The organism is Pseudomonas baltica (genome assembly GCF_031880315.1).
GTDB lineage: Bacteria > Pseudomonadota > Gammaproteobacteria > Pseudomonadales > Pseudomonadaceae > Aquipseudomonas.
In genome coordinates this window covers 5,035,090-5,256,988 of record NZ_CP134771.1, presented here as the reverse complement: position 1 = coordinate 5,256,988, position 221,899 = coordinate 5,035,090, and the positions used below count along the sequence as shown (strand labels likewise).

233 protein-coding genes, 5 tRNA genes, 1 other RNA gene and 1 pseudogene (2 of these 240 running past the window's edge) are annotated in these 221,899 nt (G+C 60.4%); 103 read left to right on the top strand and 137 right to left on the bottom strand.

What is annotated here, in order from left to right; all coding sequences use genetic code 11:
* From phnF to REH34_RS23865, 5 genes are all read right to left on the bottom strand, one after another.
* Nucleotides 1–224 carry the 5' end (the start) of a phosphonate metabolism transcriptional regulator PhnF gene (gene phnF, locus REH34_RS23885; RefSeq protein ID WP_226503637.1) on the bottom strand. It extends 478 nt beyond the left edge of the window, so 224 of the gene's 702 nt are visible here — the first part of the coding sequence; its start codon is at nucleotides 222–224; its stop codon lies beyond the left edge, outside the window.
* 46 nt (nucleotides 225–270) lie between these two features.
* Complete coding sequence (phnE, locus tag REH34_RS23880; protein ID WP_311969378.1) at nucleotides 271–1,059, bottom strand: phosphonate ABC transporter, permease protein PhnE; 789 nt, start codon at nucleotides 1,057–1,059, stop codon at nucleotides 271–273.
* Nucleotides 1,060–1,129: 70 nt separating this feature from the next.
* Nucleotides 1,130–2,134: a phosphonate ABC transporter substrate-binding protein gene (gene phnD, locus REH34_RS23875; protein ID WP_226503635.1), complete on the bottom strand. Its 1,005-nt coding sequence runs from the start codon at nucleotides 2,132–2,134 to the stop codon at nucleotides 1,130–1,132.
* Nucleotides 2,135–2,173: 39 nt separating this feature from the next.
* A complete protein-coding gene (gene phnC, locus REH34_RS23870) occupies nucleotides 2,174–3,007 on the bottom strand; it encodes a phosphonate ABC transporter ATP-binding protein (protein WP_311969377.1) in 834 nt (277 codons plus the stop codon).
* A gap of 329 nt (nucleotides 3,008–3,336) precedes the next feature.
* Nucleotides 3,337–3,672 (bottom strand): helix-turn-helix transcriptional regulator, encoded by a 336-nt coding sequence (locus REH34_RS23865; RefSeq protein ID WP_226503633.1) that lies wholly within the window; start codon nucleotides 3,670–3,672, stop codon nucleotides 3,337–3,339.
* Between the two features lie 50 nt (nucleotides 3,673–3,722).
* Between REH34_RS23865 and REH34_RS23860 the strand changes: the two genes are divergently transcribed.
* Nucleotides 3,723–4,814: an NADH:flavin oxidoreductase/NADH oxidase gene (locus REH34_RS23860; RefSeq protein WP_311969376.1), complete on the top strand. Its 1,092-nt coding sequence runs from the start codon at nucleotides 3,723–3,725 to the stop codon at nucleotides 4,812–4,814.
* 54 nt (nucleotides 4,815–4,868) lie between these two features.
* Here REH34_RS23860 and REH34_RS23855 read toward each other — a convergent pair whose 3' ends face one another.
* Complete coding sequence (locus tag REH34_RS23855; RefSeq protein WP_311969375.1) at nucleotides 4,869–6,755, bottom strand: methyl-accepting chemotaxis protein; 1,887 nt, start codon at nucleotides 6,753–6,755, stop codon at nucleotides 4,869–4,871.
* A 381-nt stretch (nucleotides 6,756–7,136) separates the two neighbouring features.
* Between REH34_RS23855 and REH34_RS23850 the strand changes: the two genes are divergently transcribed.
* The gene (locus REH34_RS23850) at nucleotides 7,137–7,610 is read left to right on the top strand and encodes a DUF4440 domain-containing protein (RefSeq protein WP_226503630.1); all 474 of its coding nucleotides are present in this window, start codon (nucleotides 7,137–7,139) and stop codon (nucleotides 7,608–7,610) included.
* 60 nt (nucleotides 7,611–7,670) lie between these two features.
* Entirely contained in the window at nucleotides 7,671–7,904 is a 234-nt protein-coding gene (locus REH34_RS23845) for a hypothetical protein (protein WP_311969374.1), read from the top strand.
* Nucleotides 7,905–7,937: 33 nt separating this feature from the next.
* Here the strand turns inward: REH34_RS23845 and REH34_RS23840 are convergent, their stop codons facing one another.
* Together REH34_RS23840 and REH34_RS23835 are read right to left on the bottom strand one after the other, a co-directional pair.
* Nucleotides 7,938–8,921, bottom strand: coding sequence for a 5'-nucleotidase (locus tag REH34_RS23840; protein ID WP_311969373.1), 984 nt, complete (start codon nucleotides 8,919–8,921; stop codon nucleotides 7,938–7,940).
* 176 nt (nucleotides 8,922–9,097) lie between these two features.
* Entirely contained in the window at nucleotides 9,098–9,295 is a 198-nt protein-coding gene (locus REH34_RS23835; protein ID WP_311969372.1) for a hypothetical protein, read from the bottom strand.
* A gap of 109 nt (nucleotides 9,296–9,404) precedes the next feature.
* Between REH34_RS23835 and REH34_RS23830 the strand changes: the two genes are divergently transcribed.
* From REH34_RS23830 to REH34_RS23805, 6 genes are all read left to right on the top strand, one after another.
* Complete coding sequence (locus tag REH34_RS23830; RefSeq protein WP_311969371.1) at nucleotides 9,405–10,274, top strand: DHHA1 domain-containing protein; 870 nt, start codon at nucleotides 9,405–9,407, stop codon at nucleotides 10,272–10,274.
* A 154-nt stretch (nucleotides 10,275–10,428) separates the two neighbouring features.
* Nucleotides 10,429–11,400, top strand: a complete 972-nt coding sequence (locus REH34_RS23825; RefSeq protein ID WP_311969370.1) for an LLM class oxidoreductase — start codon at nucleotides 10,429–10,431, stop codon at nucleotides 11,398–11,400.
* A gap of 450 nt (nucleotides 11,401–11,850) precedes the next feature.
* Nucleotides 11,851–12,069, top strand: a complete 219-nt coding sequence (locus REH34_RS23820; RefSeq protein WP_311969369.1) for a hypothetical protein — start codon at nucleotides 11,851–11,853, stop codon at nucleotides 12,067–12,069.
* Between the two features lie 80 nt (nucleotides 12,070–12,149).
* Nucleotides 12,150–12,479, top strand: coding sequence for a hypothetical protein (locus REH34_RS23815; protein WP_311969368.1), 330 nt, complete (start codon nucleotides 12,150–12,152; stop codon nucleotides 12,477–12,479).
* Between the two features lie 13 nt (nucleotides 12,480–12,492).
* Nucleotides 12,493–12,735: a hypothetical protein gene (locus REH34_RS23810; RefSeq protein WP_311969367.1), complete on the top strand. Its 243-nt coding sequence runs from the start codon at nucleotides 12,493–12,495 to the stop codon at nucleotides 12,733–12,735.
* Nucleotides 12,736–12,939: 204 nt separating this feature from the next.
* A complete protein-coding gene (locus REH34_RS23805; RefSeq protein ID WP_311969366.1) occupies nucleotides 12,940–13,827 on the top strand; it encodes a DUF6236 family protein in 888 nt (295 codons plus the stop codon).
* A 457-nt stretch (nucleotides 13,828–14,284) separates the two neighbouring features.
* Here the strand turns inward: REH34_RS23805 and REH34_RS23800 are convergent, their stop codons facing one another.
* From REH34_RS23800 to REH34_RS23650, 31 genes are all read right to left on the bottom strand, one after another.
* Complete coding sequence (locus tag REH34_RS23800; RefSeq protein WP_311969365.1) at nucleotides 14,285–14,773, bottom strand: hypothetical protein; 489 nt, start codon at nucleotides 14,771–14,773, stop codon at nucleotides 14,285–14,287.
* A gap of 18 nt (nucleotides 14,774–14,791) precedes the next feature.
* On the bottom strand, nucleotides 14,792–15,400 hold the full coding sequence (locus REH34_RS23795) for a hypothetical protein (protein WP_311969364.1): 609 nt from the start codon (nucleotides 15,398–15,400) through the stop codon (nucleotides 14,792–14,794).
* Nucleotides 15,393–16,124, bottom strand: a complete 732-nt coding sequence (locus tag REH34_RS23790) for a hypothetical protein (RefSeq protein ID WP_311969363.1) — start codon at nucleotides 16,122–16,124, stop codon at nucleotides 15,393–15,395. Before REH34_RS23790 ends, REH34_RS23795 begins: the two co-directional genes overlap by 8 nt.
* A 318-nt stretch (nucleotides 16,125–16,442) precedes the next feature.
* Nucleotides 16,443–16,631, bottom strand: a complete 189-nt coding sequence (locus REH34_RS23785; RefSeq protein ID WP_311969362.1) for a hypothetical protein — start codon at nucleotides 16,629–16,631, stop codon at nucleotides 16,443–16,445.
* 35 nt (nucleotides 16,632–16,666) lie between these two features.
* Nucleotides 16,667–16,834, bottom strand: a complete 168-nt coding sequence (locus REH34_RS23780; RefSeq protein ID WP_311969361.1) for a hypothetical protein — start codon at nucleotides 16,832–16,834, stop codon at nucleotides 16,667–16,669.
* Nucleotides 16,797–17,297, bottom strand: coding sequence for a DUF1353 domain-containing protein (locus REH34_RS23775; RefSeq protein ID WP_311969360.1), 501 nt, complete (start codon nucleotides 17,295–17,297; stop codon nucleotides 16,797–16,799). The genes REH34_RS23780 and REH34_RS23775 overlap by 38 nt, the downstream gene beginning before the upstream one ends.
* Nucleotides 17,294–17,743: a structural protein P5 gene (locus REH34_RS23770; RefSeq protein WP_311969359.1), complete on the bottom strand. Its 450-nt coding sequence runs from the start codon at nucleotides 17,741–17,743 to the stop codon at nucleotides 17,294–17,296. Before REH34_RS23770 ends, REH34_RS23775 begins: the two co-directional genes overlap by 4 nt.
* A gap of 60 nt (nucleotides 17,744–17,803) precedes the next feature.
* On the bottom strand, nucleotides 17,804–18,145 hold the full coding sequence (locus tag REH34_RS23765) for a hypothetical protein (RefSeq protein ID WP_311969358.1): 342 nt from the start codon (nucleotides 18,143–18,145) through the stop codon (nucleotides 17,804–17,806).
* Nucleotides 18,142–18,483, bottom strand: a complete 342-nt coding sequence (locus REH34_RS23760; RefSeq protein ID WP_311969357.1) for a hypothetical protein — start codon at nucleotides 18,481–18,483, stop codon at nucleotides 18,142–18,144. The genes REH34_RS23765 and REH34_RS23760 overlap by 4 nt, the downstream gene beginning before the upstream one ends.
* On the bottom strand, nucleotides 18,483–19,412 hold the full coding sequence (locus REH34_RS23755; protein WP_311969356.1) for a hypothetical protein: 930 nt from the start codon (nucleotides 19,410–19,412) through the stop codon (nucleotides 18,483–18,485). Before REH34_RS23755 ends, REH34_RS23760 begins: the two co-directional genes overlap by 1 nt.
* 3 nt (nucleotides 19,413–19,415) lie before the next feature.
* On the bottom strand, nucleotides 19,416–19,928 hold the full coding sequence (locus REH34_RS23750) for a hypothetical protein (protein WP_311969355.1): 513 nt from the start codon (nucleotides 19,926–19,928) through the stop codon (nucleotides 19,416–19,418).
* 4 nt (nucleotides 19,929–19,932) lie between these two features.
* Nucleotides 19,933–20,487 (bottom strand): hypothetical protein, encoded by a 555-nt coding sequence (locus REH34_RS23745; RefSeq protein ID WP_311969354.1) that lies wholly within the window; start codon nucleotides 20,485–20,487, stop codon nucleotides 19,933–19,935.
* Nucleotides 20,488–20,701: 214 nt separating this feature from the next.
* Nucleotides 20,702–22,231, bottom strand: coding sequence for a hypothetical protein (locus REH34_RS23740; protein WP_311969353.1), 1,530 nt, complete (start codon nucleotides 22,229–22,231; stop codon nucleotides 20,702–20,704).
* Nucleotides 22,232–22,238: 7 nt separating this feature from the next.
* Nucleotides 22,239–23,051, bottom strand: a complete 813-nt coding sequence (locus REH34_RS23735) for a hypothetical protein (RefSeq protein WP_311968923.1) — start codon at nucleotides 23,049–23,051, stop codon at nucleotides 22,239–22,241.
* 1 nt (nucleotide 23,052) lies between these two features.
* Complete coding sequence (locus REH34_RS23730; RefSeq protein WP_311969352.1) at nucleotides 23,053–23,490, bottom strand: hypothetical protein; 438 nt, start codon at nucleotides 23,488–23,490, stop codon at nucleotides 23,053–23,055.
* Nucleotides 23,491–23,499: 9 nt separating this feature from the next.
* Nucleotides 23,500–23,889: a hypothetical protein gene (locus REH34_RS23725; protein ID WP_311969351.1), complete on the bottom strand. Its 390-nt coding sequence runs from the start codon at nucleotides 23,887–23,889 to the stop codon at nucleotides 23,500–23,502.
* Nucleotides 23,890–23,892: 3 nt separating this feature from the next.
* Nucleotides 23,893–25,638 carry a hypothetical protein gene (locus tag REH34_RS23720; protein ID WP_311969350.1) on the bottom strand — a complete coding sequence of 582 codons (1,746 nt, stop codon included), beginning with the start codon at nucleotides 25,636–25,638 and terminating at the stop codon, nucleotides 23,893–23,895.
* Nucleotides 25,638–26,147 (bottom strand): hypothetical protein, encoded by a 510-nt coding sequence (locus REH34_RS23715; RefSeq protein ID WP_311969349.1) that lies wholly within the window; start codon nucleotides 26,145–26,147, stop codon nucleotides 25,638–25,640. Before REH34_RS23715 ends, REH34_RS23720 begins: the two co-directional genes overlap by 1 nt.
* A 69-nt stretch (nucleotides 26,148–26,216) precedes the next feature.
* Complete coding sequence (locus REH34_RS23710) at nucleotides 26,217–29,858, bottom strand: phage tail tape measure protein (RefSeq protein WP_311969348.1); 3,642 nt, start codon at nucleotides 29,856–29,858, stop codon at nucleotides 26,217–26,219.
* A 110-nt stretch (nucleotides 29,859–29,968) separates the two neighbouring features.
* A complete protein-coding gene (locus REH34_RS23705) occupies nucleotides 29,969–30,283 on the bottom strand; it encodes a hypothetical protein (protein WP_311969347.1) in 315 nt (104 codons plus the stop codon).
* A 48-nt stretch (nucleotides 30,284–30,331) separates the two neighbouring features.
* On the bottom strand, nucleotides 30,332–31,084 hold the full coding sequence (locus REH34_RS23700) for a hypothetical protein (protein ID WP_311969346.1): 753 nt from the start codon (nucleotides 31,082–31,084) through the stop codon (nucleotides 30,332–30,334).
* A 3-nt stretch (nucleotides 31,085–31,087) separates the two neighbouring features.
* Entirely contained in the window at nucleotides 31,088–31,279 is a 192-nt protein-coding gene (locus tag REH34_RS23695; protein WP_311969345.1) for a hypothetical protein, read from the bottom strand.
* Entirely contained in the window at nucleotides 31,269–31,742 is a 474-nt protein-coding gene (locus tag REH34_RS23690; RefSeq protein WP_311969344.1) for a hypothetical protein, read from the bottom strand. Before REH34_RS23690 ends, REH34_RS23695 begins: the two co-directional genes overlap by 11 nt.
* Nucleotides 31,739–32,068, bottom strand: a complete 330-nt coding sequence (locus REH34_RS23685; RefSeq protein WP_311969343.1) for a hypothetical protein — start codon at nucleotides 32,066–32,068, stop codon at nucleotides 31,739–31,741. Before REH34_RS23685 ends, REH34_RS23690 begins: the two co-directional genes overlap by 4 nt.
* On the bottom strand, nucleotides 32,068–33,072 hold the full coding sequence (locus tag REH34_RS23680; RefSeq protein ID WP_311969342.1) for a major capsid protein: 1,005 nt from the start codon (nucleotides 33,070–33,072) through the stop codon (nucleotides 32,068–32,070). Before REH34_RS23680 ends, REH34_RS23685 begins: the two co-directional genes overlap by 1 nt.
* Nucleotides 33,073–33,132: 60 nt before the next feature.
* Nucleotides 33,133–33,483: a head decoration protein gene (locus REH34_RS23675; RefSeq protein WP_311969341.1), complete on the bottom strand. Its 351-nt coding sequence runs from the start codon at nucleotides 33,481–33,483 to the stop codon at nucleotides 33,133–33,135.
* A complete protein-coding gene (locus tag REH34_RS23670; protein WP_311969340.1) occupies nucleotides 33,480–34,712 on the bottom strand; it encodes a S49 family peptidase in 1,233 nt (410 codons plus the stop codon). Before REH34_RS23670 ends, REH34_RS23675 begins: the two co-directional genes overlap by 4 nt.
* Nucleotides 34,713–34,715: 3 nt before the next feature.
* Nucleotides 34,716–36,326 carry a phage portal protein gene (locus REH34_RS23665; RefSeq protein WP_409373168.1) on the bottom strand — a complete coding sequence of 537 codons (1,611 nt, stop codon included), beginning with the start codon at nucleotides 36,324–36,326 and terminating at the stop codon, nucleotides 34,716–34,718.
* A 1-nt stretch (nucleotide 36,327) separates the two neighbouring features.
* Nucleotides 36,328–36,540, bottom strand: coding sequence for a hypothetical protein (locus REH34_RS23660; RefSeq protein ID WP_311969339.1), 213 nt, complete (start codon nucleotides 36,538–36,540; stop codon nucleotides 36,328–36,330).
* A gap of 2 nt (nucleotides 36,541–36,542) precedes the next feature.
* A complete protein-coding gene (locus REH34_RS23655) occupies nucleotides 36,543–38,450 on the bottom strand; it encodes a terminase gpA endonuclease subunit (RefSeq protein ID WP_311969338.1) in 1,908 nt (635 codons plus the stop codon).
* Entirely contained in the window at nucleotides 38,422–38,949 is a 528-nt protein-coding gene (locus tag REH34_RS23650) for a terminase small subunit (RefSeq protein ID WP_311969337.1), read from the bottom strand. Before REH34_RS23650 ends, REH34_RS23655 begins: the two co-directional genes overlap by 29 nt.
* Before the next feature lie 461 nt (nucleotides 38,950–39,410).
* On the opposite strand from REH34_RS23650, the gene REH34_RS23645 reads away from it, so the two are divergent.
* Complete coding sequence (locus tag REH34_RS23645; protein WP_311968905.1) at nucleotides 39,411–39,746, top strand: hypothetical protein; 336 nt, start codon at nucleotides 39,411–39,413, stop codon at nucleotides 39,744–39,746.
* Here REH34_RS23645 and REH34_RS23640 read toward each other — a convergent pair.
* The 15 genes from REH34_RS23640 to REH34_RS23570 all read right to left on the bottom strand — a co-directional run bounded on the left by REH34_RS23640 (nucleotide 39,730) and on the right by REH34_RS23570 (nucleotide 48,014).
* The gene (locus tag REH34_RS23640; RefSeq protein WP_311969336.1) at nucleotides 39,730–40,455 is read right to left on the bottom strand and encodes a hypothetical protein; all 726 of its coding nucleotides are present in this window, start codon (nucleotides 40,453–40,455) and stop codon (nucleotides 39,730–39,732) included. The genes REH34_RS23645 and REH34_RS23640 overlap by 17 nt on opposite strands.
* Nucleotides 40,456–40,912: 457 nt before the next feature.
* Nucleotides 40,913–41,098 (bottom strand): hypothetical protein, encoded by a 186-nt coding sequence (locus tag REH34_RS23635; protein ID WP_311969335.1) that lies wholly within the window; start codon nucleotides 41,096–41,098, stop codon nucleotides 40,913–40,915.
* On the bottom strand, nucleotides 41,034–41,450 hold the full coding sequence (locus tag REH34_RS23630) for a hypothetical protein (protein WP_311972148.1): 417 nt from the start codon (nucleotides 41,448–41,450) through the stop codon (nucleotides 41,034–41,036). The genes REH34_RS23635 and REH34_RS23630 overlap by 65 nt, the downstream gene beginning before the upstream one ends.
* Before the next feature lie 5 nt (nucleotides 41,451–41,455).
* Nucleotides 41,456–41,773 carry a phage holin, lambda family gene (locus tag REH34_RS23625; RefSeq protein WP_311969334.1) on the bottom strand — a complete coding sequence of 106 codons (318 nt, stop codon included), beginning with the start codon at nucleotides 41,771–41,773 and terminating at the stop codon, nucleotides 41,456–41,458.
* 151 nt (nucleotides 41,774–41,924) lie between these two features.
* Nucleotides 41,925–42,488, bottom strand: a complete 564-nt coding sequence (locus REH34_RS23620) for a hypothetical protein (protein WP_311969333.1) — start codon at nucleotides 42,486–42,488, stop codon at nucleotides 41,925–41,927.
* A 3-nt stretch (nucleotides 42,489–42,491) separates the two neighbouring features.
* Complete coding sequence (locus tag REH34_RS23615) at nucleotides 42,492–42,812, bottom strand: hypothetical protein (RefSeq protein ID WP_311969332.1); 321 nt, start codon at nucleotides 42,810–42,812, stop codon at nucleotides 42,492–42,494.
* Complete coding sequence (locus REH34_RS23610; protein WP_311969331.1) at nucleotides 42,809–44,104, bottom strand: site-specific integrase; 1,296 nt, start codon at nucleotides 44,102–44,104, stop codon at nucleotides 42,809–42,811. The genes REH34_RS23615 and REH34_RS23610 overlap by 4 nt, the downstream gene beginning before the upstream one ends.
* Nucleotides 44,101–44,517: a VRR-NUC domain-containing protein gene (locus tag REH34_RS23605; protein WP_311969330.1), complete on the bottom strand. Its 417-nt coding sequence runs from the start codon at nucleotides 44,515–44,517 to the stop codon at nucleotides 44,101–44,103. The genes REH34_RS23610 and REH34_RS23605 overlap by 4 nt, the downstream gene beginning before the upstream one ends.
* Nucleotides 44,514–44,819: a DUF1364 domain-containing protein gene (locus REH34_RS23600; protein ID WP_311972147.1), complete on the bottom strand. Its 306-nt coding sequence runs from the start codon at nucleotides 44,817–44,819 to the stop codon at nucleotides 44,514–44,516. The genes REH34_RS23605 and REH34_RS23600 overlap by 4 nt, the downstream gene beginning before the upstream one ends.
* A gap of 2 nt (nucleotides 44,820–44,821) precedes the next feature.
* On the bottom strand, nucleotides 44,822–45,022 hold the full coding sequence (locus REH34_RS23595) for a hypothetical protein (protein WP_311969329.1): 201 nt from the start codon (nucleotides 45,020–45,022) through the stop codon (nucleotides 44,822–44,824).
* Nucleotides 45,015–45,704: a replication protein P gene (locus tag REH34_RS23590; protein ID WP_311969328.1), complete on the bottom strand. Its 690-nt coding sequence runs from the start codon at nucleotides 45,702–45,704 to the stop codon at nucleotides 45,015–45,017. Before REH34_RS23590 ends, REH34_RS23595 begins: the two co-directional genes overlap by 8 nt.
* Nucleotides 45,704–46,456 carry a DnaT-like ssDNA-binding domain-containing protein gene (locus tag REH34_RS23585; protein WP_311969327.1) on the bottom strand — a complete coding sequence of 251 codons (753 nt, stop codon included), beginning with the start codon at nucleotides 46,454–46,456 and terminating at the stop codon, nucleotides 45,704–45,706. The genes REH34_RS23590 and REH34_RS23585 overlap by 1 nt, the downstream gene beginning before the upstream one ends.
* Nucleotides 46,456–47,214: a phage antirepressor KilAC domain-containing protein gene (locus REH34_RS23580; protein WP_311969326.1), complete on the bottom strand. Its 759-nt coding sequence runs from the start codon at nucleotides 47,212–47,214 to the stop codon at nucleotides 46,456–46,458. The genes REH34_RS23585 and REH34_RS23580 overlap by 1 nt, the downstream gene beginning before the upstream one ends.
* 73 nt (nucleotides 47,215–47,287) lie before the next feature.
* Complete coding sequence (locus REH34_RS23575) at nucleotides 47,288–47,713, bottom strand: phage regulatory CII family protein (protein WP_311969325.1); 426 nt, start codon at nucleotides 47,711–47,713, stop codon at nucleotides 47,288–47,290.
* 85 nt (nucleotides 47,714–47,798) lie between these two features.
* Nucleotides 47,799–48,014, bottom strand: coding sequence for a YdaS family helix-turn-helix protein (locus REH34_RS23570; RefSeq protein WP_311969324.1), 216 nt, complete (start codon nucleotides 48,012–48,014; stop codon nucleotides 47,799–47,801).
* 87 nt (nucleotides 48,015–48,101) lie between these two features.
* Between REH34_RS23570 and REH34_RS23565 the strand changes: the two genes are divergently transcribed.
* From REH34_RS23565 to REH34_RS23530, 8 genes are all read left to right on the top strand, one after another.
* Nucleotides 48,102–48,758 (top strand): XRE family transcriptional regulator, encoded by a 657-nt coding sequence (locus tag REH34_RS23565; RefSeq protein WP_311969323.1) that lies wholly within the window; start codon nucleotides 48,102–48,104, stop codon nucleotides 48,756–48,758.
* A gap of 122 nt (nucleotides 48,759–48,880) precedes the next feature.
* Nucleotides 48,881–49,132: a DUF1654 domain-containing protein gene (locus REH34_RS23560; protein WP_311969322.1), complete on the top strand. Its 252-nt coding sequence runs from the start codon at nucleotides 48,881–48,883 to the stop codon at nucleotides 49,130–49,132.
* Between the two features lie 285 nt (nucleotides 49,133–49,417).
* Nucleotides 49,418–49,714: a hypothetical protein gene (locus REH34_RS23555; protein ID WP_311969321.1), complete on the top strand. Its 297-nt coding sequence runs from the start codon at nucleotides 49,418–49,420 to the stop codon at nucleotides 49,712–49,714.
* A 284-nt stretch (nucleotides 49,715–49,998) separates the two neighbouring features.
* Entirely contained in the window at nucleotides 49,999–50,436 is a 438-nt protein-coding gene (locus REH34_RS23550) for a TerB family tellurite resistance protein (RefSeq protein ID WP_311969320.1), read from the top strand.
* Entirely contained in the window at nucleotides 50,436–50,609 is a 174-nt protein-coding gene (locus tag REH34_RS23545) for a hypothetical protein (protein WP_311969319.1), read from the top strand. The genes REH34_RS23550 and REH34_RS23545 overlap by 1 nt, the downstream gene beginning before the upstream one ends.
* Nucleotides 50,610–51,125: 516 nt before the next feature.
* Nucleotides 51,126–51,413 (top strand): hypothetical protein, encoded by a 288-nt coding sequence (locus tag REH34_RS23540; protein WP_311969318.1) that lies wholly within the window; start codon nucleotides 51,126–51,128, stop codon nucleotides 51,411–51,413.
* A 105-nt stretch (nucleotides 51,414–51,518) separates the two neighbouring features.
* Nucleotides 51,519–51,866: a hypothetical protein gene (locus REH34_RS23535; protein WP_311969317.1), complete on the top strand. Its 348-nt coding sequence runs from the start codon at nucleotides 51,519–51,521 to the stop codon at nucleotides 51,864–51,866.
* A 20-nt stretch (nucleotides 51,867–51,886) separates the two neighbouring features.
* Nucleotides 51,887–52,702 carry a DUF2303 family protein gene (locus REH34_RS23530; protein ID WP_311969316.1) on the top strand — a complete coding sequence of 272 codons (816 nt, stop codon included), beginning with the start codon at nucleotides 51,887–51,889 and terminating at the stop codon, nucleotides 52,700–52,702.
* Nucleotides 52,703–52,767: 65 nt separating this feature from the next.
* Here REH34_RS23530 and REH34_RS23525 read toward each other — a convergent pair whose 3' ends face one another.
* Nucleotides 52,768–53,787, bottom strand: a complete 1,020-nt coding sequence (locus tag REH34_RS23525) for a hypothetical protein (RefSeq protein WP_311969315.1) — start codon at nucleotides 53,785–53,787, stop codon at nucleotides 52,768–52,770.
* Between the two features lie 84 nt (nucleotides 53,788–53,871).
* Here REH34_RS23525 and REH34_RS23520 point away from each other — a divergent pair, with 84 nt between their 5' ends.
* The 7 genes from REH34_RS23520 to REH34_RS23490 all read left to right on the top strand — a co-directional run bounded on the left by REH34_RS23520 (nucleotide 53,872) and on the right by REH34_RS23490 (nucleotide 60,923).
* Nucleotides 53,872–55,953, top strand: a complete 2,082-nt coding sequence (locus tag REH34_RS23520) for a DNA cytosine methyltransferase (RefSeq protein WP_311969314.1) — start codon at nucleotides 53,872–53,874, stop codon at nucleotides 55,951–55,953.
* Complete coding sequence (locus REH34_RS23515) at nucleotides 55,950–57,233, top strand: DNA methyltransferase (RefSeq protein ID WP_311969313.1); 1,284 nt, start codon at nucleotides 55,950–55,952, stop codon at nucleotides 57,231–57,233. Before REH34_RS23520 ends, REH34_RS23515 begins: the two co-directional genes overlap by 4 nt.
* Nucleotides 57,234–57,251: 18 nt before the next feature.
* A complete protein-coding gene (locus tag REH34_RS23510; RefSeq protein ID WP_311969312.1) occupies nucleotides 57,252–57,569 on the top strand; it encodes a DUF4406 domain-containing protein in 318 nt (105 codons plus the stop codon).
* Nucleotides 57,570–58,057: 488 nt separating this feature from the next.
* Entirely contained in the window at nucleotides 58,058–58,330 is a 273-nt protein-coding gene (locus REH34_RS23505) for a hypothetical protein (protein ID WP_311972146.1), read from the top strand.
* Nucleotides 58,327–58,998 (top strand): hypothetical protein, encoded by a 672-nt coding sequence (locus tag REH34_RS23500; RefSeq protein WP_311969311.1) that lies wholly within the window; start codon nucleotides 58,327–58,329, stop codon nucleotides 58,996–58,998. The genes REH34_RS23505 and REH34_RS23500 overlap by 4 nt, the downstream gene beginning before the upstream one ends.
* 606 nt (nucleotides 58,999–59,604) lie before the next feature.
* Nucleotides 59,605–59,817 (top strand): hypothetical protein, encoded by a 213-nt coding sequence (locus REH34_RS23495; protein ID WP_311969310.1) that lies wholly within the window; start codon nucleotides 59,605–59,607, stop codon nucleotides 59,815–59,817.
* Complete coding sequence (locus tag REH34_RS23490; RefSeq protein WP_311969309.1) at nucleotides 59,817–60,923, top strand: tyrosine-type recombinase/integrase; 1,107 nt, start codon at nucleotides 59,817–59,819, stop codon at nucleotides 60,921–60,923. Before REH34_RS23495 ends, REH34_RS23490 begins: the two co-directional genes overlap by 1 nt.
* 90 nt (nucleotides 60,924–61,013) lie before the next feature.
* On the opposite strand, the gene REH34_RS23485 is transcribed toward REH34_RS23490, so the two are convergent.
* The 9 genes from REH34_RS23485 to thrS form a co-directional block, all read right to left on the bottom strand.
* Nucleotides 61,014–61,090: transfer RNA gene (locus tag REH34_RS23485), tRNA-Pro, on the bottom strand.
* 119 nt (nucleotides 61,091–61,209) lie between these two features.
* Entirely contained in the window at nucleotides 61,210–61,566 is a 357-nt protein-coding gene (locus REH34_RS23480) for a MerR family transcriptional regulator (protein ID WP_226503624.1), read from the bottom strand.
* On the bottom strand, nucleotides 61,547–61,849 hold the full coding sequence (ihfA, locus tag REH34_RS23475; protein WP_002553164.1) for an integration host factor subunit alpha: 303 nt from the start codon (nucleotides 61,847–61,849) through the stop codon (nucleotides 61,547–61,549). Before ihfA ends, REH34_RS23480 begins: the two co-directional genes overlap by 20 nt.
* A gap of 3 nt (nucleotides 61,850–61,852) precedes the next feature.
* Nucleotides 61,853–64,231 carry a phenylalanine--tRNA ligase subunit beta gene (gene pheT, locus REH34_RS23470; protein WP_226503623.1) on the bottom strand — a complete coding sequence of 793 codons (2,379 nt, stop codon included), beginning with the start codon at nucleotides 64,229–64,231 and terminating at the stop codon, nucleotides 61,853–61,855.
* A gap of 27 nt (nucleotides 64,232–64,258) precedes the next feature.
* The gene (gene pheS, locus REH34_RS23465) at nucleotides 64,259–65,275 is read right to left on the bottom strand and encodes a phenylalanine--tRNA ligase subunit alpha (protein WP_226503622.1); all 1,017 of its coding nucleotides are present in this window, start codon (nucleotides 65,273–65,275) and stop codon (nucleotides 64,259–64,261) included.
* Nucleotides 65,276–65,383: 108 nt separating this feature from the next.
* On the bottom strand, nucleotides 65,384–65,740 hold the full coding sequence (gene rplT, locus REH34_RS23460; protein WP_002553161.1) for a 50S ribosomal protein L20: 357 nt from the start codon (nucleotides 65,738–65,740) through the stop codon (nucleotides 65,384–65,386).
* A gap of 29 nt (nucleotides 65,741–65,769) precedes the next feature.
* Nucleotides 65,770–65,964: a 50S ribosomal protein L35 gene (gene rpmI / locus REH34_RS23455; protein WP_002553160.1), complete on the bottom strand. Its 195-nt coding sequence runs from the start codon at nucleotides 65,962–65,964 to the stop codon at nucleotides 65,770–65,772.
* A 60-nt stretch (nucleotides 65,965–66,024) separates the two neighbouring features.
* Nucleotides 66,025–66,576: a translation initiation factor IF-3 gene (gene infC, locus REH34_RS23450; protein WP_226503711.1), complete on the bottom strand. Its 552-nt coding sequence runs from the start codon at nucleotides 66,574–66,576 to the stop codon at nucleotides 66,025–66,027.
* A complete protein-coding gene (thrS, locus tag REH34_RS23445) occupies nucleotides 66,576–68,498 on the bottom strand; it encodes a threonine--tRNA ligase (RefSeq protein WP_311969308.1) in 1,923 nt (640 codons plus the stop codon). Before thrS ends, infC begins: the two co-directional genes overlap by 1 nt.
* A 380-nt stretch (nucleotides 68,499–68,878) precedes the next feature.
* Between thrS and REH34_RS23440 the strand changes: the two genes are divergently transcribed.
* Both REH34_RS23440 and REH34_RS23435 read left to right on the top strand, forming a co-directional pair.
* Nucleotides 68,879–69,178, top strand: a complete 300-nt coding sequence (locus REH34_RS23440) for a hypothetical protein (protein WP_226503619.1) — start codon at nucleotides 68,879–68,881, stop codon at nucleotides 69,176–69,178.
* 289 nt (nucleotides 69,179–69,467) lie between these two features.
* Nucleotides 69,468–69,680: a cold-shock protein gene (locus tag REH34_RS23435; RefSeq protein WP_003234260.1), complete on the top strand. Its 213-nt coding sequence runs from the start codon at nucleotides 69,468–69,470 to the stop codon at nucleotides 69,678–69,680.
* 87 nt (nucleotides 69,681–69,767) lie between these two features.
* Here the strand turns inward: REH34_RS23435 and REH34_RS23430 are convergent, their stop codons facing one another.
* Together REH34_RS23430 and REH34_RS23425 are read right to left on the bottom strand one after the other, a co-directional pair.
* Complete coding sequence (locus REH34_RS23430) at nucleotides 69,768–70,097, bottom strand: I78 family peptidase inhibitor (RefSeq protein WP_409373166.1); 330 nt, start codon at nucleotides 70,095–70,097, stop codon at nucleotides 69,768–69,770.
* A gap of 139 nt (nucleotides 70,098–70,236) precedes the next feature.
* Nucleotides 70,237–70,542: a hypothetical protein gene (locus REH34_RS23425; protein WP_226503709.1), complete on the bottom strand. Its 306-nt coding sequence runs from the start codon at nucleotides 70,540–70,542 to the stop codon at nucleotides 70,237–70,239.
* 191 nt (nucleotides 70,543–70,733) lie between these two features.
* Here REH34_RS23425 and REH34_RS23420 point away from each other — a divergent pair, with 191 nt between their 5' ends.
* The 4 genes from REH34_RS23420 to REH34_RS23405 all read left to right on the top strand — a co-directional run bounded on the left by REH34_RS23420 (nucleotide 70,734) and on the right by REH34_RS23405 (nucleotide 72,720).
* Nucleotides 70,734–70,964, top strand: a complete 231-nt coding sequence (locus tag REH34_RS23420) for a hypothetical protein (RefSeq protein WP_311969306.1) — start codon at nucleotides 70,734–70,736, stop codon at nucleotides 70,962–70,964.
* 254 nt (nucleotides 70,965–71,218) lie between these two features.
* Nucleotides 71,219–71,419, top strand: coding sequence for a DUF1654 domain-containing protein (locus REH34_RS23415; protein WP_226503708.1), 201 nt, complete (start codon nucleotides 71,219–71,221; stop codon nucleotides 71,417–71,419).
* 53 nt (nucleotides 71,420–71,472) lie between these two features.
* Nucleotides 71,473–72,315, top strand: coding sequence for an endonuclease/exonuclease/phosphatase family protein (locus REH34_RS23410; RefSeq protein WP_311969305.1), 843 nt, complete (start codon nucleotides 71,473–71,475; stop codon nucleotides 72,313–72,315).
* A 9-nt stretch (nucleotides 72,316–72,324) separates the two neighbouring features.
* A complete protein-coding gene (locus REH34_RS23405; protein ID WP_311969304.1) occupies nucleotides 72,325–72,720 on the top strand; it encodes a hypothetical protein in 396 nt (131 codons plus the stop codon).
* Here REH34_RS23405 and REH34_RS23400 read toward each other — a convergent pair.
* The 5 genes from REH34_RS23400 to REH34_RS23380 form a co-directional block, all read right to left on the bottom strand.
* Entirely contained in the window at nucleotides 72,714–73,169 is a 456-nt protein-coding gene (locus REH34_RS23400; protein WP_311972145.1) for a flavin reductase, read from the bottom strand. The genes REH34_RS23405 and REH34_RS23400 overlap by 7 nt on opposite strands.
* 53 nt (nucleotides 73,170–73,222) lie before the next feature.
* A complete protein-coding gene (locus REH34_RS23395) occupies nucleotides 73,223–75,004 on the bottom strand; it encodes an ABC transporter permease subunit (RefSeq protein WP_311969303.1) in 1,782 nt (593 codons plus the stop codon).
* Nucleotides 75,005–75,025: 21 nt separating this feature from the next.
* Nucleotides 75,026–76,357 (bottom strand): LLM class flavin-dependent oxidoreductase, encoded by a 1,332-nt coding sequence (locus tag REH34_RS23390; RefSeq protein WP_311969302.1) that lies wholly within the window; start codon nucleotides 76,355–76,357, stop codon nucleotides 75,026–75,028.
* A 45-nt stretch (nucleotides 76,358–76,402) separates the two neighbouring features.
* Nucleotides 76,403–77,473, bottom strand: a complete 1,071-nt coding sequence (locus tag REH34_RS23385; protein WP_311969301.1) for an extracellular solute-binding protein — start codon at nucleotides 77,471–77,473, stop codon at nucleotides 76,403–76,405.
* 76 nt (nucleotides 77,474–77,549) lie between these two features.
* The gene (locus REH34_RS23380; protein ID WP_409373165.1) at nucleotides 77,550–78,662 is read right to left on the bottom strand and encodes an ABC transporter ATP-binding protein; all 1,113 of its coding nucleotides are present in this window, start codon (nucleotides 78,660–78,662) and stop codon (nucleotides 77,550–77,552) included.
* A 248-nt stretch (nucleotides 78,663–78,910) separates the two neighbouring features.
* On the opposite strand from REH34_RS23380, the gene REH34_RS23375 reads away from it, so the two are divergent.
* A complete protein-coding gene (locus REH34_RS23375) occupies nucleotides 78,911–79,585 on the top strand; it encodes a DUF1028 domain-containing protein (RefSeq protein ID WP_311969300.1) in 675 nt (224 codons plus the stop codon).
* Nucleotides 79,586–79,597: 12 nt separating this feature from the next.
* Here REH34_RS23375 and REH34_RS23370 read toward each other — a convergent pair whose 3' ends face one another.
* The gene (locus tag REH34_RS23370) at nucleotides 79,598–80,527 is read right to left on the bottom strand and encodes a LysR family transcriptional regulator (protein WP_311969299.1); all 930 of its coding nucleotides are present in this window, start codon (nucleotides 80,525–80,527) and stop codon (nucleotides 79,598–79,600) included.
* A gap of 182 nt (nucleotides 80,528–80,709) precedes the next feature.
* Nucleotides 80,710–81,279, bottom strand: a complete 570-nt coding sequence (locus REH34_RS23365) for an SPOR domain-containing protein (RefSeq protein ID WP_311969298.1) — start codon at nucleotides 81,277–81,279, stop codon at nucleotides 80,710–80,712.
* A gap of 113 nt (nucleotides 81,280–81,392) precedes the next feature.
* Between REH34_RS23365 and REH34_RS23360 the strand changes: the two genes are divergently transcribed.
* Complete coding sequence (locus tag REH34_RS23360; RefSeq protein WP_226503609.1) at nucleotides 81,393–81,686, top strand: DUF6388 family protein; 294 nt, start codon at nucleotides 81,393–81,395, stop codon at nucleotides 81,684–81,686.
* 112 nt (nucleotides 81,687–81,798) lie between these two features.
* Here the strand turns inward: REH34_RS23360 and REH34_RS23355 are convergent.
* Nucleotides 81,799–81,875, bottom strand: a tRNA-Val gene (locus REH34_RS23355).
* A gap of 182 nt (nucleotides 81,876–82,057) precedes the next feature.
* On the opposite strand from REH34_RS23355, the gene REH34_RS23350 reads away from it, so the two are divergent.
* Complete coding sequence (locus tag REH34_RS23350; RefSeq protein ID WP_311969297.1) at nucleotides 82,058–83,341, top strand: FAD-binding oxidoreductase; 1,284 nt, start codon at nucleotides 82,058–82,060, stop codon at nucleotides 83,339–83,341.
* A gap of 15 nt (nucleotides 83,342–83,356) precedes the next feature.
* Here REH34_RS23350 and REH34_RS23345 read toward each other — a convergent pair whose 3' ends face one another.
* The gene (locus REH34_RS23345) at nucleotides 83,357–84,043 is read right to left on the bottom strand and encodes a peptidase C39 family protein (RefSeq protein ID WP_409373164.1); all 687 of its coding nucleotides are present in this window, start codon (nucleotides 84,041–84,043) and stop codon (nucleotides 83,357–83,359) included.
* 219 nt (nucleotides 84,044–84,262) lie between these two features.
* Between REH34_RS23345 and REH34_RS23340 the strand changes: the two genes are divergently transcribed.
* On the top strand, nucleotides 84,263–84,436 hold the full coding sequence (locus REH34_RS23340) for a hypothetical protein (RefSeq protein ID WP_311969296.1): 174 nt from the start codon (nucleotides 84,263–84,265) through the stop codon (nucleotides 84,434–84,436).
* 108 nt (nucleotides 84,437–84,544) lie between these two features.
* Here the strand turns inward: REH34_RS23340 and REH34_RS23335 are convergent, their stop codons facing one another.
* On the bottom strand, nucleotides 84,545–85,300 hold the full coding sequence (locus REH34_RS23335) for a TerC family protein (protein ID WP_226503606.1): 756 nt from the start codon (nucleotides 85,298–85,300) through the stop codon (nucleotides 84,545–84,547).
* Nucleotides 85,301–85,421: 121 nt separating this feature from the next.
* Here REH34_RS23335 and nhaR point away from each other — a divergent pair, with 121 nt between their 5' ends.
* Nucleotides 85,422–86,318, top strand: coding sequence for a transcriptional activator NhaR (gene nhaR, locus REH34_RS23330; RefSeq protein ID WP_311972143.1), 897 nt, complete (start codon nucleotides 85,422–85,424; stop codon nucleotides 86,316–86,318).
* Between the two features lie 7 nt (nucleotides 86,319–86,325).
* Here nhaR and REH34_RS23325 read toward each other — a convergent pair whose 3' ends face one another.
* Nucleotides 86,326–86,835, bottom strand: coding sequence for a DUF1993 family protein (locus tag REH34_RS23325; RefSeq protein ID WP_226503605.1), 510 nt, complete (start codon nucleotides 86,833–86,835; stop codon nucleotides 86,326–86,328).
* A 104-nt stretch (nucleotides 86,836–86,939) separates the two neighbouring features.
* Between REH34_RS23325 and REH34_RS23320 the strand changes: the two genes are divergently transcribed.
* Nucleotides 86,940–87,590: a YceH family protein gene (locus REH34_RS23320; RefSeq protein ID WP_226503604.1), complete on the top strand. Its 651-nt coding sequence runs from the start codon at nucleotides 86,940–86,942 to the stop codon at nucleotides 87,588–87,590.
* 97 nt (nucleotides 87,591–87,687) lie between these two features.
* Here the strand turns inward: REH34_RS23320 and REH34_RS23315 are convergent, their stop codons facing one another.
* Complete coding sequence (locus tag REH34_RS23315) at nucleotides 87,688–88,509, bottom strand: shikimate 5-dehydrogenase (RefSeq protein ID WP_311969295.1); 822 nt, start codon at nucleotides 88,507–88,509, stop codon at nucleotides 87,688–87,690.
* Nucleotides 88,510–88,678: 169 nt separating this feature from the next.
* On the opposite strand from REH34_RS23315, the gene REH34_RS23310 reads away from it, so the two are divergent.
* Nucleotides 88,679–89,035, top strand: a complete 357-nt coding sequence (locus REH34_RS23310; protein WP_226503602.1) for a hypothetical protein — start codon at nucleotides 88,679–88,681, stop codon at nucleotides 89,033–89,035.
* Between the two features lie 358 nt (nucleotides 89,036–89,393).
* Nucleotides 89,394–90,311, top strand: coding sequence for a D-alanyl-D-alanine endopeptidase (pbpG, locus tag REH34_RS23305; protein WP_226503601.1), 918 nt, complete (start codon nucleotides 89,394–89,396; stop codon nucleotides 90,309–90,311).
* A 95-nt stretch (nucleotides 90,312–90,406) separates the two neighbouring features.
* Here pbpG and REH34_RS23300 read toward each other — a convergent pair whose 3' ends face one another.
* Nucleotides 90,407–91,378 carry a sensor domain-containing diguanylate cyclase gene (locus REH34_RS23300; RefSeq protein ID WP_226503600.1) on the bottom strand — a complete coding sequence of 324 codons (972 nt, stop codon included), beginning with the start codon at nucleotides 91,376–91,378 and terminating at the stop codon, nucleotides 90,407–90,409.
* Nucleotides 91,379–91,534: 156 nt separating this feature from the next.
* Nucleotides 91,535–92,002, bottom strand: coding sequence for a hypothetical protein (locus tag REH34_RS23295; RefSeq protein ID WP_311969294.1), 468 nt, complete (start codon nucleotides 92,000–92,002; stop codon nucleotides 91,535–91,537).
* Nucleotides 92,003–92,253: 251 nt separating this feature from the next.
* On the opposite strand from REH34_RS23295, the gene REH34_RS23290 reads away from it, so the two are divergent.
* Genes REH34_RS23290 through REH34_RS23280 form a run of 3 tightly spaced genes read left to right on the top strand, consistent with a single transcriptional unit; the run spans nucleotide 92,254 to nucleotide 94,977 of the window.
* Entirely contained in the window at nucleotides 92,254–92,937 is a 684-nt protein-coding gene (locus REH34_RS23290) for a response regulator transcription factor (RefSeq protein ID WP_311969293.1), read from the top strand.
* Nucleotides 92,915–94,306, top strand: a complete 1,392-nt coding sequence (locus tag REH34_RS23285; protein ID WP_311969292.1) for a HAMP domain-containing sensor histidine kinase — start codon at nucleotides 92,915–92,917, stop codon at nucleotides 94,304–94,306. The genes REH34_RS23290 and REH34_RS23285 overlap by 23 nt, the downstream gene beginning before the upstream one ends.
* Nucleotides 94,303–94,977, top strand: coding sequence for a response regulator transcription factor (locus REH34_RS23280; protein WP_311969291.1), 675 nt, complete (start codon nucleotides 94,303–94,305; stop codon nucleotides 94,975–94,977). Before REH34_RS23285 ends, REH34_RS23280 begins: the two co-directional genes overlap by 4 nt.
* Nucleotides 94,978–95,111: 134 nt before the next feature.
* Here the strand turns inward: REH34_RS23280 and REH34_RS23275 are convergent, their stop codons facing one another.
* The 5 genes from REH34_RS23275 to REH34_RS23255 form a co-directional block, all read right to left on the bottom strand.
* Nucleotides 95,112–95,885, bottom strand: a complete 774-nt coding sequence (locus REH34_RS23275; protein ID WP_226503595.1) for an enoyl-CoA hydratase — start codon at nucleotides 95,883–95,885, stop codon at nucleotides 95,112–95,114.
* A 20-nt stretch (nucleotides 95,886–95,905) separates the two neighbouring features.
* Nucleotides 95,906–97,033 (bottom strand): acyl-CoA dehydrogenase, encoded by a 1,128-nt coding sequence (locus tag REH34_RS23270; RefSeq protein WP_226503594.1) that lies wholly within the window; start codon nucleotides 97,031–97,033, stop codon nucleotides 95,906–95,908.
* A gap of 4 nt (nucleotides 97,034–97,037) precedes the next feature.
* Nucleotides 97,038–98,231: an acetyl-CoA C-acyltransferase gene (locus tag REH34_RS23265; RefSeq protein WP_311969290.1), complete on the bottom strand. Its 1,194-nt coding sequence runs from the start codon at nucleotides 98,229–98,231 to the stop codon at nucleotides 97,038–97,040.
* Nucleotides 98,232–98,275: 44 nt separating this feature from the next.
* Complete coding sequence (locus REH34_RS23260; protein ID WP_311969289.1) at nucleotides 98,276–99,043, bottom strand: SDR family NAD(P)-dependent oxidoreductase; 768 nt, start codon at nucleotides 99,041–99,043, stop codon at nucleotides 98,276–98,278.
* Between the two features lie 72 nt (nucleotides 99,044–99,115).
* Nucleotides 99,116–100,150 carry an AraC family transcriptional regulator ligand-binding domain-containing protein gene (locus tag REH34_RS23255; RefSeq protein WP_311969288.1) on the bottom strand — a complete coding sequence of 345 codons (1,035 nt, stop codon included), beginning with the start codon at nucleotides 100,148–100,150 and terminating at the stop codon, nucleotides 99,116–99,118.
* 225 nt (nucleotides 100,151–100,375) lie between these two features.
* Between REH34_RS23255 and REH34_RS23250 the strand changes: the two genes are divergently transcribed.
* Both REH34_RS23250 and REH34_RS23245 read left to right on the top strand, forming a co-directional pair.
* Entirely contained in the window at nucleotides 100,376–101,347 is a 972-nt protein-coding gene (locus REH34_RS23250; RefSeq protein WP_311972142.1) for an alpha/beta hydrolase, read from the top strand.
* Nucleotides 101,348–101,382: 35 nt separating this feature from the next.
* Nucleotides 101,383–102,336: a D-2-hydroxyacid dehydrogenase family protein gene (locus REH34_RS23245; RefSeq protein WP_311969287.1), complete on the top strand. Its 954-nt coding sequence runs from the start codon at nucleotides 101,383–101,385 to the stop codon at nucleotides 102,334–102,336.
* 54 nt (nucleotides 102,337–102,390) lie between these two features.
* Here REH34_RS23245 and REH34_RS23240 read toward each other — a convergent pair whose 3' ends face one another.
* Nucleotides 102,391–103,542: a PQQ-dependent sugar dehydrogenase gene (locus REH34_RS23240; RefSeq protein ID WP_311969286.1), complete on the bottom strand. Its 1,152-nt coding sequence runs from the start codon at nucleotides 103,540–103,542 to the stop codon at nucleotides 102,391–102,393.
* Between the two features lie 28 nt (nucleotides 103,543–103,570).
* Nucleotides 103,571–103,894, bottom strand: a complete 324-nt coding sequence (locus tag REH34_RS23235; RefSeq protein ID WP_311969285.1) for a hypothetical protein — start codon at nucleotides 103,892–103,894, stop codon at nucleotides 103,571–103,573.
* Nucleotides 103,895–104,129: 235 nt separating this feature from the next.
* Between REH34_RS23235 and REH34_RS23230 the strand changes: the two genes are divergently transcribed.
* The gene (locus REH34_RS23230; RefSeq protein ID WP_226503702.1) at nucleotides 104,130–104,594 is read left to right on the top strand and encodes an LEA type 2 family protein; all 465 of its coding nucleotides are present in this window, start codon (nucleotides 104,130–104,132) and stop codon (nucleotides 104,592–104,594) included.
* A 21-nt stretch (nucleotides 104,595–104,615) separates the two neighbouring features.
* On the opposite strand, the gene REH34_RS23225 is transcribed toward REH34_RS23230, so the two are convergent.
* The gene (locus REH34_RS23225; RefSeq protein WP_226503587.1) at nucleotides 104,616–104,870 is read right to left on the bottom strand and encodes a hypothetical protein; all 255 of its coding nucleotides are present in this window, start codon (nucleotides 104,868–104,870) and stop codon (nucleotides 104,616–104,618) included.
* Between the two features lie 138 nt (nucleotides 104,871–105,008).
* Here REH34_RS23225 and REH34_RS23220 point away from each other — a divergent pair, with 138 nt between their 5' ends.
* A complete protein-coding gene (locus tag REH34_RS23220) occupies nucleotides 105,009–105,326 on the top strand; it encodes a DUF883 family protein (RefSeq protein ID WP_311969284.1) in 318 nt (105 codons plus the stop codon).
* A gap of 50 nt (nucleotides 105,327–105,376) precedes the next feature.
* On the opposite strand, the gene REH34_RS23215 is transcribed toward REH34_RS23220, so the two are convergent.
* Nucleotides 105,377–106,408 carry an Ldh family oxidoreductase gene (locus tag REH34_RS23215; RefSeq protein ID WP_311969283.1) on the bottom strand — a complete coding sequence of 344 codons (1,032 nt, stop codon included), beginning with the start codon at nucleotides 106,406–106,408 and terminating at the stop codon, nucleotides 105,377–105,379.
* A gap of 164 nt (nucleotides 106,409–106,572) precedes the next feature.
* On the opposite strand from REH34_RS23215, the gene REH34_RS23210 reads away from it, so the two are divergent.
* Together REH34_RS23210 and REH34_RS23205 are read left to right on the top strand one after the other, a co-directional pair.
* Nucleotides 106,573–111,699, top strand: a complete 5,127-nt coding sequence (locus REH34_RS23210) for a dermonecrotic toxin domain-containing protein (protein ID WP_311969282.1) — start codon at nucleotides 106,573–106,575, stop codon at nucleotides 111,697–111,699.
* 140 nt (nucleotides 111,700–111,839) lie between these two features.
* Complete coding sequence (locus tag REH34_RS23205; protein WP_311969281.1) at nucleotides 111,840–112,223, top strand: fe2+ zn2+ uptake regulation protein; 384 nt, start codon at nucleotides 111,840–111,842, stop codon at nucleotides 112,221–112,223.
* Between the two features lie 9 nt (nucleotides 112,224–112,232).
* Here REH34_RS23205 and REH34_RS23200 read toward each other — a convergent pair whose 3' ends face one another.
* Nucleotides 112,233–112,424 carry a hypothetical protein gene (locus tag REH34_RS23200; RefSeq protein WP_226503582.1) on the bottom strand — a complete coding sequence of 64 codons (192 nt, stop codon included), beginning with the start codon at nucleotides 112,422–112,424 and terminating at the stop codon, nucleotides 112,233–112,235.
* Nucleotides 112,425–112,597: 173 nt separating this feature from the next.
* Here REH34_RS23200 and REH34_RS23195 point away from each other — a divergent pair, with 173 nt between their 5' ends.
* Together REH34_RS23195 and REH34_RS23190 are read left to right on the top strand one after the other, a co-directional pair.
* On the top strand, nucleotides 112,598–112,765 hold the full coding sequence (locus REH34_RS23195) for a hypothetical protein (protein WP_226503713.1): 168 nt from the start codon (nucleotides 112,598–112,600) through the stop codon (nucleotides 112,763–112,765).
* Between the two features lie 317 nt (nucleotides 112,766–113,082).
* Nucleotides 113,083–113,463 (top strand): Mor transcription activator family protein, encoded by a 381-nt coding sequence (locus REH34_RS23190; protein ID WP_226503581.1) that lies wholly within the window; start codon nucleotides 113,083–113,085, stop codon nucleotides 113,461–113,463.
* A gap of 51 nt (nucleotides 113,464–113,514) precedes the next feature.
* Here REH34_RS23190 and REH34_RS23185 read toward each other — a convergent pair whose 3' ends face one another.
* Entirely contained in the window at nucleotides 113,515–117,135 is a 3,621-nt protein-coding gene (locus tag REH34_RS23185) for a translocation/assembly module TamB domain-containing protein (RefSeq protein ID WP_311972141.1), read from the bottom strand.
* A gap of 76 nt (nucleotides 117,136–117,211) precedes the next feature.
* Entirely contained in the window at nucleotides 117,212–118,942 is a 1,731-nt protein-coding gene (locus REH34_RS23180) for an autotransporter assembly complex family protein (protein WP_311969280.1), read from the bottom strand.
* A 143-nt stretch (nucleotides 118,943–119,085) separates the two neighbouring features.
* Between REH34_RS23180 and xthA the strand changes: the two genes are divergently transcribed.
* The gene (gene xthA, locus REH34_RS23175; protein WP_226503579.1) at nucleotides 119,086–119,898 is read left to right on the top strand and encodes an exodeoxyribonuclease III; all 813 of its coding nucleotides are present in this window, start codon (nucleotides 119,086–119,088) and stop codon (nucleotides 119,896–119,898) included.
* A gap of 5 nt (nucleotides 119,899–119,903) precedes the next feature.
* On the opposite strand, the gene REH34_RS23170 is transcribed toward xthA, so the two are convergent.
* Nucleotides 119,904–121,121, bottom strand: a complete 1,218-nt coding sequence (locus REH34_RS23170) for an acyl-CoA dehydrogenase family protein (RefSeq protein ID WP_226503578.1) — start codon at nucleotides 121,119–121,121, stop codon at nucleotides 119,904–119,906.
* A 162-nt stretch (nucleotides 121,122–121,283) separates the two neighbouring features.
* Here REH34_RS23170 and REH34_RS23165 point away from each other — a divergent pair, with 162 nt between their 5' ends.
* Nucleotides 121,284–122,204, top strand: a complete 921-nt coding sequence (locus REH34_RS23165; RefSeq protein ID WP_311969279.1) for a LysR family transcriptional regulator — start codon at nucleotides 121,284–121,286, stop codon at nucleotides 122,202–122,204.
* A 624-nt stretch (nucleotides 122,205–122,828) separates the two neighbouring features.
* Here REH34_RS23165 and REH34_RS23160 read toward each other — a convergent pair.
* The gene (locus REH34_RS23160; RefSeq protein ID WP_226503576.1) at nucleotides 122,829–123,515 is read right to left on the bottom strand and encodes a LexA family transcriptional regulator; all 687 of its coding nucleotides are present in this window, start codon (nucleotides 123,513–123,515) and stop codon (nucleotides 122,829–122,831) included.
* 142 nt (nucleotides 123,516–123,657) lie between these two features.
* Between REH34_RS23160 and REH34_RS23155 the strand changes: the two genes are divergently transcribed.
* The 3 genes from REH34_RS23155 (at nucleotide 123,658) to REH34_RS23145 (ending at nucleotide 126,258) form a co-directional block, all read left to right on the top strand.
* A complete protein-coding gene (locus tag REH34_RS23155) occupies nucleotides 123,658–123,987 on the top strand; it encodes a DUF6124 family protein (RefSeq protein ID WP_226503575.1) in 330 nt (109 codons plus the stop codon).
* Nucleotides 123,988–124,507: 520 nt separating this feature from the next.
* Nucleotides 124,508–125,041: a DUF4880 domain-containing protein gene (locus REH34_RS23150; protein WP_226503574.1), complete on the top strand. Its 534-nt coding sequence runs from the start codon at nucleotides 124,508–124,510 to the stop codon at nucleotides 125,039–125,041.
* A 68-nt stretch (nucleotides 125,042–125,109) separates the two neighbouring features.
* Entirely contained in the window at nucleotides 125,110–126,258 is a 1,149-nt protein-coding gene (locus REH34_RS23145; protein WP_311969278.1) for a M14-type cytosolic carboxypeptidase, read from the top strand.
* Nucleotides 126,259–126,345: 87 nt separating this feature from the next.
* Here REH34_RS23145 and REH34_RS23140 read toward each other — a convergent pair.
* A pseudogene (locus REH34_RS23140) lies at nucleotides 126,346–126,426 on the bottom strand (cytochrome b); the annotation flags it as partial.
* Nucleotides 126,398–126,547, bottom strand: coding sequence for a hypothetical protein (locus REH34_RS23135; protein ID WP_409373369.1), 150 nt, complete (start codon nucleotides 126,545–126,547; stop codon nucleotides 126,398–126,400). The pseudogene REH34_RS23140 and the gene REH34_RS23135, both read right to left, overlap by 29 nt.
* A gap of 82 nt (nucleotides 126,548–126,629) precedes the next feature.
* Here REH34_RS23135 and zapE point away from each other — a divergent pair, with 82 nt between their 5' ends.
* Together zapE and REH34_RS23125 are read left to right on the top strand one after the other, a co-directional pair.
* A complete protein-coding gene (zapE, locus tag REH34_RS23130) occupies nucleotides 126,630–127,733 on the top strand; it encodes a cell division protein ZapE (RefSeq protein ID WP_226503571.1) in 1,104 nt (367 codons plus the stop codon).
* Nucleotides 127,734–127,756: 23 nt separating this feature from the next.
* Nucleotides 127,757–129,040, top strand: coding sequence for a leucine-rich repeat-containing protein kinase family protein (locus REH34_RS23125; protein ID WP_311969277.1), 1,284 nt, complete (start codon nucleotides 127,757–127,759; stop codon nucleotides 129,038–129,040).
* Between the two features lie 124 nt (nucleotides 129,041–129,164).
* Here the strand turns inward: REH34_RS23125 and REH34_RS23120 are convergent, their stop codons facing one another.
* Nucleotides 129,165–129,869 (bottom strand): YebC/PmpR family DNA-binding transcriptional regulator, encoded by a 705-nt coding sequence (locus REH34_RS23120; protein WP_226503569.1) that lies wholly within the window; start codon nucleotides 129,867–129,869, stop codon nucleotides 129,165–129,167.
* A 250-nt stretch (nucleotides 129,870–130,119) separates the two neighbouring features.
* On the opposite strand from REH34_RS23120, the gene REH34_RS23115 reads away from it, so the two are divergent.
* Both REH34_RS23115 and REH34_RS23110 read left to right on the top strand, forming a co-directional pair.
* Nucleotides 130,120–130,350: a hypothetical protein gene (locus tag REH34_RS23115; RefSeq protein ID WP_226503568.1), complete on the top strand. Its 231-nt coding sequence runs from the start codon at nucleotides 130,120–130,122 to the stop codon at nucleotides 130,348–130,350.
* A gap of 161 nt (nucleotides 130,351–130,511) precedes the next feature.
* Nucleotides 130,512–131,405: a LysR substrate-binding domain-containing protein gene (locus tag REH34_RS23110; protein ID WP_311969276.1), complete on the top strand. Its 894-nt coding sequence runs from the start codon at nucleotides 130,512–130,514 to the stop codon at nucleotides 131,403–131,405.
* 3 nt (nucleotides 131,406–131,408) lie between these two features.
* Here the strand turns inward: REH34_RS23110 and REH34_RS23105 are convergent, their stop codons facing one another.
* From REH34_RS23105 to REH34_RS23090, 4 genes are all read right to left on the bottom strand, one after another.
* Nucleotides 131,409–131,969 carry a GNAT family N-acetyltransferase gene (locus REH34_RS23105; protein ID WP_311969275.1) on the bottom strand — a complete coding sequence of 187 codons (561 nt, stop codon included), beginning with the start codon at nucleotides 131,967–131,969 and terminating at the stop codon, nucleotides 131,409–131,411.
* Between the two features lie 7 nt (nucleotides 131,970–131,976).
* Complete coding sequence (gene dnaQ / locus REH34_RS23100; protein WP_226503565.1) at nucleotides 131,977–132,726, bottom strand: DNA polymerase III subunit epsilon; 750 nt, start codon at nucleotides 132,724–132,726, stop codon at nucleotides 131,977–131,979.
* Between the two features lie 125 nt (nucleotides 132,727–132,851).
* Nucleotides 132,852–133,307 carry a ribonuclease HI gene (gene rnhA, locus REH34_RS23095; protein ID WP_226503564.1) on the bottom strand — a complete coding sequence of 152 codons (456 nt, stop codon included), beginning with the start codon at nucleotides 133,305–133,307 and terminating at the stop codon, nucleotides 132,852–132,854.
* 39 nt (nucleotides 133,308–133,346) lie between these two features.
* Complete coding sequence (locus tag REH34_RS23090) at nucleotides 133,347–134,105, bottom strand: class I SAM-dependent methyltransferase (protein WP_226503563.1); 759 nt, start codon at nucleotides 134,103–134,105, stop codon at nucleotides 133,347–133,349.
* A 111-nt stretch (nucleotides 134,106–134,216) separates the two neighbouring features.
* Here REH34_RS23090 and gloB point away from each other — a divergent pair, with 111 nt between their 5' ends.
* From gloB to REH34_RS23060, 6 genes are all read left to right on the top strand, one after another.
* Nucleotides 134,217–134,990 carry a hydroxyacylglutathione hydrolase gene (gene gloB, locus REH34_RS23085; RefSeq protein ID WP_311969274.1) on the top strand — a complete coding sequence of 258 codons (774 nt, stop codon included), beginning with the start codon at nucleotides 134,217–134,219 and terminating at the stop codon, nucleotides 134,988–134,990.
* A 99-nt stretch (nucleotides 134,991–135,089) separates the two neighbouring features.
* Nucleotides 135,090–136,559, top strand: coding sequence for a transglycosylase SLT domain-containing protein (locus tag REH34_RS23080; protein WP_311969273.1), 1,470 nt, complete (start codon nucleotides 135,090–135,092; stop codon nucleotides 136,557–136,559).
* Nucleotides 136,560–136,854: 295 nt separating this feature from the next.
* Complete coding sequence (locus REH34_RS23075) at nucleotides 136,855–138,699, top strand: extracellular solute-binding protein (protein ID WP_311969272.1); 1,845 nt, start codon at nucleotides 136,855–136,857, stop codon at nucleotides 138,697–138,699.
* A 3-nt stretch (nucleotides 138,700–138,702) separates the two neighbouring features.
* Nucleotides 138,703–139,779 (top strand): microcin C ABC transporter permease YejB, encoded by a 1,077-nt coding sequence (locus REH34_RS23070; protein ID WP_311969271.1) that lies wholly within the window; start codon nucleotides 138,703–138,705, stop codon nucleotides 139,777–139,779.
* Nucleotide 139,780: 1 nt separating this feature from the next.
* Entirely contained in the window at nucleotides 139,781–140,800 is a 1,020-nt protein-coding gene (locus REH34_RS23065) for an ABC transporter permease (RefSeq protein ID WP_226503558.1), read from the top strand.
* 1 nt (nucleotide 140,801) lies between these two features.
* Nucleotides 140,802–142,412 carry an ABC transporter ATP-binding protein gene (locus REH34_RS23060; protein WP_311969270.1) on the top strand — a complete coding sequence of 537 codons (1,611 nt, stop codon included), beginning with the start codon at nucleotides 140,802–140,804 and terminating at the stop codon, nucleotides 142,410–142,412.
* 145 nt (nucleotides 142,413–142,557) lie between these two features.
* Here REH34_RS23060 and REH34_RS23055 read toward each other — a convergent pair whose 3' ends face one another.
* From REH34_RS23055 to tig, 6 genes are all read right to left on the bottom strand, one after another.
* On the bottom strand, nucleotides 142,558–144,432 hold the full coding sequence (locus REH34_RS23055) for a SurA N-terminal domain-containing protein (protein ID WP_311969269.1): 1,875 nt from the start codon (nucleotides 144,430–144,432) through the stop codon (nucleotides 142,558–142,560).
* 224 nt (nucleotides 144,433–144,656) lie between these two features.
* The gene (locus REH34_RS23050; protein WP_065986445.1) at nucleotides 144,657–144,929 is read right to left on the bottom strand and encodes an HU family DNA-binding protein; all 273 of its coding nucleotides are present in this window, start codon (nucleotides 144,927–144,929) and stop codon (nucleotides 144,657–144,659) included.
* Between the two features lie 152 nt (nucleotides 144,930–145,081).
* A complete protein-coding gene (gene lon, locus REH34_RS23045; RefSeq protein WP_226503555.1) occupies nucleotides 145,082–147,478 on the bottom strand; it encodes an endopeptidase La in 2,397 nt (798 codons plus the stop codon).
* A gap of 150 nt (nucleotides 147,479–147,628) precedes the next feature.
* Nucleotides 147,629–148,912: an ATP-dependent Clp protease ATP-binding subunit ClpX gene (gene clpX / locus REH34_RS23040; RefSeq protein WP_226503554.1), complete on the bottom strand. Its 1,284-nt coding sequence runs from the start codon at nucleotides 148,910–148,912 to the stop codon at nucleotides 147,629–147,631.
* 112 nt (nucleotides 148,913–149,024) lie between these two features.
* Nucleotides 149,025–149,660: an ATP-dependent Clp endopeptidase proteolytic subunit ClpP gene (clpP, locus tag REH34_RS23035; protein ID WP_226503553.1), complete on the bottom strand. Its 636-nt coding sequence runs from the start codon at nucleotides 149,658–149,660 to the stop codon at nucleotides 149,025–149,027.
* A gap of 92 nt (nucleotides 149,661–149,752) precedes the next feature.
* On the bottom strand, nucleotides 149,753–151,063 hold the full coding sequence (tig, locus tag REH34_RS23030; protein ID WP_226503552.1) for a trigger factor: 1,311 nt from the start codon (nucleotides 151,061–151,063) through the stop codon (nucleotides 149,753–149,755).
* 385 nt (nucleotides 151,064–151,448) lie between these two features.
* Between tig and lpxO the strand changes: the two genes are divergently transcribed.
* Nucleotides 151,449–152,348, top strand: a complete 900-nt coding sequence (gene lpxO / locus REH34_RS23025; protein WP_311972140.1) for a lipid A hydroxylase LpxO — start codon at nucleotides 151,449–151,451, stop codon at nucleotides 152,346–152,348.
* Between the two features lie 278 nt (nucleotides 152,349–152,626).
* Here lpxO and REH34_RS23020 read toward each other — a convergent pair.
* From REH34_RS23020 to REH34_RS23010, 3 genes are all read right to left on the bottom strand, one after another.
* Nucleotides 152,627–152,711, bottom strand: a tRNA-Leu gene (locus REH34_RS23020).
* 61 nt (nucleotides 152,712–152,772) lie between these two features.
* Nucleotides 152,773–152,848, bottom strand: a tRNA-His gene (locus REH34_RS23015).
* 33 nt (nucleotides 152,849–152,881) lie between these two features.
* Nucleotides 152,882–152,958: transfer RNA gene (locus REH34_RS23010), tRNA-Arg, on the bottom strand.
* Nucleotides 152,959–153,241: 283 nt separating this feature from the next.
* Between REH34_RS23010 and folD the strand changes: the two genes are divergently transcribed.
* Nucleotides 153,242–154,099 (top strand): bifunctional methylenetetrahydrofolate dehydrogenase/methenyltetrahydrofolate cyclohydrolase FolD, encoded by an 858-nt coding sequence (gene folD, locus REH34_RS23005; protein WP_311969268.1) that lies wholly within the window; start codon nucleotides 153,242–153,244, stop codon nucleotides 154,097–154,099.
* A gap of 95 nt (nucleotides 154,100–154,194) precedes the next feature.
* Here the strand turns inward: folD and cysS are convergent, their stop codons facing one another.
* Nucleotides 154,195–155,577, bottom strand: a complete 1,383-nt coding sequence (gene cysS / locus REH34_RS23000) for a cysteine--tRNA ligase (protein ID WP_311969267.1) — start codon at nucleotides 155,575–155,577, stop codon at nucleotides 154,195–154,197.
* Between the two features lie 9 nt (nucleotides 155,578–155,586).
* Entirely contained in the window at nucleotides 155,587–157,293 is a 1,707-nt protein-coding gene (locus tag REH34_RS22995) for a glutamine--tRNA ligase/YqeY domain fusion protein (protein WP_311969266.1), read from the bottom strand.
* 214 nt (nucleotides 157,294–157,507) lie between these two features.
* Here REH34_RS22995 and REH34_RS22990 point away from each other — a divergent pair, with 214 nt between their 5' ends.
* Both REH34_RS22990 and lpxH read left to right on the top strand, forming a co-directional pair.
* Nucleotides 157,508–158,011, top strand: coding sequence for a peptidylprolyl isomerase (locus tag REH34_RS22990; protein WP_226503547.1), 504 nt, complete (start codon nucleotides 157,508–157,510; stop codon nucleotides 158,009–158,011).
* Nucleotides 158,008–158,784 (top strand): UDP-2,3-diacylglucosamine diphosphatase, encoded by a 777-nt coding sequence (gene lpxH / locus REH34_RS22985; protein ID WP_311969265.1) that lies wholly within the window; start codon nucleotides 158,008–158,010, stop codon nucleotides 158,782–158,784. Before REH34_RS22990 ends, lpxH begins: the two co-directional genes overlap by 4 nt.
* On the opposite strand, the gene REH34_RS22980 is transcribed toward lpxH, so the two are convergent.
* The gene (locus REH34_RS22980) at nucleotides 158,697–159,539 is read right to left on the bottom strand and encodes a substrate-binding periplasmic protein (protein WP_409373163.1); all 843 of its coding nucleotides are present in this window, start codon (nucleotides 159,537–159,539) and stop codon (nucleotides 158,697–158,699) included. The genes lpxH and REH34_RS22980 overlap by 88 nt on opposite strands.
* A gap of 222 nt (nucleotides 159,540–159,761) precedes the next feature.
* Between REH34_RS22980 and REH34_RS22975 the strand changes: the two genes are divergently transcribed.
* Nucleotides 159,762–160,319 carry an exonuclease domain-containing protein gene (locus REH34_RS22975; protein ID WP_226503545.1) on the top strand — a complete coding sequence of 186 codons (558 nt, stop codon included), beginning with the start codon at nucleotides 159,762–159,764 and terminating at the stop codon, nucleotides 160,317–160,319.
* Nucleotides 160,320–160,380: 61 nt separating this feature from the next.
* Complete coding sequence (locus REH34_RS22970; protein ID WP_226503544.1) at nucleotides 160,381–160,665, top strand: pyrimidine/purine nucleoside phosphorylase; 285 nt, start codon at nucleotides 160,381–160,383, stop codon at nucleotides 160,663–160,665.
* A gap of 110 nt (nucleotides 160,666–160,775) precedes the next feature.
* Here REH34_RS22970 and REH34_RS22965 read toward each other — a convergent pair whose 3' ends face one another.
* Entirely contained in the window at nucleotides 160,776–162,551 is a 1,776-nt protein-coding gene (locus REH34_RS22965; protein WP_311969264.1) for an ABC transporter transmembrane domain-containing protein, read from the bottom strand.
* Nucleotides 162,552–162,829: 278 nt separating this feature from the next.
* On the opposite strand from REH34_RS22965, the gene REH34_RS22960 reads away from it, so the two are divergent.
* Complete coding sequence (locus REH34_RS22960) at nucleotides 162,830–163,003, top strand: PA1571 family protein (RefSeq protein WP_311969263.1); 174 nt, start codon at nucleotides 162,830–162,832, stop codon at nucleotides 163,001–163,003.
* 99 nt (nucleotides 163,004–163,102) lie between these two features.
* Here REH34_RS22960 and pdxB read toward each other — a convergent pair whose 3' ends face one another.
* From pdxB to rlmM, 3 genes are all read right to left on the bottom strand, one after another.
* On the bottom strand, nucleotides 163,103–164,245 hold the full coding sequence (gene pdxB / locus REH34_RS22955) for a 4-phosphoerythronate dehydrogenase PdxB (protein WP_311969262.1): 1,143 nt from the start codon (nucleotides 164,243–164,245) through the stop codon (nucleotides 163,103–163,105).
* A 188-nt stretch (nucleotides 164,246–164,433) separates the two neighbouring features.
* Nucleotides 164,434–164,691: a sulfurtransferase TusA gene (gene tusA / locus REH34_RS22950; RefSeq protein ID WP_226503540.1), complete on the bottom strand. Its 258-nt coding sequence runs from the start codon at nucleotides 164,689–164,691 to the stop codon at nucleotides 164,434–164,436.
* Between the two features lie 14 nt (nucleotides 164,692–164,705).
* Entirely contained in the window at nucleotides 164,706–165,770 is a 1,065-nt protein-coding gene (rlmM, locus tag REH34_RS22945; protein WP_311969261.1) for a 23S rRNA (cytidine(2498)-2'-O)-methyltransferase RlmM, read from the bottom strand.
* A 177-nt stretch (nucleotides 165,771–165,947) separates the two neighbouring features.
* Here rlmM and acnA point away from each other — a divergent pair, with 177 nt between their 5' ends.
* The 4 genes from acnA to REH34_RS22925 all read left to right on the top strand — a co-directional run bounded on the left by acnA (nucleotide 165,948) and on the right by REH34_RS22925 (nucleotide 171,869).
* A complete protein-coding gene (gene acnA, locus REH34_RS22940) occupies nucleotides 165,948–168,689 on the top strand; it encodes an aconitate hydratase AcnA (protein WP_311969260.1) in 2,742 nt (913 codons plus the stop codon).
* A 123-nt stretch (nucleotides 168,690–168,812) separates the two neighbouring features.
* Nucleotides 168,813–169,592, top strand: coding sequence for a CPBP family intramembrane glutamic endopeptidase (locus REH34_RS22935; protein WP_311969259.1), 780 nt, complete (start codon nucleotides 168,813–168,815; stop codon nucleotides 169,590–169,592).
* Nucleotides 169,593–169,705: 113 nt separating this feature from the next.
* Nucleotides 169,706–171,271 (top strand): PAS domain-containing methyl-accepting chemotaxis protein, encoded by a 1,566-nt coding sequence (locus REH34_RS22930; protein ID WP_311969258.1) that lies wholly within the window; start codon nucleotides 169,706–169,708, stop codon nucleotides 171,269–171,271.
* 127 nt (nucleotides 171,272–171,398) lie between these two features.
* Nucleotides 171,399–171,869, top strand: a complete 471-nt coding sequence (locus tag REH34_RS22925) for a hypothetical protein (RefSeq protein WP_311969257.1) — start codon at nucleotides 171,399–171,401, stop codon at nucleotides 171,867–171,869.
* A gap of 33 nt (nucleotides 171,870–171,902) precedes the next feature.
* Here REH34_RS22925 and REH34_RS22920 read toward each other — a convergent pair whose 3' ends face one another.
* Nucleotides 171,903–172,574: an alpha/beta family hydrolase gene (locus tag REH34_RS22920; RefSeq protein ID WP_311969256.1), complete on the bottom strand. Its 672-nt coding sequence runs from the start codon at nucleotides 172,572–172,574 to the stop codon at nucleotides 171,903–171,905.
* Nucleotides 172,575–172,820: 246 nt separating this feature from the next.
* Here REH34_RS22920 and hemN point away from each other — a divergent pair, with 246 nt between their 5' ends.
* Nucleotides 172,821–174,203 (top strand): oxygen-independent coproporphyrinogen III oxidase, encoded by a 1,383-nt coding sequence (gene hemN, locus REH34_RS22915; protein ID WP_311969255.1) that lies wholly within the window; start codon nucleotides 172,821–172,823, stop codon nucleotides 174,201–174,203.
* A gap of 76 nt (nucleotides 174,204–174,279) precedes the next feature.
* Nucleotides 174,280–175,059, top strand: coding sequence for a fumarate/nitrate reduction transcriptional regulator Fnr (gene fnr / locus REH34_RS22910; protein ID WP_226503532.1), 780 nt, complete (start codon nucleotides 174,280–174,282; stop codon nucleotides 175,057–175,059).
* 57 nt (nucleotides 175,060–175,116) lie between these two features.
* Here fnr and recR read toward each other — a convergent pair whose 3' ends face one another.
* The 4 genes from recR to dnaX form a co-directional block, all read right to left on the bottom strand.
* Entirely contained in the window at nucleotides 175,117–175,719 is a 603-nt protein-coding gene (gene recR, locus REH34_RS22905) for a recombination mediator RecR (protein ID WP_226503531.1), read from the bottom strand.
* A gap of 66 nt (nucleotides 175,720–175,785) precedes the next feature.
* Nucleotides 175,786–176,820: an NADP-dependent oxidoreductase gene (locus tag REH34_RS22900; RefSeq protein ID WP_226503530.1), complete on the bottom strand. Its 1,035-nt coding sequence runs from the start codon at nucleotides 176,818–176,820 to the stop codon at nucleotides 175,786–175,788.
* Between the two features lie 130 nt (nucleotides 176,821–176,950).
* Complete coding sequence (locus tag REH34_RS22895; RefSeq protein WP_226503529.1) at nucleotides 176,951–177,277, bottom strand: YbaB/EbfC family nucleoid-associated protein; 327 nt, start codon at nucleotides 177,275–177,277, stop codon at nucleotides 176,951–176,953.
* A 61-nt stretch (nucleotides 177,278–177,338) separates the two neighbouring features.
* Nucleotides 177,339–179,567 carry a DNA polymerase III subunit gamma/tau gene (gene dnaX / locus REH34_RS22890; RefSeq protein WP_311969254.1) on the bottom strand — a complete coding sequence of 743 codons (2,229 nt, stop codon included), beginning with the start codon at nucleotides 179,565–179,567 and terminating at the stop codon, nucleotides 177,339–177,341.
* A gap of 132 nt (nucleotides 179,568–179,699) precedes the next feature.
* Between dnaX and REH34_RS22885 the strand changes: the two genes are divergently transcribed.
* Complete coding sequence (locus REH34_RS22885) at nucleotides 179,700–180,458, top strand: ABC transporter substrate-binding protein (RefSeq protein WP_311969253.1); 759 nt, start codon at nucleotides 179,700–179,702, stop codon at nucleotides 180,456–180,458.
* 2 nt (nucleotides 180,459–180,460) lie between these two features.
* Here the strand turns inward: REH34_RS22885 and REH34_RS22880 are convergent, their stop codons facing one another.
* A complete protein-coding gene (locus tag REH34_RS22880) occupies nucleotides 180,461–180,721 on the bottom strand; it encodes a hypothetical protein (RefSeq protein WP_226503526.1) in 261 nt (86 codons plus the stop codon).
* A gap of 177 nt (nucleotides 180,722–180,898) precedes the next feature.
* Between REH34_RS22880 and REH34_RS22875 the strand changes: the two genes are divergently transcribed.
* On the top strand, nucleotides 180,899–181,105 hold the full coding sequence (locus tag REH34_RS22875) for a DUF6434 domain-containing protein (protein WP_226503525.1): 207 nt from the start codon (nucleotides 180,899–180,901) through the stop codon (nucleotides 181,103–181,105).
* A gap of 4 nt (nucleotides 181,106–181,109) precedes the next feature.
* Here REH34_RS22875 and REH34_RS22870 read toward each other — a convergent pair whose 3' ends face one another.
* Entirely contained in the window at nucleotides 181,110–181,877 is a 768-nt protein-coding gene (locus REH34_RS22870; protein WP_311969252.1) for a GntR family transcriptional regulator, read from the bottom strand.
* A gap of 123 nt (nucleotides 181,878–182,000) precedes the next feature.
* On the opposite strand from REH34_RS22870, the gene lldD reads away from it, so the two are divergent.
* A complete protein-coding gene (gene lldD / locus REH34_RS22865; protein WP_311969251.1) occupies nucleotides 182,001–183,155 on the top strand; it encodes an FMN-dependent L-lactate dehydrogenase LldD in 1,155 nt (384 codons plus the stop codon).
* Nucleotides 183,156–183,402: 247 nt separating this feature from the next.
* On the opposite strand, the gene REH34_RS22860 is transcribed toward lldD, so the two are convergent.
* Nucleotides 183,403–183,711 (bottom strand): hypothetical protein, encoded by a 309-nt coding sequence (locus REH34_RS22860; RefSeq protein WP_226503522.1) that lies wholly within the window; start codon nucleotides 183,709–183,711, stop codon nucleotides 183,403–183,405.
* Between the two features lie 395 nt (nucleotides 183,712–184,106).
* On the opposite strand from REH34_RS22860, the gene REH34_RS22855 reads away from it, so the two are divergent.
* The 8 genes from REH34_RS22855 to REH34_RS22820 are packed head-to-tail and all read left to right on the top strand — an operon-like array spanning nucleotide 184,107 to nucleotide 192,208.
* Nucleotides 184,107–185,300: a methyl-accepting chemotaxis protein gene (locus REH34_RS22855; RefSeq protein WP_409373162.1), complete on the top strand. Its 1,194-nt coding sequence runs from the start codon at nucleotides 184,107–184,109 to the stop codon at nucleotides 185,298–185,300.
* A gap of 11 nt (nucleotides 185,301–185,311) precedes the next feature.
* Nucleotides 185,312–185,680 (top strand): response regulator, encoded by a 369-nt coding sequence (locus REH34_RS22850; protein WP_226503520.1) that lies wholly within the window; start codon nucleotides 185,312–185,314, stop codon nucleotides 185,678–185,680.
* Entirely contained in the window at nucleotides 185,677–185,976 is a 300-nt protein-coding gene (locus REH34_RS22845) for an STAS domain-containing protein (protein ID WP_226503519.1), read from the top strand. The genes REH34_RS22850 and REH34_RS22845 overlap by 4 nt, the downstream gene beginning before the upstream one ends.
* Nucleotides 185,977–186,032: 56 nt before the next feature.
* A complete protein-coding gene (locus REH34_RS22840; protein ID WP_311969249.1) occupies nucleotides 186,033–188,144 on the top strand; it encodes a chemotaxis protein CheA in 2,112 nt (703 codons plus the stop codon).
* 27 nt (nucleotides 188,145–188,171) lie between these two features.
* The gene (locus REH34_RS22835) at nucleotides 188,172–189,803 is read left to right on the top strand and encodes a methyl-accepting chemotaxis protein (protein WP_311969248.1); all 1,632 of its coding nucleotides are present in this window, start codon (nucleotides 188,172–188,174) and stop codon (nucleotides 189,801–189,803) included.
* Nucleotides 189,804–189,813: 10 nt separating this feature from the next.
* Nucleotides 189,814–190,329: a chemotaxis protein CheW gene (locus REH34_RS22830; RefSeq protein ID WP_226503517.1), complete on the top strand. Its 516-nt coding sequence runs from the start codon at nucleotides 189,814–189,816 to the stop codon at nucleotides 190,327–190,329.
* The gene (locus REH34_RS22825; protein WP_226503516.1) at nucleotides 190,326–191,132 is read left to right on the top strand and encodes a protein-glutamate O-methyltransferase CheR; all 807 of its coding nucleotides are present in this window, start codon (nucleotides 190,326–190,328) and stop codon (nucleotides 191,130–191,132) included. Before REH34_RS22830 ends, REH34_RS22825 begins: the two co-directional genes overlap by 4 nt.
* Complete coding sequence (locus tag REH34_RS22820) at nucleotides 191,129–192,208, top strand: chemotaxis response regulator protein-glutamate methylesterase (RefSeq protein ID WP_275948745.1); 1,080 nt, start codon at nucleotides 191,129–191,131, stop codon at nucleotides 192,206–192,208. Before REH34_RS22825 ends, REH34_RS22820 begins: the two co-directional genes overlap by 4 nt.
* A 237-nt stretch (nucleotides 192,209–192,445) precedes the next feature.
* Here REH34_RS22820 and REH34_RS22815 read toward each other — a convergent pair whose 3' ends face one another.
* Complete coding sequence (locus tag REH34_RS22815; RefSeq protein ID WP_226503514.1) at nucleotides 192,446–193,819, bottom strand: Fic family protein; 1,374 nt, start codon at nucleotides 193,817–193,819, stop codon at nucleotides 192,446–192,448.
* Nucleotides 193,820–194,316: 497 nt separating this feature from the next.
* On the opposite strand from REH34_RS22815, the gene REH34_RS22810 reads away from it, so the two are divergent.
* Nucleotides 194,317–194,592: a DUF3077 domain-containing protein gene (locus REH34_RS22810; protein WP_311969247.1), complete on the top strand. Its 276-nt coding sequence runs from the start codon at nucleotides 194,317–194,319 to the stop codon at nucleotides 194,590–194,592.
* 158 nt (nucleotides 194,593–194,750) lie between these two features.
* The gene (locus REH34_RS22805; protein ID WP_311969246.1) at nucleotides 194,751–194,981 is read left to right on the top strand and encodes a type II toxin-antitoxin system prevent-host-death family antitoxin; all 231 of its coding nucleotides are present in this window, start codon (nucleotides 194,751–194,753) and stop codon (nucleotides 194,979–194,981) included.
* Nucleotides 194,982–195,325: 344 nt separating this feature from the next.
* On the opposite strand, the gene REH34_RS22800 is transcribed toward REH34_RS22805, so the two are convergent.
* Entirely contained in the window at nucleotides 195,326–196,966 is a 1,641-nt protein-coding gene (locus tag REH34_RS22800) for an SIR2 family protein (protein ID WP_311969245.1), read from the bottom strand.
* 179 nt (nucleotides 196,967–197,145) lie between these two features.
* Here REH34_RS22800 and REH34_RS22795 point away from each other — a divergent pair, with 179 nt between their 5' ends.
* Entirely contained in the window at nucleotides 197,146–198,318 is a 1,173-nt protein-coding gene (locus tag REH34_RS22795) for a helix-hairpin-helix domain-containing protein (protein WP_311969244.1), read from the top strand.
* 187 nt (nucleotides 198,319–198,505) lie between these two features.
* Here the strand turns inward: REH34_RS22795 and REH34_RS22790 are convergent, their stop codons facing one another.
* Complete coding sequence (locus tag REH34_RS22790; protein ID WP_311969243.1) at nucleotides 198,506–201,505, bottom strand: RNA-directed DNA polymerase; 3,000 nt, start codon at nucleotides 201,503–201,505, stop codon at nucleotides 198,506–198,508.
* A 544-nt stretch (nucleotides 201,506–202,049) separates the two neighbouring features.
* An RNA gene (gene ffs, locus REH34_RS22785) (signal recognition particle sRNA small type) lies at nucleotides 202,050–202,146 on the bottom strand.
* 181 nt (nucleotides 202,147–202,327) lie between these two features.
* Here ffs and REH34_RS22780 point away from each other — a divergent pair.
* Nucleotides 202,328–202,807, top strand: a complete 480-nt coding sequence (locus tag REH34_RS22780; RefSeq protein WP_409373161.1) for a GNAT family N-acetyltransferase — start codon at nucleotides 202,328–202,330, stop codon at nucleotides 202,805–202,807.
* 117 nt (nucleotides 202,808–202,924) lie between these two features.
* Here the strand turns inward: REH34_RS22780 and REH34_RS22775 are convergent, their stop codons facing one another.
* The 3 genes from REH34_RS22775 to REH34_RS22765 all read right to left on the bottom strand — a co-directional run bounded on the left by REH34_RS22775 (nucleotide 202,925) and on the right by REH34_RS22765 (nucleotide 206,288).
* Nucleotides 202,925–204,088, bottom strand: coding sequence for a putative zinc-binding metallopeptidase (locus REH34_RS22775; RefSeq protein WP_311969242.1), 1,164 nt, complete (start codon nucleotides 204,086–204,088; stop codon nucleotides 202,925–202,927).
* A 115-nt stretch (nucleotides 204,089–204,203) separates the two neighbouring features.
* Entirely contained in the window at nucleotides 204,204–205,226 is a 1,023-nt protein-coding gene (locus REH34_RS22770; RefSeq protein ID WP_311969241.1) for a DUF2242 domain-containing protein, read from the bottom strand.
* Between the two features lie 180 nt (nucleotides 205,227–205,406).
* Nucleotides 205,407–206,288 carry a LysR family transcriptional regulator gene (locus REH34_RS22765; protein ID WP_226503498.1) on the bottom strand — a complete coding sequence of 294 codons (882 nt, stop codon included), beginning with the start codon at nucleotides 206,286–206,288 and terminating at the stop codon, nucleotides 205,407–205,409.
* Nucleotides 206,289–206,407: 119 nt separating this feature from the next.
* On the opposite strand from REH34_RS22765, the gene REH34_RS22760 reads away from it, so the two are divergent.
* From REH34_RS22760 to REH34_RS22715, 10 genes are all read left to right on the top strand, one after another.
* Nucleotides 206,408–207,490, top strand: a complete 1,083-nt coding sequence (locus REH34_RS22760; protein ID WP_311969240.1) for a serine hydrolase domain-containing protein — start codon at nucleotides 206,408–206,410, stop codon at nucleotides 207,488–207,490.
* 38 nt (nucleotides 207,491–207,528) lie between these two features.
* Nucleotides 207,529–208,461, top strand: a complete 933-nt coding sequence (locus REH34_RS22755) for a LysR family transcriptional regulator (RefSeq protein WP_311969239.1) — start codon at nucleotides 207,529–207,531, stop codon at nucleotides 208,459–208,461.
* Between the two features lie 183 nt (nucleotides 208,462–208,644).
* Nucleotides 208,645–209,625, top strand: a complete 981-nt coding sequence (locus tag REH34_RS22750) for a nucleoid-structuring protein H-NS (protein WP_311969238.1) — start codon at nucleotides 208,645–208,647, stop codon at nucleotides 209,623–209,625.
* On the top strand, nucleotides 209,622–210,773 hold the full coding sequence (locus REH34_RS22745) for an isocitrate/isopropylmalate family dehydrogenase (RefSeq protein ID WP_311969237.1): 1,152 nt from the start codon (nucleotides 209,622–209,624) through the stop codon (nucleotides 210,771–210,773). Before REH34_RS22750 ends, REH34_RS22745 begins: the two co-directional genes overlap by 4 nt.
* The gene (locus REH34_RS22740) at nucleotides 210,770–211,468 is read left to right on the top strand and encodes an RraA family protein (protein WP_311969236.1); all 699 of its coding nucleotides are present in this window, start codon (nucleotides 210,770–210,772) and stop codon (nucleotides 211,466–211,468) included. The genes REH34_RS22745 and REH34_RS22740 overlap by 4 nt, the downstream gene beginning before the upstream one ends.
* A complete protein-coding gene (locus REH34_RS22735; protein WP_311969235.1) occupies nucleotides 211,465–212,622 on the top strand; it encodes an LLM class flavin-dependent oxidoreductase in 1,158 nt (385 codons plus the stop codon). The genes REH34_RS22740 and REH34_RS22735 overlap by 4 nt, the downstream gene beginning before the upstream one ends.
* Nucleotides 212,619–212,969 (top strand): antibiotic biosynthesis monooxygenase, encoded by a 351-nt coding sequence (locus REH34_RS22730; RefSeq protein WP_311969234.1) that lies wholly within the window; start codon nucleotides 212,619–212,621, stop codon nucleotides 212,967–212,969. Before REH34_RS22735 ends, REH34_RS22730 begins: the two co-directional genes overlap by 4 nt.
* A gap of 77 nt (nucleotides 212,970–213,046) precedes the next feature.
* The gene (locus REH34_RS22725) at nucleotides 213,047–214,021 is read left to right on the top strand and encodes a nitronate monooxygenase (RefSeq protein WP_311969233.1); all 975 of its coding nucleotides are present in this window, start codon (nucleotides 213,047–213,049) and stop codon (nucleotides 214,019–214,021) included.
* Entirely contained in the window at nucleotides 214,012–214,998 is a 987-nt protein-coding gene (locus REH34_RS22720) for an alpha/beta hydrolase (protein WP_311969232.1), read from the top strand. The genes REH34_RS22725 and REH34_RS22720 overlap by 10 nt, the downstream gene beginning before the upstream one ends.
* 156 nt (nucleotides 214,999–215,154) lie before the next feature.
* Nucleotides 215,155–216,006, top strand: a complete 852-nt coding sequence (locus REH34_RS22715; protein WP_311969231.1) for a DUF6282 family protein — start codon at nucleotides 215,155–215,157, stop codon at nucleotides 216,004–216,006.
* A 960-nt stretch (nucleotides 216,007–216,966) separates the two neighbouring features.
* Here the strand turns inward: REH34_RS22715 and REH34_RS22710 are convergent.
* The 5 genes from REH34_RS22710 to REH34_RS22690 all read right to left on the bottom strand — a co-directional run.
* Nucleotides 216,967–217,989, bottom strand: coding sequence for an ABC transporter permease (locus REH34_RS22710; protein WP_226503487.1), 1,023 nt, complete (start codon nucleotides 217,987–217,989; stop codon nucleotides 216,967–216,969).
* 127 nt (nucleotides 217,990–218,116) lie between these two features.
* Nucleotides 218,117–219,682, bottom strand: coding sequence for a sugar ABC transporter ATP-binding protein (locus tag REH34_RS22705; RefSeq protein ID WP_409373160.1), 1,566 nt, complete (start codon nucleotides 219,680–219,682; stop codon nucleotides 218,117–218,119).
* 89 nt (nucleotides 219,683–219,771) lie between these two features.
* Complete coding sequence (locus tag REH34_RS22700) at nucleotides 219,772–220,710, bottom strand: sugar ABC transporter substrate-binding protein (RefSeq protein WP_226503486.1); 939 nt, start codon at nucleotides 220,708–220,710, stop codon at nucleotides 219,772–219,774.
* Nucleotides 220,711–220,816: 106 nt separating this feature from the next.
* The gene (locus REH34_RS22695; RefSeq protein WP_226503485.1) at nucleotides 220,817–220,978 is read right to left on the bottom strand and encodes a hypothetical protein; all 162 of its coding nucleotides are present in this window, start codon (nucleotides 220,976–220,978) and stop codon (nucleotides 220,817–220,819) included.
* A 102-nt stretch (nucleotides 220,979–221,080) separates the two neighbouring features.
* Nucleotides 221,081–221,899, bottom strand: partial view of a Gfo/Idh/MocA family oxidoreductase gene (locus REH34_RS22690; protein WP_311969230.1) — the 3' portion only. The gene runs 228 nt beyond the window's last position; only the last 819 of its 1,047 coding nucleotides appear in the window; the start codon falls outside the window, past its right edge; it ends in the stop codon at nucleotides 221,081–221,083.

Below are 221,899 nucleotides of genomic sequence, written 5' to 3'. Positions count from 1 at the left end.
AGCGGCCGGCCCAACACCTGAGTGCCTTTGCCTTGACGACGCAACAGGCTGCCCTCACGCACCAGCTCGTCGACCGCGCGGCGCACGGTGTGGCGATTGACCGCAAAGCGCGCCGCCAACTGGATTTCCGCAGGCAGGTAGTCGCCCGCGCTGAAACGGCTCAACTCGCTGCGTAACGTATCCGCAAGCGCTTGGTACATCGGTTCTTGTCTAGACAAGTTCATGGCTAAAAAAGGGTTCACACCCTCTCCCGTCGGTTCGGTAAAAACGCTAGATGAACTGCTTGCGCAGGCGTTGCGAAACGATGTCGATGACGCTCACCACGAAGATGATCACCAGCAACACGGCGCAGGTCTGAACGAACTCGAAGGCGCGGATGTTTTCCCACAGAATCACCCCGATACCGCCCGCGCCGACCATCCCCACCACCGTGGCCGAGCGCACGTTGGACTCGAAGCGATACAGCGCGTAGGAAATCCACAATGGCAGTACTTGCGGGATCACCCCGTAGATCACTTCCTGCAACGCACTGGCACCGGTAGCGCGCACACCCTCGACCGGGCCCGGATCGATCGCTTCCACCGCTTCGGCGAACAGCTTGGCAAGCACCCCGGTGGTGCTGATCCACAGCGCCAGCACACCGGCGAAAGGCCCAAGCCCCACGGCGACCACGAACAGCATCGCGAAGACCATTTCGTTGATCGAACGAAACGCATCCATGACCCGGCGCAGCGGTTGGTGAATCCACCACGGGGTGATGTTGTCGGCGCACAGCACGCCCAGCGGTACCGAACAGACGATGGCCAGCAAGGTGCCCCACAGCGCAATGTGCACGGTGACGATCATTTCCTTGAGGTACGAGCGCCACTCGTGGAAGTCCGGCGGAAAGAAGTCGGCGGCAAAGGTCGCCATGTTTCCCGAGTCGCGGTATAGCGCTATCGGGTTCATTTCAGCGCCGTGCCAGGCCCAGGCCATCATGGCGACGAACAGGCCCCAGCCCAGGTAGCGGCCCCAGGCGCGGGTGCCGGCCGCTTCAGCGTATGCAGCATGCGTAGTCATGAACGATCCCGTTTGCTGGTTGTGGATGAAAGCCCCTCGAGCGCGGCGTCGCAGCACCGCGCAGTCGGGTTCAGCCGGCTTTGGCGTTGCCTTGTTTTTCCAGATCCGAGATGCGGTCCTGAAGCTTGGTCAGGCCGTCGTCGATGGCTTTGAGGCGAGCGGTTTTTTCGTTGGCATCGAGGGTGGTGCTGGCGCTGACTTCGGACTTCTGCTTGAACAGTTCCAACTGGCGGATGGTCAGCAACTGGTCATCGGAGGACTTGAGGAACTTGCCCATCTGCATGTTCTTCAACACGGCCTTTTCTTCGTCGGTATCACCGTAGGTGGCGAAGAATTCGCGGATCTTGTTCTTGTCGTCGTCCGGCATCGATTTGCGCCATACCATCGGGTCGGCCGGAATGATCGGCGACTTCCAGATCACTTTGAGCTGGGCGGCCTTGTCAGGCTGGGTCACGGCCAGGCGGTCCCAGCTTTCAGTGTTGAAGGTGGCAACGTCGAGTTGGCCCTTGGCGACGCTCAAGGCGTTGACTTCGTGGCTGGAGTTGAGGGTGCGCTTGAACGCGGTGGCGGCGTCGACGTTGTTCTTGGCGAACACGTAGTAGCCGGGCACCAGGTAACCGGACGTCGAGTTCGGATCACCGTTGCCGAACGTCAGCTCCTTGGCATGCTTGAGCATGTCGTCGACCGAGTTGATCGGGCTGTCCTTGCGCGCGATGATCAGGCTCCAGTAGCCCGGCGCGCCATTAGCGGCGGCGGTCTGGGCGAAGATTTCACCGCCCGAGCGATCGACGGCCTCCATGGCCGCCTTGTTGCCCAGCCACGCCACATCGACCTTGTTGAAGCGCATGCCCTGAATCAGGCCGGCATAGTCGGAGGCGAAGGTGGCGTTGACCTTGAGGCCGGTCTTTTTTGACATGTCGTCAATGAACGGCTGCCAGATGCTTTTCAGGTTTTGCGAAGACTCGGTGGACATGATGCCGAAGTTGATGACCTTGTCGTCGGCTTGCGCGGTACCCAGCAAACAGCTGGCGAGCAAGGCGGCAGAGGCGAACGCGCGACCGATACGGTTGAACATCGAGTGCTCCTGAATCCAAAGATGAGAGAGGGGCTGCAATCAGGCCTGGGCCAGTACCAGCCGCGGCGGTTTGCCAGCGTTGCGGGCTTGATCGGCGACCAGCAGGCTGGTCTCGACGTCGGCGCCGTACAGCTCATTGAGAAACTCACTGCTGAGCGCATCGCCCTTGCCGTCGTAATGAATGCGCCCGCCTTTGAGGGCCACGGCACGCGGGCAATAGCGCACCGCGTAGTCGACTTGATGGAGGGTGACGACTACGGTCTTGCCGTCGCGGCGATTGATATCGGCAAGGATCTCCATGACGTTGCGCGCCGACTCCGGATCCAGCGAGGCGATGGGCTCGTCCGCCAGAATGACCTCGGCGCGTTGAGTCAGCACTCGGGCGATTGCCACCCGCTGTTGCTGGCCACCGGACAGGGTCGAGGCCCGTTGCTGGGCCAGATCGGCCAGGCCGACGCGGGCCAGCGACTCCATGGCGCGCTGTTTTTCCTCGGCATTGAACAGCCCGAGGGTGCCCCGCCAGCGCGGCATGCGGCCCAGGCAGCCGAGCAACACGTTGTCCAGTACGCTGAGGCGGTTGACCAGGTTGAACTGCTGGAAGATGTAGCCGATGTCGGCGCGCAGGCGGCGTACGTGGCTGTTCAAGCATCCGGATGTCTGTACGTCCCGGCCCAGCACTTGCACCGTGCCGCCATTGCGGCGGTCACAACAGGCGAGGCCTGCCAGGTGGCGTAGCAAGGTGGATTTCCCTGAACCCGAGGCGCCGATCAGCGCGACCATTTCTCCGGGTTGTATAGACAATGCAAGGTCGACCAGGGCGGTCTTGCGTGCAAAGGTCTTGTTCAAGCGGTCGACATGAATGGCTGCGTTCATGGGCTTCTCTGTCTTGTGGTCTGGAGGCTTGCCACGGCCAATCGCCGAGCGGTGCAACCCGTCCATGGCGGGCTGCAGTGCGAGTGACCTTAGAGAGAGCGTGTGGCAGTCCGATGACCCGCAGATGAACGCGAGATAACAGTTTCTTGACGGATAAAGCCGGCATATTGCAGGTATCTAGCCGACATCTACGATGAATGTGGCGACCTGAAAGGCGCGCGGACTAGACAAGTGCGCGCGGGCCCGAAGGCACAGCGATGGAATTGGCATAAAGGTTTTCGGACGCGCGGCGCACGTTTGTGTATCGAATATGCCGGTCGATGCGCGGATCAGGACTGCGCCAGGATGCAGTCCAGCAATCCGGGAAACCGAGCATTCAACTCCTCGGACCGCAGCGAGTTCATGTGCGTGGTGCCGACATTGCGCGTCTGCACCAGGCCGGCATCGCGCAATACCCGAAAGTGATGGGACACGCTGGATTTGGGCCGTCCACCATCCAGCTCGCCGCACGACGCCTCAGGCACTGCGGCCAGACAGCGGACGATTCCCATGCGCACGGGATCACTCAGGGCGTACAGCAGACGCTCGAGGACGAAATCGGATGGTGGGGGATGTTTGAGGGCTCGCATAGTCGGATGATAGCGAGGGGTTTCAATTAAAGCCATATTTCGAATACTATCGAACAAGCGAATCAAAACCTGCCTGGAGTTTTCCTATGTCCGCATTGTTCGAGCCCTTCACCCTGAAGGACATCACCCTACGCAATCGCATCGCGATTCCGCCGATGTGCCAATACATGGCCGACGACGGCGTGATCAACGATTGGCACCATGTGCATCTCGCCGGTCTGGCCCGTGGCGGCGCAGGCCTGGTGGTGGTCGAAGCGACTGCTGTGTCCCCGGAAGGCCGGATCACCCCAGGCTGCGCCGGCATCTGGAATGACCAACAGGCCCAGGCTTTTGTCCCCGTGGTCAAGGCGATCAAGGCCGCAGGCTCCGTGCCGGGCATTCAGATCGCCCACGCCGGCCGTAAAGCCAGCGCCAACCGCCCTTGGGAAGGCGACGATCACATCGCTGAGGGCGATCCCCGCGGCTGGCAGACCATCGCCCCCTCGGCGATCGCGTTCGGTGCCAACCTGCCGAAAGTCCCACAGCAAATGACCCTGCAAGACATCGCTCGCGTGCGCCAGGACTTCGTCGATGCCGCCCGCCGTGCCCGCGATGCCGGCTTTGAATGGATCGAACTGCACTTCGCCCACGGCTATCTGGGCCAGAGCTTCTTTTCCGAGCACTCCAACCAGCGTACCGATGAGTACGGTGGCAGCTTTGAAAACCGCAGCCGCTTCCTGCTTGAAACCCTCGCCGCCGTTCGTGAAGTGTGGCCGGAGAACCTGCCCCTGACCGCGCGTTTTGGCGTACTCGAGTACGACGGCCGCGATGAGCGGACCTTGACCGAGTCCATTGAACTGGCTCGCCGCTTCAAGGCCGGTGGCCTGGACTTGTTGAGCGTCAGCGTGGGCTTCACCATTCCCGAGACCAACATCCCCTGGGGACCTGCGTTCATGGGGCCGATTGCCGAGCGCGTGCGTCGCGAGGCGGCTCTGCCGGTGACTTCGGCGTGGGGCTTCGGTACGCCGCAGCTGGCCCACGAAGCCATCGAGGCTGGGCATCTGGACCTGGTGTCGGTTGGCCGGGCGCATCTGGCGGATCCACACTGGCCGTATTTTGCCGCCAAGGAGCTGGGGGTGGACAAGGCTTCCTGGACGTTGCCGGCGCCGTATGCGCATTGGCTCGAGCGCTATCGCTAAGGCTTGAATGAAAGATGCCGCGTTGATCGCGGCATCTTTGGTTGCATGTCGCCGTCAGATCTTGAAACTCCCCACCAACTGTTTCAACCGCGTGGCCTGCTGTTCCAGATCCGCGCAGGCGCGCAGCGTCGATTGCAGGTTTTCCATCCCCTCCTGATTCAGCATGTTGATCTCGCTGATATCCATATTGATCGCATCCACCACTGCCGTCTGTTCCTCGGTCGCGGTGGCGACCGATTGGTTCATGCCATCGATTTCGCCAATGCGCAGGGTCACGCTGCTCAGCCGCTCGCCCGCCTGGTTGGCGATACCGACGCTGTCCTGACTGTGTCGCTGGCTTTCGCCCATGGTGCTCACCGATGCCCGGGCGCCGACTTGCAGCTCTTCGATCATGCCCTGCACCTGCTGCGCCGATTCCTGGGTGCGGTGTGCAAGGTTGCGCACCTCGTCGGCGACCACGGCGAAACCACGACCGGCCTCACCTGCCCGCGCGGCCTCGATCGCGGCGTTCAGGGCCAGCAGGTTGGTCTGCTGAGAAATACTGGTGATCACCTCGAGAATCTGGCCGATGTTCACGGTTTTACTATTGAGCGTCTCGATATGGCCGCTTGAGGTGCTGATCAGATCGGACAAGCGCGTCATCGCCTGGATACTCTGATCGACGACTTGCTGGCCTTCTTGCGCCAACTCGCGCGCGGAGCTGGCCTGTTGCGAAGCGAGCGCGGCGTTATGGGCGATTTCCTGGGCGGCCGCACCCAGCTCGTTGATCGCGGCCGCGACGCTGTTGGTGCGGTTGGCCTGCTCATCGGAGTTGACCATCGACGAGTTGGAAGCGCTGACAACGCGCAACGCCGCCTCGTTGACGTGCTCGGTGGCCGACGCGACTTCGCGAATCGAGCCATGCACGCGCTCTACGAAGCGGTTGAACGCGGTGCCGAGCACGCCGAACTCGTCCTGGCTGTGGATCGTCAGCCGGCGCGTCAGGTCGCCCTCACCGTCGGCGATGTTTTCCATGGCCCGGGTCATGGTGTTCAAGGGCTGGATGAGTACGCGAATCAGCATCCCCAGTAGCGCGATGATGAAAATCACCGCCACGACGGTCGCGATGATCGCCGAGGTGCGGAACTCGCTGAGCATCGAATAGGCTTTGTCCTTGTCCACCGAAATGCCCACGTACCAGTCCACGGATGGCAGGCCCTTGATCTGGGCGAAGGTCACCAGACGCGTCTTGCCATCCACTTCGACCTCGCTCAGATCAGTGCCGATGCGTGGCGTGTTTTTAGGGTAAAGATCGGCGAGGGTCTTCATCACCAGTTTGCCGTCCGGGTGCACCAGCACCTTGCCGTCGGCGCTGACCAGAAACGCATAGCCCATGCCGCCGAAGTCCAGCGAGTTGATGATCTGCACCACGCGTTCCAACGACAAGTCGCCACCCACCACGCCCAGGGCCTGGCTGCCCTTGTTGGCGGCCGAGACCACGGTAATGATCAGCTTGCCCGAGGCCGCGTCCACGTAGGGCTCGGTCAGCGCTGGCGCGGTGCCCTTGGCCGCCTGATACCAGGGGCGTGTGCGCGCGTCATACCCGGCCGGCATCGCCTCGTCGGGCCGCATGGTAAAGGTGCCCTCGGTGGTGCCCAGATAGGTGTACAGAAAGCTCGAGGTCAGGGCCTTTTGTTCCAGTAACTGGACCACGTTGCCAGGCTCGGGGTTGAGGCCGATGTTCTGCGCGAGGTTCTGGACCAGCAAAATGCGCCCATCGAACCAGTTGCTGATGTTGTTGGCCGTGGTGCCGCCCATTTCATGCAGATAGTTTTCCAGGTCCTTGCGGATGGCGTTGCGCTGCAGGTAGTCGTTGTAGCTGGTGAACAGGGCGAAGGCTACGGCGACGATCAGGGCAGCGGCAATGAGGATCTTGTGGCTGAAACGCAAGGTTCTTTTCATGGAAAACCGTCCGAAGGCTTGAGGCTTGTGCGAAATGGTGGCGGCAAGAAGGTGGTACTGACTTTATCGCTGGGAGCGCGATGGTTTTTCTGATTATTGGGGACGTCTGGAGGTGGTATCGGCTGGCTGGGGGTAAACCTGAGGCGGGATGGAGGAGTGGTGCTGCTTTTGGATTGAGCCTGGGGAGCGCGTCCCGGTAGTGCAGACTGCTATCCGGGACCGCTAGCAACGGGGACCATTCACTTCAACTGTATAAAACAATCTACATCCAATCGAGCAAAGGTCACTGCTAGATTGACCTCACCTCACAACATAGCAACCTGCTATGCAAAGCAGTTCAGCAGGCAAATATCGACTCACATAATAAATGGAGTTTGACCGATGAAAATCCCGACCTGTGTTTCTGCCGCATTGTTTACTGCCCTCGCCGCATCGTCCTCGGCTTATGCTGCAGATGCTGACCAAACGGAACTGATGAACGCTGCGGTGAGCCTTGGCCACAGTTATGATTCCAACTATGCAGCCAAAAACCCGGACGCCATGGCTTCTCTCTATGCGAGTGATGGCGTGCTTGTGTCGCCATCCGGCCCGCTGGTTCGGGGGCAAAAGGCCTTGCATGACTATTATGTCGACCGCTTCAAGTCTGGCGCGCAGGGTCACCAGATCACTATCAAAGAGGTCCACGTCACGGGCGCAGGCGGTTATTCCATCGCCGATTTTTCGGTGAATGTTCCGGGCAAAAATGGCACGCTGCACAAAGAAAGTGGCAGCCTTGTTGCGATCTATCAGCATGACGACAACGGCTGGCATTTGAGCTTGGTCGAGCCTAGCGTTGCGGCGGGTAAACATAGCTGAGCCATCAAAGCGGATGGCGAGAGTAGTAGAATCGCGCCTCACTTTTGAGGAACAGATGCCATGCGCGGCCTTGGTTTGATTCTTACCGTCGTCGGCGTGATCGCCATGATCGCGGCGTTCATGATGGACACCACCCTAGCAACGGCCGATGGTGCCCGCATCAGCAACGTCTCGCTTATGGCGGATCGGCAGCTCTATACGTTGATCGCCGGGATCGTGCTGGTCGCCGGGGTACTGATGGTGTTGTTCACGGGCAAAAGCCTGTCTGGCAAAGGCGACGATGATCAGAAGTGAGCGCGCCGTTGCCAATGCAGGCATCTTGACCCGTTAGAGGGCGTCCTCGATGCGCTCGGGCGCTTCAGCAACAAACGGCCCGAGTGCAGCCTGATTGGTGATCCCGAACGGCACATGCACCGATGGCGCAACCGCACTGGCGGACTTGAGATGCCCTGATTGGTCATCGAAGAAAATGTGCGGTTTAAGAACACCCAGTACCCTGCCCTTCTCGATCCCCCCCAGAAAGAACGCATCGTTGGCCATCACGCCCCAGCTCTTGAGCGTGTTCATGGCACGCTCATGGGAGGGCGCGTTGCGTGCGGTGACGATAGAGACGCGGATCCGGTTCTTGTAGCCGGGATTATGCTTTTTATGCGCCTCTTCCACAGACTGAATTTTGGCAATCCGCACCATGAACTCTTTCAGCGGCCCTGGGTGATGGGGCTGCATGACGTTCTTGACTTCGTGAGCATGGAATTCAGTGAGGCCAGCGGTCTGCATGACCGCCTCCGACTCGTCCCCTGCCAATACACCGTCGAAGTCGAAGGCAATCCGCAACGTCTGGTCGTCTTCGTCATCATCGAACTTGGAGTCGAGCATTTGCCCGGCGGGATGCCCGGCCTTGATCGCAGCCTCGACATCGGCCTTGTCGCCCGACAAGAACAACGCAATGTTGAGCGCCGGGATGTATTCATAAGGTGACTGGCCCTGCATGAAAATAGCCCGAGTCATGGGCAGGCCATAATGCTCGATGGTCTTCATGACTCGCAGCCCGGTATCGGGGTCATTCTTGGACAGCAGCACGACTTCCACCAGCGGATCGGCCGGGTCAGGCGAGAGGTCATTGAGCGACAGCAAACGCTTGATGAAGGGGTATGCGATGCCTTTGGGCAGAGGGTTGTCGAGGTTCGTCTCCTGGAACTTTCGGTACTTCTCCTCGCCTTCACTTTTGAAAATCGCGTCGGATTCCAGCAGGTTGAATACGGCACTCGAGGCCACGCCGATTACCAGGCGGCCATCTAACTCGTAAGGCATTCGGCGGTCCCCGAAGATATTCAGATGGGGTCACCTTATCACGCTTGATTGCAGCGTCTGCGAGTGGTCACGCCTGCCGACCGAGACTGGAGCTGACCAGGGGCGTCGTATGGCGGACCTTCAAGCCTGACTGGCGCTTCGGACAACTTGATGGTTGGCACGAAACTCAGCAGCCATCAGTGCCAACTGCTCAACAGAATCTTCAGGGACGGGTACCAGCCAGCGAAGCGCTTATCGCCCTGCTTGCCGTAGAAGATGGCGGGCCACATCATCGCGAGGCCGAACAGGAACAACGCGGCGGCCGAGGCTTCGAAGTGAATTACCAGCATAAATAGAGCAATGGCCCAGAGGGTAATACCCAGCAACACGAACATCGCAGTTCGATCCCCTATAAGCTGCGTCAGCTGAAGGTATTGCATCGCCGGTATAACCGTCTACCCCTTACACTGGAGCCCGCCGGCCACCTGCCGGACAAGGAACCTCATGCCAGAAGATCAACCGCACTACCTTTGCATTTATCATGGCAACTGCGCCGACGGCTTCGGCGCCGCCTGGGTCGTGCGCAAAGCCCTAGGTGCCGACATCGACTTCCACGCGGCCAAGCACGGCGCGCCTGCGCCGGACGCCACCGGCAAGCGCGTGATCATCGTCGACTTTTCGTTCAACCTCGAAATACTGACCGCCATGGCAGATGTTGCCGAGTCAGTGCTGGTGCTCGACCACCACAAGACAGCACAGGCCGCCCTGCAAGACGTACCGAGCGCGGGGCCATCGCACGAATCGTACCAGCAACACCGCGACGGCCGCCTGCACGCGCTGTTCGACATGAACCGATCCGGCGCTGGCCTGGCCTGGGACTTCTTCTTCCCCGGTCAGCCGCGCCCTGCCCTGATCAATCATATCGAGGATCGGGACCTTTGGCGGTTTGAGCTGGCAGGCACCCGCGAAATACTCGCGAACCTGTTCAGCTACCCCCAGGATTTCGAGATTTGGGATGGGCTATTTGCCGACGAGGTCAGCAGCCTGCTCTCGGACGGTGTGGCCATCGAGCGCCAGCGCCAGAAAACGGTAACCGACCTGATACGGAGCACTCAGCGGCGGATGGTGATCGGCGGGCATGACGTGCCCGTCGCCAATATCCCCGGCATGTTCGCCAGCGATGCAGGGAACATCATGACCGCCGGCGAGGCCTTCGCCGCGTGCTACTCGGATGGGCCCGAGGGGCGATCGTTTTCATTGCGAAGTACCGACCAAGGCGTCGACGTCTCTGAAGTTGCCAGCCAGTACGGCGGCGGCGGTCACCGCAACGCCTCGGGGTTTCGCGTGCCATTTGGGCATGAATTGACTCGATAACGGCGCTGGAGGACTTCAATAAATGAAGGTGGCGATATGTCCGCGGCCGGCTATTGGGGACATTTTTTCACCATTCTCGATCCAAAAGGTCGGAAATTGGCGTTCGGCTCATCATTAGAATAGTGCGACCTGTTTGCAAAATGGAGTACGACTGATGGTTCAGAACAATCAATCCCATGACCTGGCGAACCATACAACGTTTAGCCGCACCTTCCAGCCCGGCGAGTTGACCATTGGATTCATCTCTCCCGCCTGTGGATATCCAGACAGCCCCTTCCCGAGCCTGGCGGACCAGGCGGAGATAGTGCAGCGCCTTGACCAGAGCGATGCGGCCGCACTGTGGCTGCGCGACGTGCCGTTTTACGATCCATCTTTCGGGGACACTGGCCAAGTTCTCGACCCATTGGTGTATGCCGGTTGGTTGGCCGCACTGACCGGCAGGATTGCGATCGGCACTGCCGGCATCGTCAGCCCATTACGCGAGCCGATTATCACAGCTAAACAGCTCGCCACGGCGGATCAACTATTAGGTGGCCGCTTCCTCGCGGGCATGGCCTCGGGTGACCGCGCAACAGAGTACCCCGCGTTCGGTGTCGACTTCTCGAGCCGCGTACAGCGCTACCAAGAGGCAGTAGCGCTCATCAAAACCCTGACTTCAGAGTCGTTCCCACGCCTCAAGACTGAACATTTTGGTGAGCTAAGGGGGGATATCGATCTTGTACCAAAGCCAGCTGCTCCGCGTATCCCTGTCATTGCCATAGGCCGTGCTGGCCAAAGCCTGGAGTGGCTGGCGGAGAATGTCGATGCTTGGATTTGGCACGGGGATCCGCTGCGCATGCCAGAGGCCGTCCCGCATTGGCGAGAAGTGACATCTTCGCGAGGATTTGTTCCGTTTGGCTATGGCGCCATGTTCGATCTGGACACCAATGCTGACGCGCCTCTACAAACGGGACGAGTGCTGCGCGGCGGTCGGCATGCACTGAAGGACTTCTTCGCCCGTCAACGGGAGGCCGGGATCAATCACGTTGCACTGAACCTCAAACCCACACGCCGACCGGCCCTGGAGGTGATCGACGAACTTCAGCAGCATATACTTCCAGCGTTCACAATCGCGCCGGCGCGATAGGTCTTTGCCAGGGAAGCCGAAGCCAGGCGGATGCCAGGTTGGCCAACTGGTATGTTTGAGTGAGGTTGGATTTGATACTGCGTAGACCTTGACGAACCACAGGGTGCTTACACTATTCGCTCAAAAACCGCAGGCATGAAAAAGCCCAATCGTTGCTGATTGGGCTAAGTCATTGAAATAAATGGTCGGGACGGAGTGATTCGAACACTCGACCCCTTGCACCCCATGCAGTGGGCGAAAGGCTCGTAACCTATTGATTATAAATTGATTACCGTCTGTCTGGCCTTCGCCAAAATCGGTCCTTTCTGTGTTTTTACAAACGGAAGCACGCGGCCTCCAGCGGGGGTTTTGCGCACTTCCTGCCCTCCCCCGGCATCTCCGCCGACCTCCTACCGTCCTGGCTGGAGAATCCTCTTCATCTATAATCACCGCTCAACCAAGGAGCGGACTATGCCAGACCCCCGATACCTCACATGGAACGAGAAGTGGCTGATTGCCCCCGACATGATCAACTGCTCGGAGTGCTACGCCGCCCAATTCATGGTGAACCGCGATACAGACTTCGAGCATGGACCAACCTGCACGCGGCGCGGGCCAGGGCAGCGACCCTACATGGAGCTGCTAGTGATGCTCACCGCTATTCAGGATGACCTGCCCGACGGACACTGATCCCCGCCCGTCATCACCGGCTTGAGAATCCTCGGCCACTCGAATACTGTACACCCATACAGTACAAATCGAGCAGCAACATGGAAATCGACGACAGCGACTTCGGATGCCTGGGCATCCCTACCCCTCTGGAAATGGCCAACCAACAGATCGTTCTGCTGGCCACGGAGATTGAGGAGCACCAGGTGGACCTGCGCCAGTGCCGCGCCAACATCGCCAAGCTGGTGGCCATCAACGCTCAGGTGTCGGCCGAGCGGGACAGCGTTAAGCATGAGCTGGCGTGCACCAAGCGCGTGCTGTCTGATACCTACGTGAAATTAACGACGGCTGAGAACACGCTAAACGGATACCGGGCATGGCAGTCGCGACTGGCGGCACATGAAGCGGCCAACCCGCCTGCTGACCACTGACAAGGAGTTGCGCATGACCTTCGAGAACATGATCCTTCCGCGGGCCATCCTCGCCGCGAGCCAGCGCCTGCTAGGCGCGATCGAGGAAGCGGCCACCCCAAACCACACCGTCAAAGCTAGCGCCATGGCCGAAGGGTTCGTCCTTGGGTTGGAAACGGCGCGCACTCTGGAAGCTGCGCGGATCGAGGCGCTTTACATCCTGTTCGATGAGGCTACGGAAAAGCGGCTGAGAGACATGGCTCAAGCTGGGAAGTAACCGATCATTTTCCCGAACTACAGAAGATCTGGCTTTGCCCAAGGTCGGACATGCGGATTAGCTGGAGTATTGGTGGTTGGGGGTTTGCGGGGCCATATGGGTGCTTTTCACCCCTGAAACCCCCTCAAAACCCATGATTTGGTACAAAAAGTGGTACGGGATTGCTATGCTGATCAGCATTAACCACAGCATGGAGTGCGCACTATGGGTCAAGCAAAACAACGAAAACTAAATGATCCCCTTTACGGAAAATTCAATAGGCCTTCAGTTAGAGGATTAATTATCAGTTCTCCGGTAAAAATAGAAACGGGTAGCACTTCGTTTACCGGGGGACTGGAGCCACAGGAACTGAGATTCTCACTATTATTCTGGGACCGCTTGTGTTGGCCGATGAGTATTGTTGAGCCTGCTGATGATAGAGACATTAAATTTCTTCAAAGCGCAGGAATCATGCACAGGCCCGACTACCCTATTTATGGGAAAGTCACTGACGCAATGATAAAGAACCGGCAAGCCATTTTTGAAAAACTCAATGATGAAAACCCAGGAGGATGGGCGATACATCAAGGACAGAATTCTATAAGCGTAACTGAAAATACATCTGACGAAGAGACCGCATCGTTACTTACGCTCCTATCCCTTATACCAATCCCCAAGCGCGACGTTCCAATTGCTGAAATCCTTGAATTCAAAGCACGAAGAAGGCCCGAGCTCCTTGCATTCAGAACGTATATGGACAATATAATATATGAGATTACTAGCTCAAGTGATTCAGAAGCGTCGTTCTCTCATAGGAAACAACAGATCGAAACTGCATGCAGCGATCTGAGAGCGGTGGCCAAAGAATGGCAGTTCCCTGTGTATCTATCCGATTACTCAGCAGGCTTTAACTTTGATATAGCTAAAGCACTCGCCGCTGGTGGGGCTGGATGGAAAGCAGGCGACGCGATATCGCCCGCCGTTGGAGTGCTAGGATCGGCTATTGGTGTTGTCGGGAGTCAATTCAAGCTATCGGCAGCGACCAAATTCAGGCCCGCCAAGCTTCCAGCGTCTCCTTTCAAATACGCTTATCAGATCCAGACCGATCTATGAAATTCGGCGCTCAGGCTGGGGGCCTTGGGGTGGAGACGACCGGAGCCATCGAAGCAGCTCGGATCGAAGCTATATACATCCGGTTCGCCGAAGCGACAGAGCGGCGCTGATCGCCTTGAGCGGGGACAATATGGGGAGCGGCTGAGTGGGTATAGTTCATATGGCACCTGATCCAAGAATTGGAAACTCACTCGAAGGGATCTTTAACCATCCATATTTCCCTGTCGGCGGCTACGCCGTCGAACCCCCGGCAAGCCGGGATAGGAATTTGAACCCTACCAGTGAAACCTACCGGCTCTCACAGGCCCGGTTTTGCTCGGATTTATCAGGATATGTAGGGCCTCATGGGGTCAGCAAGGACCCCGCGGTTACCCTAAATCTGCCATAAGAATCGTAGCCTAATAACCCAATCCGCTCCATTTACAGCCCAGTCCAGCCTACATCTAAAAATCGACCGCTAAACCTGCTTGGATAGCTTTTTCTTGATGCCTTCGTGGAGCAGCTCCAGGTTGATACGTTTCGCATCAATAGCGATTTCTATAAGATTCCTTAAAGAGCTCATATTGTAGCGAACAACCTTATTATCCTTAATTTTACTAGCTATAACTTCAGAGACGCCTTCCAAGTGACGGACATTTAACTCCGCCAAATCTCTGTGGGAGCTAGCAAGATCCAGACATGCCGTCCGACCAACGCTCTCAATTATCTTAATATCTCGAGCCTCAAACTCTGCCGAGTCCACTACCACGATATCGATAGCATCAAGATTTTGATTAGCTGACGCAATCGCTAGAACCCCATCATCGACCTTCTCAGGGGACTCAACGACCCAGAACGAGAGAGTGTTGTTCTTTGTCTTCAAGCAAAGGGTTATAGCGTCGGCGTTGGCAGGATTGAAGCTCATATCCCACTTGGCTTTATTAACCGTCCGAACCATCAAGGCCATCACAAAGCTTCCGTGCGATTAATTGATAAAGGAATTCTTGTATTCTTCGAGCCATGCCGGCTCCAGAGAGCGATTGGCAAGGTCAGTATAGAACTCCGGACACTCCCAATACTCATAGCATCTGACAGCGCACTCACGAACCTCCAATGAAGCGTGAGACAGGGAGGCCAACGCCACCATCCGATTCGCTGGTGCAAAATCCTTAGGGTCGACATGCATTACAACCTTCAGTAACGCCATCAACGTATCAGTATCTGCTTGATTTTCTAGATAAACCTCAGCAAGCCAAAGTTGAACTTGGAAAACACCTTTATCTATCCAATTTTCGACGAAGACCTCAGCCATGGACTTTGTACCATAATCCGAATAGTCCCCAATCAGACAGTCACGAAATCCCTTTTTGAATTTGAGCCGATCAGGAGAGATCGATTTTTCGCTCGTTAGCATGGGCGAATTGGTGCCTGATGCTACAGAATCAAACTGCACGCTTGGCTCAGAAAGAATTTCGGCAACTGTATTTTCACTTTGGACGACACCTGGGAGTATCGAAGCAGAGCCGAAGCTGACGCGAGAACGCAGCTTACTAGAGTCGAGTGAGTTCCGGATCGACGACGAGGGATTAGCCATGAACGCGCCCCTCAACTTCACCCTTGATCTGCTTATGAACATCGAGGGATTTATTTACATAATCCTGAACAACCGCAAAATTATTAAATACGGCCCCACACCCAGGAGTACTATTAACGTCAACCATAAGATGGAGAGACTCTTGCTCCTTATGGCCGGCCATATCAGTGATCTGAGCCCTCACCCTTTGCAAAGCGTATATAAAATTAGAGGAAACACCGGCCACCTCACTCACTACGACATCTCTGACACTCCACTCATTAGTTTGCATCCCAGCGGCAAACGCAAGCTTAGGCCCAAGGAATGAATCTCTGAGTGAGTTGAGCTTGTCAACCGAAACCTGGGCCATCAGCCCCTCATAAATAACGCCCACTCGACTAACTTCAGCAGGAAAAAGCTTGATCATCTCAGCTACAACCGGCAACCCTTTTTCAACAAACTGCTGAAAGGACAATCCTGCTGCGGGATTACCAGGCATCGGCATTGCTATAACATCTAAGCGATCACTAAGCAGATTAACCATAATCCCGCTACCCATCGACTGCAAAGAGATTCTCGGTGTAGTTTGCCCGATCGCCGCGTTGAGCTCCTGAACTTGATTTGGAAGCATCTGAAGCTTAAAAAAACTTTCAAAACACTTGCGCATATTATCTTCAGTCACACCATAGCTGGCAAAATCGCCAAACAGACTAACTTGAAACTTAAGTGTAGTTTCCTGAGACACAACCCTCTCCTTATGCATATCCATTTGCCATCGAAAATGCGAACTGTATACCACGAATCCGAACTCTCAGCATAGCGCAAGTGGTCGTGCACCTTTGTCGACTAGGCGTGCTGTATGGGCGTACGCAGCCGGTCGATCAGACTAACGACACCCTGCCGGCCCTAATTCGCTTCTCCGTCAGTGCAGCTCGACGATCGCTTTAACGGTATTGGCGCGTGACAGACCTCGGCGTAGCTCTACAGCGCTCTCAGGGCTGGGTGTCAGCGTTGGGCGGCGATCTAGTCAATAATGGCAGATGAGATCGCCGCCCAAGATCGCTTACTGGACTGCCGGCGCTACGGCGTCCAGAGCTTCCTGAGTGGCAGTCAGTACCGCTTCGGCCCCGGCCAGCTTGGCGGTCAGGTCGTCGCTGTCGGTCACACCGAAGATGGCCTTCACCTTCTCGGCGAACGCTACGACGGTGTTCAGGATGGTCAGGGCTTCACTGATTTTGTTGATGATGCTCATGTGGTGTTTCTCCAGTTGGGTTCAGCGGATACGGGCTAGAACGCCCAGTTGAGGGAAATCAGAAGTTGGCCGGCGCCGGTTGCGATCCAGGCCTTGCCCGTGACCGCTACGGCCGTGCCCCAGGCGTCGAGGTTGAACCGGCAGTAGAGATCAGGCAGGCCGTTGTCAGCCGTGAACGCCGCCCAACTTGTAAGCAGACTCATAGAGCAGCACTTCCTGCGGGGTCATGTATTCCCAGGCGAAGTCCTCGCGCTTGGGGCCGCCCGTGCAGGCCGCATACCGCTTCCAGCCGCCAACCCGCACGCCGGCATAGATCAGGTTCGCCCGCACAGGGTCGCAGCCGGTGACCAGCAGCATTTCCTTGAGCAGTGCGTCGCACTCGGCGCGGGGCAGCGCCTGGGAGCAATAAAGCCAGTCGTGCATGACGCCGGGGATGCGGGAGTCCACCGTGTTGAAGATCGGCTCGGCGAGCCAAGGGATCGAGGCAAGATCGGTGATGAAGTGCTGCGGGCAGACGTGCTGCTTGCCTGCCTTGTCCGTGTAGATCAGGTCGTCAAGCAGCGCCCACTCGCCCACCTTGTAGGGGAGCAGAGGCGGCACCACGGAAAACTGGCCCGGGCCGTTGCCGACGTACGGGAGATGCCACGGGGTGGCGATCGCCGTCATGCGAGCGCCCGCCGCACGCCTTCTGCGATCGTGGCCGGCGCGTAGGGATTGCCGCCGTTCTCGTGGATGATGATGGCGGTGACCATGCCTACCAGTACCGCAGGCTTCTTGATGTCGATCGGCTGATTCGACTCGACACCAACGGCGTGGGCCACGGCCTTGATATAGGCCTCGGTGTCGTTCTCGTTGCCCGGCGCCCAGCGGCTGATCGTCTCACGCACAGTGTCGATACCAGGTGCGCCGATACCGGGCATGCCGTCCTTGCCGCGATAGTTGATCAGCAGCTTGCCCAGGGCCCGGATACCGTTCTCGGGCGAATCGAACAGGGCGAAGCGCGGCGACAGCACGCCGACCTCAAGGCCAAGTTGGCCCTGCCAGTCGTTGCGCGGGTTGAAGTCGATGTTGCCGGGGTTCCTGTTTCGAACCCCGCGGGACGCATTGGGCATGGCTTTCTCCAGGCAATAAAAAACCCGCTCAAGGCGGGTGCGGCTTCCCTATTTAGGGAATCAGGTGGCGGCGGCTTCCAGCGGCGGCAGTTCGGCAATGAAGGCTTCAACCGTCGGCGTTTCGCGGGTTCCCGCATTCACTTCGGTCAAGGCCTGATAGACATAGGCCCACACCTTCGAGCGCCATGCGCGGAAGGCCAGGCCATCCGACTGGAACTTGGTCACCGCTGGCTCTTCGGCATAGCTCACTGCGGTCATGATGTTGTCGTAGCCGCTGGCCTTGGCCGCATCGTCTAGGTGGGTCTGCACCTGTGCTTCGAAGGTGCTCTGCAACTCTGCTTTTGCTGCAGCCGCCTTGGTCGCCGCGGTGCTAAGGCTCGACCAGTCGATTTTTCCGCTCATGCTTGAGGTTCCTCGATGGCTTCGGGGTCGGGATCTGTGAGTGGCAATGGTGGCGGCAGCGCTACGGCCCCATCGGCAGTGACCAGCAGCGGCGCCGGGAATGCCTGCGCAGGGCTGTAGTTGGTAGGCAGCGGCAAGATCAGCGTCAGTTCGAGCTCGCCATCAGTCTTGTGCACGTCTCCCACGAACCACTGCGAACTTATCGCGCTGGCCGGCAGCGTGTCGCCATCGGCCATCTGAGAGAAGTCGAAGGGCTCGCCATTTACGGTGACCACCGCGCCGGTCACGGACAGTTCAAGCGAATCATCACGTCGTACTGGGGAAAGATTGATTTTCATTAAAACCACCGTCCGATTGCTACGAAAGATATTTGCGCTGTCGCATTAAGGCCCATAGCGACTAAGCGCGATGTAAAGCTAAGGTTACTTGGGGTGGCATCCGAGGCAACCCAACTGAACGAGACAGTCTGAGCAATAGGCATCATCATCACGCGCGGAGTGCCTACGAACGCTACCGGGAAACTCTGGTAGGCGTTTGCGGCGTAGTAAATCCCAGTGGCACTATATTGGTTATTAGTAGTTTGTACGGGGGAGACCCCAATACAGATCATCGTCCCGTCTGCGAATTTAGTGTAGCTGCCGTTGGCGTTGGTCCCTGTCTCGATGACAGCGCCTGTAGGTATGCCGCTTGCCTGGGATACAGCGCCGACGATGTTGGAACGCCCGTAGCTGCTACTATCCCACGCAGTCCAAGTCGAGCCGGTGTCGGTGCTGTACCGGGAGAAAACAGCAGTGCTCAATATATCGTAAGCTACCTGCTTGATTACCGTGGAGTTTTTGGACACCTTTATAAAAGCATATGGCGTTGCAGCGTTGGTACCAGTAGCGCCGTATATCAGGTACTCACTTGGAACTATGATGGTATTCCACGCTATACCCACGGCCAGAGTTATTGCATCACCGCCATTTGCCCCGAAGTCGCCCACCTTCAAGACACGTCCTGCGGTGGTATCGGTAACGGACGTCGTCAGGTTCGCATTCGCCGCCGTACCCAAGGCATTGATCCGTGCCTGAATCTTGCCGAATGCCACCAGCACGGTATCGGTTGCGACCACCGCTGCGTTCGTGGTCGTCACGAAACCGGTCAGCACTGTGCCCCGCACGTTCGCCGCCAGCGCTGTGGCCGCTGCCGAGATCTGCGCCTTCACCGACTTGATATCAGCCCCCACCGCCTGGGCCAGCGCGGTTATCCGCGCGATCAAGCTCACGGCTTAGGCCTTGGCAGTAGCGTAATCGGCCGCGAAATCGTGCTCGGTATCGCCGATATCGGCGGTGCCCACCGCATCAATGTTGGTGCGTGCCTGGAGTTTCTGCGCGGTGGTGAACGTCTGCGCGGCGTCGACGCGCACGCGGTTGCCCAGGCCAGTCGCGATGGTCGCGGCGAAATTCGGATCGTTCCCCAGCGCGGCAGCGAGCTCGGCGAAGGTATCGAGCGCAGCGGCGGCGCCGGCAGTCAATTCAGTACGCAGCGCGTATACAGCATTCCCCACGAAGGTGGTGCTCTTGTCCGCCGACCAGGTGACAGAGGTTGCGCCAGCGCCCGCAGTATCGTCGATCACTGCGCCGGAGGAACCGAGCAGGCCGTACAGCTCCGAAATGGCGGCGACAATATTGTTTTTGGCAGTCGTGGGCAGCGCGGTCAGATCGCCGATATTGGTCTTCAGCAGTTTCACATCGGCGCCGATAGCTTGGGCCAGAGCGATGATCTTGGTTTCGAGCGACATGGATTTATCCTTTTGCGAGTATGTAGTAGGCCAGCGGGTCAGGAATCAGATCGTCAGCGACGTAGAGCTTCAGGTCGGTGCCGAAGGTGATGCGGTTGTTGGGGTCGGCACTGATCTCGGCAGCGCCTATGCCTGGCGGCCCCTGCTCACCCAGGGTCACGATCGCGTCACCAGCGCGGGCGCCACAGTTCGGGCCGCCCACGGCACCAGTGAAATAGCGCGTCACGGTAGGCCCGGCGAAGGTGATGTCGAGGGTGTAGGTGAGGTCGTCGCCTACCAGCAACGCGGTTTGCTCGGCGGTGAGCACACGCTCGATGGTTCCGGCGGCGGTCACTGCCAGACCATCGTCCTGCGCCAGCATCAGGACCACTTCATCGCCGCGCCAGATCGTCATGGCTGCCGACGACTCGGAAAGGTCGACCGGCCTGCGGTAGATAAGCTGGCCACCGGTGGGCCGGAGCCCTGCCACCGATAGCGAGTTGATTTCCAGCGTGTCGGCGGTCAGGAGCTTGGCGGTGTGCGGTAGCTGCCGATCGGGCTCGCGGTTAGCGTCAGGCATCCCCTGGACGCCACGCACCCAGACAGGCCAGGTCGATTCGAGGCTGTGGCTAGGCACAGTGAACACTGCCGGGGAGCCTCTGATAGCCGTGATGTCTCGGTAGACCCAGACCGGCTGCATGATTCGAATGATGTCGCGGTACGTCGCTCCCGGAATAACGGGCAGGTCTTGGCGGGCCGGCTGCATGGCTGGCTGCTCCTTGTTCAGGGATGTTTTAGACCCAGTTGACCGGTGTGCTTGAACCGATAACCAACTGCTGAGAAAAGGGGTGATAACTGCCGTAGTTGCGCACGGTCGATGGGTACGCGCCGGCCTGTGCGACCAGCCCGTCGATGGTCAGTCCACCGATGAACTGGTAGGCCTCAGTATTCTTCCGGTATGAAAGGCCCAGCAGATTGTTGCTGTAAAAATCAAATTTCCATTGGCGAATGGAAATGCCAAGCCCGGAAGAGACCAACACTTTGTTGGCCTCATCCGTCCAGAGGCTGCCGTCGCCCAAGAAACCGACGGCGCCATATCCCTGGTTGGGGTAAGTGTTTTCTTCACCGTCGAAGATCTGCAAATTCGTGACGGTATCGTTTTCCACCTGGCTAACTGTCGAGAACGTTATGGACTTTGCCCAGGTCGTCCCAGCCGACTCCCACGACACGTTGAGTGATCCGCCACTACTGCCGCCACCGGCAATATGCCCCGCGCCAGGCTGTACGATATCGATATGCCCCGTGTTGAACTCGCGCTGGATTTGATCCGTATCGGTGACCCAGTTAAGGCTCACCATCGACCGTGAAGCGGAGAGCGAACATTTCAGGGTGCACGGCATAGGCTCCTCGCCCACAAATCCCACGGCCACAATCCACGATTGCAAGCGTGTGAACTCCACCGGCCCGGGGAAGAAGTACAGCCCTGCGTTCGGCTGAGACTTGAGCGTGACCTCGGTGCTGTATTCGTAGGTGACCGTATGGCCAACCTCCGCGCCGTTTTCATCAACAATCGGCTCGCGATCCTTTTCAATCATGGTGCTGCCAGCGGACTCGATCGAGTAATAGGACTGGTTTGGGTAATCGCCATCCACACGAACTTGATCGGGCCCGTAGAGCAGATCCTGGGTAACCAGCAGCCCTTCCATGCTTCCATCTAGAGAGAGCTTCAGGAATGCATAGGCCCGCGGCATCGAGTCGATACTGGCCTGTCCTTCGTTGTTGTAGGCCATCCAGGCAAGCACCACGTTCTGCCCGGTATCGCTGACAGCATGGAGCCGCATAGTGACGTTGCTCTGACCACCAAGCTCTACAGAAAACTTGGCTCGGTCCTTGGCCGACAACTGGCCGATCGGCGCGCTGAACGACCGGGTAAAGGTCTCCGCCGGACTCCCGAACTCGCCGAAGCGGGTGAACACCAGCGAAAACGTTGACGACGCGGCAGATATCGTCCGGGTGCCGAAGTTCACAGCCCAGCGGTTGCCATCTTTCGCCTGGTAAATCCAACCGATTTGCTGGTTGTACAAAATGCCCGCTGTGGACAATGCCCGCCCTGCCCAGTACTCGCCGCCTATCGGCGTACGTGCTTCCTCCTCGGCGCTGAGCGGCTCGATACCCGTTACGACGATCCGATGGTTGTCGCCCGGGCCAAAGGCCGCCGTAACGGAAGTAGAAAGCCCCGCATACTGCCGCTCCTCACCGTTCGGCAGGACGAGCGATCCGTTCTTTATGCGTCCGTGCCAGGGCCAGACCAGAGTGCGCTGCATAGGTCACCTACAGAACGGTTGTGGACATAATGCTCCAGCGCCGGACACCCGAGCCGGTGTAATACGCCAGGCGATACATGACCGCGCTGTTGGCTGGAATGTTCAACGACGTGTTGTCCTTCAGCGGTTGCCCATTGCCGGAAACGGTGATTGTCACCGCGCTGCTAGAGTCGTTCCTTATCACCAAATCACGCGTTGCGGTGTAGTAGGTACTCAACGACGGAAACGAGATCGAACGCGCCGTGGCGTCTGAGATAGTCCAGTACGTCAGCGGCTGAGAGGCATCGTAGACAAGATCTACGGTCGCGTTGGTAACATCCGTCACCGCCTCATACGAGGCACTGAGCGAGCCGCTTTCCACCAACGTCCAATAGGGGTATCCGTCAGCGCCCACCCAGCAATGAAACTTGAAATATTTGCTCTCGGCGGGCTTCACCGGCAGATTGCTGAAATTGACCAGCCCGCCCCCATCGGGGTGGGCCACGATCAATGAAAGCGCAGAGGCTTGTACGTTCTCGGCAATCAGCTCGACTGTATAAAGCCCGGGCGTCTGTAGGGCTGGAAAGATTAAAACCCGGTCCAGCGCACCGGTAACACGCCAAATCGACACGGTGCCGTCGGTGGGCAAGGTGAACTCGCTCACGTCGGTGCCGGAGATCTGCGCAGTGCCAGGCAACGGCAGTCCCCAATCGGCCACCAGGTTGGTACCCGAAGCAAGCCACTTTTGCCCGGTCGAGGTGTTGATGTAGTGCGCGCCTACGCTTGGGGGCGAGCTGGTGGGGTTGGTAATGCCAGTGACGATGTGTTGAACGCTTGCCATGCTATGCCCCTGAAAGTTGATTGCCCTGGTCATCGACCAAGGTGTTGCCATCCGAATCCACCAAGCCGCCGTCCGGCGAAGGCGTTCCGCCCCCACCGTCGCCTTCGAGCGCCGTCACCCGAGCAGACAAGGCCTCGATCGCCGCGTTGATCTGCATCAGCGTTCCCGCCGTGATCCCGCAATAGACAATCGTTGCCGGCGGCCATGACTGGGCAGTGGTGCCCTCTTGCCCGCGAGCAACAGTCACCGCCCCACCGGCCACCGTCGCCTTCACGACCTCCCAGTCGTTCTGCTGTACCGGGTTGGCAGAGTTCACCAGCGTCAGCAGGTACTCCCCATCGCCGAGGCGTTCCAGCGCTGCCGCTGGGATAGGCAGCGACGCCGTGGCGGCCGTCATAGGGTTCGAAAGCTGAGTGATCCAGTTGTTGATAAAGCGCATTCACAGCTCCTATGGCGTCGAGGCCGTGACCGGCTGCGCAAAGTTCAAGATCACCTCGGCGCCGTCGTTGTCGGTCATCTTCAGTGTTTTCAGGGCGGGGATATTGAACAAGCCGTCGCTGCTCAACAGCCCTTTGGGCCAGTACTCGCGCACCGTGTAATCCGTTTCGGACAGCGGGCTGGCAATGCCGCCGCCCGTGCTCGGTACGTTGGCTGGGTCCCACGTCCCTACACCTTTCTTTGCCGTGAGCGTGCCCTTGGACGGGAGCAGCGACAGGGCCGTGAGCTTGCGGGTGACCCCGCTAAGGCGATCGAGGTCGCTGGCAATTTGGTTGCCCGAGCCGCGGCGCTCGGCCTCAATGGCCGTGCCAATCGCACGGCGTTCGCTTTCCAGGGACATGGTCTAGAGCTCCAGGTAATCGTTCGGCACCGCGACGCGATAAGTCGTGGCGATGGGAACCGTCTTTTCGTCCCGGTCCACGTCGGCGATCTCGGTAGCGGTGATCTGAAACCGTCGCGTGAAGACCGGAAGCGTCGGGTCAGCGTTGTCGTAGTTGCCGGCGAAGCCATCGACAGCGTCGTCATACACCGGCGAACTTTTCTTGCCGCCGAGCTGGGTCGGTAGGTTCGCGCCTGGCGGGTTCGCCGCTTCTGGTTCAGGTTGCGGCTCCACCACGAAGGCCGGCGCTGCCAGTGGATCACTGACGTCGCCACCGCCGCGCATGACCGCGATAGTCAGCGTGGTGAGGGCTGTGCCGGCGGCAAGGTCGAACGTGTCGTACACGTGGCAGCAACGCGCGCGGGCACCTATACCTTGATCCGCGATAGCCAGCGTGTGCACCAGGTCGATATCCATGGCCATGCTGGTGGGCACCTCCCAACTGATCTTCGTGGCGCTGTGCGCTGCGATGATCGTTGTCTTGGCCTGCGCCAGCAGGCACTCAAAGGCCGACGCCCGCTGAACCTCGTCCCGTTCATCGACGTGGCCATTGCTGCCCGGGTCCGCGCCGGTGGCATCAATTCCGAAGGCCGTGCTTTCCCAGTTGTCGGCCAGATCGTTGGTGTACTCGATCGACAGCGATTCGCGGCTGATCACCTCGCCGGCCTGGTCGACGCTGGTCTGCGCCACCACCGTCATGGTGTAGTTCTCGGTCACCGCCTGGGCCCAGCGGCGCGCACCGGTCAGGGTGAAGCCCAGCAGGAGATCTGCGTAGTTGTTGACCCAAGGTTGGCCGTTGCCGCAGGGATCGGGCGTGCTGAGAATCACGCGGTACCAGTCTGGCACGCTCGCGATCGTGAGCCCCGCGCTGCTGGACGCCTCTTTGATCATCGCCACGTCGGGCAACTCGGTGCTGTCCGGACGCCATAAGCAAAAGCCCTGGGTGCCGGTGAAGCCATCCGTATCAGGGTGCCTCCAGCTGTAAAGCTGATTCAGCTGCTTGAGGCGCGAGAACCGATAGCTCGCATCGACGATCACTGTGTTGGTGAGGCTGGTCAAATCCGCGTAGCTCACCTGAACTGAGTCATACACGGTGGTGCCGGCGCCGAAGGTGAAGTCAGCGGCATCTGATGCATACCAGGTGCTCAGCCGCAGATCGCCATCGGCGGATGAGTCCAGGCTGGATTGCACCGCGGTTAAACGCTCTTGCGCATAGTCCCATCGGCTACGGCCTTCAGGATCTTCGAACACTTCCAAAGACCAGTAGGACGGGATGAGCTCGTCCACCGCCGCCACGCTGAGTTTCTCGATGCGCTGCTGCAGCTGGTCGCCACAGTTGCACACCAGCAGGCGCGTCAGCGAGCCCCATTCTGTCGTGACGATACGCCCGGTAAACCGACGCTTCGCGATGGAGACACCCGAAGAGGTTGTCTCGTAATCGATAGTCACCACCCGGCCGACCCAGTCCATGGGCAGGACCGCGCCAGCAGTCAGCTGCAACGTGAAGCTGGCCACGCCCGCAGCGCCCCGCTCTCGGTCGACAGTGACCTGACCCGAGAGCCTGCTGCTCATATCGACGTCGCCGACCATGACACGAAGCTGCCAGCGAAATGCGAGTCCGGGCACGATCGGCTGCGTAACGCCCGAGCCAGAAGTCTGGCTGCCGAGACCGTTGAGCGGGCCAGAATTGATAGGGCCGCCGTTGAGCATCAGACTTCTTCCCAGGTGATGGTCCAGCCGAAACTGCCTTGGCCGGAACTTTGTGTTTTTGGGGGCTTGCTGGCGAAGACGCTGTAAATCGGCATCCAATGCACCATGTACTTCGAGGCGCCCACCACCAGATCGGCAGTGGCCACGTCAGAAACAAAGCTGCAGCCCGTTTCGACCCACTGCGTCCCGACCAGGGCAAATGCCCATGGCGCCTGGTCATCGCGCGGCGTGCTGGTGAGTGCGAACTCGCGCGCATCGCCGACGATGCTCTCTTGCGACGTGAGCCGAAGCTCAAGCGGCTGGCTGTAGTCAAGGCCGTCCAGCCCGGGGGGCATCCAGCCTTGGCCGCTGATGGTGCCGGCCGATTTGCCCCAGTGGGTCATCTTGACGCCGGTACCGTCGGACAGACGAATGACAGATTCACCCAATAGCGGCGTGTCCGACTGATCGGGCGCGCCAGCGTGCAGAACAATGGGGATACCGCCCAAGGTCACCAATGGAAGGCTCATCCATTACTCCAGAAATGAAAAAACCCGCCGAAGCGGGTCTGCTGAGCGAAGTAATCACTCCGTTATGGATCAAGACTTTCCGTACTTGATCCGCTGATTCCGTATCAACCGCTGGAAATCTTGCTGTGGGGCCTGCAGCTGGTACGTCTCCCCACCCATGTTCAGCGTAAAGCTTCCAAGAGATTCGGAGGCTTGGGGATTTGCCATATCGAGAAGCGCTTGGCTTGGCGCAGAAACACTTGGAGCGAGCCTCGCGCCGACCTCTCCGCCCACCGCAAACCCTGGAAGGCTACGCTGGTTTATCGATCGCAAGAGATCAGTTCCGTAATGCCTGACTGCCGCTGCACGAACGACAAACTCACCATTGGATAACCGGGCGAGAATGCTATCGCTTGTGCCGGTACCGGGACCGCGAACCATGTCACCGGAGGCAAACCCCGGCACAGTCGAATCGCTTGAGGTGTTCGAAGCCAGATCCCCGGACGAGGTAGCGACAACGCTTACGGGCACCGTCAACCGCTTCCGAAGGTCCTCAGCCATTACTGAAACAGCGGCCTGCGTCTCGGAAACGGAGCTTTGATCCAGTTCCGTCTGCACCGGAACATCAAGGTCGTCGGTGGAGTCAGCCGGCGCCACCGGATCGACTTCAACCGGGATATCGCCCTGATCGTCGATTTGATCCTCGATGGAGGCTGGCGCGCCAGGAGCCACAACCGGTTGGACCTTAACTCCCAGCTCATCCTGCGAGTAGCTATCTTTGCCAGGCACATAAGAAAGTTTCTTCGGCTGAACCGCCGTCACTGGCGTAGCCGTTTGATCAGTCGAAGTCGTGCTGCTTACCTTTTTGACCAAATCATTGGCCAAGTTGGTTCCTGTCGCTACCCCGAGCTCGGGAGATGGCTGTTGGCCAAGCGACAGCTGGAGGTCCCTGAGCTGCTTTTTGACCTTGGCCAAGGCCTCCTCTGATAACTGCGGCGTGATCGTGATTACTTTCAGGTCGGCAATTTCCGCCTTTAGAGCCTTGACCTTGTCCGTAGCAGTTTTGAAACTGTCTTCGGCCTTATCCAAATTGATTTTGTCGGCCGCAGTTTCAATACTCTGAAGCTCCTTCATGAAGCCTTCAAACCCATAGGTGTTTTCACCTGATTGGGCCAGGCTTTGAAGCATTTTCAGGGCATCATCGGCTTTCTTTTTCGCGGCAGTGGTATCGCCAGCGCGCAGAGACTGCTGAGCGCTAACCTTTAGGTCCTGCGCTGCGCCGTAGCTTGCTTCTTTATCGCCAGACGAATTGAGATCCGCAATAGCTGCAGCGTATTTTTTCTGCGTATCGAGCTGATCTTTCTTGGCCTTTTTCACAGCGGCCAACGCAGTCCTTTCGGCGGCTACCTGCTTATCAAGCTGGGTTTTCAGATCTGTTTGCAGGTTGGTCTGGATCGTCACCAGTTCTTTGCTATTGGCCTCAGCGGCCGCGACGCGTTCTTTCTCGTACGATGTTTCCTGCTCAAGCGCCTTGCCATATTCGCGCGCTTTTCTTGCAGCTGCGAGCGCATCTGGATCGACCGGACCAGAACCCCCATTCTTTTCTGCGTCGGCCCTGCTTATTTGCTCGGCAAGCTTCGAGTAGTAGGTCTGCGCGTTTCTCAGGCGCTCGACGTATGACTTTCTCTCAGCTTCCGTCATCGCCTGAATAACAGCCGGCTGAGATATTATCGTGTCTTTGTATTGCACATTTTTCGCGATCAGATCGGAGATGCCTTTCTCGGTCTCCTTCTGTACGCGATTAAACTCCTCCATCTCTTGGTACATGCCATACAGCTGACTCAGCTGGGATATCAAAATCCCATACAAGCCTCCCCGGACGATGCCACCTGCAGTGGAATTTAAAACACCATTCAGCTTTGTCGCTTTTGCGGCCGTTGAATCCATCGCAGTCCCCGCCAGCCCAAGCTGCGCGGCCGCCACCGCCGTACCACCGGAAAGGACCGTGAACGCCAAACGCGCGGCAGAAAGAGCCGCACCAACAGCTTTTGCCCCGACGCCAAAAGCGACAAAGCTCAAAATCCCAGTTTTTAGATTATCGTTTAGTCCATTGAAGGCATTGATGATATCCCGAGCCAACGCCACTAATGGGAGGCCGGCTGCAATAGCTTTGCCGAACGATATATTTAGATCCTCCAACGCAGCGTTGAATTTTTCAACTTGCGCCTGAGGGGTCTTGCTCATCTTCTCGTAAGCTCTTTCCGTAGTTCCGCCCGCCGCCTCCATATCTTTAACTTGGTTCACGAAGCCGGCGTAGTCCTTGGTCAGCGCCAAAATCGCAGTTCGGCCTTCAGTTTCAGGGATGATCTGCGCAAGCGCATCAAACCCAAGCTTTTTGGAAGCGATCTGCTCAAGCGTGGCGGATAGGCCCTTCCACTCGATCCCAAGCTTGCCCATGGCTTTTCTGGCCTCAACGGCAGGCGAAGCAAGCTGGTTGATGGCGCTGCGCAAGGCGGTAATCGCAATCGGCGCCTGAATGCCTTGAACAGTCATCCTGGCAATAGCTGCACCAACCTCCGAGAAGCTAACGCCTGCGGCTGCCGCCGTCGGCAGAACCTGGCCAAGACCAGCGGCGAGCTGGTCGAAGCTGACAACACCGTCTTTGATGGCCACGAACAACTGGTCGTATCGCAGGCCCAAGTTGTCCATGCTTTCGCCATAGGCGTTGATGATCGACACACCTACGCCAGCGGCAGTTTTCGTATCACTCATCCCTGCCACAGCGGCTTTGGTCGACTGCTCCAGCACCTTCATGGCATCAGCTGTTGCTACACCGCTACCGAGCAGGTCATAGACTGCAGAGGCGCTCTCCTTGGCGGACTTCCCCATATCTAGGCTCAGGCCACGGATGCCTTGGGAAAGCCCGGATAGCTGCTTGTCGCTCAAATCAGTGATAGTGCCGATAGCAGCGATCTGTTGCTCAAAATCGGCATAGGTCGAAAAGCCCTTGGAGGCCGCAAGAGCAAAGCCGCCAAACGCCACAGCACCGGCAAGGATCTGGCCCCGAACATCGCTTAGGCTGGTGTTCCATATCTTGGTGGCTCCAGTAAGCTCGGCTGTCTGCGCGGACGCTGCCGCTAGGCTTTGGCGCAACGTGTTCTGCGCGATCGCGATTTCGGTGCCGGAAAGCTTCCCGGTCGAACGCAACAACTGAAAGTCGGATTGCAAGCGCGCAATCTCAGCGCTGGTGCTCGAGAACTTGGCAATACCCAGATTGACCTGGGCATCTTGGATACCCTTGTCACGCTGGCCAACAACAAGCTTTTGCGAAAGATCCGACTGCAGCCGACGCTGTTCCCCAGAGAGATTCCGGGTATCGACTCCCGCGGCTTGAAGCTCCTTGCGCATCCGCCCCAACTGAGTCGTCTGGCTTTGCTCCTGCCGCTCCAGGACTTTCAGCTGGTTCACGGAGTCCCGATATTCGCTCTGCAACTGCCGGGTCGGTGAGATCGTGGCGGCCATCTGATCGCCCAACGCCCGAACAGCATCGCGCGCAGTGGTGATGCCTCTACCCGTTTTCTCAAGAGTGCTTTCGAGCTCTCGGAACGAATTGATCTGGCGAAGGGGCTTCTCTACCGCCCGAACCATTTCGGCATACTCTTTCCGGAAGCCGCCGACATTCTTGGTTGCCGAGTCCAGATCCGCCGTCAGTTTCAGTTCGATGTCGCGCACGAGTACTCACTTAGCGGCGTCGATGGCTGCTCTGTAATAGGACCATGGGTAGTAAAACGCGTTGGAATGGCCCAGCTTGATCAACGCGTTCAATGACCGGTCGAGGTTTTTCAGGCTCTGGCCTGGAGGGCATTTGTCAGACGCCCCAGTAGGCCGAAAAAATGCGGGTTCAGCCCCTTGCAGGTGTCAATCACAACCTCCACCTGGGAAGGCCTCAATTGGTCGATCGCCTCATCCGTGAGGTCAGTCATTCGCAGGATGTCACTGATGGTGCAATCCTTGAAAAGCACTGCTGATACGGTATCCAGCGAGGTCGGCTGACTGGCTTCCTCAAGCCATTTGCGAACCTGCATAACCGTGAGTTCGCGGCATATAACCCGCAGATCACCTATCAGCAGCTCCTTGGAATTCGTTTCTTGAATCATGCAGCGTCTCTCCAAAAGGCCCAGCCCGCCGGAGCGGGCCGGCACGCGTTACACGCTGGCGGTTTCCTTCATGATCTTCATGTACTTCGACTTGCCGGCGCCGACCTTGGCCGGGTCGGAAAGCACCTTGGCGACCACTTCAGAGCCCATGAAGTCGTCGGTGCTGATCCAGTCGGCGCTCGCGGCCGGGCTGAGCTGGCAACGGAAGTACTGCAGGTTCATGCGCAGCTTGGTGCCGGCGGCGTTGGCACCCTCGAACAGGATCTCGTATACCTTGCCGCTGTTGGTCAGTGCCTCGATTACGTCGACGGCCGCAGCGCTGTAGGTGACCTTGATTTCGGCGTCATCAGCGATTGCGCCCGCCTCAAGGATTTCCAGGCCGGCGCCGGTCATCTGGTAATCGTCACCGTCCACGTAAGTGGTGCCACCGGTGGAGGCAGTCACGCTGGTGATGATCAGCGGCATCTTATCGAGCAGGAGGGTGCCGCCTTTGGTCGCAACGTGGGTCTCGTCGGTTACCGTCGCGGCAGGAACCTTGGTGACGTCGCCCCAATACATGGCCGCCAAGTTGGAGGTGTACAGCTCCCGCCAGTTCATGGTCAGGCTCATGCTGGTGATACGGCTGAGCGCGTCATACTCGCCACCCTGCGGGGTAGTAGTGTCGGCCAGGGTGATGTCGGATTTCTCGATTGCCTGGACCAGCGTGGACACCAGGCCCACCGGGGTGAAAGCGCCGCCGACGCCATACAGGCGCATCTTGACCAAGCCGCCGACCACGAACGTTTCGATATCGCGTGCCATGTTTTACTTCTCCTGCATGTCGCCAGCGATGACGCCCAAGCTCTTCAGCCAGGCGCGTTGCTCTGCGGTTACTTTGATGGTGGCGCCTGATTCCAGGTCCACGCGTTCGTGGGTATGTGGTTTGAGCAGCTTCACTTCGAAGCGCGGAACAGCGCGCTCCACCGCTACCGCAGTGCCTTCTGTTTTATCGGCCATGTCGTGGCTCCTGGATGATGGTGTGCAGATGCACCGGTATCAGCACGCTGGCGGCGCGTACACCTTCGGCCGGCGGAAATGACTCAGGCGCACCCACCGTGATGCCCGATATCCCCTTTGGCAGCCAATCGGGCAAGATCGCCATCTGAGGCATCAGGCACCGCAGCAGATCGTGCTCTAGCTCCTCAGAGGCATCCTCGTAATCGTTCAGGTCCACATTGACCGCCCCGACAACGTTGAACCCCGAAAAAATCTTGATTGCGTGCGGCCCTGGCTGAGGCGCAAGACCCTTTGCCTTCTGAACGACGATTAGCGGGAAGGCGACGCCCTTTTCCTGCAGGACCTCGTTGAACCAGCCGCTTTTGACGTTGGCGCCGACGGCTGTGAAATAACCCGCAGCGGGCACGATCGTTGAGAGCCGCTGGATCAACGCGCGACGGCCTAGTGTGATGAGATTTTTCATCGACCCTCCGAAGGCATCAGCGAGAAACGATTGATCAAGCCATCAGCGCCCATGTACTCGTTGAGCACGTAGCGCTTGCAGCCAATGGTGAGCAGATCGCCTTTACAGGGGCTCGGCACTTCGCGGATGCGTAGGTCCACTGCCAGCTCTACGACGGTAAAACCGCCGCCGTCCGGTGATCCGACGTTGCGCTGTAGCACCGCGCCTACAGAGAAGGGCGTCGCACCTTCCCTGGCGTCGTACAGCGCCCCGCCCTTTTCGCCGAAAGTCTGGAATAGCTCGTCGTCCGCATCCCCGAAAGCGTCGTCGAACTCCGAGCCGGCCATTACTTGGTAAGCTTGATGATGGCGCGCGGGAGGGTGCAAAGGCTGAGCGGGTTGCTTTGCGCCTCCAGGTCTACGCCCTTGTTGTGGCGCAGCGGCTCCTGGCTCGCATAGAACGGCACGCCAGTGGTATTGACGGTCTCCATGTAGTCCGCCGGTGCGTAGTTGGTGATGAAAAGACCATCAACGCCTACCGGCACCAGGTAGGCGGTGTCAGGATCCATGAACAGGACACCGCCCAAGTTGCCGTAGAACTCTTCCCAGTTCACGCCACCGAAGCTGAAGCCATCCAGGCGATGATCGTCACGCAAGAATTGGCCATCGTTCCAGCGGTCGAAAGCTTTTTGGACCGAGTCATGGTTGGTGAACGAGTCGAACCAGTTGCGGCCCGCAATACCCAGCCAGCCAGCGATGATGCCGGTGCCGCCGATCGCGTCTTCTGCCTTGCGTTTGGCATCGGTCACCTTGGCCAGCAGCTTGGTCTCGCTGGCATTCATCGAGAACGCCACGGTTTGCTGCTCAATCCCAAACCGGGCATAGAGGTCCAGCAGAACGCGGGTACCGTCCGCGTCATAAACCTTGCCGGTGATAGCGCCGACACGTTGAAAGCGAATGGTCGCGTCTAGGCGCTTGCGCATTTTCAACAGGCGTTTCTCAACCAGAGCTTGCACGGTTTCCAGCTCGCTCTCGGTACCGAAAGCACGGATGCCTTGGACCTCATCAGCACGGATCACCGCGCGAGTCGGCAGATGGATGGTCTGGAACGGGATCATGTCGCGGCCAGGGCCGGTGGTGGGATCGCTCGGCGCACCGCGCTCGGCGGCAGGCACCAGTGTGAGGCTATCGTTTTCGCGCTCGATGAAGACCGCAGTCGTGGTGACACCTTCCTCTTCGAAAAGAGTATCCAGGCGAGTTGGTACCGCTTGCCCTTCTACAGGCTGGTTGATAGCGGTGGTGAGAGCGATGCGACCAAACTCATCGCCCGCGAAAATGCTCAAATCGGCCATTCCGTTCTCCAGAAACGAAAAAACCGCCGGGAAGGCGGTTTGAATTGTGAGTGGGTCTGCTTAGCGCAGGATGATTCCGGCGGCAGCCAGGGAGGTGCGCGCGGAATCGGTCAAACCGACGAGCAGGCTTTCGATGACTTCGCAGTCACGCACAATGCCTGTGCCGCGCTGATCGGCGTCCGGGCTGGCTTCGCGCCCTTCGTAGAGGATCGCGATCTCGACAGCTTCCCCAGCAGCGGGAGCAGCGAAGGCGATGTACTTGCCGTCGGCGCCCACCGATAGGATCTGGCCAGCCGAGAAGGCAGTGGCGCCCGCCAGCAAAACAATCTGTTCGCGGGAGCGCTCGCCGCTCGCCTCATTCAACAGGAATGCAGCAGTGCGAGCACCCTGAGTGACGATGTCATATTTCATTTCTTCGCTCCTTTGCGGCCGGCCCAAATAGATTTGGTGGAAAATTCTTGCTTGCCTTTGCCAGCAGCGGCGGAAGCGGCGGCGGCAGCCGTCGAATCACGCTGGATGCTACCCAACGTCACGCCGCGGTCCTGTGCTGCTTTGAACAGCGACAGCCCAGCAGCCTCGACGGTCAGGCCGCCGTCGATGGCGGCAGTAACTTCGGCTTCGAAGCCCGGCTGCGACAGTGCCTGAATACCGGCGATGCGACCTTTCTCGCTAGCAGTCGCGGTTTCGGCTGACTCCTTGCGGATAGCATCGACATCGACTTTTTCGGGCGCGCTGATTTCGATGACCGAGAGATCGCCACCAGCAGCAATGGCCGCCTGCAGCTCAGCAGTGGTGCTGACTTTCATAGCTGTGTTTCTCCTGTTGATTGGTGCTGCCGGTTTGGCAAGCTCGGTGACCACGCCCTCGAGGGAGCCCAGTCGATGCGCGAGACCTGCCGACACGGCGGCGGCTCCTACGCGGAGCCCGCCATGGTCACCCATGCCAGGCACATTCTCTGGATCGACGCCAAGGTTGCGGGCTACCTTGCCTACGAAGACATCCTCGAGCGCGTCCACGGTTTCGGCGACCTTCGCGCGCCCTTCTTCGGTGGACATGTCTGGCCGCTTGTTCGGCGCGTTGCGACTGACGATCTGGTAGCTGGTGCGACCCGTGCCCTTTTCGCTTTCGACCACCGCTTCCACCACGACACCCACACTGCCGGCTATGCCGGTCTCATCGATCACGATTTCATCAGCTGCCGAGGCGATCCAGTAAGCGCCACTGGCTCCGCTGCCACCGATGTAAGCCACGATCCGCTTCTGCGCGCGGCCCGCGTAGATCATCTCCGCCAGCTCATTGATGCCGCTAGCCACACCGCCGGGGCTGTCGATGTTGAGCACGATGGCCTGCACAGCAGGGTTATCCAGCGCCGCACGGATATCGGTGGCCAGCACCTGGGTGCTCGTGGCTCCGCTGATCTCGGTGAACATATTCGCGTATCGGAAAATCGGACCAATCACCGGAACAACCGCCACTCCATTCTGAATGCTGACCGACTGGCTGTTATCCAGCTTTCGCCCGAGCTTCGTTTCAAGGGCCACTGGATCGCCCATCCGCTCCGCAATGGCCAAGAGGTTGTCCAGGGCATCGGGGAGCATCAGCCAAGGCTGAGCGCTTGCCAGCTCAAAAGCTCTTGGCATGGGTTATTCCTCTTCTTCTGGCGGGGGTTCCGGGGCGGGTGCAGTAGGCGCTGGGGCAACGACCACTGGCGTGGTTCCGTTCTCGCGCCGTTGCTTCAGTTCGCGAGCGCGCTGACGGTTGACCAACTGCCAGGTCTCGCCAGACATCGCTGCCGTCTCCATGGTTTCATTGCTGATTCCGACATCAATCCGCGCTTGCGCCGCCTTCGCTTCCTTGAGCTCGTCAATAGCGCCCCGGGCTGGACCAATCCAGATGGACTGTGTGTAAGCGCGGCGAATGGCCGGGTCACGGTAACCCGGTGCGCGGATCCGGCCGGAGGCCACCGCCTCGTCAAAAAACAGCTCGTAACTCGGTTGGCAGAAATCGCAGACCAGCCACCAGCGGCGCATCGTGTAGAAGCGCCAGGCCTGAAGCATCGCCGCGCGGGCGGCGCTATAGCTGCTGCTGTAGTGCAGCATCAATTCTTCAAGCGGAAGCTCCAGCGCGGCGCCGATTTCCTTCACGATCGCCGAGAAGAACGGGTCAAACTGGGCGTTTGGCCTAGCCGGGTTGGCAATCATGGGCTCTTCGCCCTGTGCCAAGTCGACAATGGCACCCTCGCCCAGCTCTAGCGGCGCCGGGCCTTCGTTTCCGGGCATCGCATCCTCGTCACCGAAGGTGGCTTGGCCTTGGTTGTTGCCATTGAAGTCGTCATTTTTCTTGATGAACACCGTGAACATCGCGGAAATAACGGCGGCCATCAATTCGGCGCTGGCGTACCGCTCGAGCTTTTGTAGCGGCTCAAGAATCGGCGCGAGATACGGTGCGCCGCGCTTCATGCCCGGGCGTTCCTTGTCGCACCACACCTGCAGCACGCGACGGCGGCCCGTTTCGGCGCCGAATACCTCGACTCGCTCCCACCGCAGCGGATATTTCAGGAATTTATCGTCCGGATAGCCGTTGCAGATCTGGTACGCCACCGGCGCGCCGTAAGCATCGAACTCCACCCCTTCGACCAATCGCTCATTGTCGGGGCATCCAAAGGGATTGCTGACGCGATCCGTCTCGATCAGTTGCAAGCGGGTGTTGTAAATCGTTCCCTGACGCTCGATCCACGGCGTGGCCACGAAGCAATCGCCGCCAGTCATAGCCGAAACAAGTGTCAGCGCTTGCAGTTGATAGTGATTGAGGGTCGCTTCGGCATCGCATTCCCTAGGGTCACCTGCGTAAAGCTCCCACTCCCGTTGAATCTGCGCGTTGAGAGCGTCGGCCGCTTCCTCAGTGATGCCAAGCGCTTCATGGTCGACCTGCGGCCGGCAAATCAACCCGGTGCCCACCACGTTGGTCCGCGTACGGACGATGGCAGCGCGCGCGATCAAATGGTTGCGCATGGCGTCGCGGGAACGCGCTACCAGCGTCTTACGCTCTGTAGTGTTCAAGTCCCTCGTGGGGCTGCCAAGCCCGGGAATCCAGCTTGCCATGCTACGGAGCATGCGGGATGCGCCGCGCCAGCGAGTTTCACTTCCACCACCACCGCCCTGCGCGCGGGGTTGGCTGTGCACCAGGTTGGATACTGTGCGCGTGGCTTCACGCACCATCCGCTCTTCTGGAGTGGTACGTGTCCACCAAGCCATGTCAGATCCTCATGTAGCTGATTCGGTTGCGGCCGCGACTGCGGTTGGCTTCGGCGGCCACATCGGCCGCGTAGTCTTTTTCGAGAGTACGGAGCGTCCCGAGATCGGCCCGGGTCACTTGACGCTCGCCGTAGCGCACACTCTGCCCACCCTTAAGGATTTTGTTGATTGCCTCCTGCACGGCGGCCAGGCGTTCTTGCGCAACTGTCTTCATGTTCATCCTCGAACCCTGCTGCGGGTCCCGCGTTGCGGTTGTGGTCGCTTGGTGCCGGCGAGCATTTCCAGATCCAGGCCGAACCGGTGCTGGCTGATACGGAGCGCGGCGAGTGCATACACGAAACAGTCGAGCGCCTCGTTCCGGCGGCCTTTGGCCGTCCAGCGGTACACCCGCTTGCCCTTCTCAATTTTCAGCTCTTTGGTTTCAGCGGTGAGCTGCTTAAGTTCGTCCTCGCCACAGATCTGGTCGTTGGCCGGCAGGTGAACGCACCCAGGCACCGCCGCACCAGAGGTGTCCGGCTGGATTTTCAGTCGGCTGTAGATCAGCTCTTTGGCGTTTTCGGTACCGACCTCGGTGAGGTAGACCTTTTTGGCGTTCCGCGACTTGGGCCAGTTGGCGATCGGCTTGCCGGGCACGTTCGCGCCCTTGACTGGAATAACCCAGGTGTCGCCCAGAGCCCGACTTTCGGCGTAAACCTCGTCGGTGTAGTGGCCACCGGAGTCCCAGCACCAGCGCTCTACGCCCATTTTGGTTCCATCGGCGCGGACATAGTGCTGGCGGCAGCGGAGCCGGACCTTTTTCCGCAATTCCTCGCTGGCCGGATCGCCCATGAGCACCCACTTGTCTACCAACCACGCCTCTTCGCCAACACCAAACGCCCAAACACGACCCTCGTAGCGGTCGTCCTGGGTGTCGATGGCGCCCATCAGAGTGAGCCCGCGCAGCGGCACCTGCGGGAACACTTCGCGGCGTCCGTAGAGCAGCTCCCAGTCGACTTTTTCGCCTTGGTCGTCTTCCCACGTCTCGCCGAGCGTGGTGTTGACGAAGGCGATCAGGTTTTCCCGGTTGTCCTTGACCTTGTCGAACTCAAGGACCATTTCTAACCAGGTGGTGAAAGTGCTATAGGCAGTCCAAACGTGAAAACTCACGCTGCGGGGCGTGGACCTCAGATCGTCGTCAGCGCCGTACCAATCGATGCCGTCGCGCGTCCAGACTCCTGACTTTTCGCAGATCCAACGGCCTTGGTGTGCCGCTTCCACCATCTCGTGGTACAGAACGACGCATTTGGTGTGATCGCAAACGTACCAGGCCTTGGTGATCTCGCCGTGAGCATCACGCTCCCACTTGATGCCGAACTCGCAATCCTTGCCGCCCCACTTCAAGTCCTGTTCCCTGCCGCAGTGAGGGCACGGGATGTGAAATCGTAGTAAATAGGGCGACTCTTCTGCGGCTTTTTCGATCTGGCAGGTGCCTTTGATCTTGGGTGTAGAGCCGCGAATTGATTTTTTGAACGTGGCGCCTTCCAGACGCTTGTCACCGAGGAACGTTGGGGCGCCTTCGCCTTCGACGTTTTGCTCGAAGTTCGACAACTCGTCGTACACCACCTCATCGGCGGAGATACCTCGATAGTTCCGGCTGGCCTTGCCGCCGCGGCACCAGAGCATCTTCTTGTTCTGGAACCTCTTAGAACTGAGCGAGCTGTCCCGGTGTTTTTTTCCGTACCACGGAGCCAGATCAAGCAGCGTTGGCACGTCCCGAACCATTGTTTCGATGTGCTGCTTCATCAAATCTTCAGCATCGGGGTCGGTCGGCGAAAAAACCGCAACGCTTCGTCGCTTGTGCTGGACCTTATAGCCGACATTCGCCATCAGCATTTTGGTGTAACCGACCCGGGCAGACTTCATTAGGTTAAAAAACTGGATGAGGTCGTTGCCCATGCTGTTGAGCAAGGCCACCTGGAACGGCGCCGTCTCCCACTTCCCCTCCTGATAAGAGGATTCAGACGACAGATAGAAATGCGTGTTCGCCCAATCCACCGCTGTTAAAGGCGGTTCTTTAAATAGCGCCGCCAACCCAGCTTTGACCGCCTTGCGCAGGTCAGTCATCCAGGGTGGCAAGGTACTCATCGAGGATCTCGGTCAGATTGTCGCCCAGGTCGGCGGCGATATTTCGAGCCAAGGCGATTTCTCGCTGCATTGCCTCGACATGACGGACTTCGATGTCCGGGTGCTTGCGCTTGACCTTGTGTGCCACGGTGTCGAGAACGGAACCGATCTGCGCCACCACCCTGGATAGCGCGAAAGTGCTGAAGTCGACCGGCACCAACTGGCGGGCCGATACGGCGTTCTTGTTTTCCTGACCTACACGCTGCGCCGCGGTGAGCCCGCGACGCTCTTCCAACAATTTGTATTCGATCAGCGGATCAATGCCGGCGGGCTGCTCGTCGGCTGCCGCTTTTTGCTCGGCCAGTTTCAGTCGGTTGTCCAGGATGCAGCGGACGTCGTAGAAGTTTTCTCGACCGATCCGGGCGACCGGCTCGACCTTCCACTTATCGAAAGCCTGGACACTAATGCCGAGGCTAGCGGCCATGGTGACCTTGTTCAGCCAGTGCGGTTTCGGCTCCATTTACCTCCTCCATTGACGAGGCGGGGAGCTTCCGCGAGCCGGTTGGTGTTTGGTTGGTATTTCCCGGGGTCAGGTTGGTGTTTTTTTTGACTGAACCCCTTGTAAACCGGGGGTTTCAGCGCTCCGACAAAACAACAACCAACCCCCCTTTAAAATTCTCATACATAGTTGAAGACCGGGGTTCGAATTACCCGCAACCCGGGGGGCGGGGGCAAAGGACCCTTTGTGGCACGTCAAGCCCCCGAGCCGTCACGCCGTAACACTTCGTATGGCTCAACAGGATTGAATCCATCGGCCGGCCCATTCAACGGTTCGTTGCAAGCGAGCAGCTCGCCGATGGCGAGAAGTACAGCTCAATGATCCGCTCCGGATTGGCGCTTGATCCGTCCCCCCGACTTGCGGCAACGTGTATGACTTGAATCAACTCCGCCCGCGAGGGAGGGATATGCAAAGGAATAGCCATGGATGATCTCCAACAGATACTCGCTTCGCTGGGTGAACTCGAGTCAATTCTCACGGAGCACGACTGCCCAGAACCGAACCCCAGCGCACTAAGCCGTGTGCGCTTGCTTGCGGCACAAATGGCAGGCTACGACTCCTATGTGTCAGCAGAAGCAGCCCGAATTTCGGCGTTGGCTGGCATCTTCTACAGCGATCGAAACCATGCAACGCACCAGGGCGGCACTTCAGCTTTACTCATAGAAATTGCCTACGACCTGCCGAACCGGATTCGCGGACAGATTGCTCACCTGAGACGAATTCAGAAAGAGCGCGATGAACTCAACGACGACGAGTAGCGAGTGCACGGTCGAAGGCTTTCTCAAACTGAGCTGCAAGCTGGGCATCTGCCTCACGCTCGCCGATGCCGAAGAAGTCGAGAGCCCGTGCATAGCCGGGCTTGCTGACGAATGCCAGCACCATACGGATATCGGTTCGCTTCTTGCCGATCCGTTCGGCAATGCCGATCGCATTACGGCCTTTCCTCAACACGAAGTAGCGTGTCAGGTTGCCCACGCTGCGCCTGCTTGTCGTACTGTTCTGCAGCCGATCGCCTTGGGCACCAAGGCCAGACAAGATCTTCTGCAGTTGGCCGCGCCCGATGTTGCCGTAGCTATCGAGCGCCGCGCCCCTGCCGGGCACCAGGAACTTGCCCTCGGACAGAATGCCGCGAGACCGCAGTAGTGCCTCGCTACGCTTGTTGTTCCGTGGTCCGCCGTACACCTCGGGGGTCAGCCACTTAGTAGCTGGTTGGGCGCCGTCAGCTTCGTCCTTGATCCACACCCTGGCCTCCATCCGCTGCTTGGTGGCAGGGATCAGGCGCAAGCTGTTCATGGTGTAGGGGGTGGGCCTGTCGAACACAGACCGCATCTCATCTTCGAGTCTGGCCTTAACCAGTTTGGCTGTCTCGGTAAGAGCCAGCACTGTGGCAAACGGTATCTGGCGCCGCTCGATGTCGGTCAACTCGGACAGATTGTCGGCGAAGCCGCGACCTCGAACTGTGATCATGATCGTCTCCAGGTGTAGAGTGCCGCATGCTCAAAAGTGTCTAGAGGCGCCCCCTGAACCAGTCCAATCATATCGGTATGTAATTTATACGGCCATTGGCCCAGAGATTGCTTCTGGCCCTTAGTAAAAAAAAACGCTGGAAAACTGACACATCGGACTCCCTGACTCTTTTATTTCCCATAGTGACGCACTGCCTCGAGGTGAACATTGACAATCTCATCTATTCACAATTTAACCCAAGAAACTGTGTTGATTCTTCGGGCGCTTAAAGAACTGAAGAAAGCGTCAGGCGGACTCGATCCAGTGGTTTCGGAAGCGCTCATAGAACTAGCTGCCGCCACTGTAGATCTTCAGGGGAAGCTCGAAAAATTAATTAGTATTCAATCATCAATACGGCCTGAGGTAGCCAAGAAACCGCATCTTCGATTAGTAGGATCAGATCGGCCAGCTCCTTAACCTAAGGCTCGTGGCTCCGTTTGATCTGTGCGTCTACCTGGTCAGCGCAAGTATCGAGCAGGTTGATAGCCCGATCTTTCAACGCCCACAAATCGCCGTTCAGGGCTAGGTCGTCCTCGGTTTCACTGACCCGTTCGCACGGCACCATCTTGGGCGACTCCAGCCTTACCGCCGTCGTCTTTACCACTACCGGCTGGGGCTTTCCCGCGCAGCCCGTCAGGCAAAGGCTGAGCAGCCCAATCACGAACAGGCTTACTGTTGCGCTTGAGTTCTTCAAAGTCTTTCCTCGCTTGTTTGGCCTTATCTTCGCTGGCCTTGAGTCGCTTACTCAGGTCGACCGAGTAGTCGGCATTGCGCTTGGCCTCAGCACGCAAGGTGGTGATCGTGGCTTCGCTTTCTTTATTAGCGACGACAGCGTCCTTGGTAGCCTTTGCCTGGATCGACAGGTCACCCTGTAGCGCGATAAGGCGGTATTGCTGAATTCCCACCAGCAGGATGCCCACCAAGGCAATGATCACAGCGATCGCGATGGCCTTGATCGTGTTCATATCGAGTCCGCCTTCCGACCAAGCAACCGCGTCACCAACTCGCGAATTGCCGTCACACCCAAGAAGCCAATCGTGCCACCCGCGGCGATCGACAAGCTGGACGGCCAAGCCATCCACTCGATCACGTTGGACGCGACGAGGCTCAGCGCGCCGCAGATCAACGATTCGAAGAACATGCGGCGCTTGCTGGTTTCCTTAGCATCGTAGAGGACACGCAGAAGGGATACGACGGCGGCCATAATTGCGCCCTGCCATAGTGGATTCGAAAGGGCCAGCCACACCTGAGCCCAGAAGTCAGGATTTTTCTCAGGCATGGGGATAGTCCGACTGTCCTCCCTTTCGGGGAGCTGGAAACGGAAAAACCCGGCGCAAGGGCCGGGTTTAGTGTGTTCTGACTGTCGCTGCGTATCACCGCACGCAAGATCGACATGATGGAGTTAATTTACGGCCAAACGGCCAACATGGTCAAGCGGCGTCTACGAAGATTTGTTCGGCGTCGAAGATATCAGTGGCATGGATCACCGCAGCCTCTTCCAGCTGCTCCAGACGCTTGTGGATGCCAGCACGCCAGTTGCGGCGGGTACGCTCAGGCGAACCGTCAAGATCCCAAGTGTTCATGTCGTAGAACTCGGCGGGCAGCACGATCATGTCGGTGGAACGCTTGCCTGTCTGTACGCCCTTGAGCATAGGAATTGCCCAGGCGGTCAGCGCCTTGTACACGAACAGCTGAGGCGCGGGGGAAACGATGCGCGACACCAGGCGCCCGATCGCGGCCACCTTGTTGGCCTTGTGCGTCGAGTACTTGGCCACCAGCACATCCCACTGGGCCGGGGCCAGCTCGCGGTGAAGCAGCGCGTACAGGCAGCAGTCGTAATCGAACTTGTCGCGAACCGAGATCGTGCTTCCGGTGCCGCCTTGGCGCGCGTCGGCATCGATCAGCTTCTGCCAGGACTGCTTGGTGCTGTTGTCGATGTTGTCGGCGGCCAGTACACGAACCAAGGTGCCCATCACGTCTTTATAGATGCCCATCGATCAATCCCCTGTGAAATTCGTTTTGCCGGCGCCGCGGCCGTTGTTCTGTTGGTACTGGGCAGCCGCACCGCTCCTCAGCACCGGGCGCTTCAATTGTTCGATCTGGTGGTCAGCGGCCTGCAGTCGGATGCTCAGCTGCGTCACCAGAACCTCCAGCGGCAGCGCTTCACCTGTATCGGCCGAAACCCAACCGGAGGCATGGCATTGCACGCAGGCTAGTTCGTGGAAGACGCCGCGCACAACGGCACGACCACCGCAGGCTGGGCACTTGGCAACGTTGAGCTGTGCGGCGCGGAATTCGGGTCCGTGGCTCTTTTTCATGCTTTTGAAACCTCGCCTATGGTTGATTCTTGAATTGCCTCGCAGCCCTTCTGCGGTGCGGCTTCCAGCCCGATGCTGGACTCTTTGTTTTCGACTCCCTCCAACCCGTGAATCACGGCAAATCCCTTGGCGTCTAAATGGGCGTGCCACTTCTCCAAGGCTTCACGCTTGCGGGCTTCCACGGTGGTGTGGATGTAGGCCTGCACGTTGTGGCCCATGGCGTGGTTGATCAGCATCTCGCCGATCAGGAAGTCGATGCCCAGGTCTGCCCAGCCAGTGCGGGCCAACTTGCGCAGGTCGTGGCTGGTCCAATCGCCCTGCCCCAGCTCGGTAAATATCTTGCTGCCCTGCCCTTCGCTCATCCCCTTCCCGTGGCGCGCCTGGAACAAGTATTGACCGGTGTAGCCGCCGTTGGCTTGGGTGGCGCGGTAGCGGCTGAGCAGCGCGCACACTTGGTCGGTCAGCGGCAGCGAATGCTCGACACGGGTTTTGGTGTGCACGGCCGGCAGGTGCCAGGTACGGTCGGCCAGGCTGATGTGCGACCACAGCGCCATGCGGGTCTCGCCTACGCGCGTGCCGTGGCAGAGCATCATCATCGCCAGCATGCCGTGGGCCGGCTGCCGGGCGAACGCATCAGCCAGCTGCTCGAGCAGACCCTCGACCTGCACGCCACGCAGCCGCGCGGCCTTCGCCTTGATCTTGGTCTTGGTAAAATCGCTGAACTTGATACCGGCCATGGGATTGGCGGGGATCATGCCGAGCACGAATGCCTGACGGCAGGCCAGCACCAGCAGCGCGAAGATCAGCCGGACGAACTCAAGCGACAGGGTCTCCTGCAGCGGCCACATGAGCTTGGTGTCGAGCGTTGCGCGATCGATCTCGGCGAAAGACAGGCCGCCCACGCGCGGGATCAGGTGGCAGGCGATGGCGGACTTGGCCGTGGCCTTGCGCTTGGCCGACAAGTGCCGGTCGCGACCCATTCTGTCGCTGTACCAGGCCAACAGCTCGCCAAGCGTTGCCCAAGGCGAAACGGCGGCATTGGCCTTGGCATCGGCGCCGAGCCGCTGACGGGTCTCCGGCAGCGCCGCCAGCACGGCCTTGGCCGACAGCTCGGGGTAAGAGCCGATGCGAAGCCACTTCTTGCGCACCACCAGGCTCCAGGTGCCGCGCGGCCGGGACTCCGTGAACCGGAAATACAGGCCGGGGTGGCGAGGATCGCGCATCAGTACCGCTGCCGGATCTTCGGCGCGGCGGCGCAGTTCGGCATCGGAGAACGCAACGATCATGGTCATGCCGAAACCCTCGTGGGCACGAGGCGCAGGTAGGCCCTCAGCTGTTCCATGGCGTCGAAGTGCCCACGGCATACGATGGCAAGATAGCCTTGAGCGTTGAGAGCCTGAATCCGGGCATGCTGCTCAGCCGAAACCGGTGCATCTTTGGGCGGCGTGGCCTTGAACTCGATGTACAGGCCGAAGTACCCGCCGCGGGCCATCGGAAGCACCAAATCAGGTATGCCCGCACGAACGCCCTGCTTCTTGAGCTCCTTTGCCACAGCCACGTGCCGGTGTCCGCCGTTGGGTACGTGGTAGATCAGTGCCGCTACATCAGGCATACGGAGCTCGATTTCGAGCATCAGGGCGGCTTGCTCTTTTCCTTCCCAGTCGATGCGCGGCGCACGTACGGGCTTCACCACGTAGGGCTTCAAGAGGCCACCTTCCCTTCGCGAATCAAGATGTCCTGGGTGCGCATGACGCCCTCGGCATGCAGCAGCCGAGATTCTTCCCGATCAACGCCGCGCCGGCTGCCGCCACGCCCGTCGACGTAGTCATGGCAGGCCGAGCAGGACCAAGCACCCTGGAAGTCGTTCGGCTTGCAGCTCATGCCGTTGGTACCCGCCAGGCGGTAGTGAGCTAGCACGGTCGTTTCCGGGTTGCCGTTGCACACATCCGGCACTCGGATCTGGCACTCGCGGCCACGGGCGGCCTTGGTGAGCTGACTCTGGCGGATTCTCATGGGCGGCATTCCTCAAGGTCGACGATTTCGAAGGTGCTGGGCCACATGCGCGAGCCGAAGGCGCTTGCCTGGTCGCGATCGGCGAACACTGCCATGGGAGGGGATGGCTGATCGCACAGACCAATCTTCCAGCTGCAGGGGTAGACGGCGTATCGCATGTGGCCGGGGGCCGGCAGCAGGTTCATTGGCTCAGGCATTGCGGGCACCTCGTTGCTTGCGAAGCTCGGCCAGGGCCGCGCGGGCCACCTCTGGCGTGCTGCTGGATTTCTGGTGGTGGGTCACGGCCAGAGGCATGGATTGCAACGGTAGACCGGCCAAAATGCGTCGAACCGCGATGGCATAATTCCGCTCGAACAGCTTCAGGCTGAGATCGGTGGCCAGGCGGTTCAGATTCTCGAATCCACACTCTTTCGCTGCATGCCAGACGGCGTCGTGAGACCAATTGCCCTGGCCTGCCATGCCCGGGTGAGCGTTGCGGCAGGCTTCACGGTGTGCCTTGCCCAGTGGCGGTAGGCCCAGCATCTCGGGGGATGGCTTGCACCACTCGATGAACTGGCCGGGGCTCGGGATGAAGTCGCCGGGATGCTTACGGACCTGCGACATGCCAAAGGCGATCTGCCCAGGGGTGCACACCTCCGCCTCGATGAAAGCCTGAAACCATTGGCGCTTCGAAGAATGGTATGTCTCCTTGTCGGGCCACGCCTGGCGCCACGCGGAGCGGATCGAACGCAGCTCTTTGAACAGCTCGTTGATGGCCGCCACCAGAGTGTTTTGCTCTTCGGAAACCTGAAGCGCACGAGGGTTTTCGGATGCCGGGATAAAATCACCGGACCTTGCCTGATCACACAGACCATTGGCGATCTTGGAAACGCTTTTCATCACGCAATCCCCCCTGGCGCCCAATCGGTATCATCGTCGTCAAAGTCCTGCGCTGTGGGCTTGGGTTGACGGAACGGCGTAACGTTGGTGGCGGCGGCAGTGCGAGCCTTGTCTCGCTGTACCCACTTGACCAGCATCTGCACCCATTCCTTCTGGGTGTTCACCTGGCCACCGGACTCGTAGTGCGCGGTGAAGGACTTCCGGACTTCCTCGGTGAACAGGCTCGGCGCCAGGCCAGCGTGCAAAACGTAGGTCTTCAGCAGAGTGTCATCGGGCACCCAGTTCAGGGTCATCTCGCTGGGCATCCGAGGGTCGACGGCCTCGTGCGTAGGGAGTGGGTCTTTATTATTCTCTACATCTTCTTTAGGTAACGCGCCGCTAACGTTACGAGCGTTACCTTTAGCGTTAGCGCTCTTGTGGTTTGCCACACGCTTTGCGGTGAGAAGCCTGTTTTTGGCGGTCTTGCCGTTGTGGCGGTCGAAGTGCGGCAGGCTGATAAGGCCATCGGCCTCGGCCATCCAACCCACCGATTTCATGTGCTCGCAGAAACCGGTAACGCCCACCATGCGGTCGAGTAACTTTTTACTAACGCTCGGAGCGTTACCGTTTTCGGTCTGCTGATCGAACCAGCCCCACACGCGCATCAGCTTGCCCACCACAGCATCCGGGTCAATATCGGCCAGGTCAGCGATCTGGCAAACCTCGGGTTTGTCCATGGTGGTCAGTTCGAATTTGATCCAGTCGCCGGCCATTACAAAGCCTCCTGCAGCATCTCGCCCAAGCGTGTGAGGCCTTTTGGCGTAACAAGGGGTTGGGCAACCGCACGGGGCTCACCAGTCAGTTCGTCTGGTTTGAGTTCGGTGAACTTATGCGTCATGAATCCTTGATCGATCCTCTTCTGATCGGCCGTAAGGCGTTTTTTCTTGCCGCGCTGGTAGATCCAGTCACGGTCGATGAGCCAGGCAATGAACCGGCGCGGGGTCACCTGCAGAAGCTTCGCGGCATCGGTCAAGCAAACCGCCCCATGTGCCGCAGCGAGGCGCTCAATAGCAGCAACCTTGGGTGCCTGCTTGAGGATCACCAGGTGTAGACGTTCGTTCTGCTCTTCAAGATCAGCAGCGAGACGGAGTGCTTCGGCTTTCGTTTGCGGGATCGCGAATGCGGCAGTCTCGACCTGCGCTTCCAGTTCCTGCCAGCGATCAACCAAGCGCGCCGTGAACTCTGGGCTTAGCTGGGCGACAATCACATAGGTGTCGCGCTTGCCGATCCAGTAGACCTTGATCGAGCGAGAGCGCCCAAGGCTGTCCGGTTCTTGTTCGTCCCCCACTGGGGGTTGGACGATTGTGCCGCGCGCGATGAGCCGATCAATCGACTGCTTGACCTTGTCGTGCCTAGACCCGAGCAGTTCAGCGATCTCGCGGGACGACATGACATGACGCGTCATGTTCTGATTGATTGCGAAACCTGACGAATCAGGCGGGGTATTGCGGGGAGCGATCTGGTTATGCATAATCGACCTCAGTTTGATGCTTTAGAAAGAGCCGCCCTGCCAGGCGGTTTTTTTGTGCCCGCGATTTGGTGAATCAGGCGACCTTCACAGATGCTTTCAGCTGATCCAGTGCAGCCTCGGCATGCGATATTTCGCGCAGGATGCGCGCGCGCTCGACCTGATCAACCCTGCCGTCAGCCATGGCGTTGTGGGTTTCGATGGTGACCTCGGCGATTTCCAAGGCGACGTGCGAGAGCGCTTGATGAACATCAATCGGGGCTGGCTGATCTTTCTTCACCAGGTCAAACCCAAACGCCTCCGCCCATACCTCAAGCGGCCGAAAATCCTCGGTAAACTTCATGATTCGATGCAGCTCCTGCACGTTCATGCGGTGGCTGTCGTAGTCGGGATTTGCCTTTTGCAGCAGCAGCGTGCGCGAGGCGAAGTCGGCGCCCTCGGCAACATTGGCGGATCCGTGGCGCTCCACCACGTCGTGTATTGCTCTCATCAGATTCAGCATGTAACGAACCTCTGATTTTTACGTGGTGGCGAATCGCCGCCTTTGGGAACATGGCGTCAATGGATCAACAGACAAGGACGTTGCTTCAGGCGGCCATCTCGGCCCATGGAAAAGTCGGGCAAAGGATTTCCTTTTTAAAGGCTCCAGCGGTTAGGGCCTCTGCTCGCTTGGCGACAACAGGAGACATGCCGTGCTTGCCACGAACCCAGCCGGAAACGGTGCTTTGGTCGACCTTGAGCTTTTCAGCGGTGGCTTCCTGCGTACCGAAGAAGGCAACCAGGTCCTTGAAAATGCTGTTCATGCTGCCCCTCCATATGTGAATACCCATATCGTAGATCATAGGTATACCTCTTTGCAACGATATGGGTGCACCAGTAATAATCTTTCGATGGAATATAAAGAACGAGTCAAAGCCGCGCGCGCCCACGCGAAACTCACACAGGCTCAGCTTGCGAAAGCTGTGGGCATCGACCAGGCGTCAATATCCGACCTGGAGAGAGGGCGATCCCAGCGTTCTTCGTACAACGCATCTATTGCCAAGGCGTGTGGAGTTTCAGCGATCTGGCTAGAAAGCGAATCCGGGCCAATGGTCGCCGCAGCTCAAGCTGAGCCCAGCAACGTGCGGGATACGGTTCAGCCTAATATGGCTTACCGGTATCCAGTCATTAGCTGGGTCTCTGCGGGCTCTTGGGAGGAAGCCGTTCAGCCATATCCTGACGGTTTTTCAGACCGTTATGAGATGTCAGATTATGACGCGAAGGGAGCAGCGTTTTGGCTTGAGGTCAAAGGCGACTCAATGACTGCACCCGCTGGGGTCAGCGTCCCAGAAGGGATGATGATACTGATTGATACTGAAGCCGACGTGAAACCAGGAAAGCTGGTCATCGCCAAGCTGCCAGCGAGCAACGAGGCGACCTTCAAGAAGCTCGTTGACGATGGCGGGACGCGATATTTGAAGCCTCTCAACCCGGACTACAAGATGGTCGAATGCGGCCCAGACTGCCGCATCATAGGTGTTGCAGTTCGAATGTCCGGCGTGCTGTAGGCACTTCGAGACCTCAAGGCCCGCTGCTTGCGGGCTTTTTTGTGCCTTCTGGAAATCCGCTTGCGTAATTCCTATTTCATAAATACTGTATGCATATACAGCATCGAAAAAGGAGTTTGTTCATGCTTGCCCAGCCAGCGTTCACTAAAAAAGATCCCGGAAGCTATGCCGAAATAGGCAGCAGACTTCAAAAAATAATTGCCGACCCTAAGGTGCAAAGGCTCCAGGAGGTGACCGTGTCTCGCCTACCGGATGAGCGGCCAGAAGAATGGCGGCGTGTGCTAGACGATATCTCTGGAACGCATGGAATCCGAGTAGATGAGACCGATGAGGCGGCTGTAAAAATTGGCTGGCGCGAGTACTGCGAAGCCTAAACAAACCCGCCAAGCGCGGGTTTTTCTTCGTGCGGAGATAGGGCTACCTATAAAATTATGTGTTTACCCATAGACAGGAATTATGTGTTCACCTATATTTATCTCCATCGAGACGCCACGGCGGATCGGGACACGACTGGTGAAGCCGCCAGTTAGCACGGGGTCAGCGAAATGGCCTCCCAGCCCCGCGAGGGATCGACTGGAACCAAGTTCTTTAAGCAAGACGGATTTCACTGGCTGGCCTTGGCGACAGGGCCAGACGGGAAATCAAAACGGAGAGCCGCCATGATTCACCCTCACCCCAATTCGCCCGGCAAACCAACCATTGCCGCTCCCACCCTTGAAGGCAGAATTAAAGCGGCCCTAATGACACTGGCGTGCCAGGGAGAACCAGGGCTGGCAACGAAGATGGCTTTGATGCACCCATCCACAGAGCTTGGCGCTAGGGGTTGCAGCAAATACGCCACGGTAGTTGTTACTCAGATAATTGCTGCCTTAATAGAAGCTCTGCATGCACAGCGCTCTGAGCAGATTCAGCGAGAACTAGCAGCATACCTTGAGCAGTTCTACGAGCCTCAATGACGCCATGCCACATCCCGTTCTCTAATTCGATCACATCCCCCGACTCAATATCCCGATCCGATTCGTATGTTTTCGGAAGGTGCTTTCCGAAGTCCCGATCGTGTTTCAACTTGTAGGTGCGCATTGCGCTTCGCCCTCCTTTGCAGGCTGTGTTGTGTGAGAGCGATCAGCCTAGCGCAAGGCCCGTCGCCTGGGCAGTGGTGAGCTGGCCGCCGGCCAGCGATTTCACTGGCTGGCCTTCCAACGAGGGCCAGATGGGAAATCACCCACCCTGAGGTATCGATATGTTCGGCAAACTTTTTGGCAAGAAAGGCCGCGAGGCGCGCGCAGCAATGGGCGTCATCCAGAACCGCGACTTGATGCAGGCGATCGTGTACGGCGCCTTCTACGTAGCCGCAGCGGACGGCGATATCAGCGAGGACGAGCTGAGGAAGGCCGAGAAGCTGATCGCCAACACTCCGCAGCTGAAGGGCTTCGGGCCGGAGCTGTCCAACACCATGGACCGCGCCGAGAAGGACTTCCACGACGGCGGACATCGCATCCTGCGCATGAATGCCGAGAAGGAGCTCAAGGACCTGGCGCACTCGCCGGAAGAAGCCCAGATCGTCATCAACGTGATGCTCACCATCGCCGAAGCCAGCGGGGACATCGACGACAAGGAAATGGCCGTGCTGGAAAAGGCCGCCAAGCTCATGAGCCTGTCCCTGAAAGATTACCTGTAATGCCTTTGTTCCGCGGAATGGTGGAGCGCCTGCGGGCGTTCCTGATTCTTATCCTGCTCATCGGTGTGGCGCTCATCGACGCGGTGTTGCGGGTGATCAGCATGTGCGCCGATGGATTCCGGGCTGTTCTCATTTTCTCAGTTGATCTATGCCCGATAGCTAACAGGGTTTAGGACGAGGCTTATCTAGCTCCCATAGTTCTGTGAAGGTGTATTGATTCGGCGACCACCGGATCCATTTGGCACTGCAGATGGTACAGATCATAGGGAGGCAATCCCGGTCACCAGTCCTGATCATGGGGCCAGCTCTCTCCATCCTATACACGTCAGCAAACCCATGGTATTTCGGATCACTTGCCTGCAATGCGATGCAACCTATGCAGAACGCCATTGAAACTCCAAAAAACAGCCAAAAACATCACTTATTTTAGATCATACAGCCAATCGAGTGTTACAGAATCGAATCACTACGCGCCTAGGCGCGCCTCCGTCGACTTAAGAGGACACGACCATGTAAACCACAGCCAGCCGGCCCCGCCTAATGCGGCGCCGCTCAGAAACACTTGACGTACGGTGGTACGTAGTCACGAAAAGGAAAGCCCGGGCGACACCGGGCTTTTTTACGCCTGCCGTTATTCGCCAGCACCCTGGATAGGGTTCTGACCAATGCCTTCAGCCAGGGAGAAATGCATGCACGCACTTATGCACCAGCGCGTAACGGTCCTCGAGGCCATGCGCGCCCGAATGAACACCAACACCGTCGACCTCTTCACCCGCATCGGGAGACATTCACCAGTGCAAAAGATTCGCTATCAGATCGTGGGCAAGGGCCAAGGCGCCTACCACATCAAGGAACTGGCCACCGGCAAGGTGGCTGGTTTCCGCAGCACCTGGAAAGCGGCGAGCAATTTCGCTCAGGAAATGGAATCGCGCGCCGACGCCAAAGCGCTGATCGAAGGCTCGGGATTCGAATCATGATTGTCGGCCTGAAGTGAGGCGCATCAACAACCAGGTGCGCCAGCGCCGTCGGAAAGAACAACTCCATCTACCACCAAGCGGGCTGATGCCCAAGGAACCGTCGCCATGCCCACCCCAACCGACACAGCCGAATTCCTCGAAGAGCTCAACGGCGGCGCCTTCGCCAGCCAGATCGGCCACGCCCTCTCTGAAGTAGCTGCGGGGGTTATTGACCACGGCAAGGCCGGCAAGCTGGTCATTACGCTGGACTTCAGCCAGATCGGCGAATCCCACCAGGTGAAGATCAAGCACAAGCTCGACTACAAGGTGCCCACCAAGCGCGGCACCCGGAGCGAAAACACTAGCCTCGACACCCCGATGTGCGTCGGCTCCGGCGGCAGGATCACCCTCTTCCAAGAAAAGCACGACCAGCTGTTCAGCCGCGACGAAGCCCCGATCAAACCCCGCAACTAATCTAGCCAAGGAAACGACGAATGTCCCTCACCAAAGAAGCGATCCAGCTCATCACCGATACCGCCCTGGCGGCGGCCGGCAAAACCCTAGAAGCGCAGACCCCCATCGTGGTGCTGCCGAACGAATACCAAGTCGTAGCGCTGGAGAAATGGCAGGCCGGTCGCAGTCGCTTCCGTGGCATCTACTCGACGCACTCGCTGGCTGACTTCAGCGCCTACGTTGCCGACCGCTCTATAAAAACGGCGAAGGGATTCATCGACCAAGATCAGATGACCTGCATCCTGCTGTTCAACCTAGGCGACGAGAAAGCGCCTGGCCACGCAGATGATCGGGCAGTGCTGAAGCTGAAGCCCTCCGCAGGCTACAAGGCGGCACAGGAGATCGGCGGGCGCGCCATGTCCCAGAAAGACCTCAGCGACTGGATCGAGGACTGGCACCAGTATCTGACGCCTGTCGACGCCGAAGGGACCGCTATTCCGGTGGCCAAGGCCATCGCCGCGGTGCGCACCATCACGGTCAAGGCCACCAGCGAATCCGAAACTAGCGTCGGCGAGACCAGCGCCAGCCGTAGCGCGATGGACCAGATAGAAGCCCGCAGCAAAGAAACCCTGCCGACCGCGCTGCTGTTCAACGTGATTCCGTTCGAAGGTCTGACCGAGCAGCAGATTCAGTTGCGTATCTCGGTGATCACCAGCGGCTCTCAACCGGTCCTGAAGTTGCGCTGGCTCGGTGAGGAAGTGCAGCGTGAGGATATTGCTCAGGAGTTCAAGACGGTGCTGCAGCAACAAGTAGGGGCCAATGCAACACTGGCGCTGGGCGCGTTTGACGCGAAGTAAGCCGATAATAACTTCCGGGGGATCACTCCTCGGACGCCTACAGTGTCATTCCATTATATCGATATTTACTTGCACAGAATAGGTTCGCCTGGACGCCACATTCGGCTTCTAGGCTGACCTACCTTAAGAGAAAGCTCAGCGAAATACTCTGCAATACGTACACTTCCCTCATCCGAACCCGGCCAAAGCATAGGGATGGAGAAGTTGGTCAAACGTTCACAAAATGTGATGTAGGCCAAGAGCAGAAAAACCCTGACATAATTAGCCGGGGAGGCAAAATCGCTCCTTAGCAAATGCAGGATCAAATGCCGATTAAAACTATCCGAGGCGCCATAACTCGGTTTATACAAAACCTCTTTAAAGAATATTCTAAATGCATTGATCACATCGCACTGTGGATTCACATGTGAAAAAAAATCTAAGCTCACGTTGTCGGCGCTTGACGAGCCCGGATAAATACTCACACCAGGAGCTTGGCTTTCTCCGTGCTTTATGATCATTTCACCGAGACGCTTCCCAAACTCTTCAGTTCTGACATTCGAATCTGAATGCCCCAAATTGATCTCTTGAACGTTTCTCAGCCCACCTTCAATAACAGGCAATAGCGCCATTATTGCGACATGATCCATCTCCATAAAATATGCTTCGACGCTCTCATAAATAATTTGTAAGTAAGGACTGAGCGCGTGACTCTTTTCAAAGTATCGGCGCATGTAAACAGAAGCCACCGCCGGGGTAAATATTTCAACGAGCCACAGGTCTGCTGCCGTCCCCCCTGCTTTTTGAACACTGTGAATCTGAGACTCCATATCTCCAAATCCCATAAAAAGCGGCAGGGGTATTTTGCTTTCTAAGGCACGCAGCTGGCTCGTGGTAACCCGCCCAAGCCTTTTATTAAGATAAGACACACTTCTAGTTGGCACAAACGCTTGTTCTCCGAGCCCCTCAATTAAAAAACCAGTAACGGCTCCAAACTGGTAGGAACGAAACTCAAAATTTAATCCTCGCTTCGCAAACATAGAAGTAATAATTTCTTCTGAGACGAATTCCTGTTTATACAACGACTTAAGCGCTTCCTTGAGCATGCCGCCCCACCTTTTTTAGCTTCTGGATTTCACATTATTAATACCCCAATAACTTGACCCGCGCCAGATAGGCAAGGACTTTTCATGTATGCACACCAGAAAAAGCACCAGCATGATTTTAAAACACAGTACAGACTGGGCTTCGATCCTCAAGATGAAGAGATCGTGGTGGACTTCTTCTGTGGTGGCGGCGGCGCCGGTACCGGGCTGGAGATCGGCCTGGGCCGCGCGGTGACCGTGGCCAAGAACCACAACCCTGCAGCGATCAGCATGCACACCGCCAACCACCCGGCGGCCCGGCACTACACCACCGACGTGTTCGAGGGCGATCCGGACGAGGAATGCGGCGGCCACGCCGTGGGCTGGTTCCACATGAGCCCCGACTGCACCCACCACAGCCAGGCGGCTGGCGGCCAGCCGCGCAAGCGCGAGATCCGCAATCTGTCGTGGATCGGCCTGAAATGGGCCGGCAAGAAGCGCCCTCGGGTCATCAGCTTGGAAAATGTGAAGCAGATCCTGCAATGGGGCCCGCTGATCGCAAAGCGCGACAAGGCCAGCGGCCGAGTAATCAAGCTCGTGACGGTCACCGACGCCAAGGGCAAGCAGACCATCAAGCATGTGGTCGCGGCGCCTGGCGAGATTGTGCCGGTGCACGAGCAATTCCTGGTGCCAAACCCGAAGCGCCGCGGCACGACCTGGCACCGTTTCGTGGCTCTGCTGGAAGGCATGGGCTATGCCGTCGAATGGCGTGTGATCAAGGCCTGCGACTTCGGCGCGCCGACCAGCCGCGAGCGCCTGTTCATGATCGCCCGGTGCGATGGCCAGCCAATCGTGTGGCCAGGGCCTACCCACGCCCGCCAGCCCGCCAAGGGCCAGCAGAAGTGGCGCACGGCCGCCGACTGCATCGACTGGACCGTGCCGAGCAAAAGCATCTTCGGCCGCAAGAAGGACCTGGCCCCAGCCACGCTGCGGCGCGTGGCCAAGGGCCTGAAAAAGTTCGTCATCGACAGCGCTGACCCGTTCATCGTGCCAATTGCGAATTGGTCTGGCGAGCTGGCCCAGTCCGCCAACGAGCCGCTGCGAACGGTGACCGCCTGGCCGCGCGGCGGGTCGTTTGCCATGGCCAGTCCCATCATCGCGCCGGCTACGCACCAGGGCAGCGACCGCGTGAACGACCCGCTCGAGCCGCTGCCGACCGTGACATGTGCCAACCGCGGCGAGCTGACGCTGATCAGCCTTCTAATGGTGGGCGTCGGAGGCCGCGCCGGCCAGACCGAGCCCCGCCCCGGAAACGAACCGGCCTACACAATCACGGCCAAGGCCGACACCGCGATCGCTGCCGCGCATCTGGTGAAGTTCCGCTTCGATGACGCGGGCAAGGCCCTCGACGAGCCGCTGCCGACCATCACCAGCGGCGGCAACTACCAACGCCCGGCCGGCGCCGCGCACGCCATGGGCGTCTGCACAGCCTTCATGGCGCAGATGAACGGCGGTTTCAACACCACCGACGCCAAGCCGCTGGACGAGCCTATGACCACGGTCACCAACACCGGCAGTCAGCAGCAGCTGGTGTCCGCCAACCTGGTGCACTTGCGCGGCAACTGCGATGCGCGTGACGTCGAGGCCCCACTTCACACCGTCAGCGCCGGCGGCACACACCACGGTCTGATGACGGCGTTCATGGAGCGCCAGTTCGGCGCCAGCGTTGGGCAGGCCATTGATGAGCCAGCGCCAACTATCACAGCGGGCGGCGGCGGCAAAAGCTCGCTGGTTGAGCTGAAGCTTTCGCCCGAGCACGAGGAAGGCGCCCTGCGCGTTGCCGCGTTCCTGATCAGCTACTACGGTGCCAGCCACGCAAGCGACATCGGCGAGCCTTCGGCGACCATCACCACCAAGGACCGTCTGGGCCTGGTCACCGTCATCGTCAAGGGCACCCCGTATGTGATCGTCGACATCTGCCTGCGGATGCTGCAGCCGCATGAGCTTTACCGCGCCCAGGGCTTCCCCGCCGACTACATCATCGACAAGGGCGCCGATGGCCGGAAATTCACGAAGACCGAGCAAGTGCACATGTGCGGCAACAGTGTCAGCCCACCGCCCATGGCGGCGCTGGCACGGGCGAACGATCCATGGCGTAAGAGCGCAACTAGAGCGGAGGCAGCATGAATCCATCGCATGAGCTTCACCTAGGCGATTGCCTCGAGGCCATGCGCGCCATGGCCGACAACTCGGTCGACAGCATCGTCACCGACCCACCCTATGGACTGACTAGTCGGAGACCTGGCGGCAGGAGCGCAGCCACAGAAGGTGCGGTCATGAAAGGATTTATGGGTCTAGCGTGGGACGGCGATGTACCGACCATTGAGATTTGGGCGGAGTGCCTGCGGGTTCTCAAGCCCGGCGGACACCTGCTGGCTTTCGCGGGTACCCGAACCCAGCATCGTATGGCTGTCCGCATCGAGGATGCGGGGTTCGAGATCCGCGACATGATCGCCTGGGTGTACGGCTCAGGCTTCCCCAAGTCGAGGAACGTCGGCAAGGATGTGCAAGGCATGGCCGGGTGGGGAACGGCGCTGAAGCCATCCCTAGAGCCGATCACCGTGGCCCGCAAGCCGCTGATCGGAACCGTTGCCGAAAACGTCCTCACTCACGGCACCGGCGCCATCAATATCGACGCGTGCCGCGTTACGGCGATCGACCATGACGCCTTGGCCAGGAACTGGGAGCGACCCACCACCAGCGACATGCGCGGCGGGAACTACGTCGGCGGCCGATCGGCTGGCGTGGCGCTAGCAACTGAAGCATCGACCCTCGGGCGCTGGCCGGCGAATCTGGTCCACGACGGCAGCGATGAAGTACTAGCGGCATTTCCGGACGCACCCGGCCAGCTGGCACCGGTGAGCGTGAACGATACGCCCCGCGCAGGGCAGAACGCATACGGTGCGATGTACCGAGGACGTGCCGGCGAGCCTTCAGCCGGTAGCAGCAACGACGGCGTGGTTGGTTTTCAGATGAAGCCAGGGTCTCGCAGGATCGATGCGGGGTCAGCGGCGCGCTTCTTCTACTGCGCCAAAACAAGCCGGGCCGATCGCCACGAAGGCCTAGAAGACCCTGGCGCCCAGTTCGAACAGGGCAACACGCTGCGCAAGGTCGCGCTCACCAACACCAAGGGCAACAACCACCCAACGGTGAAGCCTACCGACCTGATGGCCTACTTGCTGCGCTTGGTCACGCCACCCGGCGGCACGGCGCTCGATCCGTTTATGGGCAGCGGCAGCACTGGTAAGGCCGCCATGCGCGAAGGCTTCAATTTTATCGGCTGCGAAATGGACGAAGCCTATATGGCGATCGCCCGCGCGCGCATCGAACACGAACTTGCAGCAGTCCAGCAGCGCCAGCAAGCCAAAGCCCAGGAAGAGCAGCAGCTCAACCTGTTCGCCTCATAACACCGACCCGGAGCGAATATGACCCGAATTTACGTTTGCGGCCCGATGACGGGCCTTCCCGAACTCAACTACCCCGCCTTCGCTGCCGAAGCAGCGCGCCTCCGGGCCCTGGGTTATGAAGTGGTCAGCCCTGCCGAGATCAACCCCAGCGGCGGTATCTGGCAAGAATGCATGAAGAAGGACATTGCGCAGCTGATGACCTGCGACCTGCTGGCCAAGCTGCCAGGCTGGATCGACTCACGTGGCGCCCGGCTGGAAATCCTACTGGCCCAGCAGCTCGAAATCAAAGTGGCCATAGCCAGCAGTATCACAGAGCAGTGCGCGGAGGCTGCATGACCCTGCTCCCCTACCTCGGCGCCTGGTTCGCCGCCTCATGCATCGCCGGCCCGCTCATAGGGCGCGCCATTCGCCATTCTGCAGTCGTCGCCCGATAACTCCAGATCAACACCCCCTTCTAATTTGTCTGCCGCTTTGGCGGTGAGGTATTCGCTATGCCTGAAGAAAATTCGCAGCGTCTCAATAGCGCCGCGCGCGACGTCATTGCTGAGCGTCTTCGCCAAGTGTCCAGCGAAGGTTATTCACTATTTCGCGACGACATTTATATCAATGGCCAGATGGCCGATGCGGCAGCCGCTTACGCTACGTGCGCCGGTCAGCCCAGAAGCATGACGACCCTTTGGCCATGGGGTGCGGAAACATTCAAGCCCGGTAGCGACCGTCGGCGCGACCTGGTGAAGGCGGCGGCCCTACTTTTGGCAGAGATCGAGCGACTCGACCGGCTGCCGCTGATCAAGCACTGGCCAGTGCGGCGAGATGAGAACGGCATGTTTCAACACCCGGACATGCCCGACTTCGAAGAAGGTGACGGCGCCAAGTGCAAGGCGTGGATCGCCGAACAGAGTTTGGAAGTGGCGATGGTTGAGCTCGAATACCACAGCGACGAGACAATTTCAGAGCGTTACTTCGAGGCGGGCGATCCAGACTGCAGCTACTGGGAGCCCGATCGCCCCGATGGTAAAGGCTGGTTCTGCCTCGCGATCCATGATTCCGATGAAGGCCCCGTCTGCTGGTGGGCTCGCCGAGTGGTGACGCCATGACCCAGCCCAAAGAACGCCCCATCCTGTTCTCGGCACCGATGGTGCGCGCCATCCTGGAAGGTCGAAAGACGGTCACGCGCCGCGTGTTAAAGGTGCAGCCGCATATCGATGCAAGCGGGAATTTGTGTGTAGGGCAGTACAACTACGGCCAGGACCTGGACCGCACACCGATGACGAAGCACTTCGTCAAGAGTCATTACCCATACGGCCAGCCCGGTGACCGGCTGTGGGTGCGCGAGACTTGGTTGCCAGATCCAGATGCCGACCACGCTGCATGGTATGGCCATACCGAGACTTACTACAGCTGGGCTGGCTGCGGCAGCAAAATCAAGGATGTACCGCCAGCACTGCAAAATCCTGGGCAATGCCTTTACCGAGAGGGATGGGGAGGCGGCGGCATGATGTGGCGGCCCAGCATCCACATGCCGCGCTGGGCCAGCCGCATCTTCCTGGAGATCACCGACGTGCGCGTTGAGCGGCTGCAGGCCATCAGCAGGGCCGATATTCGTGCCGAAGGCCTGGAGTGCCCGTCGGAACTCGCAAGCGACGACGTCTCACCAAACTATCGAGACTGGTATCCGGCTGCATGTCGGGGCCTGTGGGAGGCAACCGGCGGCGACTGGGTCTCGAACCCGTGGGTTTGGGTCATCGAGTTTCGCAAACTCTAATGGGGGAGTGTGCAGCCGCTACTGAGGCGCGGAAGAACGCCACAAGGTGATTCAGACAGTTGATAACGTGACCTGCCTGGGTTTCCGCTGTGTCTGGGAAAATAAATACGCCAACCATTTTTGGAATGCTTGGTGCTGACGCGTTCGGGCCGCCTGCCAGACGGCCGTGGTCACCGACTCCACCGGTAAACACATCATTTCCACGGTAGAGTCTTGTAATTCCTCGAGCAGGCATCGGCTACCGTAGTCTACTAATACACCATTGAGCATCACGAACCCCGCCTTCTGTTGTATGGACTCTTCGGACCTACGTTTCGAACTTAAATTCCCCAGCCCAGACGTTCCCTGACTACTCGAATCCATAGTCTATGGATCCGACTGTATGGCGACGCGTCGTTGTTCCGTATGCGCGAAAGCAAAACTCTGCAATCGGAGCACGCCCCGCTGCGAGCTCGGGGCGACCTACAGTCCGCTGAGAAAACACCAAATATCCATTGGGCTGTGGATCGAGTTGCAACCTACCGCAACCCCGCCGCCGAACTTATCCCAGTTCATTTGTGAACTATTAACCCCTTCTGCCGCCACTGGGCGGCTACCAGGTGCACGATGAAAAAAGAACTGATCAAGATCAGCGAGTTTCAGCGCCGCAAGTGGGGGGAGAACGGCACCCCGCTCTGCTCTCAGGCGATCCGCAACTACCTGCGCGACCGGAAGATCCCCGGCGAGCGCATCGGAAATATCTGGTACGTTGACTGGGCCGCTTACCTGCGGCTGACGGGTAACCCCTTGGTCGACATGGTGATGAAAGGAGCCGCCTGATGGTGCCGCGCCCGCGCAACAAGGCCAACAAGGGCTTGCCGGTGAACCTGTACTTCGATGCGCGCCGGGGCTCGTATCGCTACCGGCGGCCCACGGACGGCAAATGGTTTCAGTTTGGCGCCGACCGCGCGCGCGCGATCGACGCCGCCCAGCAACTGAACCTGACATTCCTGCGCGGCGGTGACTTGGTATCCGCCGTGCTGGACGAACACAGCATCACCCTCGGCGGATTCCTCGACGACTACGAAAGCAAGGTGCTGCCGCAGCGCGAGCTCGCCCAGGCCACGCTCGACCTGTACAAAGTCCGCTTCAAGCAGATCCGCGCAGCGCTGGGGAGCATGGTCATTGATCGAATCACCATCCGCATGGTGGCTGAGTTCCTTGAGCCGCTCACGGCACGCTCGGCGAACCAGGCGCGCGCCCTGCTCGCCGACGTGTTCACGCATGCGGCCGCCAAAGGCCTGTGCCCCGATAACCCGGCCGCCAGCACCATTCCCAAGATCGAGAAGAAGCAGCGCAAGCGCCATACGGTCGATGGTCTGACTGCCATTCGAGGCAAGACCCCGCTGTGGCTTCAGAACGCGATCGACCTGGCGTTGATCACCGCCCAGCGCCGTGGCGACATTCTCGACATGAAATTTGAAGACGCCCGGGATGGCTTCCTGTTCGTGGTGCAGAACAAAACGGCCAAGGCGGCCGACGCGGGCTGGCTCAAGATCAAGATCACGCCTCAATTGCAGGCCGTGCTCACCCGGTGCCGTGATGACGTGCTATCGCCCTACCTGGTCCACCGCCGGCCCGAACGGAAGAAAAAGCGCGAGGGAAAGGACCACTGGACCAAGGTCGACGAGCGATTCCTGACCAGGGCGTTCAAGGATGCGCGCGAGGCGGCGGGTTGCTACAAGGGATGGAAAGAGGAAGAGTTGCCAGGCTTTCACGAGATCCGCGCCCTGTCGCTGCACCTGTACAAGCGCGCCGGAAAGGACGGGCAGAAGATAGCTGGTCATGCCAGCGAGGAGATGACGCGCAACTATCAGCGGGATCACGCGGACGTGGTCTGGTCTGAGGTCGAAGCGGACTTGGATATCAGCGGTATTGCGGGATAGTTTTGCGCCAGTTTTGCGCATATTTTGCGCGGGCACAAAAAAGCCACTTTCAAGAAGTGGCTTAAGTGTCTGATTTTACTCAGGAATAAATGGTCGGGACGGAGTGATTCGAACACTCGACCCCTTGCACCCCATGCAAGTGCGCTACCGGGCTGCGCTACGCCCCGACCGAGCGTAACTCTTACAATCAAGCCCTGAAACCTTAGCTCCAAAGCCGCTCCCAAACCACTGAAAGCGCGAAAAATATACCTTAACCATTTGAAATATGGAAGGATTTTTTCCGGATTTATTTCTTCAGCACCGACAGCACATCTTCAAGTTCCGAGATGGTCTGGCGGATCAGTTGCTTGTATTGATTGCTGTCGTCCTTGGCTTCATCACCCGACAAGCGCAAACGAGCACCGCCGATGGTGAAACCTTGTTCGTACAACAAACCACGGATCTGACGGATCATCAACACATCCTGGCGCTGATAATACCGGCGGTTGCCGCGGCGCTTTACCGGGTTGAGTTGAGGGAATTCCTGCTCCCAATACCGCAGTACGTGGGGCTTGACCGCGCACAAGTCGCTAACTTCACCAATGGTGAAGTAGCGCTTGCCAGGGATCGGCGGGAGTTCGTCGTTATGACTTGGTTCCAGCATATGCCTCAACTCGGGCCTTCAACTTCTGCCCTGGACGAAAGGTGACCACACGGCGAGCCGTGATCGGGATTTCTTCTCCCGTTTTTGGATTGCGGCCAGGCCGCTGGCGTTTGTCGCGCAAGTCAAAATTGCCAAAACCGGACAATTTGACTTGCTCGTTATCTTCGAGAGCGTGCCTGATTTCCTCAAAAAACAGTTCGACCAATTCCTTGGCCTCCCGTTTATTCAGGCCCAGCTCCTCATAAAGACGTTCCGCCATTTCAGCTTTCGTCAGAGCCCCCATGCGCTACTTCCTTAACGTGGCGTTCAACCTTTGTTCGAGCGAGGTGAGGATGTCTTGCGTCGTGGAGTTCACCTCATCGTCATTAAGAGTGCGCGATGGATGCTGCCAGGTCAAGCCAACTGCAAGGCTTTTTCTATGCGGATCAATACCTTTACCCTGGTAGACGTCAAACAGCCTGAGGTCTGTCAGCCATTCACCGGCCTTTTCACGAATCACATCCAGTACCGCGCTGGCTGGCACATCGCGATCAGCTACGAGCGCCAGGTCACGACGCACTTCCGGGAAGCGCGAAAGTTCATGGAATTTAGGCAGCCGGCCCACAGCCACTTCAGCCAATATCACTTCAAACAGGAATACCGGACGATCCAGCCCCAGGCCCTTCACCAGCTCTGGATGCAGTGCGCCCAGATAGCCAACTTCGCGGCCGTCACGCTCGATACGAGCGGTCTGGCCGGGGTGCAGTGCTGGGTGCTTGCCGGGCGTGAAGGTGAATTCATCCAGTGCACCGGCAAAGCCGAGCACCGCTTCCAGATCCGCCTTCACATCGAAGAAATCGATGCCATCGCGACCTTGCGCCCAGCCTTCCGGCAGACGCGAACCGCAGACCACACCGGCCAGCATCGGCTCTTGCTTGAGGCCCTCGAGCTGGCCCACAAAGCGCAGGCCACTCTCGAACAGCCGCACACGATCCTGCTGACGATTGAGGTTGTGCTGCAATGCCTTGACCAGGCCCGGCCACAGCGACGAGCGCATCGCCGCCATGTCGGCAGAAATCGGGTTCGCTAACAGCAGCGGTTCAACGCCTGGGTTGAACAGCTCGAACCACTTCGGATCGATGAAACTATAAGTGATTGCTTCCTGATAGCCACGCGCAACCAACAGGCGGCGCAGCAGCGGCAAGTCGCCAGCAGCTTCTGCTTTGGCTTGCGGGGCCAAACGCGCTTGCGGGTAACGGACCGGGAGGTGGTTGTAACCGTGCAGACGGGCCAGCTCTTCGATCAGATCGACTTCCAGGCTGATATCGAAACGATGGCTTGGTACGCCGACGAGCCATTGGCCTTCACCCTGAGAAGCAAGGGTCAAACCCAGGCCCTTCAGGTGGCGTTCGATATCTGCGGCCGGGAACTCCATGCCGAGCATCTGGCTGACGCGTTCGGCGCGCAGCAGCACAGGCTCGATCTTTGGCAAGTGGCTTTCGCTGACCACTTCGATGATCGGACCAGGCTCACCACCCGTGATTTCCAGCAGCAGGCCAGTGGCGCGCTCCATAGCTTCACGGGTCAGCTGCGAATCGACGCCACGCTCGAAACGATGCGAGGCATCGGTGTGCAGCCCGTAGGAACGAGCCTTGCCGGCGACGGAAATCGGCTCGAAGAAGGCGCACTCAAGGAAGATGTCCCGGGTCTTGCCCGAGGTACCGCTGTGCTCACCACCCATCACGCCAGCGATGCCAAGAGCACGGCTATGGTCGGCGATGACCAGGGTATCGCTGCGCAGGGTGACTTCCTGGCCGTCGAGCAAGACCAGCTTTTCACCCTCTTCTGCCATACGCACCCGAATACCGCCGTCGATTTCGGCGAGGTCGTAGGCGTGCATCGGCTGGCCGAGCTCGAGCATCACGTAGTTGGTGATGTCGACCGCGGCATCGATGCTGCGCACGTCGCTACGGCGCAGACGCTCGACCATCCACAGTGGCGTAGGCTTGGCCAGATCGACGTTGCGGATCACACGGCCGAGGAATCGCGGGCATGCGGCTGGCGCGACGACTTCAACGGAGCGGACTTCGTCGCTGACCGGGGCCACAGTGGCCACCACTGGACGAGTTACAGGCGAGTTGTACAAGGCGCCGACTTCACGAGCCAGGCCTGCCAAGGACAGGCAATCGCCGCGGTTCGGGGTCAGGTCGACCTCGATGCTAACGTCGTCAAGCTGCAGGTACACACGCAGATCTTCGCCCACCGGTGCATCGACCGGCAGCTCCATCAGACCGTCATTGCCCTCGCCCACTTGCAGCTCGGACTGCGAGCAGAGCATGCCGTTGGACTCGACACCACGCAGCTTGGCCTTCTTGATCTTGAAGTCGCCTGGCAGCTCGGCACCGATCTTGGCGAACGGAATTTTCAGGCCCGGGCGCACATTGGGCGCTCCGCACACGACCTGGAACGTCTCTGCGCCATCGCTGACCTGGCACACACGCAATTTATCGGCATCGGGGTGCTGCTCGGTTGAAAGCACTTCGCCGACCACCACGCCACTGAAAACGCCCGCGGCCGGGGTCACGCTGTCGACCTCCAGGCCGGCCATGGACAGACGCGCCACCAGCTCGTCCCGGGACACTTGCGGGCTTACCCAGCCACGCAGCCATTGTTCACTGAATTTCATCCTGCTCTCCTGAAAGATTCGTTACGGCTAGCGAAATTGCGCGAGGAACCGCAAGTCGTTGTCGAAGAACAGGCGCAAGTCATTGACGCCGTAACGCAGCATGGCCAGCCGTTCGGCGCCCATACCGAAAGCAAACCCCTGGAACTCTTCAGGGTCGATACCGGACATGCGCAGCACATTCGGGTGCACCATGCCGCAGCCCATGACTTCGAGCCAACCGGTCTGTTTGCAGACCCGGCAGCCTTTGCCACTGCACATCACGCACTGGATATCGACTTCAGCCGAAGGCTCGGTGAAGGGGAAGAAGGACGGACGGAAACGCACCGCCAGTTCCTTTTCGAAGAACACCCGCAGGAATTCTTCGATGGTGCCTTTCAAGTCCGCGAAATTGATATCGCGGTCGATCAGCAGTCCCTCGACCTGATGGAACATCGGCGAGTGGGTAATATCCGAGTCGCAACGGTACACGCGACCTGGGCACACGACCCGGATCGGCGGCTTCTGCGACTCCATGGTCCGCGCCTGCACCGGAGAGGTGTGGGTACGCAGCAACATGTTGGCATTGAAATAGAAGGTGTCATGCATCGCACGGGCCGGGTGATGGCCTGGGATGTTGAGCGCTTCAAAGTTGTGGTAGTCGTCTTCGACCTCAGGGCCTTCGGCAATGCCGTAGCCTATGTGAGTGAAGAACTGCTCGATACGCTCGAGGGTACGGGTCACCGGATGCAGACCACCTGAGGTCTGACCGCGGCCCGGCAGGGTCACGTCGATCTGCTCGGCAGCGAGCTTGGCACTCAGCTCGGCTTCTTCGAACGCAGCCATTCGCGTGTTAAGGACTTCTGTGACACGTTCCTTGGCATCGTTGATCAGCGCGCCGACTTTCGGACGCTCATCTGCCGGCAAATTGCCCAGGGTCTTCATCACCTGAGTCAGCTCGCCCTTCTTGCCGAGGAATTGAACCCGGATCTGCTCCAGGGCATTGATGTCTTCAGCGTGTTGCACGGCCTCCAGAGCTTGAGAGACCAGCGCATCCAGGTTTTCCATGTACAGACTCCAGATACAAAATAGGGGAAGAGCTAAAGGCTCTTCCCCTATTTATGACGTTTAACACCGTCGAGCGCCGAAGCGCTCGCCAGTGATTGTCGTGGGTACTTAGGCCAAGGTGGCTTTAGCTTTCTCGACAATCGCAGCAAACGCCGCTTTTTCGTTCACAGCCAGATCAGCCAGAACCTTACGGTCGATCTCGATGGAAGCTTTTTTCAGGCCAGCGATGAAACGGCTGTAGGACAGACCGTTAACACGAGCACCAGCATTGATACGAGCGATCCACAGAGCGCGGAACTGACGTTTTTTCTGACGACGGTCGCGGTAGGCGTATTGGCCTGCCTTGATGACCGCTTGTTTGGCTACACGGAATACGCGCGAACGAGCGCCGTAGTAACCTTTAGCCAGTTTCAGAATCTTTTTGTGACGCTTACGGGCAATGACGCCACGCTTTACACGAGCCATGAGTAAATTCCTCTATTCTTAACCAAAAATTAACGAAGGCGCAGCATGCGCTCGACTTTTGCAACGTCAGACGGATGCAGCAGGCTGCTTCCGCGCAATTGACGCTTACGCTTGGTCGACATTTTGGTCAGGATGTGGCTCTTGAAAGCGTGCTTGTGCTTGATGCCGTTGGCGGTTTTCAAAAACCGCTTAGCTGCACCGCTTTTAGTCTTCATCTTTGGCATGTTCGGATACTCCGCATTCAGTTGATAAACATAACCGCAAGGCCTGCCGTGCCCTGGTGGTTATTTCTTTTTCTTGGGGGCGATGACCATGATCAGCTGGCGTCCTTCCATCTTCGGCATCTGTTCAACGGAACCGTACTCCAGCAGATCTTGTTCGACCCGCTTGAGCAGTTCCATGCCCAGCTCCTGATGCGCCATCTCACGACCGCGAAATCTCAAGGAAATCTTGGCCCTGTCCCCATCACTCAGGAAACGTACCAGGTTGCGAAGTTTTACCTGGTAATCCCCTTCCTCCGTCCCTGGACGAAACTTGATTTCTTTAACCTGAATCTGCTTCTGGTTTTTCTTCGCCGCGGCGATCTGCTTCTTTTTCTCGAAGATCGACTTGCCGTAGTCCATCACACGACAGACAGGCGGTACCGCGTCGGCAGAAATTTCTACCAGATCCAGCTTCGCTTCTTCAGCGATACGAAGCGCTTCATCAATCGAGACGATGCCAATCTGCTCGCCGTCAGCGCCAATTAACCGAACCTCGCGTGCCGAGATATTCTCGTTGATCGGGGCCTTCGGTGCAGCTCGTTTATCTTGTCTCATTTCACGCTTAATAGTAATTACTCCGAATCTTGGCGACCACGCCGGGAAACCGCTTGTGCGAGGAACTCGGTGAATTGGGCGACGGGCATGGAGCCCAGGTCTGCGCCTTCACGGGTACGCACAGCGACAGTTTGCGTTTCAACTTCACGATCTCCGATGACCAGGAGATACGGAACCTTGAGCAAAGTATGCTCGCGGATTTTAAAGCCGATCTTTTCATTTCTCAAGTCAGACTTGGCACGAAAACCGCTTTCCGTCAGATTTTTTTCCACGGACAGGGCAAAATCGGCTTGTTTATCAGTGATATTCATGATCACCGCCTGAGTCGGCGCCAGCCAGGCCGGGAATGCGCCTTCGTAGTGCTCGATCAGGATACCGATGAAGCGCTCGAACGATCCGAGGATCGCACGGTGCAGCATCACAGGATGCTTGCGGCTGTTGTCTTCGGACACGTATTCGGCGTCCAGACGGATCGGCAAGTTGAAATCGAGCTGCAGTGTACCGCACTGCCACACTCGACCGAGACAATCCTTCAGCGAAAATTCGATTTTCGGGCCGTAGAAGGCGCCCTCGCCGGGCTGCAGGTCGTACGGCAGGCCAGCATGATCCAACGCAGCGGCCAATGCCGACTCGGCGCGATCCCACAATTCATCGGAACCAACGCGCTTTTCAGGGCGAGTAGACAGCTTGAGCTGAATGTCCTTGAAACCAAAATCGGAATAGACGTCCATGGTCAGCTTGATGAACGCCGCCGATTCGGATTGCATCTGCTCTTCAGTGCAGAAGATGTGGGCGTCGTCCTGGACGAAGCCACGCACACGCATGATGCCGTGCAGCGCGCCTGAAGGCTCGTTGCGGTGGCAGGCGCCGAACTCGGCCAAGCGCAACGGCAGCTCGCGGTAGCTCTTCAGGCCCTGGTTGAACACCTGCACGTGGCAAGGGCAGTTCATCGGCTTGATGGCGTAGTCGCGGCTCTCGGACTCAGTCGTGAACATGTTCTCGGCGTAGTTGGCCCAGTGCCCGGAGCGCTCCCACAGACTGCGATCGACCACTTGCGGGGTCTTGATCTCGAGGTAGCCGTTTTCACGCTGCACCTTGCGCATGTACTGCTCAAGCACCTGGTACACCGTCCAGCCTTGAGGATGCCAGAACACCATGCCTGGCGCTTCTTCCTGGAGATGGAAGAGGTTCAGGCGCTTGCCCAGCTTGCGATGATCACGCTTTTCGGCTTCTTCGATGCGCTGAATGTAGGCGGCCAGCTGCTTCTTGTCCGCCCAGGCAGTGCCGTAGACGCGTTGCAGCTGTTCATTCTTGGCGTCGCCGCGCCAGTAGGCGCCGGACAGCTTGGTCAACTTGAACGACTTGAGAAAACGGGTGTTCGGCACGTGCGGACCGCGGCACATGTCGACGTATTCTTCGTGGTAGTACAGGCCCATGTTCTGCTCATCGGGCATGTCTTCGACAAGGCGCAGCTTGTACTCTTCGCCACGCGCCTTGAACACTTCGATGACTTCGGCGCGCGGGGTGACCTTCTTGATCACGTCGTAGTCGTGATCGATCAGCTCGCGCATGCGCGCTTCGATAGCGGCCATGTCGTCGGGGGTGAAAGGGCGCTCGAAGGCGATGTCGTAATAGAAGCCTTCGTCGATGACCGGGCCGATGACCATCTTGGCGGTCGGATACAGCTGCTTGACCGCATGGCCAACCAGGTGAGCGCAAGAGTGGCGAATGATCTCCAGCCCCTCCTGGTCCTTCGGCGTGATGATCTGCAGGCTGGCATCGCCCTGGATCAGATCACAGGCATCGACCAGCTTGCCGTCGACCTTGCCGGCAACGGTGGCCTTGGCCAGACCGGCGCCAATGGAAGCGGCAACGTCTGCAACAGACACTGCGTGGTCGAACGAACGTTGACTACCGTCGGGAAGAGTAATGGTGGGCATGGCGCCTCCTCTCCTAGTGGTGACCCCTACCAAAGGTCACGTGGGTTGGGATGAGCCAGTACAAGATCCGCATCGGGCCTGCTTGATGGCAAACGCCTGCCTCACAGTGGCAGTTGTCGCCAAGCCCAACGAGTACGAACCAGAGTGACTGGATGGTGCGAAAAAGGGTTAAGCCCGCAACAGAACGGTGCCTTGCGGCGCCCCAGAGCGTTGCGGGAGGCCATCCTAGCATAGATAGAGGCGCGGATTGCGCGCAGGTGTTGTTACAAGGCGCCACAACAGTGCAAAAAGCCGCCGCACGGTGAACTTGCGCGCCACTGCCTGGTTCTGATGTGTTGAATAATCCTCACCATCCTTATCGATAACAAGGAGCACTTCGCATGCGTCTTCAGTCCCTCATCACCCTGACCGCCCTCGCCGCCATTCTGCCATTCGCCAGCGCCCAGGCGGGCACGTGGCCAGCGGGCACCAAGGACACTTTCCTGAAACAGTGCGAGGACACCGCTGGCCAGCACGTATCTGCCGCCATCGCCAAGCAGCATTGCACCTGCAGCGCCGATGCCATCGCCAAGAAACTCAGCGATGCTGACATAAAAGCGTTGACGGGGCCGACCGCCCCCAGCGAAGAGTTGCAGGGCAGAATGATGGCTGCCGTGAGCGCCTGCCAAGTACAAAAATAGCCCGCATGGGGCGCAAAAATGGCTTTTTGCGCCCGATTGCAGACAAAAAACTGCCCTGTAGAGATTTTTTTTAAATAATTTACGGGTTTTTTTTCACCCTCGGTCGATCGTCAACCCCCTGTAAAATAAGGGCTATTCGCAAAACCTAGGTGCCGACAGAGTGATTACGCTTCGCAAATACTGCATTCAGGGAGCTACACAGCCGGCATTTAGACTATGATAGCTCGGTGTGCCCAGTTGGCCTGAGCAGCACAGCACTACTGAATATTATGTTTCTTGGAGATTCACCATGTCTAATCGCCAAACCGGCACCGTAAAGTGGTTCAACGATGAGAAAGGCTTCGGCTTCATCACTCCTCAAGGTGGCGGTGACGACCTGTTCGTTCATTTCAAAGCTATCGAATCCGACGGTTTCAAAAGCCTGAAAGAAGGCCAGACTGTTTCCTTCGTGGCCGAGAAAGGTCAGAAAGGTATGCAGGCTGCTCAGGTTCGCGGCGAGTAATCTCCCCGAAACTGAAAAAACCCGTCTTCGGACGGGTTTTTTTATGCTTGTAATTTACCTAAAACTCTTCCAGGGCCGGTCTTTCGATCAACCGCAGTTGACGCGTGCCACCACGCCCTGAGCGTCGACATTGAGATTCAAGCGCTCCGAGCGATACTCCAAAGTCATGATGTCCCCAGGCCGAAGAATACGTGCCGTTTGCGCTCCCGAGCGTTGCTGAGCCTGTTGCAGCAAAGCCGAACTGGCCATCTGGCCCACGGCGAATTTTGCCAGGTCGGAATCGCAGCGGCCATCAGTCGCTACGACCGGCGCGGATGCAGGATCGGCAACCGGCGACTTGTCGGCCCCCCCGGTAGAGCAGCCAGCCAACGCCAGTACCGCGAGCAAGGGAAGGGATGAAACGCGCATGCAGGGCATGAAGCCTCCTAGAGTGAAATTTGCCTTTCGTGCGACAACATCACTGCCGTCATGTTGCAAAAGGCCCCAATTTTGCCCGAGATAGACGCCTTGCATGACGGCGCAATCGTGTCAGGATGTTTACCAACCCCGCAAGAACTCAATAGACATCGATGTAGTCTTGCCCGGGATTGGTCCAGTGCTCACGCAGCGCGTTGAAGATCTGCCGCACCCATACCTCATCACACGCCGCAACCTCACCGACACAGCCGGACCCCGCCGACCAGGTCTCAAAGCGAAAGCACAATCCTTCGATCGCCGCCCCACCTATCGCATCGACAGAAAGATAGGCCATCCCCGCCGAACTGACCCGCAGCTGGTTGTGCACCGAATCCTGGCCGCTGGCGATCAATAGACGGACCGCCGACTCGGTAAATTGGTCAGGCTCTTTGAGATCGATCTGCACGACAGTTTTCCTGAATTCAAAAAGCCCCAAGTGTGGCATGTCGTCGGCGTGATGCCCACGTGCAGGTGCGAAACCTTGCGCAAAATGGTTTACTGCACCCATCGGATCGGCATGGCCGCGCCACGCCACCCAGCGCCCCAAGGCCTCGGCCACAAGGCACCGCCACGCACAGCAGGCACTGCGAGAACCCCATGGCAAACGTAACCATACACTCCCGAATCGATGCGACGTGGCCTCAGGGGCAGTCCAACTACAGCCCGGGCAACCCCGAAGAACTGGCGATCATCGGTATCGACCTGCTGATTCGTGAGCTTGGTATCGAGGCCGCGCACTTGTTCGTCGGCAAGCACTTCGAACGTTATTTCGCCCAACAGCACGTGTCCCACACCCAAACCTCGGGTGAAGTCTCTCACGCGAGCTGAGCCCTCCCGCCATCTGGCGCCCGCCCATGCGAGCGCCAGGCGCTACTCCTCGATTTTCCCTATCTCCTTGTTCACCCTGTATTTTTTTCCCAACTCCTGCAGCAAAATTGCAAAATCGCTGTCTGAAGCGCTTCTTGCCCTCCTCCCTGTTGCGAAAAGTTCTGCAGTGAAATACTGTATGCACATACAGCAACCCAAGGAGCCGCTTCGTGGCGAAAACTTCTGCAGCCCCCGCTCTCAGCTCTTTTGCAGTCATGGGCACCCGCATACAAAAAATCATCAACGGCACCAACGCGCAAAAATCCAAAAGCGCGCTGATCTTCAAGCTACCGCAAGAGTCCGACGACGACTGGGGCAACCTGCTGGAAGAGATCGCTGAAAACGACAACGTCACCCTCGCCCACCGCGATGACGGCGGTGTACAGCTGTTCTGGACCGTTCCCAAGGAAGACTGAAACACGCCTTCAACGATACGGCCCGTCAATACCCTCCCGCTTTTCGGATAACCATGAAAAAGATTTTCCTGGCAGCGCTGATGCTGCTGACCCTGTCTGCCCAAGCCTTCGCCGATGTACGAATCGGCACCTGGAACCTCGAGCATCTCAGTGTCCGCCCCAACAAGGACATCCCCAGTATTGCCAAGGTCGCCCAGCACGTGGACTTTCTCGCGGTCCAGGAAGTAATGAGTGAGGAGGGCCTGCTCGCCCTCAAGAATGCCCTGGAGCAAGTCACCCACGAGAAATGGTCGATGCTCGCGTCGGATGCCTCGGGGCGCAGTTCATACAAGGAAATGTACGGTTTCGTCTGGCGCGACAGTGCAGTGACCTACCTGGACGGCGCGACCACTTACATTGACCGTCGCGATCTGTTCGCCCGAGAGCCCTTCTCGGCCCGCTTCAAATCCACGGCGGATAAAAGCGCGTTCGTTGCCGCCACCGTGCATATCGTCTACGGCAAATCCACCAAGGACCGCTCCAAGGAAATTACCGCCTTGGGTGACTACTGGGACTGGCTCGGCCAGACCTATACCAAAAAGCCAGCAATTCTGTTGATGGGCGACTTCAACACCAAACCCATATCGCCGGCCTGGGCTGATATCCGCACCCGCGCTTCGCCACTGGTCACTGACGGCGCCAGCACGCTATCGGTCAAGGATGGCAAGTTCGCCAATCTGTACGACAACATCATCGTTGCCAACGACAGCCCGATCAAAGTGAAGAGTACGCAGATCTTCAACTACCCGGCGTTCCTTGGCATGACCCACGAGAAAGCGCGCAAGACCGTGTCGGACCACGCGCCGATCTTTATGCAAGCGCAGTTCACCAATACTCTGGCGGTCGGAAAAAACTAGGAGGGATGCATGCGTTTTACAGTATTGCTGGGCGCAACGCTGTTGTGCCTAGGGGCCATGGCTTCAGCCGAAGCGAAGGACATCGCCCCTGCCGATCTCAAACTGTGCAAATGGGGGGCGGGTATCGCCGCTCAGGCGCAGCAGGCAAAACTCAGTGGCAAGACGCTTTACAGCACACGCAAGCACTTGCTGGAGAAAAAATACCCCAATCCCGCGATGAGCAAAATGGAGGTGGGCATCACTAACCAGACGTTTGCCAGCAAAAGCCGCGTCAAACCTGCCGTGGTCAGCAAGACCTACCTGGATGGCTGTATCGCCCACGAGAAGCGCCAACGCGCTGCCGCCGCCAGGTCAAAGCCCAGAGCCGAGCCGACCAAGTCCGGGGGCAGCAAGCACGCTCACTGACCGGCAGGCCCCGCATGATAGTTGCGGTCCACGTACAGCAGGCCGGGTGAATCGGCCTCGCAGAGGATCGCCACTGCCTCACAGATCAACAGGTCATGAGTACCCACCTGCAAGGTCTGCACTATCCGACAGTCGAAATTGGCAATGGCTCCGTGCAGTACCGGTGATCCGGTCTGCAAGGTGGTCCACTGCCCTTTGGCGAAGCGCTCGGCCATGGATGTCTTGCCCCCGAATACCTGCGAGATCTCCTGCTGCTGCGATGCCAGGGTGTTGACGCACAGCACGCCGTTCTGCACCACAGCGGCATACGCCGAGGCATTGCGGTTCAGGCACACCACCAAAGTCGGCGGCGTATCGGTCACGCTGCACACCGCCGTAGCGGTAAAACCGGTTTCCCCGGCCGACCCATTGCTGGTGACCACGTGCACGGCAGCTCCCAGGCGGGCCATGGCATCACGAAAGGTAGCGATGGCTACCTGTGGGGTTTCAATCAGTTGTTCAGTCACGATGCACTCGCTTGATGATCGGCAGGACGGAAATATTCCATGAGGGAGAACAGCACACAGACGATCAACAGTACCACCACCGAAGCGGCAGCGAGCGTCGGCGTCACCTGCAGCAGGATATCGTCCCACATTTGCTTGGGCAGCGTGGTCTTGAGCCCGCCGCCGATGAACATCGCCACGGTCAGTTCTTCGAACGATTGCAGGAACGCCGTCACCAGGCCGGCGAACAGCCCACCCTTGATCAACGGCAACGTCACCTTGCAGAACACTCGCCACGGCGCGGCGCCCAGAGTAGCGGCAGCCTGATCGAGACGCCAGTCATAGTGCTTGAACGTCGCCAGTAACACCACGAAGGCCATGGGCAAGGCAATCACGGTGTGTCCGATGATGATCCCCAGATTGGTGGCGACCAGTGACATGTGCGCGAACAAATAAAACAGCGACACCGAGATGACCATAGGTGGCACGATCATCGGCGTCATGAACAGCAGAAACGCCACGCCACCCAGGCGACTGCGGCTACGGGCCAGGCCGAACGCCGCCAGGGTGGCGAGCATTACCGTGATCAGCGCGGTAACGATGCCGATACCGAACGAGCGCAGGGTCGCCCCCACCCACAGCGGCGACTGCAGGTATTGAGCGAACCACTTGAAGCTCAGGCCTGACGGCGGGAAGGTGAGGAAATTCGATGAAGTGAAGGCCATAGGCACAAAGGCCAGGATCGGCACGATCAGGACCGCCATGACCAACCAGGCATAGCTCGACAGGATCCAGCCCGCGTCGCGTGCGCCGAACAGCCGCAACCAGGCCCGCGCCAGGCCGTCGCACAGATTACCCATGGTCGCCGCCAACCCAAGCCCCAGTCGGCGCGTCAGGCCGTCACGCTGATGGCGGTCACTGGAAGCACCGGACAAGGTCGACAGGCCGAAAGTCCGGTCATAGATGAAGCAAGTGGCCAGCGCTGCCAGTACCAGCATCACCGCGATGGCCGCGCCCATCTGCCAGTTCTGCAGTTGATTGATCTGCACGATGATCAACTGACTGAGCATGGTGTCCTTCGCCCCACCCAGCAAGGTTGGAGCAATGAAAAAACCCAGCGCGCTGATGAACACCAGCAAACCGGCCGCCGCCACCCCCGGCATCGACAACGGCAGATAGATCCGCCAGAAGCGTTGCGGTGCGCTGGCTCCTAACGTATCCGCTGCCTGACTCAGCTGTCGATCGATTTGATTCATGATCGGCAGCATCACCACCACGGCCAGCGGCAACAGAGTATGAATCATCGAAAACACTACGGTGGCACGCTGAAACAACAGCTCGCCATGGGTAAATCCCATGACCGCCAGCAAATCGTTGACCACACCGTTGCGCCCTAGAAACACCAGCCAGGCAAAGTTCTTCACCAGCGCGCTGGTCCAGAACGGCAGCAGCACGAACAACGCCGATATCCGCTGCCGCCTGGGGCTCATGCGGGCCAGCCAGTACGCCAGCGGATAGCCCGCAAGCATGCACCAGAAGGTGGTTTGCAAGGCGATTGAAAACGTCACGCCCAGCGTGCGGGTATACACACCACCGGCGAACACCTTGTGGAACGCGGCCAGGGTCCATGCGCCGCTGCGTGGATCCTGAAGACTGACCACCAGCAACTGGAACGATGGATACAGTAGAAATGCCGCGAGAAACACCACGCCCGGGACTACCAGCCAGATCGCGCTCAACGCATGCCAGGGTGCCCGAGGGGCCTTGGACCCTACGGTTTGTATCGCCAGCTCAGTCATAGCGACCTCCTGCAGGTGGATTCAAACGTGCCGATTGGCAGGCCGCGCCAGGCCCAGGTGGTCACGCAGGGTCTTGCCGGTGTATTCGCGCTTCATCAGCCCGCGCTCCTGCAGCAAGGGCACGACCTGCTCGACGAAGTCCTGCATGCCGCCCGGCATGGTATGGAAAATCATCATGAAGCCGTCCGCCGCACCGCCGTCGAGCCATTCCTGCATGTGATCGGCCACCTGCACGGCGGTCCCACGGAAGGTCACGTTGCCACGCTCGTAGCGCATGCACATTTCCCTAAGGGTCAGCTTCTCAACGCGGATCATGTTGACGATGTAATCGAAGTATGCGCGATGGAAATTCGACGTCGCCGGGATGCGCTCTTCCGGAATCGGCTCGTCCAGCGGCAGATCGGACAGATCGGTTTCCAGGTCCTGGGCCAGGCGCATGCGGCCGACGTCGGGATGAATCATGTTTTGCAGGTGCTGGTACTTGGCTTCTGCCTCTTCAGGGGTCGCGCCGATGACCACCGACAGACCGGTGAGAATCTTCAGTTCGTCAGGAGAACGCCCGAACTTGACTACCCGGCTCTTGAGATCGTCGTAGAAGACCTTGCCCTTTTCCACGGTCGGATCGGAGGCGAATACCACTTCAGCGGTTTTCGCCGCGAAGTCCTTGCCGGTTTCCGAAGCACCGGCCTGGATGATGACCGGCTTGCCCTGCGGTGCGCGGGCGATGTTAAGCGCACCGTGGACATTGAAGTACTTGCCGTCGTGGTGCACCGCGTGTTGTTTTTCAGGCAGGAAGTTCAGGACATTGGCCTTGTCATGGACGAAGGCATCGTCTTCCCAGGTGTCCCAGAGCGCCTCGACCACTTCCATGAATTCCTTGGCCTTATCATAGCGTTCAGCGTGGGGCGGCAGCTTGTCGAGGCCGAAGTTGCGCGCCGCGTAGTCATTGGCGCTGGTGACCACGTTCCAGGCCGCGCGGCCGTGGCTGAGGTGATCGAGGGAAGCGAATTGGCGCGCCAGGTTGTAGGGCTCCATGAAGCTGGTTGAAGCCGTGGCACCCAGGCCGATGTGCTTGGTCGCCACTGCCAGCGCCGACAGCAGGGTAATGGGTTCGAACACGTTCATGAAGAACGGAAAGCGCTTCCAGGCGTACAGATTGTCGGTGCGCGCAGCGGGGGTGTCGGCGATGAAGAAGATGTCGAAACAGCCACGCTCGGCGAGCTGCGCCATGGAGATGAAATGCTCGATGCTGGTGGAAGCATCGTCCGGCGTACCGGTCTGCAGCCACGAGGCCGGATGGGCGCCGGTCCCCTGGATCAGGGTGGCCAAGGCCATGTGTCGAGTGGTGCTCATGTACAGGTTCCTGGAGTCAGTGGACGTGTGGCGATGACGCCGGGATCAACCCAGCATCCATTCCTGAAAGCGTGCAACGACGGCGTCGTAGTTGCTGCCCCACCAGGTGGAATCCAATTCGGTGAGGTGCTTGAGGTTGTCCGGGGAGCTGGGCAGGACGGCGGCCTGCTCAGGGGTCATGAATTCGAACGCGCGCTTGTTGCTCGGGCCATTGGCACTGAGCGACGAATACACCGCCTGCTGCTCGGGACGCATGCAGAATTCGACGAACTTGCGCGCCAGGTCGAGCTTGGGGGTGCCCACCGGGATCGACCAGCCATCTACCGAATAGAGGCCTTGAAACACCATGTTCACAGGAGCGCCGGAGACCTTGGCGGCGTAGCCACGGGAGGTCCAGGTATCGGCGATGTCGACTTCGCCACTTTGCAGGATCTGCGTATTCTGCGCGCCGGCGGACCACCAGACGGAGACATCATCGCGAATCTGGTCAAGCTTCTTGAACGCGCGATCGACATCCAGCGGGTAAAGATCCTTACCGGCCACGCCATCGGCGAGCAAGGCCATTTCCAGGGTCCCCCAAGGGCTCTTGTACAGGCCGCGGCGCCCCGGAAACTGCTTGGTATCCCAATAATCGGCCCAGGTGGCCGGCGTTTTGCCCGCGTAGGTCTTGGTGTTGTAGGCCATGATGATGCCGAACACCGAGAAGCCCAGCCAGTTGCTCTTGAGCATGCCCGGCAGCACATCCTGGCCTTTGCCGGCAGGAATATTCAGGTCGGCGAGGTAGTTCTTGGGCGAAGTCAGGCGCGCCACGTGGTCCTGGGTCACCATGCTGACGTCCCAGATGTAGGTCTTGGCATCGACGAGCAGCTTGAACTGGGTCACCGGATCGGAGTCATGGGCGACGCTGATCACCTTGATGCCGGTTTCCTTTTCAAAGGGATCATAAAACGCCTTGCGCAGGGTCGGGCCGACCGAGCCGCCAACGTCTGCCACGGTGATGGTCTCGGCGCCAAACGCGCGATTACCGCTCCACATGCTGGAAAGCGCCACGCCGGCGGTCGCGACGCCGGCCCCCTTGATCACATTGCGGCGCGAAAAACTCTTGGCATCTGACATCACTGCTTCCCCGAATAAATAGACTTTCGAATGATTTGGCAGGCTGATAAAGCCAACGCAGGCGACAACGACGGCCTTACGCGGGAAGAAAGCGAGCGTGCTGCGCGAGCCATTCGAGACCGATTCGACTGCCGATCGTCAATGGCGCATCGCCGCCCGAACGGCGCACGACCAACAAATTGCCTGAAGCCAGGCGTACCACCACACGGGTCTCGACGCCCGCGTACACCGAGTCGACGACTTGCCCCTGCAAGGCGCCCTGCTCGGCGGCCACTGCATGCAGGTGTTCGGGGCGGATCACCAGCGCGCCGGACTGGTTCGCCTGCGCGCCATGGCCCTCGGGCAGTGCGACGTTGCCATCGGCGCCGTCGAGGCGATTGCCGGGCAGCACCTTGCCTTCCAGCACGTTGGAAATACCGATGAAGCGCGCCACGGCGAGGGTGCGCGGGCGCTCGTACATCGTCTGCGGATCATCGATCTGCTCGATGCGACCGTTGTGCATCATGCAGATGCGGTCAGACAGCGCCAGCGCTTCGTCCTGATCGTGGGTGACGAAAATGATCGTCGAGCCGGTTTCGCGGTGCAGACGCTTGATCTCCATCTGCATGGTTTCACGCAGCTTGCGATCCAGCGCAGACAGCGGTTCGTCCATCAGGATCAGCGAAGGCTTGTAGATGAAGCAGCGGGCCAGCGCGACCCGTTGTTGCTGGCCGCCGGACAGTTCGCGCGGGAAACGCTGATGCATGGAATCGAGGCCGACCATGGTCAGCGCCTCGCTGATGCGCCGTTGCGCTTCATTGCGCGAGACTGCGCGCATGTCCAGGGCAAAGCCGACGTTCTGGGCGACGGTCAGGTGCGGGAACAGCGCGTAATTCTGGAATACCACGCCGATGTCGCGCTGGTGCGCCGGGGCGTGGGTCTGGTCGCGATCATCGATCAGGATTCGGCCGCTGGTGGGCGCGACCAGGCCGCTGATGATCTGCAAGAGTGTGGTCTTGCCGGAGCCCGAAGCCCCGAGCAGGGTCAGCAATTCGCCGCTGCGCACTTGCAGGTCGAGGGCATGCAAGGCGTCGATATTGCCATAGCGCTTGCCCAGGCCCTCGACTCGAAGCTTGACCGCTGCGCCGTTGACGGACTGGACAGGGGCTTGGCCTGGCGATGCGTGCGGTAGCTGGGTCAGCGTGCTCAATATCATTTCTCCCGTGCTGGCCTGGCGTTGGCTATACCTACAGAAATGTGGCTGGTCGCTGCATGCTGTTGAGAGAACGGGGATAGCGAAAGTAGGTTTTTTATGGTCCCAAGGCAGGAAAAAGCTTTGCTAGCCCGCCCTCATCGCTAACGACCTTTTAGCGTGGCAAGCACTACAAAAAAGCTCGTTTCGCCCGCCACCGCCTATGGACACGATAACGGCACACCTGGCGAACAGAGAAAACCTGGATGACGTTCTCAATCGTCGGCCGTTGCGCCGAAACCGGTCAGTTGGGCATTGCGATCAGCTCCTCCTCCATTGCCGTAGGCGCTCGCTGCCCTTGGCTGCGGCCGGGTGTGGGCGCCGTGGTGACGCAGAACATCACCTTGCCGGCGCTAGGTCCGCAAGTGCTCGAACACATGGAGTTTGGCCTGGAGCCGACACTGGCACTGGAGCGCACGCTAATCCACAATGGCTTCAACCCGTTCCGACAGCTGTCGGCCATCGATCATCTGGGCCGCACCGCGCATTTCACCGGCAGCGAAACCCTGGGCACCCATCGCGCGTTGGCGGGCGAGCAGTGCGTGGGCGCCGGTAACCTGCTGGCCAGTGCGTCGGTGATCGAGGCGTTGGTGCATGGCTTCGAGACCACCGGCGGGCAACTGGCGGATCGGCTACTGGCGGCGCTGCAAGCGGCACTCGCTGCGGGTGGCGAAGCCGGCCCGGTGCATTCGGCGGCGTTAGTGGTGGTGGGGGAATTGACCTGGCCCATCGTCGATCTGCGCATCGACTGGGCGGCGCAGGATCCCATCGGCCAACTGGCCCTGCTCTGGGCGGCGTATCGCCCGCAAATGGACGATTACATCCTGCGTGCTCTCGACCCGGCCAAAGCCCCGAGCTACGGCGTGCCTGGCGATAAATGAGCCATCAGGCCATCAAGCCAGCAGGACGGGCTCGGCCACCTTGGGTGCCAGCACCTCGCGGCAGTGATCGACGAACAACTGCGCCGGCTTGGTCAATTGCCCGCGACGCAGCCAGGCCGCCGACAGGCCCGAGCTGGTGACCCGCTCGGCCAAGGGCACGCAGACCAGCTTGTGCCCATCGTAGGTATAGGGCGAGTGTGGGCGGGTCACCAGGATCGAGAAGCCGAATCCGCAGCCGACCATACCGCGCACCATCTCGATCGACGGTGAGCTGAACTGGATGTTCGGGGTCAGCCCACGCTCCTCGAAAATACTCACGAAGTAGTTGCGGCTTGGCAAGACATCCAGCAATACCATGGGCTCAAGCACCAGATCGCTCAACGACACCTTGGCCTGCCGGGCAAAACGATGCCCCTCGGGCAACAAGGCGTAGGGCTGTTGCGGTGCCATCAGCGGTACCGTGTCGATGGTGCTGTCCAGATCATGCTCGTAGAGCATTGCCAGATCGATACTGCCGGACGTCAGCGCCTGGACCAGCTCCTGCTGTTCACCGTCGCGGATGCGGATTTCCACTCCCGGCCAGCGATCGCGAAAACCGGCGATCAGGCGCGGCAGGTACAGCGGCGCTACGGTCTCGAAGCAACCGATGTCGATCTGCCCGCCGACGACTTCGTTGTCGGCCAGGGCGTTCTGCTCGAACTCATGGGCGACCCGCAGCAGCTCCAGGGCCTTGCGGTAGAAACGCGCGCCTCCCGGAGTCAGTGTCACACCCTGGGCATGGTGGCGGATGAACAGCTGGACCCCGAAACTTTCTTCCAGATGCTTCACTGCGGTAGAAATCGACGGCTGAGCGATATAAAGCTTGCGTGAGGCCTCGGCCACACTGCCGCATTCGACCGTGGTGATGAAATATTTCAGTTGTCGAAGGTTGTAGGCAGCCATTTTCACCTCGCAGGTGGTGAGTGACCGCATCAAATCAGCGCAAACGACATCGACAGTGGCCGTCAGCGGGCGCGCCGATGGCGGTCAATGACCGCTTGATCGGGCACGCCGGTTGATGCTGGTTCCAGAACTCTATCCCTTTCAAGAACCGGGCCGCTTCTGCGCCAGCAGCACAATCAGCCTTATTGGGCAGGGACCGCCTGGTGCGCCACGACCACCGACTCGATGCCTTGGGAGGCCATCAATTCAGCGCGCTTGGCATCCGCTTCGGCCTTGTCGGCGAAGGGCCCGAGGTACACCTGAGTCACGCCATCGCGCTGGGCAATGCTGGCCATGAAGCCATGTTCGACCAGGCGCGAGGTCATGTCGCTCAAGGCGCCCATGTTGCTGCCTTGCACGATCTGCACTTCCCAACCGGCCGCAGTGCCACTACCCGCGACCACGGGGGCGGGTCGCAACGAAGGCCCGCAGGCGGCCTGAACCTCGGCGTTGTTGCCGTCCTTGTCGAGAATAGCCTTGAAGCCATCGGCGGTTTTCAACGCTACGTAACTCTGGAAGCCGCCGAAGTTGCCGGAAGCGTCCTTGCTCTTGACCTGCCCGCAGACATTACCCTCAGGCGTGACGCGGACATTGGTGTACCTGGCCGTAGCCGGGTTTTCCAGGAGTTGGGACACGGCCTTGCTGGACGTCGAGACATCACTGCCGCACCCTGCCATCAGCACCATCGCCGCTACTGCCGTCAATCTGCGCACACGCCCTCTCCCGGAAAAATAAAGCGGCGATTTTATCACCATCGGATTCGAACCGGGGCGCTGCGCTGTGGCATCATTTCCCATCGAGACCTTCCAACACCTGAGAGACCCGCATGATCCCCAAGCAGCAGCGCCAAGCTATCGCCCTCGAAAGATTTCTCGAGCAGCACCCCGATCTGCGCGAGGAAATCCAGGTTCTGAGCGAAAAGGAACAAAAGGAGCAGACGCTGTGGGCGCTGGAAGATGCTGCCCAGGAACAGGGCCAGGAGCCGTGGGAACTGGTGCTGGAGCTGGTCGCCGAGTCGCCTGAGGAACTCAAGGCCATGCGCCTGGAGGTGCATCAGGAAGTGGCCGAGGCGCTGGGCATGGACTGGGACGAGTATCGCCAGCTCAACGAACTGGATTGACCGCTGCGGGTGGGAGCGTGCTCCTGCCCGTGCAGGACAAAATGCGCACGACAAAAAAGGGCGGCCCTTTCGGGTCGCCCTTTTTTCACCGCCCAGCAGAGCGGATTTTGTTTGGTAGGCGCGATTGGACTCGAACCAACGACCCCCACCATGTCAAGGTGGTGCTCTAACCAACTGAGCTACGTGCCTGCTGTGAGGCGGCATTCTACGGATCTGTGCGCTGCTGTCAACTCGTTTTTTTAGGCTAAGCCTATGAATAAGCGTATTTTTTAGGTCGTTCCGTGCAGCGGTACGGCTCCCCCGGTGGTCGTCGATTTTTATCTCAGGTAGCATCGGTGCACTCGTAAAAAATATAGAACAGAGGTTGCAGGATGACGAACACCCCCTATCCCCAGTCCTACTACGCGGCCTCGGCCAAGCCCGCCCCTGCACGTCCCCCCCTGCAAGAGCAGCTCGAAACCGATGTATGCATCATCGGTGCAGGCTATACCGGGCTGTCCAGTGCGCTGTTTTTGCTGGAGCATGGCTTTTCGGTCACGGTGCTCGAAGCCGCGCGGGTAGGCTTTGGCGCATCGGGGCGCAATGGCGGGCAGATCGTCAACAGTTACAGCCGCGACATCGATGTCATCGAGAAGACCGTCGGTGCCAGCCAGGCGCAACTCTTGGGCGATATGGCGTTCGAGGGGGGACGTATCATTCGCGACCGCGTGGCGCGCTACAACATCGAGTGCGATCTCAAGGACGGCGGGATCTTCGCCGCACTGACCGCCAAGCAGATGGACCATCTGCAAGCCCAGAAGCGTTTGTGGGAACGCTACGGCAACACCCAACTGGAGCTGCTCGATCAACAGCGCATTCGCGCCAGCGTGAATTGCGAGCAATACATCGGCGGCCTGCTGGACATGAGCGGCGGCCATATCCATCCGCTCAACCTGGCCCTCGGCGAGGCCGCTGCTGTGGAATCATTGGGCGGGCGTATCTTCGAACAATCCGCAGCGCTGCGCATCGACCGTGGCGCTAACCCGGTGGTGCACACGGCCAGCGGCCAGGTGCGAGCGAAATTCGTCATCGTCGCTGGCAATGCCTATCTGGGTAATCTGGTCCCTGAACTGGCGGCCAAGTCCATGCCCTGCGGCACACAAGTGATCACCACGGCGCCACTCTCGGACGAACTGGCCCGCAGCTTGCTGCCCCAGGACTACTGCGTCGAGGACTGCAACTACCTCCTCGACTACTATCGCCTCAGCGCCGACAAGCGCCTGATCTTCGGTGGTGGCGTGGTGTACGGCGCCCGTGACCCAGCCAATATCGAGGCAATCGTCAGGCCGAAAATGCTCAAGTCATTCCCGCAGCTCAAGGACGTCAAGATCGACTATGCCTGGACCGGCAACTTCTTGCTGACCCTGTCGAGGCTGCCCCAGGTGGGGCGGCTGGGCGACAACATATATTATTCGCAGGGCTGCAGCGGCCATGGCGTGACCTATACACACCTGGCGGGCAAGGTGCTCGCCGAAGCACTGCGCGGCCAGGCCGAACGCTTCGACGCCTTCGCCGGCCTGCCCCACTACCCATTCCCGGGCGGCCAGTTGCTGCGCACGCCGTTGACGGCCTTGGGCGCCTGGTATTACAGCCTGCGGGACAAGTTCGGGGTCTGAGTCGACAACTTTGGCTTAATGACCGGCGATGGCCTTTACCGCCTTCGCGGCCTCGCTTTCCTGGCCGGTCCTGGCCAACTCGTCGGCCGCCGTCAACCAGCGCTGACGATCCACTTCGGCGGGCAGTTGCGTCGGCCGCTGGATCAGCACGGCCCAGCTGCCGGCATCGCGCCATTTGGATTCGAAGCCGGAGAATTTCATCAGCTTGCGGCGCTCCTCGGCAGAGCGCAGGACCAGGTTATCTTTGAAGCGGTCATAGCCCACCAGGACTGCATAGCGCGGTTCGGACCAGAACAGCGAGCCTTCGGTGTAACGCACCAGTACCGGGTAGCCGGCCGCAACCTGGGCCAGCAACGCGCGCAGGTTGCCGTCGAGCGGATATACCACCATGCCGTATTCACGCGCGACCCTCTGGGTCGAGACCTGGAGCTGGTCGGCCTGTTCCGGCAGGTGCAGCGGCTTGTCGAGCAGCCCTGGGGTGATCTCTACACCTTGCTGGCGCAACAACGCAGCCAAGGCCATTGCTCCGCTGTGGTTAGCCTTGCCGCGGAAATACGGCACGCTATTGAGCTCGACCCGATCCGGCAAGCCGGACATGCCCGGCGCAGGCGTGCTAGTGCAACCACCGAGGGCGCCGATCAGGACGAGAAGGGTCAACAAGGGTGCGTAAAACGAAGTGCTGTGCGTGGATCCCGACGACATCTGGCGCTCTCTATCCATGGGGGTGCCGGGCGGCTAAGGGCCCGAGCGGAACACTGATCATAGAAGGCCGCCGCCCGTCGGTACAGTGTCTCGCCGTTAAAGGTTGTGCCGATATGAATGCAGGCGCCCCATACCATTGGTCAATGGACTGAAACACGGGCTGGCCTAGAATGTCATCTATAACAAGCGCACGCGTTTGTTTGGCCAAAGGAGGCCCTTATGAGCCCGACAGTGACAATTCTGATGTTGATCAGCGCCTGGCTGGCCGTAGCCGGTGCCATGTTGTGGGGAGTGCTGCGCGTCAGCCGCCGTCACCACCACCCTGTTACCCGCCTGCAGCTCAAAGCACGACCGCAGCGGGAGCCACGGCACCAGGTGGCCCATTTGCATTGATGATTCCCCGCCGATGCGTGTAGCGAGGGGGATTGGCCCCGAAAACCAGCAATCCCTTAGATGACTGGTGGCCGACAGATTTTTCGGGGCTAGCCCACCCGCTGTTGATCAAGCGCTGGCGAGCTTCTGCTCTTTGCGCACGCGAGCCTTGCGGGCCCAGATGTTCAGGCATTCGATAGCAGCCGAGAAGCCCATGGCGCAATAAATGTAGCCCTTGGGCACATGGGCACCGAAGCCTTCGGCGATCAGCGTCATGCCGATCATGATCAAAAAGCCAAGCGCCAACATCACCACGGTCGGGTTGTCATTGATGAACCGGGCCAAAGGTTCCGATGCCAGCAACATCACCAATACCGCCACAACCACTGCGATGATCATGATCGGCAAATGCTGAGTCATGCCTACAGCCGTGACGATGCTGTCGATCGAGAACACCAGGTCGAGCATCAGGATCTGTCCGATCGCTGCGGCAAAGCCCATGGTCACCTTGGACGACACATGCGCTTCTTGCTGCGCCACTGGGTCCACGCTGTGATGGATCTCGGTCGTGGCCTTCCACAACAGGAACAGGCCACCGGCAATCAGGATCATGTCCTTCCACGAAAACGCCTGACCCAGCACCTCGATCACCGGCTCCGTCAGTTGGACGATAAAGGCCACGGTGCTCAACAGGCCCAGGCGCAGGATCAGCGCCATGCCGATGCCGACGCGGCGCGCCTTGGTGCGGTGCTCCACGGGCAACTTGTTGGTGAGGATCGAGATAAAGATCAGGTTGTCGATGCCCAATACGATTTCCATGACCACCAGGGTGGCCAAAGCAATCCAGGCAGCGGGGCTCGTGGCCAGTTCAAGTAGATATTCCATGCGGATGCGCACTCATGTCGGGGGTCGATGAGGACGCAGTCTAATGAGCATGAATATTCAGGAAAATTCGTATTTTCAAGCGCTATACTTCGAGGATACCGAACTGTCGCCGGAATCTCCGATGCTCAACTATCGCCAACTGCATTACTTCTGGGTCGTCGCCAAGACGGGCAGCATCGTGCGCGCCTGCGAGCAGCTCAACCTTACCCCGCAGACCATCAGCGGCCAGATCAGCCTGCTGGAGCAAACGTTTGGTACCGAGCTGTTCAAGAAAGTCGGCCGGCACCTGGAATTGACCGATACCGGGCGCCAGGCCCTACCCTATGCCGAGCAGATGTTTCAACTGGGTAACGAACTGGAAGCGCTGCTGCGCGCGCAACCCAAGGAGCAGCCGATTCTGTTTCGCGTGGGTGTCGCCGATGTAGTGCCCAAATCGATCGTCTATCGCTTGTTGGCGCCCACCATGGAGTTGGCTGAACCGCTGCGCATTACCTGCCGCGAGGACAAGCTTGAGCGCCTGCTGGCCGACCTGGCTATCCAGCGCCTGGATCTGGTGATTTCCGACCGCCCCATGCCGGCACACCTGGACATTAAAGGATACAGTCAGAAGCTGGGCGAATGCGGTATCAGCTTTTTCGCCACACCAGCCTTGGTCGCGCAGTACGCGGGTGACTTCCCTGCTTGTCTGCAGGGTGCGCCGCTGCTGATTCCCGGAGCCGAAACCGTGGTACGCAACCGCCTGGACCGCTGGTTCGGCGACCAGCGGGTGCACCCGCGCATTGTCGGGGAGTTCGACGACAGCGCGTTGATGCAAGCTTTCGGGCAATCGGGCAGCGGGGTGTTCATCGCCCCCAGCGTAATCGCCGAGGAGGTCTGTCACACCCTCAACGTGCGCCTCATCGGCCACACCGATGCGGTCACGGAATCCTTTTACGCGATTGCCGTAGACCGCAAGGTGAAACACCCCGGCATCGTCGCCATCACCGAGGGCGCGCGCCGCGAGCTATTCACCCCTTGATGCTGACTTAGAACGCGCCCATGAAATCGCGCTTGCCGATCTCGACGCCGTTGTGGCGCAGGATGGCGTAGGCAGTGGTGACGTGGAAGAAGAACTGCGGCAAGCCGTAGCTCAGCAGGTAGCTTTGGCCGGTGAAGCGTTTCTCTTTGTCGGTACCAGGGCGGGTGATGATTTCCCGAGCTTCCTGGCCGTCGATCAATGCGGCATCCAGACCATTGATGAAGCCCAGCACCTGGGCCAGTTTGGCTTGCAGGTCAGCGAAGGTCTTGTCGTCATCGCTGAACGATGGCACCTCGACACCCGCCAGACGCGCAGAGACGCCTTTGGCGAAGTCGACGGCGATCTGCACCTGACGGATCAGCGGGAACATGTCCGGGTAGAGGCGCGCCTGCAACAGCGCGTCGGGCTCGATCTTGCGCGCGGTAGCGTGGGCTTCGGCCTTGTTGAGCACATCGCCCAGGGCGGTGAGCAGTTGCTTGAAGACAGGAATCGAGGCAGCGTAAAGGGAGATCGTCATGGGGCATCCTGAAAGGTCGAGAGAATCACGTAAACGCCCGCCCCGCTTGTATTTTATCGGGGTCAGGCCCTAGGCTGTGGGCATTACTGCATAGGAACCGCGCTATGTCCGCCGAACACGATACCGCAACCACGACCATTGAGCTCGACCGTACTGAAATTCGTGTTCTGGGCTCGCTGATAGAAAAGCAGGCCAGCAACCCGGAAACCTATCCGCTGACGCTCAATGCGCTGGTATTGGCCTGCAATCAGAAGACCAGCCGCGAGCCCGTCATGCAACTGACCCAGGGACAGGTCGGGCAAAGCCTGCGTGCACTCGAAGGCCGGGGCATGACCCGCCTGGTCATGGGCAGCCGCGCCGATCGCTGGGAGCAGCGGCTCGACAAGGCGCTGGAGCTGGTGCCTGCGCAATTGACGCTGATGGGCCTGATGTTTCTGCGGGGCCCGCAGACGGTCAGCGAACTGCTGACGCGCAGCAACCGCCTGCATGACTTCGAAGATACTGAACAAGTAGTGCACCAGCTCGAACGCTTGATCGGCCGCGGGCTCGCGGTGCTGATACCGCGCCAGGCGGGGCAACGCGAGGACCGCTATTGCCACGCACTGGGCGACCCTGCGGACATCGAAGCCGTGCTGGCCGCGCGCCAAGGCACCCCGGAACGCGCGCAGGCTAGCGCGGCGGCCATTGAGCGGATCGACGAACTGGAAGCGCGTATTGCCGCCCTTGAAGAGCGGCTGGCACGACTGGAAGGCTGATCATTGGCTGTCCTTGTGGAGCGAGCTCTGCCCGCGAAGCGTCTCGAGACTTCACGGGCAGAGCTCGTTTCCACACGGTTTTCAGCGCCCACAGGGCTCACTGCGCCCGCGCGAACTCCGTGGCCAGCCGCACCTGCTCGTCACTGGGACGAACGCCGGTGTACAGCACAAATTGCTCCAACGCCTGGATGGCAATCACCTCAAGCCCGGTAACCACCTGCTTGCCGAGCGCCTGCCCCAGCAACACCAGCGGTGTCTGCGCAGGCAAGGCGACGACGTCGAATACTGCTTGCGCAGCCTCGACCGCGTCACGGGGAAACGCCAGGTCATTGACCTGCGGCCCACCACTCATGCCCACCGGCGTGACATTGATCAACATCTGCGGGCGCAACTGCCCCAACTCGTGCCGCCAGTCATAGCCACAACTGCGCGCCAGCGCCGGTCCGGTTTGAGTGTTACGGGCAATGAGTGTCCCGCGCTTGAAGCCCGCATCACGAAACGCCGACGCCACCGCCTTGGCCATGCCGCCACTGCCGCGCAAGGCAAAGGAGGTGTCAGGGTCCAGATTGTGACGGTCGATCAACTGACGAATTGCAATATAGTCGGTGTTGTAAGCCTTGAGCCGTCCGTCGGTATTGACCAGGGTATTGATGGACTGGATCGCCGCTGCCGACTGGTCCATTTCATCGACCAAAGGGATACAGGCTTCCTTGAACGGCATCGATACGCCGCAACCACGGATGCCCAGCGCGCGGATACCGCCCACAGCTGCGGGCAGATCCGTGGTGGTCATGGCCTTGTAGTAGTAGTTGAGGCCCAACTGTTGATAAAGATGGTTGTGGAAGCGCACGCCGAAAGTACCGGGCCGTCCGGCGAGCGATATGCACAGCACTGTGTCCTTGTTGGGTGGTGTCGACATCTAATACTCCTGTGTGGGGATTCGCCAGCTCAGCGGGAGCGGCGTTGGACCTTACACAATATTTACCGTTCCCTTTCGCAATTTTTTACAATTTTACTGTCATAGTTTGTACGGCGGACCTTGAACTCACAGAGAGCTTAAGCGCCAGGTCGTAATACGAGGAACCATCATGATTCGTCATCTTCCCAAAATTGCCTTGTTGGTCGGCGCTCTCGCTGCCGCCGGCCAAGCCTCTGCACACCCGTATGGTGGTCATTGGGGTGGCGGCGGCTGGGGCGGCGGCGGTGCAGGCGCAGGTGTATTGGGTGCTGTACTCGGCGCAGCGGTCGTCGGTGCAGTAGTGGCTACCCGACCTGCACCCGTGTATGTCGAACAGCGCCCGGTGTATGTCGCCCCGCAACCGGTGTATGTACAGGCGCCACCACAGCCGGTCTATTACCAGCCAGCGCCGGTCTACTATGCACCACCGCCGCCACCACCGGGCTACTACGCCCCGCGCGGCTACTACGGCCCACCACGCTGGTAATCAGCGAGCCGGGGAGCGCTCCGGCCCGCTGCTCACCCATAGCCCCGCCTAGTGCGGGGTTTTTTATGGCCAGCGCCTACCGATATTGACGCTTCGAGGCCCCTGCAAACGGCAATTGTCTTGGTTTTCAATGAAAAAGATTTAACTTCTACAGCCAATCGACAGTTGTGGGGCCATACTCATAAAATGTAACGGTTTTTTACCACCCTATTTTTTGCGCCAACGATGAACCTTGCAGGAGCGGGTTCTGCACGTGAAGCTCTCCGGGCTTCGCGGGCAGAGCCCGTTCATGCAATCAGCTCCGGAAACGCAGAACCATTTGCTGTTATTACCCACTTTTTCCAGGTGAGCGCTACACGTGAAAAAATCTCTTTCGATTCTGAGCCTGTTGCTGGTTCTGACAGGCGCTGCCGTGACGTCGAATGCCCTCGCCACCGAAGCTTCCCTGCAGCGCGACCCCGCGCAATTGCACCTGGCCTCGGGCAGTGCCTTGCTGGTGGACTTGCAGACCAGCAAGGTCATCTACCAGAGCAAAGCCGACCAGGTCCTGCCGATCGCCTCCGTGACCAAGCTGATGACCGCCATGGTGGTCCTCGACGCCAAGCAGTCGATGACCGAAGACCTGACCGTCGACATTAGCCAGACCCCGGAAATGCGCGGCGTATTCTCGCGGGTCAAGCTGGGCAGCACGCTCAACCGCCATGACATGATGCTGATTGCCCTGATGTCGTCTGAAAACCGCGCGGCAGCGACCCTGGCTCATCACTATCCAGGTGGCTACAGCGCGTTCATCGCCGCCATGAACGCCAAGGCGCGCTCGCTGGGCATGGACCACACCCATTACGTGGAGCCGACCGGGCTGTCGATCCACAACGTGTCGACCGCACGTGACCTGAGCAAGTTGTTGATCGCCGCACGTCGCTACCCGATGCTCAGCGACTTGAGTACCACCCGGGAAAAGACCGTGGCCTTCAGGAAGCCCAACTACACCCTGGGTTTCCACAACACCGATCACCTGCTGAACAAGAGCAACTGGGATATCAAGCTGACCAAGACCGGCTTCACCAACGAAGCCGGCCACTGTCTGGTGCTGGTGACCAGCATGGCCGGGCGGCCAGTGGCGATGGTGATCCTCGATGCCTTCGGCAAATACACCCACTTCGCCGATGCCGCGCGCATGCGCAGCTGGATGGAAACCGGCAAGAGCACCAAAGCTCCGGCGGTAGCGATCCAGTACAAGCTCGACAAGCATGGCGAACGCCAGGCGATGGAGTGACAGGCGCAGTGACCTGTAGCGAGGAGAGTGTGCCCCAGTGGTCCGCCAGCGACATTGCCTTGGCCGTTAACCACAACTAGGGGCAAGCCCTCTCGCTAGAGGTTGCGTCTGCGTGACGCCAGTTTTTGCTGAAGCATCGCCGAGTCGGCTTCACCGAGCAGAGCTTGCACGGTGACATGCCGGCCCGGGTCATACGCGGTCATGCCCATGCTGCAACAGATCTCGTAACCCCGCCTCTCATGCTCGTTCCGGGCCGCCAGCGCAGCGCGAAAACGCTCGATGATCAAACGGCTGTCCGGCTCTGCCGAGCCCATCAGCAGCGCGACGAACTGGTCAGCGCCAAGCCGACCGATGGTGTCCATCTCACGCACCACCGAGGCCAGCACCTCGGAAAAGGTCACCAGAGCGCGATCGCCCTCACCGGGACCGAAGCGCTCGTTGATCGTCTTGAACTGATTCAGATCGAAAAACAGCAGCGATGCCGGGGTGTCCATGCGCTTGCAGATACTCAAGGAATGCGCAGCCAGGGTTTCGAAACCGCGCCGGTTGGCAATGTGCGTCAGGTGATCGATGGTAGCGATGCGCACAGCTTCGATTTCCTGCACGGCCATGCTCGCCAGGTCCTTGAACAACTCGCGCTCCTCGGCGTCCAGGGTGCGCGGGCGGGTGTCGATCAGGCACAGGGTTCCGACGTTGCTGCCGTCACCGACTTTCAGCGGACAGCCCGCATAGAAGCGAATATTGGGGGCACCGGTGACCAGCGGATTATCGGCAAAACGCTCATCGCTACCGGCATCGGGGATCAGCAGTATCTGATCATTGAGGATGGCATGGCCACAGAAGGACACTTCTCGCGGGGTCTCGCTGACGCCCAGGCCGGAACAGGACTTGAACCACTGACGGTTGCTGTCGACCAGGCTGATCAAGGCGATAGGCACATCGAACAGTCGCCGCGCCAGGCGTGTCAGGCGGTCGAAACGCTCTTGCGGGGGCGTGTCGAGAATCTGCAGCGAACGCAGTGTCGCAATGCGCTGATACTCGTTGGCAGGCTGAGCAGGTGCAAGCATCGGAACCTCCAGGCAGGTGAAGCCCTAAGCCTAGCTGATCGATGCAGGCGTGCCCGCTCACTGTCACGGGGGCCTTGCCCGCGAAACCTATTTACCTGACGCCCTGTATGCGCCTGGCAGATTCGTCGCGGACCAGCCCCTCGCCACAAGGACACATCAGGCAGTGGTGCTGACCGATGTGCCCGACGTGCTACTGCCTTCGTCCGTCAACGCTTGCAACAAAGCGGCATTGGCGGTTTGCAGCTCGCTTGAAACACTGCTCACCTGAGCCGATGCCTGGGCGACGGCTGCGGCCTTGGCTTCTGCGCTCTGGGTGCTGGACTGAGCCTTTTGCAGGGCCTGCTGCTCTTGTTGCAACTGCTTTTGCAACTGAGCGATCTGCTGCTTTAGCTGCTTGACGGTATCGCTGGTGGTATCGGTGCTGGAAGAGTCACCAGACCCACCTGTGCCCGCGCCGGCGGAAGTCTTGGTAGCAGCGCTGGCGCCAGCGGTCGCTGTGGTCGACGATGTGGCAGTGGCATCGGTGCTGGCGGTAGTGTCTTCTGCCGCAGCCTTGGCCTTGGCGGTAGTGGTGAGCGCCAGGGTCGATAGACTCTGACTGGAGCTGAGCGAAACGCTGACCATAGTGGGTTCATCCCTAGAGTGGAAAAAGAGTTCTAGCGGACAGTCCATCGGCTTTGCGGCGCAGGTCTTGAGCACTATCGGGTAACGTCAAGGATACAAACAGATACATAACCGTGAACGGCAGAACCCTGGGATCGGGGCTAGCATCACTTGGCCTCAGCCGTCAATATGAAACAATCTTCAGAATGTCATGCAGTATTTGTTGGCACAATGATTGTGTCTAAAGCCGAAACCTCTGGGTAGATCACACCATGACGCGCGTATTGACCATCGAAGACGATGCCGTAACTGCCAGGGAAATCGTGGCAGAACTCAGTAGCCATGGCCTGCAGGTCGACTGGGTCGACAATGGCCGTGAAGGACTGGTCAAAGCGGTCAGTGGCGTCTATGACGTCATCACCCTGGACCGCATGCTGCCGGAACTCGACGGTCTGGCGATCGTCACCACCCTGCGCACGATCGGCGTCTCCACGCCTATCCTGATGATCAGCGCCCTGTCAGATGTCGACGAACGTGTCCGCGGCCTGCGTGCCGGTGGCGACGATTACCTGACCAAGCCATTCGCCTCCGACGAAATGGCCGCACGTGTTGAAGTCCTGCTGCGCCGCAACAGCACCACGGCAGCGCCGAGCAACGGTCTGAAGGTCGCCGACCTGGAACTCGACCTGATCAGCCGCGAAGCCAAACGTGGCGAGCAATCGCTGAATTTGTTGCCCACCGAATACAAGCTGCTCGAATTCCTGATGCGTAACGCTGGCCAGATCCTCACTCGCATGATGATTTTCGAGGAAGTCTGGGGTTACCACTTCGATCCGGGTACCAACCTCATCGACGTGCATATCGGCCGCCTGCGCAAGAAAATCGACCCCGCCGGCACCGTGCCTCTGATCAAGACCGTTCGAGGTTCTGGCTATGTCATTGCCGAACCCCTCTGAGGGTTGGCGCTCCTCCAGCAGCCGGCTGCTGGCGCTCTACAGTTTTCTGTTCGTGGCCTGGGGGAGCATCCTCATGGGCGTCATGTACTACGAGGTGTTCACCTACCTGGACAGCCTCGCACGGCATTCGCTGATGCAGCGCGAACAGCTGTTCTCGCGCTTTCAGGGCCGTGATCTGGAAGATGCGCTGGCCGCCAGTTCGACCTTCGACGACCGCGCCTTCGACGCCTATGGCCTGTTCGACGATCGCCTCAATCCCCTGGCGGGCGAGCTGTTGCGTATCCCTAAAGGCCTGCCGCTCGACGGGCAGATCTATGAGCTGGACAAGTGCATCGACTCGGACAACGACAACATACCTGACGACGCCTGCGACGCAGTGGCCATGCCGACCCGTGACGGTCGCTGGTTGGTGCTGGTGCGTGACAACGGCTCGTTGTTCGCCGTCACCCGCATCATTCTCCATGCATTGCTGTGGGGCATGTCGCTGACCATCATTCCTGGAGCGCTGGCCTTCCACTTCCTGCGGCGCCGGCCGCTGCGGCGTATCCGTGCGATTCAGGACAGCGCCGATGCCATCGTCGCCGGTGACCTGACCCAGCGCTTGCCGCTGTCGGACCGGCGCGACGAACTGGATCGCCTGGCCGCCATCGTCAACACCATGCTCGACCGTATCGAACGGCTGATGATGGAGGTCAAGGGCGTGTGCGACAACATCGCCCACGACCTGCGCACCCCTCTGACCAGACTGCGTGCGCAGATCTATCGGATCAAGCAGCAAAACGACCGGGACCCGCAATTGGGCGAACAGCTCGACGAGGTGATCAGCGAAACCGACACCTTGATGGCCCGTTTTCGCGGCTTGCTGCGCATTTCGGAGATCGAGGATCACCGGCGCCGCTCAGGCTTCGTCCAGCTCGATCCCCTGGCACTGTTACAGGAGCTGCACGACTTTTATCTGCCCCTGGCCGAGGAAGGTGAATTGACGCTGGAACTGCAACTGCCCAATTCGGTGCCCCAGCTGCATGGCGACCGGGCGTTGCTGTTCGAAGCCATCGGCAACCTGCTGAGCAACTCGATCAAGTTCACCCCCAAGGGCGGCGTGGTCACGGTACGGGCGAGTGTCGAACAGGGTGCTACACGCATCGATGTCGAGGACACCGGCCCGGGGATTCCGGCCTCCGAGCGCGAGGCAATCTTCCAGCGCTTCTACCGCAGTGACGATAGCAGCAACCAGAGCGGCTTCGGTCTCGGGCTGTCGATCGTCGCAGCCATCGTCAATTTGCATGGATTCACTCTGGACGTCGGCGCCAGCCCTGAAGGGGGCGCGCGTTTGACCTTGTTGTGTCGGCAGACCAAGGCGCTGGTATGAACACGAACCTGCTGTATATCGCGCAACAACGGGACGCGCAGTTGCTCCACGGTCTGTGCAGTGAAGGCCAACGGGTCACTGCTGCGGAGCCGGTGGATGCCGAGCGCGCGCTGAAGGGCGGTGGCTATGCCTTTATTCTGCTCGACCTGGTAGAGCTGCGGCCGGAATTACTGGCGCTGTGCGTCGCTCATCGCGGCGCAGCGGAGCTGTTGGTGCTGTTGACCGACAGTGATCGCCAGGCCCGTATCGAAACCCTGCGCGCCGGGGCCGACATGTGCCTGTCACGGCCGCTGAGCCTGCTCGAGCTGCAGGCCCGAATGGAAGCCCTCAGCCGCGATCATCGCAGCGACACCAGCGCTGCCACCGAGCAACTGTGGCTATCCAACAGCCGCTTGTTGCTGGGACGCGGCAGGGACGGTGGCGTGGTGGCCGTGACGGTCACCGAACAGCGCCTGCTGATCCTGCTGGCCCGGCAAAACGGCGCCATCAGCCGTGACGCCATCGAGCAAGCGGTGTGGGGCAGCAATGATTCAAGCCGCAGCACGCTGATCGAGCGGCATATCTGCAATCTTCGCCGCAAGCTCGGGCAACTCAATGCGCCCCATGCGCTGCAGACGTTACGCGGGTTCGGCTACTGCCTGAGCGAGACGATCGAACTGCGGGTGGAGTGATCGCCGTCAGGTGATCAGCGCTCCTTACCGCCTCTTCGCGGGCAAGCCTTGCTCCGACAAATTGGAACTGTGCAACCTGTGGCAGCAAGGCTTGCCCGCGAAGGCGCCCGCGAGAACATCCCAGCGTCACGGCCTCAACGATGCTTGAACTGCGGCTCGCGCTTGGCGACGAACGCCGCCATGCCTTCTTTCTGATCCTCGGTCGCAAACGCCGCGTGGAACACTCGGCGTTCGAAACGAATCCCTTCACTCAGACTGACCTCGAAGGCGCGCTCGACGCTCTCTTTGACCATCATCGCCACTGGCAGGGATTTTTCCGCGATGCTGGCAGCGACCTTGAGCGCCTCCTCCAATAGCTCGGCCTGAGGCACGATCCGCGCTACCAGCCCGGCGCGTTCGGCCTCTTCGGCCCCCATCAAGCGCCCGGTGAGACACAGCTCCATCGCCTTGGCCTTGCCGATCGCACGGGTCAGGCGCTGGGTGCCGCCCATGCCAGGCAAGACCCCGAGCTTGATTTCCGGCTGACCGAAACGGGCCGTATCGGCGGCCAGGATGAAGTCGCACATCATCGCCAGCTCGCAGCCGCCCCCCAAGGCAAAACCTGAAACGGCGGCGATGATCGGCTTGCGCCGGTTGGCCACACGATCGGCCTCGACGAACAGATCATCCAGATAGATCTGTGGATAAGTGCGCTCGGCCATCTCCTTGATATCCGCTCCTGCGGCAAACGCCTTGGCCGAGCCAGTGAGCACGATGCAGCCAATGCCGGCGTCGGCATGCAACACGTCGAGGGCATGATTGAGCTCGCTGACCATCTGGCCATTGAGGGCATTGAGGGCTTCGGGGCGATTGAGGGTAATCAGCGCCACGCGGTCACGGGTTTCGAGCAGGATGCTTTGATAGGACACGGTCGAGAACTCCTTGGCAGTTACAGGTTGCGGGCAATCACCAGGCGCTGGATATCGCTGGTGCCCTCGTAGATCTGGCAAATCCGCACATCACGATAGATGCGCTCCAGAGGGAAGTCATTGAGATAGCCATAACCGCCGAGGGTCTGCAACGCCTGGGAACAGACTGTCTCGGCCATCTCCGACGCGAACAGCTTGGCCATCGACGCCTCTGCCAGCGCCGGCTCGCCGGCATCGCGCAGGCTGGCGGCATGGTAGACCATCTGCCGCGCCACGCTGATCTGGGTCAGCATATCGGCGAGGCGAAAAGCCACCGCCTGATGCTCGATCAAGGGCTTGCCGAAGCTTTCGCGCTCGCGGGCATAGTCGCGCGCCACCTCAAAGGCCGCACGGGCCATGCCGACCGCCTGGGCAGCGATGCCGATACGTCCGCCTTCAAGGTTGGCAAGGGCGATACGATAGCCCTCGCCCTCCTCGCCCAGGCGGTTCTCTACCGGAATGCGCAGTTCGTCGAGTTGGATCTGGCAGGTGTCCGAGGCATGCAAGCCAAGCTTGTGCTCGACCCGCACCACCTGGTAACCGGGGGTGTCGGTGGGCACCAGAAAGGCACTGATGCCGCGCTTGCCTGCCGCCGGATCGGTGACCGCAAAGACGATGACCATGCCAGCGTTCTTGCCGGAGGTGATGAACTGCTTGGCGCCATTGAGGATGTAATACTCACCCTCGCGGCGCGCGCGGCACTTGAGGCTGCTGGCATCGGAACCGGCCTGGGGCTCGGTCAGGGCAAAGCCGCCGAGCATGGCTCCACTGGCCAGGGGCTCGAGCCAACGCTGCTTTTGCGCATCGCTGCCAAAGCGCAGGATCGGCACGCAGCCCACCGAGTTGTGCACGCTCATGATGGTCGAGCACGAGCCGTCACCGGCGGCGATTTCCTCGATGGCCATGGCATAGGCGACATAGCCGGTATCACAGCCGCCCCACTCTTCAGGCACCAGCATGCCGAAGAAGCCGAGCTGACCCATTTCGGCGATGGCTTCATGGGGAAAACGGTGCTCGCGGTCCCACTCAGCCGCGAAGGGCCGCAGGCGCTCCTGGGCGAAATCTCGGGCCGCATCGCGAATTTGTCGTTGTTGTTCGTCAGGTAGCATGGTTTTACTCCAGAGATTCGAGGGCCATGGCCGTGGCTTCGCCGCCGCCGATGCAGATGGCAGCGACGCCGCGGCGCACACCGCGTTGGCGCAACGCCGCCAGCAAGGTCACCAGGATGCGCGCCCCTGAGGCGCCTATCGGGTGCCCAAGTGCGCAGGCGCCGCCGTGCACATTGACTTTGTCGTGAGGCAGGCCGAGCCGGGCCATGGTCACCAGCGCGACCACGGCGAAGGCTTCGTTGATTTCAAACAGATCGACATCGTCCAGACGCCAGCCGGTGCGCTGCATGAGTTTCTCTATGGCACCCACCGGCGCTTGCGGGAACAGCCCCGGCGCAGCGGCGAAGGCCGCATGCCCATGAATGATAGCCAGCGCCCGCAAGCCTGCCGCTTCGGCCTCGGAACGGCGCATCAGCAGCAAGGCCGCCGCGCCATCGGAGATCGAACTGGAATTGGCAGCGGTCACCGTGCCGCCCTCGCGAAAGGCCGGCTTGAGCGTGGGTATCTTGTCTAGACGGGCCTTGGGCGGTTGCTCGTCGTCGGTGATCAAGCGTTGCTGCTTGTTGAGAGTGACTTCTACCGGAACGATCTGCGAGCGAAACCAGCCTTGCTCGATCGCCTGCTGCGCACGCTTGAGCGAGGTGATTGCGTAGTCATCCTGCACGCTGCGGCTGAAATCATTGGCCTGGGCGCAGTCCTCGGCGAAGGTGCCCATCAGCCGGCCCTTGTCGTAGGCATCCTCCAGGCCATCGAGAAACATGTGGTCGATGACTCGGCCATGACCCATGCGATAACCCGAGCGAGCGCGGTCCAGCAGGTACGGCGCATTGGACATGCTTTCCATGCCGCCGACAATGACCCGCCGCGCGCTGCCAGCCGACAGCAGGTCGTGGCCGAGAATGGCGGCCTGCATGCCGGAACCACACATTTTGTTGAGCGTGGTGCACGGCGTGCCTTGGCTTAGCCCCGCCCCCAGAGCGGCCTGACGCGCCGGTGCCTGGCCGAGGCCCGCAGGCAGCACGCAGCCCATCAGCACTTCGTCGACGCTGTCCGCGTTGATATCGGCCCGCTCGACGCTCGCCCGTATCGCCGCAGCGCCCAGCTGCGTCGCGCTGAGGCTGGCCAGGTCGCCCTGGAAACCGCCCATCGGGGTGCGAGCGGTACTGACGATGACCACTGGATCATTGCTTATTGTCATTATGGGTTCCTTATTGCATTGACGGCAGCTGCGAGCTGCACGTATCAACGTGCGGCCATTCGTAACGCGCCATCAAGGCGGATGACTTCACCATTGAGCATAGAGTTCTCGAGAATATGTCGCACCAATGCGGCATATTCTTCCGGGCGCCCCAAGCGTGGCGGGAAAGGTACATCAGCGGCCAAGGCGCTGCGGACCTCTTCGGTCATGCCAGCCATCATCGGTGTCTCGAAGATTCCTGGGGCGATGGTCATGACCCTGATACCTTGGGCCGCCAGCTCCCGCGCGGCCGGCAAGGTCAGGCTGGCGATGGCGCCCTTGGAAGCCGCGTAGGCAGACTGGCCGACCTGACCATCATAGGCCGCTACCGAAGCGGTATTGATGATCACCCCGCGTTCGCCCTCGGCGTTCGGCGTATTGCGGGCCATGGCTTCGGCGGCCAGGCGCAACATATTGAAGCTACCGATCAGATTGACGTTGATGACCTTGGCGAAGGTCGCCAGATCATGGGCGCCGCGTTTGCCGAGAATCTTGCCGCCACTGACGATGCCCGCGCAGTTGATCAGCCCGTCCAGGCCACCGAAGGCTTCGGTGGCAGCATCGATGGCAGCCTGAGCATCGGCCTCCACGCAGATATCCGCCACGCTGTAGCGCGTCTGGCTGCCCAGGGCCTGCACCCGTTGCGCCAGGCCCTCGGCGTTGAGGTCGACCAGCATCACCCGAGCGCCGGCCTCGGCCAGCAAAGTGGCGGTGGCCGCGCCGAGGCCGGAGGCGGCGCCAGTGACCAGGAATCGTTGGCTGTCGATGTGCATGGGGCCCTGCTCCTTGCTTGAATGGAGAAAACTATCCCCCCGCAAGGTAGCCACCGGCAATGGTCAAAACACTCAATCAGCCTGAGCGGTTTGGCCGTTGGCGCCGAGGATCAACTGCCGATACTGGCCCGGATTGGCACCGGACCACTTGCGAAACGCCTTGTAGAACGAACTGGTGTCGGCAAACCCGAGCGTCTGGGCGATATCGGCAAAACTCAGCCGGGCATCGGCCATTGCGGCCACCGCGAGCTCCTTGCGCACCGTGTCCTTGAGGCGTTGATAGGTTTGCTCTTCATCGGCCAGCCGCCGTCGCAGAGTGGCGGGCGACATGCACCACTGCTGCGCCAGGGTGTCAGTCTCGGGCCACAGCGCGGGTGCCTGGGCGCGCAATTGGGCTTTGACGCGCTGGGCGAAACTGTCGGGATCGCGGTATTTGACCAGGATATTACCCGGGGCCCGCGCCAAAAACCGTTGCAGATCGGCCTCGCTGCGGCGGATCGGCAGGTCCAGGCATTCATCGGCGAACATCATCCGGGTACGCGGCTGGGCGAAACGCAGGTGCTCGGAAAACATCACCTGATAATCCCCACAGTCATCCGGCGCTGCGCTACGCAGGTCCAGGGTGAGGATCGGAATACGTCGCCCGGCCAGCCAGCAGAGCACACCGTGCACGATCATCCAGAACGTGAAGCAGGCAAAGGCGCGCACAGGCGGCGCCGCGACGTCGTGGATGACGATTTCCACCAGCCCCTGGTGGCGGGTCAGGCGCGCGGCGAAGCGATCGAGCATCAACGACAGAAACGTCAGCATCGATTCCAGACCGTGCGCCACGGTTGGCTGGGCGATGGCGCCACGGCAGATGAACGCCAGGCTGCCGCTGCGCAGCGGGCGTGGGTCCATGGCGAAGAATTCATCGTCCAGGCGCCGCGCCAACAGGCGCCACAACCGCGCATAGGCACGCGCCGACACCCGGGCGTCGATCTGCTGCAACTGTTGCGGGTCGACCCCGGCGCTGGTCAGCATCGGCACCACCTCAGCGCTCGACAAACCGCTTTGCAGCAGCGCTTCACGCACCATCTGCATGGAAATGCTGTCCCGCTGTGCCATGGTCTTACCTTGTTCGATGTCTTATTGTGGGCAACTGCGGCCAGGCATTGTCCGGCTGATAGCGGGCCCGTGTCACTGCGCCATCTTAGGGGGCTGCCGGGCAAAAGTCAGTGGGCCATGCAACCGTAGCGCCCACTCAAGGTCTGTGGCTGCAACGCCGCCCCGATGAACGACCCCGAGGAATCGACCATGTACCGTTTTTCCGCCCTGCTGCTGTCCTGCCTGATGGGCACCAGTGCGATGGCCGCCGAAACCGCTCCCACCTACGGGCCTGAACTCCAAGGCTTCGACTACCCCTACACCTTGAAACACTTCACCTTCGAGTCGCAGGGCAACAGCTTGCAAATGGGTTACATGGACGTCGCCGCCAACGGCAAAGCCAACGGTCACACCGTGGTATTGCTGCACGGCAAGAACTTCTGCGCGGCGACCTGGGAAAGCTCGATCAAGGCACTTACCGACGCCGGTTACCGGGTCGTCGCACCGGACCAGATCGGCTTCTGCACCTCCAGCAAGCCCGAGCACTACCAGTACAGCTTCCAGCAACTGGCTGACAACACCCATGAATTGCTCAATGATCTGGGAGTCAAGGAAGCGACTATCCTTGGCCACTCCACCGGTGGCATGCTCGCCACTCGCTACGCGCTGCTCTACCCCTCCGAGGTCGAGCGCCTGGCGCTGGTCAACCCTATCGGCCTGGAAGACTGGAAAGCCCTGGGCGTACCTTATCGCACGGTCGACCAATGGTTCGACCGCGAGACCAAGCTCGATGCCCAGAGCATTCGCAAGTACGAGCAGCACACGTATTACGCCGGCAGCTGGAAGCCCGAATACGACCGTTGGGTGACCATGCTCGCCGGCCTCAACCAGGGCCCGGGGCACAACGTGGTGGCATGGAACTCGGCGCTGATCTACGACATGATCTTCACCCAGCCGGTGGTCTACGAGTTCAAGGACCTGAAGATGCCGACCCTGCTGTTGATCGGCGATGCCGACACCACGGCGATCGGCAGCGACATTGCGCCAGCCGACGTCAAGGCGCGCATCGGTCACTACAATGTGCTGGGCAAACAGGTGGCGCAGATGATTCCCCACAGCACCCTGGTGGAGTTCCCGGGCTTGGGCCATGCACCACAAATGGAACAACCCGCACAGTTTCACCAGGCTTTGCTGAGCTGGCTGGGAAGTACCAATTGAAGCAGACCCAATGATATCGATCAGGAGCAAACTCGATGAGCGCATTGCGCATTGCGGTGCTGGATGACTGGCAGGCCGTCGCCAGCCAGGTAGTGAACTGGGCGCCCCTGCAGGCATTGGGCGAGCTTGTGTTCGTGCACGATTACCCGGCCGCGACGGCCGTCTTGATCGAGCGCCTGAAGGACTTCGACGTGATCTGCGTGATGCGCGAGCGCACCGTGTTCGACAAGGCGCTGATCGACGGCTTGCCACGCCTGAAACTGCTGGCCACTGGCGGTATGCGCAATGCCGCGCTGGACCTGAACGCAGCCCGTGAACGTGGCGTGCTGGTGTGTGGCAGCGACAGCTACAAGCATGCCGCCCCGGAGCTGACTTGGGCGCTGCTGATGGCGTTGCAGCGCAACCTGGTAGCCGAGGCCAATTCCCTGCGCAGCGGCGGTTGGCAGGTCGGGCTGGGCGGCGACCTGTACGGCAAGACCTTGGGTATCCTGGGCCTGGGCAGCATTGGCCAGAAAGTCGCCGGTTACGCCAAGGCATTCGGCATGCGCGTGATCGCCTGGAGCGAAAACCTCACCGAAGCCCGCGCCAGCGAGGCTGGCGTGACATGGGTCAGCAAACAGCAGCTGTTCGAACAGGCCGACATCCTCACAGTACATCTGGTCCTCAGCCCACGCAGCCAGGGCCTGGTGAACGCCCAGGCGCTGGGCTGGATGAAGCCGACCGCGTTGTTGATCAACACTTCGCGAGGGCCGATCGTCGACGAGCAGGCGTTGATTGACGCCCTGCAACACCAACGCCTGGCGGGCGCGGCCCTCGACGTGTTCGCACGGGAGCCCCTGCCCGCCGACCACCCGTTGCGCAGCCTGCCTAACCTGCTGGCCACGCCGCATATCGGCTATGTCACACAGAACAACTACCGGCAGTTTTTCGAGCACATGATCGAGGACGTATTGGCCTGGCATGCGGGTACGCCGATCAGACTGTTGTAGGGAGAGCCAGCACCCACTTGGCGCATGGGTTGGCCAGCTCTCCTTGCTGTCAGGTCATTTCAGGCCGAGCTTGAGCAACTGGCCGTCGGGCTCGTCAGTGAGCACGTAAAGGTAGCCATCGGGCCCTTGGCGCACATCGCGGATGCGCGCCTTGAGCGGTGTCAACAAGCGCTCCTCGTGCACGGCCTTGTCGCCATCGAAGTGCAGGCGCAGCAACTGCTTGCTGACCAACGCACCGATGAACACGTCATGATCCCAGGCCTTGAAGCGATCGGCGCTATAGAACGTCATGCCGCTGATACCGGGCGACTTGAGCCACACATGGTGCGGCCCGGCAACGCCATCAGCGGTCTTGCCACGGGACTCGGGAATCGGCTGGCCGGTGTAGTCGATGCCATGGGTGGTAATCGGCCAACCGTAGTTCTTGCCCTTCTCGATGATGTTGATCTCGTCACCGCCCCGCGGGCCGTGCTCGTTGGTCCAGAGGGTACCGGTCCAGGGATTGAGCGCCGCACCCTGCTGATTGCGATGGCCGTAGGTCCAGATTTCCGGGCGCACACCCGGCTGGCCGACGAAGGGGTTGTCCGGCGGAATCTTGCCGTCCGGGAATATGCGCACCACCTTGCCTTGCAGCTTGGACAGATCCTGCGCGGTGGAGCGCTTGTTGTTCTCGCCCAGGGCGATGAACAGATAGCCGTCGTTGTCGAACACCAGCCGTGAACCGAAATGGTTACCCATGGACAGTTTTGGCTCTTGGCGGAAGATCACCTGAAAGTCTTCAAGACGGGTCAGGTCGGCCGACAGCTTGCCGCGGCCAACGGTGGTACCGGCACCACCGTTGGGCCCGCCCCCTTCGGCGTAGGAGAGATAGACCAGGCGATCCTCGGCAAAGCTGGGCGACAGGGCCACGTCCAACAAGCCGCCCTGCTCCTTCTCCCAGACCTTGGGCGTGCCATGAATGGCCTTTGATACCTTGCCATCTGCCGTCACCACCCGCAGGTAACCCAGACGTTCGGTCACCAGCATGCCCTTGTTGTCAGGCAGGAAAGCCACTGCCCACGGGAAGTGCAGCCCCTCGGCCACCGTTTCGACGGTGAGCTTGCCGTTTTCGCTGGGGGATTCATGCACGGGCCCGGCGCTGGCCAGCAGTGGCAGGGTGAAACAGGCGACGGCGCAGAGGCTGGCCAGCATTTTTGTTGGGGTCATCGAGGATTCCTTTTGCATCTCGCGGCGTTCAAGGCGTAATGGGACGGGGAGGATGAATGGGTTCGAGCTGCGGAGCCTTTGGCGTCGGCCGTAAATTCTGGCCGTTGCCTACGCCACCGTTTTGCAGCGTAGGGGGTCGCGGGTTGATCTGCTGGCGCTGGGCAGGCGACTGCGGTGCGAGCGGCTCGGTACCTTGCAGGGAGTTCGGGTTGATACGCCGAATGGGGCTGCTGTACGGATTGGCCTGATCGTTGGCGGCCAGCCAGTCGATGCCGCCCGTGGCCGCCTGGGCCAGGCTCCAGGGAGCTGCGATCAGCAGCCATAGAAAGATACAGCGAGCCACGACACTCATGAACAACGGTCCTTGCGGTAAGGTTGATTGCGGTTGTCTGGGCAAGCATAGAAGCCATGGCATCGAATGGAAGCAAACAGACCGACTCAGGTGTTTCCAGCTGTGACATCAGTGCAGCGAACGACAACACCCAATCTGCCGAACCCCTTATGCCAGAAGTGGTCGCAGTTAGGTAGCGAGTCACCGCCACCCTTCGCGAATTTCATCTGCCGCCCAAGAGAACATCATGCCTTCAATGCTGCGCACCTGCCTCACGGCCACTTTGCTATTGACCCTGAGCGCTTGCGCATTATTGCCCCAGCGCGATCCGGTCAACATCAGCGTAGTCGGGTTCGAACCATTGCCCTCACAGGATCTCGAGTTGCGCCTGGCAGTAAAGCTGCGCCTGCAGAATCCCAATGACAATGTCATCGATTACGACGGTGTGGCCTTGGATCTGGACATCAACGGCCGCGGTCTGGCGTCGGGTGTGAGCGACCAGCACGGCTCGATCGGGCGTTTTTCAGAGGCGGTATTGACCGTCCCGGTCAGCGTATCGGCTTTTTCGGCGTTGCGTCAGGCGCTGGGGCTAAGCCAAAGTCAGGGGCTGCAAGGCCTGCCCTACGTGGTACGGGGGAAACTGGCGGGGGGATTGTTTGGCACGGTACGTTTCAAGGAAAGCGGTGTGATCGACCTGGGCACCCTGGGGCAGGTGCCCTGAAACGCTCAGGCAACGCTTGAATTATTTGGCCGCCGCCATCAGCTTGTTCACTTCGCTTTTGACCATGTTGGCGTATTCGGGCGGCGACATGGCGTCCAGTTCGGCCCTGACCCACTCCGACCACCGGCCTTTGCGCCGTGGTTTTTCGGCGATCAGTCGGGCTGCATCGCCCTTGGCGCGGCCGATGTTCTGCTGCCAGAGTTCATAAAGACGTGCCTTCTCGTCTTCGATCATTGCCCGCTCGGCAAAGGACTTGTTGGCCAGATTGAAACTCATCGCTCGTGCTCGCTGCCGGGGTGAAAAAGTGGGGAGCATTTTACACCCCGAACCTGGGTTTGCTGCAAACCCACTGCAACTTTCCAGACCGACAGGACTCAACAGCCTGTTGCCATATATTTATCAAGGAGTATCCAGATGGCTCGCAAGACTGCTGCTCAGGTAGCCGAAGATCAAATCAAGGACCAAGCGTTCAGCGAGCTGGCATCGCTGATCGAAGAGTCCGAAAAACTCCTCAAGGACGGTGCGTCTCTGGTGGGCGAAGAGGCGGACAGCCTGCGTGAACAGGTGTCGCAGAAGCTCAAGCAGGCCCGTGAATCAGTCAGCGGAGCCCGCGAGCGAGCGCAGCCGGTCATCGAAGCGACCCAGACCTACATCGGTGGCCATCCGTGGCAGACCGTGGCGGTTTCGGCCGGGTTTGGCCTGGTCGTCGGCCTGCTGCTGGGTCGCCGCTGATCCAGTGATGCAGTGAGGGGCCTGCCTCTCGCTGCATGCAGCAAGCGCCGTTACAAGAACCCTTCAAGATCGCGCAGCTCGCTGGCACGCAAGGCAATACCCTCCACTTCAGCTCGAGCACGCGCCGCATAGCGTCGATCCCCCGCCATTCGCGTCAACCCAGCTGCCTCCATCTGTTTGACCAGGACTTCACTGCGCTGAGCGAAAGGTGCGCCCCGGCTTTTATCTGGATCAATGACGATGATCAGCTGCCCGGTCCAGGGCGTCCTCGCGCCTGGGTGGCCAGACCAATCGAACTCGAAAGAGAAATGCCCGCCGGTGAGGGCGGCCGCCAGCAGTTCGATCATCATCGACAAGGCCGAGCCCTTGTGGCCGCCGAAGGGCAGCAACGCGCCACCGTCGAGAATGGCTTCAGGGTCCTGAGTCGGATGACCCAAACGATCGACGCCGCTGCCGGGCGGGACCTCATGACCGTCGCGCGCGGCGATCTGCACATCGCCATGGGCCAGGGCGCTGGTGGCCATGTCGAAAACGATCGGATCACGACCGTGACAAGGGGCAGCGAATGCTATCGGATTGGTGCCGAACACCGGCTTCCTGGCGCCGTGCGGCACCACGCAGGTCATGCTGTTGACCACGCTCAACGCCACCAGCCCCTCACGGGCGAAGGGCTCGACATCGGGCCACAGCGCGGCAAAGTGATGGGAATTACGGATCGCCAGCACGGCAATCCCGGCGCTGCGCACCTTGTCGATCAGCAGCCCGCGCGCAGCGGCCAATGCCGGCTGGGCGAAGCCGTTGGCGGCGTCGACACCAACGAAACCGCTGGCGATGTCCTCGACCACCGGTACGGCCTTGCCATCCACCCAGCCGCTGGCCAAGGTCGACAGGTAACCCGGAATACGAAAGACGCCATGGCTGTGCGCCGCATCGCGTTGCGCGCTGGCGCAGTTGAACGCCAGGCATTGCGCCACCTCAGGGCGGGTGCCATGACGCTCGAAAATCCGCTGCAGCAGCGCGGTCAACTCGACGAACGAAAGATGCACCGTCGATGCATCTGCAGCGTGGCTTGTCTGCGACATGGCTCGTCCCTCCCGTTGGATGTACCGGCTGCCATTAATTCCTGGCCACAGCCGGGCTGTCAATCCACTAGCAATATCTAGCGCAGCGCCACCTGCTGGCAACCCTATGCTCCCAGGCTCCGTGGCCCAGCGTCGGCCACTCCCCGTCGCCAGGAGCCGCGAACATGACCACCACCCTGCCCTGCTTCCACGCCCACTCGCTGCGCAACGCCTTCGCACGCCAATTGGCCCATGCACGCCAAACCAACGAACTGTCCATCAACGAAGCCCAGATCCTCGCGGCGCTCTGCCAGACGCCCTGGCAAACGTCGCCGCCGCTACGCATCGATCGCCTGAGCGCTCCCGGCTGGACCTGCCATGAATTCGCCGATGCCTTGATGATCAGCCATACCGACATAGCGATCACAACGGTCTACCTGTGCTTGCCACTCTGCGCGGTCGAGCGGTTCGCCGACCGTCATCTGCTCGATCTGGCGTTGATCGAACGCTATGGCGAAGGTGACGACCAACAGGTCAGCGCCGAGCTGCTGTCCAGCTCACCTTTCGACTACTGGATGGAAAATTTCCTCAGCCGCCAGCAAGGCTTGCTCCAAGGCTGGGACGCTACCTTATTGCGACTGCCCGGTCTGCGCGGGGTCCTTCAGGACAGTCTGCACAGCGACCTGACCAGGCTCGCTGCGACGCTGGACAGCGAACCTGACAGTTGGGTCTATCAGGTCACTGCGCTGCAAGACGCCACCGATGTGCGGCAGACGCGCCGACTCGTGGACGTCGCACTCGACGATTTCTGCGCTGTACCGTCGCCCCATGACACCCGCACCCGGTTGGTCGACCCGCAGGGCGAGCTGTTGTCGACGGAGCGTCAGAACGCGTTCGACGATGCCTTCAGCTTTTCGATCAACCGTCTCAACACCTCTTTTGCAGATGCCCTCGGCAATTTCTGGGCGACTGAGGACAGCCAGGGCCGATCTCGCCTGCAACAGGCCGCCCGGGCACTGGCGCACCACTACTACGTGGCCCTACTGCAGGGCGCGCACGAGCAAACGATTGATACTGTCAGCCTGATTTGGTTGCGCAGCTTGTTGCGTGCCAACCCGGTGAACAGCGCGACACCTCTGCGCGCCCACCGGATCGCCTTGCATTCCGGAGCGCTGGCGAGCATAGAGCTCGCCGGCACCTTTGCCCTGACCGACAGTAATCCGGCCAGCACAGCGTTGTTCCTGTTCAGTGCCCGTGTCGGCCTGCTGCACTGTGCCGATGCACAGGCATTGAGCACCTGGCTCACCGACCCGGCGCAAAAGGTATTACTCGACGAAGCCATCGGCGGTCAGAACCTGGCGCCGTTGAATGTCATGAAAAACATCGAAGTTCGGCTCGTCCACATTACTGAACCGGTGTTCGTCGAGCGCCTGCGCTCGATCGTCACCACCCAGCAAAGCAATCTGGCACTGGCCATAGCGCAGCGCGGCACTGCCCCTGATGAAGTTACGGCCAGCCTGGATGACGCCTTGGATATCCGCGGCCTGTTGGCGCCCGCCTTGCTGCAACTGCGCCAATCATCCCGGTGGGCCAGTAAGGTCTCTACGACCTCGACGCCGCGCGCCACGACGCCAGCATCCGCTGCCTACCTGCGAGTGTTCGCACTGCAGACCCGGTTCAGTGAAATTCGCGCCTCCCAGCCTGACCTCAAGCGCTGTCTGAACCACCAGATCGATTTGCAACTGGCCATGCTCGGTCCCCCCTGGCTGCGGGCCGAATCCATCTGGGTATCTGATTCGTCAGCGCCCGCAGGCGACGACCGTGCGCGCGAAACACTGCTGACCCTGGTACTGGGTCGATTGGCCCGGAGCCCCGCCACCGTATTGCCTGACGACTGTGTGATCACCGATGACGACGAATGCGTCATCGAACGGTTGGACGCACACCTGCTCAATCGTCTGCTCGATAATGTGGCCAAAGGCGCAAAGAATGCCTGGGTCGGGCAATTTCATCGTTTCAACAATTACCCGCAACGGGTGGGTGCCACACAGATCGATGCCCATGGCGAAAGCCTGCAGATTCGCCAGGCCCTGTTGCGCGAAGAATTGACCATGGGCGACGAGGCCGATCAAGCCAACGCATGGGTCAGGACCTGGCTCAGGCAGGTGGTGGACCGTCCGAAGCGCGCCATGCGCTTTGCGCTCGGGGACCAACGAATCGAGGTTAACCGCGTCAACCTGCGCTTGCCCGGTAATGCTTTCGCGATTCCTCTGAGCAATGTCATTGTCCTCAGCCTCGGCCTGGAGCCAGAAGGCCGGGTAGTGCTGTGCTCACACCTCATGGGCGCGGTGGCGTTCGATTCGCTGGCCGACTGCAAGGCCGAGTTGTTAAGCCTGTTGCGGGCCCCGCAAACACAGGCTGGCTGGCTGACGCTGATCGCCGAGCGATTCCACCCGGCATTGTCGGGCAACCTGCAGAGCGAGCCGCAACAGCCCCTGCAGATCGAGACATTCGTCGAAGAGGCTGACTATGCCCGATACCTGCAACGCAGCGACGAGACCCGGCAGATATTCACCGCCGAGGGGGCCTTCAATCGAGCACGCAAGACTCGCTACCCCGGTGCGTTGTGGCTTGCGTATGTTGATCGATGTGCCGCCCCACTAGGGCTCGACTACCAGCTCGATGAAATAGCCAGCACCCTGTACAGCGATCACCTGAAACAGTTGATCCCCTCCTGGATTCGTAATGCCAGCAGCACCGACGTCAAACTTTACCTGGACAACCTGCAGCGTCTCACATTCAGCCAAACACGCGAGTCACACTACCTGTTCGGCATCCAGTCGGCCATCGGTTACGCCACCGAACATCTGCAAGCGGCCTTGACCCTGAGCTTTCCCTCGGCAAAGCTGGAGGTCGGTCAGATTCGCGTGCAAGTAGCGGAAAAATTCAAGTCCGGATTCTACTTCAGCGCCGCGGCCGAAGGCCTGATCAGCGGCGCCGGGGGCGTCAGTTTTCCTGCGCTCGATCTGTCGCTGGCCGAATACGCGCTGCACCGCGCCATGGCAGCGCCAGGCATCCCGATCAAGATCAGCCTGCGCGGCCAGACGCCGGTCCCCGCAGGGCTGACACCCGACTATGTCACCGAACTGGCGCAGCGCCTGGACATAGGCAGGCACTACTTGAGCCAACTGGAAAACAAATTCCTGCCGGGCGATGCCGACTACGCCCAGCGGCGTACGCTCTTCCATCGACACATCCCGCTGACCCTGCTGGATGCCGCGATCGAGGCAAAACTCAAAGGCGAACTCAGTATCCAGGCCTACACGCTCATCGAAGCCCTCCTGGACATGCCCGACCCGCTGGCTCGCCAGGCGCCACCAGGCGATAACTACGTCATTCGTCCCCTGTGCCTGCTGGCTGCCGACCACGTGGCTCCTGACCGGGTCGCCGGGGTCTATCTACTCGGTAACGCCGCGCAGACGTCCGGCCCGCTGGTATTGCTCGCCACCTTCCACACCGGCTTCGTGTTTCGCGAGTATCGTGACGAGCCAGATCTCATGGAAAAAATGCGTGGCAGCGGTGATTTACAGGATCTGGTGCTGCAGCGAATCGACGGTGCCGTGCGCTCGCGATACAGCCACGGCGGCCTCACGGTGCCACGGTTCGAGACCAGCACCGGCCCGGATTTCGAACACCCCATGCCACGTCCCGCCCAAACGCGCCTCACCTATCAGCCCGTCGCCGGCAATGTCGTCGATTACCTGTTCAAGGATTCGCTAGCGTATTTGCTGCGCCTGGCCAGAAGCCAGATCGTTACCAGCGAGCAACGGGATTATGCGGTCACCGCCGGCCTGTTGAAACAACTGGTCGCAACCGGGTTGTCATTTGCCAATGGCCGGGTCGCCCTGGTGTTATGCGCTTGGCAAAGTGCGCAGTGGATCAGGGGCTCGGCCACAGCGTTGGCCCAGCATGAATGGGGGCAAGCCATGTCGCAGTTCAGCGCCGCCATAGTGAGCCTGATCGCGCAGCGCACGTCCCGCCGGCAGCGACTAGGTACCGACGCCTTGCTGGCGAACACAGTCTCCGACGTCGATACCGAGTTTTCATGGCGTTTCAATGATATTCCGCCCGAATTGAAGGTGCGCCTGCAGGAATTCGTAGCAACCGATATTACCCTTGGATCACTGCAGACCGACTCCACCGCCGGCATCTATCTCGACGCGGTGACCGCAAAACGCTACGCCGCCGTCGCCGGTAAGGTGTATCAGGTGCGCAAACTTGAGGGCCGCTTGACGATCGTCGATGATCACCGCGAGGGGCCACCGCTGCGCCGCACTGCCCAAGGCCATTGGGAGATGGAAATACGCCAAGGCCTGGCGGGGGGTGGCTGTGCGTGGAGCAACCAGAACGACCAGCGAACACTGCAGCGCGAAATCGATGCGGTGTTCATCACCCAGGCCTCAGGCATGGCGGACATGCATCGGTATTATCCCGGCAATGCCAAAAAACTTGTCCGCGCCCATGCCAGGGCGCAGCGTTATCTCGAACGCTGCATGGACGCCCTGAATGTCGCGCCAGGGCAGTCAAGCATACCGAGCACCAGCCAGGAGGTACTCAAGCAATTCTTTTCGCTGACCACGGTGCCGGCAAAGTTGGTCAATGACGTCAGGCGCGCGACCGGCCAGATCTTGGCCGAACTGATGGATGCCAGCATGGATACACAGACTTCGCCCCGCTATGTATTCGGCCTCAACAAGCCAGGGGTGTCGTTTATCGTCGCCTCCACCGACCCGAAGGATGTGCGCCGCCGAATCTTCCTCACCGATACGTTTTTCGATATACCGCCGGTCTTGCGCGGTGCCGTGCGGCGTAGCCAGCGCAGCTTCGACATCCCTTCGCACTTTCGCGCGACCTCGTTGATTCACGAACTTTCACACATTGTCAGTGGCACCGAAGACATCGCCTACCTGGAAGCCTCGGCGCCCTATCTGGACATGATCGACGCGACGGGCCCCAACGGTCAGGCGTTGCTGCAGACCATCGCCAAGGCGCAGAATCAGGCACTCAATGCCCAAACGCCGACAGCCGAGCTCTTTACCGTGCTGGACAACGGTGTCAGACGTGACATCACCGATGCCGATGGCCCGGCTTTCAGTCTCGTGCTCAAAACCAGCAAGCAGAAAAACCTGCAGGACGCTCGACAGGCTTTCATGCACAACGATGCGGTGCGTCAGCGTATCATCCTCGCCAATGCAGATTCAGTTGCGCTGCTGATAACGCTGCTGTCCCGAAGCCAGCCCGGGCGCCCGTAGCGGCCGGATATAACGCATGCCGCGAGCGCAATCAAACCAGCCGATCCACATCTTTTTTTGCACAAGGGTGTGGATTTCGCCGTTTCGTTCGTCTTGTCTAGAGAGACTGTTTTCCGGACTGACTGAAAAGGAGCATTCGCATGCACAACCTCGGCTCTCCCGCCATCGACCGCTCACAGCGCAGAACGCTGCAGCGCCGCTCACGCAGCAGCGAGGAAGGCTCGTCGGTCGAGCGGGTGGATTACGATGGCATCAAGGCGCTGCTCAAGCACTTTGGCCTGCGCACCAGCCTGATTCGCTTGAAGGTGCTCGATGCCCTGCTCGATGCCCACCGCAACCAACTCAAGATCGGCGTACGTGGCGTGCACAGTTACCTGGATGCCCATGGCGTGAGCTCATCATTCCTGAGCGTGCGCGAGGTGCTCAAGCGCCTGGGCAGTGATGGCGTGATCCTCCTCGATATCGACAAGCACTACTGCCTGAGTGCCGACGCCGAGGCCTTGCTGCAAATGAAAGCACCGTGAACGGCCGTCTCAGGAACGAATGACTTTGCGGCGCATGACCCCATTGATGATCACGACCACCACGGCGACACCCATGGCGAGGTACTGAAAGGCCTTTTCAGTGATCACGCCATGGGCTTGCAGATAGGACAACCCGAGCATGATGGCCAGCGTGGCCACGGCGATCAACAGGGAGTATTTGATGCGTTGGGACTGAGTCATTACCGGTTCCTGATTGCGTTTGTATCGAGTCTGTATCAACCCTCTCACCAACTGCATACCCAGTGCGCGGGATGCCAAGGCGATTATGCGGTCACATGTTACAGCGCCGGAAGCCGATTTGGCACAGGCGCCTTTACGAACATGAGGACTTGCAGATGCTTCGTCGAATCACAATGTTGATTCCTATTCTACTGACCCTCACGTTGAGTGGGTGCTGGATATTCATGCCACCAGGCGGTGGTGGTGGCGGTCACGGCGGTGGTGGCGGTGGCGGCTATGGCGGCGGCGGTGGTGGCGGCGGCCACGGACCTGGCGGCGGCCCAGGTTTCCAGGGACGATAAAAACCAAGACGGCGGGCTCCTGATGAGCCCGCCGTTTTTTTGCCAGATCGGCGACGGGAATGTCACAAGACTTTGCTAGATGCCGCCATTCCGTTAGGCTGCGCAGCCCATTCGGCGCGGGTTGCAGGCATTCAGTGGTGTCGAGCCGACTGCTGCAGATTCGCCCTACAGCGCCAAGGAAAATCCCCTACAGATCAATCAGAAACATCCCCGCTATACGACGACCTTGTTACCTAGAGCCAGCTGCAGTGCTGGGAAAGAATGCGTCTTGCCCAAGACTCAACTTTCATTTTTCTGCTGCTGTACAAGGAAGTCCCATGAACATCGAAGACTTGAAACGTATCGACGTCACTCACCTGCCGAAATCCCTGCAAGCCTTGGTGGATTGCCTCGGTGTCGAACAGGCCTACCGCCTTACCCGGCTGTTCGGCGGGCGCCCCAAGTACATCCCCAAGCACGCCGAACGCACCAAGCTGGCCAAATCGCTACCGCCCAAATCGTTGCGCGCGCTGATCAACCGCTTCGCCGGTGCCTCGCTGGAAATCCCCAAGGCCGATCATTTCGCCCGTCAACTTCGCAATCAGCAGATCCATGAAGACAGCATGCGCGGATGCTCGCGCACAGCGCTGGCCGACAAATACGGGCTGAGCCTGCGCCAGATCGGCAACATTCGTCGCATGGATACCGTGACCAGATAATGCCGCGCCTGGAGCGCTGCCCAGCAGCGCTTCAGGCACACGGGCGTGACGCTAGAAATCGCGTTTGTAGAAAATGTCCAACGAGCTGGCCACGCCGCTGGCCACCTCCAGATAGACCTTCTTGCTCAACAGGTAGCGCAACGCGATGGTGTTGGCCGGTTCGAAAACACCCACCCCATAGCGCAAGCTGAGCTTATCGGTGATCTTGCCGCTGGCCACGACGTTGGTGGTGGTGCCGCTGCCGGTAGTGTCGAGCTGGAAATCCTGGATACCCAGGTCCTTGGCCACCGACCCCGTCAATGACGAACTGCCCGCCAGCCCCAGGCCCAGCGCCGCTTGCGCCAGCAAGTTGTTATCTTCACCCGTGGTGCTCAGGGGCCGACCCAGTACCAGATAGGACAACGCCTGCTCCTGACTCATCGCCGGTTCCGCGAAGACTTCACTGGTGGGCTGCTCGGCACTGCCGGTCAAGCGAATGCCAGCAATCACATCATCGACCTGACGGATCGCCTCGATGTCCAGATAGGGCTGATCGAGAGGCCCGGCAAAGAACAACCGGGCCCGGCGGATGGTCAGGCGTTGGCCATAGGCGGCATAACGGCCGTCCTTGAGGTTGAGCTCACCGCGGGTGTCGAGGTTGTCGCCGATGTGCACGCGCCCGACCAGGTTGGCGCTGAGGCCGAAACCATTGAAGGTGAGTTTGTCCTGGCCGACATCGACATTGATATCCATGGCGATCGCCAGGGGCGCCTTGCCCTCCTGCGTCTGAGTGCCGACTATGATCGCATCGTCCGACACCTTGACCGTTGAGGGTGGCAACTCGCGTACCAGGATACTGCCCTTGGGAATGGCGACGTTGCCCGAAACCGCCAGGCGACCGCCACTCATATGCACGTTGAGCGCCGGCGTGACTTCGAGAGTCGCATAAGGCTCCACCGTTACTGGCAGGCCGGTGCCCTTGAGATCGACGTTCACCGCCAACCCTTGGGCCCAGTCGATGGTTCCACCCAGGCTGCCTTGCCCCTTGTCGCCGCTCTTCCAGTTACCGTTCAGTTGCACGCTTTCGCCGGCAATCCGCGCCTGCAACTGCAAGGCCTGCAGGCTGACCGGTAGCTGCCCGCCAGCCACTTCGCCATCGCGCAGATCGACCTCGCCATTGACCTGCGGCGCCAGCAGGCTACCGCCGAGCCGACCATTGCCCTGCAAGTGCCCATTGAGCCGCTCGACCATCGGCACGAAAGGCCGCGCCACCGAGAGATCGAGCCCTTGCAGGCTGAAGCTGCCCGACAGCGGCTTGTCCCTGGCCACCGGGTCGATCTGGGCATCAAGCTGCAGATCACCCAACTTGCCGCCCTGGAATTTGACCTGAGCATCCACTCGTCGCGGGCTCAGGTTGCTGTCCAGCCGCAAGGCTTGATATGGAAAATCAAGCCACTGGCCGTTGTCGCGAATCCGCAAGGTACCGCCACTGGCGTCTACCGTGACCCGGCCCTTGGGGCCACTGGCAGGCAAATCGAGTTGCACATCGGCATTGAGCTGGCCATTCCAGCCAAGATCCTTGGGCAACCACTGGGCCAGGCTGTCGAGCGGGAACTGCTTGAGGTGATAACGCAAACGCGGCTCGGGGGCCAGGCGCTGGTCTTCGCCGCACAGGCTGGCTTTGCCGGACAGCCAGCAATGCGCACCGAAGTCGATCTGGCCGTTGGCCAGACGCTGCAGGGTCGCCGGGTTTTGCAGGCGCCAGTTCTGGCCACCGGCCTGGATATCACCACTGGCCAGGCGCCCGCGCCAATTGCCGCGATCCAGGCCGCCGTCCAGGCCCAGCGCCAGCACTAATTGCGGGCCTTTGAGGTCAAGCTGCAACTGCTGTTTTTGCAGGGTCCCCTGCCCTTTTGCGGTCAACGTACCGAGCGCCGTATCGCCGGCTTCAATACCACTGGCGGTGAACTCGAGATTGGCCCGTTGGGCGGCATCCAGGCGGGCTTGCAGATCGAGCGCCTGCAGATGGTTGTCGGCCAGACCGAGCTGCTGGCCCTGCAGCGATACTTGCCCTTGGGGGGCTGCCAGAGTACCCGCAACGTCGATGCGACCTTTGATTCGCCCTTGCAAGTCCGGCCAGAGTTGCCCCAAGCGCGGTAGATCGAGGTCAATGCGCCCGGCCAGGCGCTGCTGGAGACTGGCGCTGCCGTTGATCTTGTTATCACCCAGGCGTACTTCGAGCGCGCCGAGGGTCCACTGCTCGCCCGCCCCTTCGACCTTGGCTTGCAATGCCGCCGGTTGGCCGCGCAAACGGCCCTTGAGGTCGATGTCAGCCTGAGCCTGCAAGTGGCCATCGTTGAATTGACCTTTGCTGCGCAGCGGACCGGCCAGGGTGCCGGGTAATTGCGCCACCCAATAAGCCGGATCGAGCGCGCTCAAGTCCAGTGCGGTGTCCCAGCCGATGCCTTGAGCGAACTGCAGATTGAGATGGCCCTCGGCCTTGCCTTGACCGGCTTGCACACTCAGCTGTGGCAGGAAGACCTGGCGCAGGTTGCCGCTGAACGGGCTGACCACAGTGAAATCCCCGGCAGGTCCCTTGAGCGCCGAAGAGAAGTTGCCCAGATAATTGCCATCTTGATAGGACACCTCACCCGTGAAGCGCTGCAGGCTGACAGCAGGTTCGCTCACCTGTGGATACAGGCGATGCCACGGGAAATCCTGCCACTCGATCTTGGCATCGGCGGCCAGGCCCTGCTGCCAATCGAGGTGGCCACTGACCGCTAACCGTTGATCGGGGCTTGCCGTCAGACTCAAACCGGCAATATCCGCGCCCTTGGCGTCGACACGGCCGCGCAGTTGCAGCGCTACAGGCCCCTGCTCGGCCGGCAGGCTGGCACTGCCGTCAATCTGATAACCCGCCTGCAGGTCACCCTTGGCATCAAGTTGCAAGCCGTTGAGCACCAGGGTGTCCGGTAAAGCGTCGCCCGCTTTGAACACATGACTGGCGATCTGCAACCGAGCAGGCAATTGACTGGCCAGCGGCTGCAGCTGGCCACTGACATCGGCATCCAGGTAGCCACTGCTGCGGCCCTTGATTTGCAAAGTCCGCAGCAGGTCGCCCTGGACGTTCAGCGCCAGTTGCCAAGGCTTGCCATCGACTGCAGGGAGTTGCACCGTGCCGTCCACTGTCAGGGGCCACTGGCTACCCGGCTGCAGCTGCCCGTGCAGGTCGAGCGCGATGGCGTCGCGTTGGGCCTTGAGGCTGTCGATCTGTAATCCCTGGGCGTCCCAGTGGGCGGCCAGTTGCAGATTCTGGACCTGATCGGCGCCGTCCAGTTGCACGCTGCCGATCTGGATATCGCCCAGTTCCAGACTGACCGGCAATTTCACATCGGGCAGTTGCACAGGCTCGTTACTGCTTTCGGCACCGGTGCTTGAGGCGAACTGCAGCATGACCTTCTCCACGTGCACGCGATCCAGGCACAGGGTCATGCGCAGCAGGCAAGTGGGGGACCAGGCAAAATCGACGTCGAGCAATTGCACCTGCTGGCCAGGCTGTTCCCATGCCAGCCGATCGGCGCGCCAGGCACCAGCCAGCCGACCGTTGAAGTTGTCCAGCGTCAGGCCCGGGACCCGCGCCAGCACCCAGCGGCTGCCTGACTCGGTCGCCAACAGGCTCAAGCCCGCCGTCATTACCAGAAGGATCAGGACTACCAGTGCGGCCAAGGCCAGCAACGTCCGTTTTACCGCTCGGCTCACAGTACAAAACTCACAGTTCGGGACCCATGGAAAAGTGCAGGCGAATACCGCCGGGATCATCCAGCGCGTGGGCCAGATCGATACGGATCGGCCCCACCGGCGACACCCAGCGCACGCCGATACCGACACCGGTCTTGAGGCTGGGCAGATCCAGATTGTTGAACGAGCTACCTTGGTCGATGAAGGTCGCAATGCGCCACTTCTCGGCAATCGAATATTGATACTCAAGGCTGCCGGCGATCATGTAGCGACCGCCGATCTTGTCGCCCTGTTCGTTCTCCGGGGACAGCCTCTGGTAGTCGTAACCGCGCACGCTCTGATCGCCACCGGCAAAGAAGCGCAGCGACGGCGGGATCGACTGGTAACCGTTGGTGGCACTGCCGCCTACTTGCAGACGACCGAGGAAACGGTGGTTCTGCCACAGCGTGGTCAGGCCCTTGAGGGTCATATCGCCATGTACGAGGTTGGTATCGGACAGCAGGCCTTCCTTGGCCACCTGAGCATCGAACTGCAAACGATAGCCATTGTGTGGATCGACACGGTTGTCGCTGCGCAAATAGCTGTAGCTGATGCCCGGCATCACCAGATTGCTCAGCCCCGAGTCACTGCCCAGGCGGTATTCCTCTCGCTGCCATTTCAGGGAAATGACCCGCTGCCAGCCACTGGGCAATTTGCTGTGCCATTCCGGCCCGACGGTGAGCAGCTTGCTGACGGTGTCGGTATTGGCCAGCTCTTCATACTGATAACCGCCGGCGAAGCGCAGTTTATCGGTCAGGGGCGGGTCGAGCGGCACGTCGTACCACAGACCGATATTCTGCTTGGGTGCGGAAATTTCCGACTCGAACCCGTAGCTGTGGCCTTCGGCATTGACCCAATGTCGCGTCCAGTTGGCCTTGCCGCGCGGCCCCACGTCCGTCGAGTAACCCAGCCCGAGGCCCATGGTCCGCGGCTTGCGCGTTTGCAGATCGACATCCACCGGAATCACTGCGGTACCGGCGGTGCTGCTGGGCGTGGCATCGACGCGCACGCCTTCGAAGTAACCGCTCGATTGCAGCGCCTGGCTGAGCTCGGCGATCAGTTCGGAATCGTAGGGGGTGTTTTCCTTGAACGGCACCATACGCTGCAGCAGATCATCGTCGAACGGCGTGTCGCCACTGAAATGCACCTTGCCCAGGGTGAAGCGCGGGCCGCTGTCGTAGACCAGCTCGATGTCGGCCACACCCGCTTGAGGGTCGATGGCCAGACGCTGTTGCACGAAGCGCCCCTGGAAGAAACCGTAGCGCGATGCCTGGTTCTGGATCAGCCGCTTGGCGTCGTCGTAGTGGCCGTGGTTGAGCACCGCGCCCTCACGCAGCAAGGGGCCGGAAGGCAACTTGAAAGCTGTCAACTGGCTCGCCGGGCCATCGACCCGAATCACCACATTGCGCAGGTGAATGGGTTCGCCGGGCTCGACGTTCAGAACCAACGTCGGATTTTTGCCCGCGTTGACCTCACTGTCGATGTGCGCCTGGTAATAGCCCAACGCCTGTGCCGCCTTGCGTGCCTGCTCCTCGGCACCGCGGCGAAACCGCAGCAGGGCCTGCTCGTCACGGTCGCCAAGGGCGCCGATGTAGCCCTCGATATTGGCCTTGAGGGCGGCATTGGCGGGTTTGACCCGAACCTGCAACTCGCTTTGCGCCTGCGCGGCAGCACTGATGAACAGCAGCATGAGGCTGCTGGTGAAACGTCCTGGAAACTTCATGGAGCAGATGCTACCACGTCAAAAGCTTGTCACCGAGTGCGTACTGTATCGAAACATTCGGTTACCAGCCAGGCACTTGTCACAGCGCTGGCCTGCGGCTTGAAGGTCCGTTAGCATCAGCCTTTTGCCAGGACTGCGGCTTCATGAAAATCGTCTCGTTCAACATCAACGGCCTGCGCGCACGTCCCCATCAACTGGCTGCGCTGATCGACAAGCATCAGCCCGATGTCATTGGCCTGCAGGAAACCAAGGTCTCGGACGAGCAGTTCCCTTTGGCCGAAGTTCAGGCATTGGGCTATCACGTGGAGTTTCACGGGCAAAAGGGTCATTACGGTGTTGCCCTGCTCTCGCGCAAGCCACCGTTGTCGCTGCACAAGGGTTTCGAGGGTGATGACGAGGACGCCCAGCGCCGCTTTATCTGGGGCACCTATAGCGATGCCGAGGGCCAGCCAGTGACCATCATGAACGGCTACTTCCCTCAAGGCGAAAGCCGCGACCACCCCACCAAGTTTCCGGCCAAGCAGCGCTTCTACGCCGACCTTCAAACACTCCTGACCAGCCGCTTCAAGCAGGATCAGCCAGTGGTAGTGATGGGCGACATCAACATTTCTCCCGAAGACTGCGACATCGGCATCGGCCCCGATAACGCCAAGCGCTGGCTGAAGACCGGCAAATGCAGCTTCCTGCCCGAAGAGCGAGAGTGGCTGGCGACCCTCAAGGGCTGGGGCTTGACCGACAGTTTCCGCCACTTGCATCCGGAAGTCGTCGATCGTTTCAGTTGGTTCGATTATCGCAGCCGCGGTTTCGAGGACGAGCCCAAGCGCGGCTTGCGCATCGATGTGATCCTGACCTCCACGGCGCTGCTGTCGCGGATCAAGGAAGCCGGGGTCGACTACGATCTGCGCGGTATGGAAAAACCCTCGGATCATGCGCCGATCTGGCTCGAACTCGGCTGAAACCCTCAGCGTTCGCGGCCTGACCGCCAGGCACCGAGCTCGTACTTGCCAACGGCGGTGCGGTGTACCTCGTCGGGGCCATCGGCCAGTCGCAGCGTGCGCTGCATCGCGTACATGTAGGCAAGTGGTGTATCGCCACTGACGCCCGCGCCGCCGTGTATCTGGATGGCGCGGTCGATCACCCGCAATGCAACGTTGGGCGCCACGACCTTGATCTGTGCGATCTCACTGCGCGCCACCTTGTTGCCCGCGGTGTCCATCATGTAGGCGGCCTTAAGCGTCAATAGCCGTGCCATGTCGATCTCCATTCGCGAGTCGGCAATGCGCTCCAGATTACCGCCCAACAGCCCTAGCGGCCGACCGAAAGCATGCCGCTCATTGGCGCGTTCGCACATCAGCTGCAACGCACGCTCCGCCATGCCTACCGAACGCATGCAATGGTGAATACGGCCCGGCCCCAATCGACCCTGGGCGATCTCGAAACCGCGACCGGGGCCCAACAGCACGTTTTCGAAAGGCACGCGAACGTCGTCGAACAGCACCTCGGCATGGCCATGCGGAGCGTCGTCGTAGCCGAATACCGTCAGGGGCCGCAGCACCTTGACCCCAGGCGTATCCATGGGCACCAGAATCATCGAATGCTGTTGGTGGCGAGGGCCATCCGGATCGCTCAAGCCCATGAAGATCAGGACTTTGCAGCGCGGATCGCAGGCCCCCGACGTCCACCATTTACGGCCGTCCAGCCGCCACTGATCGCCGACGCGCGTTGCCGTGGCTTGCATGTTGGTGGCATCGCTGGAGGCGACCTGCGGCTCGGTCATGGCGAAGGCGGAGCGTATCTCGCCCCGCAGCAACGGCTCCAGCCAGCGCTGGCGCTGTTCGGCACTGCCATAACGGACCAGCACTTCCATATTGCCGGTATCCGGCGCTGAACAATTGAAGGGCTCCGGCCCCAGCAACGAGCGGCCCATGATCTCGGCCAAGGGGGCGTACTCCAGGTTGCTCAGCCCCGCGCCGTACTCGGAATCAGGCAGGAACAGGTTCCAGAGCCCCTCAGCGCGAGCTTGGACCTTGAGCGCTTCGATCACCGCCGTCGGCTGCCAGCGATCTCCCTCATTGACCTGCTGGACGAAGGTAGTCTCAGCCGGGTAGACATGGGCCCGCATGAACGCCGAGACCTTTTCGCACAGATCCAGAACCTTGGGGGAGTAGGCGAAATCCACGGCAGTGACCCGATCGGCTAAGGAGAGTATTCGAGGTTAAAACGCCGTTCCCGATCAATCCAACCTATTCTCGGCGTGTATTACCATTCATAAGCCATATATGATCGGATCCTACCGGCGCCGCCCCGCAGGCCCGGAACACAACAATAAGAGAGCGAGCACATGAACCTCAGCAAGGTCGACCTCAATCTGTTCATCGTCTTCGATGCCATTTACACCGAAGCCAACCTGACCCGCGCCGGTCAGATCGTCGGCATTACCCAGCCGGCCGTGTCCAACGCTCTGGCGCGACTGCGCGATACCTTCAAGGATCCGCTGTTCGTGCGCACCGCCCAAGGCATGGTGCCGACACCCATGGCGCAAAACATCATCAATCCGGTGCGCAACGCCTTGGCGCTGTTGCGTGTATCGGTGCAGGAGAGCCGCATCTTCAACCCGGCCCAGGCCAGCAAGACCTTCCGCATCAGCATGACCGACCTGACCGAAGCGGTGATCCTGCCGCCCTTGTTCCAGCGCCTGCGACGCCTGGCGCCGGCCGTGGTCATCGAGAGTTTCTTGTGCAAGCGCCGCGAGACAACCAAAGAGCTTGCCGCCGGGCATCTGGATTTTGCCGTTGACGCCCCCCTTAACAGCGACCCGCAGGTGCGCCACGTCAAGCTGCTGGCCGACCGTTACGTTTGCGCCATGCGCACTGGTCATCCCTTCGCGCGGCGGGAGCTGAGCCTGGACGACTATCTGACCCAGCCCCACATTCATATTTCCAGCCGCCGCAACGGCCTGGGCCACGTCGATCTGGCGCTTGGCCGTATAGGGCTGCAACGCAAGATCGCGTTGCGCTCGCAGCACTACATGATGGCCTCGCAAGTGCTGCAGCAGAGCGACATGCTCATGACCGTGCCCGAACGCTTCGCCCGCCGGCACGAACTGCACTACGTCAGCCTGCCCGTGGATCAGGTGCCCCTGGTCGAAACTCATTTGTACTGGCATGAGAGTACCGATCAGGACCCGGCCAACCGCTGGATGCGCGAACAGATCGTCGACCTCTGCCAGCAGATCACCCTCCGCGATAGCCAACCGCGCTGAACAGAGCCGCTGGAGCGGCGCTCAGGTAACAGCTTTTCCGACGAGAGTGTTACCGGCGATGAGCTGGCGGCCAGAAAAACGAGTAACATGGAAACAGGTTGCGACACTTTGCCACGGCATGTGCGACACGATTTTTTCAAGGTGCTGATTTTAAAGGCTTTTAGAAAGTTGGCACGCACCCTGCTATAGCTTACGTACAAGAACAAGAAAAATTGCGACACCCAATAAAAACAATACGAAACGACTCTGACATAACAAGAACAACACGGCAGAGACGCAGCTAACAGATTTTTTTGGAGAAGGTGTGCTTTTCAGGGGTTCGCCCCGCAGTCGGACAGAGAACAACAAAACTACCCTGAGGTAGCGTCCGAATCGACTGGATCGCAAGATGAAAGCAGGTCAGCGCTCAAAAAAATACGTTTGCTCTTGACCCCGAATGGGGGTCACCAAAACGGCTGTACGGGTCACGACTGACAAAAACAACAACAGGTCGCCCCGCAATAATAAAAAAAGAGCACGCGATACACGATTAGAGGGGAGCTTCGGCTCCCCTCAGTGCATTCTGCGATCTGACGAACCCCGAGCCCAATCAGCCCTCGCCCCATCGCCCCCTCTTCCGTCATCTCAAACCATCTGAAGCATGGCCTGCACCACGACGCCTACCACCAGGCAGTCTGCAGATAACTCGTACACCGGATATGTCGAATTCAAAGGTTTCAGGAAACGCTCGCTGCCCTCGGCGGCCAGCTGGCGCAGGATTGCCTGATCGATACCCGGTCGTCGCGCAATGATCAGGTCCCCGACCTGCGCCTCCAGGCCGGGATCGACCAATACCTCGGTGCCATCGGGCACACTAACGCCGACAGGCGAATTCATGGCATCTCCTTCGACCTTCAGCCAGTACGCCGGCCCGACCGCCTCGTAGCCGGAGACCCCGGCATCGCCACGGTAATACGCCGCCCGTGACGGCTGATCGGTTCCGGCTACCGCCCACGTGAGACGCGGGTAGCAGAAGTACAAGACGCTCCGGTGCAGCGCATCGCGATCATGATCAGTGGCGCGCGACAGGTCGTCGGCGTGAGCCTCGTAATCAGCACGCTGCTCTGCGGTGCGCAGGATCTGCACGACCTCCAGATTGTCCATGCCCAATTCACGCAATACACGGTTCATCTTGCTGACATGGGGCGTACTGCGCCCACGCATCCAATGCCCCACCGCACCCTGACTGACGCCGACACGTTCTGCCAGCTCCGTCTGGGTGACGTTCTGCTCGCGCATTATTTCTTTGACCAGCTCTTTCCATTTATTCATGGTTGAGCACCTTACCTGCCCTGACGCCAAGCTCCATACACAGTATGTAATAACAGAAACCTTGAAATAACTACGCGCAGTATTAGTCTGGAGCCTGAATCTGCAGCGGTCAAACCGCAGCGACCTATAATGGGGAAACACTATGCGACATCGAAAAGACACCACCGTCGAATTCGTCCCGAGCGAGTCGCTCAAAGACTGCCCACTGTCACGCAAAGCGCTGGACTTCTATCTCGCACCCGCACCGTCAACACCCAGCGCCGAACCCTTCGTCGCGCGCAACGATCTGAGCATGCTCGATGCACTCAACCATGCCTCGGAACTACTACGCTGCGCTGCAGCCACTGCCTATGAATCTGCGGACGCACTCAAGGGGCCTCAGCGAGATCTCGGCCTGAGCGTCGTGCACATGATCAACATGGCCAGAAGCATGGTGGATCGTTCGCTGGACGTGCATCCGCAGCAACAGTAAGGCGCTCGGGCCGACTTGGACGGTGGAAGCATGGGAAGGGCGACGAGGAAAAGGCCGCCAGAGCAGGCAGCCAGAAAAAAACTGAAGCAAATTCGAGGAGAAATCATTTGACTTGCAAATGATAACGATTATTATTGCTCCAACTGGTCGCGAGATCAGTTGGGTAACCTGAAAGACCTTAGGTCGGACTTTCAGATTATCTCCTCATCAGGCTAATCACGGTTTTTGACCCGGCTTTTTGCCGGGTCTTTTTTTTGGTTCTTCAGGCTAATGAAGAAGGTACTGCGTTATGCAGGAATTCGGTACGTCTTAATGAAGTGATCATAGCAAAACACTATCAATGCTGAAAAGTCCCGAAACTATCTAAAATGCAGAAATGACCCGTTCCCGTGCAATCAAGCGCGATCAGCACTTGAGAATCAATCGCAACAAGACTAAGCTCGATTCATTGTCACGGAAGATGCCACGCAGCCCAGGCCTCTATTGTCGTTCGCTTGCCCCTTACGCGGAGCACAGATTCATGACCAGCCTGCTCACCCCACTACAGCAATTGTTTCACCGCGCACCAGATAACGGCCACAAGCAGCTTTCAGGCGCCGAACAATACCTCTGCTCGCGAATCAGGCAACTGTCGCGGCGCACTCAGCAGGTTTTTCTGCTCAGCCGCGTCGACGCGCTGCCCTACCCTACCATTGCCCAGCGGCTGGATATTTCTCTGGAAGAGTTGCACAAGGACATGGTCCGTGCGCTCCAGCAGACCCGCACGCCCGCCGAGCTAGCCCCAGCCGAGGTCCACGCCTGCGAGTGGTACGTCAAGCTGCAGAATCCACAGACCACCGCCAGTGAACGCATCGATTTTCGCCGCTGGCTGGATGCCGCGCCCGAACATCTGGCCGCGTTCCACGAGACCGAACTGCATTGGCGACGGCTATTGGCACCGGCTCGGCACCTGGCACTGCGCGGGCGCTACCGGCAAAGACATCATCCTCTGGAGATCGGCGCTTGGCTGGCCGGCCTGCTGAGCATGGCCCTGTTGATGGTGCTGGCGTTCTGATCCCTGCGCCACACAACGGCTTGGGTGTAGAGTATCGACGCATAAGTACTCTACAAGGATTCAACACCATGACCCTGGCCCTCCCCTCGCTCGATATCCGCGCCGACTTCGACAGCGGCAATATTCAAGTCATAGACGCGAGCGACCGCCAGCATGTCCGCCTGGCCATTCGTCCTGATACGAAAAGCCAGCATTTTCAGTGGTTCCACTTCAAGGTCAGCGGCCTGATACCCGGCGAGGTCCATCGTTTCGTGCTCGAAAACGCCGGCGCCTCGACCTTTTCGCGTGCCTGGCAGGGTTACCAGGCTGTGGCCTCCTATGATCAGCAGGACTGGTTCCGCGTGCCCTCGCACTTCGACGGCAAGGCGTTGCACTTTGAACTCTCTTCCACCCAGCCTGATGCATGGTTCGCCTATTTCGAGCCCTATAGCCGCACTCGCCATGAGCGGCTGGTCAGCGATGCGCTGAACAAGGCCGGCATGCAGCTGCTGGCGGTCGGGCGCAGTGTGGAGGGTCGCGACATTCCCTTGTTGCGCCTAGGTAACGGCCAACCCGGCCGGCGCAAGCTCTGGTTTATCGCTCAGCAGCACCCAGGCGAGCATATGGCCGAGTGGTTCATGGAAGGCATCGTCGAGCGCTTGCAGCACTCGGACCCGGCGCTGGCCACTCTGCTGGCCGAGGTCGATGTGTATCTGGTGCCCAACGTCAACCCCGATGGCGCCTTCCATGGCCACCTGCGCACCAACGCAGCCGGGCGCGATCTCAACCGTGCCTGGCAGGACGCCGATGCCGAGACGGCCCCCGAAGTCCTGTTTATCATGCAGCAGATGGAAAAATACGGCGTCGACCTGTTCATCGATGTGCACGGTGACGAAGAAATCCCGCATGTCTTCACCGCCGCCTGCGAAGGCAACCCAGGATACACACCTCGTATCGCGCAGCTGGAGCAGCAGTTTCGCGACTGGCTGTGCGAGCAGACCCAGGACTTCCAGCAAGTCCACGGCTATGGTCGTTCACAGCCCGGCCAGGCCAATCTGAATCTGGCCTGCAACAGCGTCGGGGAAACATTCGATTGCCTGTCGTTCACCCTGGAGATGCCCTTCAAGGATCACGATGACGCCCCCAACCCGCGTACGGGTTGGAATGGCGCGCGTTCGGCGCAACTGGGCAAGGATGTGCTGGCGACCTGCATTCGGATCTTGCCCCAGCTGCGTTGAGGGTCAGTTCTTGCCGGCGCCGCAGGCCATGCTCTGCAACACGCCATCACGGCGGATCAGGCCGTGGTACTAGGCGGCAGCAACATGCACGAAGGCGATGCCCAGCGGCTTGTGCAGGTGAATCAGCCACTCATGGCGCTTAAATACCGACGCCACCATGCCAGCACCGTACCAAGGTGTCGGCGGTCACCACGGCACGGTCAGCGGGCCAGGGCTTACTGGCATCGTCCACCGGATCGTCGGGGTTGGCCAAGGTCACCCAGTTGCGCCAGGCGATCGGCGCTACCATTCAAGCCACGCAATGACTGCACCGAAATAGAACCGCGGTTTTCCGTATAATCGCTGCAGTTCGATTTCCTGAGGACGCTCCCTTGGCGGCGACACCCCCGAAAAAACCCTGGTTCAAATGGTCGCGACCAGCCACTGCTGGCGCAGCACGGAGCTTGCCCGCTGCCGGCCAGCAACTGATCGAGCATTTTCACGGCAAGGCCCGCGAGCTGGGCTACACCTTGAGCCATGGCCAGCAGCAGGTCATCGCCAGCATGGCCGAACGGGTCGAGCCGTTGCTGGACGGGGCCAATACGCCACGTTCGCTGTACTTGTACGGCTCGGTGGGGCGCGGAAAGAGCTGGCTGCTCGATGGTTTTTTTCAGGGCGTACCCCTGAGTCGTAAACGCCGGGTGCATTTCCACGATTTTTTCGCCCGCCTGCACCAAGGCATGTTCGCCCATCGTGGCAGCGCAGACGCGTTGCAAACCACGCTGGATGAACTGCTCGCCGATTGCCGCCTGCTGTGCTTCGACGAATTCCATGTGCACGACATCGGCGACGCGATGCTGATCACGCGCCTGTTCAAGGCCTTGTTCGAACGGGGCGTATGCCTGCTGGTGACTTCCAACTACGCGCCCGCCGGGCTGCTGCCCAATCCGCTGTATCACGAGCGTTTTCTGCCCGTGATTCGGCTGATTCACGAGCGCATGGAGGTGCTGGAAGTCGGCGGCGATCAGGACTACCGCAGCGTGCCCGAATCCGGCGCCAATCAGCAGTTCGCCCAAGGCCGCTACGTCTACCCCGGTGACCGGCAACAGCGCGAGGCCTTGCAACTGCCGGTCAACCCGGCGCCGTTCGCGCTGGCAGTTGGCACCCGACAATTGCGCGCCCGAATGAACGTCGATCGCCGTATCGGTTTCGACTTCAGCGATCTGTGCGAACAGCCCACCGCGGTGATGGATTATCTGGAGCTGTGTCGACGCTTCGATCATTGGACCATCGACAATCTGCCCCTGCTCGACCAGTGTCCAATCGCCGTGCAGCAACGCTTCATCAATCTGGTCGACGTGCTTTACGATCAGGACAAATACCTTACCCTCATCAGCCAGTGGCCGCTGGATCAGGCATTGGATGCCAAGGCCATCGACCTGATGCGCACGCGCAGTCGCCTTGGGCAATTGCGCACTATCGACAGCCCGACCTGACTTCTATTCCAGGAAAATTACCGTTGACCGACACCCTCGCACGCCTTGAAGCCGGCCGATTGACCGGCCTGACCCGACTGGACCTGTCCTGCGGGTTACGCGAATTCCCCCAGGCCATTTTCGATCTGGCGGATACCCTCGAGGTGCTCAACCTCAGCGGCAACGCCCTCAGCAGCCTGCCAGAGGACCTCCATCGCCTGCACAGACTGCAGGTGCTGTTCTGCTCGGACAACCAGTTCACCGAACTGCCCCCCTGCCTGGGTCGCTGCACTTCGTTGCGCATGGTCGGTTTCAAGGCCAACCGTATAGTCAGCGTAACGGCGCAAGCCCTGCCGCCGAACTTGCGCTGGCTGATCCTGACAGACAACTGCATCGAGCAGTTGCCCGATGAACTGGGCGACTGCACCGAAATGCAAAAGCTCATGCTGGCCGGCAATCGCCTGACTGCGCTGCCAGATCTGTCGCGCCTCGAACGCCTGGAATTGCTGCGCATCTCAGCCAATCAGCTGCCACAACTGCCGGAGTGGTTGATGACCCTGCCCAGCCTGGCATGGCTGGCGTACGCCGGTAATCCATTGCCCGAAGGCTTCGCCGCCCCTCAAGAAGAACCGCCCACTCAAACAATCGGGTGGGCTCAACTGCAACTGCTGGAAGTGCTGGGCCAAGGGGCTTCGGGCGTCATCCATCGGGCACGGCGCAGCGATGGCCATGAGGTGGCGGTCAAGCTCTACAAAGGCGAGGTGACCAGCGACGGTTCGCCGCTGGACGAAATGCGCGCCTGCCTGCACGCCGGCCTGCATGCCAATCTGATCCCCCTCGAAGGACGCGTGCATGACCATCCGCATGGCACCCAGGCGTTAGTGATGACCCTGATCGACGGCGCCTACCTGAACATGGCCGGCCCGCCCAGCCTTGCCTCGTGCAGCCGCGATGTGTATCCGCAGGGCTTCGCGCTCAGCATCGAGGCGGTGCGCAAGATGACCGCAGCGATCGCCTCGGTGGGTGCGCATTTGCACGGGCTGGGGATCGCCCATGGCGACTTGTACGCCCACAACCTGCTGTATCAGGCTGACGGCCGATGCCTGCTGGGTGATTTTGGGGCGGCGGTGTTCTATCCGCGTGACGGGCAGCCATTGGCTCAGGCGCTGGAACGCATTGAAGTCCGGGCCTTCGGGATTCTACTGGGGGAATGGTTGGCGCATTGCGAGACCGCGGACGCGCACTTGCAGGTGCTGCAGGCGCAATGCATCCAGCCGCAGGTCAGTGCCCGCCCCAGCTTTGCCGAGGTGGTGGCGCAGCTAGGTTGACGCTTGGCCAGCAGCCCTGGCCCTTTCGAGAGCAAGCGTTGCTCCCACAGCGCAGCATACAACTGTGGGAGCAACGCTTGCTCGCGAGGAGGCCGGCAGCGCCAGCACAGAGTACCGCCCGTACTTAGCCCGCCAGGCCGACATAGACGTTCTGCACGTCATCGTGACCATCGATGGCGTCCAGGAACGCTTCGACTTCAGCCAGCTGCGTTTCATCGGTGAGAGCTACCGGATTCTTGGCGATATAACCGATTTTCGCCGAAATCACGGTAAAGCCCTGCTCCGGCAACGCCTTCTGCACCGCATCGACGTCCGTGGTCTCAGTCAGGAACAAACTCGCGCCCTCTTCGCCCGGTTCAACGTCTTGGGCGCCGGCCTCGATAGCTGCCTCTTCCGGGTCTGCCTCAGGGCTGTCAGGCGTGGCTTCGATCATGCCGACATGGTTGAAATCCCACGACACCGAACCTTCCGCGCCAAGCTGGCCCTTGCGAAACAGCACGCGAATCTCGGCCACGGTGCGCTTGACGTTATCGGTCAGGCACTCGACGATCAGCGGCACCTGGTGCGGTGCGAAGCCTTCGTATTTGACCAAGGTGTACTGCACCGCATCACCGCCGATACCGGCGCCCTTCTTGATTGCGCGCTCCAGGGTCTCCTTGGTCATCGAGGCCTTTTTGGCTTGCTCGATGACCAGGCGCAGGCGCGAGTTGGTGTCCGGATCGGCCCCCGAACGCGCCGCGATCGAAATTTCCTTGGCCAGCTTGCCGAAAATCCGCCCTTTGGCGTTGGCTGCGGCTTCTCTATGTTTTGCTTTCCACTGTGCGCCCATGACTGACTCTCTAGATTCCGATGCGCCGATACCGGTATCGATCGGCGCGTGGCGAGAGTTTACCCGCCGGCTCGGGTTCTTTACAGCCTTTGCAGGGACATTCCCGGGCCCGAAAGGCTGGCGCGTGGTATAACAGAACGCTGACACGCGGCAGGCGCCTGATTATTTTTTCCGCCGCGCTAAACTCCCCTATAAAACAGTGGTCTATCGTGCAGATCAATACACGCTAGACACAGAGGTTGTGAATCAAATGGCTGCAGTGCTCGTTGGACAATTTCATGCACGGGATGCGGAGGGCCGTATCTATTCGGTGCATGAGTTCAAGGAATCCGAAGTGGATGCCACCAGCAGCACTGATGGGGTCACCTATAAATTGGCCATTGGTGATCGGCTGAAGCATTTGGGTAACGACGAATTCGAGCTGGTACAAAGCGGCGTGAAAATCACGCGCGAGCACGAGTATGTTCCTCCCGTCATCTGACGATCCTCGCTGCGCTCGCGCAGCAATCCAGTAGCGACTGTCTGGCATTCTCGCGTGGTGCGCCTTAGTACCGCGCTCGCTTGATGGCACCCTGCTACTTGCGCCTGCGTTTGCGTTAGGATGCGTCTCGGGCACTCACCTGCTGGAGATGGACGCCACCCATGCGACTACGGCATATCGAAGTAATAGACGCGATCATGCAGACCGGCAACCTCAGCGCCGCTGCGGAGTTCCTGTGCCTGCCGCTGGAGACCGTGACCGCGACATTGCAGGAAGCCGAGCAGGCGCTGGGTTTTCTATTATTCGCCAAAGTCCGTGGGCGCTTGCAGGCAACCCCTGAAACCCGCGTGCTGCAACCCGAACTCGCTACGCTTCAGAGTAATCTCGAACGCCTGCGCCGCCAGGCTCACGGCCTGCGCTTGCATCAGGAACCACCACTGCGCGTCGATTGCACGCAACCCCTCGCTCAGCAACTGGTGCCCAAAGCAATCGCCGCCCTGCGCCGACGCTTTCAGGACACCACTTGCAGTCTGGCCGCACACACCAGTCATGAGATGGTCCGCAGGCTGTTGCTGCATGAAAGCGATCTGGGCCTCAGCCTGCACAACCCTGATCATCCGCAGATCACTTGCACCCCGCTGCTTGAAGGCAAGGTACAGCTGCTGGCGCCGCACGGCTGGCTGGCGCCCCGACAAAAGTACATCGCCCTGCAGGAGACCGCCGGGCAAAGCATGATCGGTCTCGAACAGCAGGACCCGCTTAGCCAGAATCTGGAAAACCGTCTGCAAGGCGTACGGCCGAGCCCGCGCATCCAGACGCGCGTGCAAACCTACCAGATGATGCGCAGCATGGTCGAAGCGGGCGAGGGCCTGGCGCTGGTGGATCCCTTTACCGCGGCGGGCTCGCAAGCCAGCGGCATTGATCGTTGCCCGGTCTCCCCGGCCATTCCCGTGACCCTCTACAGCCTCACGCTCAATGAGCAAAAGCCATCGGCGGCGCAGAAGACCTTTCTGGAAATCGTCGAGGAAAAAGCCGAAGCGATGCTTGCCCTGTAGCGCTCAGGGAAACAGCAGGTACCAGAAGATCGCCGACTCCTGTGTGTGCGGATCGATCCCGCGATAACGCCAGTGATCGACCCCGCCCATTTCGAAACCGTAACGCTCATACAATTGGCAGGCGGCGAGATTGTTGCTTTGGGTTTCGAGCATGATGCCCGGTAGATTGTGCTTGCGTGCCCAGAACCCGGCGACATCGATCAATTGCCGGGCCACCCCGCGACGGCGAGCGCTCGCATCGACGACCAGCTCTTCGATATGGGCGAACCCGTTCCATTTGATGTTGACCACCACATGCCCGACGGCCCGTTCTCCCAGCCAGGCCACGAAGATTGCGCCTCGGGCAGAATCTTCGAGCAGGAAGCTGAACTCGTCCGGATCGATGCCATAGCATTTACGATAGGGTTCAACGCTACGACGCTGCCAGTGATCGACACCAACGCCGATCTGCGGATCGGCGTAGGCACTGACGATAAAGCCGAAGTCAGCCGCCGCGACGTACTGAGCAAACCCTTCATCCGCGACCCGGATGGAGACCGCCCCAGCAACGGTTGCAATGGACATGATGCGCTTAACTGTTAGCAGCGCTGTCGAGCAGCTGCACCCACAGCGGCGGTGCACCCGCGGACTTGCCGATGATTTCCAGACGTACGGCGTGGGCAGCGAGTTCATCCTCACTGGCGAGGATCACCCGGCTGCGTTCACGGGTCTCTGGCAGGCGGCGAATTTCGCTGCCCTGATCCCCACCCGTGCTCTCGCCATCGCTGGAGTTGCCAGCCAGCGACAGGCTGGTCTGGCCACCGGTCATTGCCAGATAGACGTCCGCCAGCAACTCGGAGTCGAGCAGCGCGCCGTGCAGGTCGCGGCCACTGAGGTCGATGCCGTAGCGCTTGCACAGGGCGTCCAGGCTGTTGCGCTGGCCCGGGTGACGGGCGCGTGCCATCGCCAGGGAGTCGAGGATCGTGCAGTACTGGCTGAGATCGGCACGCTCAGGTTGGCCGATCAGGTTGAACTCGTTGTTGAGGAAACCCACGTCGAATGCGGCGTTGTGGATGATCAGTTCGGCGCCCTTGATGAACTCGTAGAATTCATCCGCTACCTCGGCAAACCGCGGCTTGTCGATCAGAAATTCGGTGGTGATACCGTGAACGCCGATCGCCCCGTCGTCGCTCTCGCGGTCGGGCTGCAGATAGACGTGAAAGTTGCGCCCGGTGAGGCGCCGACCGAGTACCTCGACGCAACCGATCTCGATGACGCGGTGGCCATCGGTGACGGGCATACCGGTAGTTTCAGTGTCGAGGACGACGTACCGTTGAACCATGTTTCGTAGATTTCCGACTGTCGTGGTGAATTATGGCAGCCTAACACAGCCCCCGTTGGGAAAGACCGTCAGACCATTGCCTGTCCTGCGGGTGCTCTCGCGGCCTGTTGCGGCGCTGACCTGGATCAGCTGCGCTTGAGCGCGCGAACCTCATCGACCCCGCGATTGGCCAGGTCATCAGCGCGCTCGTTGCCAGCGTGCCCATTGTGGCCGCGGACCCACTCCCATTTGACCTTGTGACGATTGACCTGCTCGTCGAGTTGTTGCCACAGATCGGCATTCTTCACCGGTTGCTTGGCGGCGGTTTTCCAGCCGCGTTTCTTCCAGTTGACCATCCACTCCTGAATGCCCTTCATGACATATTCAGAGTCGGTGACCAGCAACACATCACACGAACGCTTGAGCTCCTGCAGGCCGCGAATGGCCGCTGTCAGCTCCATGCGATTATTGGTAGTAGCGGTTTCGCCACCCCACAATTCCTTTTCGACGCCCTTGCACACCAGCAAGGCACCCCAGCCGCCGGGGCCGGGATTGCCCTTGCAGGCGCCATCGGTGAAGATCTCGACGCTTTCATCGCTCATATTCGTTTTCCATCAAAATGCTCGTCGGGGTGCAGGCGCCTAATCCTGGCTGTTGCGCCGATTGACCTTGGCCAGCGGCAGCGGCAGCAACTTGCCCATGGGTTCGCGTCGAGCCTCGCGCAGCGGCCGCAGACCGACCACCATCTTGCGTGCCACTAATACATAGACGCCACCGCCCGCCAGTTGCTTCGCACCGGCCAGCCGCTCCCACCCCGCCATTCGCGCCTGCCAGGCAGGTGCTTGAAGCGGCGGACAATAGCACCCGTATCGGCGTTTCTCCAGCGCGAAGCCCAGCAGGTTGAGCCAGTCGCCGACCCGCGAGGCGGAAATGCAGCGCGCCTTGTTCAGGGCGTCCTTGGTGAATGCATGGCGCACCCCCCACAGGCTCCAGGGGTTGATACCGACCACCAGCAAGTGACCACCGGGCCGCACGCTACGCGCAGCCTCCCGCAACAGTCCATGGGGCGACAGGCTGAAATCCAGGCCATGCTGCAGCACCACGACATCGGCAGCATGCTCGCTCAACGGCCAGGCCTGCTCTTCACAGATGATCTCGACACCCGGTAGCGGCGCGCCCAGTCGCACATTGCGCTGAACCTGCGCGGCGACGGGCGGCGGCTCGGCCCCTGGCCCGTAATGCACCAGATAACCGCCGAAGAAGCGCCCGAGTTCGTCCTCGAGCAAGTGCTGCTCTTCGCGCAGCAGCAGTTGTCCCAGCGGACCACTGAACCAGTCTCGGGCTTGATCGATCAGCGCAAGCCATTGCGGATCGGCCTGGGCCACGACTTTTTCGGTCATTGCGATCTCCTGCATAAGGTTGGCCAGTGGGCCGGTGACGTACCGGCGGCGCACCCATTCACTCAGACATGTAAGATGCAACCATCGTCTACAAGTTTAGCGAATCCGACCATGATACAGATCGATGCCCTCCCCGCGTTTACCGATAACTACCTCTGGTTGTTACAAGACACTGCAAAACGCCACTGTGCCGTGGTCGATCCGGGCGATGCCGCCCCCGTCCTGGCCTGGCTTGAGGCTCACCCGGGTTGGCAGCTGACCGACATTTTGGTCACCCACCATCACAATGACCATGTCGGTGGCGTTGCCAAATTGAAGCAGGTCACTGGCGCGCAGGTCTACGGGCCGGCAACCGAAAACATTCCCGCACGTGATATCGCCCTGGATGACAATGCTCGAATCGAGGTCCTGGGCCTCGAAATGGCGGTGTTCGCGGTACCGGGCCACACGCTTGGGCACATTGCCTATTACCAGGCTAGCCACGGCCTGCTGTTCAGCGGAGACACGCTGTTCGCTGCCGGTTGCGGACGCCTGTTCGAAGGCACTCCGGCGCAGATGCATCAGTCGTTGTCGCGCTTCGAAGCGCTGCCCGATGCCACCCTTGTCTACTGTGCGCACGAATACACCCTGAGCAATCTGCGCTTCGCCCAGGCGGTAGAGCCCGATAACCAGGATATCGCCCAACGAATGCAGGACGCTCAGGCGTTGCGCGCGAAAAATATCCCCACCGTGCCCTCCAACATCGCGCTGGAAAAGCGCACGAACCCGTTTTTGCGAGTTAATGAAACATCCGTTAAACAAAAAGTGGACGAACGGGATCCGGGTGCCAGCGCCTCTGGAGTCGGCGTATTCGCTGCTCTGAGGGCTTGGAAAGATAAGTTCTAAACAGCGGCTGGTTGTGTCGAAAAATTCTGAAAGGTTGACCCGCCACCGGTCAGTTTTTAGAATCGCCCGACATTTTCGTGCGGAACTCACCTCCAACCAATGTCGTCATCTATAAACAGAACCATAAATTGCGACGCATTGACGCGATTGGCACAGGCGATCGCGATTGCCATATCCGCCACGCTCGCCGGTTGCCAGACCTCGGCGCAGCTTCCCGATGCCGAGACTGCGGCGCAACCGCATACCATTACCGCGCGCATCAAGCAGAAACCCATCTTCCTCAGTGCCAGCCAGCGTCATCAGGCCCCGCAGGACGTGTGGGAGCGCATGCGTGAAGGGTTCCAGATGCAGGACGGCATCGACGTAAACCCACGCGTCGAGCAACAGCGCCTGTGGTTCGTCAGCAACCCCGCCTTTCTGGAAACCGCCGCCGATCGTGGCAGCCTGTACATGCATTACATCGTCGAGCGCCTCGAAGAACGCGACATGCCCCTTGAACTGGCGCTGCTGCCAGTGATCGAGAGCGCCTACAACCCCATGGCCTACTCCCGGGCCAATGCCACGGGCCTGTGGCAGTTCATTCCGTCCACGGGGCGCTACTTCAATCTGCGCCAGACCAACCTCTACGATGGTCGTCGCGATGTCACCGCCTCGACCACCGCGGCACTGGACTACCTGAGCCGCCTGCACGACATATTCAATGGCGACTGGCTGCTTGCCCTGGCGGCATACAATGCCGGCGAAGGTACGGTCACTCGGGCCATCGAACGCAACGTGCGCCTGGGGCTGCCGACCGATTACTGGAACCTGTCGCTACCGCAAGAGACACGCGACTACGTACCCAAGCTGCTGGCCCTGTCGGAAGTTGTGGCGTCTCCCGAGGCTTACGGCGTCAATCTGACGCCCATCGAGAACAAACCGTACTTTCAGGTCGTCGAAGTCAACCAGCGCGTGGACCTGTCGCGGGTCGCGGCGCTGGCCAATATCGACGAAGACGAGATGTACCAGCTCAACCCGGCGTTCAAGCAGCGCGTCACTACGGTCGACGGCCCTCAGCGCTTGCTGATCCCGACGGCCAAGGCGCAACTGCTGACCGCCAGCCTGTCCAGCATGAAGCCAGAAGAGCTGCTCAGCCTGCGCCCTACCCGCGCGGTCACCGAGCAGGCTGTTGCCGAGGTTACCCCGAGCCAGCGCAAGTCCTATCGCGTGCGCAAGGGCGATAACCTGGCGATGATCGCCAAGGCCAACAGGGTCAGCACCCGCGATCTGCAACTGTGGAACAAGCTCTCCGGGCAACGCCTGAAGGTCGGGCAAACGCTGGTGATGCAGGACACCCGGCGCGATAGCAAGCGCACGACTGCGGTCGCCGCCCGGAACGACAAGCGCTCCAGCGTTACGCTGGCCAAGAACGACGCCCGCACTACCCGCTACAAGGTGCAGAAAGGCGACTCTCTGTACATCGTTGCCAAGCGCTTCAATGTCGAGATGCAACACCTCAAAAGCTGGAACCCCCGTACCGGCAAGGCGCTCAAGCCTGGCCAGACGCTGATCGTGTATCGCGATCGGTAATCACGCTTTGGGGCCGTGGCGATGCGTTCCCGGGCAGAGCACGGTCCCATATTTTCGGGGCCAGCCGCCTCGGCGCACGGCCCCTTTTTCCTGCGGATACAAGCTGTTACTGTAACGGCAATAATTCCCATGCCGCCGGGATCGAATTTCTGTCTAGATGTGCCCCCTGTCCAATCCATTTTGCCGGGCATGTCGGCGGTTATCTTCCGGCACGCGTTGAATTCGTCCGTGCCACTGCGCCACGCGGCCAGCGAGCCGTGTACGCCGAGGCCACGCAGCTTTCGGAGACCGCTTCATGATCCCTCTGCGCGCCCTGCTCACGCAGACCAGCGGCCTGTTGTTGGCAGGGCTTGCCTGCCTTGCCAGCGCGACACCGCAACACGCCATTACCCTGTATGGCGAACCGCCCAAGTACCCTGCCAACTTCCAGTCCTTCGACTACGTCAACCCCAACGCCCCAAAGGGCGGGACGTTGCGCCTGTCCGACGCGGGTGGCTTCGACAGCCTCAACCCGTTCATCAGCAAGGGCGTACCGGCCAGCCAGGTCAATCTGATCTACGACACGCTGTTGACCCAGAGCCTCGACGAGCCGATGACCGAGTACGGCCTGGTGGCAAGCGGCATCGAGAGAGCCCCGGACAACACCTGGGTACGCTTTACCCTGCGCCCCGAAGCGCGCTTCAACGACGGTCATCCGCTGCGTGCCGAAGACGTGGTGTTCACCTTCCAGACGCTGATCAAGGACGGCTCGCCGTTTTTTCGCAGCTACTACGCCGACGTCGACAAGGTCGTGGCCGAAGACCCGCTGCACGTGCTGTTCACCTTCAAGAGCGGTGACAACCGCGAACTGCCGCTGATCCTCGGCCAGTTACCGGTGCTGCCCAAGCATTGGTGGGCGACCCGCGACTTCACCAAGGGCAACCTGGAAATCCCTCTGGGCAGCGGGCCGTACAAGGTCGCCTCTGTGCGGCCCGGCCGCTCCATCCGCATGGAACGGGTCAAGGATTACTGGGCCAAGGACCTCCCGGTCAACCGTGGCTTCTACAACTTCGACGCCATCACCAGTGATTCTTATCGGGACAACGGCGTTGCCCTTGAAGCGCTCAAGGCCGGGCAGTTCGACTACTGGCTGGAAACCAGCGCGAAAAACTGGGCCACCGCCTACAACGTCGCGGCGGTAAAGGACGGACGCCTGATTCGCGAAGAAATCCCCAACGGCAACCCGACCGGCATGCAGGGCTTCGTCTTCAACGAACGCCGCCCGCTGTTCCAGGATGTGCGCGTGCGCGAAGGCCTGAGCCTGTTGTTCGATTTCGAGTGGACCAACAAGCAACTGTTCAACGGCGCCTACTTGCGGGTCGGCAGCTTCTTCGAGAACTCGGACATGGCTGCCCACGGCCTGCCTGGCGCAGACGAGCTGAAGATTCTCGAGCCCCTGCGCGGCAAGATTCCCGATCGAGTGTTCACCAGCGAATTCAAGAACCCCAAGACCGATGGCAGCGGCATCATCCGCGAGCAACAACGCCAGGCGTACAAACTGTTTCTGCAGGCCGGCTGGAAAGTGGTCGACGACCGCATGGTCGATGCTAATGGCAAACCGGTTTCCATCGAGTTCCTGGTGGCGCAGCCAGAGTTCGAGCGCATCCTCCTGCCGTTCAAGCGCAACCTCGCCGATCTCGGTATCGAACTGGTGCTGCGTCGGGTCGATACCTCGCAATACGTCAACCGCCGACGCTCGCGGGACTTCGACATGATCATCGCCACCCTGTCGCAGTCCTCGTCTCCCGGCAATGAACAACGCGGCTACTGGACCAGCGCGGCGGCCGACAACCCCGGCAGCTTCAACTACATGGGCCTCAAGGACCCGGCTATCGATACCCTGGTCGACGGCCTGATCGGTGCCGATTCGCGCCAGAGCCTGATCCATCACGCCCAGGCGCTGGATCGGGTGCTGCTATGGAACTTCATCGTCATCCCCAACTGGTACATCGGCACCTGGCGCACCGCTTACTCGTCGCGCCTCGGCCACCCAGCGGTGCCACCCAAGTACGACCCCGGCCTGTACACGTGGTGGGTCAAGCCTGACGCCGTGGCCGAACCGGTCGCCGCGCCCATTCCCGCCGACAAGACGGAGCATTGACCGATGGCGGCTTATATCCTGCGGCGCCTGCTGCTGATCATTCCTACCCTGCTCGGCATCATCATCATCAATTTCGTGATCATCCAGGCCGCGCCTGGCGGCCCTGTGGAACAAGCCATCGCCCGGATCGAGGGTTTCAAGGGTGCCACCAGTCGCATTGGCGGCGGCGCCAGCGAGGCGGCCAGCGGCAGCGCGTCAAGCTACCGCGGCGCGCAAGGCCTGGACCCGGAACTGGTGAAAGAAATCGAGCACATGTACGGATTCGACAAATCGGCGCCGGAACGCTTGTGGATCATGATCAAGAACTACGCGCACTTTGACTTCGGCAACAGCTTCTTCCGTGATGCCAAGGTCATCGACCTGATCGCCGAGAAGCTCCCAGTGTCGATCTCGCTGGGGCTGTGGAGCACCTTGATCATGTACCTGGTGTCGATCCCGCTGGGCATCGCCAAGGCCACCCGACATGGCAGCGCGTTCGACGTGTGGAGCAGCTCGGCGATCATCGTCGGCTACGCCATCCCGGCCTTTCTGTTCGCCATCCTGCTGATCGTGGTGTTCGCCGGCGGCAGTTACTGGGACTGGTTCCCGCTGCGCGGGCTGACCTCGGACAACTTCGCGCAGTTGAGCTGGGCCGGCAAGATCGGCGATTATTTCTGGCACCTGGCCCTACCGATCACCGCGCTGGTGATCGGCAACTTCGCGACCATGACGTTGCTGACCAAGAACAGCTTCCTCGACGAGATCGGCAAACAATACGTGATCACCGCCAAGGCCAAGGGCCTGAGCAACCGTCGCGTGCTCTACGGCCACCTGTTCCGCAACGCGATGCTGTTGGTGATTGCGGGCTTCCCATCGGCGTTCATCAGCATCTTCTTCACCGGCTCGTTGCTGGTCGAAGTGATCTTCTCGCTCGATGGCCTGGGCCTGATGAGCTTTGAATCGGCGATGAACCGCGATTATCCCGTGGTGTTCGGCAGCCTGTTCATCTTTACTCTGATCGGCCTGCTGGTGAAGCTGATCGGCGACCTCACCTACTCGCTGGTCGATCCTCGCATCGACTTCGACAGCAGGAAGCATTGAGATGACGCTATCCCCTCTTAACCGGCGCCGTTTCGAACGCTTCAAGGCACACAAGCGCGGCTGGTGGTCACTGTGGATCTTCCTGGTGCTGTTCGGCCTGAGCCTGGGCGCCGAGCTGATCGCCAACGACAAGCCGCTGGCGGTACGCTACGACGGCGCATGGTATTTCCCGGCCCTGAAGCGTTACCCCGAGACCGCCTTCGGTGGCGAATTCCCCCTGGAACCCAACTACAAGAGCCCGTACATACAGTCGTTGTTCAAGGCCAAAGACAGCTGGCAGTTATGGGCGCCAGTGCCGTTCAGCTACCAGAGCATCAACTATGACCTGCGTGTGCCCGCGCCGGCGCCACCCTCGGCGGACAATTGGCTCGGGACCGACGACCAAGGCCGCGATGTCCTGGCACGGGTCATCTACGGCTTCCGGATCTCGGTGCTGTTCGCCCTGACGCTGACGGTGGCGAGCTCGATCATCGGTGTCATCGCCGGGGCCTTGCAGGGCTTCTATGGTGGCTGGGTCGACCTGGCCGGGCAGCGCTTTCTGGAAATCTGGTCGGGTTTGCCGGTGCTCTATCTGCTGATCATCCTCGGCAGTTTCGTGCAGCCCAATTTCTGGTGGCTGCTGGGCATCATGCTGCTGTTTTCATGGATGAGCCTGGTAGACGTGGTGCGCGCCGAGTTTCTGCGCGGGCGCAACCTGGAATACGTGCGTGCGGCTCGCGCCCTGGGCATGCAGGACGGCGGCATCATGTTTCGGCACATCCTCCCGAACGCCATGGTTTCGACCATGACGTTCATGCCGTTCATCCTCACCGGCGCCATCGGCACCCTCACTGCACTGGACTTTCTCGGCTTCGGCTTGCCGGCCGGGGCACCGTCGCTGGGCGAGTTGGTGGCCCAGGCCAAGGACAATCTGCAAGCGCCCTGGCTGGGCATCAGTGCCTTCACCGTGCTGGCGGTGATGCTCAGCCTGCTGGTATTCATCGGCGAGGCTGCCCGTGACGCCTTCGACCCCAGGAAATGACATGAGCCAGGACAATCTGCTGGAAATACGCGACTTGGCGGTGGAGTTCGTCAACGGCGACGCCTGCCAACGTGCCGTCGAAGGCATCAGCTTCGATATCCGTCGCGGCGAAACCCTGGCGCTGGTGGGCGAGAGCGGCTCAGGCAAGTCGGTCACCGCGCATTCCATCCTGCGCCTGCTGCCCTATCCCCAAGCACGCCACCCCACGGGCAGCATCCACTACGAAGGGCACGACCTGCTGACGCTGGACGAAAAGAAGCTGCAGCACATCCGCGGCAACCGCATCGCCATGATCTTTCAGGAGCCGATGACTTCGCTCAACCCACTGCACACCCTCGAAAAGCAGATTGGCGAAGTCTTGGCCCTGCACAAGGGTATCGTCGGCAAGGCGGCATTGGCTCGCACTCTGGAGCTGCTCGAACTGGTGGGTATCGCCGAACCGCATAAACGCCTGAAGGCCCTGCCCCACCAGCTATCCGGGGGCCAGCGGCAACGGGTGATGATCGCCATGGCCTTGGCCAACGAGCCCGAACTGCTGATTGCCGACGAGCCGACCACGGCGCTCGACGTTACCGTGCAGTTGAAGATCCTCGAGCTGCTCAAATCGTTGCAGGCGCGCTTGGGTATGGCGCTGCTGTTGATCAGCCATGACCTCAATCTGGTCAGGCGCGTGGCGCAGCGGGTCTGCGTGATGCAACGCGGGCGCATCGTCGAACAAGCAGACTGCGAAACCCTGTTCTGCGCCCCCCAGCACCCCTACACCTGCGAGTTGCTAGGCGCCGAACCCCGTGGCGAGCCAGCACACAATCAGGTCGGCGCGCCGATGTTGCAGGTGCAGGATCTGCGGGTGTGGTTCCCGGTCAAGAAAGGCTTTTTCGGTGGCACCACCGAGCACCTCAAAGCCGTGGATGGTATCGATTTCACCCTGCACCAAGGGCAGACTCTGGGTATCGTCGGAGAGAGCGGCTCGGGCAAATCGACGTTGGGCCTGGCGATCTTGCGGCTGATTGCCAGCCAAGGCAGCATTCGCTTCAAGGGCCAGGCGATCGACAGTCTTGCCCGTGAGCAGGTGCGTCCGCTGCGCCGCCAGATACAGGTGGTGTTCCAGGACCCCTACGGCAGCCTGAGCCCGCGCATGAGCGTGGGGCAGATCGTCGGTGAGGGCTTGCGCATTCATGGCGTGGGAACGCCTGAAGAGCAGCAGGAGGCCATCATTGACGTGCTGCGAGAGGTGGGGCTCGATCCCGACACTCGGCATCGCTATCCCCATGAGTTTTCCGGCGGCCAGCGCCAACGGATCGCCATTGCCCGGGCACTGGTGCTCAAGCCTGAACTGATTCTGCTGGACGAACCGACCTCGGCGCTCGACCGTACCGTGCAACGTCAGGTGGTTGAGCTGCTGCGCAGCCTGCAGCAGCGCCACAACCTCACGTACCTGTTCATCAGCCACGACCTGGCGGTGATCAAAGCTTTGAGCCATCAGCTGATGGTGGTCAAGCACGGCAAGGTGGTGGAGCAAGGGGATGCCGATGCGGTATTCAGCAACCCGCAGCATGCCTATACCCAGCAACTGCTGGAGGCGGCGTTTCTATGTGGCCACACGGTTGTGTAGCGCGGTGGCTTCCCGCCGACTGGCGGCGTCGCGGGTAGAATGAGGTCGTCAGCAAGATTTTCGCAGGCAAGCCTCCTCGTTACAGAAACCAAAAAAAACCGCCGGGTTCACACCCGGCGGTTTTTTTGTTTGCCGCTGACTGCGCTTAGTAGCGCTTCACGTCAGCTTTGGCTTCCAGCAGCTTGCGGTAGGCGGCAAAGTCCTCCTGGCCGGCACGGGAAGCGAGGAAGCGACGATAAGAGGCTTTCTCTTCATCCGAAGGCGCCGCGCCCTGATTGACGCCGTTGAGGCGCAATACCACGACACTGCCGTCCGACAAGGTCACGCTGCTGTACACAGGCTTGTCCTTGTCAGTGGGCTTGACCATGCGGAACACGGCTTGCAGCTCTACCGGGTCGATACCGTCCTGACTGCGGCTAGCCGCTTCGATCACTTTCCAGGACTGACCCTCCTGAGCCGCAGTCGATGCGATCTTGCCGTCGCGCAGGCCGGCAATCAGCGCTTCGCTCTTGGCTTTGAGTGCCTCGGTGGCGTGCTGCTTGGCCAGCTCGGAACGAATACCATCGGCCACTGCGGTCAATGGCAGTTGCTCAGGCTTGCGGTGCTCCTTGACGCGCACCACTACGGTGGTTTCCGGATCGAGCTCGATCGCGGCGCTGTTAGCGCCTTCATCCAGGACTTCCTGGCTGAACGCCGCCTGCATCACCTGACGGCTGGCAGTAATGCCTTCCGTACCGCCCTCACGCCCTACCGGTTGCGAAGTCTGCACCTTCAAGCCGAGGTCCGAAGCAGGCTTCGCCAGGTCGGAAGCCTCATAAGCGGAGTCCTGAAGCTTCTTGCTGGCATCGACGTACAGCTGTTCGACCTGCTGGGATTTCAGCTCGTTGGTGAGCTTGTCCTTGAGGCTGGCGAATGTCGGTACATCAGGAGCCTGCACGCCCAGCAACTTGATCAAGTGCCAGCCGAACTGAGTCTTGACCGGGGCCGAGACCTCGCCCTGCTTGAGCGCATACAGCGACGTCTCGAATGCAGGATCGTAGACACCTTCACCGGCGTAGCCCAGATCGCCGCCGTTCTTCGCCGAACCTGGATCCTGCGAGAACTCCTTGGCCAGCGCAGCGAAATCTTCGCCCTTGGCCAGGCGCGCCTGAATCTCTTCGATCTTGGCTTTGGCCTGGGCATCGGTCGTCTTGGCGTTGACTTCGATAAGGATGTGCGCGGCTCGGCGCTGTTCGGCAAGGTTGGCGGTTTCTTTCTGGTACAACGCCTGCAACGCGTCGTTGTCGACCTTGACCTGATCGAAGAACGCCGACTTCTTCAGCTCCACGTAGTCCAGCACCACTTGATCGGGGCTCATGAACTGCTTGGTGTGCTGATCGTACTGCGCCTTGATTTCGTCATCGGTGACCTTGGCGGTCGCCGGATCTGCCTTGAAGGTCAGGGAAGCGAAATCGCGGGTCTGTTTTTCCAGACGGGCGAACGCCAGCACCTGATCATCGGTCACGAAGCTGCTGCCCGCCAGACCGGCGCGCAATTGACCAATGAGCATCTCGTCGGCCAGCATCTGACGGAATTGCAGACGCCCGAAGCCCATTTGCTTGATCACTTGATCGAAGCGGTCAGGGCTGAATTTGCCATCGACCTGAAATTCCGGCGTTTGCAGCATGACCTGGTCAATAGCCGCTTCGGAGAAGGCAAACTTGGAATCAGAGGCACCCTGCAACAGCAGCTTGCGATCGATCAAGCCCTTGAGAGCCGATTCGCGCAGCATCTTGTCGTCCAGCATCGCCGGATCGAAATCCTTGCCCAGTTGTTGCAGCAGCTGGCGCCGTTGCATTTCTATCGCCTGGTTCAGGTCGGCGGTGCTGATCTCGTCGCCGTTGACCTTCGCGGCATCGTCGCTATGACTGGTGGCGCGGAAGATGGCATCGAAGCCCGTCAATGCCATCAGGCAGACGATGACACCAATGATAGTTTTGGCAATCCAGCCTTGTGAATTGTCCCTGATGTTTTGCAGCATGCGTCCCCCAGAAACGGTCGTGCACAATTACCAACCGCGGAGCGTGGGTAGAATCCGGATAGAAGAAAGGCGCATCCGAGGATGCGCCTTCTCGTAACTGGCGAAGCGGATGGGTTCAACCTGCGAACCTCGGTGTCCGGCTGGATCTCGCGATCCACCGGCCTACCGCTCCGCTGCCAGGACGGGATTACTCCCGCCCTAGCCAGGCAAGGCGATGAAGAAGCTTAGTTGACGGCTTCTTTGAGTGCTTTACCGGCTTTGAAGCCTGGCTTTTTGGCCGCAGGGATTTCCAGTGTCTTACCGGTCTGTGGATTGCGGCCGGTACGGGCTGGGCGATCAGTTACAGAGAAAGTACCGAAGCCGACCAGAACCACCGAGTCGCCACCTTTCAGGGCGCCAGTGACGGATTCGATGACTGCATCCAGCGCACGGCCGGCAGCAGCTTTCGGGATATCAGCGGATGCAGCGATAGCATCAATCAGTTCCGACTTGTTCACTCTAAGTCCCCTTATATCTCTATTAAGTTATTTCTAAGTATGTATTCGACACAGAAAAACCGGGTGCCGGGCGGACTCCCCGACACAAAAAGAGCCGCTTTATATCAAGGGCTCTAAAAATCTGTCAAGGAAGCCTCCCGGACAAATGCGTGCTAGTGCGTACTGATCCTTTCCTTGGCATCAGAATCGCGCTTTTCATCCTTTGCAACTATCTCGGGAGCCACATCGGGCAAGGGCTCCGGCGCGTATTGCAGCGCAATTTGCAGGACTTCGTCAATCCATTTAACGGGTTTGATCTGAAGATCCTGCTTGATGTTGTCCGGAATCTCTTTCAAGTCACGCACGTTCTCTTCCGGAATGATCACGGTCTTGATGCCACCGCGATGCGCCGCGAGAAGTTTTTCCTTCAATCCACCGATTGCCAGTACCTGCCCGCGCAAAGTGATTTCACCCGTCATGGCGACATCGGCGCGTACAGGGATCTGGGTAAGGGCCGACACCAGGGCCGTGCACATGCCCACGCCCGCGCTAGGGCCGTCTTTGGGCGTCGCCCCTTCCGGCATATGGATGTGCACGTCGCGCTTCTCGTGGAAGTCTGCAGGGATGCCCAGGCTACGGGCACGACTGCGGACCACAGTGAGCGCGGCGGTGATGGATTCGACCATCACGTCGCCCAGCGAACCGGTCTTGATCAACTGCCCCTTGCCGGGCACTACGGCGGACTCGATGGTGAGCAATTCGCCACCGACCTGAGTCCAGGCCAGGCCAGTCACTTGGCCGATCTGATCCTGCTGTTCGGCCAGGCCGTAGCGGAATTTGCGCACACCGAGCAACGCTTCGAGCGAATCGGCACCAACGACCACGGAGAACTTCTTGGTATTGGAGTGCTCCTTGACGACTTTGCGGCACACCTTGGCGATCTGCCGCTCCAGCCCACGTACACCGGCTTCACGGGTGTAGTAGCGGATGATGTCGCGAATCGCCTCGACCTCGATCTCCAGCTCGCCCTTTTTCAGGCCGTTGGTCTGAATCTGCTTGGGCGACAGGTACTTGGTGGCGATGTTGATCTTTTCGTCTTCGGTGTAGCCCGGCAGGCGAATCACTTCCATGCGGTCCAGCAGCGCAGGCGGGATGTTCATGGAGTTCGAGGTGCACAGGAACATCACGTCGGACAGGTCGTAGTCGACCTCGAGGTAGTGGTCGTTGAAGTTGTGGTTCTGCTCGGGGTCGAGCACCTCCAGCAACGCCGACGCCGGATCGCCGCGCATGTCGCTGCCCATCTTGTCGATCTCGTCGAGCAGGAACAGCGGGTTGCGGACGCCTACTTTGGTCATCTTTTGAATCAATCTTCCTGGCATCGAACCGATGTAGGTCCGGCGATGGCCACGAATTTCAGCTTCATCACGCACACCACCCAGGGCCATGCGCACGAATTTACGATTGGTGGCGCTGGCGATCGACTCCGCCAGGGAGGTTTTACCCACACCAGGAGGACCGACCAGGCACAGCACCGGGCCGCGAATCTTTTTCACGCGCTTTTGCACGGCGAGGTATTCGAGGATACGTTCCTTCACCTCTTCCAGACCGTAGTGGTCGGCATCGAGGATCTCTTCGGCGCGGGCCAGGTCCAGGCGCACCTTGCTCTGCGCTTTCCACGGCACCTGCACCAGCCAGTCGATATAGGTACGTACCACGGTGGCTTCAGCCGACATCGGCGACATCTGCTTGAGCTTGTTCAGCTCTGCATTGGCCTTGGTCAGAGCGTCCTTGGGCAGGCCAGCGGCATCGATGCGCTTTTTCAGCTCTTCGACTTCGTTGTGCCCTTCGTCGCTGTCGCCGAGTTCTTTCTGAATGGCCTTCATCTGCTCATTCAGGTAGTACTCGCGCTGGCTTCGCTCCATTTGCTTCTTGACCCGACCGCGAATGCGTTTTTCGACCTGCAACAGGTCGATCTCGCCATCCAGCAACGCCAGGACGTGCTCTACCCGGGCGGGCAGATCGATAATTTCGAGGATTTCCTGCTTCTGCTCGATCTTCAGCGCCATGTGCGCAGCCATGGTGTCGACCAGGCGACCCGGCTCATCGATGCTGTTGAGGGAGGACAGGACTTCCGCCGGGACTTTCTTGCCCAGCTGCACATACTGCTCGAACTGCGAGAGCAGGCTGCGTACAAAAACTTCGGACTCGCGGTCAGCGGCAACGGTCTCGTCGATCAGCGCCACTTCGGCGCGGCAATGGCCGTCTACCTCCATGTAACGCTCGACGGTACCGCGCTGCTCGCCTTCGACCAGCACCTTGACGGTGCCATCGGGCAGCTTGAGCAACTGCAGGACAGTAGCGATGGTACCCACACGATACAGTGCGTCTTCACCCGGATCATCGTCCGCAGGATTGCGCTGTGCCAGCAGCAAGATCTGCTTCTCGCCTGTCATCGCGGCTTCCAGAGCCTCGATCGACTTCTCGCGCCCCACGAACAGCGGGATAACCATATGCGGATATACCACGACATCACGCAACGGCAAGAGAGGCAATTCAATGGTTGTCTTCATGATTTCGCCTCTTCAGCGGCCATGGGCCGCACACAGATGGAATTGGGTCTGAAACCAATGTGGGGGCATGCCCCAAAAAAAACAAGCGCTGGGCTCAGGAAAAAGAAAGGGGCCCGAAGGCCCCTTCTGTTTTCCACGCTGTACCGCAGGTTATGCGTCAGGTGCTGCCTTGGCAGGCGGCTCGCTGTTTTCGTAGATAAGCAACGGCTTGGAGGTACCGGCAATCACGCTTTCGTCGATCACCACCTTGCTGACGTCGGTCTGCGAAGGAATCTCGTACATGGTGTCGAGCAGCACACCTTCGAGAATCGAGCGCAGGCCACGTGCACCGGTCTTGCGCTCGAGCGCGCGGCGAGCCACGGACTTGAGTGCATCGGTACGAAACTCGAGGTCGACACCTTCCATTTCGAACAGCTTGCTGTACTGCTTGGTCAGGGCATTTTTCGGCTCGGTAAGAATCTGCATCAACGCAGCCTCATCGAGTTCGTCCAAAGTCGCCAGTACCGGCAAACGGCCGACGAATTCCGGGATCAGACCGAACTTGACCAAATCGTCAGGCTCGACTTCACGCAGGGACTCGCCCACCTTCTTGCCCTCCTCCTTGCTGCGGACTTCGGCGCCGAAGCCGATGCCGCCCTTGGTGGAGCGATTCTGGATGACCTTTTCGAGGCCCGAGAAGGCGCCACCGCAAATGAACAAGATGTTACGGGTATCGACCTGCAGGAATTCCTGCTGAGGGTGTTTGCGACCGCCTTGTGGAGGCACGGAAGCCACGGTCCCTTCGATCAACTTGAGCAACGCCTGCTGCACGCCTTCGCCCGATACATCGCGGGTGATGGACGGGTTGTCCGATTTGCGCGAGATCTTGTCGATCTCGTCGATGTAGACGATACCCATCTGGGCCTTCTCGACATCGTAGTCGCACTTCTGCAGCAGCTTCTGAATGATGTTCTCGACGTCCTCGCCGACATAACCCGCTTCGGTAAGCGTGGTGGCGTCAGCGATGGTGAATGGCACGTTGAGCAGACGAGCGAGGGTTTCAGCCAGGAGCGTCTTGCCCGAACCGGTAGGTCCGATCAGCAGGATGTTGCTCTTGCCAAGCTCGACGTCGTCGTTCTTCTTGTCACGCTGGTTGAGGCGCTTGTAGTGGTTGTAGACAGCCACCGCCAGGACCTTCTTCGCGCGCTCCTGACCGATCACATACTGGTCGAGGATGCCGCTGATTTCCTTGGGGGACGGCAATTTGTGCGCGCTGCTCTCTGCCTGGGCTTCTTGCACCTCCTCGCGGATGATGTCGTTGCACAGGTCGACGCACTCGTCGCAGATAAAGACGGAGGGGCCGGCAATCAATTTGCGCACTTCATGCTGGCTTTTGCCACAGAAGGAGCAATAGAGCAGCTTGCCGTTGTCCTCGCCGTTGCGGGTGTCAGTCATTCGTTCGATCCAAATCCGATAGGCTTGCAACACAAGATGAAGGCTATTGCGAGCTTTTTCAAGCCCGCTGGCGGTCAGACTCGCCGACCGGCCCTATTTTGAGCTGCTTGAGTTAAGCAGGGCGCTTTTCGATCACTTCGTCGATCAAGCCGTAATCACGGGCAGCTTCGGCACTCATGAAATTGTCGCGGTTGGTATCGCGCTCGATTTCTTCGAGGGTTTTCCCGCTGTGCTTGGCCATCAGCTTGTTCAGGCGCTCGCGAATGAAGAGGATTTCCTTGGCATGGATTTCGATATCCGACGCCTGCCCCTGGAAACCGCCCAGTGGCTGGTGAATCATCACGCGCGAGTTTGGCAGGCAGTAACGCTTGCCTTCGGCACCGGCAGTGAGCAGGAACGCACCCATGCTGCACGCTTGGCCGATACATGTGGTCGACACGTTTGGCTTGATGAACTGCATGGTGTCGTAGATCGACATGCCTGCGGTCACCGAACCACCCGGGGAGTTGATGTAAAGATGGATGTCCTTGTCCGGGTTTTCCGCTTCAAGGAACAGCAGTTGCGCGCAGATCAGGTTGGCCATGTAGTCCTCTACCGGACCAACCAGAAAGATCACTCGCTCCTTGAGGAGGCGCGAGTAGATGTCATAGGCGCGTTCGCCACGAGCAGATTGCTCGACAACCATCGGGACCAGGCCGCCAGCGGCCTGGGTATCAGAGTTCTGCTGAATATACGAATTACGGAACATGCTCTGCAGTTACTCCCAAATAGTCATGTCTTGAATACGCATAAGCCAGCGCGAGGCTGGCTTATGGGTGTATTTTCAAACGAGTGGAACGATCAGTCGGCTTGTGCTGCTTCAGCCGGTTTGACCGCTTCTTCGTAAGAGACCGCGTTATCGGTCACCTTAGCCTTCTGCAGAACAGTATCCACAACTTGCTCTTCCAGCACAACCGAACGCACTTCGTTCAGCTGCTGGTCATTTTTGTAGTACCAGGCTACAACCTGCTCTGGCTCCTGGTAGGCAGAGGCCATTTCCTGGATCAGCTCGCGAACGCGGGCTTCGTCAGGCTTGAGGTCGTGCTGCTTGACCACCTCGGCGACGATCAGGCCCAGCACCACACGGCGCTTGGCTTGCTCTTCGAACAGCTCGGCCGGCAGTTGGTCAGGCTTGATGTTGCCACCGAACTGCTGAACGGCCTGCACGCGCAGACGATCGACTTCGTTGGACAGCAGCGCCTTGGGCACTTCGATCGGGTTACCCTCGACCAGACCGTCCATGACCTGGTTCTTGACCTTGGTCTTGATCGCCTGGCGCAGCTCGCGCTCCATGTTCTTGCGAACTTCGGTGCGGAAGCCGTCGATACCGGTTTCCTTGATGCCGAACTGATTGAAGAAGGCTTCGTTCAGTTCAGGCAGGGTCGGAGCGGCCACGGCGGTGACGGTCACGGTGAACTCGGCGGCTTTGTTGGCCAGGTCGAGGTTCTGGTAGTTTTCCGGGAAGGTCAGGTTCAGAACGCGCTCTTCACCGGCCTTGGCGCCGACCAGGCCGTCTTCGAAGCCAGGGATCATGCGGCCCGAACCCAGTACCAGCTGAGTGCCGGTAGCGGAACCGCCAGCGAAAGCTTCGCCGTCAACCTTGCCGACGAAGTCGATGGTGACCTGGTCGTCGTTGGCAGCAGCACGGTCGACCGCTTCATAACGGACGTTCTGCTTGCGCAGGATCTCGAGCATGTTGTCGAGGTCGGCATCTTTCACTTCGGCGCTCAGGCGCTCGACGCTGATGGCTTCAAAACCGGCGACCGCGAACTCAGGGAAGACTTCGAAAGTCGCGATGTATTCCAGGTCCTTGCCTTTTTCGAATACTTTTGGCTCTACCGCAGGAGCGCCAGCCGGGTTCAGCTTCTGCTCGACTACGGCTTCATAGAACGAAGCCTGGATGACATTACCCAATGCTTCCTGGCGTGCGTCGGCCTCATAGCGCTGACGGATGACGCTCATTGGCACCTTGCCAGGACGAAAGCCCGCGATTTTTGCATTGCGGGCGGTCTGTTGCAGACGCTTGTTGACTTCGGCCTCAATGCGCTCGGCAGGCACGCCAATGGTCATGCGGCGCTCGAGAGCGGAAGTGTTTTCAACAGAAACTTGCATGGATTTTCCTCGTTGCACAGACGTTAGCCGGCCATTTCCGACCCCAGATCAAGGGCAAGCATTCTAGTGGGTCAATCGCAAGAAGTCACCCTGCCCGACAAAGACGACTCCGGCGAGCGCCTGGACGACCGTGACGCTCAAGCAAAAACACCTGAAACACCCACCCCCAAGGCCCATTCCTTGCGCCAAGTCATTGTTACACAAGCAGTAAAGCTACCTTACGGTTTGACGGCTGGCGCGCAACCGGGCGATTTTGATATCGTCCAAAAGGCAACACTACTCAGACCTGATGTCCGCGCCGCGGCAAAACATCCGCTTACGGCCACACATTCAGCGCTCTTTCTCGATGTTTCCTGCCTCAGGACGGCTACAGCCCGAATCTCACATGAAAGCCATTATTGTCATCGCCTTCGTTCTGTCGGTCGCCTACATCCATTTGCGTGGGCGCGTCAGGCACAAACTGAGCCGTCAGCTAAGTGACCACTCCACCGTGCTCGCCCCAGTCAACAGCTTCCTTTATCTGTTCTCGCGGCTGCCCAACCGGCCGTACCTGAGCACAGCGGACTTTCCTGATCTCGCCCCGCTGCAGACGCACTGGGAAGAAATCCGCGCTGAAGGCCTGGCGCTCATGCGCCAGGGGGAAATCAAGCGCTCCGACCAGTTCAACGACGTTGGCTTCAACTCGTTCTTCAAAACTGGCTGGAAGCGTTTCTACCTGAAATGGTACGGCGACCATCATCCTTCAGCGACCAAACTATGCCCGCGCACCACCGAACTGCTACAGCAGATTGGCTCAGTAAAGGCGGCGATGTTCGCCGAACTGCCGCCAGGCTCGCGCCTGGTCCGACATCGGGACCCCTACGCAGGCTCTTATCGCTATCATCTCGGACTGGACACGCCGAACGATCCGGGCTGCCATATCAATGTCGATGGCGAAAGCTATTACTGGCGCGATGGCGAGGCGGTGATGTTCGATGAGACTTACATTCATTACGCCGAGAACACCACCGATCGCAATCGCCTGATCCTGTTCTGCGACATCGAGCGCCCCCTGAAATACCGCTGGGCGGCCGCTTTCAATCGCTGGTTCAGCCGCAATGTGATGTCGGCGGCGGCAGCGCCGAACTCAAGCGAGGACAGCACCGGCGCAATCAACCGCCTGTTCAGCCGTATCTATAAAGTGCGCCTGCGCGGCAAGGCCATGAAAAAGACCAATCGCACACGCTATTACCTGGAGAAATGGGCAGTGGTGGCAGTGCTGATCGCGTTTTTTATCTGGATCTGACCCAATCCACCCCCAAAAAAAAACCCGCCTCGGCGGGTTTTTTCATGATCTGTGTATCTGCGCCCCGCCCGAAGTCAGGCCAAGGCATCAGCGAAGCGTTCGGCCTACTGCAGATTGGTGGAACGCAGCTTGGCGGGGCTTCTGTGCCTGATGGAGCGCGCTACGATCCATAGCGTCTTCATATGCATCCCTTCTCACAGACCCGAAATCAAGGCGAAAAAAAGCCCCGATCTTGGAGCCGTGAGGCCTCAGGAATTCGGGGCTTGCTTTCTACTGACTGGTGCGGACGGAGAGACTCGAACTCTCACACCTTTCGGCGCTGGAACCTAAATCCAGTGTGTCTACCAATTCCACCACATCCGCGGTAAAGCTTTTAAAACAAAGGCGCCGGATTCGTTAAAATCAGGCGCCTTCTTTTCGAATATGGGGTGGACGATGGGGATCGAACCCACGACAACAGGAGTCACAATCCTGTGCTCTACCAACTGAGCTACGCCCACCATATTGCATTTACCTGTGCCAAAGCTGCCTAATGGCGCACCCGGCAGGACTCGAACCTGCGACCATCCGCTTAGAAGGCGGATGCTCTATCCAGCTGAGCTACGGGCGCTTATTTGATAGACGTTCCGAAGAGCGAAAATCAAGAGCTTTAGCAAACCTGATCGAGCTGTTGAAGCCTCAACCCTGTCGACCTGTTTAACCAGTGCTAGGCCCTGCCCGACAAGTGCGACGAATGTTATAGGCGAGCCGAAAGGTCGTCAACTCTTTTTTAAAAAAAACTGATTTTATTTAAGGGGTTAGCGGAATATGCAGACCAAGCGCCTTTGCCCTCGGCCTGTGACATGCGAGAATGCGCGCACATTTTTCTCCCTCTTCATGGTTAATCACGCGTCATGACTGCACTACTTATCGACGGCAAGGCAATCGCCGCCAGCCTGCGCCAGCAGATCGCTCATCGTGTCGACGAGCGCCGCCAGCAAGGGCTGCGCACTCCGGGCCTGGCAGTGATACTGGTGGGCACCGACCCAGCCTCTCAGGTCTACGTGTCGCACAAGCGCAAGGATTGCGAAGAGGTCGGTTTCCTGTCCCAGGCATACGACCTGCCCAGCGAGACGACTCAGCAGGCCCTGACCGAACTGATCGACCGCCTCAACGATGACGCCAATATAGATGGCATCCTGCTGCAACTGCCGCTGCCAGCCCATCTGGATGCCTCGTTGCTGCTCGAACGCATCCGCCCGGACAAAGACGTCGATGGTTTCCATCCTTACAACGTCGGCCGCCTGGCGCAGCGCATTCCACTGCTGCGCCCATGCACACCCAAAGGCATCATGACCCTGCTGGCGAGCACCGGTCAGGATCTGTACGGGATGAACGCCGTGGTGGTGGGTGCCTCCAACATCGTCGGTCGGCCGATGGCCATGGAACTGCTGCTGGCGGGCTGCACCGTCACCGTGACGCACCGCTTCACCCAGGACCTGGCCGGCCATGTCGGACGCGCCGACCTGGTGGTGGTCGCTGCCGGCAAGCCGGGGCTGGTCAAGGGGGAATGGATCAAGGAAGGCGCGATCGTGATCGACGTCGGCATCAATCGTCAGGCCGACGGCAAGCTGGTCGGTGACGTGGTGTACGAAACCGCCCTGCCCCGTGCTGGCTGGATCACGCCCGTACCGGGTGGCGTCGGGCCGATGACCCGCGCCTGCTTGCTGGAAAATACCTTGTACGCCGCAGAGACCCTGCACGCGGAGTAACGCACGCCTATGTCGAAGCGGGCTCTGCCCGCGAAGCCGTTAACAGCTTCGCGGGCAGAGCCCGCTTCCAAAGTGCCAAGGCGCGTGTCTGCGAATCAGTCCGCCAACCGCCAGGTCGTGCCGCCTTTACTGTCTTCAAGCACGACGCCCAATGCAGTCAGCTCATCACGGATCCGGTCCGACTCAGCCCAGTTCTTGCCTGCACGGGCAGCCAGACGCGCCTCGATCAATGCCTCGACCTGCTCGGCATCGACCCGACCTTCAGCGCCCGCCTTGAGAAAGTCCTCGGCATCCATCTGCAACACGCCCAGCACTCCTGCCAGCTCGCGCAACCGCGCTGCCAGCCCGGCCGCCGCCACCTCGTCGCCCTCGCGCAGACGATTGATTTCGCGCACCATGTCGAACAGCACCGCACAGGCCTCCGGCGTACCGAAGTCGTCGTTCATCGCCTGAGTGAAGCGCTCGATATACGACTGCCCGCCGACCGGCTCTACACGGGGTAACCCGCGCAGGGCATGGTAGAAGCGTTCCAGAGCGCCTTTGGATTCCTTCAGGCTGTCCTCGGAATAGTTGATCGAGCTGCGATAGTGGCTCGATACCAGCAGGTAGCGCACCACTTCTGGGTGATACTTTTCCAGCACGTCGCGGATGGTGAAGAAGTTGTTCAACGACTTGGACATCTTCTCGCCATTGATGCGGATCATCCCGCAATGCATCCAGGCGTTGGCGTACGGCTTGCCGGTGGCCGCCTCGCTCTGGGCGATTTCGTTCTCGTGATGCGGGAACTCCAGATCATTGCCTCCGCCGTGGATGTCGAAGGTGTCACCCAGGCAGCAGGTCGACATCACCGAGCACTCGATGTGCCAGCCCGGACGCCCAGGGCCCCAAGGCGATTCCCAACTCGGCTCGCCGGGTTTGACGCCCTTCCACAGGACGAAATCCAGCGGATCGTGCTTGGCCTCGTCGACCTCGATACGGGCACCGATGCGCAAATCTTCAATCTTCTTGCGCGACAGTTTGCCGTAGCCGACGAACTTGCCGACCCGGTAATAGACATCGCCGTTGCCCGGCGCGTAGGCGTAGTCCTTGTCGACCAGGGTCTGGATCATGGCGTGCATGCCAGGGATATGATCGGTGGCACGCGGCTCCAGGTCCGGTGGCAGGATGTTGAGGCGTGCTTCGTCTTCGTGCATCGCGTCGATCATGCGCGCGGTCAGGGTGTCGAACGTCTCGCCATTGTCCCGCGCACGGTTGATGATCTTGTCATCGATGTCGGTGATGTTGCGCACATACGTCAGCTCGTAGCCGCTGAAACGCAGCCAGCGGGTGACCAGATCGAAGGCGACCATGCTGCGACCGTGGCCCAGGTGGCAGAAGTCGTACACGGTCATGCCGCACACGTACATCCGCACCTTGTTGCCATCCAGCGGTTTGAAGACTTCTTTGCTCTTGGTGAGCGTGTTGTAAATGGTCAGCACGACGGATCCTTAGCTCTGGCCCCACGAATCACGCAGGGTAACGGTACGGTTGAATACCGGACGACCGGGTTGCGAGTCTTTCAGGTCGGCGCAGAAATAACCTTCGCGCTCGAACTGGAAGCGGTCTTCCGGCGCGGCGTTCGCCAACGACGGCTCGGCACGACAACCGCTGAGCACCAGCAGGGATTCGGGGTTGATGTTGTCCAGGAAAGTCTGGCCTTCGGCGGCCTTTTCCGGGTTCGGCGAGCGGAACAGGCGCTCGTACAGGCGCACTTCGCACTCGACGCTGGCGGCGGCCGGCACCCAGTGGATCACGCCCTTGACCTTGCGACCCTCGGGGTTCTTGCCCAGGGTGTCAGGATCGTAGGAGCAGCGCAGCTCGATGATGTTGCCGTCGGCATCCTTGACGGCCTCGTCGGCGCGGATCACGTAGCTGCCACGCAGGCGCACTTCACCGCCCGGCTCGAGGCGCTTGTAGCCTTTTGGCGGCTCCTCCATGAAGTCGTCGCGGTCGATATAGATCTCCCGCTCGAACGGCAAGGCGCGCACGCCCATGTCTTCCTTGGGGTGGCGCGGCAGCTCGAGGTGTTCGACCTGGCCTTGCGGATAATTGGTGATCACTACCTTGAGCGGGCGCAGCACGCACATGGCGCGTGGCGCGTTACGGTCGAGGTCGTCACGGATGCTGAATTCGAGCATGCCGAAATCCACCACGCCGTCGGAACGGTTGGTGCCGATCATTTCGCAGAAGCTGCGGATCGCCTCAGGCGTGTAGCCACGACGGCGGAAACCGCTGAGCGTGGACATGCGCGGGTCATCCCAACCGCTGACGTGCTTCTCGTCCACCAACTGCTTGAGCTTGCGCTTGCTGGTCACGGTGTAGCTCAGGTTGAGGCGCGAGAACTCGTACTGGCGCGGCTTGGACGGCACCGACAGGTTGTCGAGGAACCAGTCGTACAGCGGGCGATGGCCTTCGAATTCCAGGGTGCAGATCGAATGGGTGATGCCTTCGATGGCGTCCGACTGACCGTGGGTGAAGTCATAGTTGGGGTAGATGCACCACTTGTCGCCGGTCTGGTGGTGATGGGCGTGACGGATGCGGTACAGGATCGGGTCGCGCAGGTTCATGTTCGGCGAGGCCATGTCGATCTTGGCACGCAGCACGCGGGCGCCGTCGGCGAATTCGCCGGCCTTCATGCGCGCGAACAGGTCCAGGCTCTCTTCGACCGAACGCTCGCGGAACGGGCTGTTCTTGCCAGGCTCGGTGAGGTTGCCGCGGTATTCGCGGGCCTGCTCGGGGGTGAGGTCGTCGACATAGGCCAGGCCAGCCTTGATCAGCTCGACCGCCCAGTCGTGCAACTGGTCGAAATACTGCGAGGCATAGCGCTCTTCACCGGCCCACTGGAAGCCCAGCCACTGGATGTCGGCCTTGATGGAGTCGATGTACTCCTGGTCTTCCTTGGCCGGGTTGGTGTCGTCGAAGCGCAGGTTGCACTGGCCGCCGAACTCCTGGGCAAGGCCGAAGTTGACGCAGATCGACTTGGCGTGGCCAATGTGCAGGTAGCCGTTGGGCTCAGGCGGAAAACGCGTGACGATGCCGGTGTGCTTGCCCGAATCCAGGTCAGCCTGCACGATCGGGCGCAGGAAGTTGGTCGGGACGGCAGGGCCGGCCTTGGCGGCGGCGTTGGGAGCGGTGTCGGCAGTAGGCTTGCTCATGGGATCCTTGAACGATGCGAGTGCGCGGCCAGGGTAGGCCGACCAAATCAAAGCCCGTATCATAGCCCAAGCGCTCCGGCACCTGACAGGCCGCGGCCGACAATCTGACGCCTTATTGCGCGACAAGCGGAAAAAACCGCCGCCAAAAGCGTATCCCGAACGCTAGACTGCGCGTCAGCACTACTGAATTCTTCAACAAGAGCGAATTTTCCCAATGACTCAAGTCAAACTCAACACCAACCACGGCGCTATCGTCATTGAACTGAATGCCGAAAAAGCCCCGATCACCGTGGCCAACTTCATCGAATACGTGAAGGCCGGTCATTACAGCAACACCGTGTTCCACCGCGTCATCGGCAACTTCATGATCCAGGGCGGCGGTTTCGAGCCAGGCATGCAGGAAAAGAAAGACAAGCGCCCAAGCATCCAGAACGAAGCCGATAACGGCCTGGAAAACAACAAGTACACCGTCGCCATGGCCCGCACCATGGAGCCGCATTCGGCCTCGGCGCAGTTCTTCATCAACGTTGGCGACAACAGTTTCCTCAACCACACCGCCAAGAACACCCAGGGCTGGGGCTATGCGGTGTTCGGTAAGGTCACCGAAGGCACTGAGGTCGTCGACGCGATCAAGGGTGTGAAGACTTCTGGCAAGAACGGCCACCAGGACGTTCCAGTCGAAGACGTTGTCATCGAAAGCGCCGAGATCATTGAGTGATACTGCTGATCTCCGATCTGCACCTGCAAGAAGAACGCCCGGACATTACCCGGGCGTTTCTTGACTTCCTCGCTGGCCGCGCCCGCGCGGCCAGCGCGTTGTATATCCTCGGCGACTTTTTCGAAGCCTGGATCGGCGACGACGCCATGACGCCCTATCAACGGTCCATCTGCGCCGCGCTGCGGTCGTTGGCGGACAGCGGCGTGACCATTTTCCTCATGCACGGCAACCGCGACTTTCTGTTGGGCAAGGCGTTCTGCAAGGCGGCGGGCTGCACCCTGCTGGAGGACCCGACCCGGGTCGACTTCAACGGTCAGCCGGTGCTGCTGATGCACGGCGACAGCCTGTGCACCCGTGACGAAGCCTATATGCGCCTGCGGCGCTATTTGCGCCATCCCATCACCTTGTGGATATTGCGCCACCTGCCGCTGCGCACGCGCCACAAGCTCGCGCGCAAGCTGCGTAGCGAAAGCAAGGCGCAGACGCGCATGAAAGCCAACGACATCGTCGATGTCACCGCCGAAGAAGTACCGCGGATCATGCAGCAATACGGCGTCGACACCCTGATTCACGGCCACACCCACCGCCCGGCGATTCACAAGCTGACGGTGGCCGACCAACCTGCCCGCATCGTGCTGGGAGACTGGGATCGGCAAGGCTGGGCGTTGCAGGTCGACGAACAAGGCTATTCGCTGGCAGCCTTCGATTTCGGCACAGACGTCATCGGGGCCGACAGGCCCGGCATCGGCAGCACCGAGATCCGCAACGGCTGAAATATGCGCTGCAAGTCGCCATTGGCATGCAACTGCTGGAAATACCCGCGCAGCGCCTCGGCACTGATCGGAGCGCCCGGGCGCAAGATCGCATAGTGGTGGTAGATCTGGTCGACGCGCTCGGACATCATCAGCTTGTCGGCCGCCTCGGGGTTGTGCGCCAGGTAGTCGGTCAGGAATGAGCGAGTGATGGGCGCGATGTCGACTCGCCCGCGCAGCACCATCAACAGGTTGCTGCCGTGGGAATAGGTCAGGGTCGCGTCGAAGTGGCTGGCCAGCCAGCTCGGATCGGCATCGAAACCGGCAAAGGCGTAGTGATAACCACTGAACAGCGCCAGACGCTTGCCGGCCAGGCTGTCGAAATACCCTTGACCTCGGCCGTCCTTGCGCAGCGCCACGAACACTTCGGCATCCTCCAGGCCCAGATCGACATTGATGTGGTCGATGTCCTGCCAGCCCCATTGCGGGTTCTCGAAGATGGCCAGGTCGATCCGCCCCTGCTTCAAGTCCTGGAAGCGCCGCGGCAAGGCGGTCGGCACCACGACGAAGTGGTAGACACTCTGCAATTGATTGAGCGCGGCCACCATCTCGGGCAGCAATCCGGTGTCGGCGCCGCCCTCCGGACGCACGGTATAGGGTGGAAAATGCGCGGCCCCGATGCGCACCTCTTGCTGTGCTACGGCAGGCAGGCTGAAGAAGGTCGCGGATAACCAGAACAGCGCAACTTGGGCGACACGCAGAGAGCTGAGCTGCACGAGAGGAACCTGGGCTAGAGTGAGGGCACTAAATCTAGGCGTTTTTATGGCGCCAGACAATATCAAAACGCCACAACCGTACTGATTCAGGAACGATAGTGCCGCGCTCCGGAGCGTGGCACAACACCCGATACACAACTGGCACAGGGAACTGCGGCTCGGGGCTAGGCTCTACGCTCAAGCAGCCTTATGATCCATCAGCCCATCGCCTTGGAGTGTGCCATGCCGTATTGGCTGGTTATCGATCTGGAAGCCACCACCGATGAGGGAGGCTGGCCGGTCGCCGAAATGGAAATCATCGAGCTGGGTGCCAGCCTGGTCAACCGCGATGGCCGTGAACTGGATCATTTCCAGCGGTTCGTGAAGCCACAGCGAAGGCCGCATCTGACCAGTTTCTGCCGCGAATTGACGCACATTTCCCAAGCCAACATCGATACGGCGGCGCCACTGCTGGAGGTCTGGCCGACCTTCGAACGTTGGCTGCAACGCTTCGCCGGCGAGATCGAAGCCTGGGTGAGCTGGGGTGACTACGATCGTCAGCAATTCGTGCTGGCCTGGCAACAGCACGGGATCGACAGCCTGCTGGCCAAAGTCCCTCATATCAACCTCAAGCAGCGCTTCGCCAAGGCTCGGAAGTTGCAGCGGCCCACGGGACTCAATACCGCCTTGCAACTGGCTGGCCTGCACTTCAACGGGCAGCAGCATCGCGCTCTGGAAGATGCCCGCAACACCGCTCGCTTGCTGCCGCTGGCATTGCCGGACCTGTTCAAAAGCGGATGACGGCCCCAGCCTCCTTGGGCATACTGGCCACCCTTTTGGCCCATCTACCCGGAGATGCCCCATGTTCAAAGTCAACGAATACTTCGATGGCACCGTGAAATCGATCGCTTTCGGTACCGCTGAAGGTCCGGCCACTGTCGGCGTGATGGCTCCTGGTGAATACGAATTCGGCACGGCTCAACGTGAAATCATGCATGTTGTGTCCGGGGCCCTGACCGTCAAGCTGCCAGATGGCAATGATTGGGAAGTGTTCGCGGCGGGCAGCAAGTTCAACGTACCGGCCAACAGCAAGTTCCAGCTGAAAGTCGAAGTCGATACCGCCTACCTGTGTGAATATCGCGACTGATGTGATGTCAGGTTGATGCGTATGGCCCCTACGCGCGCGCATTGCTCCCACAGTACAACCCGTTCTCGCGTCTTGAACCTGTGGGAGCACGCTTGCTCGCGAAGACGCCTTCAGCCTCCCGGCATGCTCCCCGCTGTAAACTGCAACGCCGCCAGCCGCGCATACAGCTCGCTGCTGTCCAGCAACTGCCGATGAGTTCCCACCGCCACCAGACGCCCCTGATCGATCACTGCGATGCGGTCGGCATTCTGTACCGTGGCAAGCCGATGGGCGATCACCAGAGTGGTCCGGCCCTTCATCAGCGTGGGCAAGGCTTGCTGAATCAGGTATTCGCTTTGCGCATCGAGCGCGCTGGTCGCCTCGTCAAGCAACAGAATCGGTGCATCCACCAACAGTGCCCGGGCGATCGCCAAGCGCTGGCGTTGGCCGCCGGACAATCCCTGACCGCCCTCGCCTAGCAGCGTCTGGTAGCCCTGTGGCAGTTGCTGGATGAACTCATGGGCGTGGGCCGCTTGGGCGGCTTGCTCGATCTGCGCCAAGGTGGCGTTGCCTTGGCCGTAACGAATGTTCTCTTCCACCGTGCCGACAAACAGCGCCGGGCTCTGCGATACGAGGGCGAAGTGGCGGCGCAGATCCTGGGGATCGAGGGTCGGCAGCGGCACGCCTTCGATCAGCAGTTGCCCCTGTTGTGGATCGTAGAAACGCAGCAGCAAGTCGAACAAGGTCGACTTGCCCGCCCCCGACGGCCCGACCAGCGCGAGCGTCTCACCCGCTGCCACGGTCAGGCTGATGCCATCGACCGCAGGCTTGTCGAGCCGGGTCGGATAGGCGAAGCGCACATCCTGCAATTCCAGACGACCACTGACGCGGGCCGGCAGTTGCCGCAGGCCGCTGACCGGGGCATGGATCTCGTTGCGCGCCTGCAGCAGTTCACCGATACGCTCGGCAGCGCCAGCGGCACGCTGCAGTTCGCCGATCACTTCACTGAGGGTGCCGAACGCGGTGCCGACGATCAGACTATAGAACACGAACGCCGCCAGCTCGCCCCCGCTGATGCGTCCGGCCATCACGTCCATGCCGCCCACCCAGAGCATCACCGCCACTGCCCCCAGCACCAACACGATCACCAAGGTGATCAACCAGGAGCGCTGCAGGATGCGTTTGACGGCCGTATCAAAGGCGCCTTCCACGGTGGCAGCGAAGCGCTCCCGGTCCAGCGCCTGGTGGTTGTAGGCCTGCACGGTCTTGATCTGGCCCAGGGTTTCGGCGACGTAGCTGCCGACATCGGCGATGCGATCCTGGCTCAGACGCGACAACCCGCGTACGCGTCGACCGAAAATCAGGATCGGTGCCAGCACCAGCGGCAAGGCGATCACCACGATGCTGGTGAGCTTGGGGTTGGTGATGAACAACAGCACGATGCCGCCGATGACCATCAAGGCGTTGCGCAGGAATAGCGACAGCGACGAGCCGATCACCGATTGCAGCAAGGTCGTGTCGGCGGTCAGCCGCGACTGGATTTCCGAACTGCGGGCGCTTTCATAGAACCCCGGATGCAGATCGATCAGGTGATCGAACACCCGGCGGCGCAGATCGGCAACCACCCGCTCGCCTATCCACGACACCAGATAGAAGCGCGTAAAGGTGCCAGCTGCCAGCGCCAGCACCAATAGCAGGAACACCTCGATCGCGTGGTTCAGGCGCTCCGGCGAACCGGTGACGAAGCCTTGATCGACCAGCAGGCGCACGCCTTGCCCCATGGACAAGGCAATGGCGGCGGTGACGACCAAGGCAATCAAGGCGCCCACCGTTTGCCAACGGTAAGGCCGGACAAACTCCAAAGTCAGTCGCAGAGCGCGGCGATGTCGCGAAGTCAGTAAGGTCATGGCCACGCCATTGCACAGGTTCGGGCGGCCAGCCTACACCCTGTCGCAAGGTTTGCGACAGCGGCGCCCTGCCGGAACTTCGTGCGCGGCGGTCAGTCAGCTAAAGCAGGGCAGTCCGAACAGTGTCCATGCGCAGGAACAACCCGGCAACGCTCTACGTCGCCGCCTGCAGGGCTGTACCCGCCCCCTGTGAAGAACGTGCAAGCGTCGGTGACCGTTGTAATGCCTCGGTCATGACAGGGTCTTACGCTACGCGCAATCTGATGAGGAGAGAGACCATGAGCCTGCAATCGCAGCCGAGCGAAACATTGCCAGTCCAACGCGTCCAGCCACACCAAGCCGTCGGAGGCTCGATCATCGACGCCCAGGGCCGCGAGGTACCGATCACCGAAGACATGGTCCAACAAGCCTGTCGGGAGCTGGAAAAACGTCTGGTTGCTCCCAGGAAGTGACCCTCAGGTATTGGCCAGGCACAAGCACTTCAATAACAAGAATTCCTGAGCCCGGCGCCTTCGCCGGGTTTTTTCTGCCCGATACTTTCGGGTCGCGACTCAGCCCAGCTGGATACCCAGCGCATGCATCTGCTGACGCAGCAATGGCGCTTCGCCCTCGATGCGCACGTTGAGAGCGTCGATCTCGCGGCGTGGCGGGTAGTGCTTGCGCAATGCATCGAACGCTGCCCGTTGCAGGGCGTCGTCGTCATTGAGGCTGCGGCGAAAATCGGCATCGTCACGGCGCGGGTCGTACACCGCGCGGCAAACCATCGCCAGGGCCCACGCCGGGTCGCTGTCGGCATGCAGCTCCAGGCCCGCCAACCAGGCGTTGGGCAGCAGATCGGCCAGGCGCAGCGCCGGCGCCTGGTGCTGCCAGGCACAAAAGGCCTGATAGATCTGCTCGGTGCCCCGCTGCCGACCGTCCAGGCTGTAGCCGGCAATGTGCGGGGTGGCCAGCACACAGAGATCGGCCAGAGCCAGGTCGACACTGGGTTCGTGCTCCCAGACGTCGAGCACCGCCTGCACGTCGTCGCGCTCGGTGAGCAAGGCGCGCAGTGCCAGGTTATCGACGATCGGGCCGCGGGCCGCGTTGATCAGCCAGGCGCCCGGGCGCAAGCGTGCCAGGCGCTCGGCATCGAGCAAATGCCAGGTAGGCGCCGGGCCGCTGCGGGTCAGCGGCGTGTGCAGGCTGATCACGTCACATTCGGCAAGGATCTCGTCAAGGCTGACATGCACCTCGCCTGCGGCTGGCTCGCGCAGTGGATCACAGACCCGCACATCCCAGCCAAGGCCGCGCAAGGCGTCGATCAGACGCCCACCGACCTGGCCGGCACCGACCACGCCATAAATACGGCGGCTGAGGTCGGCGCCGTCAAGGTCGGCCAGGGTGAACAGGCTGCCCAGCACATAGTCCACCACACCACGGGCGTTGCAGCCGGGGGCGCTGGCCCATTGGATGCCGGTCTGGTTGAAGTATTCGAGGTCTAGATGATCGGTGCCGATGGTGCAGGTGCCGACGAACTTGACCGGGCTGCCAGCGAGTATGTCGCGGGTCACCTTGGTGACTGAACGCACCAGCAGCACATCGGCCTCGGCGATCGCGGCGCGGTCGATGCTGCGCCCAGGCAGGCGGCGTATCTCTCCCGCGCCCTGGAAGAATTCGGTCAGCAGAGGGATGTTTTCGTCAGCAACGATCAGCATGGCAGGCTCCTTGGGCGGAGCCGCAGTTTAGGCGTTCAGCGGGGTTGTAGCGAGCAGGATGTTTGGCTTGCGGGCCTCTTCGCGAGCACGCTTCGCTCCTACGGTGCACTCAGATCACGAGCCCTACACCTCTGGGAGCAAGGTTGCGCGTTCGGCGGCGAAGAGGCCATCAGCATCACCGCACTACCTCACCCGTTATTCTTGCGAATCCAGTACAGATACGTCCCACCCGCCTCTTCCTGATGCACCAACTCGTGATCCAGAAACACGCAGAACTTGGGGATGTCGCGGCGCGTCGACGGGTCGGTGGCGATCACTTTGAGCAGTCCGCCGCCCGCCAGGTCGCGGATGTGCTGGTGCAGCATCATCACCGGCTCCGGGCAGTTCAGGCCGCTGGCGTCGAGCACCGCGTCGACAGGGGTGGCAGCGCTAAGGGCTTCAGACATGGGTAACTCCTGAATCAAGGCTTTTTCGTATCGAGACGGCGCAGGTGGCACGTCACTTCTTCACGGTCGTGGTACAGCTGCTTGCAGCCGATGGCCACTTTGATGCCGCGGGCCTTGAAGCCTTCTGCGATGCGGTCGAGCAAGCGCCGCACCTCGGCATAACGTTGTTTCATGGGTAGCTTCAGATTGACCACGGCTTCGCGACAAAGTCCCTCGCCCAGCCAGGTTTCCAGCAAAGCGGCATTGCGCGCGGGCTTTTCGACGATGTCGCAGACCATCCAGTCTACCGTCGGCTTGGGCTTGTAGGTGAAGCCGTCGGTCATCAGGTGCTTGACCAGGCCGGTGTCCATCAGACTTTCGGCCATCGGCCCGTTATCGATGGCGGTGACCAGCATGCCGCGGCGCACCAGTTGATAGGTCCAGCCACCCGGCGCGGCGCCGAGGTCGACACCGGTCATGTCGCTGTGCAGACGCGCGTCCCACTCCTCCCTTGGAATGAAATGATGCCAGGCCTCTTCCAGCTTGAGGGTCGAACGGCTCGGCGCCTCGCGCGGAAACTTCAAACGCGGGATGCCCATGGGCCACATCGCCTGATTGTCGGCCTCGGCCACGCCGACGAAGACTTCGCGGCCGGTCTTGAAGGTCAGCAGCAAACGCGGCAGGGCCGGATCGTCCAGCAGGCGGCCGGCCTTGATCAGCGCCTTGCGCAGCGGCACTTCGAATTTGCGACAGAAGGTCGACAGCTCCTTGCCATCGTTGGTGTCGACGATCTCCAGCCACAGGCTGCCGAACACCGGGTAATCGGCCAAGGTCGCCAGCAGCACGCTGATGCGGTCGGTCTCCGGCAACTCGACGAAACGGCCCCGGGCCCACTGGCGCGGGAAGATCAGCTCGGCAAAACGCAGCTCGCGCATCAAGCGCTCGGGCCCTTCGGGCGAATGACAGATGAATTCGACACAGGCACTGGCCGGCTTCGCCTTGGCGTAGCCCGATACATCCAGGCGCGCGGCGTGTTCGGCGATTTCCGAACAGACTTCGCCTTCAAAGCCCGGCCGACAGTGCATAAACAGCGTATTCATTGATCACTCCAGGGTGCCGTCGGCGCAGGCCATTGGCCGGCAGAGGGGTTTCATCCCGCTGCCTTGAAAAGCGCGCATGATAAAGGAACTCCGGAACCCGCGACACACTCGCGCAGTCCAGTGCATAGAAACTGAACCCATGGGCCCTGACCGTGAGGCCCGACAAGGAGTTTGTTCATGCCCTCTCTCGATAGCCTGAAAACCCTCAAAACGCTGCAGGTCGGCGACCGTCAATACCACTACTTCAGCCTCCCGGACGCTGCCGCCACCCTGGGCGATCTGCAAAAACTGCCGATGTCGCTCAAGGTGCTACTGGAAAACCTGTTGCGCTGGGAAGACAACCACACCGTCACTGCCACCGACATCCATGCCCTGGCCGACTGGCTCAAGGAGCGCCGCTCCGACCGGGAAATCCAGTACCGCCCGGCGCGGGTGCTGATGCAGGACTTCACCGGGGTGCCCGCAGTGGTCGACCTGGCCGCCATGCGCGCCGCCGTGGCCAAGGCGGGCGCCGACCCGCAGCGCATCAATCCATTGTCACCGGTGGACCTGGTGATCGACCACTCGGTGATGGTCGACAAGTACGGCGACAATCAGGCGTTCGGCCAGAACGTCGACATCGAAATGCACCGCAACGGCGAGCGTTACGCCTTTTTGCGCTGGGGACAGAGCGCCTTCAACAACTTCAGCGTGGTACCGCCCGGCACCGGCATCTGTCACCAGGTGAACCTCGAATACCTCGGCCGCACGGTGTGGACCAAGGACGAGGATGGCCGCACCTACGCCTTCCCCGACACCCTGGTAGGCACCGATTCGCACACCACCATGATCAACGGCCTCGGCGTGCTCGGCTGGGGCGTGGGCGGTATCGAGGCGGAAGCGGCCATGCTCGGCCAGCCGGTGTCGATGCTGATCCCGGAAGTGATCGGCTTCAAGCTCATCGGCAAACTCAACGAAGGCATTACCGCCACCGACCTGGTACTGACCGTCACACAGATGCTGCGCAAGAAAGGCGTGGTGGGCAAGTTCGTCGAGTTCTATGGCGACGGCCTGGCCGAACTGCCACTGGCTGACCGCGCCACCATTGCCAACATGGCACCCGAATACGGCGCCACGTGCGGCTTCTTCCCAGTGGATGACGTGACCCTGGATTATCTGCGTCTGTCCGGCCGCCCCGACGCCACGGTGGCGCTGGTCGAGGCCTACTGCAAAGCTCAGGGCCTGTGGCGCCTGCCCGGTCAGGAACCGGCCTTCAGCGCCACGCTGGAACTGGACATGAGCGAGGTGGTGGCCAGCCTGGCGGGCCCCAAACGCCCGCAAGACCGCGTGCCGCTGCCCAAAGTGCCGGGTGCTTTCGAAGACTTCCTTGGGCTGCAGTTCAAGCCGCCCAGCAAGGAAGAAGGCCGACTGGAAAGCGAGGGCGGCGGCGGTGTGGCCGTCGGCAATGCTGAACAGACCGGCGAGGCCCAGTACACCTATAACGGCGAGACCTACAACCTGCAGAACGGTGCCGTGGTGATCGCGGCCATTACCTCCTGCACCAATACCTCGAACCCCAGCGTGATGATGGCCGCCGGCCTGGTGGCGAAAAAGGCCGTGGAGAAAGGCCTCAAACGCAAACCATGGGTCAAGAGCTCGCTGGCGCCAGGGTCCAAGGTGGTGACCGACTATTACCACGCGGCCGGCCTGACCCAGTATCTCGATGCCTTGGGCTTCGATTTGGTGGGCTATGGCTGCACCACGTGCATCGGCAACTCTGGACCACTGGCCGAGCCGATCGAAAAAGCCATCCAGCAGTCTGACTTGACGGTCGCTTCGGTGCTGTCCGGCAACCGCAACTTCGAGGGCCGCGTGCACCCGTTGGTCAAAACCAACTGGCTGGCCTCGCCGCCGCTGGTGGTCGCCTATGCGTTGGCGGGCAATGTGCGCATCGATATCAGCAGCGAACCGCTGGGCCGGGGCAGCGATGGCAATCCGGTGTACCTGCGCGATATCTGGCCGAGCCAGCAGGAGATCGCTGCGGCGGTGGCCAAGGTCGATACCGCCATGTTCCACAAGGAGTACGCCGAAGTGTTCGCAGGCGACGCCCAGTGGCAAGCGATCGAGGTGCCCCAGGCCGCCACCTACGTGTGGCAGGAAGATTCCACCTACATCCAGCATCCACCGTTCTTCGACAACATCGCCGGCCCCCTGCCGGAAATCAAGGACGTGACCGGGGCCCGGGCGCTGGCGATCCTCGGCGATTCGGTGACCACCGACCACATCTCGCCCGCCGGCAATATCAAGGCCGACAGCCCCGCCGGGCGCTATTTGCGCGAGAAAGGCGTGGAGTCACGGGACTTCAACTCCTATGGCTCGCGCCGCGGCAACCATGAAGTGATGATGCGTGGCACCTTCGCCAATATCCGCATCCGCAACGAAATGCTAGGTGGTGAAGAAGGTGGCAACACGCTGTTCGTGCCGACTGGCGAAAAAATGCCGATCTATGATGCCGCCATGCAATACCAGAGCGCCGGCACCCCCCTGGTAGTGATCGCCGGCCAGGAATACGGGACGGGTTCAAGCCGCGACTGGGCCGCCAAGGGCACCAATCTGCTGGGGGTCAAGGCAGTCGTGGCAGAGAGCTTCGAACGTATCCACCGCTCCAATCTGGTCGGCATGGGTGTGTTGCCGTTGCAGTTCCTGTCGGAACAGAACCGCAAATCGCTGCAACTGACCGGCGGCGAGAGCTTTGATGTATTGGGGTTGACCGGAGCCCAATTGAAGCCTCATATGCACCTCGACCTGCGCATCACCCGTGAAAATGGCGAGCAGCAGACGGTGCAGGTGCTGTGCCGCATCGACACGTTGAACGAGGTCGAATACTTCAAGGCCGGCGGCATCCTGCATTACGTGTTGCGCCAGTTGATCGCATCCTGATACCCCACATGGGGTGAACGGTTGGTCGTGCCACGCAGGCACGATCAACTTGGGAAACGTCCTACAGACATCCCTCGGCAGCATCGCTAATCTGCGCGCTCTGCTCCGATTCGGATGTGCTCCATGCAGGCTCAGCGTCAGATCGCCCTCCTCTTATTGACTGCCGGGTATGGCATGGCGCTGTGCTATGGCCACATCGGCTACTCGGCATTCCCGTACATCGCGCTCCTGGGACTGCTGGGGATCGCGACTCGACAGGCGCGACTGGCCTGGTTGGGGCATGGAGGCTTCGTGCTCCTGGCGCTGGGACTGGCGCTGCACCGCGTGCCCGGTTTCGATAACGCCTTGATCATCGATCGGCAGGTATTGAGCGCGGGGGCGCCGCCCTTCTCGCTCTTCCTGAATCTGGACAAGCCCCTGATCGGCGCGTGGATCCTGCTGTGCTGTCCTTGGGCGATTGCCGCGCGGCCCTGGGGGCTGATCACGCAGGCCACGGTGCGAACCCTGGCGATCACGGCGAGCGGTCTGTTCGGGCTGGCACTGGCGTTGCACGCCGTGGCCTGGGCTCCCAAGTGGCCGGCCGGCGCCTGGCTATGGGCCGCCAACAATCTGTTGTTGGTCAGCTTGAGCGAGGAGCTGCTGTTTCGCGGTTACCTGCTCGGCTGGCTAACCGATCGCTGGCAGCGCTGGCGCTGGGGCGTGCCGCTGGCCATTAGCCTGAGCGCCGTGCTGTTCGGGCTGACGCACTTGGGCGGTGGCTGGACCTGGGCGCTGCTGGCAACGCTGGCGGGCATCGGGTACGGGGTGGCATGGCGCTATGGCGGGCTGCTTGCCGCGACCGGCTGCCACTTCGGGATCAACCTTATCCATTTCGGCCTGTTCACCTATCCGCTCAAACTCTGAATCGGTCAATTCGTTGACCTGGATCAATACAAACGCGCAAACCGTGCGTTTTTCCTCAACTCCTCCGCGCGCGTGCCGATAACCGCGCAAAGCCTATGCGGAAAGACTCTGCCATGCGAAACAACCAGCCCATCACTCAGCGCGAACGGACTTTCCCGGCCCAGCAGCGGCTGATCTCCACCACGGATGCCAAGGGCGTCATTACCTACTGCAACGATGCATTTATCGAGATCAGTGGTTTTACCAGCGAAGAGCTGATCCGTGCGCCTCATAACACCGTGCGCCATCCCGATGTGCCATCAGCGGTGTTCGAACACATGTGGCAGACGCTCAAGCAGGGTCTGCCATGGATGGGGATCGTCAAGAACCGCTGCAAGAATGGCGACTTCTATTGGGTCAACGCCTACGTGACGCCGATTTTCGATGGCAGCCAGGTGGTGGGCTACGAGTCGGTACGGATCAAGCCCACCGCCGAGCAGGTCCGTCGTGCACAAGCACTGTATGAACGCCTGAACCGCGGCAAGGCAGCAGTGCCGCAGCGCGATCACTGGCTGCCGGTGATCGAGAACTGGCTGCCGTTCATTCTGATCAGCCAGATCGGCTTTTTGATCGGCCTGTGGCTCAACTCTGGCTGGGGCTTCGCCCTGGCTGCCGGGTTGTCGATTCCCCTGGGGCTGCTGGGCCTGAGCTGGCAGCAGCGGGGCCTCAAACGCCTGCTGCGCCTGGCCGAGCAGACCACCTCCGATCCGTTGATCGCGCAGATGTATACCGACAGCCGGGGAGCCCAGGCGCGCCTGGAGATGTCCATCCTCAGTCAGGAAGCCCGCCTGAAAACCTGCCTGACCCGCTTGCAGGACACCGCCGAGCACCTGAGCGATCAGGCGCGGCAATCCGATGTACTGGCGCACAACAGCTCCACCGGCCTGGAACGCCAGCGTGTCGAAACCGAGCAAGTGGCCGCCGCCGTCAACCAGATGGCCGCGACCACTGCGGAGGTCGCCAGCCATGTGCACCGCACCGCCGAGGCCACTCAGCAAGCCAACACCCTGACCGGCAAAGGCCGGGCGATTGCCGGTGAGACCCGCGACGCCATCCAGCGCCTGTCGGTGGTGGTGGGCGAAACCGGCCAGACCGTGCTGCAACTGGCCAAGGACAGCAACGAGATCGGCGGCGTGGTGGATGTCATCAAAGGCATCGCCGACCAGACCAACCTGCTGGCCCTGAACGCTGCCATCGAGGCCGCCCGCGCCGGTGAAATGGGCCGCGGTTTTGCCGTGGTCGCCGACGAGGTGCGCCAGTTGGCGCAGCGTACCAGCGAGTCAACCGGGCAGATCCACGCCCTGATCGCCAAGCTGCAAGGCACCGCCAGCAACGCGGTGAACACCATGGAAGCGGGTAACCGTCAGGCCGAAGAAGGCGTGGCGCGGGTCATGGAGGCCGATCAAGCGCTGGTGGGCATCAGCGAGGCCATGGCCAATATCACCGACATGACCGCGCAGATCGCTGCCGCTACCGAGCAGCAAAGCGCGGTAGCCGAAGAAGTCAGCCGCAACATCGGTACCATCGCCGACCTCGCCGACGTGACCGCCGAACAGGCGCAAAGCTCGGCCAACCTGAGCACCGAGCTGACCCGCACGGCGCAAAGCCAGTATTCGCTGGTGGAGCGGTTCAATCGCTGAGTCGAAGTGGTCTATACCGGATTCATTACGAACGTAACTCTCCGTTCTGTCAGTGATGCGTTTTCAACCCGATGGATAAGGTGGTGGCTCAACCACCACCGCGTCCATCGGCGCCATGAGAGAGATCATGACCTCACCCACCCCCTCCCCCGTCGACACCCATGCCAGCGGAATCCTGCGCTGGAACCTGAACGGTCAGGACTACACCGGCGTTGCCTTTTTCGAATGGACCGAGCAGCAATCAAGCTGGTTCATGAAAGGCTCCGTCGGCAGCCCCTTCACCCCGGACTATCAAAGTATCCGCGTTAGATTGCCGGCTATGCGCAGCGACGACGTCATCCGTAAACGTTTCGAACCGGGTGACGCCGGTTATTACAGCCGTTACGCCCGGATGCTGCCTGGCGGTCTTTGGGACCAGGGTATGCGTGGCGGCGCCAACGTCGATATCGATTGGAACAACCGCAAGCTTTCAATCGAATTCGACGGCCAGATACAGATCGAGTTGGAAGGGGCATTGCTGGCCGTCAGCGGCACCTTCACCGGTACGGACCTGGTCCCGCTGCTGGCGATGGAAGCTACGCCGCCTGCTCAAGCCTGATGCGTCCCGCACGCTGTGATCACCGCGCCACGATCAATAGAGAAACGCCGCCACGCGGTCGGCGGCGCTTTCCAGGTGTTGCTGATGGGTGAACCCGGACGCCTTCAGCGGTTTGAGATCGTGGTCGGCCGCCGGCAGCCAGTACAGCTCGATCTGCTCTGACACCTCATAGCCCGCCACCGTCGGCTGGTTGCCCAGGGTATCGCGTTCACCCTGGATGATCAGGGTGCGGGTCTGCAGGTCGGCCAGGTGCGCGACCCGCGGCTTCTCCGGCTTGCCCGCGGCATAGAATGGATAGCCGAGGCATACCAGGGCATCCGCCCCCAACTCGTCCGCCAGCAAGCTGGCCATGCGCCCGCCCATGGACTTGCCGCCAATCGCCAGCCGCCCCGCCACTTGGGTGCGCACCAGCGCATAGACCTCTCGCCATTTCTCCAGCAAGCGCGCTTGCGGGTTAGGTGGGCGTCTGCCGCCGTCGATACGGCGCTGCGCCATGTAGGGGAATTCGAAGCGCAGGACGTCGATACCGCGTTGCGCCAAGTGCTCGGCCATGGTGTTCATGAACGCGCTGTCCATCGGCGCGCCCGCACCATGGGCGAGGATCAGGCACAGCGGCTCGCCCTCCGCCGATTGGCTCTGAGCCGAATTCCACAGCCAGCCGTTGTCGCTGACGCGTTGCGCCCATGGGTCCCGTTCAGCATTCATCGTGAGGCTCCGTAATGGTGATGGCAACGTTGCCAGGCCGCTATGGTCGCGCGCTTGGACACATCAGGACAACGGCAGTCACCAGGCTGCATTGTAAGCGCAAGATACCGAGATCCTGACGTGTGGCACTCGTCTGTTTAATCCTTGCTGGACTGAGCGAGCGGCGCACTATTGATCTGGGTCAATTTTCCCGCAGGCGTCGGCGCCTAAAATGCTGCATTCGCCCCGCCACCGGAAAACTCCTCCATGCACGATGCCCCCTGCTGGGATGACGAGCTGATCAAGCGCTATGACCTGTCCGGCCCGCGCTACACCTCCTACCCTACCGCCGTGCAATTCCACAGCCAGGTGGGCAGCTTCGACCTCATGCAGGCCCTGCGCGGCAGCCGCAAGGCGTTGCGCCCGCTGTCGCTGTACGTGCACCTGCCGTTTTGCGCCAACATTTGCTACTACTGCGCGTGCAACAAGGTCATCACCAAAGACCGCGGTCGGGCCCAGCCTTATCTGACACGCCTGGAACGGGAAATCCAGCAACTGGGCTGCCATGCCGACCCCCTGCAGGTGGTCGAGCAGTTGCACTTGGGCGGGGGCACGCCGACCTTCCTCAGCCACGCCGAACTGCGCCAGTTGATGACCAGCCTGCGGGAGAACTTCTCGCTCAAGGATGATGACTCCGGCGACTACAGTATCGAGATCGACCCGCGCGAAGCCGACTGGTCGACCATGGGGCTGCTGCGTGAACTGGGCTTCAACCGCATCAGCCTCGGCGTGCAGGACCTCGACCCGGCCGTGCAGCGGGCGGTCAATCGCCTGCAGAGCCTGGGTGAAACCCGCACGCTGGTGGAGGCCGCGCGCACCCTGCAATTTCGCTCGGTGAACATCGACCTGATCTACGGCCTGCCGCAGCAGACCGTCGCCAGCTTTGCCGACACCGTGGCGCAAGTCATCGACCTGCAACCGGATCGCCTGTCGGTGTTCAATTACGCGCACCTGCCCGAGCGTTTTCTGCCCCAGCGCCGTATCGAGCGCCAGGACCTGCCGGCACCGGGGCAAAAACTGGAAATGCTGCAGCGCACCATCGAGCAATTATCCGCCGCCGGCTACCGTCATATCGGCATGGACCATTTTGCCCTGCCCGATGACGACCTGGCCTGCGCCCAGGAAGAAGGCCGCCTGCACCGCAATTTCCAGGGCTACACCACCCATGGTCATTGCGACCTGATCGGCCTCGGGGTCTCGGCCATCAGTCACGTGGGCGATCTGTATTGCCAGAACACCAGCGACATCAATGAGTATCAGCAACGCCTTGCCAGCGGCCAGCTCGCTACCTTGCGCGGTGTGCTGTGCGATGCCGACGATCGGTTGCGTGCTGCGATCATCGGTCAGGTCATCTGCCATTTCGAGTTGGACTTCGCGCTAATCGAGAAAACATACGCCATCGATTTTCGCGACTATTTCGCTGCGCAGTGGCCAGCCCTGCTGGCACTGGCGGCCGACGGCCTGATCGGCCTGAAGCCCCATGGTTTCACGGTCCTGCCTGCAGGGCGGCTGCTGGTAAGGGCTGTCTGCGCGGTGTTCGATCGCTATACGGCGGTTTACGGTCAACAGCGTTTTTCACAGGTCATCTGAACCGGCTACGGTGGCCCGAAGACCATCAGTGGGTTAACCTTGCCTTTCATGCGTGTTTGTCACAAGGAATCAAACAATGTCAGATCCAGCGTCCTTCATCGTGCGCAACGCATCGCCGGCCTCGGCGGTACGGGCCACGCCGCGAGGCCACAATCAGACACACTGCAAGGATTGCAGCCTGGCTCCCCTGTGCTTGCCATTGTCGCTCGACCTGGCCGACATGGACGCCCTGGACGATATCGTCCGCCGCGGCCGCCCGCTTAAAAAAGGCGAGTACCTGTTTCGCCAGGGCGATACCTTCGATGCAGTCTACGCCGTGCGTTCCGGGGCCTTGAAGACCTTCAGTGTCAGCGACAGCGGCGCCGAACAGATCACCGGCTTTCATCTGCCCAGCGAGCTGGTCGGCCTGTCGGGCATGGACACCGAACGCCATCCGGTATCGGCCCAGGCCCAGGAAACCACCTCGGTCTGCGAGATCCCGTTCGAGCGGCTCGATGAACTGGCCATGCAACTGCCGCAGTTGCGCCGGCAACTGATGCGCGTCATGAGCCGGGAAATCCGCGACGACCAACAAATGATGCTGTTGCTGTCGAAAAAGACCGCCGACGAGCGCATCGCTACCTTTCTGGTCAACCTCTCGGCGCGGTTTCGCGCGCGGGGGTATTCGGCCAATCAGTTTCGCTTGAGCATGTCGCGCAACGAGATGGGCAACTACCTGGGGTTGGCGGTGGAGACGGTGTCGCGGGTATTCACGCGATTCCAGCAGAACGGCCTGCTGGACGCCCAGGGCAAGGAAGTGCACATCCTCGACCCGATCCAGCTGTGCGCCCTGGCAGGCGGCACACTGGATTCGTGACTCCTACCCCTCGCTACAGGGAATAGCGCCTGTCCCGGGGCCAAACAGGGTGGGTGGTTACAGCGCGATCGGCTTGCGCCCGGCAAACGAATGCGCAAGCGTGCCGCCATCGACCAACTCCAATTCGCCGCCCAGCGGTACGCCGTGGGCAATGCGTGAGGTCACCAGGCCCTTGCCGTTGAGCAATTGCGCGATGTAATGGGCGGTGGCCTCGCCTTCCACTGTCGGATTGGTGGCCAGGATCACCTCGGTAAAGCTGCCCTGCTCTTCGATACGCGCCATCAATTGCGGGATACCGATGGCCTCCGGGCCCAGCCCGTCGAGCGGCGACAAATGCCCCTTGAGGACAAAATAGCGCCCGCGGTAGCCGGTCTGCTCCACCGCGTAAACGTCCATCGGCCCTTCGACCACACACAACAAGGTGTCATCGCGACGCGTGTCGGCGCACTGCGGGCAGAGCGTTTCTTCGGTCAGGGTCCGACATTTCTGGCAATGCCCAACACCGTCCATCGCCTGCGCCAAGGACTGCGCCAACCGCGTGCCGCCGCTGCGATCGCGCTCGAGCAACTGCAGCGCCATGCGCTGGGCGGTTTTCTGCCCAACGCCCGGCAAGATACGCAGGGCGTCGATCAGTTGGCGAATCAGGGGGCTGAAACTCATGGCGAAGAAACCTGCAATGACAACGAGACGCGGTTTATACCGGCGCCGGGGCTCAGCGTCAAATACTCAGGCGTCGGCGACCTTGACCACCAGCTTGCCGAAGTTATGGCCTTGCAGCAGACCGATAAAGGCCTCTGGCGCATTTTCCAGACCATCGACTACGTGTTCGCGAAAGCGAATCTTGCCGTCCCGAACCCACGGCACCATGGCCGAATAGAACTCGGCATGGCGATCGCCGAAGTCATCGAACACGATGAAGCCTTGCATACGAACGCGCTTGGTCAGCAACAGCCGCGGCAGCACCGTGAAGCGATCCGGCCCCTCGGGCAGCGCAGACTCGTTGTACTGGGCGATCAATCCGCACACGGGTATGCGCGCACGGGCATTGAGCAGCGGCATCACCGCTTCGAATACATGGCCACCGACGTTTTCGAAATAGATGTCGATGCCTTGGCCACAGGCCGTGGCCAGGTCCTCGGCGAAGGTCTCGCTCTTGTGGTCGATACAGGCGTCGAAACCTAATTCGTCCACCACATAGCGGCACTTGTCAGGTCCACCGGCCACCCCGACCACTTTCAGGCCCTTGAGCTTGGCCACCTGACCGACCACCGAGCCCACCGCCCCGGACGCCGCCGCGACCACGAGCGTCTCGCCTTCCTTGGGCTGGCCGATGTGCATGAGGCCCATGTAGGCGGTCATGCCGGGCATGCCCAGCACGCCGAGGGCCATGGACGGTGAAGGAATACCCGCTGGCAGGGGGATGATGCCACTGCCGTCACTGATGCTGTGGGTCTGCCAGCCGGTGGCGCCCAGCACCAGGTCGCCTTCCTGGAATTTCGGATTGCGTGACGCCGTCACCTGGCTCACGGCGCCGGCCGTCATCACTTCGTTGATCGCCACTGGCGCGGCGTAGGACGGTGCGTCGCTCATGCGGCCACGCATGTAAGGGTCCAGCGACATGAACAGCGTGCGCAGTTGCACCTCGCCATCTTGCAGCTCGGGCAAGGCCACGCGCTCCAGGCGAAAGTTCTCGGGCGTCGGCGCGCCCTTGGGCCGCGAGGCGAGGACGAAACGCTGGTTGAGGGTCAGTTCGGTGGACATGAAGAAGGCTCCTGAAAGTTGAACACTACTTAAGCAGACCGATGGGCCAGGTGCACGTTCCCACGATTGCAGGCGCGCACAACGCAAAAAGCCAGGCACGGAGCCTGGCTTTTTGTAAGTGCCATGAAAATCAGAACGGCATCTTGAAGCCCGGCGGCAATTGCATGCCAGCGGTCATGCCGGACATCTTGTCCTGGCTGTTGGCTTCGATCTTGCGCACGGCATCGTTGACCGCGGCGGCGATCAGGTCTTCGAGCACTTCCTTGTCTTCCTGCATCAGGCTGTCATCGAGGCTGATGCGCTTGACGTCGTGACGACCGGTCATCACCACGCTGACCAGGCCGGCACCGGCCTGACCGGTGACTTCGGCATTGGCCAGTTCTTCCTGCGCCTTGGCCATTTTTTCCTGCATCTGCTGAGCCTGCTTCATCAGGCCGGCCATGCCACCTTTCATCATGGGAATTCACCTCGTAAGTAGGGTTGTAGTGGGCGCCGCCTCGGGCAGCGCCGTTGACGGGTTATACGTTCTGGCTCACCGGAACGTCGACAGGTTCAATAGTATCGTTTCGCACGGTCGCGCCGAACTGCTGCATCATCTGCTGGATGAACGGATCGGACTGGATCGACGCCTCGGCTTCATGCTGACGCTCGGTACGCCGGCGAGAAGACGCCTGAGCAGGGGTCTCCTGCTCGGGGCGGACCAGCTCGATCTTCAGCGTGATCGTACGCCCATGGTGCTGATTGAGGGCATCGTTGAGCCGGCGCTGTTGCGTGGCGTTGAACAGCGCGCTCTGGGCCGGATCGAGGTGCAGCAACCAGTCGTCGCCCTCGAGCGCCATCAGGCTGCAGTTGGCGGCGATGCTGGCCGTGAGCCCTGAGATCGGCAATTTCGGGAACAGCTCCAGCCATTGCAGGGCCAGGCCTGTAGCCGGCTGCGAGGCCGGCAGCGGCTCGGGTTCGGCCGGTGCAGGCGCGGGCGTGGCGCTGGCCAGATCGTCGAGGAACGTATAGTTCGAAGCGTCGATATCGGCTTCGTAATAGTCCTCGTCCAGCGGCGGCTCGTCGTCGCGGTCCATACCGGCGGGCACGAAGGCATCGGGCACCGGTTGCAGGTGCGCGGCGCTGTCGATGCGGTCGCCTTCATCTTCGCTGTCCAGAGACTCGCGCTCAGGCGCGGCCGGCACCACGCTGGCCGGTGTCGGTGCTGGCATGGGAGTGAGCATCGGCTGCTCGGATTCGGTGTCCAGCAGCGGCTCGTCATAAGCCTCGGGTTCGGCCTGCAGTGGCGCAGCGGGCTCGTTCCAAGGCAGATCCGGATCGTCGACTGGAATTTGGTGCGCTGCTCCCCCCTGTAGCGAGGGGGCCTGCCGCCGATTGTCATCCCCACCAGCGGCCGAGGAAGCGGTGGGAGCTGGCGCTGCCTGCGAAGCGGGCGCTGTATCCGTGCCAGCTTCTGCGCTGGCAGAACTCGCCTGCGCAGGGGCGGCTTGCACCGGGGGCGCCTCCTCGGTAGGGACAGGCAAAGGCGTTGTTTGTGCTGGGGCTGGAACGGCTACCGGCACACTCGGGGTTGCTGCCAGTGCCGCCACTGCCCTGGAGGAATCAGCTGTGGCCTGGCTGATCCCCACTGGCTTTAGCGTTTGCGGCGGTGCATCACTGCTGCCCGCCGGCCGGAACGCCAGCATGCGCAGCAGGACCATCTCGAAACCGCTGCGCGGGTCCGGGGCCAGGGGCAAATCCCGACGGCCGATCAAACCCATCTGGTAATAGAACTGCACATCCTCGGCCGGCAGCGCTTGCGCCACAGCCAATACCCGGTCGCGGTCGCCCTGGCCGTTGTCCACGGCTTCAGGCAGGGCCTGCGCCACTGCGACGCGATGCAGCACGTTGAGGATTTCCGCCAGCACGCCATTCCAGTCCGGCCCCTGCTCGGCCAGATGACGCACCGCCTCCAGCAGCCCGCGCGCGTCGCCTTCGAGCAACGCCTGCAGCACACCGTAGACCTGTCCGTGATCCAAAGTACCGAGCATGGCCCGCACATCCGCCGCCAGCACCTTGCCCTCACCAAAGGCGATGGCCTGGTCGGTGAGGCTCATGGCATCGCGCATCGAACCGTCGGCGGCGCGGCCCAGCAACCACAGGGCGTCGTCCTCGAACGGCACGTTCTCGACGCTCAACACGTGGCTGAGGTGCTCGACCACCCGCTCAGGGGTCATGTTTTTCAGGGAAAACTGCAAGCAACGCGACAGGATGGTGGCGGGCAGCTTTTGCGGATCGGTGGTGGCAAGGATGAACTTGACGTAGGGCGGCGGCTCTTCGAGCGTCTTCAGCAAGGCATTGAACGAGTGGCTCGACAGCATGTGCACTTCGTCGATCAGGTAGACCTTGAAGCGCCCGCGGCTGGGGGCGTACTGCACGTTGTCGAGCAGTTCGCGGGTGTCCTCGACCTTGGTGCGGCTGGCGGCGTCGATCTCGATCAGATCGACGAAACGACCCTCATCGATCTCGCGGCATACCGAGCACGTACCGCATGGTGTCGAAGTGATGCCAATTTCGCAATTTACGCACTTGGCAATAATCCGCGCGATGGTAGTCTTGCCTACACCCCTGGTCCCCGTGAAGAGGTAGGCATGATGCAGGCGCTGATTGTCCAACGCGTTGATCAAAGCCTTGAGCACATGGGTCTGGCCGATCATTTCGCGGAACGAGCGCGGACGCCATTTACGTGCAAGAACCTGATAACTCATCGAAAACCATCGCGACTGGGTTGCAAAAGACCGCTAATCCTAGCGGACAAGGGGGCAAAAAGCACCCAGTGGACGTGTGTATTACCCCATAACCTGCCAAACGACTGCTGTTTTCGGACCCTCGGGGGCTAGATGCGCAAAGCTTGGTGCATTCTGATCGGGATGTTATGGGCTTCAACGGCGCTGGCGGACACTCGACCCATTCGTTTCCTGGTGTCGGACGCCTGGTCCATGCCGCTGATGGAGATCGAAGATGGCATACCTGACGACGGCATTCTGTTCCAGATCATGACCAGCCTCGCCGCCCAGATCGGCGCCCCGGCCGAATTCCATGTGCTGCCACGCCTGCGCCTGCAAGCGGCAATGGAAAGCGGCCAGGTGGACATTCGCTGCTACACCTCGCAGTCATGGGGCCCCAACCTCTCGGGGGACTATATCTGGAGCCTGCCGCTGATCACGCAAAAGGATTATCTGATCGGCAGCGCCGAACATGCCCTGCCTGTAGACCCAGGGCAACTGTCGGTGCAGAAGATCGGTACCGTGCTGGGCTACAGCTATCCGAATCTGCAACCCTACTTCGACAGCAACAAATTGATCCGCGACGACGGACGCAATCAGGTGCAGGTATTGATGAAACTCAAGGCCGGGCGTTATGAGTACGCTGTGAGCAATCAGATGGCGCTCAACTGGTTCAACAGCAGCCAGCCGGCGGATCAACAGCTGCACCCCCTCAGACTATTGAGCGCCCAGGGCCTGGGCTGCTACGTGCGCAACGACCCGGACGTTCCCGTGCAACGGATCCTGCGCACCTTGCTGCGGATGAAGATGTCCGGCGAGATCGACAGAATCATCGAACGCTACAGCGGCTCGGCCAGCGCCGATCAGCGCTGAACTCAGTCCTTGCGCAGGCGCACGGTGTAGTGGGCCTCGACAGCGCTCATCTGCGGCTGGAAGTGAGTATTGGTGATCAGGTAGGTCTCGACACTGCCATCGGCGCGGATGCGCTCCAGGGTGTCGCCGGCACCGGCATTGAGGGTCACTTCGTAGATCAACGCCTTGTTGGGCTCGACCTCGGTGCTGTAAGGCCCGAAACGGGTACCGTCGATGCGTACGATGTAAACCGTATCGGCTGCGGTGTTGCGTGAGTGTTCCACTGACAAATGCTCCGTGACGTGTTCCAGGCTCGTAAACGGCTGAAATCATGAATCAGTCGGGCAGCGTTGTCCATGAGCGTATGTGTCTGAGCTTATGTGTTCAGGTGTCTAAGGCGGCACTGGGGGCGGTTAAGGTAAGATCGCGGCACACACGTTTTGGTCAAGGAAGCGCACGGCATGCAGTTCGATTGGCACAGCGCCGTTATCACCCGCGATACCCCGGTGACTTCCGGCTACAGGAATACCCAGAATGTGCGACGGTTCATGGTCGAACAATGTGGGGCGTCGTTCAAGTTCGATCGGGAGTTCATGGCGTGGATAGTCGATGGCACGCCCAAGACCATGGGGGATGTGGTGGATGAATGGATGCGGCGGCGCGCCTAGGCACTCAAATCCCCTGCCGCCGCTGTGCCCGGGCCACCCGCTGGGCCTCCTGCACACCTTCGGCCAGCACTTCCTGGACGTAATGGATATGCCGATTGGAGATATCCCGCGCGTCTTCTGCACGGCCTTCGATAATGGCGTTGAACAGCTCGCTGTGCTGCGCCATCAGCATGTCGCGGGTTTCGTCGCGCAGCGCGTACATGCCGCCGATATTGGTCATTACGTTGCGCTTGAGCAGGTCGAACAGGCCCCGGATGGTGTGCAGCAGCACGGCGTTGTGGCTGGCCTCGGCGATGGCCAGGTGGAAGTTGGCGTCGGCCAGGGCTTCCTGTGCACGGTCCGGCCTGCCCTCGCTGGTATAGCAGTGCTGCAAGGTTTCGAAGGCATCGCGCAGGCGCTGATGATCGAGGCTGGTGGCGCGCTGAGCGGCGTAGAAGGCACAGGAACCTTCGAGGGTGTGGCGAAACTCCAGCAGGTCACGCTGCACGCTGGGGTTGTTCTCCAGCAAGTGCAACAGCGGATCGCTGAAAGTCGAGCCCAGTGAATCGGCCACGTAGTTGCCACCGCCCTGACGGCTGACCAGCAAGCCCTTGGCCGCCAGCTTTTGCAGAGCCTCACGCAACGATGGACGCGACACGCCCATTTGCTCTGCCAATGCCCGCTCGGCGGGCAAGCGCTCGCCGGCCTTGAGGGTGCCCTCGACAATCATGCTCTCCAGCCTGGTGACGATGTCATCCGACAATCGCCGCTGTTGTACCTGTCCGAACCCCATGCCTTTCTCCGAAAATTGACAGCCTTCGCCCCATCCTTTTAATCTGGTTCGTAGAACTTGTAAATTGGTAATACCAATCGACCGCCGCCGCTCTCCCTATACAACAACAGAGAACGCCGCCCCATGATCATCTCCGCCTCCACCGATTACCGCGCCGCCGCGCAACGCAAGCTGCCGCCGTTTTTGTTTCACTACCTGGACGGCGGCGCCTACGTCGAGCACACCTTGCGTCGCAATGTCGCCGACCTGGCCGACATCGCGCTGCGCCAGCGGGTGCTGCGCAATATGTCCGAGCTGAGCCTGCAGACCCAACTGTTCGGCCAGACCTTGGCCATGCCGGTAGCCCTCGCGCCCATCGGCCTGTGCGGCATGTTCGCCCGCCGCGGCGAAGTGCAAGCCGCCAAGGCAGCCGACGCCAAAGGCATTCCCTTCACCTTGTCGACGGTGTCGGTGTGCCCCATCGAAGAAGTCGCGCCTACCCTCTCCCGGCCCATGTGGTTCCAGCTGTATGTGCTCAAGGACCGCGGCTTCATGAAAAACGCCCTGGAGCGCGCCAAAGCTGCGGGCGTCACCACCCTGGTGTTCACCGTCGACATGCCCGTGCCAGGCGCCCGCTATCGAGATGCCCACTCCGGCATGAGCGGCCCCAACGCACCGCTGCGACGCATGTGGCAAGCGGTTACTCACCCGGCCTGGGCCTGGGATGTGGGCGTCAATGGCCGCCCTCACGACCTGGGCAACATCTCCAGATACCGCGGCAATCCCACGGGCCTGGCGGATTACATCGGCTGGCTGGGCAGCAATTTCGATCCGTCGATTTCGTGGAAGGATCTGGAATGGATCCGCGAGTTCTGGGACGGCCCGATGATCATCAAGGGCATCCTCGACCCCGAAGACGCCCGCGATGCCGTGACCTTCGGCGCCGACGGCATCGTCGTCTCCAACCATGGCGGCCGCCAGCTCGACGGCGTGCTCTCGAGCGCCCGCGCCCTGCCGGCGATTGCCGATGCAGTGAAGGGCCAACTGGCGATTCTGGCCGACTCGGGAGTACGCAACGGCCTGGACATCGTGCGCATGATCGCCCTGGGCGCGGACAGCGTGTTGCTCGGGCGCCCGTTCATCTACGCGCTGGCAGCGGCGGGCGGCGCGGGGGTAAGCAACTTGCTGGACTTGATCGAAAAGGAAATGCGCGTGGCGATGGTGCTGACCGGGGCCAAGTCGGTGACAGAGATCAGCGGTGAGTCGTTGGTGCGCGAGTTGCGCCAAGGGTCGCTTTAACGGTTCATTTTACGGATCCGACACTCGCTGTAGCCAAAGGCTTACACACCGCAGGGATGATCGGCTCTAGTGCTCGCTGCGTCCACGCAGTAACCTGAGCCCATCAACAGCAACGCAGGCAGCGCTGCTGGATCAAGGACGATCGACCATGGCCATGAGGCTGCCGACAGGAGTTGGAATGGTCTTGGGAAAACCCGCTTCGGCGGGTTTTTTTATTGCCCGCGATTTGCCTTGCAGGCTACCTGTATCATTCCCGCGCGCCGTGGCAATGGCCGTCGTACGCGCCCTCCCCGGCAGCCTCCCGACTTGCGTCCACCCTCGCCGTGGACAGCTCCCAGCCCAGCCTCACCAACTCGGTACGCTGGCGTGCGATTTCGTTGGCATCGTTGCCATGCTGGACCACCAACACCGCGATCCGCTGACGGCAGGCGCGCAACTCGGCATTGGTATCGTCGAGTTCGGTGGCCAGCAATGCGCACTGCTGCTCCAGCATCTCCAGGGCAGTGGGAAAGGGGCCGCAGTCAGGTTCGTCGTTCAGGAGGTCAGTGTCGGTCATAAGCGTTTGCCAGCAAGGAAGGGTATCAAGGTCCAGCCCACAGGGTAATGCCAACTACTGTATGGATCAACAGTATTATCAGAAGTATTTCGTTCCGCGGTCGTTCGCAGGGTGCTCTGCGCAAGACGGCCAAGAAGCTGTACAAAGCACGCAGCAACACGGCGAAATCATCAGCTGATTGGCCTGTTGACCGATCATCAAAACGCGTTTGGAAACCTGACGTTACACCACTTTTTAGCTGATTTACGCGAGCCAGTTCACCTCGCTGCTTGTACAACCCCTGTATAAACCACTGGATAAAAAGCGACAAACGGCAGGCTTTTGGCGTCAAGTTTTTACTCTAATAGGGGATAACCCAGTAACTCTCAAGCTTAGCTTGCACTTGTTACCTGGTTATGGACGCCCTTATGACTCCCATCCGCAAAGCCAATCCCGCTGCTGTCATCCTCCCCGGTATCGCCGCAGGGGTCCTGGCGGGTGCAGTACTGTCGACCCAGGCCGGCGGCGCTTTTTCCTGGTGGCTGGTGGCAGGCTGCACGCTCGTGCCGACCTTGGCCGCCAGTGTTTATTCGCTGTGGCAGGTACGCAATGCCGAGCACCAAGGCCAAGCCCGATTGCAAGCACTGAGCGACGCCCACGCCCAACTGCACGAAAACGCGGCGCGGCCGGTGGCCGAAAGCCTGTTTCAGCAAGCCTTGCCCATCTGGATGCGGCAAATCGATACCTCGCGGGACCAGACCGAGCACGCGATCAACGACCTGACCGCCCGCTTCGTGGATATTTCCGGGCGCCTGGATCACACCGTGCAGGCCTCCCAGGCTGCCGCCGGCAATGGCGCCGATAGCGCGGGCGGGCTCAGCGCCAGCGAAAGCGAGCTGTATCAAGTGGTCGAGTCGCTGCGTATCGCCCAACAGAGCCGCGACGAGATGCTCGGCGAGGTCAGCAACCTCACCGCCTACACCGGCGAGTTGCGGGCCATGGCGGCCGATGTGGCGGCGATCGCCGCGCAGACCAACCTGCTGGCGCTCAATGCCGCCATCGAGGCTGCCCGAGCCGGAGAAGCCGGGCGCGGATTCGCGGTAGTGGCCGATGCCGTGCGCACCCTGTCCAGCCAGTCCAGCGAGACCGGGCAGAAGATGTCCGCCAAGGTCGACATCATCAACGGCGCCATCACCCGCCTCGTAGAGGTCGCCGGCCAGAGCAGCGAGCGCAGCCACGACAGCGTCAGCGCCTCGCAGAACACCATCGAAAGCGTGCTCGCACGGTTTGGCACCATTACCGGCCAGTTGCGCGACTCGGCCGACGGCCTGCTCAACGAAAGTGCCGGCATCGGCGAGGAAATCAGCCAGGTGCTGGTCGCGCTGCAGTTCCAGGATCGCGTCAGCCAGATCCTCGCCCAGGTGCGCGAACGCATGAACCACCTGCACGACGAACTGCAACAGGCCGAGCAGCGCGGCCAGCCATTGGTGTTGGACATCCGCGCGTGGATGGCCGACATGGAGCGCGGCTACGCCATGCGCGAACAACGCCAGAATCATCACGGCAGCGCCGCCAAGGCCGCCGACGAACACGCAATCACATTCTTCTAAGGAGAGGACTAATGGCCAAGACCGTATTGGTGGTCGATGACTCGGCGAGCATTCGCCAGGTCGTCGGGATCGCGCTCAAGGGCGCGGGTTACGACGTGCTCGAAGCCTGCGACGGCAAGGATGCACTGAGCAAACTCACGGGGCAGAAAGTGCACCTGATGATCAGCGACGTGAACATGCCGAACATGGACGGCATCACCTTCGTCAAGGAGGTGAAAAAGCTCGCCGCGTACAAGTTCACGCCAATCATCATGCTCACCACCGAATCCCAGGAAAGCCGCAAACAGGAAGGCCAGGCCGCCGGCGCTCGGGCATGGGTGGTCAAGCCTTTCCAGCCGGCGCAGATGATGGCAGCGGTCGCCAAGTTGATCCTGCCATGATCACCGCCAACAGCCTGGAAGGCGTCACCCACATGGCCGTGCGCGGCGAGATGACCATCTACAGCGCCGCCGAGCTGGCGGCCCTGTGGCTGCCCTGGCTCACCGACGCGCAAAGCTGGCAGCTGGACCTGACCGACGTGGCGGAAATGGACGGCGCCGGCCTGCAACTGTTGCTGCTCGCGCACCGCGAACTGCACGCCGCCGGTGCCAGCCTGCAGCTGGTGGCGCAGAGCCCTGCGGTGGAGCAGGTACTGAGCCTGTGTCAGCTCACCGCACACTTCAGCTCGGCGCATTAAGACCTCCCAGGACCAAGGAAACCGGGCCCGACACGCCCTTTGACAGGACAGCCGCCGTGAATATCGACCTCGAACAGGCCCTGCAGACATTTATCGCCGAAGCGCGCGAACTGTTGCAGGACATGGAGCAATCCCTGCTGCAACTCGAACACACGCCCGAGGATGCCGACCAACTGGCCAGCATCTTTCGCGCAGCGCACACCATCAAAGGCTCGGCCGGCCTGTTCGCACTGGACTCCATCGTCAGCTTCGCCCATGTGGTCGAGGACGTGCTGGATCGGCTACGTGACGGCCAGGTGCAGGCCAACCGTGAACTGATCGCCCTGATGCTGGAGTGCAACGACCATCTGCTGGAACTGGTCGAGGTGGTCGCGGTGCAGCGCTCGACGCTCACCGCGCAAAGCCTCAGCCACGAAGGGCAGTTGCGTGAGCGCCTGAACCGCTATCGTCAGGCACAACCCGAGCACCCCGCCGCGCCGGCCCTGACCCACGCCGCGCTGCAAACCGAAGCCGCCTGGCATATCTCGGTACGCTTCGGCCCCGACATGTTGCGCAACGGCATGGACCCGCTGTCCTTCCTGCGCTACCTGGCCACCCTGGGCGAACTGCTGGGTGTGGTCACCTGCGCCGAACAGCTGCCGCCCGCCGCGCACATGGATGCCGAGACCTGCTACCTGGGTTTCGAGATCAGGCTGCTGTCCGAACACGATGAAGCGACCCTCGCCGAAGCCTTCGAATTCGTGCGCGACGATTGCCGCCTGTTCATCTTCGCCCCCGACACATCCGCTGCCCACTATCGCCAATGGCTGCAGGACATGGGCGCCGAGGCGCCGTGGCTGACCGACGCCCTGGTGCGCTGTGGCACGGTCAGCGCCGATGACCTGCGCGAGCCCTCGCCGACTCTCCTGAACGAACACCCCACCGCGCCAAGCAGCCCGGACAAAGCCACTGGAGAGGTGAAGAGCCAGCGTTTTATCCGCGTGCGCGCCGACCAGCTGGAAACCCTGATCGACCTGGCTGGCGAACTGATCACGGCCAGTGCCGGCGCTCAGCTGCTGGCCCGCGAACAAGGCGACGAACACCTGCGCGAAGCCACGTCGGTGGTCGCCAGCCTCGTCGAACAGCTGCTCGATGGCGCCCTGGCCATGCGCATGGTGCCGATCGGTGACACCTTCAACCGCTTCCAGCGGGTGGTGCGCGACGTCAGCGAAGAACTCGGCAAAGACATCGAACTGGTCATCAGCGGCGCCGACACCGAGCTCGACAAAGCCTTGGTCGAACGCATCGGCGACCCGCTGATGCACCTGCTGCGCAACGCCATGGACCACGGCATCGAAGCCCCCGACGTACGAGTCGCGGCCGGCAAGCCCGCCCGTGGCACCCTGCACCTCAATGCCTTCCATGATTCGGGCAGCATCGTCCTGGAGCTGATCGACGACGGTGCCGGCCTCAACCGCCAGCGCATCCTCGCCAAGGCCCGCGACAAGGGCTTGATCGGCGCCGTGGAGCCCAGCGAGCGCGAACTGCTCAACCTGATTTTCGAACCGGGGTTTTCCACTGCCGAAGCCGTCACCAATCTGTCCGGGCGCGGCGTCGGCATGGACGTGGTCAAGCGCAACATCACCAGCCTGCGCGGCAGCATCGACCTCTACAGCCAGCCGGGCCTGGGCACCACGGTGCGCATCCGCCTGCCCCTGACACTGGCGATGATCAGCGGCCTGCTGGTGGAAGTGGCCAGCGGCGGCTTCGTGGTGCCGCTGGACGTGGTGCACGAATGCATCGAACTGCCCCACGGGCAGCGCGACACCCTGCGCGAGCGGGGCCATATCGACCTGCGTGGCGAAGTCCTGCCGCTGGTGTTCCTGCGTGAACACCTGGCGCTGGACGGCGACCTGCCGCGCCGGGAAAACGTGGTGGTAGTCAAGGCCCAAGGCCAGAAAGCCGGCTTGGTGGTCGATCGCCTGATGGGCGAACACCAGACTGTCATCAAACCGCTCGGACCGCTGTTCGGCGGCCTGCGCGGCATCAGCGGGTCAAGCATCCTGGGCAACGGCAGCGTGGCCTTGATCCTCGACATTCCCGCCTTGCTCAAGAACTTGATCGAACAGCACAGCCAGCACAGGCCGCGCCCGATCGAACACTCCTCTCTTACTCGCAACACCTTCTAGGCCGGGCTAGTCCCAAGGACGTTCATCATGCAATGGTTCTACAACCTGAAAATCTCCACCAAGCTGCTGACCTCGTTCATTGCCGTGCTGTCGCTCACAGTCGTCATGGGCGCGTTCTCCATCATCGAGTTGGCCAAGGTCAACGACACCTCGACCGAGATGAAAGAAAACTGGATCCCGTCGATGCGCACGGCGTCCGGCATGCGTTTCTATATGGCGCAGTACCGCACCCGCGAAGCGCGGCACGTGCTGTCAGAGGACAAGGACAAAGCCAGCATCGAAACCCAGATAGGGCAATCGCACGCGGATACGCAAAAACGCCTGGAGCAGTACGGCGCTCTGATCAGCAGCCCCGAAGAACGCCAGCTCTACGATTCGGTCAGCGCCGACATGACCAGCTACTACAACCTCAGCAAAACCTTGCTGGAGCTTTCCCGCCAGGATCAAGTGGAGCAGGCGCGGACATTGCTCAACGGCGAGTCCAAAGTGGTGTTCGACCGGATCTCCGACACCTTGGCGCGGCTGGTCCAGCTCAACGACGACGGCGCAGGCGCTGCCAGCGCCGAGGGTGACCGGGTGTACGCCAGTGCCCGCGTGGCCATCGTCAGCGTGCTGATCGTCGCGCTGCTGCTGGGCCTGTTCATGGCCTGGTTCGTGTCGCGGATCATCTCCCGTCCGCTCAAGCAGGCCGCAGAAATGGCCCAGCGCCTGGCCGACGGCGACCTCACCGCGCGTCTCGACGTCACCAGCCGTGATGAAACCGGCCAGTTGGTCGGCGCGATGCAGAACATGGTCGGCAAGCTGTCACGCATCATCGGTGAAGTGCGTCACGCCGCCGACGGCCTGGCCAGTGCTTCCGAAGAGGTCAGCGCCACCGCTCAATCGATGAGCCAGGCCACCAGCGAGCAGGCTGCCAGCGTCGAGGAAACCAGCGCCTCGATCGAGCAGATGAGCGCCAGCATCAACCAGAACACCGACAACGCCAAGGTCACCGACGGCATGGCCAGCAAGGCCGCGCGCGAAGCCGGCGAAGGCGGCAAATCAGTGGATCAGACCGTCGCCGCCATGAAGAAGATCGCCCAGCGCATCGGCATCATCGACGACATCGCCTACCAGACCAACCTGCTGGCCCTCAACGCCGCCATCGAGGCCGCCCGTGCCGGGGAGCATGGCAAAGGCTTTGCCGTGGTCGCCGCCGAAGTGCGCAAACTGGCCGAACGCAGCCAGATCGCCGCGCAGGAGATCGGCGAACTGTCGACCAGCAGTGTCGACCTGGCCGAACGCGCCGGCGCCTTGCTCGGCGAAATGGTGCCGTCGATTACCAAGACCTCCGATCTGGTCCAGGAAATCAGCGCGGCGTCCGAAGAACAAGCCGCGGGCGTGGCGCAGATCAACATTGCCATGGTCCAGCTCAATCAGGTGACCCAGCAGAACGCTTCGAGCAGCGAGGAACTAGCCGCCACCGCCGAGGAAATGAGCAGCCAGGCCGAGCAACTGCAACGCGCCATGGCCTTCTTCACGCTAGAGTCCGAAAGCAGCGAAACGGCGCCCATGACCCGCCCGCGCACGCAGCTTCAGCGCCCTGCCCCGGCACGCGCCAAGCCCCGGGCCGCGCAGCCGGCACTGGAACTCAACGAAGCCGAATTCACCCACTTCTGAGGGCGCGACCATGAGTACCGCCGAGAAAATCCCGGCCAGCGATAGCCAGGACAACCAATACCTGACCTTCACCCTGGGCGACGAACTGTTCGCCCTGGCGATCCCGGGCATCAAGGAGATCATCGAGTTCGGCCAGCTCACCGTGGTGCCGATGATGCCCGACTACGTGCGTGGCGTGATCAACCTGCGCGGCGCCGTAGTGCCGGTGGTCGATCTGGCGGCGCGCTTCGGCCAGCCGCGCTCGAAGATCAGCCGCCGCAGTTGCACGGTGATCATCGAAGTACAGGCTGAAGACGGCGAACGCCAAGTGTTCGGCCTGCTGGTGGACGCAGTGTCGGCGGTGCTGGACATTCCCGCCGAGGCCATCGAGCCGCCGCCCAGTTTCGGTTCGCGCATTCGTACCGACTTCATCAGCGGCATGGCGCGCATCGACGGGCGATTCGTCATCGCTCTGGATGTCGATCATGTGCTGAGCGTCGAGGACATGGCGGTGCTGTCGAATGTCACCGCAGACAGCGCCGCATGAACAGCGTCGCCCTGAAGGACAGGGAATTCCAGCAGTTTCAGGCCTGGCTGCACGCCACCGCCGGCATCCACATGAGCCCGGCGAAAAAAGCCTTGGTAGCTGGCCGCTTGTCCAAGCGCCTGCGCCATCACGAGATGAACAGCTATGGCGATTATTTTCGCCTGATCAGCAGCCAGGAAGGCGCGGCCGAGTCGTTGATGGCGCTGGACATGCTGACCACCAACGAGACGTATTTCTTCCGCGAGCCCAAGCATTTCGACTTCCTGCGCGAGCAAGTCCTGCCCCACGCCTCCAGCACGCGGCCGCTGCGCATCTGGAGCGCCGCCTGCTCCAGCGGTGAAGAGCCCTACAGCCTCGCCATGACCCTGGCCGACGGCCTGGGCAACAGCCCCTGGGAAGTACTGGCCTCCGACATCAGCACTCAGGTGCTCGACAAGGCCCGCGCCGGCCACTACCCCATGGAGCGCGCGCGCAACCTGTCCCACGACCTGCTCAGCCGCCATTGCCTCAAAGGCATCGGCCGCCAGGCCGGCACCTTGCTGGTGGAACGGCGCCTGCGCGAGCGCGTGCAGTTCACCCGTATCAACCTCAACGAACCGCTGCCGCGCCTGGGCGAATTCGACGTGATCATGCTACGCAACGTGATGATCTACTTCGACATGGCCACCAAGCGCCAAGTGGTGCAGCGCTTGTTGCCGCACCTGCGCCGCGGCGGATACTTTCTGGTCAGCCACTCCGAGAGCCTCAACGGCGTGTGCGACAGCCTCGACGTCATCTCGCCTTCGATCTACCGCAAACCATGATGAACAGGATCAAAGTCATGGTGGTCGACGATTCGGCCGTGGTCCGTCAGGTCATCCAGGGCATCCTCGAAGGCGAGCCGGATATCGAAGTACTGGGCGCCGCCAGCGATCCGCTGTTCGCCCTGGATAAAATGGCCAAGCGCTGGCCCGACGTGATCATCCTCGACATCGAAATGCCGCGCATGGACGGCCTGACGTTTTTGCGCAAACTGATGAGCGAGCGCCCCACTGCGGTGGTGATCTGCTCGTCGCTGACCGAAAAAGGCACCGAAACCGCGCTGCAGGCCATGGCCGCCGGAGCCGTCGAGGTCATCACCAAACCGCGCAGCGGCCTCAAGGATTTCCTCCAGCAAGCGGCGGCCGAGTTGCTCAGCGCGGTACGCGGTGCAGCCAAGGCCAATCTGCGCGTATTGCAGGCCCGGCCGCGGCCCGCCGTGGCGCCCCCGCCGCGCTGCACGGCTGACGTGATCCTGCCGGCCAGTGGCCAGGCCATGGCGCAGACCACCGAGCGCCTGGTCGCCATCGGCACCTCTACCGGCGGCACCCAGGCGCTGGAGCAAGTGCTGACGCGCTTGCCGAGGGTGTGCCCAGGGCTGGTGATCGTCCAGCACATGCCGGAAAAATTCACCGCGTCCTTTGCCGAGCGGCTCAACAGCCTGTGCGCCATTGAAGTGCGCGAAGCCCGTAACAACGACCGCGTGCTGCCGGGCCTGGCGCTGATCGCTCCCGGCGGCAAGCACATGGTGCTCAAGCGCAGCGGCGCCTTCTATCACGTGCAGGTGCTGGACGGCCCCCACGTCAATCGCCATCGTCCCTCGGTGGACGTGCTGTTCCGCTCTGTGGCGCGCTTCGCCGGGCGCAACGCCACTGGCATCATCATGACCGGCATGGGCGACGACGGCGCCCGCGGGCTCAAGGAGATGTATGACGCCGGCGCCGAGACCTTCGCCCAGGATGAAGCCAGTTGCGTGGTGTTCGGCATGCCCCGCGAGGCGATCAAGCTGGGCGGCGTGAATCAGGTGGTGGCACTGGACGACATCGCCGCGCGGGTGCTGGATAACGGCAAGCGGCGCTGAGGGCTTGCCGGTTGACGACACACGCTATAGCCAAAGGCTTACACGACGCGGCGGTGTTTGGCTCTGTTGCTCACAGGGGCCAAGCAGTAATCTAGACCCATCAACAGCAACGCAGGCAGCGCTGCTGGATCAAGGACGATCGACCATGGCCCGGATGGCCACCGACAGGATGTTGGGATGGTCTTGGGAGAACCCGCTTCGGCGGGTTTTTTATTGCCTGCGATTTTTCCCGTCCGGTTATCCGCGTTCAGCCAGCCACTGCTCCAGCTGGGCGCGGGTCAGGCCCATGCCGCCAATGCTCACGTTCGAGAGATGCTGCAGATCGTAACGCGTGTCCTCGATGAACTTGTCTTGCTGCTCTGGTGGTAGTGAGCTGATCGCATCTGCCAGCACCCCTTCCAGCGCCTCACCGTGTAGCTGTTCTCGGACGACGCGAGCGATCAGCGCCCTTCTCTGCTGGCGATGCAACACGCGCAGCGTATCGATGCCGACTGACTCCGCCACCGCACCGTAACGTCCACAGCTGCGGATATACGACCACAGATAGAGGTCCGCCAGCGGGCCGATCTCGTTGAGTTCATACACCGCGATCATCGCGCTGGCGTAGTCCTCGGTGCTGATATAGCCGAACGACAATGGCACCAAGTTGTAGCGCACCAGCGGGATATTCGCGGCCATCCGCGAAGTGCGCTTGTTGACGTCGATAAAGCCCTGCAGGTAGGCCACATGCGCCAGCAGAAACAGGCTTTGCTCGAAAGGGTCGCGGATCTGGGCGGCAGTGTTGGCGATGAGATGGAGCTGACCTTCGAGACGCGCCTTGCCCTCCCAAGGGATATAACTGCTGGACGATATCCGCACGCCGTCATCGCGCAGATTGCCCGCCTCGCCCGGCGCGACCAGCCCCTCTGCCAACAGGTAATGCAGGGTGCGGATATTGTCGCTGGTCGCCTCCAGCGAATGGATGCCGTCGACCAGATAGCGAATAGCCTCGCGGTGGTTGAGGATCATCACCCGCTCGATATCGAGTTTGCCGTCGGCGGCGATGCCTTCCAGCACCAGCTTCTCGGTGTCGACCAGCGAATAGGTGTTGCCTTCCAGGCGCGAGGAGTTGTAGGAGAGATCGATGAGCAGGCGGTTGTAGATCTTGCGCGCGTAGGTGCCGGCCGGCATCTCGTCGCTGGCACGGCGGCCGTTTTCGTGGAGCAGGGCCAGGTCTTCGGGGCGCAGGTAGTGGGTGATGTTTGGCTGGTATCCGCGCAGCCAATCTTCGCGATAGGAACATGGATTACGGGAGAACAAGGGGCCCCGTACACGGCGGATGATCTCGGCGCTGCGCGGGGAGAACACGGCCTCGGTACCGGACTCTCGGACTTCGTAGGCCGCTGATGGCGGCGGCGCTGCCCACACAGCGGGCCGAGCGAGGCGGTAGGCACGGGCTTTGGTGCTGCCTCGGGATTCGAGATCGCCTTGCTGCAGAGCAGCGCCGAGCCAGCTGCGCAGGGTTCGCTCGGGCACGTCGAACGCTTGGACCAGGTCGGAAAGGGACAGCCAGGACTCCGGGCGAGCACGGAAGAACTCGATGAGGCTGCTACGGTTGGGTTTGTTCGCCATGATCATTGTCGCTTCGGCTCGGCGCCCTGGGGTGGTGTTGGGCAATGGGCCGATAATAGTGATACGGCGATAATACGGCAATATTGCGGCAATAATTCGGCACAATATTGCCGAATCAGGTAATTCGGCAGGTTCGAGGTTGCCGTAATGGAATTCGGAAGCGGATTTCGGCAAGCGGGCCTTGCGCGTACATGCCACAGCTCATATCTACCTGGCTGCTGTGATATAGCCAGCCTTGCCAGCCCTCCCCGTCATCGGTATGGTGCCGACGTCGCTGCTCATCAGCGACCGGGCTTGGTAACCCGATTCGGAATTCTTCAGCGCTTGATCAATCTGCTGACCGCTCTGTCGTGTCTGCAAATTGCATTATGGCGGCTGTACGCGGGAGGCTTTGGCCTGCCGGGTGGTTCCGACCGGTTTACCAACCTGCGTACAGCTGCCACCTTTCGCTTGGTAACGGACGGTTGCAGCTCCTAAAAACAATTGGAACCGCATTTATGTCTGAATCAAAGATTACAACAGCCCCCGGCCACGCCTTCTGCCCCACCGGCGACGCCCACCTCGACCGCTCCCTGTTCGCCGTAACCCCCGACATCCCGATCGCCGACGCGATGGAAACCGTCTCCGCCCTGCTCAACTCCCTGCATGCGTCGCTACACGACACCGCAATGGGCGCACGGGTGATTTCCAGTGAAGACGCCTTCGCCATGGCCCACACGCTCAAGTCCGCCAAAGCGGTGGTCGATTCGTTGATTGGCGGGATGGACGCTTGAGGCTCTGCATTCGATAGCCAACACCCACCTGTAGCGCGAGGGCTTGCCCCCGACAGGGCATATCAGCCGCCACGAATGGCGCTGATACACCAAACCGGGGCAGGCTCTTATATCCCTCCCGGGGCAATCGACTTGTCAGAAGATAGAGAACTCTCGATATGACGAATGTGGCCACCGTAAACATCAGCACGGCAAAGACTCACTTACCGCGTTTGGCGCAAGAAGCAGCCCGAGGAAGCGAAATCATCATCACTAAAAATGGACATCCAATAGCAAAGCTGGTCGCCTTTGAAGACTCCGCATCCAGCCTACCTCGCATAGGCTTCGGACTGGCTCATGCCGCTGCCACCGACGCGATGGCGGCAAAAGGGTTCGACGCGGATATCTAAGGCCGCCCTGGCGCGCTAGCACCGCCCTCTCGATCACAAGATGTTTCTACCGTTGAACGGACAATTCATTCCGATTGAAGAGACCAGGAGTGTCCGAAGACAATCACAGTGGCAGGCTGCCCCCACCAAAAGCTCTAACTGGTCTGCTCCGCCGAATCAACGAATCGTAGAAGAATGCTTGAATGATCAATTGCTGCCTGACGCAAAAAAGGCTGCTATCGGCCAAAAGCGGTCCTTCATAGGTGTAGGGGGCGCGCGCCAGGAGCTAGCCCTGCCTTTACTTCCAGAGGCGGACGTTTTCACCTATTGCCCGGAGGCAGATAGGCGATTCGGATCCAAACAATTCACTTTGCCCGCGAGAAGCCACTCACAATCTTTATAACTCCATCTACAATCATTTTTGCATTTCTTGCAGAGGCTCCTACGTCATCTTTGGAATGCACAATCCCATTTCTGGTTTGAATCCACTCGTAGAGGCTGGGCAGCAAATCGTCGCTTATCAGGCCTTTCTTGATTCCGGATTTCACCATCCCGATCAATGAGTAGGACCTTGAACCAAGCTCCTCTTCGTTGAGACGCAGAGCTCTTCGTAATTCCCCCTCTAGGTAGGTAATGGCAGAGACGATTGCTGAGCGGTACTCTTTTGCCCTTAGTAAGCGGCGCGCCTCCCCCTGCTGGGAGGTACGATCTAATGGAATGATCTTTTCGAGTGTTCTGATAAGAAAGATCGCAAAGTCCTCCGACTCAGAGGTCCATAAATCAGGCCGGATGATTACTGTCATCCCTTCGAGCATTGAAGGTAGCTGTTGGCCCTTTCTTACAACGACTATGAGCGGAAGAGGTCTACCCTCCCTCTCTCTTACGGAAGCCCGGCTCATTGCCATTTTCAGTTCGACGAGAGTCCAGTTGGAGGAGAGATCAATCACCATCGCGATCGAGCGGTCAATCAACGCGTCTAGCTTCGCTATGACAGTATCAGCCGGCGAAATCACACCATCGGCAGTAATTGGGACTAAGTTAATCTCCTCCAGATCAGGAAATACCCGATCTTTGTAGAACGGCAGCACATCTAGCGGCAGTGAGAAAAAGCAAAGTCGAGACGGAGCTGAGCGTGGCAGCGACAGCTCTTGCATAGGTTTCTCTTCAGTAACGTTACTGACCGTAAAGACCTGGTCTCTCACAAGCTCACGAAGCTCATCAAAAGCCTGGGCGAGAATCTTACCGTATCTGTCACGAGTACCTGGTAGATTAATGACCTTCACGCCCCTGCGCTCGAATCGTGAAATATCTGACTGATTGGCTCCCACGACAATCGTGTATGCAAATCGTCTGGTTCGACCTAGTCGCTGGGAGACTACATGCCAAATTTGGCGAAAATCTGGATCGTCTAGGCTATACCCCACAAGCACAGCTGTTTTGGTGATCAAGAGGTTCGCGAGGTAAGTGGCGAACAGCGGATAGTTGGATAGGAAACCATCATAATCGGCCTCAGTGACCACCATTCTTCTAGGATGGTGAAGGTCCCCATGGAGCTTAAGCAAGCTGATCCCAGGTTTGGATGAGTTTAGCGAAAGTTGCTCTTCTTCAAGGATGGGGTAGACGATGTTTGGACCTAACCGGTACTGCTGCTCCAGCAAGAAATCAAAGTTGGTTGTGCAGACTATGTCAAAAGGAATGGAGCAGAAGCTCTTGTGAGCTGCCCCTGGCTGTGCCTCGTGAATGAGTAGCACTTGTGTGAGCTTATCCATTAGTCGAGCGCGGCCCAGTTCGTGCTCGTATGCAGAAATAGCGTCTAAGGCTCCATTTGAGTTGAAGTCAATCAGATCCTCCTCCAGCGCTTTACCAAGCTCCCCCCAAAGGGGTGGCCTTTGACCTGATGCGACATCGGCATTGAGCGACATCCCAGCCCCGATGATAGGCAGCCATCGGCCGCTAATGAGGTCATCAAGGACTGGTTTGGGGAAGTACTTAAGATACGTGGCCACGGCATGATCCCTTTTGTGCATAAGGGAAGATATCAGCAAAGCGGCTTGTAAGCCAAACCAGCCTTCGAGGTCATCCCCGCTCAATCAAACGAATGTTAGTAACCCCTACCTCGGTGGTTCTAATCCGCGTACTATGTGCAAAGAAAATTCGCCTTAATCTTTAGTCTGATGAGTGAGCCATGACGCAAAAATCTGAAGCGTTGAATTTATTGGAACAGGTTTTAAAGGATTTAGAGTCGCCTAAGGGCTCAGTTTTTTCATCAGTACAAAAATTATCACGCGCAGCAGTGCTGGTTGATAATACTGATATTCAAATATGGTGCCAGATTCAGTTTGGCGATCATAATTATGTTGATGAAATAAAAAAGCTATTAGCTGCTGCGACTAAAAGAGACTATTCTAGCGATGAGACCAAGCAGCAAGATATTAATAGCATTATCAAAGATCTTGAGAAGCTCGGCTTAAAACGAGGGCTGCACTTAGCCACCGAAGAGCTGGAATTAAAAAATCATTCCGCAGGTGGCGGTTATTTGAGTATTGGATTTATCGAGGAGCGATACTCAGATCTCGCTCGCGCCAAACGCGGTAACGATGGAACTTATTATAAAACGCCTCTATATAACCACCTTAGTTATGTCCGCAGAAAAGCGCATGAGTTTGCTTCAGGACTTTATAACAAACTACGATTTTCGGGAACAGTAAGTAACAGCTTTGATTTACTAAAAACAATCGTCGATGACAAACTTCTCGATCTGAACCCATTGTTGGCTGAGCAGCTAATGATAGCTTTTCGTTCAGTATCTGCGTCTAAGGCCGAAGAGTGGTCTCAAGCGCTTACATCATGCCGACGGATTCTAGAAGGCTTAGCTGACGAGCTTTATCCTGCGAGTCAAATTCCCCATAAAGGGCGGATTCTTGGCCAAGGTCAGTATGTGAACAGACTTTGGGCGTTCATGGACAATGCTATTGAATCAGAAAGTAATCGGGATTTAGCCAAGACTCATGTCGATTTTCTAGGCTCGTGGCTTGAAAAGACAAACAAAATAACTAACAAAGGCGTCCATGCTGACGTTGAGCAGATTGAGGCAGTTAAGGCGGTTTTCCATACATATCTCGTAATTGCAGATCTGCTAGAGTATATGGGCGCCTCCCAAAAGGTAAAAATTAATTTGGATATTAACGTAGCGACTATCGACGAGCTTGAAGCATTACTGGACGTGAGTCGAAGTACTGCTAAAGAAATCATCAAAGCACGAGTTCAATCTGGGGCGCTCGACAAGGATTCTTTGTCCAAGGTTAAGGGCGTCGGTGCAAAGACTATGTCGAGAGCTATCGAAGTATTCAACCTATAGCAGGATCTCAAACCCATGCCCCCAAGAAAGCAAAGACAAAGCCGCCGCTACTTTCTTAGACACCCTATTCGCTCAAAGCAAAAAAGGCGGCGTTTCAGAAGTGTCCGCTCCTGGCCGGTTAGCGACGGTCTGACTTCGATCGTCGCTATACATAGTCAGACCTCAGTCGGTCTCGCCATTTTTAGGTCTAGGCCCCTTTGGGTAATACTTTTCGATCAGATGCCATGTTCTCGTTAAAGCCATCTGGCACAGGCTTGAAACCTGAGGCCGGCGAACGATGGCTGGATTGGAACTGACGCAGGCTTAATACGTCGATTTCACCGGTAATGCAGTAGTCGTGGTTGCCACCCTTGACGCGCAATATGTCGCGTTTCCAACGGTCCTTGTACGGGGCGCGGATACGGCTATCACCGAAGCGGCGGTTGTTGCACTGGATTATGTAGGCATGGATATCCAGGGCGGCAGACTCCACCAGTGCATTAAATGTGTCTGTGTCGCTGTTCCATTCTGGAACAAACAGCGCATCGACCTGGCCACGCAGGTCAGCGCGGTAACGGATATTGGTCAGTTCGCTGCAGATCATGATGGCAAAGCGGAAGTTCCCATGCTGGATGACCGGGGGCTTTTGCCACTGTTGCTCTTGAGCGGGCTGCATCTGCAGACCTGCTAGGCGAAAGAGCTCTTGCTCTTCATGGAATGCTGGACGCTGTTTATCCTGGCGATAGAGCATCAGCGAAGGAAACCCAAGACCGTCGTGAGTCAGCGAAGCCCAAACCTGGTGGCGCACATACTTTCTCGGTGCGTGGAGGTACTCCACACCGGTGATCAAAGATATGCGACGGCCCTTGAGCTTCTCGGCGATACGCATAAACCATTGGGGGGGTAGAGACACTTCCGGGAGGATCAAGTAACCAGCGCCGTCAGGCCGAGAGATCAGTTCGTTGATCAGGCGATTGATGCGTTGATAACGGTGAAGACCATCCGGGTCGGGAAATCCCATGATGGCGGCGGTAAAGCTTTCATCTTTGGTTTCTAGGCTGGCTACAGCTATGGTTTGCTTGGCTTTGGGTTCTCCATCCGGGATATGTAAAACCTGCTTTTTGTCGAGGTACGGCATCTTGTGCTCGGTCAACTCAAAGCCTCTTAATGCCTGCACCACCAAACCCATGGCTTGGCGGCTGGAGGTAGCAAAAGGACTGGGCGCTATGAGGTAGAGCTCATTGAGGCTGAAGGGGCGAGTGGCGAAGGTTAGTCCTGACGGGGTGCCGCGTTTGAATCTGAGCCAATTGGCCAGTGTGGAGATACCGTCGATCATCACGTCAGGCAGTAGCTTTTCTGCGTCGAACGTTGCCAGGTTTTTACGGAATGGTATCCCACGCTGGCTGACCATTTCTTGAGGGAGGCCTGCAAAGCGCAAGGGGATATGGGCAAGGTCAAAGCTGAACATACGAGCTTGAAGCTTCTGTATGTGCTGGCTGGTGATGTTCATTGGCCTATCAAGGTAGTTACTCCAGATGATAGAAGCAAGGCCCTCCATATGGCTTGTCATCTGGTTCTTCCAAGCTGTAGCCCCCGACTTGCTTAGGCGGGAAGGAAACGCTGAGACGATGTTCTGCGCTATAACTTCTCCGATGGATCGTTTCCATAGATGTCGGGCTTCGGCTGGCACGTCGGTCGCAGCCAGGCTTTTGATCTCTAGAACGCAGTTTTTTTCGACTTTATTGATTAGGCTAGTGAGTGCACTAATAATCTTGTCTAGGTACTCAAAATCTTCACAGGCGGTAGCCATGCGGATAATGCGTGGCAGGTATTGAGCCAGTTCGAAGAACTTCACGGGGGTCATCAGATGCTCGATGACTGCGGCGAAAAAGGCATGACGGTGTGCTTGCCAATCCTCTGGGGGGAGATCGCGCTCGAAGGCTTCGTAGTTGCGAAGGCTGAGAGCGAAGCCAGCACGGTGCAGCGTCAGGGCATCTGTTTTACGTAGGTTGTCTGCTTGCTCACCGGCAAGGTTGGTGGCTTTGAGCAAGTCGGTAGCCACGGTGTTAGGCGAGTTCGGCAGATCAGGTAAGGCGCGCCATTCACTTGCACGGTGGTTGATCTGTTCGGAAATTGCATTGACCAGAGCTGTGCCTGGCGAGCCGGAAAGGATGAACAGCTTATTTTTGCTGTTTGCAAAAACAATGCGGTCGTCTTTCAGATAGTCTGGCTTGAATAAGATACTGGCGTTATCCTTTCTGAACAGATACTCGCCTCCTTCCCGGCTGAAGATCCACGCCCAAAACTGCTCAGTGGTTTTGATGTCGCTGGCGTTTTCCATGACTAGTAGAATGTCGTCCACATAGCGGCCGTAATACAACGGCACTACTTGTAGCTCAATGAACTGGTCGAGCCTGATTAGCGCCGCGTTTGCGACCACGGCAGACGCCGGTAAACCTACGGGTAAACCTTTTCCTAGTGGCGTTTCTTGTGCCCAGGCCAACAAGGCAGAAATGAACAGGCGGTTCAGTTTTGACTGCGATTCGCTCAGTTCAATTTTGACTAATTTAAGGAAGCTGTCGTCGAGCATAAAGCCGGGGCTTAGCTCGTGATAGAAACTGCTTACGTCAGCAGTTAGTGCCAATACGTTTTTCTTCTCGCTCAGGGCAGTGCGCATCGCCTTGATGCCGCCGTCGCGCCATTCGCGGAAGGGTCTGAGATAAGGCTTGAATGATCCAAGGGCCCTCGTGTTGATCCCATCGCGCCGGTTACGGCGCAGGCGGCTGCCAAAGACGTTGCTGCTGAGCTGTTTGTCGAAGAGATCGCCGACTTCCATCATCCATAGCGATGACAGTACGTGAAAATTGATGCTGCAGCGGGCCATAAGACGGAATACGGCGGTGGGGTGACTGCCGGCTTCAGTCGCGCTTAGCCACTCGGCTTCCGGTGAGGCGAAGATCAGGCTTTGATCCTGCGTTCCTTTGTCCACCTGAATTTCTTTAGGTGCCAGCGTCCAAGTGCCGAGGAATGCCGGATCTTTCACCCAATCCTCGCTTATGGCTTCGATCTGCTCTTTCAAGCGAGTGAGGTTATTGCTCAGATCGTCTTCATAGTTGGCAATGTCGAACAGCAAGGGGTTGGTTGAGTAGTAGAGGTCAACCTTGGCCTTGCGATAGGCGAGGCCAAGGTTGTGCAGCGATACCGACATCTGGACGTCCATTTCTTAGCCTTCGATAATCCTGAAATATCAAGGATATTACCGAAAACTCGCATGAATGGGCTAACGCATTGCAACACGTGCTATGTCACTGATTGTCATGAGTGGCTGCAATTCAACGGACCGCTTCTGGCCGATAGCTGTCCTCCATTAACGGTAGCTCCGGGCCGGAAGCTGCCTTTCATAGGCGGCAGCTTCCGACTAAAAGCAGATTGTTCCGCAGTGCCTTACCAGGCCTCCGTTGAGGCCTGGAGGTGTCTACGAAACCCGGAAAAATTCACTTAACACCCGCATCAGTGATACCCAGAGATCACAGCCCCACCCTGAACGAGCTTATCTGAAATGACCTTCACCACATCAGTCAGTCGACCTTTGGGCATCTATGCGTCAACTGGCATCTGATGACCCAGGACAATTACCGCAGACACGACAATACCGCCTAGGCTGTAACTACTCGGCAGGCATGCACTCAGTCAAATTTCAATTTTTTCGCAGCTACCCGTCGAGAACCGGCGGGCCTTTAGAATGGAGGCAACCCCACCAGCCACACCCCGGCACTCAATGTTCCCGCTGTGGCTGCTTCCTTCCGGATCTGACCAGGTTCACGGGTAATCGATGCGGGGGGACCGATGGGGTCACCATAACGCGCTGCTCACCTGGCGGCGAGCGGGGCCATTGTACCGGTCTGGCGAGAAGTTACAACCTCTGATCGCAGAGAAAATTTCCATGGCCTTCAGGCACTTGCCGCTTGCGTTGGGGAACCTTGGCGAGCGACCCTGTTTGCCCCTCAAAACAGTGCTTAAGGTGGTAGTTGTGCAGTTGGTCGATTATCTGGACCTGACACCCGAGCAGCGCGAGCAGTTGCTGGACATCGAGGTGACGCCCGAGCAAAAGGATTTCAGCGGCGATATCGCCAGCGCGCTGTACGGCCTCGTGGGGCTGTCGGAGGATGCGGTGCGTGGCTTTGCGCTGTTGGTAGAGGGTGTGCCGTTGGCGTTTCTGCTGATCAAGCGCGGGCAGATGCTTGCACCCTGGGCTCATGCGCAGGCCGCGACGCTGAATGCCCTGCAGGTGGATTATCGCCAGCAGGGGCGCGGGCTTGGCCGCGCGTGTCTGGCGGAGTTGCCGGCGGCTGTGGCCAAGGTGTGGCCGCAGGTGATACGGCTGGAGTTGTCGGTGGATGCGGGGAATGAGGCGGCGCTGGGGTTGTATACGGCGATGGGCTGGGTGGATCAGGGTGAGGCTTATAAAGGCCGGGTCGGGTTTGAGCGGCGGATGGTGTTGGGGTTGTAAAGGATAGTTGCGGGGCTTGAGTGGTGGCGAAGAGGCCGGTGCTTGCCAATATCATGAAAGTCCCCAGGGATGTGCGGCGCAGAGCCGTACATTCCCGAGGCAGAGGTAGCGCAGGGGTCAGACGTTAAGCACTTCATCGGCACGCCCGCCGGCGTCCTGGATCACCAAGTGAATGAAGTGCAGCTTGGCGATCACCGCAGGCGGCAGTACGAATGGGTAGAAATCTGGCTGCCCCATCGAGCGTGACAGCTCGTTGAGCATCCCTGCCAGCTCGATCCACGCATTGACGAACGCCAGAAACGCCGGGCCGCTCTTGTGTTCTGGGTCGTAGAGGGTTTCCAGCGGGAACGGCTGGTAGTCCAGGTCCATCTGCTTGGCGCTCATGCCAAAGCCCAGGGCGGTGTCCACCGCGTCCATCATGTGCAGGTAGTGCGCCCAGGTTTCGGCCCAGTCTTCCCAAGGGTGCATGGTGGCGTAGGCACTCACGGCGTGTTCCTGCCAGTCCAGCGGTGCGCCTTGGTCGTAATGGCGTTGCAGGGCATCGGCATAGCTGGCCTGCTCGTCGCCGAACAGATTGCGGAAATCCTCCAGCCACTTGCTGTCGGCGACCAGGCGATCCCAGTAGTAGTGGCCGACTTCGTGACGAAAGTGCCCGAGCAGGGTGCGATAGGGTTCGCGCATCTGCAGGCGGACCTTCTCGCGGTGGGCGTCGTCGGCTTCCTTGATGTCCAGGGTAATCAGGCCGTCGGCGTGGCCGGTGGTCGGCGCCACGCCACTGATGTCGACGCCGACGAAATCGAAGGCCAGCCCTGTGACCTCGTCCTGGGTCTTGGGAATCACCCACAGGCCCAAGTCGAGCAATTGGGCGACCAGGCGGCGCTTGGCGGTCTCGACCTTGCACCAGTAACCGGCGTTTTCCGGGACCGACAGATCGGGAATGGTGCGATTGAGCGCGCAGGCGACACACAGGTCGCCGCTGTCGTTCATCGGGATCAGCCAGTTGCAGGCCGCTGGGGTATCGAGGTTGGCGCAGCGACGGAACAGCCCCGCCTGCTCTTCGGCATCCAGGCTCCAGGTACCCAGCTCAGGACCCGCTGATAACGACGACAACATCCCGCGGTGGGGCCAGTAGCCCAACGCCGCCTGGCAGGCCAGGCACTGACTGTTGCGAAAGAAGATCGACTGACCGCACTGACATTCCCAGACCTTGCTGTGACGGCGTTCTTTCTGGATGAAGGGGGCGGCGATTCTAGTGCTCAATTGTTCGAAAAACCGGTACATGACGCTCTCCTGGATGACCTGCCAGAGACTAGATCATGGCCCGGAGAAAAAGGTTTCATCGAAGAGCCTAATGGCGTGAAGTGCCCGGCATGCGGTGGCTGCCGGGCACTGAGCGTCACGGTGTGCTGGCCTGCTGTTGGGTGGAGATCGGCGCCTCGAGATCGGCCGGCGGCACCACCGGCTGCGACTGCACGGTTTCATCCACGGCCTGCAATTGCGCAGGCATCGCTGGCGCTACCGGGACGACTGGGGTCGAGGTCAACGGCGCGGACGCTGCGGGGGCAGAGCTCACAGTGCTGGCAACCGTCGGGGCTGGCGCGCCGGCGGCAGCGGCGGCCGGCTGTACGGGCGTGGCAACCGGCTCGGTGGTCGCGACTGCCGCAGCGCCCGTGGCCACAGGCGCGGCAACCACCGAGGCCGCCGGGCTTACCGGTGCTGCGGGCAGCACAGGCGCCGCCGCAGGTGCAGGCGCTACCGAAGCAGGCACCGCTGCCGGCACAGGCACGACAGGCGCCGCTTGCGCACCAGGCTTTTGCTCGGCTGGCTGCTCAGGCACGCCCAACTCGTCCTTGGGTTTTATTTCGACGGTGGGCTTGGGCTTGGCATCCTTGGGCAGGAAGTTTTCCACCAGGGCGAAATAGCGATCATAGAACTTGTCCGAGGTCACGGTTTCGCTGGCCACCTTGACCATCGAATCATCCGTGGAACCGATCGGCATCGACACCGAACCTAGCACACCGACCCCGAGGCTGGCCGAGTTGTTGGTTTTCTTCAGCGCGTAGCGGTCCTGCAGGGCGTTGGCAAACATGGTCGCACCATGCCCGCCATCGGTGGCGCAGACCACATTGAAGCTGATCTCCATGTGGGTATCGCCGGTCTGCTGGAAGCTTTTGTGACCACTGACCAGCTTGGGGTCGCTGCTGGTGATCATGTAGCCCTGGCTCAGCAAGGCGCGCCGCGCCGCTTCGCAGGACGCTACGTCGGTCACCGGGTAGGTACGGGAATAGGTCCCCGACTCGTCGAAGTTTTCATGATCATAGATGGCTGGCTTGTTGCTGGAGCAGCCGGCCAGGCTGGCCAGCACGGCCGCCAGCGCCACCGCAGCACGGGGCAAGCCGAAGCCTGTGAATCTGGACATTGCGAATCCCGAAAAAAGTCTGCGGCTATTGTGCCTCACAATGCTCGACGATGGGAGATTCCTGAAATAGATCTCAGCTGTATCGGCTTCTTCGCGGGCAAGCCTTGCTCTCACAGCTGCACGACTCAAAGGCTTGCCCGCCAAGAGCCGCGCCTGAACGCTGCACAATCACCTGACGGCCTACAGCCCCTCCTCGCAAATGAAATCGATGAACGCGCGCAATTTTGGAGTCAGGAACCGACTCGACGGCCACACCACCTGCATCTGCAGGGCACGATCCAGCTGCGGGGCCATGATCGAACGCAAGCGCCCTTCCTCAAGGTCCTTGCGCACCGAGAACTCAGGCACGCAGGCCAGCCCCTGGCCCATGCGCGCGGCATGGATGAGCATCTCGATATTATTGCAGACCATGGTGACCGGAATCTTCGCTTCGACCGAGGCGGCCACATCGCGAAATGGCCAGCGCTCCAGTTTGCCGCTGAAAGCGAGCTTGTAATGCAGGCAATGGTGCTCGCTCAACTGATCAAGACTGCTCGGTACACCGAAGCGCTCAAAGTACGCCGGAGCGCCGATGATGTGAAAGGCGAAGTCGCCCAGACGCCGCGCCATCAACCGTGAATCGTTGAGCACACCGGTACGGATCACCGCGTCGAAACCCTCTTCGATCACGTCTACCAGGCGATCGGTGAACTCCAGATCGAGCTGGATTTCCGGAAAACGCTCCATGAACCGCGCCAGTTGCACGAACATCACGTTGCCCACCTGCGGCATGCTCACCCGCAAGCGCCCTTTGGGCGACTCGGAGGTCATGAACAACTCTTGTTCTGCGGCCTCCAGCTCGTTGAGGATGCGCCGGCAGCGCTCCAGAAACATGGCGCCTTCGGCGGTCAGATTGATGCTGCGGGTATTGCGGTGAAACAGCCGGGCGCCGAGCTTGAGCTCCATGCGCGCGATACTTTTGCCGACCGCCGAGGCCGAAACCCCCAGTGCCCGGCCGGTGGCCACGAAGCTGCGACTCTCAGCCACCTGCACGAACACGGTGATGCCATTGAGCTTGTCCATTGCAGGACTCCCTGATTGCGGACACAAACATCCGCTTAGATCGGAAGTGTACCCTCTGTTTCTGCGCTTGCGCCCCCCGCTACCATCGCTTTATCAAAATTGTTTCAATTGGATTGAAAATGTCCGTCAATGTCCCGCTTCGTACGGTGTACGCCTACGACCTGCTCAGCGCTGGGGCCATTGGCTGCCGCGTCGATGCAGCGATCGAATCGGCGTTGCGCAGCGGTCATCTGATCGGCGGGCAGATCCGTGTTGCACTGGATGGAGAGGTTATCTACCGGCGCGATGTGGGGGTGCTCGACCCTGCCCACGGCACGCCTGTCGCGGCCGACTCCTTATTCCGCCTCTCCTGCCTCTCACGCCTGCTGGTTTCGGTGGCGGCCATGGCTCTGGTCGGTGAGGGGCGCTTGAGCCTCGACGAAGACATTCATCGCTGGCTGCCGGACTTCACGCCCCTGCTGGCCGATGGCAGCCTGGCGGTCATCACCGTGCGGCAACTGCTCAGCCACTGCGCCGGCTTCCCCCGACGCCTGCCCACCGCCGCTGTCGCGGCCGAGGCCTATCAGGATGCCAGCGTTGCCGACGACACCCAATTGCCCGACACCCTGCGTCAACTCGGCATGGCCTCGCTGCGCTATCGCCCGGGCAGCGCCTGGGGCCACTCCATGGCCAGTGACGTACTCGCTGGCGTGATCGCCCAGTTCGCCGGCGGCTCCCTCGAAGCGGCCCTGCAACGCTATGTCATCGGCCCGCTGCAGTTACGCAGCACGGGGTATGTCGTGGCCAATCAGCCCGGCCCCGGCCCGGTATTCGTGAAGGGCCAGCCAGTGCATCCGCTCAAGGACGGCATTCTGAGCTGTGCCGATGACTACCTGCTGCTGCTCGAGGCCCTGCGCCAGGACGGCGGCGTGCTGCTGCCCAAAGTGCTGATCGGCGAAATGGCCGCCATCCAGACCGGCGATCTGCAATTGCAGGGCTGGCCCGGTCGCGGCTTCGGCCTGGGCTTTACGGTGCTGCGCGACCCGCTGGCCGCCGACAGCCCGGAATCGATCGGCACCTGGCGCCTGCACAGCGCTGGCGGTCACTCCTGGTTCGTCGATCCGCTCAAGCGCCTGAGCGGGGTCGCCCTCACCAACACAGCTGGAAACACAACGGACTCGGCTCTGGCCCGGCTCCTGCGCAACGCGGTCTACGGGGTGTGAGATAGCGCCCGCTCCACCCGTAACCGAGCAATCTCCCGATGACCACTACCCTCCCGCCAACCGGTGTTGGACGAACTGCGCCCGCCGCCCATGAACCGAGCATGTTCGACTGGGAAAACCTGCGCCATTACCTGGCCTTTGCCCGCGTCAGCTCACTGAACGGTGCTGCTCGCGAGCTGGGCGTCGAACACGCCACCGTCGCCCGGCGCATCGCCGCCCTCGAGCAGGCGCTCAACTTCAAGCTGGTCGACCGTCGCCAGCGCCAGTATCAACTCACCGCCTTTGGCCGCCGCGTCGCGGAGATCGGTCAGCGCATGCATCAGGACGCCCAGGCCATCCGTAGAATCGCCCGCTCGCAAACCCAACGCTTCGTGCCGCTGTCGATCAGCGCGCCGGCGCCACTGGCCTCGGCGTTCATCGCCCCGCACCTGGGCCATCTGCGTCGGCAACAGCCAGCGATCGACGTCAGCCTGCTGCTGCCCGATGACGCCGGGCAGGACCCAGCCAGCGCCAAAGCGCCGGAGCCCGACCTGCTGATCAGCCTGCGCCGCCCGGCTCAGACCGACATGGTGGTGCGCCGCCTGGCGAGCCTGTCGTATAGCCTCTATGCGGCGCCGGGCTATACCCACACGCGGCCGCCCGAGCAATACGACTACATCCTCTACGACCAGGCCATGAACGCCTCGCCCCAGCACGACTGGTTGCAGGAGGTGGTCGGCGAGCGCCCGGTGGTACTGCGTGCTCGCAGTCCGGAGGTGCGCGCCGCAGCGGCGCGCAGTGGCCTGGGCGTCACGCTGCTGCCGGACTACCTGGCGCGCCAGGATCCACTCCTGCAGCGGCTAGAATGCGCCGCCCCGGCATTGGTCGTGGATGTCTGGCTGGGCGTGCATGTCGAGCTGCGCAAGGATCCTTCAGTGCGCGCCGTGATGGACTTTTTGATCGGCTGCTTCCCGGCCGGCGCCAGCCTCTGACCGCCCCCCTCTGAAGGCGCGGGCCTGGCGGATTCGATAGCGCCTATCGAACACCCCGGCGCCCCGCCCCCACAAGGGGAATTTTCTCCTCCCCCTGGCAATTTTTTGGGAATTTACCCTATTGCCTTTCGCCACGACCATCGACTCCCAGCAGTACCAGCATCCACTCAAGGGAATCGAGTCATGAGCCAAGTCAGAATCATTGATGTGACGCTGCGTGATGGGGGATATCGAAACAACTTCGAATTCACCACCGATTACGCCATCAATGCCGTTGCGCATCTGGCCGAGGTTGGCGTGCATTGCGCCGAGATCGGTTACTGCAACGGCTCATTCATCCGCAAGCCGGAGCATGGCGCCAACAGCGCCGTGACCGGCGACTATATAAACGCCCTGGTCAAAGCCGCACAGGGGCGATTGGGGCTGTGCGTGATGGTCCATCCGCGCAACGTCACTGCCGTCGACCTGGCACAACTGGCCGAGCGCGGCGTGGCCATGGTGCGGGTGTGCCTGCGCCTGGATCAGCTCGACGAAGGCCTGCGGACCCTGGCCCTGGCCAAGTCGTTCGGTGTCGAGGTCAGCGCCAATATCACCCACGTCACCACCCAGCCAGCGGCGGTGCTCGCCGACATGGCCCTGCGCGCCGAAGGGGCCGGTGTGGATGTCATCTGCTTTGCCGACTCCAACGGCCACATGCTGCCGGACGACGTGCGGCGGCTGTTCGATCGCACCGCCCGCGAAGTGCACACGCCGCTGGGCTTTCATGCCCACAACAATCTGTCGCTGGCCCTGGCCAACGCCATGGCCGCCATCGACGCCGGCGCCGAGTACATCGATGCCTCGCTGTGCGGCATGGGCAAAGGCGCCGGCAACCTGCCGCTGGGCATGCTCATCGGCTACCTGCATCGCTGCGACCACCGTGACCGTCACGACCTGGTCAAGGCCCTGCAATTGTCCGAATACACCGCGCAACAGGTCAGCGCCAGCAACCTGCCAGCGCCCTTGGTCGATGTAATGCTCGGCGCCTACAACCTGCCGTTCGATGTGCAGGCGCGGCTCGATGAAGTGATGAGCCGCCTGCAGTTGGCCTCGACCTACCACGGTCTGCGCGCCCTGCATGAACAAAACCTCACGGCGCGCCACGCCCAAGGAGCACGGCCATGACTCGCCATCGCGTGTGCGTATTGCCCGGCGACGGCATCGGCCCGCAGGTCACCGACGCGGTACTGCCGCTGTTCGACGCCCTGCAACTGCCCATCGATCTGACGTTCGCCGAGATCGGCTGGGAATGCTGGCGACGCGACGGCGATCCGGTCCCGAGCCGCACCTGGGCGCAGATCGCCGCCGCCGACGCCACCTTGCTCGGCGCCATCACCAGCCAGCCGCTGCACGAGGCCGAGGCGCAATTGCCCGAGCACCTGCGTGGCCAAGGCCTGAACTATGTCTCGCCGGTGATCCAGCTGCGCCAGCAACTGGGCCTGTACGCCAACGTGCGACCGGTGACCGATGTGCTGGGCGACGATCGCTTTTGCTTCACGGTGATCCGCGAGAACACCGAAGGCTTGTATGCCGGCCTGGATTACGGCCGGGTGCCGGCCGAACTCGAACCACTCTTGCAGCAACGCGAGCTGCACGGCGCCCCCTGGACCCGCAACGGCCCGGATGACGCCTGCGTAGCCCTGCGCCTGCAAACCCGCAACGGCCTGACGCGCTTGTTCCACTTCGCCTTCGAGCATGCTCGCCAGCAAGGTTTCGACCGCGTGACCCTGGCCGACAAACCCAATGTGCTGCGCCACAGTGGCGCCTTCGCCAAGGGCATTTTCGACGAAGTGGCGCTGCACTACCCCGGCATCGCCGCCAACATCGATAACGTCGACGCCGTGGCCTTGTGGATGATCCGTCGCCCCGAGCGCTTCGGCGTGGTAGTGGCAGAAAACATGTTCGGCGACATCCTCTCCGACCTCGGCGCCGGCGTGATGGGCGGCCTGGGCCTGGCGCCGAGCGCCAACTTCGGCAGCAAAGCGGCCTACTTCGAACCGGTGCACGGCAGCGCCCCCAGCTACGTCGGCCGCAACGTCGCCAACCCCAGCGCGATGTTCCTCAGCGTCGCCCTGCTGCTCGACCACCTGGGCTACAGCGACCAGGCCCACGCCCTCCAGCGCGCGGTCACTCAGGTGGCTCGGCGCGTCTGCCAGACCCCGGACCTGGGCGGCACCGCCACCACTGGCCAGGTCGCCAGCGCCATCATCGAACGCAGCTTGGCCAACAGCCTGGCCAGCCGCACCCTCCACCCCGTCGGAAGCCCTTCATGAACGCCACCCCTGATCCCTTGCTGCTGCGTTGCGCCGCCCTCGACACCGCCGCCCTGAGCGATGCCCTCGACAGCCTCGGCATCGCAGGCGGCCTGCTGGGCCTGCATCAGCAAGTGCCCGGCACACGCTGCTGCGGCTATGCCTACACCGTGCAATACCAGCCGGTGACCGAACACGGCGGCTTTCGCAACGCCGCCAACTACATCGATGACGTACCTGCCGATTCGGTGATCGTCTCCTGCAACGACGGCCGCCTGGATGCCACGGTGTGGGGCGACATCCTCACCCACTTCGCCAGCCAGCGCGGCATCAACGGCACCCTGATCGATGGCGTCGGCCGTGACCTCGACACGGTCGGGCGGCTCGACTACCCGCTGTTCAGCCGCGGCCGCTTCATGCAGTCCGGCAAGAACCGCGTGCAGCTCAAGGCCGTGCAAGTACCGGTGCGCATCAGCGGCGTAGCGATCTACCCCGGTGATGTCATCGTCGCCGACGCCAGCGGTTGCCTGGCCATCCCCCGCGCGCAGTTCGAAGCGGTACTGCAGCGCGCCGAAGCCGTGGAGCGCACCGAGCGCGAAATCATCCTGTCGATCAGCCGCGGCCTGTCGCTGGGCGAAGCACGGCGCCTGCATCGCTACGACCAGCCCTGGCTCAACGCCAACCCTCAAGTCACCCCGCAAGGAGCAGCACAATGACTGCAATCACCCGCAAGCCCAACCCCATGTTCAGCAGCCCCAACCGCCTCAAGCTCGGCGTGTTCGGCATCAATATCGAAGGCGGCTGCACCCTGACCTCGGCGCCTGAACGCCTGGCCGCCGCCGACTGGACCGCGAACCTACAACTGGCGAAAAAAGCCGATCGCGCCGGCCTCGAACTGTTGCTGCCGGTCGGTCGCTGGCGCGGCTGGGGGGGCGACAGCGACCCCATGGGCGTGTCGTACGAAACCTACACCTGGGCCGCCGGCCTGGCCTCGGTGACCGAACAGATCGCGCTGTTCACCACCTCGCATCTGTCCACCGTGCACCCGCTGTTCGCCGCCAAGCAGGCGGCGACCATCGACCACATCAGCGGCGGGCGCTTCGGCCTCAACATCATCTGCGGCTGGTACGGCAAGGAAATGGGCATGTTCAACGGCGGCGCCCAGCTGCCCCACGACCGCCGCTACGACCATGCCGATGAATGGCTGAGCATCGCCCGCAAGGCCTGGACCGAACCCAGCGCCTTCGACTTCAAGGGCGAGTTCTTCAACATCGCCCAAGGCGTGTCGCAACCCAAGCCGCTCAATCGGCCGTTCCTGATGAACGCCGGGGGCTCAGAGCGCGGCCGACGTTTTTGCGCCGAGCATTGCGATGCGGCGTTTTTGATTCTCAAACAGGAAGACGGCCCCGACGCCATGCGCGCGCAGATCAACACCTACCGTGACCTGGCGCGCAAGGAATACGGCCGCGAACTCCAGATCTGGGTGTACGCCTACGTGGTGCAGAAGGACTCGCTCAAAGAGGCCGAAGACTATCTGGACTACTACGTCAATCAGCACGGCGACGAGGCCGCGCTGGATAACGTTACCGCCGAGATCGGCGTGCAGAGCGGCATGTTCGCCAACGCCGAAGACGCCGAGCGCTTTCGCTTTCACTTCAAGGCGGGCTTTGCCGGCATGCCGCTGGTGGGCACCGCCCAGATGATTGCCGAGCAGTGCAATGCCTACAACGAACTGGGCATCGACGGCCTGTGCCTGACCTGGCTGGACTACCACCAGGGCCTCGACGATTTTGTCGCCGACGTGCTGCCGCGCCTCGAACAACAAGGCCTGCGCCAGCCCTACTCGCCGGCGCTGGAGGATGTGGCATGAGCGATTTCGCCAGCAACGAGCAAGACGCCATCTACCTGGTCAACGTGGTGCATGTCGACGAGGGCCAGCAGGACGCCGCGCTTGACGTGCTGCGCTCGGCGGTGGGCTACGTGGCCCGTACCTATCCCTCGTTCGAGTGGAGTCGGTTGTACAAGAGCATCGATGGCAAGACCGTCATCAACCAGGCGCTGTGGCGCAATCAGGCCGAGTTCGAGTCACTGTTTGAGGACGACGAATTCAACCGCCGCTATCTGAAACTCAAGGAGACCGGCAGCTGGGAATTCCATCTGTACCGCGTCACCGATTACATCCCCAGCGCGTTGGAAACTCCTGTCACCGCCTCTTGACCTACGCACCGCGCCGTCACTTTTCAGCATCGCGCCGCCTGATGGGGCGCTGATGCCCGCAATGGAGCCTGTACCCGATGAGTACCCTCGATTCCAAACTGTGCCGACTGTTCAACATCCCCCACCCCGTTGTGCTCGCGCCCATGGGCGCAGTGTCTGGTGCGCGCCTGGCTACGGCGGTATCACAAGCGGGCGGGCTGGGGCTGATCGGCGCCAGCTACGGCGACCCGACCTGGATGAAAACCGAGCTGGAGCAGATGCGTGAAGTCATCCAGCCCTGGGGTGTCGGCCTGGTGATGTTCACCGTAGCCAAGAACATGGCCCTGCTTGATCTGGCGCTGGAGTACCAGCCCCATGTGGTCGCCTTGTCGTTCGGCGACGCGCGGCCCTTCGTCGCGCCGATCAAGGACGCCGGCGCCTTGGTGGTGGTGCAGGTGCACGACGTCGATCAGGCCCTTGCCGCGCTCGATGCCGGCGCCGACGCCTTGATCGTGCAAGGCGCCGAGGCCGGCGGTCACAGCCTGCGCCGTGCCAGCCTGCCGTTGATTCCGGCGGTGCGTGACGCGGTCGGTGAGCAGGCGGTGTTGATTGCCGCCGGTGGTATCGCCGACGGTCGCGGCATGGCCGCCGCGCTGCTCCTGGGCGCCGACGGGGTGATGATGGGCACGCGCTTGCTGGCCAGCGACGAAGCCCTGCCCTCCACCGGGCTCAAGCAACGAGTGGTGCACGGGATCGCCAGCGATACCGTGCGCACCCGCGGCTTCGATCAGATCCGCGGCATCGACTGGCCGGAGCACTACAGCGGCCGCGCCCTGGCCAATCAGTTCACTGAACGCTGGCTGGGCCGAGAGCATCTGCTGAGCAGTGCGGCCTCCAGCGTCGCCTACGACTATGCGCAAGCGCTACGCGTCGACAACCTCGATGTGCGGGCGATCTGGGCCGGCGAGGTCGTGGACCTGGTCAACGATATTCTCCCGGCAGGGCAACTGGTCGAGCAGATCGTCGCGGCGGCCCGGAGCGCGCTGCAACAAGGAGCGCGGCTATGCCTATGAAGCCTTTCGCTGAACCGGCGGCGAGTGGTCGCGGCCGCATTGAATCGAGCGTTGTTGCCTCGATCGGCGCACAGGCCGGTGGCACGGTGTCAGGCGCCAGCGACATCAGCTTCGTCAGCCACGGCCATGGCCCCGCCCTGGCCGTGGTCATGGCGCCGGTCATGCCGTATTGGGACGAGGGGCAGTTTTTCGCGCCCCTGACCGAGCGGCTGGTGGCGCTTGGGTATCGCGTGATGATCTTCGACAGCCTGTCACTGCAACCGGCGCCTGAAGATCTGCCGACCTTTGCCGATGCCTGGCGGCGGATTCTCCAGGGGCTTGGGCCAATCCAGCTACTGGCCGGCAGCGCCCTGGGCGGCGCGGTGGTGCAGAGCCTGCTGGCCAGCCGCTGGGCCGCATCGATACCGGCGACCTTGCTGATCAGCGCGCCGACCCAGGCTGATTCACAGCTGGATGAGCGGCTGGGGTATATGGCGCAATTGGCCGCCGCTGGCGAGCTGACCGAGGCCCTGCGCTGGCTGGAGCACTGGGTGACGGCAGACGCGGGTGCCAACGCAACGATCGCCCCATCCGCAGGCAACTCTGTAGCGAGCGGGCTTGCCCCCGACGGCCCCTCTCTCGCCCACCGCCCAGCGCAGCCCCGGACTGTCGGGGGCGAGCCTGCTCGCGACTGGGATGACGCACGGCCCAGGCCCACGGCGGATGCGCTGGCGTGTGAACGGCTCGAACGCGGCTTTGGCCTGCTCGAACGACTCGATGTACGCGATGCCGTACACGCCTATCCCGGCAAACTCCTGAGCCTCTACGGCGAACAATCGCATCTGGTACGCGCCAGCAACATCAGCTTCCCGCGCACCACCCGACACCTCGCCGCCAGCATCCCCGGCAGCGGCATGCGCCCGCATATCGAACACCCGGCACGGGTCTGGGCGTGGGTGCAGGAACATCTGCGCCTGACCGCACAAAGCGCGTCATGAACAGACTATGCGCCAGCCGCACCGACCTCTTCGCGAGCACGCTTCGCTCCCACAGGTGTACGACTCAGGGCCGCTGCGCACTGTGGGAGCACGGGTGCGCGTTCGGCGGCGAAGAGGCTCGCCCAATCGACATCAACTTCCAGACAGGCCCTCACCATGAACATCACCCACGCAACCTTCATCGACGTCCACTACCACGCCGGCCCCGATGCCTACCTGCGCCGCCACAGCGCCACCGCTGTCGGCGAGCATTACCGCGAGCACAACGGCTGGGTCGTACTCAAGAATCACCTCGGCTGCACTGCCGCCCAGGCCTGGGAAGCCCGCGCCCGCGGCCTGCCGGTGTCCGGCTCGGTGGTGCTCAACGAAATCGCCGGCGGCCTCGATACCCGCGTGGTCGAACGCTCGCTGTGCCAGCACGATGCCGACCTGCGCTTTATCGTGCACCTGCCCACCGTCACCGGGCGCCAGCACAGTAGCCGCCTGGCCCGCACCCTTAGCCACCCGATCCTCGGCCAGCGGCCGATCCAGCCGTTGACCGTCAGCGACACCAGCGGCCAGCTCACCGCCGCCACCCTCGATCTGCTGCGCATGAGCCGTGACTACCCATTGGTGATTTCCACCGGGCATGCCAACGGGCCTGAGGTGTTACGGCTGGTAGAAGCGGCGGATCGCCTTGGGGTGCCACGCTTGATGCTCAACCAACCGGCCAACCCTATGACCGGGCTCGACGCCAAAGCGCTGCAAGCCTTGGGGGATTTGCCGTTCCTGTACATCGAGCAGACCGCCCTCACCTATCTGCTGGGCTATCAACCGGCCGACGATTTCGCTGCGGTGCTGGGGGAGTTGCCGCGAGTGCTGTACAGCTCGGACCTGGGCCAGACCAGCCAGCCTGACCTGCCTGAGTGGCTGAGCCTAAGCGAGCAGTGGATGGCGGGCTTCAACCTCAGCGCCGGGCGTGTCGATGACATCACCCGGCGTTGGCCACTACAGATGTTGAGTGTGTGAGCTGACTTAAATCTTGCGCTGTGGCTACCGACCCTTTCGCGGGCAAGCCTTGCTCCCACAGGTGTACGGCTCGAGATCGACTTGCACTGTGGGAGTGTGTGAGCTGACTGAAATCTTGCGCTGTGGCGGCCGGCCCTTTCGCGGGCGAGCCTTGCTCCCACAGGTGTACGGCTCGAGATCGACTTGCACTGTGGGAGTGTGTGAGCTGACTGAAGTCTTGCGCTGTGGCGACCGACGCTTTCGCGGGCAAGCCTTGCTCCCACAGGTGTACGGCTCGAGACCGACTTGCACTGTGGGAGTGTGTGAGCTGACTGAAATCTTGCGCTGTGGCGACCGGCGCTTTCGCGGGCAAGCCTTGCTCCCACAGGTGTACGGCTCGAGACCGACTTGCACTGTGGGAGTGTGTGAGCTGACTGAAATCTTGCGCTGTGGCGACCGGCCCTTTCGCGGGCGAGCCTTGCTCCCACAGGTGTACGGCTCAAGACCGACTTGCACTGTGGGAGTGTGTGAGCTGACTGAAATCTTGCGCTGTGGCTACCGGCCCCTTCGCGGGCAAGCCTTGCTCCCACAGGTGTACGGCTCGAGACCGACTTGCACTGTGGGAGTGTGTGAGCTGACTGAAGTCTTGCGCTGTGGCTACCGGCGCTTTCGCGGGCAAGCCTTGCTCCCACAGGTGTACGGCTCGAGATCGACTTGCACTGTGGGAGTGTGTGAGCTGACTGAAGTCTTGCGCTGTGGCAACCGACCCTTTCGCGGGCAAGCCTTGCTCCCACAGGTGTACGGCTCGAGATCGACTTGCACTGTGGGAGTGTGTGAGCTGACTGAAATCTTGCGCTGTGGCAACCGGCGCTTTCGCGGGCAAGCCTTGCTCCCACAGGTGTACGGCTCGAGACTGTGGGAGCAAGGCTTGCCCGCGAAGACGGTGGTCGATGCACCACCTGCAATGGGCTGCAACCCGCTTCAGCGTTTCAACTTGCGCTTGTTGCGATACTGGTCGATCACCACTGCGATCACGATGATCAAGCCCTTGATGATGTCCTGGATATAGGCATCGACGCCCACGAACGTAAAGCCGCTGGCCATGACCCCAAGGATCAGTGCGCCGATCACCGTGCCGCTGATCCGGCCCACGCCACCTACCAGGCTGGTACCGCCGATCACCGTGGCGGCGATGGCGTCCAGCTCGTAGGACACGCCCATGCCGGCCTGACCCGTCGCGGCACGTGCCGACGCCACGACCCCGGCCAATCCGGCCAGCAAGCCGGCGATGCTGTAGACGATGATCAAATGGCGCTTGACGTTGATCCCCGAGGTACGCGCCGCCGCCATGTTGCCGCCGATGGCGTAGGTGTACTTGCCGTACTTGGTATAGCGCAGGGCGATATGAAAGATCACCGCCACTACCAGAAAGATGATCACCGGCATGGCCCCACGGCCGATGGCAGTGTAAGAATCAGTCAGCATGCTGATCGGTTGGCCCTCGGTGTAGAAACGCGCCAGGCCACGGGCCGACACCATCATGCCGAGGGTGGCGATAAAGGGCGGAATCCCGGTCATGGCGATGATGCTGCCGTTGATCGCTCCGGCCAGCAAGCCGACCCCGAGCCCGGCGATCACCGGCACATAGACAGGCATGTCGGTCAGCGACGGGAACACCGCGCGGGTGAAATCAGAACTCTGCGCCAGGCTCGCCGCGACCATCGCCGACAGCGCCAGCACTGAGCCGGAGGACAAATCGATACCGGTGGTGATGATCACCTGGGTCACGCCGATGGCAATCAGGCCGATGATCGATACCTGCAGGATCATCAGCACCAGGCGCTGGCTGTTCAACAGGAAACTCTGGTCGCGCACTATCCAGCCGAACGCTTCGAAGATCAGCGCGATGCCGATCAGCACCAGGAAGATACTCAGCTCGGTGGGCATGCGCCGCCGCGAACGGGTCGGCGCCGTGGCCGGTTTGTTTTCCACGATTGTGTTCATAGCCACTCACCTCTTCTTGTTCTGACGCGGGCCGGTGGCCCGGGTGGTGTTGCGGCGCGGCGCTCAGGGAGCCGCGCGGTATCGAAATTTCGCGGGCAGAGCCCGCTCCCACAGGGGACCGACCGGATCAATGCACAGCGATACCCGAAGCGAGCTGCATGACCCGCTCCTGGGTAGCGTCGGCGCGATCGAGGATGCCCATCTGTTCGCCCTCGTGCATGACCATGACCCGGTCGCTCATGCCCAGCACCTCAGGCAGCTCGGAAGAAATCATGATCACTGCCATGCCCTCGCTGGCCAAAAAGGCGATCAGGCGATAGATCTCGGCCTTGGCGCCGACGTCGATGCCACGGGTCGGCTCGTCAAGAATCAGGATGCGCGGATTGGTCATCAGCCAGCGCGCCAATAGCGCCTTCTGCTGGTTGCCGCCGGACAGGGTGTCGATGCACTGCTCCAGCGACGGGGTCTTGACCCGCAGCTTGCGGCACATGTCTTCACACAGCACGCGCAGGGCTTTCTGGTGAACGAAACCGTTGCCCACGTAGTGCGGCAGCACCGCCATTTCCATGTTCTCGAGCACCGACAGGCAACCGAACAGGCCGGTCAGCTTGCGGTCTTCGGTGAGCAGCGCGAAGCCCTTCTCGATGGCCATGTGCGGATCGGTGACGCGCAGCGGTTGGTCGTCCAGGGTGATCTCGCCGCCGGTGCTCGGGGTGATGCCGAACAGCGCTTCGGCGACATTGGTACGGCCCGAGCCCATCAGCCCGGCGATACCGAGGATCTCGCCGGCGTGCAGGTCGAAGGAGACTTTCTCGAACACCCCGTCGAGGCTCAGGTCGCGCACGGTCAGCAGGCGTTTGCCGATCGGCGTTTCACGCACCGGGAACAACGTGCTCAGTTCGCGGCCGACCATCATCGAAATCAGCGTGTCGTCATTCAGCGTGTCGGCCTTGTGCAAGCCGATGTACTGGCCGTCGCGGAACACCGCGACTTCATCGGCGATGGCGAACACTTCCTTCATTTTGTGGGTGATGTAGATGATGCCTTTGCCCTGGGACTTGAGGTCCTGGATGATCGAGAACAGGTGCTCGACTTCGGTCTCGGTGATGGCCGAAGTCGGCTCGTCCATGATCAGGATGTCGGAGTCGTAGGACACCGCCTTGGCGATCTCGACCATCTGCCGTTCGGCAATGCTGAGGTTGCCCACTTGTTCTTCCGGGTCAAGGCGGATACGCAGGCGCCCCAGCAGATCGGCGGTGGCGCGGTGCATGGCGCGGTGGTCGACCATGTGCAGGCCATTGAGCTGCTCGCGGCCGATCCAGATGTTCTCGGCGATGGTCATGTGCGGCATCAGGTTGAGTTCCTGATGGATCATCGCGATCCCGGCCTGCAATGCGGCCAAAGGCGTGGCAAAGCTCACGGGCTTGCCGCGCAGGAACAGCTCGCCGGCGTCGGGTTGATAGATGCCGGCGATGATTTTCATCAGCGTCGACTTGCCCGCGCCGTTCTCGCCCATCAACGCCAGCACCGAGCCTGGGCGGACGCGCAACTGCACGTCGGACAAGGCGATGACGCCTGGGAAGCCTTTGCTGATGTGGGTGATTTCCAGCAAATAGGGCGACGCTTGGGGATCCGTTGCGCCAGTCGGCAGTGCTTGCGCGGTGGGCATTGCGAGGTTGGCTTGGGCAAACATGACAGGCTCTCCATCTTCAGGGTGGCCGCGTCAGGCGCGAGCCACCATGGGCACAGGTTCGAATCGCTAAGCGCGAAGCCCTGAGCGTTTTATTTGAAGGTCGCGACGTTTTCCGGGGTGATCAGGCGGTATGGGATGACGGTCGCCGCCGGATAGTCTTCTTTCTTGACCATCTTCACCGCGACATCCACCGCGCCTTCGGCCTGGCCCTTGGCGTCCTGGAATACCGAGGCGGCCATCTGCTTCTTCTCGATGGCGTTCAAGCCGTCGGGGGTGCCGTCGACGCCGGTGACGAACACGCTGCCTTCCTTGACGCCGGCTTGTTTGAGCGCCATGGCGGCACCAATGGCCATCTCGTCGTTGTTGGAAACCACCGCGTTGAATTCCTTGCCCTGGGTCAACCAGTCGTTGGTCAGGGTCATGCCTTTGTCACGCAGCCAGATCCCGGTCTGCTCCTGGATGACCTTGATGTCGGGATACTTGGCGAATATCTCCTTGACCCCTTTGGTCCGATTGGTCGTGGCGTTATTGGCCAGGTCGCCCAACAGGATCACCACATTGCCTTTGCCGTTCAGCTTGTCCGCGACGAACTGGCCCTGCAGATGGCCGGCTTCGATTTCGTCGGAAACCACCGTGGCCACGCCTTTGGGCAGCGGCTTGTCGCCGTCCGGCTTGCGGTTCACGTAGACCAGCGGAATACCGGCTTTTTCGGCAGTCTTGGTGATGTTGGCCGTCGCAGCGGTGTCGACCGGATTGACGATGATGGCGTCGACCTTGTTACTGATCAGCTCCTGCACCTGGTCGAACTGCTTGTTGACGTCGGCACGGCCGTCGACGAACTGCAGGCTGACTTTTTCAGTGGTGATGGACTTGGCGCGTTTATCCATGAACTCGCGCAGGTAGGTCAGCCAGGTGTCGTCGAACTGCGACATGGCCACGCCGATCTTGATGTCGGCAAAAGCGCTGGCGCTGGCCACCGAGAGGGACAGAGACAAGGCAAGTGAAGCTAAGAGGTGTGGAGTCTTCATGAGCGAGCGGTTCCTTGTTTTTCTTGTAGGTGCTTTTCTTGAAGGTGCGTTCTTGAAGGTGCGTCCTTGAAACAGCTTTTCCAGAGGCAGCTGGACAGCGTCGCGGTCAGTGCAAACGCACGATGGGGGCACCGGGAATGCACAGCACCAGCGCGCCATTGCGTTCGATACCTTTGGGATGGAAAGCGACATCGAGCAGACGGGCACAGGCCTTGGCCAGTGTTTTCAGAAGAGGTGCGGCGTGACGCGCAGTGCGGAGCATGTTCATGACGGTACCTGTTTATTTGTTGGTTTTATTGTGAGGATCGGCAACCTTGGAACGACTCTATTAGAAAATAATTTCCATATCAACCTGTTTTAGAATTTTATTCTAAATTTTTTCTGCGCTGCCATCGTCGGTCAATTTCACCACCTGACGGCGCTCTGAGCTCAGTCGCGCGGCGTCCAATACGCGCACTGTCAGCAGGGCTTCGTCCAGTGCTACGGGCAGTTCGCGGCCTTCTTTGATGGCCTCGACCACCTGCCCATAGAACTGCGGCCAGTTGCCGTGCTCGCTGCGCACTTTCTCCCGTTCGGCGCCGCGTTCGAACCAGCCCCAGCGTCGATGCTCTTCGACGCCCCAGCGCTCGCCTTCGCTGCGCGGTGAGCGGCCGGCCAGGGTCGCTTCTTCCTGGCCATCGAGGCCCTCGACACAATAAGTGCCGTTACTGCCAGTCACGCGAAAACGCCGTGGCTCGGCGTCCTGCAATTTGTTGCCATAGAGGTGGCTGACCACCCCACTGCGATGGCGCAAGGCCACGAAAAAACCATAATCCACGTCAGGGGCCTGTGGACTGTAGTACAGCTCGCCGTACACCGTTTCGACCGCGCCGAACAGTTGCAGGGCCTGGTCCACCAGATGGCTGCCGAGGTCGAGCAACACCCCGCCGGCGCTGGTGTCGCCCAGGGACTGTGGCGAGTAGCGCTCGAAGCGTGATTCAAAATGGCTGACGGTGCCCAGGGTGCCCTCGGCGATCAGTTTGCGTACGGTGAGAAAGTCCGAATCCCAGCGCCGATTCTGATACACGGTGAAGGGCGCACCGCCGCTGTGCGCGGCGGCGATCAAGGCGCTGGCCTCGGTGGCGTTGAAGGCGAAGGGCTTGTCGCTGACGACGGCGATGCCGTGATCGAAAGCCTCCTGGATCAGGGC

Bases quoted from the DNA above. Each gene is read 5' to 3' on its own strand.
- REH34_RS23595 (WP_311969329.1), bottom strand. From the start codon at position 45,022: ATGCCTGAGCCAATGAACCTGCTGCCGGCCCCCGGCCACATGCGATAC.
- REH34_RS23075 (WP_311969272.1), top strand. From the start codon at position 136,855: ATGATCCCTCTGCGCGCCCTGCTCACGCAGACCAGCGGCCTGTTGTTG.
- REH34_RS23395 (WP_311969303.1), bottom strand. From the start codon at position 75,004: ATGACTGAGCTGGCGATACAAACCGTAGGGTCCAAGGCCCCTCGGGCA.
- REH34_RS23820 (WP_311969369.1), top strand. From the start codon at position 11,851: ATGCCAGACCCCCGATACCTCACATGGAACGAGAAGTGGCTGATTGCC.
- REH34_RS22735 (WP_311969235.1), top strand. From the start codon at position 211,465: ATGACTGCAATCACCCGCAAGCCCAACCCCATGTTCAGCAGCCCCAAC.
- REH34_RS22765 (WP_226503498.1), bottom strand. From the start codon at position 206,288: ATGGACAAGCTCAATGGCATCACCGTGTTCGTGCAGGTGGCTGAGAGT.
- REH34_RS22775 (WP_311969242.1), bottom strand. From the start codon at position 204,088: ATGTACCGGTTTTTCGAACAATTGAGCACTAGAATCGCCGCCCCCTTC.
- REH34_RS22770 (WP_311969241.1), bottom strand. From the start codon at position 205,226: ATGTCCAGATTCACAGGCTTCGGCTTGCCCCGTGCTGCGGTGGCGCTG.
- REH34_RS23750 (WP_311969355.1), bottom strand. From the start codon at position 19,928: ATGTCGCTCGAAACCAAGATCATCGCTCTGGCCCAAGCTATCGGCGCC.
- REH34_RS23685 (WP_311969343.1), bottom strand. From the start codon at position 32,068: ATGGCCGGCTCGGAGTTCGACGACGCTTTCGGGGATGCGGACGACGAG.
- REH34_RS23245 (WP_311969287.1), top strand. From the start codon at position 101,383: ATGAGCGCATTGCGCATTGCGGTGCTGGATGACTGGCAGGCCGTCGCC.
- REH34_RS22705 (WP_409373160.1), bottom strand. From the start codon at position 219,682: ATGTTTGCCCAAGCCAACCTCGCAATGCCCACCGCGCAAGCACTGCCG.
- REH34_RS23265 (WP_311969290.1), bottom strand. From the start codon at position 98,231: ATGACAATAAGCAATGATCCAGTGGTCATCGTCAGTACCGCTCGCACC.
- REH34_RS23640 (WP_311969336.1), bottom strand. From the start codon at position 40,455: ATGATCACAGTTCGAGGTCGCGGCTTCGCCGACAATCTGTCCGAGTTG.
- REH34_RS22885 (WP_311969253.1), top strand. From the start codon at position 179,700: ATGCGCAAAGCTTGGTGCATTCTGATCGGGATGTTATGGGCTTCAACG.
- REH34_RS23310 (WP_226503602.1), top strand. From the start codon at position 88,679: ATGATTCGTCATCTTCCCAAAATTGCCTTGTTGGTCGGCGCTCTCGCT.
- pdxB (WP_311969262.1), bottom strand. From the start codon at position 164,245: ATGCTGATCGTTGCTGACGAAAACATCCCTCTGCTGACCGAATTCTTC.
- REH34_RS23080 (WP_311969273.1), top strand. From the start codon at position 135,090: ATGTCGTCATCTATAAACAGAACCATAAATTGCGACGCATTGACGCGA.
- REH34_RS22925 (WP_311969257.1), top strand. From the start codon at position 171,399: ATGACCTCACCCACCCCCTCCCCCGTCGACACCCATGCCAGCGGAATC.
- REH34_RS22855 (WP_409373162.1), top strand. From the start codon at position 184,107: ATGGACGCCCTTATGACTCCCATCCGCAAAGCCAATCCCGCTGCTGTC.
- REH34_RS23565 (WP_311969323.1), top strand. From the start codon at position 48,102: ATGGAATATAAAGAACGAGTCAAAGCCGCGCGCGCCCACGCGAAACTC.
- REH34_RS23835 (WP_311969372.1), bottom strand. From the start codon at position 9,295: ATGTTCGTGTTGCTGGGTATTACCCTCTGGGCCATTGCTCTATTTATG.
- REH34_RS23530 (WP_311969316.1), top strand. From the start codon at position 51,887: ATGTCCCTCACCAAAGAAGCGATCCAGCTCATCACCGATACCGCCCTG.
- REH34_RS23180 (WP_311969280.1), bottom strand. From the start codon at position 118,942: ATGAAGTTTCCAGGACGTTTCACCAGCAGCCTCATGCTGCTGTTCATC.
- REH34_RS22920 (WP_311969256.1), bottom strand. From the start codon at position 172,574: ATGAATGCTGAACGGGACCCATGGGCGCAACGCGTCAGCGACAACGGC.
- REH34_RS23770 (WP_311969359.1), bottom strand. From the start codon at position 17,743: ATGCCCAATGCGTCCCGCGGGGTTCGAAACAGGAACCCCGGCAACATC.
- REH34_RS22825 (WP_226503516.1), top strand. From the start codon at position 190,326: ATGAACAGCGTCGCCCTGAAGGACAGGGAATTCCAGCAGTTTCAGGCC.
- REH34_RS23220 (WP_311969284.1), top strand. From the start codon at position 105,009: ATGGCTCGCAAGACTGCTGCTCAGGTAGCCGAAGATCAAATCAAGGAC.
- REH34_RS22745 (WP_311969237.1), top strand. From the start codon at position 209,622: ATGACTCGCCATCGCGTGTGCGTATTGCCCGGCGACGGCATCGGCCCG.
- REH34_RS23165 (WP_311969279.1), top strand. From the start codon at position 121,284: ATGAACCTCAGCAAGGTCGACCTCAATCTGTTCATCGTCTTCGATGCC.
- REH34_RS23435 (WP_003234260.1), top strand. From the start codon at position 69,468: ATGTCTAATCGCCAAACCGGCACCGTAAAGTGGTTCAACGATGAGAAA.
- REH34_RS23300 (WP_226503600.1), bottom strand. From the start codon at position 91,378: ATGCTTGCACCTGCTCAGCCTGCCAACGAGTATCAGCGCATTGCGACA.
- lon (WP_226503555.1), bottom strand. From the start codon at position 147,478: ATGAAGACAACCATTGAATTGCCTCTCTTGCCGTTGCGTGATGTCGTG.
- REH34_RS23335 (WP_226503606.1), bottom strand. From the start codon at position 85,300: ATGGAATATCTACTTGAACTGGCCACGAGCCCCGCTGCCTGGATTGCT.
- nhaR (WP_311972143.1), top strand. From the start codon at position 85,422: ATGCTCAACTATCGCCAACTGCATTACTTCTGGGTCGTCGCCAAGACG.
- dnaQ (WP_226503565.1), bottom strand. From the start codon at position 132,726: ATGGTTCAACGGTACGTCGTCCTCGACACTGAAACTACCGGTATGCCC.
- REH34_RS23065 (WP_226503558.1), top strand. From the start codon at position 139,781: ATGACGCTATCCCCTCTTAACCGGCGCCGTTTCGAACGCTTCAAGGCA.
- thrS (WP_311969308.1), bottom strand. From the start codon at position 68,498: ATGCCCACCATTACTCTTCCCGACGGTAGTCAACGTTCGTTCGACCAC.
- REH34_RS22850 (WP_226503520.1), top strand. From the start codon at position 185,312: ATGGCCAAGACCGTATTGGTGGTCGATGACTCGGCGAGCATTCGCCAG.
- REH34_RS23105 (WP_311969275.1), bottom strand. From the start codon at position 131,969: ATGTCCATTGCAACCGTTGCTGGGGCGGTCTCCATCCGGGTCGCGGAT.
- REH34_RS23230 (WP_226503702.1), top strand. From the start codon at position 104,130: ATGCTGCGCACCTGCCTCACGGCCACTTTGCTATTGACCCTGAGCGCT.
- REH34_RS23795 (WP_311969364.1), bottom strand. From the start codon at position 15,400: ATGGCTAATCCCTCGTCGTCGATCCGGAACTCACTCGACTCTAGTAAG.
- REH34_RS23410 (WP_311969305.1), top strand. From the start codon at position 71,473: ATGAAAAAGATTTTCCTGGCAGCGCTGATGCTGCTGACCCTGTCTGCC.
- REH34_RS23525 (WP_311969315.1), bottom strand. From the start codon at position 53,787: ATGCTCAAGGAAGCGCTTAAGTCGTTGTATAAACAGGAATTCGTCTCA.
- REH34_RS23340 (WP_311969296.1), top strand. From the start codon at position 84,263: ATGAGCCCGACAGTGACAATTCTGATGTTGATCAGCGCCTGGCTGGCC.
- REH34_RS23765 (WP_311969358.1), bottom strand. From the start codon at position 18,145: ATGAGCGGAAAAATCGACTGGTCGAGCCTTAGCACCGCGGCGACCAAG.
- REH34_RS23370 (WP_311969299.1), bottom strand. From the start codon at position 80,527: ATGGCTGCCTACAACCTTCGACAACTGAAATATTTCATCACCACGGTC.
- REH34_RS23535 (WP_311969317.1), top strand. From the start codon at position 51,519: ATGCCCACCCCAACCGACACAGCCGAATTCCTCGAAGAGCTCAACGGC.
- REH34_RS23495 (WP_311969310.1), top strand. From the start codon at position 59,605: ATGAAAAAAGAACTGATCAAGATCAGCGAGTTTCAGCGCCGCAAGTGG.
- REH34_RS23480 (WP_226503624.1), bottom strand. From the start codon at position 61,566: ATGCTGGAACCAAGTCATAACGACGAACTCCCGCCGATCCCTGGCAAG.
- REH34_RS23730 (WP_311969352.1), bottom strand. From the start codon at position 23,490: ATGCGCTTTATCAACAACTGGATCACTCAGCTTTCGAACCCTATGACG.
- REH34_RS22960 (WP_311969263.1), top strand. From the start codon at position 162,830: ATGAGCCTGCAATCGCAGCCGAGCGAAACATTGCCAGTCCAACGCGTC.
- acnA (WP_311969260.1), top strand. From the start codon at position 165,948: ATGCCCTCTCTCGATAGCCTGAAAACCCTCAAAACGCTGCAGGTCGGC.
- REH34_RS23520 (WP_311969314.1), top strand. From the start codon at position 53,872: ATGTATGCACACCAGAAAAAGCACCAGCATGATTTTAAAACACAGTAC.
- REH34_RS23830 (WP_311969371.1), top strand. From the start codon at position 9,405: ATGCCAGAAGATCAACCGCACTACCTTTGCATTTATCATGGCAACTGC.
- REH34_RS23190 (WP_226503581.1), top strand. From the start codon at position 113,083: ATGAACATCGAAGACTTGAAACGTATCGACGTCACTCACCTGCCGAAA.
- REH34_RS23740 (WP_311969353.1), bottom strand. From the start codon at position 22,231: ATGCAGCGCACTCTGGTCTGGCCCTGGCACGGACGCATAAAGAACGGA.
- REH34_RS23690 (WP_311969344.1), bottom strand. From the start codon at position 31,742: ATGAAAAATCTCATCACACTAGGCCGTCGCGCGTTGATCCAGCGGCTC.
- REH34_RS23650 (WP_311969337.1), bottom strand. From the start codon at position 38,949: ATGGAGCCGAAACCGCACTGGCTGAACAAGGTCACCATGGCCGCTAGC.
- REH34_RS23155 (WP_226503575.1), top strand. From the start codon at position 123,658: ATGCGACATCGAAAAGACACCACCGTCGAATTCGTCCCGAGCGAGTCG.
- REH34_RS22720 (WP_311969232.1), top strand. From the start codon at position 214,012: ATGCCTATGAAGCCTTTCGCTGAACCGGCGGCGAGTGGTCGCGGCCGC.
- REH34_RS23545 (WP_311969319.1), top strand. From the start codon at position 50,436: ATGCCTTTGTTCCGCGGAATGGTGGAGCGCCTGCGGGCGTTCCTGATT.
- REH34_RS23840 (WP_311969373.1), bottom strand. From the start codon at position 8,921: ATGCCTTACGAGTTAGATGGCCGCCTGGTAATCGGCGTGGCCTCGAGT.
- REH34_RS23315 (WP_311969295.1), bottom strand. From the start codon at position 88,509: ATGTCGACACCACCCAACAAGGACACAGTGCTGTGCATATCGCTCGCC.
- REH34_RS22700 (WP_226503486.1), bottom strand. From the start codon at position 220,710: ATGAAGACTCCACACCTCTTAGCTTCACTTGCCTTGTCTCTGTCCCTC.
- REH34_RS23055 (WP_311969269.1), bottom strand. From the start codon at position 144,432: ATGCTGCAAAACATCAGGGACAATTCACAAGGCTGGATTGCCAAAACT.
- REH34_RS23555 (WP_311969321.1), top strand. From the start codon at position 49,418: ATGATTCACCCTCACCCCAATTCGCCCGGCAAACCAACCATTGCCGCT.
- REH34_RS23695 (WP_311969345.1), bottom strand. From the start codon at position 31,279: ATGGCCGATAAAACAGAAGGCACTGCGGTAGCGGTGGAGCGCGCTGTT.
- REH34_RS23145 (WP_311969278.1), top strand. From the start codon at position 125,110: ATGACCCTGGCCCTCCCCTCGCTCGATATCCGCGCCGACTTCGACAGC.
- REH34_RS23280 (WP_311969291.1), top strand. From the start codon at position 94,303: ATGAACACGAACCTGCTGTATATCGCGCAACAACGGGACGCGCAGTTG.
- lpxO (WP_311972140.1), top strand. From the start codon at position 151,449: ATGAAAGCCATTATTGTCATCGCCTTCGTTCTGTCGGTCGCCTACATC.
- REH34_RS23665 (WP_409373168.1), bottom strand. From the start codon at position 36,326: ATGGCTTGGTGGACACGTACCACTCCAGAAGAGCGGATGGTGCGTGAA.
- REH34_RS22795 (WP_311969244.1), top strand. From the start codon at position 197,146: ATGACGCAAAAATCTGAAGCGTTGAATTTATTGGAACAGGTTTTAAAG.
- REH34_RS23215 (WP_311969283.1), bottom strand. From the start codon at position 106,408: ATGTCGCAGACAAGCCACGCTGCAGATGCATCGACGGTGCATCTTTCG.
- REH34_RS23805 (WP_311969366.1), top strand. From the start codon at position 12,940: ATGGGTCAAGCAAAACAACGAAAACTAAATGATCCCCTTTACGGAAAA.
- pheT (WP_226503623.1), bottom strand. From the start codon at position 64,231: ATGAAATTCAGTGAACAATGGCTGCGTGGCTGGGTAAGCCCGCAAGTG.
- REH34_RS23120 (WP_226503569.1), bottom strand. From the start codon at position 129,869: ATGGGCGCACAGTGGAAAGCAAAACATAGAGAAGCCGCAGCCAACGCC.
- REH34_RS22710 (WP_226503487.1), bottom strand. From the start codon at position 217,989: ATGAACACAATCGTGGAAAACAAACCGGCCACGGCGCCGACCCGTTCG.
- REH34_RS23420 (WP_311969306.1), top strand. From the start codon at position 70,734: ATGGCAAACGTAACCATACACTCCCGAATCGATGCGACGTGGCCTCAG.
- REH34_RS22895 (WP_226503529.1), bottom strand. From the start codon at position 177,277: ATGATGAAAGGTGGCATGGCCGGCCTGATGAAGCAGGCTCAGCAGATG.
- REH34_RS23250 (WP_311972142.1), top strand. From the start codon at position 100,376: ATGGGCACCAGTGCGATGGCCGCCGAAACCGCTCCCACCTACGGGCCT.
- REH34_RS23715 (WP_311969349.1), bottom strand. From the start codon at position 26,147: ATGAGCCTTCCATTGGTGACCTTGGGCGGTATCCCCATTGTTCTGCAC.
- REH34_RS22990 (WP_226503547.1), top strand. From the start codon at position 157,508: ATGACTCAAGTCAAACTCAACACCAACCACGGCGCTATCGTCATTGAA.
- REH34_RS23135 (WP_409373369.1), bottom strand. From the start codon at position 126,547: ATGGTAGCGCCGATCGCCTGGCGCAACTGGGTGACCTTGGCCAACCCC.
- tusA (WP_226503540.1), bottom strand. From the start codon at position 164,691: ATGTCTGAAGCCCTTAGCGCTGCCACCCCTGTCGACGCGGTGCTCGAC.
- gloB (WP_311969274.1), top strand. From the start codon at position 134,217: ATGATACAGATCGATGCCCTCCCCGCGTTTACCGATAACTACCTCTGG.
- REH34_RS23205 (WP_311969281.1), top strand. From the start codon at position 111,840: ATGCACAACCTCGGCTCTCCCGCCATCGACCGCTCACAGCGCAGAACG.
- REH34_RS22970 (WP_226503544.1), top strand. From the start codon at position 160,381: ATGTTCAAAGTCAACGAATACTTCGATGGCACCGTGAAATCGATCGCT.
- REH34_RS23150 (WP_226503574.1), top strand. From the start codon at position 124,508: ATGACCAGCCTGCTCACCCCACTACAGCAATTGTTTCACCGCGCACCA.
- REH34_RS22815 (WP_226503514.1), bottom strand. From the start codon at position 193,819: ATGGCGAACAAACCCAACCGTAGCAGCCTCATCGAGTTCTTCCGTGCT.
- REH34_RS23785 (WP_311969362.1), bottom strand. From the start codon at position 16,631: ATGAGCATCATCAACAAAATCAGTGAAGCCCTGACCATCCTGAACACC.
- REH34_RS22975 (WP_226503545.1), top strand. From the start codon at position 159,762: ATGCCGTATTGGCTGGTTATCGATCTGGAAGCCACCACCGATGAGGGA.
- REH34_RS22760 (WP_311969240.1), top strand. From the start codon at position 206,408: ATGTCCGTCAATGTCCCGCTTCGTACGGTGTACGCCTACGACCTGCTC.
- REH34_RS23655 (WP_311969338.1), bottom strand. From the start codon at position 38,450: ATGAGTACCTTGCCACCCTGGATGACTGACCTGCGCAAGGCGGTCAAA.
- REH34_RS23815 (WP_311969368.1), top strand. From the start codon at position 12,150: ATGGAAATCGACGACAGCGACTTCGGATGCCTGGGCATCCCTACCCCT.
- REH34_RS23735 (WP_311968923.1), bottom strand. From the start codon at position 23,051: ATGGCAAGCGTTCAACACATCGTCACTGGCATTACCAACCCCACCAGC.
- REH34_RS23320 (WP_226503604.1), top strand. From the start codon at position 86,940: ATGTCCGCCGAACACGATACCGCAACCACGACCATTGAGCTCGACCGT.
- REH34_RS23725 (WP_311969351.1), bottom strand. From the start codon at position 23,889: ATGTCCCTGGAAAGCGAACGCCGTGCGATTGGCACGGCCATTGAGGCC.
- REH34_RS23745 (WP_311969354.1), bottom strand. From the start codon at position 20,487: ATGCCTGACGCTAACCGCGAGCCCGATCGGCAGCTACCGCACACCGCC.
- REH34_RS23675 (WP_311969341.1), bottom strand. From the start codon at position 33,483: ATGAAATATGACATCGTCACTCAGGGTGCTCGCACTGCTGCATTCCTG.
- recR (WP_226503531.1), bottom strand. From the start codon at position 175,719: ATGAGTTTCAGCCCCCTGATTCGCCAACTGATCGACGCCCTGCGTATC.
- REH34_RS23570 (WP_311969324.1), bottom strand. From the start codon at position 48,014: ATGAACAGCATTTTCAAGGACCTGGTTGCCTTCTTCGGTACGCAGGAA.
- rplT (WP_002553161.1), bottom strand. From the start codon at position 65,740: ATGGCTCGTGTAAAGCGTGGCGTCATTGCCCGTAAGCGTCACAAAAAG.
- REH34_RS23195 (WP_226503713.1), top strand. From the start codon at position 112,598: ATGTTGATTCCTATTCTACTGACCCTCACGTTGAGTGGGTGCTGGATA.
- lldD (WP_311969251.1), top strand. From the start codon at position 182,001: ATGATCATCTCCGCCTCCACCGATTACCGCGCCGCCGCGCAACGCAAG.
- REH34_RS23860 (WP_311969376.1), top strand. From the start codon at position 3,723: ATGTCCGCATTGTTCGAGCCCTTCACCCTGAAGGACATCACCCTACGC.
- REH34_RS23625 (WP_311969334.1), bottom strand. From the start codon at position 41,773: ATGCCTGAGAAAAATCCTGACTTCTGGGCTCAGGTGTGGCTGGCCCTT.
- REH34_RS22695 (WP_226503485.1), bottom strand. From the start codon at position 220,978: ATGAACATGCTCCGCACTGCGCGTCACGCCGCACCTCTTCTGAAAACA.
- REH34_RS22750 (WP_311969238.1), top strand. From the start codon at position 208,645: ATGAGCCAAGTCAGAATCATTGATGTGACGCTGCGTGATGGGGGATAT.
- REH34_RS22830 (WP_226503517.1), top strand. From the start codon at position 189,814: ATGAGTACCGCCGAGAAAATCCCGGCCAGCGATAGCCAGGACAACCAA.
- REH34_RS23580 (WP_311969326.1), bottom strand. From the start codon at position 47,214: ATGCATAACCAGATCGCTCCCCGCAATACCCCGCCTGATTCGTCAGGT.
- REH34_RS23290 (WP_311969293.1), top strand. From the start codon at position 92,254: ATGACGCGCGTATTGACCATCGAAGACGATGCCGTAACTGCCAGGGAA.
- rnhA (WP_226503564.1), bottom strand. From the start codon at position 133,307: ATGAGCGATGAAAGCGTCGAGATCTTCACCGATGGCGCCTGCAAGGGC.
- REH34_RS23500 (WP_311969311.1), top strand. From the start codon at position 58,327: ATGACCCAGCCCAAAGAACGCCCCATCCTGTTCTCGGCACCGATGGTG.
- REH34_RS23240 (WP_311969286.1), bottom strand. From the start codon at position 103,542: ATGACCCCAACAAAAATGCTGGCCAGCCTCTGCGCCGTCGCCTGTTTC.
- REH34_RS23515 (WP_311969313.1), top strand. From the start codon at position 55,950: ATGAATCCATCGCATGAGCTTCACCTAGGCGATTGCCTCGAGGCCATG.
- REH34_RS23825 (WP_311969370.1), top strand. From the start codon at position 10,429: ATGGTTCAGAACAATCAATCCCATGACCTGGCGAACCATACAACGTTT.
- REH34_RS23375 (WP_311969300.1), top strand. From the start codon at position 78,911: ATGACGTTCTCAATCGTCGGCCGTTGCGCCGAAACCGGTCAGTTGGGC.
- REH34_RS23645 (WP_311968905.1), top strand. From the start codon at position 39,411: ATGGATGATCTCCAACAGATACTCGCTTCGCTGGGTGAACTCGAGTCA.
- xthA (WP_226503579.1), top strand. From the start codon at position 119,086: ATGAAAATCGTCTCGTTCAACATCAACGGCCTGCGCGCACGTCCCCAT.
- REH34_RS23620 (WP_311969333.1), bottom strand. From the start codon at position 42,488: ATGGGCATCTATAAAGACGTGATGGGCACCTTGGTTCGTGTACTGGCC.
- REH34_RS23510 (WP_311969312.1), top strand. From the start codon at position 57,252: ATGACCCGAATTTACGTTTGCGGCCCGATGACGGGCCTTCCCGAACTC.
- REH34_RS23660 (WP_311969339.1), bottom strand. From the start codon at position 36,540: ATGAAGACAGTTGCGCAAGAACGCCTGGCCGCCGTGCAGGAGGCAATC.
- REH34_RS23255 (WP_311969288.1), bottom strand. From the start codon at position 100,150: ATGGCACAGCGGGACAGCATTTCCATGCAGATGGTGCGTGAAGCGCTG.
- REH34_RS23780 (WP_311969361.1), bottom strand. From the start codon at position 16,834: ATGAGTCTGCTTACAAGTTGGGCGGCGTTCACGGCTGACAACGGCCTG.
- REH34_RS23200 (WP_226503582.1), bottom strand. From the start codon at position 112,424: ATGACTCAGTCCCAACGCATCAAATACTCCCTGTTGATCGCCGTGGCC.
- REH34_RS22835 (WP_311969248.1), top strand. From the start codon at position 188,172: ATGCAATGGTTCTACAACCTGAAAATCTCCACCAAGCTGCTGACCTCG.
- REH34_RS22805 (WP_311969246.1), top strand. From the start codon at position 194,751: ATGACGAATGTGGCCACCGTAAACATCAGCACGGCAAAGACTCACTTA.
- REH34_RS23160 (WP_226503576.1), bottom strand. From the start codon at position 123,515: ATGAATAAATGGAAAGAGCTGGTCAAAGAAATAATGCGCGAGCAGAAC.
- dnaX (WP_311969254.1), bottom strand. From the start codon at position 179,567: ATGAGTTATCAGGTTCTTGCACGTAAATGGCGTCCGCGCTCGTTCCGC.
- REH34_RS23700 (WP_311969346.1), bottom strand. From the start codon at position 31,084: ATGGCACGCGATATCGAAACGTTCGTGGTCGGCGGCTTGGTCAAGATG.
- REH34_RS23540 (WP_311969318.1), top strand. From the start codon at position 51,126: ATGCACGCACTTATGCACCAGCGCGTAACGGTCCTCGAGGCCATGCGC.
- REH34_RS23615 (WP_311969332.1), bottom strand. From the start codon at position 42,812: ATGAAAAAGAGCCACGGACCCGAATTCCGCGCCGCACAGCTCAACGTT.
- rlmM (WP_311969261.1), bottom strand. From the start codon at position 165,770: ATGAATACGCTGTTTATGCACTGTCGGCCGGGCTTTGAAGGCGAAGTC.
- REH34_RS23405 (WP_311969304.1), top strand. From the start codon at position 72,325: ATGCGTTTTACAGTATTGCTGGGCGCAACGCTGTTGTGCCTAGGGGCC.
- REH34_RS23560 (WP_311969322.1), top strand. From the start codon at position 48,881: ATGCTTGCCCAGCCAGCGTTCACTAAAAAAGATCCCGGAAGCTATGCC.
- REH34_RS23865 (WP_226503633.1), bottom strand. From the start codon at position 3,672: ATGGCTTTAATTGAAACCCCTCGCTATCATCCGACTATGCGAGCCCTC.
- REH34_RS23610 (WP_311969331.1), bottom strand. From the start codon at position 44,104: ATGACCATGATCGTTGCGTTCTCCGATGCCGAACTGCGCCGCCGCGCC.
- REH34_RS23670 (WP_311969340.1), bottom strand. From the start codon at position 34,712: ATGCCAAGAGCTTTTGAGCTGGCAAGCGCTCAGCCTTGGCTGATGCTC.
- REH34_RS22870 (WP_311969252.1), bottom strand. From the start codon at position 181,877: ATGGGGTTCGGACAGGTACAACAGCGGCGATTGTCGGATGACATCGTC.
- REH34_RS23090 (WP_226503563.1), bottom strand. From the start codon at position 134,105: ATGACCGAAAAAGTCGTGGCCCAGGCCGATCCGCAATGGCTTGCGCTG.
- pheS (WP_226503622.1), bottom strand. From the start codon at position 65,275: ATGGAAAACCTGGATGCGCTGGTCTCTCAAGCTCTGGAGGCCGTGCAA.
- REH34_RS23575 (WP_311969325.1), bottom strand. From the start codon at position 47,713: ATGCTGAATCTGATGAGAGCAATACACGACGTGGTGGAGCGCCACGGA.
- REH34_RS23225 (WP_226503587.1), bottom strand. From the start codon at position 104,870: ATGAGTTTCAATCTGGCCAACAAGTCCTTTGCCGAGCGGGCAATGATC.
- REH34_RS23550 (WP_311969320.1), top strand. From the start codon at position 49,999: ATGTTCGGCAAACTTTTTGGCAAGAAAGGCCGCGAGGCGCGCGCAGCA.
- REH34_RS23720 (WP_311969350.1), bottom strand. From the start codon at position 25,638: ATGCTCAACGGCGGCCCTATCAATTCTGGCCCGCTCAACGGTCTCGGC.
- REH34_RS23760 (WP_311969357.1), bottom strand. From the start codon at position 18,483: ATGAAAATCAATCTTTCCCCAGTACGACGTGATGATTCGCTTGAACTG.
- REH34_RS23415 (WP_226503708.1), top strand. From the start codon at position 71,219: ATGGGCACCCGCATACAAAAAATCATCAACGGCACCAACGCGCAAAAA.
- REH34_RS22725 (WP_311969233.1), top strand. From the start codon at position 213,047: ATGAGTACCCTCGATTCCAAACTGTGCCGACTGTTCAACATCCCCCAC.
- REH34_RS22930 (WP_311969258.1), top strand. From the start codon at position 169,706: ATGCGAAACAACCAGCCCATCACTCAGCGCGAACGGACTTTCCCGGCC.
- REH34_RS23210 (WP_311969282.1), top strand. From the start codon at position 106,573: ATGACCACCACCCTGCCCTGCTTCCACGCCCACTCGCTGCGCAACGCC.
- REH34_RS23345 (WP_409373164.1), bottom strand. From the start codon at position 84,043: ATGTCGTCGGGATCCACGCACAGCACTTCGTTTTACGCACCCTTGTTG.
- REH34_RS23110 (WP_311969276.1), top strand. From the start codon at position 130,512: ATGCGACTACGGCATATCGAAGTAATAGACGCGATCATGCAGACCGGC.
- REH34_RS22715 (WP_311969231.1), top strand. From the start codon at position 215,155: ATGAACATCACCCACGCAACCTTCATCGACGTCCACTACCACGCCGGC.
- REH34_RS23060 (WP_311969270.1), top strand. From the start codon at position 140,802: ATGAGCCAGGACAATCTGCTGGAAATACGCGACTTGGCGGTGGAGTTC.
- REH34_RS22730 (WP_311969234.1), top strand. From the start codon at position 212,619: ATGAGCGATTTCGCCAGCAACGAGCAAGACGCCATCTACCTGGTCAAC.
- REH34_RS22845 (WP_226503519.1), top strand. From the start codon at position 185,677: ATGATCACCGCCAACAGCCTGGAAGGCGTCACCCACATGGCCGTGCGC.
- REH34_RS23185 (WP_311972141.1), bottom strand. From the start codon at position 117,135: ATGACGGCGGGCTTGAGCCTGTTGGCGACCGAGTCAGGCAGCCGCTGG.
- REH34_RS23430 (WP_409373166.1), bottom strand. From the start codon at position 70,097: ATGCCCTGCATGCGCGTTTCATCCCTTCCCTTGCTCGCGGTACTGGCG.
- REH34_RS22820 (WP_275948745.1), top strand. From the start codon at position 191,129: ATGATGAACAGGATCAAAGTCATGGTGGTCGACGATTCGGCCGTGGTC.
- REH34_RS23505 (WP_311972146.1), top strand. From the start codon at position 58,058: ATGTTTCAACACCCGGACATGCCCGACTTCGAAGAAGGTGACGGCGCC.
- ihfA (WP_002553164.1), bottom strand. From the start codon at position 61,849: ATGGGGGCTCTGACGAAAGCTGAAATGGCGGAACGTCTTTATGAGGAG.
- REH34_RS23850 (WP_226503630.1), top strand. From the start codon at position 7,137: ATGAAAATCCCGACCTGTGTTTCTGCCGCATTGTTTACTGCCCTCGCC.
- REH34_RS23810 (WP_311969367.1), top strand. From the start codon at position 12,493: ATGACCTTCGAGAACATGATCCTTCCGCGGGCCATCCTCGCCGCGAGC.
- REH34_RS23325 (WP_226503605.1), bottom strand. From the start codon at position 86,835: ATGACGATCTCCCTTTACGCTGCCTCGATTCCTGTCTTCAAGCAACTG.
- REH34_RS23115 (WP_226503568.1), top strand. From the start codon at position 130,120: ATGGCTGCAGTGCTCGTTGGACAATTTCATGCACGGGATGCGGAGGGC.
- REH34_RS22935 (WP_311969259.1), top strand. From the start codon at position 168,813: ATGCAGGCTCAGCGTCAGATCGCCCTCCTCTTATTGACTGCCGGGTAT.
- REH34_RS23490 (WP_311969309.1), top strand. From the start codon at position 59,817: ATGGTGCCGCGCCCGCGCAACAAGGCCAACAAGGGCTTGCCGGTGAAC.
- clpX (WP_226503554.1), bottom strand. From the start codon at position 148,912: ATGACTGACACCCGCAACGGCGAGGACAACGGCAAGCTGCTCTATTGC.
- REH34_RS23845 (WP_311969374.1), top strand. From the start codon at position 7,671: ATGCGCGGCCTTGGTTTGATTCTTACCGTCGTCGGCGTGATCGCCATG.
- phnD (WP_226503635.1), bottom strand. From the start codon at position 2,134: ATGTTCAACCGTATCGGTCGCGCGTTCGCCTCTGCCGCCTTGCTCGCC.
- rpmI (WP_002553160.1), bottom strand. From the start codon at position 65,964: ATGCCAAAGATGAAGACTAAAAGCGGTGCAGCTAAGCGGTTTTTGAAA.
- fnr (WP_226503532.1), top strand. From the start codon at position 174,280: ATGTCAGATCCAGCGTCCTTCATCGTGCGCAACGCATCGCCGGCCTCG.
- REH34_RS23350 (WP_311969297.1), top strand. From the start codon at position 82,058: ATGACGAACACCCCCTATCCCCAGTCCTACTACGCGGCCTCGGCCAAG.
- REH34_RS23855 (WP_311969375.1), bottom strand. From the start codon at position 6,755: ATGAAAAGAACCTTGCGTTTCAGCCACAAGATCCTCATTGCCGCTGCC.
- phnC (WP_311969377.1), bottom strand. From the start codon at position 3,007: ATGAACGCAGCCATTCATGTCGACCGCTTGAACAAGACCTTTGCACGC.
- REH34_RS22900 (WP_226503530.1), bottom strand. From the start codon at position 176,820: ATGTCCACCGAACTGACCCTCAACCAGCGTTTCGTCCTCGCCTCGCGG.
- REH34_RS22810 (WP_311969247.1), top strand. From the start codon at position 194,317: ATGTCTGAATCAAAGATTACAACAGCCCCCGGCCACGCCTTCTGCCCC.
- REH34_RS23390 (WP_311969302.1), bottom strand. From the start codon at position 76,357: ATGAGCACCACTCGACACATGGCCTTGGCCACCCTGATCCAGGGGACC.
- REH34_RS22965 (WP_311969264.1), bottom strand. From the start codon at position 162,551: ATGACCTTACTGACTTCGCGACATCGCCGCGCTCTGCGACTGACTTTG.
- REH34_RS22860 (WP_226503522.1), bottom strand. From the start codon at position 183,711: ATGACCGACACTGACCTCCTGAACGACGAACCTGACTGCGGCCCCTTT.
- REH34_RS23775 (WP_311969360.1), bottom strand. From the start codon at position 17,297: ATGACGGCGATCGCCACCCCGTGGCATCTCCCGTACGTCGGCAACGGC.
- REH34_RS23295 (WP_311969294.1), bottom strand. From the start codon at position 92,002: ATGGTCAGCGTTTCGCTCAGCTCCAGTCAGAGTCTATCGACCCTGGCG.
- phnE (WP_311969378.1), bottom strand. From the start codon at position 1,059: ATGACTACGCATGCTGCATACGCTGAAGCGGCCGGCACCCGCGCCTGG.
- folD (WP_311969268.1), top strand. From the start codon at position 153,242: ATGACTGCACTACTTATCGACGGCAAGGCAATCGCCGCCAGCCTGCGC.
- REH34_RS23800 (WP_311969365.1), bottom strand. From the start codon at position 14,773: ATGGCCTTGATGGTTCGGACGGTTAATAAAGCCAAGTGGGATATGAGC.
- REH34_RS23070 (WP_311969271.1), top strand. From the start codon at position 138,703: ATGGCGGCTTATATCCTGCGGCGCCTGCTGCTGATCATTCCTACCCTG.
- REH34_RS23680 (WP_311969342.1), bottom strand. From the start codon at position 33,072: ATGGCCGATTTGAGCATTTTCGCGGGCGATGAGTTTGGTCGCATCGCT.
- REH34_RS23235 (WP_311969285.1), bottom strand. From the start codon at position 103,894: ATGAGTGTCGTGGCTCGCTGTATCTTTCTATGGCTGCTGATCGCAGCT.
- tig (WP_226503552.1), bottom strand. From the start codon at position 151,063: ATGCAAGTTTCTGTTGAAAACACTTCCGCTCTCGAGCGCCGCATGACC.
- REH34_RS22755 (WP_311969239.1), top strand. From the start codon at position 207,529: ATGACCACTACCCTCCCGCCAACCGGTGTTGGACGAACTGCGCCCGCC.
- REH34_RS23585 (WP_311969327.1), bottom strand. From the start codon at position 46,456: ATGGCCGGCGACTGGATCAAATTCGAACTGACCACCATGGACAAACCC.
- REH34_RS23705 (WP_311969347.1), bottom strand. From the start codon at position 30,283: ATGATTCAAGAAACGAATTCCAAGGAGCTGCTGATAGGTGATCTGCGG.
- REH34_RS23360 (WP_226503609.1), top strand. From the start codon at position 81,393: ATGATCCCCAAGCAGCAGCGCCAAGCTATCGCCCTCGAAAGATTTCTC.
- REH34_RS23385 (WP_311969301.1), bottom strand. From the start codon at position 77,473: ATGTCAGATGCCAAGAGTTTTTCGCGCCGCAATGTGATCAAGGGGGCC.
- REH34_RS23260 (WP_311969289.1), bottom strand. From the start codon at position 99,043: ATGCACATCGACAGCCAACGATTCCTGGTCACTGGCGCCGCCTCCGGC.
- REH34_RS22740 (WP_311969236.1), top strand. From the start codon at position 210,770: ATGAACGCCACCCCTGATCCCTTGCTGCTGCGTTGCGCCGCCCTCGAC.
- REH34_RS23285 (WP_311969292.1), top strand. From the start codon at position 92,915: ATGTCATTGCCGAACCCCTCTGAGGGTTGGCGCTCCTCCAGCAGCCGG.
- REH34_RS23590 (WP_311969328.1), bottom strand. From the start codon at position 45,704: ATGAAAAGCGTTTCCAAGATCGCCAATGGTCTGTGTGATCAGGCAAGG.
- clpP (WP_226503553.1), bottom strand. From the start codon at position 149,660: ATGTTCCGTAATTCGTATATTCAGCAGAACTCTGATACCCAGGCCGCT.
- REH34_RS23400 (WP_311972145.1), bottom strand. From the start codon at position 73,169: ATGGCCCGCCTGGGAGCTGCCGTGCACGTGGTCACCAGCAATGGGTCG.
- REH34_RS22995 (WP_311969266.1), bottom strand. From the start codon at position 157,293: ATGAGCAAGCCTACTGCCGACACCGCTCCCAACGCCGCCGCCAAGGCC.
- REH34_RS22875 (WP_226503525.1), top strand. From the start codon at position 180,899: ATGCAGTTCGATTGGCACAGCGCCGTTATCACCCGCGATACCCCGGTG.
- REH34_RS23270 (WP_226503594.1), bottom strand. From the start codon at position 97,033: ATGCTACCTGACGAACAACAACGACAAATTCGCGATGCGGCCCGAGAT.
- hemN (WP_311969255.1), top strand. From the start codon at position 172,821: ATGCACGATGCCCCCTGCTGGGATGACGAGCTGATCAAGCGCTATGAC.
- REH34_RS22790 (WP_311969243.1), bottom strand. From the start codon at position 201,505: ATGTCGGTATCGCTGCACAACCTTGGCCTCGCCTATCGCAAGGCCAAG.
- REH34_RS23440 (WP_226503619.1), top strand. From the start codon at position 68,879: ATGCGTCTTCAGTCCCTCATCACCCTGACCGCCCTCGCCGCCATTCTG.